Origin of the sequence: Cytobacillus sp. FSL R7-0696, from assembly GCF_038006865.1 — a bacterium.
Taxonomy (GTDB): Bacteria; Bacillota; Bacilli; order Bacillales; family Cytobacillaceae; genus Cytobacillus; species Cytobacillus kochii.
Map to the genome: position 1 here is coordinate 3284337 of NZ_JBBOWA010000001.1, position 230686 is coordinate 3515022.

Below are 230686 nucleotides of genomic sequence, written 5' to 3' on the forward strand. Positions count from 1 at the left end.
TCCTATCGAAAATCAGAAAATCATTTCATACATCGAACAAATGTCGATTTCTTTATACAATGGCCAAAGAATGGAGATTCCATTATTTATGGATGGCATAAGTGCATCGATTAGCGATGTGTTAGAAAAAGGACTTGTATTGACAGCTGATTATGGTTACACGGACGATGATTGGTTAATGCCGACGAGAAAAGATGGCAGCCTGAGGGGATACAGGAAACATCAGCTTATCCCCAATATCCTTACACACGCTGGTGAGATGGATATTACTCATGATGTGCACTGGGATTCGTGGATCCGTTTTGGTGAGAAGTATGGGTTGACTTTTATGCAGAAATGGCGGCAAGATGAGTTTTTAATTGCATCTGGTATTCTAGATGAATTATCCAATCATAGTGGCGATCTATTTTCAAATGAGGCTAAGAAAAATCGTGAGATTCGAACATTATTAATGGATAGTGGAATCAGCCAATCGTTTCAGCTTGTTCTTCAGATAAAGAACCTTTAAAAACACAATAAAAAGAGGATGACGTTGCATCCTCTTTTTATTGTGTTTGTTATGTGTGCTTTTAGTGTGACCCCATACCTGGTACCATCATAAAGACAGTCCAATATGTGAATCCGATAAAGGCAACAGTCAAGTATGCGCCAAAAATATAAATGTACATACGCTCTGTAAGCTTTAAGTAGCCTAGTAGCACAAAGAAACCAGTTTGGCCAAGGAATAGTAGTGCTGGTGTATACATATCACCTACATAAAACATAATTGCAAAAATAGCAGTCCAGAATCCCATCACTCTATACATGCGATCCATATGTATCCCTCCTTTAACACACACATATGTCCATTACTCAATAATTATAAGGTAATACTTGGTTAAAAGTAAACAGTATGTTTTTTATTTTGCGACAGCTTCATAAGAACATGAAATACACCCGTTTAACATATTACCCAATTCCCTTAATTCTATATCTAAAAAAACCGTCTCAAACATGCCTCGTAAAAATTCAAAGTGCATATGACATATTTCACCTTGATTTTTCTTTGCGGTTTCTTTAAAGGGACAATTAAACATTTCAAACATGATCTTTTTTCCATCAAAATTAAATTCTGGCTGAAGACCAGCCACTTCTGCTGCTTCAATGACGAGAGCTAATTTTCTTTCAAATGAGTCCTCTAATGTAACCATTTGCCTGTGTAATGCTGTCTCCATCAATTTCTCGCCATATTTTTTACCAGTTATATATAATGCTTTTTTTCCTTCTGGCCCAAGTGTAATCATTGTTTCGAGAAGAATATCTGATAACATTTGATAATTCCGATAAGGAAAATGTAGTCCAATCTCGCTATCAGTTAGGTGATAGCGCTTGCTCGGTCGGCCACCTTGACCGGTTTTTTCTATTTTAGCTTCAAGCATGTGGATTTCTGCGAGTTTTGATAAATGCAATCTAGCAACATTCGGGTGAATAGAAAACTCTTTAGCAATTTCTTTAACAGTGACAGGGAAATGTTTTTTAAGAACATACTGATAAATATAGTATCTCGTTGGATCGGATAATGTATTCGTAATTTTTAATGTTTCATTCATTATTCTCACCTCTCATATGGTTGTCATTATTCTTTTTTTCGTGATATGAATAGGATTTTAAAGAAGCGATTGCACTGTCAGTCATTTGTGGATGTTTTATATTTGTTAATACCATTATATAGTAAAGCGTGTTGAAAGAGGAGAGGGTAGAGGGAATCTCTTAAATGTTCAAAAAAAAGTTAAAGAAAAGGACTAAAATCATGCAGGAAACGATCTTTTTTTGGCGAATAATAAAATATCTTAAAAAAGGTGGTGACTAATTACTTGGTCTCAATGCAACGCATGGCTACCTTAATTTTAAGGGAAGCTGTGAAAACAGAAGTAACAGATATTCATTTTGTCCCCAGAAAGAATCACACAATCATTTATTTCCGCTATGGCAAGCGCCTTGTCCCTAAACATTACATCCCTCATTATGAATCTGACCGTTTAATTTCTCATTTCAAGTTTATTGCATCCATGGATATTGGTGAAAAACGAAAGCCACAAAATGGCGCCTATTCTACAGATATTGAAGGATATGAGATAGGCTTACGTTTCTCCACATTGCCCTCTCAATACAATGAAAGTCTTGTCATCCGTATCCTGCCACAATCGTCTCATATTTCTTCTCACAATGTTTCACTATTTCCAACGATGTCCCGAAAAATCCTTGCTATGCTTAAACATGCGCACGGGATGATCATACTAACTGGTCCGACCGGTAGTGGAAAAACCTCAACCTTATATAGTCTGCTAAATGACAATTCCAACCTATTCAATCGAAGTATTATCACTTTAGAAGATCCGATTGAGAAAAAGACTGACTCCTTACTGCAAGTCGAAGTAAATGAAAAGGCAGGCGTAACATATGCTACTGGTTTGAAAGCTATCCTTAGGCACGACCCGGACATAATTATGGTTGGGGAAATACGCGACGCCCAAACAGCTAAAATAGCTGTGAGAGCAGCATTAACTGGGCATTTAGTATTAACGACGATGCATACGAGAAATGCTGTTGGAGCCATACATCGTTTAGTGGAGTTTGGGGTAGCGTGGAAGCAAATAGAACAAACGTTAGTAGCCATAACAGCACAGAGGCTTGTAGAATTAACCTGCCCATTTTGTGAAGGAGAATGTACCGATTTCTGTTATAGCTGTGGAAGGTTAAAAAGAGCTGGTGTGTTTGAATTATTGAATGGAAGGGAATTGAATCAAGCTTTGAAAGCGGCGAAAAGTAGTCAGAATAATTACGAACCATATTTTTCGCTCAAGTCAGCTTTGAAAAAAGGGGTAGCCTTAGGGTATGTAAAAGAAAGTGAGTTTAATCGGTGGATTTTAGATGAAAAAAGTTAAATGGACATTAAAGGAGCAATGCGACTTCCTTAAGAAAGTAGGAGAATTATTATCCAGGGGTTATTCGCTCTCAGAAGCGATGGCGTCGGCGAGTTTGCAATTGACCTTAGAGAAAAAGCTCCAATTACAAGAGGTTATTTATCAGTTAAAAGAAGGTTTCCATCTGCACTCGGCCCTAGGATCAATGAACTTTAATTCACACCTAGTTGGTTATGTCTTTTTTGCTGAGCAACATGGGGGATTACAACAAGCTTTTATTGATGGCAGTGAAATGATGCAAAAGAGGGGAGAGGATATGCGAAAGTTAAAAAAGGCATTAATGTATCCATGTTTCTTATTCCTTATCACCATACTACTGTTTTTTCTCGTTGAAAAAATCATTCTTCCTCGATTTACCTCACTTTTTCAGTCGATGAATGTCAACGAAAATACCTTTATGGTACTCCTTCAATGGATTGGTTCTGTTGCTCCTCTATTTTTAATTGTAATGTTCATCCTGTTACTATTTAGTTCTTTGTATTACTACTTTATTTTTCGACGGTTATCAATGATCAGACAAGTATCTCTTGTTGTTCGCATACCGATTGTTGGCAAACTAGTCTCCCTTTTTTATACACATTACTTTGCTATCCAATTGCATTATTTACTTGCAGGTGGGATGTCTATCACAACTTCCTTGAACTTATTTGCTAAAGATGAAAAACAACCATTAATGAAGGAAGTTGGTCAATATTTGCGTCGTAAGCTAGAAAATGGTGAACAATTAGATGAATTGATTCAGGTTTTTCCCTTTTTAGAATTAGATTTAAGGACAGTTATTCGTCATGGGCAGCAAAATGGAAAGCTAGAAGAAGAACTACAATTCTTTAGCCGCTATTGTCTGCAGCTGTTAGAAGAAAAAATAGATCAATTAATGAAAGTAATACAACCCACTATTTATCTTATTGTTGGTTGTTTAATCATTTCATTGTATTTGGCAGTAATGTTACCAATGTTTCAACTAATGGAGGGCGTATGATGAAAAACATAAATAATGAAAAAGGGTTTACCATGATTGAAATGATGATTGTCTTGTTAGTCATATCTGTACTTTTAATTATTACAATTCCAAACATCACAAAAAACCAATCGGCAATAAACGAAAAAGGCTGTAGTGCTTATACAAAAATGGTTCAGAGTCAAGTCCAATCGTATGAATTAGCTAATAATAAGCTTCCTGAGTCATTGGATGTGCTTGTGACGGAGGAGTATTTAAATGAAGGTGAAACAACATGTCCGACCGGAGAAACACTTGTTTTAATAGATGGCATTGTGACGGCGGTGAGAGACGAATAAATTTACAGTCAGGGTTTACTTTGATTGAATCATTAATTGTTTGGTCTGTTTTTAGTGTTATTCTTTTTATTACTGCTATAAGCATGCAGCACCAATTTGAAGAGTATGATAATCAAGCTTTCTTTGCCAAACTTGAAGGTGACCTTCTATATGCTCAGCAGTATGCGATTGTAAATCAAACAACGGTTAGTGTTTATCTTTTACCTGATGAGCATGAATATATCTTTTCTAATGGTCGAAATATTTTCCTTCGTCAGAAATATAGTGAGGATTATTTCATTACTAGCGGTACAATGCCATTACATTTCAAATTTTTAAATACTGGGAAAATTAACCGTTTCGGTTACTTGCAAATCAAAAGCTCGCTTAAGCAGTACAAATTTGTTTTTCAAATAGGCAGAGGGAGATTTTATGTGGAAGCATACTAGTGGTTTTATGCTCATTGATTTACTCTTCACGTTATCGGCGATGCTTTTAATCGCCACTCTTTTTATTCCTGTCATGATTCGTCTCTATACGTACACACATATAGAAAATTTGAGATATGAAGCCACTCAAATTCTATATGAGGAAATGATGGACAATGATAGGGTGCTACCTAGGACGGTGAGAAAAGACGAAATATCATTTCACCTTTTTAACAGTGAGGATAATAATATTTGTATCTCTTATCTCTATCAACGAGAAGTGATGATCTGTGAAAAGTATTAAAAGAAACGGCTTTACGTTAATAGAAGCACTTATAACTTTAGCTTGCTTTTTAATCATTGTGAGCTTTATGCCACTTGTGTTTAAGGTTATTTCCGTTAACGAAAATATTGATGAAAGAAAGCAAAAGATTGAATGGCTCGTATTTATTCAGCAATTAAAAAAAGAAGTACGCGTTGCTGAGAAGATATCATTAGATAATCGAGGGGTGCTCATTTTATTAATAGACAATCAATCTATTAGCTATGAAAAATATGGTGATAAGTTAAGAAGGCGTGTGAATGGGGCAGGGCATGAAGTTGTGTTACAAAAGCTTCAATCCGTTCAATTTGAGGTGAAGGAAGATAACATGGTGCTTATTTATAAAAATATTTTCCAAAAAGAGTATCGGTCTTCTTTTTATCAAATGAAAATAAGGCGTACAAACGGTGACGAAGAAAATGAATGAAAAGGGACTCTTTTATCCTTTTGTATTAATCCTCATTGTTTTGCTTTCTTTTGTGATTACCATTCAAGCAAATTTTTTAATAAGAGAAAAAAGAATCTTGAAATTAAGTAGTATCCTTTTACAACAGGAGTACTATTTTAAACAATCTATTATTTATTTAGATGAACAATTTCATTTGAATGGTGAGCTACCAATAGAAGGGGAGTATTCATTCAATCATGGAACGGTTTATTATGATTTAGAAGATCAAGAAGGAAGCCTCATCAAAATCATTCTGGAAGTACAAATAAACGGTGTTGCGAACGTAGAAGCGATTGCGTATTATTCATTGATTGAAAGAGAAGTGGTCAAATGGATAGAAATCGAGAGAAAATAATAGGAATAAATGGTTTATGAATGGGAAAGACTAGTAGCTAAAAAAGCAGGGATGCCAGATGAATTCTAATGATTATGTCAAGTTTATTACTCAGACATTCGTTCAATATATGGAACAACCAAAGTCTGAGAGAAAGAAACAAAGAATAGAAAGAAAGCAAGAAAAAGCGCCTGTTTTATTTAGGTGGTTTGGAATTGTACCTTATCTTTTGTTTTACGGAATGAAAGGAACGAAAAAAAGAAATCATTAATCAAACGACAATCAACAAAAAATATGAACAAACCCCATTGTTGGGTTTGTTCATATTTTTTTAGTATCGATAAGAATATTGGTGCCACCGTTGTAAAAAGAAAAATGAGGAATACGCTAGCAGTATGGTTAAGCATAGGTACTTAAAAAATGTTCCCTTAAGCAATCTCATGAGTCGTCCACGTTAGTTAATGCTTAACTAATCGCTTCATCTGTTAAATAAAATAATCCACCATTAACAATAGAAATATGAACTTGGGGTTCATATTGCTCTTGTAATGCAGTCATTTCGTTTTCGAAGCTTTCTCCTTTTTCATCCGCATCTTCATAGAATCTTTCTAATAATTGCAGGTCCTTTTGCCATCTTAGTCGTGCTTCATCTGCCCATGTGTGATCTTCCTTTTCAATTTCCGACTGTAAAAAATTCGCCACACGCATCACACCACTTTGAGGCTTGATAAATGGTGACAATGTAAAGCTAAAGTCTGGTATTTTAGGAGTAAGTGATAAATGAAGGAGCTTATCATGGAATTGTTCAACCATCTGCCCGTTAATTAAGTGCAAGCCGATTGACTTGAACAAATCTTTTTTACGATCACATTGATAGGATATCCGTAGATTTAGCCCTAGCCAAGGACGTAAGGCAGTTTGCGTTCCTGGTGGGGCCTCGTAATTTTCATACAGACGGATATAACCAGCCAAGTTTTTCGTCGATTGAAAAATTTGATGCAAGCGAGGTGATCCAAAGTGAATAATCTCTCCCTTTATATCATCTGGTGCTAAGGACGGGTTGGTTATAAGTGTAAGTTCCATAGGGTTTGCAACACCGCCTGTTTTCTCTAAATAATGCCAATAAAAGGGACGGTTCATTAATTCCTTGTCTAATTCTACTGTCAACTGAATGACTAAATAGCCTGGTTTATTTTCAAGGATTTCACAATGATTGGCATGAAAGTATCTTAATAGAAAATGGTGGATTTCATGTTGCTGCATGTTGATTTTCCTCCTTTACGGACTCAGCAAATTCAATCATAGATGTTAAATTATCCATTTTTATGCGCATTTCTCCTTCTGAAGCCGATTGCCCGAAAATATCAATTAGGTGATCATTAATACTGCCAAATTGTAGTTTAGTTAAAATATCATCCAATTCGCCAATCACTTTTTCGAAGAGATGGATTTTTTCATACAATAGTTTGAGTACATGTTCTTCTACCGTATCTTTTGTGGCGAAGTTATAAATATGGACATCGTTTTTTTGTCCAAGACGGTGAATTCTACCTATACGTTGTTCAAGTCTCATCGGATTCCAAGGAAGATCGAAGTTAATGATATAACTACAGAATTGTAGGTTGATCCCCTCACCGCCTGCTTCTGTGGCAATTAACACCTGGGCATGGTTTTGGAATAACTCGCGCATCCAATCTTTCTTCCCACGTTTGAAACCACCGCGAAAAGGAACAGACGTAATGTTATGCTGTTTTAAAAACCATTGTAGAAATAGCTGTGTGGCACGATATTCTGTAAAAATAATGACTTTATCATTGATTTGTTGAATGATCTCTAATGCTTTTTGTGCTTTTGCATTTTGTTGGATATTTTCTACTAACCCAATTAACTCTTCCATTTTTTGCTGAAAGGCAACTGAGGGTTGTTCCTGTTTCTTTAACATATTTCTTAAAGTGTAAAATACCGCTTCGCGACTGCTACATGCTTCACGTTGTAAAGTCATAAGTGAAAATTGGCTATCAGTCATCCAATTACCTTCTCTGTGCATGGAAGAAATCGCATCATATAAGGCTCTTTCTTCTTTTGAGAAATGGATGGGAACGGTTTCGACATGTCTTTTTGTCCATTCAATACCCGTATCTTGTCTACGATTACGAATCATTACTTTATTGACTAGTTCCTTTAAACCTTCATCATCATCGAGAGAGCGTGCATTTTTTTTGTATTTTTCATAAAAAGATGTTTCTGTTCCTAAGTGACCTGGTTTTAACAAAGAAACAAGATTAAAGATCTCACTAATTCGATTTTGTATAGGTGTTGCTGTAAGGAGTAAGCAAAATTTCTTTTTTAAAGACTGTACAAATTCATAGTTTTTCGTTTTATTATTCTTTAATTTATGCGCTTCATCAATAATAATCAAATCATAGTTTTGTTCAAAGACTAAACTCCTATGTGGTTCTCTTTTTGCTGTGTCGATTGATGATACGACGACATCACATTGCTCCCACACATAGCTCTTTTTTTGAGCGACAGCTGGGATGAAGAACTTACTGTTTAATTCAATTGCCCACTGAGACACTAAGGAAGCGGGTACAAGGATGAGTGCTTTCTTTACAAGCCCTCTGATCATGTATTCTTTTAATATTAACCCTGCTTCTATCGTCTTCCCTAATCCGACTTCATCAGCTAGAATTGCTTTACCATTCATGTTTTCCACTACTTGTTCGGCAACCTCTAGTTGATGTGGTAGTGGGGTGAGGTTTGATAAATGTTTGTCTACTTGCAGTCCATCAAACGCAGGGATGACCGTTTGATTCTCAACCTCAATGGTAAGCTTGAATAAATCCCAGTTTCCCCATGGTCCATCATTATCAATACGATTTTGAAATTCATCTTGCCAAGTTGCATCAAAATTTATTTGTAAAGTCATTTGCTCTCTCCTTTTTATACGAACGTTATTTTAAATTTATACATATAATGTTCGTATTAAGCTTAAGTCTTGTTGAAAAAACATGAGATTTTTAAATAAAAATATTGCTCAAATAATGATAGGATGGTAGGATGTAAGTAGCTTTGAAAGTTGTGAATTTTCAACGCTAAATCTGCAAATACGTACAATACGTCTTTGTAAGCTTCGACTCTCTAAAGCAGTTAATTATAGTATGTGCAAAAATGGAAAAAATTATAAACGCGAATGATAGCAAGGGGAGAGACTGCAGTGCTGCAGCGCCGAAGGAGCAAACAATCATCGTATTGTGAATCTCTCAGGCAAAAGAACACTTGCTTGACGCAACTCTGGAGAGAGCTCAAGGTAATAAGCGAGCCACCAAAGGGGAAAGGCTGCAATATCGCCGTAAACTCTCAGGTGAAAGGACAGAGAATCTGCTCAAATGATCGGTTTTGAGGAGATTCTCTGTCCTTTTTTGTGTGCTTTAGAAAACTTAGCTTCTTTAATGGGTTAAAGTGGAAAGCGTTTAGCTTTCGTCGTAGCATTTGGCGAGAAGCCAAGTACTTCTATGGCTAGTATGCAAATATTCATCTTAGAAAAAAACAGAAATATAAAGGAGGATGAGTGAATGTCACAGTTGAAGAAAACACCACTACATGACATTTATCAAGAGTATGGTGGAAAAACGATTGATTTTGGTGGATGGGCTCTACCTGTTCAATTTTCTAGTATTAAAGAAGAACATGAAGCGGTACGTACAAAAGCGGGTCTGTTTGATGTATCCCATATGGGAGAAATTGAGGTTAAAGGTCAAGATAGTTTACGTTATCTTCAGAAAATGATGACAAATGACGTCGCGAAACTAAAAACGTTTGGCGCACAATATACAGCAATGTGTTATGAAAATGGTGGAACTGTGGATGATTTGCTTATTTATAAAATGACTGAAGGTGAATACCTTTTAGTCGTAAACGCAGCTAATATCGAAAAAGATTATCAATGGTTACAAAATCATTTAGAAGGAAAGGTTGAACTTAAAAACCTTTCAGAGGATATGTCACAATTGGCCTTGCAAGGTCCTATGGCTGAGGTTGTTTTACAGAAGATTACAGATGTTGATTTAAGTGAAATTGGATTTTTTAAATTTAACCAAACAGTAAATATAAATGGCAAAAATGCATTAGTATCGAGAACTGGCTATACCGGTGAAGATGGTTTTGAAATTTATTGTCAAAATGAGGATGCAGTCTTTTTATGGCAGTCGATTTTAGAAGCAGGAAAAGAAGATGGAGTTCTTCCTTGTGGTCTAGGTGCCCGAGATACCCTTCGCTTCGAAGCCAATTTAGCCTTATATGGTCAAGAGTTGTCTTCTGAAATTTCTCCGCTTGAAGCAGGTATTGGCTTTGCCGTAAAAGTGAACAAAGAAGAAGATTTTATTGGAAAAGCGGCATTAAAATCACAAAAAGAAAATGGGTTAAGTAGAAAAATTGTTGGGATTGAAATGATTGAACGTGGGATTCCTCGTCATGGTTATGCAGTTTATGCTGACGACCAACGGATTGGTGAAGTTACTACGGGTACACAATCTCCTACTTTAAAGAAAAATATCGGCTTAGCACTTCTGGACAGTCCATACACAGCGCTAGATTCTGAAGTGGAAGTTGAAATTCGTAATAAGCGTGTCCGTGCCAAAGTAATTGCCACACCGTTTTATAAAAAAGAGAAAAAGAACTAACTAATCAGGGGGAGAGAAGCGATGAAACACCGTTATTTACCGATGACTGATTCTGATCAAAAAGAAATGCTTGAAGCAATCGGAGTCAAAACAATTGATGATTTATTTAGTGATATTCCTGAAAGCGTTCGTTTTAAAAGGGAATATAATATTAAACCAGCTAAAACGGAATCTGCTTTAATGAAAGAATTGATGCTTCTATCACAAAAAAATGCAGATTTAAAAACAAATACTTCATTTTTAGGTGCAGGTGTTTACGATCACTATATGCCAGTTATTGTTGATCACGTGTTATCTCGTTCAGAGTTCTATACTGCTTATACACCCTACCAACCGGAAATTTCCCAAGGTGAGTTGCAAGCGATTTTTGAATTTCAGACAATGATATCTGAACTAACAGGAATGGATGTAGCAAACTCATCTATGTATGATGGTGGAACGGCACTTGCGGAAGCTGCTATGTTAGCAACTGGACATACGAAGCGTAAAAAAGTATTGATTTCAAGTACAGTACATCCTGAATCAAAAGCTGTAATTGAGACTTATGCAAAAGGCCAATACATCGATGTAGTTGAAATTCCACACAAAGATGGATTAACAGATATGAGCGCACTAAAAGAAATGATTGGTGATGACATTGCCGCAGTAGTCGTGCAATATCCTAACTTTTTTGGAAGAGTGGAGCCACTTGCAGAATTAGAAGAAATTATCCATGCTCATAAATCCTTATTTGTTGTATCAAGTAACCCACTATCCTTAGGAGCGTTAACACCTCCAGGAAAATTTGGTGCAGATATCGTTGCTGGCGATGCGCAAGTTTTTGGTATTCCAACAGCTTTTGGTGGTCCTCACTGTGGTTACTTTGCCGTGACAAAGAAACTCATGAGGAAAGTACCTGGACGTTTAGTGGGGCAAACGGTTGATGAGAACGGACAACGTGGATTCGTGCTCACACTTCAAGCAAGAGAGCAACATATTCGTAGGGATAAAGCTACATCTAACATATGTTCAAACCAAGCTTTAAATGCACTAGCCGCATCTGTTGCAATGACAGCCTTGGGTAGAAACGGTGTTAAACAAATGGCGATAGATAATATTCAAAAGGCGCATTATGCGAAAGAACAATTTAGAAGTGCAGGCTTTGAAATTACTTTTGATGGCGGTTCATTCAACGAGTTTATTATTAAGTGTAATCGTCCAGTTCGTGAGGTAAATCAAGCATTACTGAAAAAGAATATTATTGGTGGTTATGATTTAGGCAGAGATTATAGTGAATTAGCTCATCATATGCTTATTGCTGTAACAGAGCTAAGAACAAAAGACGAAATTGATACATTTGTGGCAGAAATGGGGGATTACCGTGCATAACGAAAACCAGGCGCTCATATTTGAGCTAAGTAAACCAGGGAGAATCGGCTATAGCCTTCCCGAGATGGATATTCCAGAAGTAGAATTATCTGATTTGCTCCCAGCTGAATATATCCGTCAAGAGGACGCGGATTTACCTGAAGTATCTGAACTTGATATTATGCGTCATTATACAGCTTTATCTAAGCGTAATCACGGAGTAGATTCTGGTTTTTACCCGCTTGGGTCTTGTACGATGAAATATAATCCTAAAGTAAATGAGAATGTAGCACGCTATAACGGCTTTGCTCATTTACACCCATTACAGGACGAAAGCTCTGTTCAAGGTGCAATGGAGTTGTTATATGATTTACAAGAGCATTTAATTGAGATCACAGGAATGGACGAAGTCACTCTACAACCGGCAGCAGGTGCCCATGGCGAATGGACTGGGTTGATGATGATTCGTGCCTATCATGAAGCAAATGGTGATTTTAACCGTACAAAAGTTATTGTTCCAGATTCAGCTCATGGTACAAACCCTGCCTCGGCAACTGTGGCGGGCTTCGAAACCTTAACAGTTAAGTCTAATGATCAAGGCTTAGTAGATTTAGAAGATTTGAGGAGAGTGGTAGGAGATGATACAGCTGCTCTTATGCTAACAAACCCTAATACGTTAGGCTTGTTTGAAGAAAATATTCTAGAAATGGCAGAAATAGTCCATGGAGCAGGCGGGAAACTGTATTATGATGGAGCCAACTTAAATGCCGTTTTATCTAAAGCAAGACCGGGAGATATGGGATTTGACGTTGTTCATTTAAATTTGCATAAAACATTTACTGGTCCCCATGGTGGAGGAGGACCTGGATCAGGTCCTGTTGGGGTAAAAGAAGACTTAATTCCTTATTTGCCTAAACCAATCTTAGTGAAAACAGAAGAAGGTTATACATTTAATTATGACCGTCCACAGTCAATTGGAAGAGTCAAGCCTTATTACGGTAACTTCGGTATCAATGTCCGTGCCTATACGTATATTCGTTCTATGGGTCCAGATGGTTTGAAAGCTGTTACTGAAAATGCAGTACTTAATGCCAATTATATGATGCGTAAGCTAGCACCAGCATTCGATTTACCATATGATAAACATTGTAAACATGAGTTTGTATTAAGTGGAAAACGCCAGAAAAAATTAGGTGTACGCACGCTTGATATCGCGAAGCGTTTGCTTGATTTCGGTTATCATCCACCGACTATTTACTTCCCGTTAAATGTTGAAGAGTGTATGATGATCGAACCAACAGAGACTGAATCTAAAGAAACACTCGACAGCTTTATTGATGCGATGCTTCAGATTGCCAAGGAAGCTGAGGAAAACCCTGAGGTCGTCCAAGAAGCGCCACACACGACAGTAATTGGCCGTTTAGACGAGACGCTAGCAGCAAGAAAGCCAGTATTACGTTATCAAAAGGACTAATATAAAACGCCCTCTTACAAATATGTACGAGGTCTAAATAAAACGTGAACAAATTCATTTATGTGTATTTGTTCGCGTTTTTTTTGCGAAAATCACCCCTAACAGGAGTTTATAATTGTAGATTAAGAACGGATCTTATTCTTCTAAATAAAAAAGATAAGTATATTGGGACTCTTTACGTATGATATAAATGGTCTAACGTGGTTAGTAATATGTAGTTTAGAGGGAATAGAGGCATCATGACGAATGAGAATAAACCACCCGTTTTAAGTCGGGTGGTGTGAGAGATTTATTTTTTAGATTTAATTTTTCCGCCCCATTTTTTGAAGCCGCCTTGTAAATGAGAAAGATTTTTGTATCCCTTCCGATACAATAGTTGAGCCGCTCTACCGCTTCTCATTCCGCTCTGGCAGTATAAATAAACAGGCTTATCTTGACGAAGTTCAACAAGTCTTGTTTTTAACTGAGATAAGGGAATATTTCTGGCACCTAAAATATGGCCACCTTCATATTCATTTGGTTCTCGGACATCAATCAATTGCGCTTTACGATATCCTTCTCTGAATTCTTGTTCTGATAATGTTTTTACAATTCTCTTTTGATACAACCTTGTGATTACTGTGTAAACAATAATAGCACCGATTATAATTAATAAAAAATATAGAGTAGACAATTAATATTTGCTCCTTTCAAACATTGCTTACGCCAAGATATATTATATAAGTTTTTCATAGGTTTAGTAAAGGACAAGAACGAGAAAATTGTAATGAAAACTTAATGAAGCCCGCTTTTTTTGCACATTTAGAAAGGTAAAAAATCTTTCCATTAAGCGCTCATCTTTTTAATGCTTCATCAGTTGTAAGGACAAATCATTTTTCTAGACTAGATGGAAAGAAGAATGTATGGCTTTTTTTTCTGGTCGAATTTTGATAGACTAAAATACGCTTAAACGTTTACTAAAAATAGATGTAAAAGAGGGTTATTATGGGGAAGGAAGTATGGCGATTTATCCATTCAGGTATGGGTTCTCCATCATTTAATATGGCTTTAGATGAAGCTTTATTAGATTGGAATAGCGAAGGGAAAATGCCACCAGTGATTCGTTTCTATGGTTGGAACCCAGCCACACTATCTATCGGGTATTTTCAAAAAGTTGATAAGGAAATTAAGCTTGAAGCTGTAAAGGAAAATGGATTAGGTTTTGTTCGTAGGCCTACAGGTGGACGTGGGGTTCTGCATGAACATGAGCTGACTTATAGTGTAATTGTTCCTGAAGAACATCCACAAATGCCGAAAACAGTTACTGAGGCTTATCGTGTGATTTCAGAAGGGGTATTACGAGGTTTTCAACAACTAGGCTTAGAAGCATACTTTGCTGTACCTCGTTCAAAGGAAGAAAAAGAAATGCTAAAGAATCCTCGTTCATCCGTTTGTTTTGATGCACCAAGCTGGTATGAATTAGTTGTAGAAGGTCGTAAAGTAGCAGGTAGCGCCCAAACACGGCAAAAAGGTGTGATTCTACAACATGGATCCATCTTACTTGATTTAGATGAGGATAAATTATTTAGTCTGTTTAAATATTCAAACGATCGCGTGAAAGAAAGAATGCAAAGAGCATTTAGTAGTAAAGCGGTAGCGATAAATGAACTGACGGATCGCACAATTACATATGAAGAAGCAGTAGTGGCTTTTAAAAAGGGGTTTGAAGAAGGACTTGACATCATTCTAGAACCTTACGAACTTAGTGCAGAAGAAATAACTTATGTTGAAAAGCTGGCAAAAGAAAGATATGAAAATGATGAATGGACATTTAAACGATAATAAATTTTTTTCGACTCGCTCTTTTATTTTTAAAAGAGTAGAGTCGAATTGTTTTGTCTACTAGATTTGCGAGAAACGATTTAAAGTGCAAGTCGTAAAATTGGTGAAAATCATTTATTTTATTAACTTAAATAAATAATTGCTCTTGTTTTCGAGTGTTTATCCTCTTTCTTGCATTTGACAAAATAAAAATAACACAATATATAGTGTTATATTTTATAAAGTAGGTACTATATATTGATTATCGAGGTTTATTTATGATAACGTAAGGGTATTCTCTAAAAACAATATAAAAGCATAAAACGATGTAAACATAAAGAGAAGTAAATTTTTAATGATTGAAGGAGTTGTCGTAATGTCTGTTGCTGTAGGACAAGAATTAAAGTTAAATGTTGAGAGGTTAAATGAGGACATCCGCTTATTTCCACAAGTGCATCCTATTACTCCAGAGATGAAATTAACCCATAAAGGTGTTTCCCGCCTAGTTATGCTTGATAGATATACATTTAAAGATACAGAAAAAGTAACGTTATCTGAAGGTGACTTTGTTGTTCTAACGATTAAGGAGGATCCGAAGTTTCCTGCGCGAGGTTTAGGGTACATTGTAGAGATTGATTGGGAAAATAAAAAAGCAGTTGTACAAGTTGAACAAGATTATCGCGGTGTACTCGATACACAAGAAGAGATAGAAACGGGAATCATTGTACGTTCTTTAGACGTTATAGAGAAGCCGTTAGAAGTGTTTTACGAGCAAATTGCTAAGCGCAATGCCACAGGATTAGCTTCGGTTGAGAAGACTGAAGAAAAACAGAATGAATGGTTTGAGAAGTTTTATCAGGAATTAGCTGATTTGAACTTTATTCCAGCTGGTCGTGTCTTGTATGGTGCCGGTGCTGATACTGAGGTTACATACTTTAATTGCTATGTAATGCCGTTTGTACAAGATTCTCGTGAAGGTATCTCAGAGCATCGTAAACAAGTCATGGAAATCATGTCTAGAGGTGGCGGTGTTGGAACGAATGGTTCGACATTAAGACCGCGTAATACACTAGCGAAAGGAGTGAATGGGAAATCTTCCGGTTCTGTTTCTTGGTTAGATGATATTGCGAAGTTAACACATCTCGTTGAACAAGGTGGTTCAAGAAGAGGTGCGCAGATGATAATGTTAGCGGATTAATTGATGCTGTAGTCCGCGTCATTCAAACCAATGAATGACTAGAAAATCGGGTGAATTGCGGGGATATCCTGTTAAAGGCAAAACTGCTACAACGTGACTGGCAACGGTGAGCGTGAACGCTATAAAAAATGTTTTGCATGGGACAATCCGCAGCCAAGCGCCACTGGGCATAGGTAGTGGTGAAGGTTCAACGACTAGAGAGTGAGCCCCAACAATAAACTCTCAAATAGCGCCCGGCCCCTATAAAGGGTGATGATATAGTCTAGTCCGACTGCTAAGAGCAGTGTAAATATCCTGAAAGGGACGGTAGTTAACGTGGCATCCTGATATTATTGAATTTATTATTTCTAAAATGCAAAATCCAAGAATTCTTCGTTTCTTACTTGAAAATACGGAAGATGAGACAATTAAACGTTACGCTAAGGAAAAACTAAAATTCACTCCATTTACAGAGCAAGAGATTGCCATGTATCAAGGAATAATTAATTATAAAACCATTCCAGGTTTAGGTGGATTTAATGAGAAAATCATTAAAGATGCAGAAGAAAAACTATTAATAGGTGGAACATATGCTGTTCATAATTCTGAATTCCTTACTGGGGCGAATATTTCAGTTTGTTTAACGAAGGAGTTTATGGAAGCAGTTGAAAATGATGGTGAATATGAACTTCGTTTCCCAGATGTAGAGAGTTACGATCGTGAGCAAATGGACAACTACAACAAGCAATGGCATGAAGTTGGCGATGTGCGTGAATGGGAAAAGTTAGGTCACGGTGTTCGTGTATATCGTAAAATTAAAGCAAAAGAGCTTTGGAACTTGATCAATATTTGCGCAACTTATTCAGCTGAACCAGGTATCTTCTTCATTGATAACGCCAATGATATGACCAATGCGAAAAGCTATGGCCAAAAGGTAGTAGCAACAAACCCTTGTGGCGAACAGCCATTAGCTCCTTATAGTGTTTGTAACCTAGCAGCAGTGAACTTAGCTGAAATGGCTAACAAGGAAAATAAAACAGTTGATTTCGCAAAGTTGGCAAGAACTGTTGAGATTGGCGTACGTATGCAAGATAATGTCATCGATGCTACACCTTATTTCCTTGAAGACAATAAAAAACAAGCTTTGGGTGAACGTCGAGTTGGCTTAGGTGTCATGGGTCTGCATGATTTATTAATTTATTGTGAAACAGAGTATGGCTCAGAAGAAGGTAATGTATTAATTGACCAAGTGTTTGAAACGATTGCAACAACGGCTTATCGTGCGTCAGTAGAAATCGCTAAAGAAAAAGGTAGCTTCCCATTCTTAAACGGAGAAACAACGGAGGAAACGAACCGCTTAAGAAAAGCCTTTATCGAAACAGGCTATATGGAAAAGATGCCGGCTGATATCAAACAGGCAATTCTAGAAACGGGGATTCGTAATTCTCATTTATTAACAGTTGCTCCTACAGGTTCAACAGGGACAATGGTTGGTGTTTCTACTGGATTAGAACCATATTTCTCATTCTCTTATTTTAGAAGTGGTCGACTTGGTAAATTCATTGAAGTAAAAGCAGACATTGTTCAAGAATATTTAGATCGTCACCCAGAGGCGGATCCTGAAAATTTACCAAACTGGTTTATTGCTGCAATGGATTTAGCTCCTGAAGCGCATGCTGACGTGCAATGTGTGATTCAACGTTGGATTGATAGTTCCATAAGTAAAACAGTAAATGCGCCTAAAGGTTATAGTGTAGAACAAGTGCAAAAGGTGTATGAGCGTTTATACAAAGGTGGAGCAAAAGGCGGCACTGTATACGTGGATGGCTCAAGAGACTCTCAAGTATTAACTTTAAAAGCTGAAGAAAATTCTTTTGAAGAAGAAGCCTTAGAGAAGAAATCATCCACTAAACAGCATGTTGTCCTTGTTGATACCATCAATGACTTACGTTCAACTGATGTCACTATTGGATCTGAAGTTGGTAATACTTGCCCTGTCTGCCGTCAAGGGAAAGTGGAAGAAATCGGTGGCTGTAATACATGCACCAATTGTAATGCACAATTAAAATGTGGATTATAAGTAGCAAGACTGAAAGGAAAGCGAGCCGAGCTCACTAAATAAAAATACAAGCATGAGCAAATTATCTAGCGAATTTGTTCATGCTTTTTTTCTGTCTGTATAATCAGGAGCGGTCGCTAGACGGTTCTAGTTGGAGTTCACGTACAATTGACATAAGATCGTTTGCTTGAACATATTTAGTTAAAAATGGAAAGATAGTCTATGGCAAAAGGGAGTGTGCGTATAACTTGGTCAAAGATAACGAAGCAAAAGAGAATGGCTCGGACATCAAAAGTGTAATCGCCATAGATAGCAGAACAAAAGAGTTTCATCGGCCTTCATGAATATAAAAATTCCTGCCTACGCTGATCATAAAACGTGGGATAAAAAAGAATGCCAGCACCACCAGAAATTCTAATCATCCACATGAAAACTCCCCTCAACACTTCTTCTTCCTAGGGACTTAACAATTAATTTCACTGTCATCTTCATTAGCTTCAACATATTGTCCTGAAAAGAGTAATCCGTTTAATAGGGGATTTACCGAGTTCTTTTATGAACAACTGTCAGTTTTTTGATTTTCGCAAAAATCGGACTATTGCCAAGCTCAAGTGATTACAAATGTATTATAATGCTTTTTCTTTTTGCAAAAGGGTGTATGCAAATTAGAATGGGGTGATTGTATACATGGAAATCGATGGTGTTTTTTCAGGAGGGGGCATTAAAGGGTTCGCTCTAATTGGTGCTCTTGCGGAAATTGAAAAACAAGGTTTCCAATTCAAACGTGTGGCTGGAACGAGTGCCGGGTCAATTATATCTGCATTAATTATCGCAGGCTATTCAAGTGATGAGATAGAAAGAATGATGGATGATTTGGATTTAAAAGTGTTTTTAGATAGTAGAAAATCACTTATTCCTATTGCTGTAGCAAAATGGATATTTTTATTTTGGAGTTTGGGATTATATAAGGGAAATGAATTAGAAAAGTGGATAGAAGCTCGATTAGCAGCAAGGGGGATTCGTACATTTGCAGACGTTCCCCCGCTTTCTCTACGCATTATTGCATCAGATTTAACGAATGGGAGATTACTCGTGCTTCCAGATGACTTACCGAAATACCAAATTGACCCGAATCGTTTTTCCGTAGCCAAGGCAGTGAGGATGAGTTGTAGTATGCCTTATTTTTTTGAACCTGTGAAAATCGGTGGTCGTGGAAAGCGTAATAATTTAATGGTGGACGGTGGTGTCTTAAGTAACTTCCCTATGTGGTTGTTTGATAAAGATAATGTAAAGAAAACGAGACCGGTTCTCGGGGTGAAATTGAGTATTAATAATAATGAACAACCACCAAGAAGAATCAAGAATGCAATTCAAATGTTTGAAGCATTATTTGAAACTATGAAGGATGCTCATGATTCCCGTTATATTTCGAGAAGTCATGAACAGAATGTTATTTTTGTTCCTACAGAAGGAGTATTAGCAACAGAGTTTGAGTTAACTGAAGAAGGGAAGAGAGATTTACTGAAACTAGGGAGGGAAAGAGCGAAGGAATTTCTTGCCACATGGACTTATTGAAAATAAGCCTAAAATGTCTCAAATAACGCAATCTGACATTAAAAAAATCGGAGCTCTTATAAAGAAGCCCGATTTTTCTTTTTGCCTTTTTTTCCTTCAATGACTGTTAGATGTACAGAGGTATTTCTTTTTGATTTTTTTATAGAAGTTAAAGTGACTGGCTTACTTCTTCGGTTTGAAGAAGTTTGATTCTCTTTATTTTTAAAACGTTTTTTTGACTTTTTAGCGGCTTGCGCAAATGCTTTTCGCTCACTCTTATTGGGACTTGATGACCCGCTAAGTTTCTGGACGACAAAATAGATGACGACCCCAACAAGCGCCATAATGGCTATACCTCGAAATAATCCGGCTGGGTCTTTAATTAATTGAGAACCAAGCCCAATCATTGCAAGTAAAATAAGTGCGCCAAAAATATATAAGGATTTCCGATTCTTCAAGAAAGCCACCTCCCTATGAGCATGATGAGCATATTTGTAAGCTTTTAAACTTCGAAAGAGCAAAAAACCAATTTATCGTACCCTTTTAAAGTTATCTTACCCAATATTTGAGATTTCAAGCAGTACTTATATAAGAAAAATATTATCTTAGACTATCTTGTACAATCAATAAGATTTTATATATAAATTTCTCTATTTTCACTGTGAAACCCTCTACAAATAGATAAAAAACAAGAAAAAAATACGGATTTTAACAATTTTATGAAAGATGCAATGGTTTCTACCTGCTTTGGACATAATAAGCACGGAGGTGAATCATATGAGTGATAAACATGAATTAGAACAAAACGAACGGGAACAACCATTATCAATGACATCTTTAACTTTTATCTCTGGATTTGTCGGAGGTGTTTTTTGGAGTACGATTGGTTACATCGCTTATGTCCTTAATTTAACAGAAGTAGGACCAAGAGTCATTTTAGAACCATGGACAATAGGTGATTGGAAGGATGGTTGGCTTGGAACAGTGATTTCGATTATTTTAATTGGAGCTGTTTCAGTTGTAGCCGCTTATATTTATTATTGGACAATGAGAAGGTTCAAGAAAATGTGGTTTGGTGCCCTTTATGGACTTGTTTTATTTGCCCTTGTTTTTTTTGTCCTAAATCCGATGTTTCCTAATATTGCCCCTGTAGGAGATTTGAAAATAAATACAATTATTACATCTGTTTGCTTATATTTATTGTATGGTGTATTTGTTGGTTATTCCATTTCATATGAAAATGAAGAACAACAAAAGATGAAAGAAGCACAAGAAACAGAAGAAGCTTAAATTGTTAGAAGATTGATTGCTTTTATTTGCTTTATTATAGTGAGTGTTCTCTATTTTGTGATAAAATAGCCATATTGAATATTTCAGTATTCGTAGGAGTGGCGCCATGAAAAAAATATTGCTCATCAATGGACCGAATTTGAATCTTCTAGGCCAACGTGAACCAGGGATATACGGTTCGGACACATTAGAGTCGCTTGAACATAATTTAAAACAAATAGCTGAACAAAGAAATGTTGCGCTTACTTGTGTGCAATCCAATCACGAAGGCGTAATCATTGATCAAATCCAACTGGCGAATAGGAAATATGAAGGTATTATATTTAATCCAGGAGCATTTACTCACTATAGTATTGCTATTCGTGATGCCATTGCAGCCATTGATGTCCCTGTTATTGAAGTACATATATCCAATGTGCATAAAAGAGAATCATTCAGACATCATTCCGTCATGGCAGCAGTAACACAGGGGCAAATTGTTGGTTTAGGAATGAAAGGCTATGAGCTTGCTTTATTTGCATTAACAGATGAATAAGAGGGAGAGTAGAAGTGATGACAAAGATAGATAAAATAAGAAATAGTTTTGATCAGGTAGGTATTGATGCTATTTTGATTACGAGTGCTTATAACAGACGGTATGTTTCTGATTTTACAGGGTCTGCTGGTGCTGTTTTAATTAGCCAAAACGATGCATTGTTCATTACTGATTTTCGTTATACTGAGCAAGCTAGCAAGCAATGTACTGGATATACGGTTGTGCAACATAAAGGAACCATACCTGAAGAAGTGGCAACAATCGTAAAGCAATTAGGTATTAAGAAATTAGGATTTGAAAAAGATTATGTTACATATGCTTCTTACCAAACTTTTAATGAAACAATTGATGCTGAATTAATTCCTGTATCAGGCGAAATTGAAAAGTTACGCTTGATAAAGGATGAATCAGAGATTAAGATATTAAAGGGAGCCGCGAAAATAGCGGATAGCGCTTTTTCTCATATTCTTAACTTTATTCAACCTGGTAAGACAGAAATAGAAGTCGCAAATGAATTAGAATTTTTTATGAGAAAAGAAGGAGCAACTTCATCTTCGTTTGATATGATTGTTGCTTCAGGTGTCCGTGGTGCATTACCTCATGGTGTAGCGAGTGAGAAAGTTATCGAAAAAGGCGAGCTTGTTACAATTGACTTTGGTGCATTATATAATGGATACGTTTCCGATATAACAAGAACCGTTGCTGTCGGTCAACCAAGTGATAAGATGAAAGAAGTATACGATATTGTTTTAGAAGCACAGTTACGTGGTATGAAAGGGATTAAAGCTGGAATTACTGGAAAGCAAGCTGACGCTTTAACGAGAGACTATATTTCAGAAAAAGGCTATGGTGAATATTTTGGTCATTCTACCGGTCACGGTATTGGCTTAGAAGTCCATGAAGGACCAGGGCTCTCTTTTAAATCTGACATCGTATTAGAACCAGGAATGGTTGTTACTTGTGAACCGGGTATATATTTACCAGGCATCGGTGGTGTTAGAATTGAAGATGATACGATTGTAACTAAAGAGGGTAATGAAAACCTTAATACATCAACAAAAGAATTAGTTATTCTTTAATGAGTGAATAGTAGGAGGAACTTTTTGCATGATTTCAGTAAATGATTTTAAAACAGGTTTAACCATTGAAGTAGATAATGGGATTTGGCGTGTAATAGATTTCCAACACGTGAAACCAGGTAAAGGTGCGGCGTTTGTTCGTTCAAAATTACGTAATCTACGTACAGGAGCTATTCAAGAAAAAACATTCCGTGCGGGTGAAAAAGTAGCTAAAGCACAAATTGATAATCGTAAAATGCAATATTTATATGCTAATGGTGATCAACACGTCTTTATGGATACAGAATCTTATGATCAAATTGAATTAAGTGCTTCAGCAATTGAATATGAATTGAAGTTCTTAAAAGAAAATATGGAAGTTTCCATTATTTTATATCAAAGTGAAACATTAGGTGTTGAATTGCCAAATACGGTAGTACTCGAAGTAACTGAAACAGAACCTGGCATCAAAGGTGATACGGCCTCTGGTGGTACAAAACCAGCCATTTTAGAAACAGGCTTAAGTGTGCAAGTACCATTCTTTGTGAACCAAGGTGATAAGCTTATTATTAACACAACAGATGCTTCTTACGTATCTCGTGCTTAATTTTTGAGTTTGATGACTTGTTATTTTCGTGATCTTATAGTAATATAATAATCAACTTGCTGCGTTGTTCGTTTGTATATGAAGTTTCAACCTTTACGTTAATTGAGGGAGCTTAAGATCATAATTGAAATAACATGCCTACATTGTTTAGGACGTTAGGAAGATTATTGCAAGCACCCACCTGGTGGAGCAGGTATGAAACTCCATATAAATCGGCGGCAACAGCGGCTACTTGATTTACTAATAAAGACATTTGAGATGATTCTCAGATGTCTTTTTTACGTTTCAACCTTAAAAATGACTTCCAAAGAGAGGCTAAAGTAAGGTCGAAGTTTACAATAAAAAGAAAATAACGAGTAAGTCTTATAAACCTAATTGGTTTACTGTATAAAAACGTGAGTAAAATTTTATTCAACCATCTTAAAGATAAAGGTGGGAATTCCCCACCTATACATTCCATCATTATTCCCATTGATAACCCAATAATTCCGCCATTTTTTTAGGGATATCTGTATTATCCAACATGCCATGAAAATGTTCTGCACCTGCACCGTAGGCAAATAACGGAACTGGATTGGCTGTATGGCCACCCGCACTACTTATGCCACGGATTTGGTGATGAACGATACCAGTATTATATCTTTCTGAGATAAAGCTACCGAGTTCCCATGCAGCTTTATTTCTTTTGTATACTTTCCCCCGAGCGTTCATTAATCTTGCATTGAGCTGTATGCCTTCTTCCTCAGTTAAAAAAATTCCAGTAAATTTAAATAAATTGTCTACTAATTGAGACGTAATGAATTTACCGTCCTCTCCCATTTTCGTTTGTGCAAGCACATATTCTGGTGAAGCTTGAATTTTTTTGATCATTTTTCGCTTTAGTGGTTCGGTCGCAGAAATACCCATTGTTTCATGATCAGCAACAACTACAATCAAAGTATCTGAACGGTTATGAGCCCATTCGACAGCCGTTTTCACAGCCTCATCAAATTCTACTGTTTCTCTCCAAACACTTGCTATATCTGCTGAATGGGCTGCGTGGTCAATCCTTGCGCCTTCCACCATTAAAAAGAAACCATTTGCATTATTAAGCTTTTGTAGTGCTGTTTTTGTCATTTCGCTTAAGCTGGGTTCTGTGCCATCTGTATATTTGCGGTCTATTTTAAATGACAGATGATACGGAGCAAAAAGGCCAAGCAGTTTATCCCCTGTCTGATTGCTTAATAAATCATGTCTATTTCTGACAATGGTATAACCTAACTTCTTTGCTTTTTCTAACAGGGCAGGACCATAAAAAACTTCTCCCCCACCTAACATGACATCAGGAGCGAGTGTGAGTTGTTGCTTCGCAATATCCGCCTGGTTTGCCCAACGATTAAGAACGCTTGCTGTGAAAGCGGCAGGTGTGGCATCCGTGATGGCATTGGTTGAGATGATACCAGTCTTTTTCTTTTGCTCTTTAAATAAATCGAGGATGCTTTTAACCTCCTTGCCATCTGGCGTGACTCCGATCATTTCATTATTGGTTTTGCTTCCTGTTGCGAGGGCAGTACCGGCAGCAGCAGAATCAGTTACGACTCGATTAGCCGAATAGGTTTGAACAAGGGCACTAAACGGGAGGGAAGTTAGAAACAATTGCCCCTCTTTGCCTCTTTCCAATTCCCGCGCTATCTCTAGTTGGCCCACCCCCATACCGTCTCCAATCATATAGATAATGTTTGTAGGCTTGTTTCCTTCTGCCGTAACAGACGTAGTATTTATTAGTAGGAATAAAGAAAAACATAGAATAGACAAGTACTTTAATTTCCTCACTCAATTCACATCCTCTTTAATAGATTGTCATGTGAATTATTGTCTCTCTTTTAATAATAATTATTTGCTATATGGTCATACGTTAGATTCATCTTGCATACATTGAGAGTAGAAAAGAGCAAGTCCTATGGAGACAAAGGAAAGGGAGGACTTTCGAGGTGGAAACAATTCTAGCATTTTTACCACGTTCAATCTCACAACAGTTACGGCAATTACCAACTCGTCAGTTAGCAGAAATAGAGGAAATAAGGATTAGGACTCATCGCCCGATTGAAGTTGTTACACATGGTAACTATGTTTTGTTACCTTATCAAGCAACGGAAGAGGATGCGATTCAGTTATTAGATAAGATGAGTCACTTCTCTATCTATACTTTGGAAGAAGAGTTACGTAGAGGTTATATCACGATAGAGGGCGGTCACCGTGTCGGACTAGCAGGTAAAGTTATTTTAGAAGGCGGACAAGTAAAAGTGATTAGAGATGTCGCTTCTTTTAACATTCGTATTGCCAAGGAAAAAATCGGGATTGCAGAAACTGTTGCTCACCATATTTATCAGAATGGTTGGATGCATACAGTTATTATCGGTCCTCCACAAACTGGAAAGACAACTTTGCTTAGAGATTTAGCGAGAATGGTCTCTAGTGAAAATAAATACACAACTGCTAAAAAAGTAGGCATCGTCGATGAAAGATCTGAAATAGCTGGAAGTATTCATGGTATACCACAAATGAGGTTTGGTCCGCGTGTTGATGTGTTAGATGCATGCCCAAAAGCTGAAGGTATGATGATGATGATTCGCTCGATGAGCCCAGATGTCCTTGTGGTCGATGAATTGGGTAGCAAAGCAGATGTAGAAGCCGTATTAGAAGCAGTTAATGCTGGTATAAAGTTAATTACTACTACCCACGGCTTCTCGTATGAAGATATAAAAAAACGTCCGTTAATGGCACCTTTACTTGAATTAGATATATTTGAACGTTTTGTTGAACTTAATAGGCGTGCAGGACCGGGGAATATACAAGCTGTCAAAGATGGTAATGGTATGCGGTTACATGGAAGGCAAGAGGTATTAGGACCATGATTAAAATAGTGGGAGCAATACTAATTATCGTGGCTACTACTCTCGTAGGATTTGAGATATCAAAACGATTAAGTGAAAGGCCGCGTCAACTAAGGCAGCTAAAGAGTGCCTTGCAATCATTGGAAGCGGAAATCATGTATGGCCACACTCCATTACATGAGGCATCACGACGGCTCGCTTCTCAGTTAAGTCACCCAGTTTCGTTATTCTTTGCTGATTTTGCTTCTCGGCTAACAGAAACTGAAACGACAGTGATGAGGGCTTGGGAGAATAGCTTGAATCACATTTGGAAGAAAACGGCTCTGAAAAACAGTGAATTTGAAATCATGAAACAATTCGGAGAGACATTAGGGCGACATGATCGCATCTCCCAACAAAAGCAAATTTTGCTGACATTAGCCCATCTTGAACGTGAAGAAGTAGATGCGCATGAGAAACAGGCAAAATACGAAAGAATGGCGAAAAGCCTCGGGTTTTTATCAGGACTTCTGCTAATTATTTTATTAATGTAGAGAAAATTTCTCATGTTTGAGTGTAGGAGGAGAAAATAATGGGATTAGATGTCGAGATTATTTTTAAAATTGCCGGTGTTGGGATAGTCGTCGCTTTTTTACACACGATTCTTGACCAAGTGGGAAAGAAAGAATATGCCCAATGGGTCACTTTGTTTGGATTTATCTATATTTTATTCCTGGTTGCATCAGTGGTAGATAACCTCTTTCAAAAAATCAAATCAGTATTCTTATTTCAATAAGAAGGGAGAGGTATGCCATTGATATTCTTAAAATAGTAGGAATTGCTTTAATAGCTACATTCTTGGCACTAATTATTAAAGAACAAAAACCTAACTTTGCTTTTCTTTTAGTTGTTTTTGTTGGTTGTACGATTTTTTTATATCTTGTCGATCAGATATATATGATTATTCATATGATAGAGCGCATTGCTGTTAATGCCAATATTAATATGGTGTATTTGGAGACCATACTGAAAATAGTGGGTATTGCCTATATTGCAGAATTTGCCTCGCAAATTACGAAAGATGCTGGTCAAGGTGCGATTGCAGCAAAGATTGAGATGGCAGGGAAGATTTTTATCTTAGCAATGGCTATCCCAATATTAACGGTTTTGATTGAAACAATTATTCAAATGATCCCAAGTTAATCAGTGTAAAGAGAAAATGAAGGAGCCACCCATGCGGTGTGAATAGAAAATGACAACATCATAAGAGAGTAGCACCTTCCCTATATAAAGAGGTGTAAAAGATGAAGCCCTATTTATTGAAAACATTGCTGTTTAGTATGTTGTTTATTTTCATGACAGGCCACATTGTACATGCCTCAGATGAAGATAAGCCAGATGAATACCAAACTGAAGAAGCTCAAGAAGTTTTTAATCCGGAAGATATTGTAGAGTCGCAAATAGATACACTCCATTTGGATGAATTAAAGGGATTCTGGGAAGATATCACCAATGAATATGGGGGTTTTTTACCGGAAAGCCAAAAGGGCAGCATATACGATTTTATAAAAGGTGAAAAAGAGTTTTCATTTGATCAATGGGCATTAGGCATACTTAAATTCGTTTTTCATGAATTTGTTGTAAATGGGAAACTTTTAGGAACCTTAATCTTACTAGCTGTATTTAGCATGTTTCTGCAATCATTGCAAAATGCTTTCGAATCCGGAACAGTAAGTAAAGTCGCTTATGCGATAGTTTTGATGGTATTGGTTATTTTAGCACTGAATAGCTTCCATATCGCGATGGAGTATGCAAGTGATACTGTCCATAAGATGACTTCATTCATTCTAGCGCTCATTCCTTTGCTGCTAGCATTAATTGCCTCGTCAGGTGGACTCATCTCAGCAGCCTTTTTTCATCCAGTTATTCTCTTTTTAATGAATACGAGTGGTGTGTTAATTCAATATGTTGTGTTTCCATTGCTTTTTTTATCCACGCTACTGCATATCGTCAGTACTTTGTCAGATCAATATAAGGTTACACAATTGGGTAATCTCTTGAGGAATTGGAGTGTGGGCTTACTCGGAATTTTCCTTACTGTGTTTTTGGCTGTGATATCAATCCAAGGAGTTTCGACAGCCATTACAGATGGTGTCACACTAAAAACAGCGAAGTATGTAACAAGTAACTTTATCCCTGTAATCGGCCGAATGTTCACAGACGCAACCGATACGGTAGTGACAGCATCTGTATTATTGAAAAACACTGTCGGAATTGCTGGAGTCGCCATTTTGATGATTATAGTAGCTTTTCCTGCAATCAAAATATTAATGATTGCGTTTATATATAAATTTGCAGCAGCTGTTCTTCAACCTTTAGGCGGAGGGCCGATTATTAAATGTTTAGATATTATCAGTAAAAGTGTCATGTACGTATTTGCAGCATTAGCCATTGTGTCTCTTATGTTTTTTCTTAGTATTACTGTCGTGATCGTAGCTGGAAATCTCACGATGATGGTGAGATAGGGAGGGTCGCTCATGGAATTTTTAAAAGAATGGATTACAACAATTATCATATTTATTTTACTAGCAACGGTTATTGATATGATTCTTCCAAGTTCAAAGCTACAGAAATACACAAAAATGGTTACGGGCTTATTATTAATAGCGATTATCTTAACTCCTATATTTAAATTTGTTTCTAGTGATTTTGAACAAACGATTATGTCGTTACCAACAATTGAGTCTACTTCTTCAAAAGAAGAAATAGAAAATTCAATAGAAATGCAAAAAAAAGAAATACAAGCCTCTTCTCGTGCATATGCTTTAGAAAACGTAGAAAAAGCCATGAAAGCATCGGCGAATGAGGAGTTGGTAGAAAAGTACGGTGTAGAAATTACAAAGATAGAAATGATTGAAGACGATAGGTCCGAGCTTGAGTTCCCTCAAAACCTTCAAAAGGTCTATGTGCAAGTACAACCAGTAGAAGGAGGGGAACAAGAAGCAGTTGAAGTTGTCCAAAATGTAGAAGTAGACACAGGAAAGCCGATTGAATCAGAAGCAACAACTACTGTCCCAGGTGATATTACTTCTCTTCTGTCTACTAATTGGGAAATCGATGAAAAAGTGATGGAAGTATTTTTAGAAGAAGGGGGGATGGCGAAAGACGATGGGTAAAAAAGGACCAATTACATTACTGAAAGAATGGTTATCAAAAGAAAAAGATGGAGAAAAAAAACCCGGTAAAGTGCAATACTTGATGATCGTTCTCTTATTTGGTGCCGCGATTATGCTAATTAGTAATATATTTTTTAATAATGACCAGTCTGATGAAGTCTCTGTCCTTAACTCCGAGAGTGAGCAAGCAGAAAAAGAGCAAGAAGTCTTTGGACAATCTAAACCACAATCAGCCAATTCAATTGCTGATTATGAAAAGGCATATGAAGCACAGATTAAAGAAGCGCTTGACACAATAGTTGGAGTGGATGATGTCTCTGTTGTCGTAAATGTGGATTCCACAGAGAAAAAAGTATTAGAAAAAAATACTACGAATCAAGGTCAAATTACAGATGAGACGGATAGGGAAGGTGGCAAAAGGGTGGTGGAAGATCAATCGAAAGAAGAACAGGTTGTCATCATCCGTGAAGGAGAGAAAGAAGTTCCAATTGTAATAGAAACAAAAAAGCCTGATATAAGAGGCGTTCTCATAGTAGCAAAGGGTGCTGATAATATCCAAGTGAAAACATGGATTGTGGAAGCTGTCTCACGTGTACTAGATGTACCTGCACATAAAGTTTCTGTTTTACCGAAGAAAAAATAATGTTTAAGGGGGATTTAATGATGTTATTAAAAAAGCAAACGGTATGGTTATTAACTATGTTGAGTTTAGTCGTTGTTCTGTCAATTTATTACTTAACTTCTCCAGATGGACAAATGAATCTTGCGGGAAATGACCAAGAAGAAAATGAAAATGCAGAAACCGGTGGTGCGGTAATTTCAGATGTAGCATCTGATGAAGAATTTGCCCAAGAGAGACTTGATCAAATGAACGAAAGAAGTATGGAAAAAGAAAGATTAACAGAAGTCGCAGCTTCGACAGAATTACCTGCAGAGGAAAGAAGTGAAGCGAAGGACCAACTTGATTCACTTAATGAGTTAGCTGCTAAGGAAGAAATGTTAGAGAACTTGATAAAATCAATGAACTACGAAGATGTTCTTGTGAAAGCTGATGGTGCCAATGTTAAAGTGGTTGTAAAGGCGGAAGAACAATCAAAAGCTGAAGCAAACAAGATTATTAGAGAAGTAATGAATGAGTTAGGCACACAAGCTTTGGTAGCAGTAGAATTTCAAGTAAGTAAGTAGTATGAAAGCTGAGCGATGAATACAATCGCTCAGTTTTTTGCATTTTTTTATAGGGGAATGATAAAATAATTATAATAGTTAGATAATAGTTTTTGATCAGTGCATAATTTTTGTACGTGTTTGACTGATGAATATTTTACATAGTTAAATAAACCGAACCTAGCAAGAATGAAGAACTTCAACTTTCACTCGTTCTCTTAATAAATCAGAAGGAGAGAAAGGGATATAATTGGTGTTTTAGAGGGATACTTATTATTTGGATAATATTTACTATTAAAGTTAGTGTTGAACTTTCATTAGGTCTTAGCGTATGATTATAGTAGCTAGTCATAATTATTTACATAACTAGTATTTCATCTATTAAAGTTGAAGCGTAAATGAAGAACAGGGGTGTAAGAATGCTAAAAGTCCAAGAAATTCGTGAATTGATTAAATTAGTTGATCAATCTAATATTGATGAATTTGTTTATGAACATGAAGGTACAAAAGTAGAAATGAAGAAAAATGTCACTGCTATTCAAACTGCAGCAGTACCAGTTGTTCAACCACAGGCACAGGCTGTAGTAGCGCCTCCTGAACAACCTCAGAAAACAGCAGCAGTTCAAACGGAAGTACAAAAAGTAGAACAAGTAAATGAAAAGAATGAAGATAAAGATACTTCAAATCTGCATCAAGTAGTTTCTCCTATGGTTGGAACTTTTTATGAGTCATCCTCACCAGATGCAGATGCATATGTAAAAGTTGGTTCTAAAATCACCAAAGATTCTATTCTGTGTATTGTTGAAGCAATGAAATTATTCAATGAAATCGAAGCAGAAGTAGATGGAGAAATTGTGGAGATTTTAGTTAAAGATGGTCAATTAGTTGAATACGGGCAACCATTATTTTTAGTGAAGCCTGAGTAAGGAGGGCTTTTGTCGATGATAAAAAAAGTATTAATCGCAAATAGAGGAGAAATCGCTGTACGTATTATTCGTGCATGTCGTGAAATGGGTATTGAAAGTGTAGCTGTCTATTCAGAAGGTGATAAAGAAGCTTTACATGTTCAACTTGCTGATGAAGCTTATTGTATTGGTCCAGTTTCTTCAAAGGATAGTTACTTAAATTTCACTAGTATCATTAGTGTGGCGAAGTTAACAGATTGCGATGCGATCCATCCAGGTTACGGTTTTCTAGCTGAGAACAGTGACTTTGCAGAATTATGTCGCGAGTGTCATATTACATTCATTGGGCCAACTCCAGAAGCGATTGCCAAGATGGGTACAAAAGATATTGCTCGTGAAACGATGAAGGAAGCAGGTGTACCAATCGTACCTGGTTCAAATGGAATTATTGAAGACATTAGTGAAGCGCTTGAATTGGTGCAAAAAATAGACTATCCTGTTATTATAAAGGCAACTGCTGGCGGTGGCGGTAAAGGAATTCGCGTCGCACGTAATGAAGAAGAGTTAACAAAAGGAATTAACATTACACAGCAGGAAGCATTAACTGCTTTTGGTAATGCAGGTGTATATATTGAAAAATACATTGAAGACTTTAGACATGTAGAAATTCAAGTACTAGCAGATACTTATGGAAATACGATTCACCTTGGAGAGAGAGATTGTTCCATTCAGAGAAGATTGCAAAAACTACTAGAAGAAACGCCTTCTCCAGCCCTAGACGGTGAAACACGTGAAGAAATGGGGAAAGCTGCAGTAAAAGCAGCAGAAGCTGTAAATTATACCGGTGCAGGTACAATCGAGTTTATTTATGATTATCATAACCGCAAGTTTTATTTCATGGAAATGAATACACGTATTCAAGTGGAACATCCAGTGACAGAAATGGTGACAGGCGTTGACTTGATTAAAGAGCAAATTAAAGTTGCTTCTGGTGAACGTTTAGGTATGACCCAACAGGATGTTACTTATAGTGGATGGGCGATGGAATGTCGAATTAATGCAGAGAACCCGGCGAAAAACTTTATGCCATCCGCAGGGAAAATTACGATGTACCTTCCACCAGGTGGTTTAGGTGTTCGTGTTGATTCTGCTGCATATCCTGGATATACGATTCCTCCGTATTATGATTCAATGATTGCAAAAGTGATTACTTATGGTGATACGAGGGAGGAAACAATTGCTAGAATGAAACGAGCACTAAGTGAATTTGTTATTGAAGGTGTTCATACTACAATCCCGTTCCACTTAAGACTTCTTGAGAATGAGAATTTTGTTGCAGGGGAGTTTAACACGAAATTCCTGGAATTGAATGACGTTATGAAATCTGAATAAGAATTGGAGGTTTCAAAATGAGCGATCAAAACATTCTAGAAATGAACCAAGAGGAAACAGGGTTAGGTAAGGTGGAAATTGCACCTGAAGTAATTGAAGTAATTGCAGGAATTGCGGCATCTGAAGTGGAAGGTGTTGCACAAATGCGCGGCAACTTCGCATCAGGTGTAGTTGAAAAATTAGGCAAGAAAAACCATGGAAAAGGTGTAAAAGTCGAATTAGCTGAAGATGGCATTAAAGTGGATGTCTACTGTTTAATGAAATTTGGCGTATCTATTCCAACTGTTGCACAAAGTATTCAAGATAATATTCGTCAAGCTCTATTAAATATGACAGCGCTTGAAACGAAAGAAATTAATATTCATGTAGTTGGTATTCTTTTTGAAAACCAAAAACAAGAAGATGAATACGAACAAGAAATATAAAAAGACAAAAAAAGCGGCTAGAGACATCGGTGTCTTTAGTCGTCTTTTTTTTGCATTGATATATCCGCTCCATGACTTAAAGGTTTGTTTCAACAAATTTTAGAGAAGTCTATTCATATCAATGGCTATGGCTGCATTATTTAAAGTTCATCAGACTGTAAGGAAAAATAGAGGAAAATTATTGACTACACTGTGCGAATCATAGTCAGTTATGCTATTATCTTCTTATGTGTTTTTTTATGTGTCGTTAAAGAAATCCACGAGGACATTTATATAATAGATTGAATGACAAAGGAGAAATAAGAATGAAAAGAAGAACAGCAAGAGAAAAAGCATTGCAAGCGCTATTTCAAATCGATTTAAGTGGAACGGAAATGAATGAGGCCATTCATCATGTGTTAGATGAACAGCCAGAGGATGCTTATTTAAACCATCTTGTCAGTGGTGTTCTTCATCATAAAGCCCAGATTGATGAGTTAATATCTAACAATCTGGAGAACTGGAAATTGGATCGTTTGGCAACCGTTGATCGCAATTTACTACGTCTTAGCACTTTTGAATTTGCTTTTAGCGAGGATGATATACCGGTTAATGTTGTTATTAATGAAGCCATTGAGATTGCAAAGATGTATGGAGACGACCAATCGCCAAAGTTTATAAATAGCGTATTATCAAAAATAAAAGATAATTATAGTGAGAATTAAGAGCATCTATTTTATGCGATTACATCATTTGAATCCCGCTGCTTAAACTTTCCTATTACAATTAATTCGTTGTAATAAAGAAGGAGATAAGAATGGAAGAAAAGAGATATTTAACAGTTTACGCATTAACAAAATATATAAAGCGGAAATTTGATAGAGATCCACATTTACAACAAGTAATGGTCAAAGGTGAAATCTCAAATTTCAAGCGCCATTCGAGTGGTCATATGTATTTTACATTAAAAGATGAGAAATCAAGAATTCTTGCAGTGATGTTTTCAAGATACAATCAAACGATGAAATTTGTCCCTGAGAATGGGATGAATGTTCTTATTACCGGTGATTTGTCCTTATATGAAGCAAGTGGACAATATCAAATATATGTGAAAGAAATGACCCCTGATGGTATTGGTGACCTTTATCTAGCCTATGAACAGTTAAAACAGAAACTCGAAAAGGAAGGGTTGTTTTCAGAGAAATATAAGCAACCGATTCCTAAGTATCCGAAAGCGATTGGGCTGATTACTTCACCAACTGGTGCAGCAATCAGAGATATAATTACAACATTGAAACGCCGATATCCTTCTGTTCCTATTTATATTTACCCAGCACTTGTACAAGGAAAAGGGGCCGCACCTTCCATCACTCAACAAATCAATCGAGCGAATGAAAGGAAAGAGGTTGATGTGTTAATTGTTGGTAGAGGTGGAGGTTCAATTGAAGAGTTATGGGCATTTAATGAAGAAGAAGTAATTAGAGGGATCTTTGCCTCATCTATCCCAATTATATCAGCGGTTGGTCACGAGACGGATTTTACGATTGCAGACTTTGTCGCAGACTTACGGGCACCAACCCCGACCGGTGCTGCTGAGCTTTCAGTGCCTCATATAGATGACCTAAGTGAACGCATCCATAACCAACAAGCACGGATGATCCGAGCAACGAGGGAGAGGTTAACAAGGCAGTTTGAACGTCTTCATAGAGTGGAGAAATCTTATGCTTTTCGTTACCCTCAAAAACTTTATGAGCAAAAATTAGAACAAGTTGATCGTACGAAAGAACAATTAATTAAAAGTACAATCCGCTTATTAAAATACAAGCAGGAACAAGTCGATCAGCAACGAAAACGCTTGCTAAGAACACCACCACACTCATTAGCCATAGAAAGCAGAAAACTATATATAGATATCAATAAACGGTTAAGACGTTCCATGAATGTTGTAAATGAACGAAAGCAAAGGGAATTCTCACATCTTATATCAAAATTAGAGACGTTAAGTCCGTTAAAGATTATGGACCGTGGATATAGTTTGCTGTATTCGGAAAAGGAAGAACTCATCAAATCTATTCACCAAGTTAAACAAAATGACGAAATAAAAGTAAAGGTAAAAGATGGTACGATATTAGCTGAAGTAAAGAATATAATCGATAATCGAGGTGAAAAGTAATGGCTAAAGAAAAAACACCTACTTTCGAAGAAGCAATGGAGCAACTTGAGCAAATCGTAGAAAAGTTAGAGGAAGGGGATGTCCCTCTAGAAGAGGCCATTTCCATTTATAAAAATGGGATGGAACTTTCCAAGCTTTGTCACGATAAACTAAAAAATGTAGAAGAACAATTAACAGAAATGATTACTGATGATGGAAAAAAACAGCCGTTTGTTATACATGAGGAGGAGTAGGGAGAATGGGTGAGTCACTACAAGCTTTTTCACAACATCATAAAACACTACTGGAAGAGAAAATGGCATCCTTTGTTGAGAGATTAGAATCTCCAGCTGTGCTAAAAGAAGCAATGCAATATTCTTTGTCGGCTGGAGGTAAACGCATCAGACCTTTATTGCTTTTCGCTACTTTAGCTGCTTATGGACAAGAAACAATTAAAGGACTTAACAGTGCATGCGCACTTGAAATGGTGCACACATACTCTCTTATTCACGATGACCTTCCTAGTATGGATGATGATGATTTAAGAAGAGGAAAGCCGACAAATCATAAAGTGTATGGGGAAGCCAATGCAATTTTAGCAGGGGACGCGCTTTTAACTTATAGCTTTCAATTAATTGCAGAAACGGATGAAGCATTTGCTTCTCCTGAAGCTAAATTAGATTTAATTAAGGAATTTGCTCAATCAGCAGGAGCAGAAGGTATGGTTGGTGGCCAAGTTGCTGATATGTTGGGCGAACAGAAAACACTTACGCTTCCTGAATTAGAATACATTCATGTACATAAAACAGGAAAGTTACTAAGTTTTGGTGTCATCGCTGGTGCCATTTTAGCTGGTGCCTCAGATAAGGAAAAACAGCTTTTACTTGAATTTTCCACACATTTAGGTTTAGCCTTTCAAATAAGAGATGACATTTTAGATTTAGAAGGTTCTGAGGAACTTATTGGTAAGCCGGTAGGTAGTGATGAAGTCAATGCGAAAAGTACTTATCCAAGCATCCTAACAATGAATGGTGCAAAAGCAGCACTTGATGAGCATACACAGCTAGCGAAAGAAAAATTAGCAAAAACAGGTTTGAATACTTATTACTTGGAAAAAATTACAGATATGCTAGCTGAAAGAAACCATTAAAAGGGATAACATTTGGCTTATTTTTATTTTTGCTGTAATCTAGTACTAATCATGAAAAGGAAATGAGAAGAAGTATACTAATTTATGAATAAGTAATGAAAGTGAGTGATCCGGCTTATGGATCTGTTATCAATTAAAGACCCAAGCTTTTTAAAGAAGCTCTCTAATGAGGAATTAGAGAATCTAGCCTCGGAAATTAGACAATTTTTGATTGAAAAATTGTCAGTTACTGGTGGTCATATTGGGCCTAATCTAGGTGTGGTTGAATTGACCATCGCTCTGCATAAAGCGTTTGATAGCCCAACAGATAAAATTTTATGGGATGTTGGGCATCAGTCATACGTTCATAAAATCCTTACTGGTAGAGCTAGCCAATTCGATACCTTAAGAAAGTATAAAGGATTATGCGGGTTTCCTAAATTGATCGAAAGTCCTCATGATGTATGGGAAACTGGCCATAGCTCCACCTCTTTATCAGGTGCTATGGGAATGGTCATTGCAAGAGATATTAAAAAAGAAAATAGCCATGTGATACCAGTAATAGGGGACGGTGCCTTGACTGGTGGAATGGCATTAGAAGCGCTTAACCATATTGGTCACGAGCAGAAAAACATGATTGTTGTTTTGAATGATAATGAAATGTCAATTGCTCCTAATGTTGGCGCCCTTCATAATGTTTTAGGTCGTCTTAGAACTGCGGGGAAATACCAATGGGCAAAAGATGAATTGGAAGCTTTTCTGAAAAAGATTCCAGCTGTCGGTGGTAAAATTGCTTCAACAGCTGAAAGGTTAAAAGATAGCTTAAAGTATTTACTTGTTTCAGGCGTGTTTTTTGAGGAACTCGGTTTTACTTATCTTGGACCAATTGATGGTCATAATTATGAAGAATTATTTGAGAACATTAATTATGCCAAGAAAACAGAAGGTCCTGTTCTCTTACATGTAATTACGAAAAAAGGCAAGGGCTATGAGCCTGCAGAACGTGATACTGTTGGTACTTGGCATGGAACAGGCCCTTATAAAACGGAAACAGGTGACTTCCTGAAGCCTGTGAATACTGCACCTGCATGGAGTAAGTTAGTTAGTGAAACAGTCAGAGAACTGGCAAGAGAAGATGAACGAATTGTTGCCATTACGCCTGCAATGCCTGTGGGATCTAAGTTAGAAGGTTTTGCAAGTGAATTTCCAGATCGCATGTTTGATGTAGGAATAGCGGAACAACATGCGGCTACAGTAGCGGCAGGTCTTGCTACACAAGGAATGAAGCCATTTTTAGCAATTTATTCGACATTTTTACAAAGAGCATATGATCAAATGGTCCACGATATTGCTAGGCAAAACCTAAATGTTTTTATTGGGATCGATCGTGCTGGTTTAGTAGGTGCTGATGGAGAAACACACCAAGGTGTTTTCGATATTGCCTTTTTAAGACATTTGCCAAATATGGTACTGATGATGCCGAAAGATGAGAATGAAGGTCGTCATATGACATATACCGCTATTCAATACAATGATGGTCCAATTGCAATGAGGTTTCCAAGAGGAAATGGACTTGGAGTTGAGATTGATGAAAAGATGACGGCACTTCCAATTGGTTCATGGGAAGTGTTAAAAGAAGGTAAAGACGCAGCTATTTTAACATTTGGAACAACCATTCCAATGGCTATGGAAGCGGCAGCTCTTCTTGAAACGAAAGGCTATTCAGTAAAAGTTGTTAATGCCCGCTTTATTAAACCATTAGATGAGACAATGTTACATGATATTTTAAGTATGAACATGCCTATTTTGACAGTTGAAGAAGCGGTCTTACAAGGTGGATTTGGTAGCGCCGTGTTAGAATTTGCTCATGATCATCATTACCATCATGCGAAAGTGGATAGACTTGGTATCCCAGATCATTTTATAGAACATGGTAGTGTGGACAAACTCTTAGAAGAGATTAATTTAACATCTGATGAAATTGTAAAGCGCATGAGTAGATTAGCTGAAAAAAAACAAAAGAGGGCATGAAGCGATAATGAGTAAAAAGGAACGAGTGGATGTTCTTCTTGTAGAACGAGGCTTGGCAGAAACAAGAGAGAAAGCAAAAAGAGCGGTAATGGCAGGCATCGTTTATAGTAATGAAATGAGGCTAGATAAACCTGGAGAAAAGGTAAAGAGTGATATTCCATTACAAATCAAAGGGAAAGCAATGCCTTACGTAAGTAGAGGTGGCTTAAAGCTCGAAAAAGCATTAGAGGTATTTGATTTAACCGTTGAAGATAAAATTCTATTAGATATTGGGGCATCAACAGGGGGCTTTACAGATTGTGCTTTGCAAAATGGGGCACAAATGTCTTATGCCCTAGATGTTGGATATAATCAGTTAGCCTGGAAGCTAAGACAGGATGAACGCGTGGTTGTAATGGAGCGCACTAATTTTCGCTATGTGACACCTGCTGATTTAGTCGGGCAAATGCCAAATTTAGCTTCCATTGATGTCTCATTTATATCTTTACAACTAATTCTTCCTGTTTTGCGAACATTACTCGTACCTGGTAGTGACGTGATCGCATTAATCAAGCCTCAATTTGAAGCAGGAAGAGAACAAGTTGGGAAGAAGGGAATTGTTCGTGATTCGTCCGTACATGAACAAGTAATCGACAAAATTCTAACCTTCGCTCAAACAGAAGGATATCACATTAAAGGCTTATCATATTCTCCGATTACAGGAGGAGATGGTAATATTGAATTCCTCGCTCATTTGCAGTGGCAACATGGCCCAGAGGAAGTGCATGCTACGAATGATTTTGATATCCAATCAGTAGTAAAAGAAGCCCACAAGCAATTAAAAGCAAAACTGAAAGAATAAACACAGACTAAAGTAAGCAGGCTAGGGGAGCATTTTCCAGCCTGTTCTTTTGTGTCAGGCATCATAACCGATATAAATGATATTTTGAAATTCTCTTAAGAAACAATCTTTTTTACCAAAAAAACACAAATTATGCAGAATAAATTGTACAATATAGAGAAAATCAGCTAACATATGAATTAAAAGATAATGAGAATCGTGTTGCTGGTTTCAAGCAACGCTTTGCATTCATAGAGGTGAAAAGAATGAATAAAGGACAACGACATATTAAGATTAGGGATTTAATTACGAACAATGATATTGAAACCCAAGATGAACTAGTAGAAGAGTTAAGAAATGCTGGGTTTAACGTGACACAAGCAACGGTTTCACGCGATATTAAAGAACTACATTTAGTGAAAGTTCCCCTTTTGGATGGAAGATATAAGTACAGTTTACCAGCTGATCAACGCTTTAACCCTTTACAAAAATTAAAGCGTAACTTAATGGATGCATTTGTTCGTCTAGATTCTGCCGGTCATTTACTTGTGATGAAAGTTTTGCCAGGGAATGCAATGGCGATTGGTGTATTGATGGATAACCTAGATTGGGATGAAATATTAGGAACAATTTGTGGCGACGATACTTGCTTAATTATCTGTCGAACACCTGAAGAAGCTGAAGTGATTTCCAAAAGATTTTTAGAAATGCTATAAGCTGGGGTGAAATGTCAGTGTTAAATGAAATATCAATTAGAAACTTTGCTATTATCGAATCAATCACAATTGCCTTTAATAAAGGGCTAACTGTGCTTTCAGGAGAAACAGGAGCAGGAAAATCAATTATTATTGACGCCGTTCACCTGCTCGTTGGTGGCAGGGGTTCTTCAGAGTATGTAAGACATGGTGAAGAGAAAGCCGAGATAGAAGGTTTATTCATATTAGATGATGAACAACATCCGTGTTACAAACGGGCGTTAGAATTTGGTATAGATATCGATGAAGGAATGTTGATTCTGCGACGAGATATATCTAAATCAGGTAAAAGTGTCTGTCGAATAAATGGAAAACTTGTAACCATTTCTATCCTTCGAGAAATTGGTAGTACGCTAATTGACATACATGGTCAACATGAACACCAAGAATTAATGAATGAAAGTTTGCATCTGCCTTTATTAGATCAATTTGGTGGTACCAAAATCGCTAAAAGTAGACAAGAATACGAAGAGGTCTATAGAGAATACGAGCAAACAATGAAAAGAATCAAGACATTAACAGAAAATGAACAGCAAATGGCTCATCGACTGGATCTTATTCAATTTCAATATGAAGAAATAACAAACGCCAATTTAAAATTGCTTGAAGATGATGCCCTCCTAGAAGAGCGAAACCGCTTACTTAATTTTGAGAAGATGTATGAAGGCGTAAAAATTAGCTATAATGCCTTGCAAGGAGAACAAAAAGGGCTTGATTGGATTAGTTTAGCTATGAATCACCTTCAACAATCGGCAGAAGTTGATGAAGAGTTAGTTGAGTTGCAAGAAGTAGTTGCCAACAGTTTTTATCAATTAGAGGACACGGTAGCTATTTTAAGGAGTAAATTAGATTTTATGGAATTTGATCCTGTTCGTTTGAATGAAATTGAAGAGCGATTAAATGAAATCAATATGCTCAAACGAAAATATGGACCATCAATAGAGGAAATATTAGAATATGTTGCAAAGATTGAGGAAGAAATTGAAACATTAACCAACAAAGAAACACATATCGAACACTTGCTCAAGCAGGCTAAAGAATTACAAGCTGATTTACTTGTCGAAGGACAGGAATTGAGTGAATTAAGAAGAAATGCTGCGGAACGATTAACAAAAATGATTCATCGTGAATTAAAAGCGCTTTATATGGAAAAGACTGTATTTGAGGTCCATTTTACTACGGATAAAGAAAGCTTTCATAAAAAAGGTATTGATACAGTCGAATTTTACTTATCCACTAACCCAGGAGAACCGTTAAAACCATTATCAAAAATTGCATCAGGTGGGGAACTATCCCGAATTATGCTTGCTTTAAAGAGTATCTTTTCTAAACATCAAGGGGTAACATCTATTATCTTTGATGAAGTTGATACAGGGGTAAGCGGAAGAGTCGCACAAGCTATTGCTGAAAAAATTCATCAAGTAGCGATTGATTCGCAAGTTCTTTGCATTTCCCACTTGCCACAAGTGGCTGCAATGGCAGATACGCATTTATTTATTTCTAAAACACTCAAAGCTGGCCGTACAAAAACAACGGTAAAGCCGTTGGATGACGAGGAAAAGATTAAAGAAATTGGTCGTATGATCTCTGGTGTGGAAATGACTGAACTGACAAGGGAGCATGCGAAGGAATTACTGAGCCTTGCCAAAAATGTAAAAATACCATGAAAAGCTATCCAATGGAGGGTAGCTTTTTTTATTAAGTTGCCAGTTATAATTGCTCTTGAAGCAGGCAAAATTATATATGTAGCCATGAAACAAGAAGCGAGGAGAGTGTTGAAATGACAAGAGATATATTGAGAAAAATAATTGGTGGAATTCTCCTTGTTTCAATCATATGTATAGGATTTTCTAAACCGTTTCAAGAGTATATTCACATTCCTATAAACCTTACCGTATTTGAGGGTGAACAAGTACGATATAATATGGCGGAAACTGTAAATGCAACAATACAAGCACCCGATGGACAATTGGCGGTTGTTCAGGATAAAGAAGTCATTACACTCTCTGCTAATGAACCAGGCAAGAACGAAATGTTTCTTGATTTGGCTGGTTTCCCGATAAAAAAAGTAGATGTGGAAGTTTTAAAGGACTTTAAAGTTATACCGGGTGGGCAATCAATAGGTGTAAAATTGAATACAGTTGGCGTATTGGTGGTCGGACATCACCAAATTAATACAATAAATGGAAAGATGTCACCGGGAGATTTAGCAGGTATTAAAATAGGTGATATTATTACAGAAATAAACGGAACAAAAATTGAAAAAATGTCTGATGTTGCTCCATTTGTACAAGCAGCAGGAGATAGTGGTAAACCCCTGAAAATATCAGTTACTCGTGATGAAGGAAAATTTGAGACAGAATTATTACCATTGAAAGATAAAAATGAACCAAACTTTAAGCTTGGATTATATATCCGTGATTCAGCGGCTGGAATAGGCACAATGACTTTTTATCATCCACAATCAAAAAAATATGGTGCTCTTGGTCATGTTATTTCTGATATGGATACAAAAAGGCCAATTGTCGTTGATGATGGTCAAATACTACGGTCTACTGTTACTTCCATTGAAAAAGGGAGTAATGGGAATCCAGGAGAAAAATTAGCACGCTTTAAAGATGAAAAAGAAGTTATAGGCAACATTGATCGAAATAGCCCATTTGGCATTTTTGGAAGGCTTAATCGTGGATTGGCTAACGGGCTAATGGATAAACCAATGCCAATTGCTCTTTCACATCAAGTAAAGGAAGGACCAGCAAAAATTCTAACAGTCGTTGAAAATGATAAAGTTCAACTGTTTGATATCGAAATTGTTAGTACGATCCCGCAAAAATTTCCTGCTACAAAAGGAATGGTCATCAAGGTCACTGACGATGAATTGCTTGAAAAAACTGGGGGCATTGTCCAGGGTATGAGTGGCAGCCCAATTATTCAAAAGGGCAAGGTTATAGGAGCGGTGACACATGTTTTTGTTAATGACCCGACGAGTGGTTATGGTGTGCATATTGAATGGATGTTAAATGAAGCGGGCATTAATATTTATGAAAATAATGAAGAGCGAGCATCTTAAACAAAAAAGCGGTTATGCCCGCTTTTTTGTTTGTTTAGATATATAGTCAGGTGTATGTTGAGTTGAAATCATTTAATTTAGATTCTATAAGAAAAAGCATGACAAACATAAATATGTTAAAATAAGCAAGAAACAAAGATTTTTCGACAATGAAGCAGAAAGACATCGATTATAGTCGAATAATAGAGGAAAACAAAGAAAACTTAAGATTTTATTAGTTTTTTAAAGAAAAATAAAATTTGGTAAAGGATTTTTATCCCCTTTGTCGAAATTGTCACTTAGCAAATAGAGACAAAAATATAGAAAATAGATTCAACTATGGGTTGAGGAGGAAAAAATTAGTGAAAAAAATCAAAGTGTGTGTAGTTGATGACAATCGAGAGCTAGTAGCTTTGCTTGAAGAGTATATTTCATCTCAAGAAGATATGGAAATAGTCGGAGTGGCGCATAATGGACAAGACTGTTTAAATATTCTTGATGAAATCGAAACAGATGTGCTTGTATTAGATATCATAATGCCGCATCTTGATGGACTGGCAGTTCTTGAAAAAATGAGAGAACTTAACTTGAAGACTCTTCCTAGCGTTATTATGTTAACTGCTTTTGGACAAGAAGACGTGACAAAGAAAGCTGTTGACCTTGGTGCATCTTATTTTATATTGAAACCTTTTGACATGGATAATTTGGCTAGTCATATCCGCCAAGTGAGCGGAAAATCAAGTCCGATGATTCGTAAATCACCTTCTACAACCAATTACCGTACACAAGCAGAGGCAAAACCCAAAAATCTTGATGCCAGTATTACAAGTATCATACATGAAATTGGTGTGCCTGCTCATATAAAGGGTTACTTATATTTAAGAGAGGCAATTTCAATGGTATATAATGATATTGAGTTACTTGGCTCGATTACAAAAGTTCTGTATCCTGACATTGCCAAGAAGTATAATACAACAGCTAGTAGGGTGGAAAGGGCAATTCGTCATGCAATTGAAGTGGCATGGAGCAGAGGGAATATTGACTCTATCTCTTCTTTATTTGGCTATACAGTCAGCATGACAAAGGCCAAACCAACAAACTCTGAGTTCATTGCCATGGTGGCCGATAAGTTAAGATTAGAGCATAAGGCTTCTTGAAAAAGCTAGGCGTGTGAACAGATCGTCCACACGAATAAACAAAAAAGCGTCAGCATTTTATTATGCTGACGCTTTTTATGATTCCTTCTTAAAACGGTCTTGCACTTTATTTCTTTTACGATCACGATGCAAAATAAATCCGGCGATAAAGCCAATTCCTAATATAACAAATAATAATCCACACACAAACTGCAAAGGTAAAGATGGGAAAGGGCTTTGTAAAATGCCAAATACCATATCCCTCATTAATTTAATTCCATATACCGCTAAAACACCGGGAAGTACAAGTATCATTAATGCTATTAGTCTAATCATATTTTTCCTTTCTTCCGCTGCTAAAATATTCAATAAACTCATTATATATGATAGGAAACGTTTATTAAAGGGAGATTTCATTGGTGGAACGTATGAGAAAAATATTAACACTAACAGTAGAAGATATTTGTCAACAAGGACAATTAAGGTTACATTATAAATGAAAGAAGTTGCATAGTAGATTTGAAAGAATATTCAGGGTAAGGTGAAAGTATGCAAAAAGTAATTATCATCGGGGCTGGTCAAGGTGGCTCCTCAATATATCGATTATTAAAAGAAACAGAAATGTTAAAAGTAACAGCGGTTGTTGATATTAATCGCGAAGCAAATGGACTCCAACTTGCGAGTGAAGATGGTGTACAAATTGGTTATGATTGGCGCCAATTTATTAAAGAACCTGTTGATATTATTATTGAAGTAACAGGAGACGAAGAAGTTAGTAAACAAATTAGATCTTCAATCAAAGAAGAGATCATTTTTATCCCTGGTAGTGTCGCTTATTTAATGGCCAAACTTTTGTATCAAAAGGAAGAGCTCATATCCGCACTTTCTAATCAAACATATAAATTCAACCTCATTTTTAATACGACCGATAACGGTATGATCGTCATTAATCCTGACGAGGAAATTATACTTTTTAATAAAAGCGCAGAAACGATGACAGGAATAGAAAAGAAACAGGCGATAGGTAAAAAAATCGGAGATGTAATTAGTGGAAGCCTACTGCCGAGAGTATTGCATTCAAGGAGAGTGGAAACAAACCAAGAGTTTGTTTTAGGTAGTGGGTTGAAAATTATTACTACGAGAATCCCTGTAATCGGTGATAACGGTCAATTAATCGGTGCGGTTTCTATTTTTAAAGACATTACGGAGTTAGTTGATTTAGCTGAAGAAATTACTGATTTGAAAAACTTAAAAACAATGCTTCAAGCTATTATACAATCAAGCGATGAAGCGATCTCTGTTGTAGATGAAGATGGGAAGGGATTAATTATTAACCCGGCCTATTCAAAAATCACTGGATTAGCAGAAGAGGAAGTCATTGGTAAACCGGCAACTGCTGATATCTCAGAAGGTGAAAGTGTTCATATGAAGGTGCTCAAAACACGTAGAGCCATAAGGGGTGTACCAATGCGTGTAGGTCCGAAGAGAAAAGAAGTTGTCGTCAATGTAGCGCCAGTAATTGTAGATGGCATTTTAAAAGGAAGCGTCGGGGTTTTGCATGACGTTTCAGATCTGCAAAGTATGAGTCGCGAATTAAACCGCGCGAGACAAATTATTCGAAATTTAGAAGCTAAGTATACTTTTGAGGATATTATTGGTCAATCTGATGAAATGGCCATTGCCATTGAGCAAGCTAAACTTGGAGCAAAAACGCCAGCAACCGTTCTATTGAGAGGTGAATCTGGCACAGGAAAAGAATTATTTGCACATGCCATTCATAATGCAAGTGACCGTAAATATAATAAATTTGTTCGTGTAAACTGTGCTGCCTTATCGGAATCATTACTAGAAAGTGAATTATTTGGTTATGAGGAGGGTGCTTTTTCTGGCGCGAAAAGAGGCGGAAAAAGGGGTTTATTTGAAGAAGCGGATAAAGGAAGTATCTTTTTGGATGAAATTGGCGAGTTAACTGCCAGCACACAGGCTAAACTATTAAGGGTGCTACAAGAAGGAGAGATTACCCGAGTAGGTGGTACAAAGCCTCTTCAGATTAACGTTCGAATTATTGCTGCAACGAATGTTAATCTGGAAAAAGCCATTGCGAACGGCGGATTTAGAGAGGATTTATACTACCGTTTGAATCGAATGCCAATTCATATTCCGTCCTTGAGAAAAAGAAAAGAAGATATTCCTTTATTAGTGGACCGCTTAATTGAAAAAATCAATATTGAATATGGCCGTAATGTAGAAGGTGTAACGGAAGAAGCGATGAAGGTTTTAATGGCATATGATTGGCCAGGTAATGTCCGTGAACTAGATAATATTATTGGAAGAGCGATTATATTTATGGGCTATCAAACACATATTGACAGTGAACATTTATCTACATTAGCGAATAGTGACAGTCCAGTTCTCGTAGATTCCGAAATGCATGCATCTATTCAACAAGGAGAGCCATTAGCAAAGCAACTGGAAGGTTTTGAAAAAGAAATTATTACGAAAGCAATGAAACAAGCTGAGGGTAATAAGACACAAGCTGCCAAACATTTAGGGTTGTCTGTAAGAAATTTATACTATAAATTGGAAAAATATCAGATTGAAAATAAAAGCATGCAATAATTTGCATAGTTTGCAATAAATTTCACAGTGGGTTTTTAGTAATAAAGCGTTTTCATCGCGTTTTAATTTTGGCACGGTAATTGCATAATAAAAAGATGAGTGCAGCAAAAAAACATTTTACTTGCACGCACTTTGAAGTAAAGGGGTTGAGACAGATGAAATTGGATTCGCTTATAGAGAAAGCAACCCAATATGAAGGCAATGTAGTTGCAGTTGCCGCAGCAGAAGACGAAGAAGTCTTAGAAGCTGTAGCTGGTGCACTAAAGAAAAACATGGCAAGCTTTCTGTTATTCGGTAACTCTGAAAAGATTACACAAATTCTGAATGCAAACCATGCAGATGTCGCTAGTAGCGACCACTTAACAATTATGCATGCTGAAACAGCTGCTTTGGCTGCTGAAATGGCGGTTAAATCTGTCAAAGAGAAAAAAGCAAGCGTACTTATGAAAGGAAATGTTCCTACAGCAGTTATTTTAAAAGCCGTACTTAACAAAGAATATGGCTTGAGAACTGGTAGCGTTCTTTCACATGTTGCTGTGTTTGAAGTTCCTAACTTTGACAAATTTACGATTGTCACTGATGCTGCGATGAACATTGCGCCTGATTTGAGTCAAAAAGCGCAAATAACAGCTAATGCAGTAGGTATTGCTAAGAGTATTGGGGTGGAAATGCCTAAAGTTGCACCAATTGCTGCGGTTGAGGTTGTAAACCCAAATATGCAAGCAACATTAGATGCAGCGGCATTAACGCAAATGAATCAACGTGGTCAAATTAAAGGCTGCATCGTTGATGGACCTTTAGCACTTGATAATGCAGTTTCTATTGAAGCTGCTGAGCATAAAGGCATTACAAGTGATGTTGCTGGACAAGCAGATATCTTACTTGTACCTACTATTGAAGTTGGAAATGCTTTATACAAATCATTGATCTACTTTGCTCAAGCAAAAGTTGGTGCAGTGATTGCAGGTGCAAAAGCACCAATCGTTTTAACTTCCAGAGCAGACTCAGCAGAGAGTAAGTTATATTCACTTGCTTTAGCTATTTGCTCTGCTAAATAATATATTTTCTTTTAAAAACAAGGAGGATTTACAACCATGGAAATTTTTAAATATCTAGAGAAATATGATTACGAACAAGTCGTTATTTGCCAAGATAAAGAATCAGGATTAAAAGCAATCATCGCTATTCATGATACAACTTTAGGACCTGCACTAGGCGGAACACGTATGTGGACTTATGAGTCAGAAGAAGCAGCGATTGAAGATGCTCTTCGTCTTGCAAAAGGTATGACTTATAAAAATGCTGCAGCTGGACTTAACCTTGGTGGCGGTAAAACAGTTATCATCGGTGATCCTAAGAAAGATAAAAATGAAGCATTATTCCGTGCTTTCGGACGTTATATTCAAGGTCTTAACGGACGTTATATCACTGCAGAGGATGTTGGTACAACTGTAGCTGATATGGACTTAATTCATGAAGAAACTGATTATGTAACTGGTATTTCTCCAGCATTTGGTTCTTCTGGTAACCCTTCTCCTGTAACTGCTTACGGTGTGTACGTAGGTATGAAAGCAGCAGCAAAAGCAGCATTCGGAACTGACTCTCTTGAAGGTAAAACAATTGCTGTTCAAGGTGTAGGTAATGTTGCATATCACTTATGTAAACACCTTCATGAAGAAGGAGCAAAATTAATCGTTACTGATATTAACAAAGAAGCTGTTCAACGTGCAGTTGATGATTTCGGTGCAGAAGCAGTAGGAATTAATGACATTTATGGTGTTGAATGTGATATCTATGCGCCATGTGCATTAGGGGCAACTGTAAATGATGATACAATTCCACAACTTAAAGCAAAAGTAATTGCAGGTTCTGCTAACAACCAATTAAAAGAAGAACGTCATGGTGATCAAATCCACGAAATGGGTATTGTATACGCTCCTGACTATGTAATCAATGCTGGTGGTGTTATTAACGTTGCTGACGAACTTTACGGTTACAATGCTGAACGTGCAATGAAAAAAGTTGAAGGTCTATACGATACAATTGACCGTATTATGCAAATTTCTAAAGAAGAAAATATCCCAACTTATAAAGCTGCTGACCGTATGGCAGAAGAAAGAATTGCGACAATGAAACAATCTCGCAGCACATTCCTTCAAAATGGTCATCACATCTTAAGTCGCCGTAAGTAATTATGGTTCATATTGAAGTGGCGAGCGCTTTAATAAGCGCTAGCTACTTCCTTATGTAATTTCAAAAATGGATAAATAATGGAGGGTCTGTTGTGCAAGATCAAATCAAGAGAATGCTCGTCATCAACCCAGGATCTACTTCAACGAAGATCGGTGTTTTCGATAATGATAGTTCTGTGTTTGAAAAAACATTAAGACATGATACAGACGAGATTAAAAAGTTTAAAACAATTTTCGATCAATATGAATTCCGTAAAAACGCTATTTTAGAAACTTTAGACGCTGAAGGAATTAACATTTCAAAACTAAGCGCAGTAGTCGGTCGCGGAGGACTTTTACGCCCAATTCCTGGTGGTACTTATGCGGTTAATAATGAAATGATTGAGGACTTAAAAGTTGGTTATGCTGGTCAGCACGCATCCAATTTAGGTGGGATTTTGGCTTACGAAATTGCTTCAGGTCTAAATATTCCTTCCTTTATTGTCGATCCGGTTGTCGTTGATGAATTAGCACCGATCGCCCGCGTTACTGGTTTCCCACAAATTGATAAAACAAGCATATTCCATGCATTAAATCAAAAGGCAGTAGCAAGAAGAGTATCAAAAAAATTAGGTAAGAAATACGAAGACTTAAACTTAATTGTTACGCATATGGGTGGCGGTGTTTCTGTTGGTGCTCATGAAAAAGGTCGTGTAATTGATGTGAATAATGCACTTCATGGAGAAGGACCATTCAGTCCTGAGCGTGCAGGAACGGTTCCAGCTGGCGATCTTATTGATATGTGCTTCTCTGGTGAATATTACCGTGAAGAAATCATGAGTATGTTAGTTGGTGAAGGCGGACTTGTTGGCTACCTTGGAACAAACGATGCTGTAAAAGTTGAAAAAATGATTGAAGCTGGCGATGAAAAAGCGAAGCTCGTTTATGATGCGATGGGTTACCAAATTGCAAAAGAAATTGGTACTGCAAGTGCGGTATTAAAAGGTAAAGTAGACGCGATCATTTTAACAGGTGGACTAGCTTATGGGAAAGCATTTGTAAATGATATTTCAAGCTATGTTAACTGGATTGCAGATGTCATCATTGAACCTGGTGAAGATGAACTTCAAGCGCTTGCAGAAGGTGCACTTCGTGTTCTTCGTGGCGAAGAAGAAGCTAAGAATTACACTATTGATGAATTAAATACAACAACAGTTAAGTAAGTAGTAATAGGAGGGTTTATTAATGGCACAAGAATATGATTTAGTCATTCTTGGCGGAGGTACTGGTGGTTATGTAGCTGCTATTCGTGCTTCTCAACTTGGTCTTAAAACAGCGTTAGTAGAAAAAGGAAATCTTGGCGGTACTTGCCTTCATAAAGGTTGTATCCCAAGTAAAGCATTACTAAGAAGTGCAGAAGTTTTTGCGACTGCTAAGAATAGTGATGAGTTCGGTATTTCTACTGGGGAAGTATCAGTAAACTTTGCAAAAGTGCAAGAGAGAAAAGGCAAAATTGTTGATCAATTGCATAAAGGCGTTCAACACCTTATGAAGCAAGGGAAAATTGATGTATACGACGGTTTCGGACGTATTTTAGGACCATCCATCTTCTCTCCAACAGCAGGAACAATTTCTGTTGAAATGAATAATGGTGATGAGAATGAAATGCTTGTACCTAAAAATGTTATTGTGGCAACAGGTTCTCGTCCAAGAACATTACCTGGTTTAGAAGTTGGCGGAAATGTAATGACTTCTGATGAAGCATTATCTATGGAAGAGATTCCTAAGTCAATTATTATCGTTGGTGGCGGTGTAATCGGTATCGAGTGGGCGTCTATGCTTGCTGATTTCGGTGCAGAAGTAACTGTACTAGAATTTGCTGACCGTATTATCCCTACTGAAGATAAAGATGTAAGTAAGGAAATGCAACGTCTACTGAAAAAACGTGGCGTTAATATCGTTACTAAAGCGAAAGTACTTCCTGAAACATTGAAACAAGATGGCGGTGTAACGGTTTCTGCTGAAGTAAAAGGCGAAACAAAAGAATTCACAGCTGAAAAGCTTCTCGTATCTGTAGGTCGTCAAGCAAATACTGAAGGTATTGGTCTTGAAAATACTGATATTCAAGTAGAAAAAGGAAGCATCGTTGTGAACGAACATTACCAAACAAAAGAGTCTCATATTTATGCAATTGGTGATGTAATTGGTGGACTTCAACTTGCACATGTTGCTTCACATGAAGGTATTCATGCAGTTGAACATATCGCAGACCAAAATCCAGAGCCAATGGATTATGATCTTATTTCTAAATGTATCTATTCTTCACCAGAAGCTGCAAGTGTAGGTATCACAGAAGATCAAGCGAAGGAACAAGGCTATAAAGTGAAAGTCGGTAAATTCATGTTCCGTGCGATTGGTAAAGCGCTTGTATTCGGTGAGTCTGACGGCTTTGTTAAAATTATTGCTGACGAAGAAACAAATGACATCTTAGGTGTACACATGATTGGACCACATGTGACAGATATGATTTCTGAAGCAGGTCTTGCAAAAGTATTAGATGCTACACCATGGGAAGTAGCACATACGATTCACCCTCACCCAACTTTATCTGAAGCAATTGGAGAAGCTGCATTAGCAGTAGACGGAAAAGCGATTCACGGATAAGCGTTAGGATTTATTAAAGTGGACTTCTAGGTTTTGTTGGAAATCTAGAAGCCTCACTTCATTAAGTGGAGAATATAAGAGCGTTCCACGTTCTTCTATATATATTTAGGAGGTTTTGAAATGGGTAAAACTAAAAATCGTCATAAAGCTTTAGGTTTAAGTGATGAGCAAGTATTAGAAATGTATGAAACCATGCTTCTAGCACGCCGTATTGACGAGCGTATGTGGCTTTTAAACCGTGCAGGTAAAATTCCTTTCGTTATTTCATGTCAAGGACAAGAGGCTGCGCAAGTAGGTGCATCTTTTGCATTAGACAGAGAGAAAGATTATGCCCTTCCGTATTATCGTGACATGGGTGTTGTTCTTGCATTCGGTATGACTGCGAAAGAATTAATGTTATCAGCATTCGCTAAAGCGGAAGATCCAAACTCAGGTGGCCGTCAAATGCCAGGTCACTTTGGGCAAAAGAAAAACCGTATCGTAACAGGTTCTTCTCCAGTTACAACACAAGTTCCTCACGCAGTAGGTATTGCACTTGCTGGGAAAATGGAAAATAAAGATCTTTGTACATTTGTTACATTCGGTGAAGGTTCTTCTAACCAAGGAGACTTCCACGAAGGAGCAAACTTTGCAGGTGTTCATAAATTACCAGTTATTTTCATGTGTGAAAATAATAAGTATGCGATCTCTGTACCAATTGAAAAACAATTGGCATGTGAGAAAGTATCAGATCGTGCAATCGGTTACGGTATGCCTGGTGTGACTGTAGATGGTAACGATCCATTAGCAGTGTACCAAGCAGTTAAAGAAGCAGCTGATCGTGGACGTAAAGGTGAAGGTCCTACATTAGTTGAAACAGTTTCTTATCGTTTAACTCCACACTCTTCTGATGATGATGATCGCAGCTACCGTGATCGTGAAGAAGTAGATGCAGCGAAAGAAAAAGATTCGATTATTACTTTTGCAGCCTACTTAAAAGAAAATGGTCTTTTCGATGATGAAAAAGAAAAAGAAATGAACGATCGCATTATGAAAATCGTGAATGAAGCAACTGATTATGCTGAAAATGCACCATATGCAGATGCAGAAGATGCATTGAAATATGTGTACGCAGAATAAGTAGGGGGGAATAACACATGGCAGTAATGTCTTATATTGACGCGATCACTTTAGCGATGCGCGAAGAAATGGAAAGAGACCCAAAAGTATTTGTACTAGGAGAAGACGTTGGTCGTAAAGGTGGAGTTTTCAGAGCGACAAACGGCTTATATGAAAAATTTGGTGAAGATCGTGTATTAGATACACCACTTGCAGAATCTGCTATTGCTGGTGTTGGTGTTGGTGCGGCAATGTACGGTATGCGTCCTATTGCAGAAATGCAATTTGCTGATTTCATCATGCCTGCTGTCAACCAAATTATTTCAGAAGCAGCAAAAGTTCGTTACCGTTCAAATAACGACTGGAGTGCTCCAATGGTTATTCGTGCACCATATGGTGGCGGTGTCCATGGTGCCCTTTATCACTCTCAATCAGTAGAAGCTGTATTTGCAAACCAACCAGGTTTAAAAATTGTTATGCCTTCTACACCATACGACGCAAAAGGACTTTTAAAAGCAGCGATTCGTGATGACGATCCTGTTATGTTCTTTGAGCATAAACGTGCTTACCGTCTAATTAAAGGTGAAGTACCTGAAGATGATTATGTACTTCCAATTGGTAAAGCTGACGTTAAACGTGAAGGTGAAGATATTACAATCATCACTTACGGATTATGCGTACACTTTGCTCTTCAAGCAGCAGAAAAACTAGCGAAAGATGGTATCTCTGCTCACATTTTAGACTTACGTACGGTTTATCCATTAGATAAAGAAGCGATTATCGAAGCAGCTTCTAAAACGGGTAAAGTCCTTCTTCTTACAGAAGATACAAAAGAAGGAAGCATTATGGGTGAAGTAGGATCGATTATTGCTGAGAACTGCCTATTTGACTTAGATGCACCAATTATGCGCCTTGCAGGTCCAGATGTACCAGCAATGCCATATGCACCAACAATGGAGAAATTCTTCATGGTTAACCCGGATAAAGTAGAAAAAGCAATGAGAGAATTAGCTGAATATTAATCAAAAGTGGCAATGAGAGCGGAAATCCGACTCTTTTTGCCACATTCCAAATAGATGTTGATAAGTAATAAGGAGGTCACTTTAATAATGGCTATCGAACAAGTAAAAATGCCTCAATTAGGTGAAAGTGTAACAGAAGGTACAATTAGTAAATGGTTAGTATCTGTTGGTGATAAAGTAAATAAGTACGATCCACTTGCAGAAGTAATGACTGATAAAGTAAATGCTGAGGTTCCTTCATCTTTTGATGGAGTAATTAAAGAGCTAATTGCCGAAGAAGACGGCACATACGAAGTAGGCGAAGTGATTTTAACAATTGAAACTGAAGGTGGCGGAAGCAGCGAGCCTCAAGCTTCTGAAGAAACTTCTGCACCAGCAAAAGAAGAAGCGCCAAAATCAGAAAGCAAATCAGTCGCTTCTACACCTGCAGCAGATGCACCTAAAGGTGGACGTTATTCTCCAGCCGTACTTAAGCTTTCTCAAGAGCATGGCATTGACCTTAGCCAAGTAGCTGGTACTGGTGCAGGCGGAAGAATCACACGTAAAGACTTAAACAAAATTATTGAGTCTGGTAATATTCCAACTGCTGATAATGCACCAAAAGCGGAAGCACCAGCAAAAGAAGAAGCACCTAAGCAAGAAGCACCAAAAGCGGCAGCTTCTAAACCAGCTAAAGCAGCAGGCACAAATGTACCAGTTGTACCAGGAGATGAAGAAATTCCTGTGACTGGTGTACGTAAAGCAATTGCAGCTAATATGCTTAAGAGCAAACATGAGGCTCCTCATGGTTGGACAATGATGGAAGTAGATGTAACAAATCTTGTTGAGTATCGTAACTCAATTAAAGGTGAGTTCAAGAAGAAAGAAGGCTTCAACCTTACATTCTTTGCTTTCTTCGTAAAAGCAGTTGCGCAAGCACTTAAAGAATATCCACAAATCAACTCTATGTGGGCTGGCGACAAAATTGTACGTAAAAAAGACATCAACTTGAATATTGCAGTAGCAACTCAAGACGCTCTTTATACACCAGTTATCAAAAATGCTGATGAAAAAACAATCAAAGGTATTGCGCGTGAAATCGGTGAGTTAGCTGGTAAAGTGCGTGCTGGTAAATTAACAGGTGCTGATATGTCTGGTGGTACATTTACTGTAAATAACACTGGTTCATTCGGTTCTGTTCAATCAATGGGCATCATCAACCACCCTCAAGCAGCGATTCTTCAAGTAGAATCTATTGTGAAGCGTCCAGTTGTTATGGACAACGGTATGATTGCTGTTCGTGACATGGTTAACCTTTGTATGTCACTTGACCACCGTGTACTAGACGGATTAGTATGTGGTCAATTCATGCAACGTGTAAGAGAAATTCTTGAAAATACTTCTAAAGAAAACACATCTGTATACTAAGATGTGATTGTAAAAAATGAGAGGCGAATGGCCTCTCATTTTTTTTTGAAAATAAATATCAAGTTTCAACAACCCACAATAAATCACCCCATAAATAATGTATATCTAGATGAATAAATTGATGGAATTCTACAAAAGATTGCAGCTTTTTCCTATCTATACTACAATAAAATTAAGATTTATTAGAATTTTATTAATGTTTTGATCGCTATGATGAGGGGAGGTCCTGTCTTTTTTAGACAGATATTTTATGAATTTAAATAAAATGAAAAATGAGACATTTGCAAAGCCGACTTTACGCGATTGGCAGGAGAAAGCAGAGGAATCATTAAAGGGTGGGTCCATCGATCGTTTATCAACAGTCACTTATGAAGGGGTTAAATTGAAACCGCTTTATTCACGAGAAGATTTACCTTCACCTATCCAAAATCCACTTCCAGGAAGTTCAGACTTTCGTCGAGGGTATACCTCTTCAGGATATCTTGAAGAACCATGGAACGTCTCGCAGCGGCTTTTTTCTACATCGGCAAAAGAAATGAAAAGACAATTATTAGAAGAATTAAATAAAGGACAATCAGCCATTTCATTTAACCCTGATCTTTACAAGCTTTCAGAAGTAGCAGAGATTGTTGAAGGCTTAGAAGAATATCCATTTTGTTTAATGACGGAAAATTCTTTACTCGATTTATACAAGACGATTGGTCAGCAAAATTCGAAAGGGTTTATTGGGAAAGATCCGTTAGCCAGTTTAATGAATAATAGTAAAGGTTACGATAATGATTGGTTGGAAGCAATTGTACATGCGAAAAATTCCTCACCTAAGCTAAAAACCATTTTAATTCATACGACCATATATCATGAACTAGGTGCAAATGCTATTCAAGAACTGGCCATTGCCATTGCTTCTGCTGTTTCTCATATTGAGCGCTTGCTCAGCGAAGACTTCTCTATAGAAGAAATAGTAGATAAGGTCGTGTTTCATTTTTCCATTGGCGCCCAATTTTTTACGGAAATCAGTAAATTAAGAGCGGCAAAAATCCTATGGTCTAAAGTTTTAGAAGCATACGGACTAAATGAGAAGCTAATGAACATGACCATTTCTGCTCAAACATCACCATTTACGAAAACATTGTACGACCCTTATGTCAATCTTTTACGGGCAGGGAATGAGGCCTTTGCAGCCATACTAGGTGGGATCAATTATTTACACGTCTCACCATTTGATGAACCTAGTGAAGCCTCCTCTTTTACTGCGAATCGAATTGCTCGAAATACCCAATTGATTTTAAGGGAAGAAGCGCATTTAAATAAAGTCGTTGATCCGGCAGGAGGCTCTTATTATATTGAAACAATGACGAATCAAATTGCTGAAAGAGCTTGGGATTTATTTTTAGCAATAGAAAATCAAGGCGGTATGGAAGGTGCCATCGAGACAGGTTGGATTCAAGAACAGATCACGCAAGTGCAAAAAAAGCGGCTAGCTGATATTTATACGCGAAAGCAAAGTATTGTTGGCACGAACAAATATGCGAATTTAGATGAATCACCGCTGCAGAATGCAGTGACGCTAGGCAACCGCTTATCCATTCCATATGAAAAGCTGCGCTATCAAGTAGAAATGATGAAGGCGAGTGGCGTTGATATTCAGGTGGGCTTATTATGTCTTGGAGATTTAAAAAAGCATAAGTCACGTATGGATTTTGTAAACGGCTTTTTAGCTCCAGGTGGTATTCGGTCTCATTTTATTCCAATTATGCATACAGAGAACCTAAAGGAACAAATAGAAAATAATCGTTTATCTCATTACGTGATTTGTGGTGCAAACGATCAATATGATGATGATCTTTTAACTGCTGTGAAGGTAATAATGACAGAGAAACAAAGAATATTTAAACTATATTTGGCCGGTCATCCTACAGTAGAGGAACAAAAATGTTGGAAAGAGGCGGGCATCACCGAGTTTCTCCATATGAAAAGTGATTGCTACCATATACTAAGCACCATTGTGGAAGATTGGGAGGGTGAAGTGAAATGACCAAACCTGATTTTACAAAAGTAAAATTATTTGATGAGGGTGTCAAAGCGCAACAACCTGATAAAATCCATCATGATTTGTTTGAAACAAATGAAAGTATAAATATTAAATCCGTTTATTCCCATAATGATCTAACGTCGATGGAACACCTCGATGATATGCCAGGAATCGCACCTTACACACGCGGTCCATATCCAACGATGTATGTTAATAGACCTTGGACAGTTAGGCAATATGCTGGGTTTTCAACAGCGGAAGAAAGTAATGCGTTCTATCGTCGTAATTTAGCGATGGGGCAAAAAGGACTTTCAGTCGCTTTCGATCTTGCCACACATCGTGGCTATGATTCCGATCATCCACGAGTGGTTGGCGATGTCGGAAAAGCAGGCGTAGCCATTGATAGTATTTTAGATATGAAAATCCTGTTTGATGGCATTCCTTTAGACCAAATGTCAGTCTCCATGACAATGAATGGAGCAGTTTTACCGATTATGGCGTTTTATATTGTCACGGCTGAAGAGCAGGGAGTGAGCCAGGAAAAGCTTGCGGGAACGATTCAAAACGATATTCTTAAAGAGTATATGGTGAGGAACACCTATATTTATCCACCTGAGATGTCAATGAAAATCATTGCAGACATATTTGAGTATACTTCACATTATATGCCTAAATTTAATAGTATCAGTATATCTGGTTATCATATGCAAGAAGCAGGTGCGCCTGCAGATATAGAATTAGCATACACGCTAGCAGATGGTCTTGAATATGTGCGTACAGGTATGAAAGCAGGGATTGATATCGATTCTTTTGCTCCTAGATTATCCTTTTTTTGGGCAATTGGGATGAACTATTTTATGGAAGTGGCAAAGATGAGAGCGGCTAGACTGATATGGGCAAAGATGATGAAAAACTTTGCACCTAAAAACCCGAAATCCATGGCGTTAAGAACACACTCGCAAACTTCCGGTTGGAGTTTAACAGAACAAGATCCATACAATAATGTGACAAGAACTTTGATAGAAGCGCATGCAGCAGCGATGGGACATACACAATCATTACACACAAATGCACTAGATGAAGCGATTGCCTTACCAACCGATTTCTCAGCAAGGATTGCGCGCAATACACAATTATTTTTACAAGAGGAAACAGGCATAACCAATGTTATCGATCCTTGGGGCGGTTCTTATTATGTAGAAAGTCTAACAAATGAGTTGGTAGAGAAAGCTTGGGCGCATATTGAGGAAATTGAAGAACTTGGCGGAATGGCTAAAGCGATTGAAACAGGATTACCAAAAATGAGGATTGAGGAGGCGGCTGCAAGAAGGCAGGCACAGATAGATTCGAATAAAGAAACAATCATTGGTGTGAATAAATACCGTCTTGAGCAGGAGGAGCCTCTAGATATTCTAAATATTGATAATACCGCAGTACGGTTAAAGCAAATAGAACGCTTAGAGCATTTAAGAGCGACAAGAGATGAAGATAAGGTGAAAGAAGCGCTTGCAGCTATTACGAGAGCAGCTGAGACAGGTGAAGGAAATCTTTTAGCTTTATCCGTTCAGGCTGCACGGGTGCGGGCATCTTTAGGAGAAATATCTGATAGTATTGAATTGGTCGCTAAACGACATAAAGCGATGATCCGTTCTATTAGTGGTGTATATAGCTCCCATTTTTCTAATGAAGAGGAAATAAATGAAGTAAAGGCAATGGCTGATGAATTTTTACAAAATGAGGGGAGAAGACCTCGTATTTTAATTGCTAAAATGGGACAGGATGGACATGATAGAGGAGCGAAAGTCATTTCTACAGCCTTTGCAGATTTGGGATTTGATGTGGATATTGGGCCACTATTTCAAACGCCAGAGGAAACAGCGATACAGGCAGTCGAAAATGATGTGCATGTGGTTGGGTTTAGTTCTCTTGCTGCTGGTCATAAAACATTGTTACCACAATTAGTGGCTGAGTTAAAAAAGCTAGGGCGTGAAGATATTTTAGTTGTAGTAGGTGGCGTAATTCCACCGCAAGATTATGAGTATTTGCTTGCTAATGGTGCATCTGCTATCTTTGGACCAGGAACCGTCATTCCAGTGGCTGCGCAAAAGGTAATAAGAGAGATTTATCATCGTCTAGGCTATGAGGAAGTGACGAATTAATATGGACACATATAAGAAGCGTGGAAGGCCGTCTAATGAAGGTTTTACAGATTCTGTTCAGGATGGTGACTTCTCATCCAGTTTTTCGTCTCTGACAAGAGGAAGTAACTTTAAAAAGAAAAAAGAAACCTCACTACCCATCGATGATCTGGAAAAAGGATTATTAGAAGGTAACCGAAGTGCACTTGCTCGTGCTATTACTTTAATAGAGAGTAATGCTGAGCATCATTTTCAAGGAGCTCAAGAGTTATTGCATAGAGTTTTACCACATGCGAATCAATCTATTCGTATTGGCATTACTGGGGTGCCTGGTGCAGGGAAAAGTACTTTTATAGAATCTTTTGGTTCGTTTTTATGTAATGAGTTAGGTGCAAAAGTAGCTGTTTTGGCTGTTGACCCTAGTTCAAAATTAAGTGGTGGTAGTATTCTTGGTGATAAAACGAGAATGGAGCAACTCGCCAGAAATCCTCTCGCATTTATACGACCATCACCAACATCAGGAAAACTAGGTGGTGTCCATCGCAAAACAAGAGAAACGATGATCTTATGTGAAGCGGCTGGTTTTGATGTCATCTTAGTTGAAACGGTCGGTGTTGGTCAAAGCGAAGTGATTGTACGTGATATGGTTGATTTCTTCATGCTCCTTGTTTTAACTGGAGCTGGTGACGAATTGCAAGGAATGAAAAAAGGAATTATGGAGTTAGCAGACACGATTATCGTTAATAAAGCAGATGGAGATAATAAACATGCAGCCCAAAAAACGAGAGCTGAATATGAAAAGATTCTTCATTTTCTTCAACCTGCAACGAAAGGATGGCCATCTAGGGCTTATGTTTGTTCTTCCCTTTATGAAGAAGGTATAAAAGAAGTGTGGGAAGTGATTCAACAATTTATTGCCAATACACAAACTTCTGGTGTCTTCGAGCAGAGAAGAAGAGAACAAGCGAAAGAATGGATTTATTCCATGATCACAGATCAACTTCATTATCGTTTTTTTGGTTCACCAGTCGTGAAAGAGATGTTGCCTAAAATTGAAAATGATGTGATTGCAGGTAACCGAACCGTAACATCGGTTGTCGAGGAACTTTTTAGGCAGTATACAAGAGAATAAAAAAAGCTGCCCCTTCACCGTGATAGGGGCAGTTCTAGTATATATAAGCCTGCTTTACTAGCAGGAACACCCAGGGGGAGGGTTATATATTGTATGTTACCCCAAAATTTTTCATTTAAAACTCAAAGATAAAAGTTTCTATACTGTAAAAAAACTCACGACCTTGGTATGATATAATTATACGTAAATGAATAAAACGTATAAGGACACTTTGATCCTAATTATTCTTTAGGGGGAATGAAATCATGAGTATGGATTTTAATTTGTTTATGAATGATGTTGTGCAACAAGCTCGTAAAGAAATCGTTCATGCAGGATATACAGAGTTAAGAACAGCAGACGATGTGAAAGAAGCATTAGATAAAAAAGGAACAACGCTCGTAATGGTTAACTCTGTTTGTGGGTGCGCAGGGGGAATTGCTCGTCCGGCTGCAGCACACTCTATTCATTATGATAAGCGCCCTGATCATTTAGTAACAGTATTTGCTGGTCAGGATAAAGAAGCAACTGCTGAAGCGCGTTCATATTTCACAGGTTTTCCACCATCTTCACCTTCCTTTGCTTTGTTAAAAGATGGAGAAATTATTACGATGGTTGAACGCCATGATATTGAGGGACACGATCCAATGGCAGTTGTTCAAAAGCTTCAAGCATCATTCGAAGAACATTGTGAAGAAGTATAATATCATTATTTTATCATGGAAAAGAATAGCCGTTCCGTACGGTTATTCTTTTTTTTGCATTTAACACTCCTACCATTTTTTACTAGAGAAATGAAAACTAGTAAAATTTTTCTTTTCATATACAATTCCTTCCTTTATACTAAAAATTAGTTAGAAAAATCAAAAAAATATAATTATGCAAATATATCATTGCATATTCATACATATGTGTTAAAATACATCTAGATGAATAAATATTAATTAATTAGAAACGAAATTTATTTTCATACTATATAATTTTTAGGAGGAAAGACCGTGAAGAAGCAATGGATACTTTTAAGTGTGTTATTGGTATTAATTGGAGGGTTTTTAGCTGCATGTGGATCAAGTGAAGAAGCTGGTGGCGATAGCGATAAAAAAACATTAGTAATGGGTACGTCAGCTGATTATCCACCATTTGAATATATCGATACAGCACAAGGAGAGGAAATTATTGGGATTGATGCTGATATCGCAAAAGCAGTGACTGAAAAGCTAGGATACAATTTAGAAATTAAAGATATGGATTTTGGTGGACTGATTCAAGCACTTAACTCCGAACAAGTTGATTTTGTTGCATCAGCCATGTCTGCAACGGATGAAAGAAAAGAGAATGTTGACTTTACTGAAATCTACTATACTTCTAAACATATGATTATCTCTAAAGAAGGTAGCGGGATTGAAACAGCTGAAGATTTAGAAGGGAAAACAGTTGGTGTACAATTAGGTTCTATTCAAGAGACAAAAGCAAATGATTTAGCTGAAGAGATAGATATGAAGGTTGAAAGCCGTAATCGTATTCCTGAGATCATTCAAGAGATTAAAGCAGGTCGCTTTGAAGCAGCCATTATTGAAGATACAGTTGCACAAGGGTTTCTTGAAAAAGAGAAAGATTTAGCTGGTGTAACGATTGAGGATGCTGACGGCGGCTATGCGATTGCTTTACCAAAAGGTAGTGAGCTAACAGAAGAATTTAATAAAGCCTTACAAGAAATGATTGATAACGGGGAAATCGAGGACATTATCACAAAGTGGTTCTCTGAACAATAAACCCAAATCAACGTTCAGAAGGGGAAAAACCTTCTGGACGTTTTTTCCCTTCAATGGGTGGATCAAATGAATTTCAAATATTAATTACTGAGAGGAATGGCACTATATGAATTTAGATTTTACCTCTGTCCTCCCTTCTCTACCTTTCATTTTACAAGGGCTCGGTGTCACACTACAGATTGTATGTTTAGCGGGTATTTTAGGGTTTTTATTAGGAATTATCCTTTCTTTATGTAAGATTAGTAAAATGAAGCTATTAAATTGGCTAGCAAATGCTTATACTTCCGTTTTTAGAGGTACGCCATTAATTCTACAATTGATGATTATTTATTTTGGCTCACCACAAGTACTAGGCTTTCAAATAGAGGGTGTAACAGCAGCCATTATCGGATTTGCATTGAACTCGGCCGCTTATATTTCTGAGATTATTCGTGCAGGCATACAAGCAATTGATAAAGGACAGCAAGAAGCAGCAATGGCTTTAGGCGTTCCGTATCGTCCGACAATGATAAATATTATTCTCCCACAAGCAATGAAGAACATTTTACCTGCGCTTATGAATGAATTCATTACATTAACGAAAGAATCTGCCCTTGTGACGACAATTGGGGTAATGGATGTGATGAGACGAGCGTATCAAGTAGGAGCGAATCAGTATCAATTTATGGAACCCCTCCTTCTTGCCGGAATCATTTACTATATCTTAGTAACGATACTCACATTCTTAGGCAAACTAGTTGAAGGGCGGTTGAGATCCAGTGATTAAAGTGGAAAAATTGCATAAATCCTTCGGGAAGAATGAAGTGCTAAAAGGTATTTCAACACAGATAAATAATGGTGAAGTCGTTGCTATCATTGGTCCATCTGGTTCAGGTAAATCCACTTTTTTGCGTTGTATTAATAAATTGGAAGAGCCAACAAACGGGAAGATATGGATTAAAGATGAGGATATTACCGATCGACAAACAGATATATTAAAAGTCCGACAAAATGTAGGGATGGTGTTTCAGCATTTCCATTTATTCCCTCATATGACTGTGTTGGAGAATTTAACTTATGCACCATTAAAGGTGAAAAAAATAACAAAATCAGAAGCGGAAAAGAACGCTATGAAATTACTAGAAAAAGTCGGATTAGCTGTAAAAGCGCAGGAGTATCCTAACAAATTATCAGGGGGGCAAAAGCAGCGGGTAGCAATTGCTCGCGCACTTGCGATGAACCCAGAAATTATGCTATTTGATGAACCAACCTCAGCACTAGATCCTGAAATGGTAAAAGAAGTGTTAGATGTAATGAAAACACTCGCACATTCAGGTATGACAATGGCTATTGTTACTCATGAAATGGGGTTTGCGCGTGAGGTGGCGGATCGCGTATTATTTCTAGATGGTGGCGTGTTAGTTGAAGATGCCCCGCCTAACGAATTCTTTTCCAATCCTAAGTCTTCGCGTGCGCAAGATTTCTTACAAAAAGTGTTATAAGCGAAAAAAACCCATCTAGGGCTGTTGAGAATGTCTAGTCTCAGCAGCCTATTTTATTTTCAACGTCAACTAGTTCTATGAAATTTAGTGCGGTGAATTTATGATCAATTAGTTATTTTTCAATAAAAGAACAACTAAGCAAAAGTGAAGTTGAACTATTGCACATATTCCCTGAAGAACATCTACTTTATCAGCTTGGTAAGACTTTTGGGTATCACTACAAGTGAGCTCTTCTTTTAAACTTGAACATTTGTTGATTAATATGTAAAAATCCATTTGTACTTTATAAGTGAATCATTGAAAAGTTTTAAGAGTGTTTGCTGGTGATAAAGTTTAAGGGTCGTTTTCCCATATTCACTTAACATAGAGCTTGATGTAATAATATTGTATTTAAAGTACAGACACCTAATCATTTTTGCTAAATATACTACAGTGTTATAAATAAAATATTAGGAGTAATGTCTATGTTTTATCATATAAAAGAATTACAATATCATGCAAAACCAGAAAGACCTGACCCAGTCTTCGCTCGACAACTGCAAGAAGTAATTGGAGGGCAGTTTGGAGAAATATCAGTTGCGCTACAATATCTCTTTCAAGGTTGGAACGTTAGAGGCAATGGGAAATATAAAGATTTATTAATGGATACTGGTGCTGAGGAGTTAGCACATATAGAGATGTTAGCAACAATGGTTGCTCGCTTATTAGATGGAGCACCAGTAGGAGACTTAGAAGCAGCTGCTAAAGATCCTATTATTGGGGCTATTCTAGGAGGAATGAATCCTCAGCATGCCATTGTCTCGGGATTAGGTGCAATGCCAGCTGATAGTAACGGAAAACGGTGGTCAGCAGATTATATTATTGCTAGCGGTAATTTACTTGCTGATTTTAGAGCTAATTTAAATGCAGAATCACAAGGAAGGTTACAAGTTGCACGTTTATATGCTGCGACAAATGATAAAGGTGTGAAAGATATGCTTTCTTGGCTTCTTGCTAGAGATACGATGCATCAAAATCAATGGATTGCTGCTATTAAAGAATTGGAAGAAAAAGAAAATGTCGTTGTACCAAGTACTTTTCCGAGAGAACTTGAAAAACAAGAAGTATCTTATACCTTATTTAATTTTTCAGAAGGGAATGAAAGTGCAGAAGGAAGATGGGCACATGGACCGAGTATGGATAAGCTGGGTACTTTTAACTATGTGGAAAACCCTGTCCCTTTTGCAAAAAAACCGAAATTAAAACCTGCACCAGATTATATATTTAATACTCCACCGTCAGTAATGAAGGGTAGAGATGATCAAATACCACCTAGTTTATATTAAACTTTTTGCGCGCCAAAGGTTTCCAGGAAAAGAAAGACGCCTTTAGGAAGAGATTGAAACAATAAATAACTCCTAAGGGAATAGAAAAGGGTCTTTATCTTCATATTTTTGGGAGGTAAAGACCTTTTCCCTTTTTATATCTTATTTTTTCATTATTAGAATGTGATTATTGTATAATAATAAGAAATATCATGTTAGCTAGTGTGATATTCTTTCGTATTGTGGTTGGTGTGTTATCATCAATTATTTTTGGGCTTTGGTTATAAGAGAAAGTATTGTTATCAGGGCAATAAAAAAACGAAAATTCACTAAAGTAGATAAACGAGAACGATACGTACTTGATGCTCTAGCATGATGAACATACGAGGAGTAATAAGATGAAATTTAGAATAGGCTATAGAACAGTGAAAACAGCAGTCGGAGCAACTCTTGCTATTATGATTGCGCAAATGCTTGGTTTGGAGAATTATGTCTCCGCCGGTATTTTAACAATTTTATGTGTGAAGGTGACAAAAAAAGATTCCTTACGTGCTTCATGGGATCGGATATTCGCGTGTTTCATTGCTATATTTGTTGCGTCTCTACTCTTTGAAATACTTGCCTATCATCCATTAGTTATTGGTATCGTCTTACTTGTGTTTATTCCATTAGCGGTAATGTTCAAAGCTAGCGATGGAATTGTTACAAGTTCCGTTATTATTCTACATATTTATTCAGCTGAACAAGTGACAGTGGGACTGATTTTAAATGAGGTAGGAATTATTATCATTGGGGTTGGCATTGCATTATTAGCCAATTTATACATGCCTAGCCTTGACGTGAAATTAAAGGAATATCAAGTAGAAATTGAACAAAATTTCAAACTGATTTTTGATGAGATTGTCATATATTTAAGAACAAATGAAAGTACTTGGGATGGTAAGGAAATCACGGAGACGTATCAATTAATTGAAGAAGCAAAAGCATTAGCATTCAGAGAAGTGGAAAATCATGTATTAAGGAACGAGAGTCTCTATTATAGTTATTTCAAAATGAGAGAGAAACAATTTGAAATCATTGAGCATGTTTTGCCAGTTGTGACGGCGATTGATGAAAATGTTGAGCAAGCAGAGATGATAGCTGATTTTATTGAGGATTTATCCGAACATATCCATCCAGGAAACACGGCCAGTCTCTTCATCGATAAGTTACAACAAATGCGGGCCCAATTTGCTGAAATGCCATTACCACAAACAAGAGAAGAATTTGAAGCACGCGCGGATTTACTTTATTTTATTAAAGAAATGGAAGAATATCTCTTTATCAAAAGTCAATTTGCGGGGTTAAAAGGAAGCAAGAGCTTGTATCAAAATACGGCCACTGGAGAACAATAAAGAGAAAAAAGGATGTGATTCTATTGCTAAATGTGATGAGTCATCTTTTTCTAGTGTTAATGATTTCTCCACTTTGGCCCATTGGCCCAAACCCGTTACCGGGAGATCCTTTCGTGATTGTAAATAAGCGCACAAATGAGCTAACTTTTATTGATAATAGGGAGGTTCAACAGGTTGTTCATGTGGCTACAGGAAAGACTGATAGCTTAACGCCAGAGGGGATGTTTACGATTATAGTAAAAGCGGAAAATCCTTATTATCGAAAAAAAGATATCCCAGGTGGAAAGAAAAATAACCCGTTAGGCACACGCTGGATAGGTTTTGATGCGAAAGAGACAGATGGAAGAATTTATGGCATTCATGGTACCAATGACCCGGAGACGATTGGTCACTATGTCTCTAATGGCTGTATTCGCCTGAAGAATGACCATGTTGAAGCTTTATTTGAGAGAATTCCTATTGGAACGAAAATATTAATTGTTTCAACTGATGAAACCACAGAACAATTAGCGAAAAAATATGGCGCATTATAAAAGGACGGCTCAACATTCGGAATTTCCGAGTGCTGAGCCGTCCTTTTTCTTGTTAAGCTTCAAGTAGTTTCATGCTTTTTAATTTTATATTAGAAGAACATCGTTAGACCCATTAGAAGTGTTGATGCAAGCATAACGAAAATCATCAAATAGACTATGATCTTCATTGTTTTTTTCGGCAATTTCTTTCACCCTCTCCTTGAGTGGTATTCCTCTTTATTTTACTAGGATTTTCTCATTTGAACAACATAGAGTTTTTTTCTTGTATATTCGACATATTCGTGGAAAATTATTATAATTATATATAGTTAGAAAATAATGATATTTTTAAATAGATAGAATAGGGGGGATTTCGTTGATCAAAAAAATTGATCATATTGGTATCGCTGTTCGATCATTAGCGCAATCATTACCTTTTTATACGGAAACATTGCAATTACCTTTGTTAGGAATTGAAGAAGTGAAGAGTGAAGGCATTAAAGTAGCCTTTATTCAAATTGGGGAGACGAAACTTGAGTTATTAGAGCCGCAAACAGATGAAAGCGCTGTAGCGAAGTTTATCGCTAAAAGGGGAGAAGGTCTTCATCATGTGGCATTGGGCGTCCATTCTATTCAAGAGAGAATCGAAGAAATGAAAACAAAAGGCATTCAAATGATTCAAGATCAGCCAAAATTGGGTGCAGGTGGAGCGAGTGTAGCCTTCATGCATCCTAAATCAACTGGCAGTGTTTTATATGAATTATGTGAAAAGAAGGGAATGACAAGCTAATGGCAGACATCTATGAAAAAATTAACGAACTTTATGATCGTAGAAGAGAAGTAGAGCTTGGTGGCGGAGACGAAAGAATTGAAAAACAGCATAAAAAAGGAAAACTAACAGCAAGAGAAAGAATTGCTTTATTAGTCGATGCTGGTACATTTGTGGAATTAAACCCGTTCATTGAACACCGTAGCAATGATTTTGGTTTAGATAAACAAAAAGGGCCTGGTGATGGGGTTATTACTGGTTATGGAAAAGTGAACGGGCGTCCGATCTTTCTTTTCTCACAGGACTTTACCGTTTTTGGTGGTGCACTAGGGGAAATGCATGCAAAAAAAATTGCGAATGTTATGGACTTAGCCGCAGAGAACGGAGCTCCGTTTATTGGCTTAAATGATTCCGGTGGTGCACGTATTCAAGAAGGTGTCGTTTCTTTAGATGGATACGGACAGATTTTTTATAGAAACTCAATTTATTCAGGTGTTATCCCGCAAATATCTGTTATTCTAGGTCCGTGTGCAGGTGGGGCTGTTTATTCGCCAGCTATTACCGACTTTGTTTTTATGGTCGAGAATACGAGCCAAATGTTCATTACAGGGCCAAAAGTGATTGAGACCGTTACTGGAGAAAAAATTACGGCAGAAGATTTAGGTGGAGCAAATGTACATAATACGATTAGTGGCAATGCCCACTTTAAAGGAAAGACAGAGGAAGAGGTTATTGCGCAAGTTCGGGATTTATTAAGTTATCTCCCGCAAAACAATGAAGAGCGCGCACCAAGAAAAGCAGATGAATCAACAGATGACTATCGACCAGATTTAACGGATATTATTCCATTTGATGCAATTAGACCTTATGATGTTCGCAAGGTAATTGACCAAGTGGTGGATGCTGATTCTTTCTTAGAGGTGCAACCTGATTTTGCCAAGAATATTGTTGTTGGCTTAGCGAGGATAAAGGGCGAATCAATTGGACTTGTTTGTAATCAACCTAAAGTGATGGCTGGCGGGTTAGATATTGATTCATCTGACAAAGCAGCTCGCTTTATTCGTTTCTGTGACTCATTCAATATCCCATTAGTGACTTTTGAGGACGTTACTGGGTTCTTTCCTGGGATTAAGCAAGAACATGGGGGAATTATTCGTCATGGCGCAAAAATTCTTTATGCCTATTCAGAAGCGACGGTACCTAAGTTAACCGTCATACTGCGAAAAGCATATGGAGGGGCTTATGTAGCGTTGAATAGTAAATCTATTGGGGCAGACTTGGTTTTTGCTTGGCCAAACGCTGAGGTGGCTGTCATGGGCCCTCAAGGGGCAGCTAATATTATTTTTGCTAAGGAGATTGCCACGAGTGAAAATCCTGAACAAACGAGAGCGCAAAAAATAGAAGAGTATCGTGAAAAATTTGCCAACCCATATGTCGCAGCCAGTCGTGGTATGGTAGATGATATCATTGATCCAAGAGAAACAAGAATAAAAATTATCCAGGCATTAGATATGTTAAAAAATAAAAAGGAAACACGCCCGTTTAAAAAGCACGGGAATATGCCTTTATAGAAAGATAGAAGTCAAATTTTCTATAAAACATTCTTTATTTGCTGATAAGTTTCGTTAGGAGTATACTAATTAGTGTTGAAGAGAACTGTTTAAAAGCATAATAAGGCTCGTGAAATTTGGAGGTTATTGACGGATGATTAATGAAGAAAGACTGTTAAATGAGTTTTTAGAACTTGTGCAAATTGATTCTGAAACAAAGGATGAAGCACAGATTGCAAAAGTATTGAAAAAGAAATTCCGTGACATTGGAGTAGAAGTATTTGAAGATGATACGACTGCAGTGACGGGGCATGGAGCGGGCAACTTAATTTGTACACTTCAAGGAAATAAAGAAGGCGTTGACCCTATTTATTTCACATCTCATATGGATACAGTTGTACCTGGTATCGGGGTCAAACCTTCAATTCAGGATGGTTATGTAGTAACAGATGGCACAACGATTTTAGGTGCTGATGATAAGACTGGGTTAGCGGTAATGCTTGAAATCGTCAAAGTACTTAAAGAGCAAAATATTGTTCACGGTACAATCCAATTTATTATTACTGTCGGTGAAGAATCTGGACTAGTTGGTGCAAAAGCATTAGACTCTTCTCTCATTCAAGCAAAATTCGGCTACGCTCTTGATAGCGATGGAAAAGTAGGTAATATTATTGTTGCTGCGCCGACACAAGCGAAAGTGAGAGCAACGATGATTGGCAAAACGGCACATGCTGGAGTAGCACCAGAAAAAGGTATTTCTGCAATCACGATGGCATCAAAAGCGATTTCTAGAATGCCTTTAGGTAGAATTGATGAAGAAACAACAGCCAATATCGGTCGCTTTGAAGGCGGAAAACAAACGAATATCGTATGTGATCATGTCGACGTTCTTGCGGAAGCACGCTCTCTCATTGCTGAAAAAATGGAAGCGCAAGTTGAGAAAATGAAAGCAGCATTTGAAAGTGCAGCAGAAGAAATGGGTGGCAGAGCAGAAGTTAATATTGAAGTGATGTACCCAGGATTCAAATTTGCAGACGGTGACCATGTTGTCGAAGTTGCCAAAAAGGCAGCGGAAAAAGTAGGGCGTAAACCGGAATTATTGCATAGCGGTGGTGGCAGTGATGCCAACATTATTGCTGGATTTGATATTCCTACAGTAAACTTGGCAGTTGGTTATGAAGAAATTCACACAACGAACGAAAGAATGTCAATCGAAGAGCTCAATAAGTTAGCTGAAATGGTAATAGCAATTATCGAGGAAGTAGCAGCTTAAATCCTCATGATAGAGCATAGCTACAGCTCAAGTAAGGCCAACCTTGAAAGCCGCAGAGCACACTTTTATTTGTGCTAGCGGCTTTCTTTTTTGTGGATGAAAAATTATTCTGAGAGGGGTTTTGGTGAACATCAATGAGAAGAAAAGTAGCAGAATGAGTTGGACGGATAACTTTCATACACAGCAAATCTTTGCTGATGATTAGAAAGCTATATGAGCAAATGGGGTGTGCTCGTTCAATTCAAAAAGAAGAAAGATTGGAGTAAATCATGTTAACTGGCAAAAGCCAAAGGATAAGTTAGAGGGATGCACGAGTCACGTTTTTGTACAAAAATCACTAGAAAATAGATGAAATTGCGGTTATTTATTCCCGTAGTACATATTTGTACTTTCTTAAATAACCCAAAATTGTACATCGTTAGAATTAACATGGACATAAATGAATATCCTCATAGAATTCAGTGAAAATGTTGGGAGGAGCCTGATAGAGTCCTATCAAAGATATAATTCTCCATTAGGAAAATAGTCCTTACTCTTCTCTCTTCTTTTTTACTTAATATATGATATATTTTTACTATGAACAAAAGAAGGAGTGAATCTTTTGGATAAATATATTGTGTTTCGATGTAGGCAGGAAGAGTATGCGATTACTATTGATCAGGTCATTGCTATAGAACGGGCAGAAGGTTTTACATCTGTCCCACAACTCCCGCATTATGTAAAAGGTATGATACGTTCTCGGGGCCACCTTGTCCCGGTTCTTGATATTGAAATGATATTTTATAATCGAGCGATTGAAGAAAGTAAAGATAGAAGAATCATCATCATTCAAGGAGAAGAATTTGAATACGGCTTACTTGTTGCGGAAACGAAGGAGATTATTGATATAGCGGAAGGTCTTATTGAAAAGCCAGGACTTCTTTTACATATTCGTCTAGACTACTTAAAAGGAATTGCTAATTTTAAAAATAGATTAATTTCTATCATTGACAGCCATCGCTTCGTGAGCTCATTGGATGGTAATGTTTCCATTGCAGAATATATAACAGAAGCTAAGGAAGCAGAGGCAGCTTTATAATCTATTTGCTATAATTGGAGGATACAAACCTAAAGGATGTGCTTTAAGTGAATTCAATGTATCCTAAAGCCGGCCGAGTGATTTTACATGTTGATATGAATAGTTTTTATGCATCTGTAGAAATGGCCTATGATCCGACATTAAAGGGGAAGCCTATTGCTATTGCTGGAAATCCTGAGGAGCGTAGAGGGATTATTGTTACTTGCAGCTATGAAGCAAGGAGATTTGGCGTAAAAACAACGATGCCATTGTGGGAAGCGAAAAGGTTATGTCCGCAGTTAATTATTTTACGCCCTAATTTTGAAAGGTATCGTGCAGCGTCAATTGGTATGTTTGAAGTGCTTAATCATTATTCAGATCTTGTAGAGCCTGTCTCTATTGATGAAGGATATATGGATATTACTGCTAGCGACCAGTTTGGCACCCCTATTGAAGTGGCTTCAATTATTCAGAACCGTATAAAAGAGCAGTTAGATTTACCTTGTAGTATTGGCATTGCACCAAATAAATTTTTAGCCAAAATGGCCTCTGATATGAAGAAGCCTCTTGGCATTACAATATTAAGAAAACGGGATGTTCCTAGTAAATTGTGGCCTCTTCCTGTAAAAGAAATGCATGGTGTTGGTCAGAAGACAAGTGAGAAGCTTGAAAGTATGCGTATTTATACGATTGGTGATTTAGCGAAGGCAGACACTGCCATGATAAAATCTACATTAGGCATAAATGGTGAGCGTTTAAAAGATAGAGCAAATGGCATAGATTCACGTCCGGTTGATCCAGAAGCTGCCGAGGAATTTAAAAGTATAGGTAACTCAACGACACTCCCGCGGGATATGAGTAAGCAGAAAGAACTTTTTGAAGTGTTGAATCACCTCGCTTTTAAAGTGTCTACGAGGCTAAAACGAAAAAAAGTCTATGCTACTGGTATAAGCGTGATGATCCGTTATAAAAACCGCCATACGATTACGAGAAGCAAAAAAATCGGTTTTGCTATTCAGTCAGTGGAAGAAATCTATAATCAGGCTCAGCCTCTCTTTATGAAACACTGGAGTGGTGATGCTGTGCGGTTGCTTGGCATAACTGGTACGGACCTTGTCGAAAAAGGACAAGCTGTGAAACAATTAGATTTATTTCACTATGAAGAAGACGCCAAAAAAGAGCCTCTTTACCAAACCATTGAAAGTTTGAGGAAAAAGTATGGCCCATCGATTGTTGATCATGCAGCGTCTCTTGAGGCTATACAAAAGAAAAAAGCCAACATCGGTACATCAACCAGCTTTAATAAAGATTTTTTACAGCGATTAAAAAAAGAGAAAGAATAAGCGAAAATATGTACACCACAAACGATCTTGTTGTGGTGTTTTTTAAATCTTAAAAGTTGAATCTAAAAACAAAAGCATAGCATAAGGTTTTTTTTCCCCTTACGCCATGCTTTATATTGTGCATACATATTAACGATAGTCGCCGCTTTCTACCGGCCACCAGTGGAAGCCGTCTTTTTCTAATAACTCATCAGCCGCTTTTGGACCCATTGTTCCAGCTTCGTAGTTTGGAAATTGCTCTGCTTGTTGGTTTTCCCAAATTTGTGAGATCTTATCGACGAAGCTCCAAGATAAAGCCACTTCATCCCAATGAGCAAAGTTTGTTGCGTCTCCGCGCATACAGTCATAAAGGAGTCGCTCATAAGCTTCAGGTGTGTTCATGTGATCGACACTATTGTTGGAGAAGTTGAGCTTTACTGGTGTGGCATTCATTGTGTCACCAGATTTTTGTGCGTTTAAGTAAAGACTAATTCCTTCATCTGGTTGGATATGAATGACGAGTAAATTAGGGTTTAACGTCTTTTCATGCTGATAGTATAAATTCATTGGAATATCCTTGAATTGAACGACTATTTTTGTTGATTTCGTTGCCATCTTTTTTCCTGTACGGATGTAAATAGGAACGCCGGCCCAACGGAAATTGTCAATTATCAGTTTTCCGGCAACGAAAGTCTCGGTATTGGAGTCAGCTTTGACCATCGGTTCTTGACGATAACCGTTAATTGGCTCATTATCTTTTTTGCTTGGTCCATATTGGCCACGAACAAAATTCTCCTTTACAGCCTCTCCTTCAAGTGATTTCAAAGCACGGAACACTTTTACTTTTTCAGAACGGATTTCCTCGTCTGTCAGTTTAATTGGTGGCTCCATTGCAAGTAAGGCAACCATTTGCAGCATATGGTTTTGCACCATATCCCTAAGAGCACCGCTATTCTCATAATATCTCCCACGTTCTTCGACACCTAATACTTCACTTGATGTCACTTGGATATTAGATATGTAGCGATTATTCCATAGTGGTTCAAATATGGCGTTGGCGAAGCGAATGACCTCTATATTTTGGACCATTTCTTTTCCTAAATAATGATCTATTCGATAAACTTCTTCCTCAGCAAACGCTTGACGAAGGCGATTGTTCAATTCTATTGCAGAAGGGAGATCATGACCAAATGGTTTTTCAATTACTAAACGTTTAAAACCGTCAACTTCTGTTAGCCCATCTGATTTTAAATGATCGGCAATTGTCCCAAAGAATTCTGGTGCCATCGCTAAATAGAAAATGCGATTACCTTCTAATTGATAATGTGTATCTAAGTCATTTGCTAGTGTTTTTAACGCTAAATAAGAACTAGAATCTGTGACATCATGGGAATGATAATAAAAGTGTGTGATAAACTCATTAAGGTCATCATGATGTCCTTCAGCTTCTTCAATAGATTGTCGCACACTTTCTTGAAAAGCACCGTTCGTTAGTTCTCGTCTAGCAACGCCAATAATACAATAGCGTTCAGATAGTTTTCCTCTTTTAAACAATCGGTAAAGTGATGGAAATAGTTTACGTTTCGCTAAGTCACCTGTTGCACCGAATATCATAATCAATGCAGTTGGATTTTCAGAATTATTCACAATGATATTCCTTTCTATGTAAAAAAGTTCTATTTTTTTAGGTTCATCTCAACGATGAAATATATACCCACTCAAGTATAAAATTTTATCGCTTAAAGTGAAAAACAGCAACCTTTTTTGAAAGGAAATAACTGTAGCGCTTTAGCTTTATCGTGTTTTTCTGTATGATGATAATAATGAATGAGGAGAAAGGAAGAAAAGGCAGTGAAAGTTTTTTTCTTAGGAACAGGTGCGGGTGTCCCTGCGAAAGCAAGGAATGTTACAAGTATCGCTTTAAAGCTTTTAGATGAAAGAAGAGCCATATGGTTGTTCGATTGTGGAGAAGCCACACAACATCAAATTTTACATACAACAATCAAGCCAAGAAGAATAGAGAAAGTTTTTATTACTCATCTTCATGGCGATCATATATATGGTTTGCCGGGATTTTTAGCTAGTCGTTCACATCAAGGCGGCAAAGAAAAGCTAACAGTATATGGTCCCAAGGGAATAAAAGAATATATCGAAGTGTCTCTTTCGGTTAGTCAAACTTACTTGCAATATCCTCTTGAGATTATTGAAATAGACGAGGGGGTCGTTTGTTATGATGATCAATTCATAGTGACAGCAAAGAAACTTGACCATGGTATACCATCTTTCGGTTATCGTGTTGTAGAGAAAGATTTGCCGGGAACTTTAATGGCTGATCAATTGATAGAAGATGGTGTAAGGCCAGGTCCTATTTTTAAAAGAATTAAAGAAGGTGAGACAATTACTCTTGAGGATGGTCGCATAATTAATCCTAAAGATTATGTTGGACCACCACAAATGGGGAGAATCGTGACTATTTTAGGTGACACGCGTTTTTGTTCGGCGGCAATTGAATTAGCACGCAATGCAAATTTACTCGTTCATGAGGCAACCTTTGCGAATGGCGAGGAACAGCTCGCGCATGATTATTACCATTCAACAATTGCCCAAGCAGCTGCTGTAGCCCAACAAGCGGGCGTAGAACAATTATGTCTCACACATATTAGTTCACGCTATGAACGTAGTGAGTGGTCACAGCTAGAAGAGCAGGCAAAGGTAGATTTCCCTGCAGCAATCCTTGCTGAAGATTTTAAAGAAATAGATATCCCTAGGAAATAATTGCGTAGTTTATCAGTTTAAACAAATGCGACAGTAGAACCAACTCAGGACATAGGGAGAAATGTCTGTTTCATTTTATCTTAAAAATTTAAAAAAACAGTTATTGACTTATAGATAGTAATCGTACTATAATCACATTTATACTTTTAAAATTATATTTTATAAAGCAATGAAGAGAAACTAGTAAACCTTATTTCCCTAGTAAAGAGAGTCAGCGGTTGGTGTGAGCTGAACTATAAATAAGATGAATTTCATTCTTGGAGCTTTTTCTTTGCTGTCATGTTTGGCCGAAGACAGTAAGGACGGTCATCAATACCGTTATGAATTCGAGTGGAAAGTCGCAAGCTTTCAAAAAGGGTGGTACCGCGTGAGTCACACGTCCCTTTATGAGCTTTGCGGCTTTTTTGTTTTATTTTTAATAAGGAATAGAGGATTTTTATAACAAAATTCACGTTGACAAATGTCCTAATTTCCAGGGGATGAAATAATGTGGAAGATATAGATAAAGGTTAAAAAAGGAGGAAAAAATTATGCAAAACGAACAATGGTCTTCTAAGCTTGGATTTATTCTTGCTTCTGCAGGTTCAGCAATTGGCTTAGGCGCGATATGGAAGCTACCCTATGTGACTGGGGAAAGTGGTGGTGGCGCTTTTATTTTATTATTCATTTTGTTCTCTTTATTTATTGGTTTTCCATTACTGCTGGCTGAGTTTGTTATCGGCCGTAGTACAGGAAAAGAAGCGATTTCTGCCTATAAAACGATCGCACCTAAAACAAAGTGGCATTGGGTTGGTTACTTAGGCGTATTTACTTCTTTCTTATTACTCTCTTTTTATAGTGTAATCGGTGGCTGGGTTATTCAATATTTATTTTATGGAGTAACAAGTGATAAAGGTGTAGGGATGTCGGGGTATGAGAGTCTGTTTAATGAAACTGTATCTAATCCGTATATTTCTTTAGGTGCACAGGCGTTATTCCTCATCATTACAATTTTCGTTGTTGCCAAGGGTGTACAGCAAGGGATTGAAAAGGTAAGTAAATTTATGATGCCAGCATTATTTATCTTGTTTATTATTATTATTATTCGTTCTGTTACATTAGAAGGCGCCTCAGAGGGAATAAAGTTTTTCTTGCAACCCAATTTCTCTTTATTAAACTCTGAAAGTTTATTATATGCCATGGGGCAATCATTCTTTTCTCTTAGTGTAGGGATTTCTGTAATGGTTACGTATAGTTCTTACTTATCAAAGAAAGAAAGTTTGTTACAACCGGCACTTTCTGTTGTCGCAATGAACTTATTCATTTCTATACTGGCTGGTTTGGCCATCTTTCCTGCCGTCTTTTCATTAGGGTTTGAGCCAACTGCTGGACCTGGGCTACTATTCATCGTCTTACCAGCTGTATTTGATCAAATTATTTTTGGAAAAGTTTTCTTGTTGTTATTCTTGGCTTTGTTCTTATTCGCGACACTGACTTCTGCCTTTTCAATGCTTGAAATCGCAGTAGCTTCCGTTACGAAAGGAGCGACAAAAAATAGGGGTAAAATCGCTTGGTTATTTGGTTTGGCGATATTCATCGTCGGAATTCCTTCTAATCTTTCTTATAGCTTACTATCTGACATAACTATTTTTGGTAAATCTATTTTTGATAGTGCTGATTTCTTAGTAAGTAATATTCTTTTACCTTTTGGTGCTTTGATGATTGCTCTGTTCGTATCTTATCGAATGAAAAAAGACTTATTAAAAAGCGAAATTGTCATGAACTCTACGGCGCTGACAGGGATATTTAATGTTTGGTTCTTTTTGATGAGATATATCGTACCAATCATTATTATAATTGTGTTCTTAGATTCTTCTGGTTTATTTGATCTATTCAAGTAACAGTTGAAAGACTGAGACAATATCAAGATGCTCCAGAGTAATAGAAATACGAGCAAATGGCGGTAATCCGGTTTGTTCGTATTTTTTTGTCCCAGTCTCTATCTATAATTAAGAAAGAATGCAAATAAAAAATGAATGTGCAGCAGTGTAATTCTTTTAATATCCATTCATTAGGTTAAACTTTCATGTTATTAGCAAAAATCTCACCAAGTTTTTTAGATTGTGCTGTCGCTGCTTTAATGCATTCTACAAATGCTTCTTGTACCGCATGTGCTTCGAGTACCTTTAATCCGGCCTCTGTTGTTCCTCCAGGGCTAGTGACCTCTTTTCGTAATTGGGCAGATTCTTTTGACGATTTCTCAAGCATTTCTGCAGCACCTATTAAGGTTTGGATAATAAACTTTTTTGCTACCTCTTTTTCGAGCCCTATTTCTACTGCACTTTTTTCCATCGCTTCAACTAGATAATATATATAGGCTGGACCACTTCCGGATAATCCTGTAACCGCATCTAAGTCTTCCTCTTTAACGATGGTCGTTAAACCAACTGTTTCAAACATCCCTTTAACCGTTTCTAATTGTAAATGGTTTACAATATGATTCATGGCTAATGCACTGGCAGATTTACCGATTGTTGCTGAAGTATTAGGCATGGCACGAACAATAGCTAGGTCTGTGTCTACCATTTCTTCAATAGAAGTAATGGGTACCCCTGCTAAGACGGAGACGATTAACATATCTTTACGTAAATAAGCTCGAATACTTTGAATCGCTTCTCCGACATCCTTTGGTTTCATAGCTAAGCAGACGATATTGACATGAGAGAGGATGTCTTTTATGTCATAAGATATGTTGACACCATAAGATTGTTGTAATTCATAGAGCTTTTCTTGATTGCATTTGTTCGTTACCCATACATTGTTTCCACTTACTAATTTTTGTGTAATGATGCCAGATATTAGAGCTTCAGCCATCGAACCTGCGCCAATAAATGCGATTTTCATTTTTTTTCCTCCTTGATAATGTTGATAAGGTTCGTACTTGCAAACTCCGTCAAGGTCAATAAAAAAAGCCCCTTCATCCTGTAAAGGACGAAAGGACGTGCTTCCGTGGTACCACCTTCATTTGTCATGTTCTTTGAGTTAGAACAGACAATCTCGACTCCGTTAACGCCGGCTACGGTTAGTTTTGCTAACACTCATAAGGTAGGTTCGATGGACTAGGGGACGGTGAAACCTTTCAGCCTAATTGAGCTTCACTCTCTTTTCGTCTTATGTTCATCTACTATTCTTATTCATCGCGTTAAATCATTAATTTATTGTGATTATGAGGGATAACAAGGGAAATTGTCAATAACATTTTTATTCGTTTTTAGAGATAATTTGTTAAAAGTTATGTGAAAATAATGACATTGTTGAGAAATAAAGCTAAGATTAAATATATATATGTTTAAAGATTAGATTGTTCTACACATATTTTATTTAAATATAATGATTGTTGGAGGGTATGAAAATGGCACAATGGATTAATGATATCGGTCGACTCGTGATTCCTACTCCTTTTCCTGTAGGTGATGTTAACCTTTATGTCATCAAAGGAGAGAAGCTAACCCTTATAGATGCTGGACCTAAAACAGAGGAAGCTTGGGAAGCGTTGCAGTCAGAACTAAATGAGTTAGGCTTAACACTGTCAGATATTGAGCAAGTGATTCTGACTCACCATCATCCAGATCACGTTGGTCTGCTGGATTATTTTCCGGCTGATATGCAAATTATTGGTCATCCTTTAAATGAGCGATGGCTCAATCGGACAGAGGCCTTCCTACAGCAAAATAATGATTTTTATCAGCATGTTCTCACTGAGTTTGGCTTGATTCAGTATTACGATAAAGTAATGACAAGACTACATAGTGAGCTTGCCTATTTCTGTGATCGCTCATTAGCACAAGAGATTTGTGAGGGAGACGAACCTCCAGGGTTAAAGGGATGGCGTGTTATCGAAACGCCGGGTCATGCACAAAGTCATATTGGTTTATTGCGAGAAAGTGATGGAATTTATATTGGTGGTGACCATCTGCTGGCTCATATTTCTCCGAATCCGTTAATGGAGCCACCTTTACCTGGGCAATCTGAGCGCCCTAAATCATTATTGCAATATAATGAATCCCTTGATAAATTAAGCCGTTATCCGCTTGCACTTGTATTGCCAGGTCATGGAGAAGTCTTCACAAATGTAAATGAAATCATACCTCAACGAAAAAAAGCACAGCATGAACGTGCGATGAAGGTCAAGAAATGGCTCATGGAAGAATCAATGACGGTCTTTGATATATGCAAACGCCTTTTTCCGAAAGCTTACAAAATGCAATTACCTCTTACGGTATCTGAAACAATCGGTCAGCTCGACTATTTGCTTGCGATGGGGGAAGTAAATGAGTATAAGAAGGACGGTGTGTCTTTCTATAGTAGCCAAATGAGGTGATAAAATGGGAAAAGATTTACATGGAAAGAACATTATTATTACAGGTGCATCAGGTGGGATAGGTGAAAAGATGGCAAGGCTTTGTGCGGAAAGAGGAGCCAATCTTGCTTTAGTGGCTAGAAGGACAGATAAATTAGCTGCAATGAAAGAAGAGCTTGAGCAACGCTATGCTATTGATATTTATACATTTTCTTTAGATGTCTCTAATATGGAAAAGGTAGAGGAAGTTTTCCCATTGATTCTCGAACGGTTTAAAGTAATCGATGTCCTTGTGAATAATGCGGGATACGGCATTTTCACTTATGCTCATGATGCAGATATGAAAGAAGTAAAAAGCATGTTCGATGTGAATGTACTGGGTTTAATTGCTTGCACACAGCAAGTATTGCCAAAAATGTTAGCGACCAAAAGCGGGCATATTATCAATATCGCTTCACAAGCTGGAAAAATTGCCACGCCGAAATCAAGTACCTATTCTGCAACCAAACATGCGGTATTAGGTTATTCTAATAGCCTACGGATGGAAGTTGCTTCTCAAGGTGTGTATATTACAACAGTGAATCCAGGCCCATTTGAGACGAATTTTTTTGATATTGCTGATAAAGAAGGCACATATGTGAAAAATGTTCAGCGATATATGTTAAAGCCGGAGTATGTTGCGCGAAAAGTTGTTGATGTGATGTTGACGCCAACAAGAGAGGTCAATCTCCCAAGGTGGATGAATTTAGGGAGTAAAGTATTTGCCATTGCTCCCAGATTATTTGAATGGGCTGGACGCGGTGTGTTTAATAAAAAATAATGTTTCAAGTTGAATGGTTTGCATCGGGCTGTTTTTATCTATATGGTGAAATCGTGAAGATATTTATAGAGAAAAGGTGATAAATATGAAAGCAAAATTTGAACCGTTATTTGAATCCTATACATTTCCTAACGGTGTGACAGTTAAAAATAGACTTGCACTCGCACCGATGACACATTATTCTTCTAATGATGATGGCTCTATTTCAGAAGAAGAATTAGTCTTTATTAAGGCCCGTGCAAAGGATTTAGGTACAGTTATTACTGCTTGTGCCAATGTAACACCAAATGGTAAAGCTTTTCCTGGTCAACCAGCTATTTACGATGACCAGTTTATTCCTGGTTTAAAAAAACTAGCTGAGACGGTTCAACAAGAAGGGGCAAAAGCGGTGATACAAATTCATCACGGCGGCATTTCATGTCCTTCTGAACTTGTTCCCGATGGTGATGTTGTATCTGCGTCAAATATCGATCGTGATAACCAAAAGGCTCGTGCCCTATCGACAGGGGAAATTGAAGAAATCATCGAAGCTTTTGGAGAAGCAACGAGAAGAGCAATTGAAGCAGGTTTTGATGGAGTAGAAATTCATGGTGCAAACGGGTATTTAGTACAGCAGTTTTATTCCCCTTATACGAATAACCGTACGGATGAATGGGGTGGATCTGTAGAAAATCGGATGAAGTTTCCATTGGCTGTTGCGGAAGCTTGCCAAAGAGCGATTGATAAGCATGCAAAGAGACCATTTATTTTCGGTTATCGCTTCTCACCTGAAGAGCCGTCGACACCTGGTTTAACAATGACTGAAACCTTTCAACTAGTGGATGCTTTATCAAATCTTCCATTCGATTATTTGCACATCTCTCTTATGCATGTACTATCTACTCCTCACCGCGGGGCGGATACAGAGCGCACAAGAATTGAGCTGGTGAATGAAGTAATTAACGGACGTGTTCCGTTAATGGCCGTTGGAAAAGTGAATTCACCTGATGACGCATTAGCTGTTAGAGAACGAAATATCCCGCTTATTGCTATAGGTAGAGAATTACTCATTTCACCAAGATGGGCTGCATATATTCAAGAAGATCGTCTTGAGAAAATAGAATATGCCCTGAATTTAAAAGAAAGAGATAAATATGACATTCCGAACGGATTATGGGAAGTGATCCTAGCTGCAGAAGGTTGGGTCCCATTTACTCGCTAGAAATCTTTAGAAAACATGAACATGAACAATTTGTTCATGTTTTTTTTTGTCTTATTTTGGTTACAAAAGCGGTTTGCTCATACATCAATAGTGAAACGGTCAAAGATAGCGGAAAAACAGTGATTTTTTTGACTATCCATTAAACATTCTCGTTAAATAACAGGCATGTCAAATAAAAGACGAAAAGCTGGGACTTTTTAGATTTAGGCAAAATATCATAATATGTCGAATATTTATACATAGGATAATGGAAGGAGCAGCCTTCTGCTGTACAAGAGTTTGTTTTTCCCCATAGGCCATCTCATCTAATGATAGAGCTATTCTTATTTAATCCCAGGTTTTGTCTAGACAGTCGAATATAAGAAATTCGTCGTAAAATTTCCATTGAAAGGGAACGTATATTCGGTTAATATTATGGGTATAAATAAACGGAACATAAGTTCTTATTTTATAGTGGGAAGAGGCAATCTAATGGTTGATTATAGTGTAATGCCAAAACAACAAATTTTATGTATAGATATGAAGAGCTTCTATGCCAGTTGTTCAGCTGTTATACGGGGATTAGATCCAATGGAATGCTATCTTGTAGTGGCGGGAAATCATGATCGTAAAGGCAGTGTCATTCTTGCTGCTTCACCGAGAATGAAGAAAGAATTTGGCATAAAAACAGGATCGAGGCTATTTGAAGTACCCAATGACCCCCGCATTATTATTGAAGAGCCAAAGATGGCTACGTATTTACGTGTCTCTATGGAAATTACACGTGTATTTCATCGCTATGTACCAAAAGAGGCTGTGCACACTTATAGTGTCGATGAAAGTTTTATTCGTATTGACGGAACAGAACATATATGGGGTGACGCCTATACGATTGCCCAAAAGATAAAAGATGATATCGAAAGGGAATTTCAACTACCTTCATCTGTTGGGATTGGTCCTAATATGTTAATGGCAAAGCTTTGTCTTGATTTAGAAGCAAAGAAGGCTGGTATTGCTGAGTGGACTTATGAACAAATAGAAGAAAAGCTTTGGCCGATTTCTCCATTAAGTCAAATGTGGGGTATAGGCAGTAGAATGGAGAAAAATTTGAACAGTATGGGCATTTTCACGGTTGGTCAGCTTGCCCATTTTAATCTAACTACACTAGAAAAAAAGTTTGGTATTATGGGCAATCAGCTTTATTATCACGCATGGGGAATAGATTTGTCAGAAATCGGTGCTCCGATTTTACAAGGTCAAATTAGCTTTGGGAAAAGTCAAATCTTGCTTCGAGATTATACTGATAAAGAAGAAATCAAGCATGTTGTTTTAGAAATGTGTGAGGAGGTTGCAAGAAGGGCGCGCACACATCGTAAGGCTGGAAGAACCGTTCATTTTGGGCTTGGATATAGCAAGGATGAGTTTGGTGGTGGATTTTATCGTTCTCGGACAATGGAGGAGCCGACAAATGTAACAATGACCATTTATCATGTTTGTTTAGCTTTATTAGATGAACATTATAACGGCAAAACGGTTCGGAAGATTACTATTTCTCTTGGACAAATAACCGATGATCACGAGTATCAGCTTAGTTTATTTGATCAAAACGGCTTTAACAAGCGCAAGCTCGGCTATACCGTCGATCGCATTCGTGCCCGCTTCGGATCTGCTTCCTTATTGCGAGCGGTTTCTTATACCGATGCAGGTACAGCGAGACATAGAGCAACACTTGTCGGTGGTCATAAAAAATAGTAAGGAGAAAGAAGGAATAAGTGATGCTTCGTGATCGTGGGAATAAGAAATGGGTTTCAATGATGCTACCGGAACATGTCAAGCTTTTAAGAGAGTATGATGAAAGTCACCATAAACAAACTAAACCTCAGTTAGATGAACAACAATATGAACAGTTCGATGAGGTGATTAGCGAGGCCATGGCGTTTCATACTTTGTTAACATTTACCTTGTTCCGTCGAGGAGAACAAGTGACTATTTCCGGTCGCATTCATTATGTAGATACATTCAAACAATCGCTTCGAGTCGTAAAGGAAGATGACCGTATTGATATCATTTTCCTACCAGAAATCATTCATATAGAAGAAAGTTAAGTTAACTATACCCCGTATCAATCGCCAACACTCTGATCGTCAAAATAAGTAAGAGCGATGTGTTTAAAAAAACGCACCGTAAATTGATGGAGATCAGTCGCAGCCTGAGAGAAATAACGTCCTTTATGCCAGGCGAGTCCAATATTACGTCGACAACGAGGAGCAGTGATTGGGATTTGCACTGTTTTCGGTAAATTCTCTTGTAATAATGATAACTGTGGTGTAAAAGAAATCCCTAAACCGAGCTCAATCAATCGTAAAATAGCTCCTGCTTCTTCAAGTTCAATCGGAGTATGGGGAGTGAAGCCTGCTTCAGAGCAAAACTGATCCGTTAAATCTCTAAAATCATAGCCCATCGGACGATTAATAAATACCTCGTTACATACATCATTTAAATGCACCGAAGATCGGTGGGCAAGGGGGTGATCAGGTGGGACAGATAAAAAGATTTCCTCATCAAGGAGGGTCATCCACTCAATTTCTGTCCCTTCGATAGGCCTCATAGAAATACAAAAATCAATATCTCCATCCTCTAATTGCTTTTTCATCGCTGCTGCTGTGCCAGTGTATTGTTTAATATGAACATTAGGATGCTCCTTCATGAATTCTCCAATAAAGAAGGGTAAGATATGTGGCAGGGCAATGGAAACCGAAGTGATACGGTGTTGTGTCGTTACCATTTCTTCTATTTCACGCTCGCCTTCCTCCAATTCAAAAAACACACGATTGATTCTATTTAAATAAGAGCGACCAAAATCATTTAAGCGAATGGTTCGTCCTTGACGATCGAAAAGAGATGCCCCCAAATCATGTTCAAGCCTTGCAATCATTTTACTCAATGCTGGTTGAGATACATGTAATTCATTCGCTGCTTTCGTGATGCTTTCTAAATGAGCTACTTTTTGAAAATAGCGTAACTGTAAAAGCTCCAAAACTATCCACCTCTTTCATAACTTCTAAGTTATAAATTATAGATAAAGATGTATTATACGTTATTAAAAGGCTATTTTACAATAGTAAACGTAGGACAAAGGAATAGGCAATCACTTATCCTAATTTAATTTACGTTCAAAGGGGAGACAGTTATGAGATTACAAAATAAAGTAGCTATTATTACAGGGGCAGCATCTGGTATGGGCAAGGCTGAAGCCCTTCGTTTTGCTAGTGAAGGGGCGAAAGTAATTGTTGCTGACTTAAATATGGAAGGTGCTGAAGCAGTAGTAGCAGAAATAAAGGAAAACAACGGGGAAGCTTTAGCGGTAAAAGTCAATGTAACAGAACAAGCTGATTTAGAAAATATGGTAAAAGCAGCTATGGATCACTATGGTCAGATTGATGTTGTCATCAATAATGCTGGAATTTTTGATAAATACACGAACAGTTTAGAAACAACAGAGCAACAATGGGATTTAATATTTGATATTAACGTGAAAGCCATTTATAAAATTACAAACCTTGTATTACCAAATATGATCAAGCGCGGTGAAGGAACAATCGTCAATATTGCTTCCATTGCAGGTCTTGTTGCACAAATGGGTGGAGCCGCTTACACGGCATCCAAACATGCGGTAGTTGGTTATACGAAGCATATTGCTGCGGTCTATGGTTCTAAAGGTATCAAAATGAATGCGATTGCACCAGGAACAATCCGTACGCCATTAACAGCAGATATGTTAAAAACACGTCCAACCAATAAAATACCGTTAGACCGTTTTGGCAATGACTATGAAGTGGCTGATCTAGCCGTATTTTTAGCATCAGATGAATCGAAATTTATGAACGGTGCAGTCGTACCGATTGATGGCGGCTACACAATCGTATAATTACTTTTTTGAAGATAGTCATTAAGCAGTAAAGGCTTAATGGCTATCTTTCTTTAAAGGTAAAAGTGAAGCGATTGTTCGAAAAAGGGGGATAAACATGTCAACATCAAAGAAAGTACCAAATCGCTGGTTTATTTTCACTAGTGCCTGGATCATTATTTTTCTCGTCGCCTCTATTGCGATTTTTAGTGTTTTTTCGGAACCGATGACAAAATTACATGGATGGTCAAGTGCGGACTATAACTTAGCTTACTCATTGTACACTTTAATTTTTGCTATTGTTGCCATATTTGCCGGCATGATTACTGACCGCTATGGAGTCAAGTGGCTAATGTATATTGGTGGATTACTCTTTGGGTTAGGTTGGTTTTTAACCGCTTCAGTGACAACCATTCCTATGCTTTATGTAACCTTCAGCCTAATCGCTGGTAGTGGAGCGGGGATGATGTATAATTCGGCCTTAGTCACAGCTATGCGTTGGTTCCCTGATAAGGGTGGAAAAATTTCAGGGTTATTATTATCAAGTGCAGCAATTGGTCCATTTATATTGTCTCCGATTGCGGCGATGATCATTGAACGTTTCGGGGTGCTAGTATCATTCCGTATACTGGGGATCGTCTTTTTTATCGGTGTTTGGGCTGTGGGTTGGTTAATGTACACTGCACCAGCTAACTTTCGTCCCAAAGGCTGGAAATTACCATCGGAACAAAAACAAAGTCAAAAGAAAAAGGCGGCAATCATCAATCTAAATTGGAAGCAAATGCTTGCTACTCCGCTGTTTTATCTATTATTTTTAACTTTAGTGGCAGCGAGTACGGCAGGAACAATGATGGTATCTTCTGCTTCTGTAATCGCTCAAGACCAAGTTGGGTTAACAGCGACAGTTGGTGCAGTCATTGTCAGTATTAGCACATTATCGAACTTTGTTGGACGTTTAGCGTTTGGGGTTATTTATGATAAATTCGGTTCCTATATCGCTCTATTAATTAATTTAGTTATGACGATTGCTGCATTATTACTATTAACAATGGCGACATCACTTGTGTACTTCACCATTTGTATTGTTATCCTCGGTTTTGCTTTTGGTGGTTTACTTGTAGTGTTTCCGCCTTTAACTAGTCAGTCATTTGGTCCAAAGAATTTCGGTATGAACTATGCCATCGTTTTCCTTGGCTATTCTGGGGGCGCTTTTGTAGGTCCACGTATCGCTTCCTACTTTAAGGAAACGACAGGAAGCTTTACGACTGCTTATATCGCAGCAGCAATCTTAACAGCTATCGGTATTGGGCTTGTAGGTTTAGTGTTATTTTTAAATAAAAAGAAAGAAAAGAAACAGCAAGCAATCATTGCGTAAGCATAAGTGTTCCCCACCTGAGCCTTTTAAGAAAAGAAGTTCAGGTGGTTTTTTATTTTTTTTAAAACCATTGACAATTTATCTACTTAGTCATATTATGTAGTAGTACTTAGTTTTACTATATAGTTAGTGTCGTTTATGTTAAAAAACAAGTTGTTTATGCATACTACTTAGTATTACTATTTAGCAAAGAATGAAAGAGGGGTTTAGCGAGTGAAAGGGTTAACAGAATTATTGAAAGGTGTGTTAGAAGGGATTGTGCTTCAGAAAATAGGGCAGGGGGAGACCTATGGCTATGAAATCACACAGTATTTACAAAGCATAGGCTTTGAAGATATTGCAGAAGGAACTGTGTACACTGTGTTGCTTAGACTTGAAAAGAAAGAGCTGTTACATGTTGAAAAAAGAAAATCGGAGCTTGGTCCACCAAGGAAGTTTTATACGTTAAATGATTCTGGGAAGTATGAGCTCGATAAGTTTTGGGAGAAATGGTTTTTTCTCTCTAGAAAATTAAATGAAATAAAGGAGAATGATAGTAAATGAAAAATCTATTTGAAAAATTAATTGGTAGTAAAAAGCGATATAACGATTATAAAGCTGAAAAAGAGCAGTTGCCACAAAGTTACAAGGAAGCCCTTCATGCTTTAGAACAGTATATGTGGAATTTCGCCAAAGGAGAAAATTTTATGGAAGTGTTAGAAAATATGCTTCAATTATTTAAAGAAAGTTCAATTGAACAACTACCATTACAGGATATTATGGGTAATGACCCTGTTGAATTTGCAAATGCCATTATGGCGCAATACCCAGAGGAACTTTGGTTTATTAAAAGCCAAGAAAAACTCCGATTGGAAATAGAAAGATTAAATAAATAATATAACCAATTAGATAAATGGCAGTGGGATAGGTTGTCAAATGGTATCTAATGGACTGAAGCTGTTATTCAAACATTTTAGTTGTTATAATCATGGTTAACATAGAAAGAAAGGGCGGTAAAGTTGAAGATAACAATTACACCAAGAGCCATAATAAAAATAACAGAAAAATTAAAAAATAAAGAGGGTTATTTAAAATTAAAATATGATACTGAAGGGTGTGGCTGTGTTGTAAGCGGTGTAACGGCTTTGTGGCTTGTAAAAGAACTAGAGCCAGATGACAGCGAAGTCCAAACAGATTTTATGTCTATTTATATCGAGCCTTCTAAGGAAGTCTTTTTATCAGAAGAGGTAACGATTGATTATAGTGAACAGGCGAGATGCTTTCAATTAAAAAATAATTATGAATACTTGAATCCACGTATGGCTTTCATGGATTATACGAAATGAGAAAGAGAAGAAACAGAAATCTTCTCTTTTTTTTGTTGACTAATTTAATAAACATATTTAAAATTTGTTTATATAAGGAGGGTAATATGGACTTTCAATCATTAACTTTCACTGAACTAAAGCAAGGATATCAATATCGATCACAAGAGGCTGTTTACGTATGTAATTATTGCCAACAGACTTTTGAAACAGGGCGGGTTTATCAATTTGCCGAAGAAATGTTTTTAGGAAAACAAGCAGTAGAGTGGCATATATCCGAAGAGCACGGAGGGAATTTTCTGCAGCTACTTTCAGACGAAAGTAAATATAATACGCTTACAGATAAACAAAAACAGTTGTTAAGCGCCTTTCAATCGGGTAAAAAAGATGCCCAAATTGCAGAAGAGATGAATGTATCTCACTCAACGATTCGCCATCAAAAGTTTTCATTTCGTGAAAAGGCAAAGCAAGCAAAGCTATATTTAGCCATATATGAAAATGCATTTCTAGGTCATATTCAGGAAGAAATCATCCCTATTCATAACGGTGCGACGATGGTGGATGAGCGCTACTTTATGACAATAGAAGAACGAGAGCAAATCATAAAGGAAAATTTCGAGAGCCTCCATCCGCTCAAGTTAAAACGATTACCGAAAAAAGAGAAAAAGAAAATCGCGATTTTAAGTCGCATCATCAAGGAATTTGTTACTGGGCGCACATACGGAGAAGATGAAATGAAAGAAATACTAGTAGGCATATACGATGATTATGTCACTATAAGAAGGTATTTAATCGATTATGGATATATGAACAGGACGCCAGATGGCAAAGCCTATTGGGTAAATGATTAAGGAGGAATACTATTGAAACCCGATCGTAAGAAAGAATTAAAACAACAGTATAAAGAGATGAAAACCTATTATGGTGTGATTAGAATAAAAAACGAAAGTAATGGAAAAAAATTCATTGATGCTGTACCAAATGTGAAAAATCGTTGGCTTACTTCTAAAATGACCTTAAATGATGGTCGTCATATGAACAAAGAATTACAAGAAGATTGGCATAAATACGGTGAAGATGTGTTTAGTTATGAAGTACTCTGGCAGAAGGATAAAAGTGAAATCAACGATATGAAGTTCGAACTGCAAAAAAAGAGAAAAGAATGGATTCTTAAAGAAGAGGCTTATGATGACAAAGGCTATCACCATAAACCCGAGGAATAATAGGTTAGGAAAAGTTATGCTAAGCAAATTTGATTTTCTATGCCTTGGTGAGGGCATCTATAAAGAGCTGTGTGCGTTAAAAAGAGAAATGAGCATCAAGTAAACAAAAGCTTCAGTCTAGTCAATCATAGAGGGTGGGAATTTGGTTGAAAATCAGCTTATAGTAGGCTATCGCTCAAATTTATGGGCAGGTGAATCTTCCACTTGAAAGGGGATTCCATTATCTGTAAAGAAAGAGTCGATGGCTGCTTCATAGGCTTCTTTATTTTCATTGTATGATTGAGCATGTGCACCATATTTAGCAATGAATAGTTTTTTTGGTCCATTTTTTTGTTCATAAAGCATTTCCGTCATAACAGGTGGGATAAATGTATCATCTTTACTATGGATAAAAAGAACAGGCTTGCTAATATAAGATACGACAGCGAGTGGTGACACGTCATGGATGGAATATTTGTCACGCAATCTAAGAAAAACGTTACTTATTGGCAAGATTACTTTAGGTGGTAATTTAAAGGTCGTACGCAAATGATGAGTAAGTTGACCAGATAAATCAGAAAAAGGGCAATCAGCAATATAAAAATCAGCATCATCAGCAAGGCTCCCAGCGTATAAGAGCATTGTCGCTGCCCCCATTGATTCACCATGAATACCTAAGAGTACATCAGGACCTTTCTGTCTTTTGAGCCAATCTACCACAGCTTTAAGATCATATTTCTCATAATAGCCATAGCTCGTTGTCTTCCCGCCAGATTCACCATGTCTTCGGTGATCATAAATAACAACATTGAAACCGCGAGATAAAAACAAGTTCATATATTTTATAGAGTTCGTTTTATTCTCTGTCACCCCATGAGAAATGATGACGTATCTATTACTAGGATAAGGTGCAGCAACGACAACTTTAAGAGAGTATCCTAGAGGAGAATGGATAAAATGTTCTTCCTTTTCTAATTGATCATAGGCTGTGACATTTAATCTGCCAGCGATGCTTTCTCTTTCAACGATAACCGCGTTATCTTTTTTACGAATATACATTAATTTATTTGTGAAGTAGGTGCCAATAGAGAGAATAACAGTTAGCAGTAATAAACTATAGCGCAGGATTCTTTTCATTTTTTCCCTCCATGGTGTTTTCCTTTATTTTACCATTTGGACAAAAGAAATATCCATCTTAAAACACCGGTTCGTGTCATAAGATGGACAGATTGTTTAAGCATTTAGTTGAAAATAACTACTTTCAATTGACCTTGTCATATGTGGCTTTACGAGATGAATGGCTTCAACTAGCTTTTGCAAGTCTATATTGGTTGAGATACCCATTCTCTCTAACATATATACCACATCTTCCGTAGCAGCGTTCCCAGCTGCACCTGGAGCGAAAGGACAGCCGCCAAGTCCACCAGCAGAAGTATCAAAACGGTCGACACCAGCTTGAAGAGCAGCGAGGATGTTAGGAAGAGCTAATTTTCGTGTATCATGAAAATGAGCGGTAATGAGTGTTTCAGGAAAAGCATCTTTTAACTTTTTAAATACATCAAATGATTCATGCGGAGCTGCCATTCCGATGGTATCAGCAACACTTAACTCATCTGCTCCTGCATTGACAAAAGCCTGGCATAATTTTAATGTATCATTTACATCTACTTTTCCTTCGTACGGACAATAAAAAGCTGTGGAAATACAAGCACGTACAAAATATCCATTTCCTTTTAATTCTTTGATTATTGGCACAATTTCAGTGACACTTTCTTCGGTTGTTTTATTAATATTCTTTTTGTTGAACGTTTGACTAACACCAACAAAAGTAGCAACGGCTTGGCAATCAGTAGCATAAACACGATCAATCCCTTTTCGGTTGGGAGCAAGTACCATATCTCGCGTATGTGATGTAAGGGTATCAGCTACAATTTCAGCTGCATCACTCATTTGCGGTACCCATTTTGGCGAAACAAATGAGGTAAGTTCCATTTCTTTTACACCAGCACTTTTTAATTTTTGAATAAATTGTTTTTTGATATCTGTTGGAACGAAGTTTTTTTCATTCTGTAGTCCATCTCTTGGGCCCACTTCAATAATCGTCACTTCTTTCGGCAGTGTAAACATTATATTCCTCCTATTATAGAAAGCGTTTACTTTATTGTAGTGGTTTAATATTCAGAAATGCAAGAATTAAGTAAAGTATGGCATAATAGAGAGGTAGATTCATAACAAGGTAACCATGGAGGGGAAAAACAGTATGGAACGAGCAGAAGTCGTTATTGTAAGCGCTACAAGAACAGCGTTAGGAACATTTAATGGGAGTTTAAAAGGGGTATCCGCGATAGATTTAGGAGCAGTAGTTATTAAGGAAGCATTAAAGAAAGCAGGGGTAGAAGCATCAGCAGTTGACGAAATTATTATGGGGAATGTGTTGCAAGCAGGATTAGGTCAAAACCCAGCAAGACAAGCGGCTATAAAAGCAGGTGTACCTGAAAGTGTTTCTTCAATGACTATTAATAAAGTGTGTGGCTCGGGCTTGAAAGCCGTTCATTTAGCAACGCAAGCAATTGTCGCTGGAGATGCAGACATTATTGTCGCTGGTGGCATGGAAAATATGAGCCAAGCACCTTATATTCTAAAAGGTGCACGTGATGGGTTTAAAATGGGTAATACTACTTTATATGACTCCCTTATTGATGATGGGCTAACATGTGCATTTAATCAGTATCATATGGGTGTAACTGCTGAAAACTTATGTGATAAATATGAGATTTCTAGAGCGGAACAAGATCAATTTGCGGCTGAGAGCCAAGAGAAAGCGACGCAAGCAATCGAATCTGGTCGCTTTAAAGATGAAATCGTTCCGGTAGAGATTCCGCAGCGAAAAGGAGAGCCAATCATTTTTGATCAAGATGAACATCCGAAAGCAGGTACAACGGCAGAAAAATTAGGTAAACTACGCCCAGCATTTAGAAAAGAAGGAAGTGTGACAGCAGGCAATGCATCCGGTATCAATGATGGTGCAGCAGCAGTGGTAGTAATGAGTAAACAAAAAGCGGAAGAGTTAGGAATTAAGCCACTTGTTACAATTAAAGGGAATGGGAATGCTGGTGTTGACCCAAGTATTATGGGAATTGGTCCAGTAGAAGCGGTGAAGAAAGCATTAACGAAAGCAAATACTACATTGGAAGAATTAGAGTTAATTGAAGCAAATGAAGCATTTGCGGCGCAGTCCTTAGCGGTTGATCGTGAATTGAACTTTAAGAAAGACATCTTAAATGTAAACGGTGGCGCAATTGCCCTAGGGCATCCAATTGGTGCAAGTGGCGCACGAATTTTAGTTACTCTCATCCATGAAATGCAAAAACGCCAAGCGAAGAAAGGGTTAGCAACATTGTGTATTGGTGGCGGACAAGGTGTGGCAACTGTAATAGAGCTTGCAGAATAATTTATGGTGAGAGGGTTCTATGCTATAATAACCATACATTCTATTTAAAAGAATGAGGGGGTAGGACACCAGTCATGAAGCAGAGAAAACAGCGAGCACAATCAAAGAAAATAAGTGAGGATAACCCGCTTACTTTAGGAGATATGTTAAATCCTAAGCTTGTCAAAGGATTACAAGTGAAGAAAAATGAGCTAAAAAAAGCGGAAGAAATAAAGTTTGAGGAAGAATCACGTAGAAAAGCAGAAGAGCGTAAATTACGTGAGAAAAATAAAAGCTTTGAAGAGCTTTTAGGCGAAAGTAACTTAAATTGGAAAGAATTTAAATAATAGATTACAAGAAAAGATGACGTATCCAAAGGTACGTCATCTTTTTTTGATTGGTGTTAACGATGTGCCTCGTACTTATTCATTTTAGCTAATTGATCCATGAAGGTTAATTCTGACTTAGATAATGGCTCTGCACGAACGGCGGCAACATTTTCTTTAACCTGCTCCATAGAAGAGGCACCGGCAATAATAGAAGTAACCCCTTTATGTGCCAAGTTATATTGTATAGCCGCTTCTTGTAGATGGCGTGTTTCAGTAAACTTTGCTTTAAGCTCAGTCAGAAGAGCGCGCAATTCAGTTTCACTATAATCTAAATATCCTTGTTCCGATAGTTTATCAATCCAGTTTTCACTTAATAAACCTTTAGCGAGTGGACCTCTCGTAACGACACTAATGTTATTTTTAGCTAAAAGTGGTAAAACTTCTTCCTCTGGACGACGATCAAGTAAACTATATTGCATCATTACTGAATCAATAGAGGCATGCTTAACATATTCGCGAATCACATTAGGACGAATGGAGGAGATACCATATGCCTTAATAAAACCTTCTTGTTTAAGCTCTTCAAACGCGTCAATTGTTTCTAGTATATTATCTTCTAGCGTCCCGCCATGCAATTGATATAAGTCAATATATTCTACACTTAATCGTTTCAAGCTTTGTTTTACGGCTTCTTTTATATAAGCTTTTGACGGATCCCAGCGCCAGCCTTCTTTTCCTTCGGTCCACCGATTACCTACTTTTGTGGCAATAACAACATCCTCTCGTACGCGTTTTAACGCTTCTCCAACTAGCTGTTCATTCAAACCAAAGTCGTATAAGTCGGCTGTATCAAAATAATTAATGCCTTCTTCTAGTGCTGTTTCAATAATCGCTTGTGCCTTTCGTTTATCTGTTCCAAGTGACATACAACCAAGACCAAGTGGAGTAACCATTAATGGTGATTTACCTAACTGTACTTTTTTCATTGTGAACCTCCGCTCTTCTCTGAGTATTTTTTATCTATTTTACCGATACTGAGAGAGGTTAAACAAATCTTTTGATTCATTGCATGGAGAATTTATAAGTGACGTTTGCTATTTTTGGGCTCCTTGTAATAATCATCATTTGTTGTTTCATCTACCCATTCTCTTACATAAGTAAATGACTGCTGATAAACCTTTAGTTTTTCTTTAATTTCCCATGCCTTACCAACAAAGGTAACACCATTTTCATGTACGTATATTTTCATCAAGAGCTCTCCTAAACATAAGTATGTTAAAATGTATGAGCAGAATAATCGGATAGAACAGGAGTGACGAGAGAAAATGAGTCGCCTAGAAGAAAAAACGTTAAAAACGGAAAAAATCTTTGACGGTAGGATTATTCGACTCCAAGTAGAAGAAGTTGAACTACCGAACGGACAATTGTCGAAAAGAGAAGTAGTCAAGCACCCAGGTGCAGTGGCAATATTAGCACTAACGGATGAAGGAAAAATGGTTATGGTTGAACAATACCGTAAAGCACTTGAGAAGACGATAATTGAAATACCAGCAGGTAAATTAGAAGGAAACGAAGATCCCCTACAATGTGCAAAAAGAGAATTAGAAGAAGAAACAGGGTATGGGTGTGATGAAATAGAGTGGCTTATTTCTTTTTATACCTCTCCTGGTTTTGCTGATGAAATTGTTCATTTGTATATAGCAAAAGGTTTACATGTGATAGAAAATTCGGCCACTCTTGATGAAGATGAATTTGTTAATCTGAAAGAAGTCACTGTTCAAGAAGCTGTCCAATTAATAGGAGAGCAAAAAATCTATGATGCGAAAACCGCTTATGCAGTTCAATATATGCAACTAAAAGAAGCGTTGCAGCAAAAATGAAATCTTATTATGCAGATTTGCATATTCATATTGGGAGAACCGCTACTGGAAAGCCGGTTAAAATCACAGGTTCAAAAAACTTGACTTTTACAAACATTATTCATCATGCAAAAAATCAAAAAGGGTTAGACATCATTGGGATCATCGATTGCCATTCTCCAGAAGTGATAACTGAAATAGAGGCTTTACTTCAGGAGGGTGAGTTACAAGAGCATGAGGATGGCGGATTATTATTTGATGATATGATGATTATTCTTGGTTCAGAGCTCGAGATTTATGATCAATATTGCCATGGGCCCATCCATGTTCTGTCTTTTTTTCCGACACTTAGCCACATGAAGGATTTTTCAAACTGGTTGTCATTTCTAATGAAGAATATTCAACTGAGTTCACAGCGTGTTTATATAGAAGGGCGTGTGCTTCAACAAAAGGTAAAGGAATTAGAAGGTTTGTTTATTCCAGCCCATGTGTTTACACCTTTTAAAAGCTTATATGGAAAAGGGGTAAAGCATTCACTCGCGGAAGTATTTGACCCTCATTCGATTGATGCAATTGAATTAGGGTTAAGCGCAAATACAGAAATGGCAGACGTGATAGCGGAGTTACATGATTATCCATATATAACAAATTCTGATGCGCATTCATTAGCGAAAATTGCAAGAGAATACCAAAGAATCTCCCTCCAAGAATTAAGTTTTAAGGAGTTAACTATGGCACTGCAACAAACGGATGGAAGAGCAGTTGAAGCAAATTATGGATTAGATCCGCTTCTTGGTAAATATCATGAGACGGTCTGTGTTAAATGTGGTGAGGCCCAACCACAAGGGACAGTAAAATGCAGTAACTGTTCTAGTAAGAAAATCATTAAAGGGGTAAAAAATCGTATTCAAGAGTTAGCAAATGTCACTCCAATGGCTCAAGGGAGGAAACGCCCACCATATATTCATCAAATCCCTTTAGAGTTTATTCCCGGAATCGGGGTAAAGACATTAGAAAAGCTACTTCTTCATTATGGCACAGAAATGGCCATCATCCATGATGTTCCTCTTGCTTCATTGCAACAAGTCATACCTGAACAAGCAGCGCTTCTGATTGAGCAGGCGAGATCAGGGAGCTTACAATTTGACGTAGGTGGCGGAGGAAGATATGGTAGAATACGCATTGATTAAATACTAGACTTGACAGACTACCCATGTCGGGGATAAGATACAGTGGTATAAATAATTGAATGCCAAAACCGGTACGGATTTGTGGACTTTTTAAGAGTAGACACTCTTTTTTCGCCACACATTGATGCAAGCAGCATTGATGTGTGGCTTTTTGTATTTAAAAAAAATGCTCTTATCTTTACTAAAACGATATTTGTTAACCGGTAGATTGAGGAGGAAATACGGATGAAACAATCAATGTATCCTTTAGCAGTCCTTATCGGAGGTGCTTGCTTTGGTGTATTATCAACCTTTGTCAAGCTTGCCTACGGTGAGGGATTCGAACTTGCTGAAGTTTCTGGAAGTCAATTTTTAGCTGGGACGTTACTGATTTGGCTTATATTCTTGTTTACAAAAAAACAGAAGATAAGCTTCAAGCGTTTTAGCTTTCTCGTATTATGTGGTGTGCCAACTGGTTTAACGGGAATTTTTTATTATCAATCCTTACAGTCTTTAAATGCGTCGTTAGCCATCATTTTCTTATTTCAGTTTGTTTGGATTGGTACGGCTATCGAGTTTATTATTGATAGAAAAAAGCCAGGAATGAAAAAATTACGTGCGATTTTGCTATTACTTATTGGCTCTTTCTTGGCAACAGGTATTTTGTCACAAGGATTTAATGACTTTTCTCTAGTTGGTGCAGGATGGGGGATGCTTGCGGCATTATCTTTCTCCATCTTCGCCTATATTAGTAGCACGGTCGGGAAAGAAGTACCGCCGATCCAAAGAAGCGCTGTCTTTGCCATTGGTGGATTACTTATTACTTTTGTCATCTTCCCGCCAGTTTTCTTAGCTGATGCTGCAACTGTAACGGCACTTTTGCCGTACGGATTGTTTCTAGGTCTTTTTGGTGTCACTTTACCACCGTTGTTATTTGCGATCGGAATGCCTCATGTGGGTGCTGGGTTAGGTACGATATTGACATCGTCAGAATTACCAGTTGCTTTACTAATGTCTGTACTGGTTTTACAGGAAGAACTTGTCCCGCTTCAGTGGTTAGGGGTTTGTATTATCATTTTAGGGATTATTTATGGTAACGTGGCTCATAAAACAAAAAAGGACCACGAACTCATTCAGTCGTCAAAGGCGAGTTAATGAATCGGGGATATGTTTATTTTTTCTTGAGATGGTGGGGGCTTTGTCTAAGATCTTGACAAGGCCCTCACCTTTTTGTATGAGGATATCAATTAGTCATCAACTTTTACTTTTGCATACACACATGTACTTCTTAGGGATATGTTATCGGTTGCTAAGCTATCGTTACGCAATATGCCCTCTAATGGGAAACCGAGACGTTCCGCTATTCGCCGACTATCTATATTTTTTTCATCACAGCGGATTTCAACTCTATTCGCTTTGAAATGCTCAAAACAGAAAGCTGTCAAAGCTTCTGCAGCTTCTGTTATATAGCCATTCTTAATTTGGCGGCTATCACACCAATAACCAACTTCAAATTTTTTAATATCCCAATTGATCCGGTGAAGGCCGATTGAGCCAACAAAAAGATGATTCTCCTTCAGATAGATATGTAGACGGAAATCGCTTCGGTTAATAAATTCGGCAAAAGATGCGCGTATTCCAGCTTCTACTTCTTCAACAGTCTCTTCTTTTACAGCAAAAGGCAGCCACTTTTTTAGAGAATCTCGCGACACTGCAATGGCTTCATGCACTATCTTGCCGTCACCAGGCAAACATGGTCTAAAATACAAACGTTCTGTTTCTATTTTCTCTGGAAAATCTACTAAGATGGGATTCATTCTTTATTCTCCTTTTTAATTTAATAGCGCCTATCGCCGGTCTATCAAACCCTTTTACATCAAGTAAATATAACTTTCTTAAAGTGTAAATAAATAACATCTTATTTACAACAACAATTTTAATAGATTAGTTATATTATTTCGTATCTTTCTGTCATGATCTCAGCAAGTCTAGCATACATTCTAGTAAGTGAAATCATTTTCAGGAGGAAGAGCAATGATAAAAAAAATGTACCAGAACGTCGTAGTAAATCATTTCCGTGAGCATTCCTCAATCTACTTGTTTGTTATTATATTGTTTTTGATGGGTGTCATATTTGGAGCGGTGGTCGTAAACAGTTTAAGTTTGACGCAAAAGGAGGATTTATTTCAATACTTGACTCAGTTTTTTGGTCATGTTTCAAATGAAGAAATGGCGACACCGGCTAATATATTTGAACAAAGCTTACTTCATAATGGAAAATATATAGGCGTGATATGGCTATTGGGGATATCTATTATTGGATTACCGCTTATTTTAGTTTTATTATTTGTGAAAGGGATGGTCGTTGGCTTTACTGTCGGTTTTTTAGTAAGTCAATTAAAGTGGCATGGGTTTTTACTATCTTTTGTGTCCATTTTGCCACAAAATATGATTATCATTCCAATTTTTATTATTACATCTACTTTTGCAATTTCATTTTCAATGAAGATGATTCGTCGGCTGTTTATGAAGAAAGTAAATAATCCATTTATGCCGTTGCTAGGTAAATACTTAATTTCTTTCCTTATTGCCATTATTATATTAGCTGGTGCATCAGCTATTGAGGCCTATATTTCACCGGTGCTAATGAAGTCAGTCATTGACTCAGTCCTCTAAACTCATCGATTGCTTATATAAGGTTTGAATGCTATAATTCTTTTATCATATGAGTTTAGTAATAATGACTACTTGGATAAATGATCAGGTACAGAGCCTACGTTAGGTTCTGTACTTTTATGTTGTTTTAGGTATTATAACAATTCTAATATAAGAGTTATTATAAAGGTCTCTTTATAATGATTTTAGTTTGATTCTATACATCTATCTGTTATAATGAGAATGTTAGTGGTGAGGGAGGGACTTTCGGTATGGAAAGCAGAATTGACAGAATCAAAAAACAGTTGCATTCATCCAGTTATAAACTAACACCACAACGTGAAGCCACGGTTCGCGTTTTGTTAGAACATGAAGAGGACCATTTGAGTGCGGAAGATGTATACCTCCTTGTTAAAGAAAAGTCGCCAGAAATCGGTTTAGCAACTGTTTATCGAACACTTGAATTACTAACTGAATTAAAAATTGTTGATAAAATTAATTTTGGTGATGGCGTTTCCCGATATGACTTACGTCAAGAAGGTGCTGTTCACTTCCATCATCATCTTGTATGCATAGAATGCGGTGCAGTAGATGAAATTCAAGAAGATCTACTAGAAGATGTGGAAGAAGTTGTTGAGAAGCGTTGGCATTTCAAAATAAAAGACCATCGTCTTACTTTTCATGGCATCTGCTATCGATGTCAAGATAAAAAAAATGATGAAGAGCCAGAAGCATAAGGCACAACCCTTTTCTAATTTCATTGGAAAGGGTTTTCTTATTTTTCTCTAACTCGTGTCTCAAGCTGCGAACGAAAATAGGGTTTTTGTTCGGTAAAAGCTCACAGAACTTAAATGATTCCTCATTGGAAACAGGTATAAATCTTGTCCAAAATGGCATACCCTCTAATAAGACGTTTTATTTGGGGGAGAAATGATGAGTGCATGGATTAAATTAGTCTATCAAACCATTAAGGTTTTTGTTCTTTTTACAGGAAGCACAATTCTTTTTTATTATGGAATTATGTGGTTAAATGAAGAGTATCAGGATTATCATCGTTATGATGAACCGAGTGGGGCAGCAGTGAAGGTAGCAGCAAGTGCGAATGCAACGGACTCTTCTTGGTTGGATCGGTTGATTCTGTTTTATTTAAATGGGGAGTAATGATTTTATGAATGATCATCTGCAGGATTTTATCCACTATTTAATGATTGAAAAAGGGCTAGCCAGAAATACGATAATGTCATATGAAAGAGACTTAAGAAGTTATATATTGTTTATTGAGCAGAAGATGATGAAGCAATCGATGAATGAGATTGAACGTGTTCATATTGTTCAGTTTCTAGCTCAGCTTAAGGATGATGGCAAGTCTGCTAAAACAATTGCAAGGCATATAGCGTCTATTCGTTCCTTTCACCAATTTGCACTTCGTGAAAAAATAGCAGATCACGATCCTTCTATTCATATTGAGACACCGCAAGCTGAAAAATCTTTGCCAAAGGTTTTAAATATGAAGGAAGTTGAGAGATTGCTAGACCTCCCGAACAATGGCAGCCGCTTTTATTTAAGGGACAAAGCTATGCTAGAAGTACTCTATGCAACAGGAATCCGCGTCAGTGAATTAATCCATTTAACAATAAATGATGTTCATCTAACGATGGGTTTTTTAAGATGCATTGGTAAAGGAAATAAGGAAAGAATCATTCCATTAGGAAAAACAGCACAAGCAGCTGTTCAAGATTATTTAGATAAGGGTAGACAACAGTTGTTATCACCAAAACACCCGACAGAATACTTATTTTTAAATCATCATGGGAAAGGGTTATCACGGCAAGGATTTTGGAAAAACCTAAAAAAAACAGCACAAGCAGCTGGTATTCAAAAAGAGTTAACGCCTCATACTTTAAGGCATTCATTTGCCACCCATTTACTTGAAAATGGAGCAGATTTAAGAGCTGTACAAGAAATGCTTGGCCATGCAGATATTTCTACGACACAAATATATACACATGTGTCAAAAACGAGATTAAAAGATGTATATAAACAATTCCATCCGAGAGCTTAACAGGAAATATGTAGGAAAACAGTGAAAAGTGATATACAAGACTGTTTTTCTTTTTTTATTTTCAGTACAATATAGATGTCAGACTTCTGACGAAAGAGATCTTTCTTAAAGGTGAAGTATATTAAAGTCTTTCATGACATTCCTCTTTGTTAGGTTCTAGACGTTTTACACTATCCTTCGCTGTTGATGAAAGCCTTTTTGGGGTATGATAAGTAGGGATTTCTGTAGTAAAGAAATAGTTAGAAAGGAGTGTTAATTGTGAACACATTTACATATAAACGTATTTTTCTTATTGTAATGGACTCTGTTGGAATAGGAGAAGCACCTGATGCGAAAAATTTCGGTGATGAAGATGCTCATACGTTAGGCCATATTGCCGAGAAGATGGGCGGTTTGCATATGCCTCATATGGAACGTCTCGGATTAAGTAATATCAATGAAATAAAAGGGATAGCCAAAGTCGCACAACCTGAGGCTTTTTATACAAAGCTTCAAGAAGCTTCTGTTGGGAAAGATACAATGACAGGACATTGGGAAATAATGGGCCTTCATATTCAAAAACCCTTTCAAGTATTTCCTAATGGATTTCCAGAGGAGTTAATTCAAGAATTAGAAGAAAAGACAGGTCGAAAAGTGATTGGTAATAAACCTGCGAGTGGCACAGTGATTTTAGACGAATTAGGGGAAGAGCATATGGAGACAGGCTCTCTTATTGTTTATACATCGGCTGATTCGGTGCTCCAAATCGCCGCCCATGAGGAAATCATACCAATTGAAGAACAGTATCGTATTTGTGAAATAGCTAGAGAATTGACTTTAAATGAAAAATACATGGTAGGTAGAGTCATTGCTAGACCATTTGTTGGTAAAGCTGGGGCGTTTACAAGAACAGCGAATAGACATGATTATGCATTAAAGCCATTTGGCAGAACAGTAATGAATGAGTTAAAAGATGCCAATCTAGATGTCATTGCCATCGGAAAAATTAATGATATATATGATGGAGAAGGCGTAACAGAAGCAATTAGAACCACTTCAAATATGGATGGCATGGACAAGATGGTAGCTATAGCAAAAAAAGACTTTACAGGCATTAGTTTCTTGAATTTAGTAGACTTCGATGCCCTTTATGGACATAGAAGAGATCCACTAGGGTACGGTCAAGCATTAGAAGAATACGATGCTCGTTTACCTGAACTTTTCGAGCAGTTAAATGAAAATGATCTTCTGATTATTACAGCGGATCATGGTAATGACCCAATCCATCATGGTACAGATCATACGAGAGAATATGTGCCATTACTTGTTTATTCTAAGCGCTTATCTCATGGAGAAGAACTGCCTCAAGGCAAGACATTTGCTAACATTGGCGCGACTATTGCAGAGAATTTCCAAGTAAATAAGCCATTGATTGGAGAGAGCTTTCTTAAAAATGTCAAGGGAGTAGGAAAATAATGACTAGTTTACATGAGGTAAAAGCAGCGCAAGAATTAATTCAATCTAGAATAGATCAAACACCAACAGTAGGACTTATATTAGGTTCTGGACTTGGGGTACTTGCTGAAGAGATAACAAATGCGATAAAAATACCGTATAGAGATATACCGGGTTTCCCGCAATCAACAGTAGCTGGTCATGCAGGTCAACTCGTTATTGGTCGATTAAACGGTGTAGCGGTTGTTGCTATGCAAGGAAGATTTCATTATTACGAAGGCTATACTATGCAGCAAGTTACGTTTCCAGTCCGTGTAATGAAGGAGTTGGGAGTACAGAAATTAATCGTAACCAATGCTGCTGGAGGCGTTAATGAAACTTTCTCACCAGGTGATTTAATGATCATCACAGACCATATTAACAATATGGGGGTAAACCCACTTATAGGTCCTAATGATGACCATTTTGGTGTGCGTTTTCAAGATTTGTCATCAGCGTATAATAAAGAAATGATACAAGTCGCAAAAGAGGTCGCAGAACAACAACAATTAGACATACAAACTGGTGTATACGTAGCTAATACAGGGCCAGTTTATGAAACACCTGCAGAAGTAAAAATGCTTAGAATTTGCGGTGGAGATGCAGTTGGTATGTCAACTGTTCCCGAAGTTATTGTTGCGAATCATGCTGGTATGAATGTACTTGGAATCTCTTGTATTTCTAATATGGCTGCAGGTATATTAGACCAACCATTAAATCATGAAGAAGTAATAGAAACAACGGAGAAAGTAAAACAACAATTTTTAAGCTTTGTCAAAGGAATCGCGACAAAAATTTAAATTTAGTGGGGGAACGATACGATGAGAATGGTGGACATCATTGAGAAAAAAAGGGATGGTCATTGCTTAACGACAGCGGAAATTAACTATTTTATTCAAGGCTATACAAATGAAACAATTCCTGATTATCAAGCAAGTGCACTTGCTATGGCGATTTATTTTCAAGGAATGGATGAAAGAGAAACAGCTGATTTAACAACGGCAATAGTTAAATCAGGCGATGAAATCAATCTTTCAAACATTGATGGAATCAAAGTCGATAAGCATTCTACTGGGGGTGTAGGAGATACTACTACGCTTGTATTAGGGCCGCTAGTAGCTGCTGTAGGTGTGCCGGTTGCAAAGATGAGCGGAAGAGGTCTGGGCCATACAGGTGGAACCATTGATAAATTAGAGGCTATAGATGGATTTCATGTGGAGATTGATAATGACGAATTTATGAATTTAGTCAATCGTAATAAACTAGCAGTCATAGGTCAAAGTGGAAACTTGACACCAGCTGATAAGAAGCTCTATGCGTTAAGAGATGTGACTGCTTCTGTTAATAGCATCCCTTTAATTGCATCAAGTATCATGAGTAAAAAAATTGCTGCGGGTGCAGATGCAATTGTTTTGGACGTGAAAACGGGTTCAGGTGCATTTATGAAAACGATTGAAGAAGCAATTGCTTTAGCAAAAACAATGGTGAAAATCGGGAATCATGTTGGTAGACAGACAATGGCTGTCATCTCAGATATGAGCCAGCCCCTTGGCCTTGCAATCGGTAATGCTTTAGAAGTAGAAGAAGCGATTAATACTTTAAAAGGAGAAGGCCCGGAAGATTTGACTGATTTATGTTTAACTCTTGGAAGTCAAATGGTCGTTTTAGCGAAAAAGGCCGATTCGTTAGAAAGTGCGCGCACGCTATTACAAGAAGCAATCAGTAGCGGTAAAGCGTTAGAGACTTTTAAAACATTTATCCAATCTCAAGGAGGAGATGTTGCAGTCGTTGATGACCCATCTCTACTTCCACAGGCAAAATATCAAATAAAGGTAGAAGCTGCACAGAGTGGATATATTTCTGAAATTGCTGCAGAAAAACTTGGTACTGCGGCAATGATGCTTGGTGCGGGTAGAGCAACAAAAGATTCTATTATAGATCTCGCAGCAGGCCTCCTTCTTCATAAAAAAGTTGGCGATTCTGTCCAAAAAGGGGAAGCGTTGCTAACGATTCATAGCAATATGGAAGATGTTGAAGAAGTGAAAGATATCCTTATTAATCATATTAAAATAGTGTCAGAAGAAGTAACAGCACCAACATTGATACATCAAGTCATCACTGAATAAAAATACTAGAAAAAGCTTAAAGGAAATAAAACCTTTAAGCTTTTTTATTACAATTTAACTGAAAGATGCTCATTCTTAGAATATTTCCTTCGAATCATGCCCACATCAAAGTATACAAGGTCTCATTCCATCCCTCTTACCTTCCGAACTTTTTTCATAGTAAAACACGGAATTTTTCATTTATAAAATGTAGTTTATGGTATTTTCATTGGTATAAATTATCAACAAATGGTAATCATGGAAACTATAAAGAATGGAGGGTTTGTGCGATGAAGCGAATAGTAAGTGTATTTTTTATATGTATTCTCATGGTTTCTACCATAGCACCACAAGTATTTGCACGTGAAAGCGAAAAAATGACTGAAGAAGAAGTTGTGAAAAATGTAAAGTCAGCTATTTTAATTGAACGAGATACAGGCAAAGTGCTGTATGAAAAAAATAGTGATGTTCAATTACCACCTGCAAGTATGACGAAAATTATGACGATGCTTTTAATTATGGAAGCAATCGATGAAGGCAAACTTAAATGGGATGAAAAGATTAAGACAAGTGAATATGCTGCTTCAATGGGTGGTTCACAAATTTTTCTTGAGCCTGGAGAAGAAATGACAACAAAAGAAATGTTACAAGGGATTGCAATCGGTTCTGGAAATGACGCTTCTGTTGCTGTAGCAGAACGATTAGCCGGTACGGTAGATGACTTTGTCAAAATGATGAATGCAAAAGCAAAAGAGCTAGGTTTAAAGGACACTGTATTCAAAAATCCTACAGGCCTCCCGGTAACGGATCATTTTAGTACGGCTCATGATATGGCGATGATGGCAAAGGAATTACTGAAGTATGAAGATATTACTAACTTTACCGGTACTTACGAGGCTTATTTGCGTGAAAACACCGATAAAAAGTTCTGGTTAGTAAATACGAATAAATTAGTGCGTTTTTATCCGGGTGTAGATGGTCTTAAGACTGGATTTACTCAAGAAGCAAAGTATTGTTTAACAGCGACAGCTGAGAAAAATGGCATGCGTGTCATTGCGGTTGTTTTTGGTGCACCTAGCTCAAAAGAGAGAAATGCAGAAGTGACGAAAATGCTAGACTATGCTTTTAATAAATATGAAACACATGCCATGTATAAAAGGAATCAAGCGGTGGCAAAAGTGAAAGTATCAAAAGGTGAAAAGAAACAAGTAGAAGCATTAACAAGCGAACCCATTTCAATATTAGCTAAAAAAGGTGAAGATATTAAAAACGTGAAACAAACGGTTGTACTCGATGAGAATATGAAGGCTCCTGTTAAAAAAGGTGATGAAGTCGGCAAGATTATTTTTGAAAAAGACGGAAAAACAATGGTTAAAAGTCCTTTAGTCGCAAGTCAAGATAGTAAAAAAGCCAACATTTGGACATTATTTAAGCGTTCAATGGGAATGTTTACGAAAGTATCAGAGTAATATGTCGAATCGAGTGATGACAAGTCCTGTTTTAGCGAATAAACACTAGTTTTGTCTTCATGAAGGAAAAACAGTTCATAGTATAGAATTGGACTCACTAAAGGCAGGTTGATATTCTATATGTGTCAATCCTGTCTAATCCATAGAGACAACTGATTACAAAGGAGGCTATGGTTAGTGAGTCTAGCAATTAATTTAGAAATAAAAAACAACGTATTATGTATTCGTTTAAGCGGGGAGCTTGATCATCACTCTGCGGATGAATTAAGAGCAAAAGCAACAAAAACGATTGAGGAACACGATATCCACCATATTATTCTTAATCTGGAACAATTAACATTCATGGATAGTTCTGGACTTGGAGTAATTCTTGGCAGATATAAACAAGTGAAACAAAAAAATGGCGAAATGGTTGTATGTGCAATTTCTCCATCTGTAAAAAGACTTTTTGATATGTCTGGTTTATTTAAAATTATTCGCTTAGAACCTACTGAAGCGTTTGCCCTGCAACGATTGGGGGTGGCGTAAGTGAAAAATGTTATGCAAATGCAGTTTACTGCTCTCAGTCAAAATGAATCATTTGCTCGCGTAACAGTGGCAGCTTTTATTGCTCAGCTTGATCCAACAATGGATGAATTGACAGAAATTAAAACCGTTGTCTCAGAAGCTGTAACGAACGCTATTATTCACGGCTATGATATGAGCCCAGATGGCATTGTACACATTTCAGTAACCATTGAAGAAGGAATAGTCGAACTGTCCATTAAAGATGAGGGTCTCGGTATTATGGATATAGAAGAGGCAAGACAGCCTCTTTATACAACAAAGCCAGAGCTAGAGAGATCAGGCATGGGCTTTACGATTATGGAAAATTTTATGGACGAAATTAGTATTGTATCACACCCAGGTGAAGGCACAGAGGTCCGTTTAAAGAAGCATTTATCAAATAGTAAAATGCTATGTAATTAAGGAGTCTTGCTATGGATGTGGAGGTTAAAACAGGAAAGACGCAATATTTAAAAGATCATGAAGTTAAAGAGCTCATTGGTAAAAGTCAAAATGGTGATCAAGCGTCTAGAGATTTGATTGTCCAAAAGAATATGCGCTTAGTATGGTCAGTTGTCCAGCGCTTCCTCAATCGAGGATACGAACCAGATGACTTATTTCAAATTGGCTGTATTGGATTGTTGAAATCGGTTGATAAATTCGATTTGAGTTATGATGTGAAATTTTCTACTTACGCTGTTCCTATGATTATTGGTGAGATCCAACGTTTTATAAGAGACGATGGAACAGTTAAAGTCAGTCGTTCACTTAAAGAACTCGGAAATAAAATTCGGAAAGCAAAAGATGAGTTATCGAAATCATTAGGTAGGGTGCCAACCGTATCAGAGATTTCTGAATTCCTTGATATCCCAACAGAGGATATTATCATGGCCCAAGATGCTAGTCGACTTCCCTCGTCAATTCATGAAACCGTGTATGAAAATGATGGTGACCCTATTACTTTGCTTGACCAAATAGATGATGGGGATGAGGGGAGATGGTTCGATAAAATCGCGTTAAAAGAAGCGATAAATGAATTAGATGAAAGAGAGAGACTGATTGTTTATTTGCGCTATTATAAAGACCAAACACAATCAGAAGTAGCAGTCAGGCTTGGTATATCACAAGTACAAGTCTCGAGGCTTGAGAAGAAAATATTGAAGCAAATGAAAGAGCATATGGACTTATAGTCTATATGCTCTTTCATTTGCTTCTTTTAAGTGAAGAGAGTCGAGGTTTATAAATTTACTAATAACAAGCAAGCAATATCAGTGTGAGGAAATTATTGGATTTCATGAAGTGAAATACCTTTACTCATACTATATGCAAGGAAATCTTTGTGTGGGAAGTGAAAGGATGGAACGTATCGTTTATTTACGCTTGCGACATCGATTGCAGGTTAAACCGCACGAAACTATCGTTTTATCGGATGTTGCGCAATTGATTGCAGATGACGAAGTTTACGATAAATTAGCTAATCTCTTGTTATACCGTGTGTCTAAGGAAGATAAAAATATTATCATTATTGATGTTATGCAGGTAATTAAGCATATTACAAAATGTTTTCCGAGTTTGGAAATCCAAACGGTTGGACCGACACAGATTATTGTTGAAGTTGCCGTGAAAAGAAGAAAAGTCTCACTTCCATTGTTTATGCTAATATGGTTTTTATTATTTTTTGGTGCCGCTCTCACCATCATGAATTTTCATGAAGACGTTAGTATGCAAGAAGTTCAACTAAAGATTTATACATTGATTACAGGTGAAGTCGATAGTCGGCCATTGATTTTTCAAATCCCATACTCAATAGGATTAGGCTTAGGAATGATTCTCTTCTTCAATCATGTATTTAAAAAGCGTTTAAATGAAGAACCTAGTCCTTTAGAGGTAGAGATGTTTAATTATCAAATGGATTTGGATAATTATGTTGCCCTACATGAAAACAAAGAGAGTATGAAGAATATTGATGAGCGGTAAAATTATCTTTGCCATCTTTATAGGCTTAGCGAGTGGTATAGCTGTAGGTGGTGGAGTAGTTGCTTTCTTATCTGTCTTAGGAATTATTCCACGACTTACACAACTAACAAAAACAATGAAGATGATTCATGCTTATGAATGGGCAGCGGTGTGCGGGGTGATCGCTGGGGCTGTAGCTTCCATGTGGGAGCCAGTACTACAAGCACCGCCCTTTATACTTATTCCGATTGGTCTATTATGTGGAATCTTTGTAGGAATGCTTGCAGCTGCACTCACGGAAGTTCTAAATGTCTTCCCTATATTGGCTAAACGCATTGGTGTAGAAGGAAAAATTGTCTATTTGTTAATGGCTTTTGTTTTTGGGAAAATTATCGGATCTTTATTTCAATGGATATATTATGTCAATCTGTAGGTTTGCTCACTTAGAAAGGGAAATGGCGATGAAAGAACGGAGAAAAGTCATATTGATTACAGATGGAGATGAGTTTGCAAAACGAACGATTGAGCTCATTGCTCATGATATAGGTGGTAGTTGTATTTCTGCTTCTCAAGGAAATCCAACGAAACTGTCTGGTGAAGAAATGGTGCAATTAATTAAAAAAGCACAATCAGATCCTGTTTATATCATGTTTGATGATAGTGGTTATATCGGAGAAGGTCCAGGAGAGAAAGCGATGACTTTCGTTGCCAAGCATCCTGATATTGAAGTCATTGGTGCAATAGCTGTAGCATCAAGGACTCACCACGAGGAATGGACAAAGGTAGATGTAAGTATTGATCGCTTTGGTGAATTGACAGAATATGGTGTTGATAAATCTGGCATAGCAGATATGGATGAAGGAAGAATAGTAGGAGATACCGTTTATTGTCTTGAGATGTTAAATATCCCTTTTATCGTCGGTATTGGTGATATTGGTAAAATGGCAAGAATTGATTCAATTGAAGCCGGTTCACCCATTACGAAACAAGCTGTTGAACTTATATTGGAAAGGAGCGGTATGTTATGAGCGAAAAAGAAAAAATAAGAAAGAGACCATTGCCGACATCCGTCAAAGAAGTTGAAGCGTACATGCAGGACCATGTAGGTCTTGGAACAAGCTTTGACCTTGGAGTGAGAAAGCTTAAAGTATTAAAAAAGGATGTTCATTTATACTTTATTAATGGTTTAACAGAGACACAATTTATCATTGAAATTGTTGAAGAGCTTGTAGGGATTAATGATAAAGAAAAATTATCGACCCATCTCTTTGATATTGTAGAGAACCGTATCGTTCATCAAGCAGTTGATCGTATTAAGACAATCGATGAGCTCGTTGACCAAGTATTATCAGGGCTTATTGTTATCGTGATGGAAGGCGAAGGTACTGCTTTAGTAATAGACGTAAGAAGTTATCCAGGTCGAACACCACAAGAGCCTGATACGGAGAAGGTAATTAGAGGTTCTCGTGATGGTTACGTAGAAAACATAATTGTCAATACCGCCCTAACAAGAAGAAGAATTCGTGATGAACGATTAAGGTTTGAAATGCTCCATGTTGGTGTAAGGTCAAAAACTGATATTTCCTTAGGCTATATTGAAGGGTTAGCTGATCCCAACCTAGTAGAAGTGTTACGTAAAGAACTTAATGAAATCGATATCGATGGGCTACCCATGGCTGATAAAACGGTAGAAGAATTCATCCTTCATCAAAGTTATAATCCATTTCCACTTGTTCGGTACACTGAAAGAGCGGATGTTGCGGCCACTCATTTGATGGAAGGTCATATCGTGGTTTTTGTGGATACATCGCCTAGTGTGATTATCGCCCCAACGACTTTATTTCATCATTTGCAACATGTAGAGGAATATAGACAAGCCCCGGCTGTCGGTACTTTTGTTAGATTTATGAGGTTTATCGGACTTGCTGCTTCTTTATTTTTCCTACCATTGTGGTTTTTATTTGTCTTAGAACCGTCTTTGCTTCCGGATGCTATTGATTATATCGGTCCAAATGAACAGACAAATATCCCTGTTCTTATTCAATTATTATTAGCGGATTTAGGAATAGAGTTTTTAAGATTAGCTGCTATCCATACACCGACCCCATTATCAACAGCAATGGGACTAATAGCCGCAATACTTATAGGGGAAATTGCGATCACTGTTGGGTTGTTTGTACCTGAAGTTATTCTCTATGTTTCTGTTGCGGCAATTGGGACTTTTGCCACCCCGAGCTATGAATTAAGTGTGGCAAATAAACTTATTCGTATGCTCTTGTTAATATTAGTTGCAATTTTTCATACACCAGGTTTAGTTGTTGGAATTACGCTATTTATTCTTTTCCTTGTGTCCATGCGTTCGTTTAGAACACCATATTTATGGCCATTCATTCCATTTTGCCCTGGCGCTATCGTTCATATTATTTTTAGAAGAGCCGTACCAGGGTCAAAAATTCGACCAAGTATTACCCATTCTCGCAATCGTTTTAAGCAGCCACCAAAATAATTGGGTAAATGGCGATTGCAGGCATATGGGAATTATGGTAAAGTATGTTCAACTGAATAAAGGGTTAAAGGATAACAGAATAGACAGTTTCTTAAGGATTCTGTCTATTTCTTCATTTTAGTCCGATAAAAATAAGCATCAATTCTTTGATTAGAGAAGTAATGGACGAAAGAGGGGAAAGCATGTTTTTTCACGGTACATCAAAGGTAAATGACAAAGGACACTTAGAAATTGGCGGTGTTGATACAGTAAAATTAGCTAGTAAATATGGCACACCTGTTTATATTTATGATGTAGAGTTAATAAGAAGAAGAGCACGTGGATTTAAGAAAATGTTTGAGGAAAATAATATGAAGGCACAAGTAGCCTATGCAAGTAAGGCTTTCTCTTCTGTAGCGATGATTCAGTTAGTGGAAGAAGAAGGATTGTCTTTAGATGTTGTTTCTGGAGGAGAACTATACACTGCCATTAGAGCGGATTTTCCAGTTGAACGTATTCATTTTCATGGGAATAATAAAAGCCGTGAAGAATTAGAAATGGCGCTTTCCTATAATATTGGTTGTATCGTCATAGATAATTTCCATGAAATGAACTTATTAGAAGAAGTAGCTTTATCAATGAATAAGCGCGTCGATGTGTTACTACGGATTACTCCAGGAATAGAAGCACATACACATGATTATATTTTAACTGGGCAAGAAGATTCTAAATTTGGTTTCGATTTACAAAATGGACAGGCAGAGGAAGCATTAAAAATCGCCCTTAATTCCCAACACATCCATTTACTTGGCTTCCATTGTCATATTGGTTCACAAATCTTTGAACCAACTGGTTTTATCCTTGCCACACAAAAAATCTTTGCCAAATTGAAAACTTGGAGCCAAGAATATGATTATGAATCTGAAGTTCTTAATTTAGGTGGAGGATTTGGGATTAGATATACAGAGGAAGATGAACCACTCGCCCCAGAAACGTATGTAGAGGAAATTATCAAGGAAGTTAAAAAACAAACAAGCCATCACGGGATGACTTTACCTGAAATATGGATTGAACCTGGAAGATCACTTGTTGGTGATGCTGGTACAACCATCTACCAAATTGGTTCATCAAAAGATGTTCCGACTGTAAGAAAATATTTGGCTATTGATGGAGGAATGAGTGATAATATCCGTCCGGCTCTTTACCAGGCACAATATGAAGCTGTTCTTGCTAATCGTGTACTAGATGAAATAGAGGAAAAAGTCTCTATCGCAGGTAAATGTTGTGAATCCGGAGATATGCTTATTTGGGATTTGCCACTTCCGAAGGCTGGAAACAACGATTTGTTAGCTGTTTTTTGTACAGGTGCATATGGTTATTCAATGGCAAATAATTATAATCGTATCCCTCGTCCACCTGTTGTGTTTGTGGAAGATGGAGAAGATCGATTGGTCATTAAAAGAGAATCTTTTGAAGATATGGCACGTCTAGATTTACCTTTAAAAAACAAGGTTAATCAGTAATTAACATGAACCAAGAAATTTAGGTGGGTTTCTAGAATCTTCATAAGGGACTCACCTATTATTCTCCTTATTTGGCTAACTCCTTCTTTTAACATATTGGAATGTAGAAACCTTTCATGTACAATGAAGGTGAATGTATATCAAAAGGGGAGCTACTGAAGAAAGTATGGATAAAAAAAGTAATATTATGTTATTTGTCTTTATTTTAGGTATAGCTTTTATATGGGGGCTTATTTATTGGTTATTTATTGCCCCGCAATCATAACTAGTTCCATTTCAATCCATAGATACATATGATAAAATAGTTTAAGTTAGTTGTGAAATGGAAATAATAGCAAATAAACGGTTTTACTAATAATGAGGGGTTATCATGTTAATACGCTATAAAAAGTCTTTTGAAAAGATTGCTATGGGACTTTTATCTTTTATGCCAAAAGAAAAAGTATTAAAGCAGTTGTTACAGACGATTAAAGAGTATGAAAGTGAAGAAAATCTGCAATTGTTTTTGTGGAAAGAAGACGAAGATATTATTGGGCTAGTTGGTGTATGCTTATCTGATCATCATATTGAAGTTCGTCATATATCAGTCAACCCTTCTCATCGTCAGCAAGGAGTCGGTAAGTCGATGATAAAAGCATTAAATGACACTTATCCACATAAAGAACTAACAGCGGACAATGTAACAGAAGCCTTTTTACAGAAATGTGAAGAGATAAATAAAGGCAGCGAATAATTTTCGCTGCCTTTTAGCGCTGTCTTTGGAGGGCTTTCTCTCTCTCTGCGATGACATTTGATCGATCTCTTTTCATATGTCGATGTACAATTTCTGCGTTTTCAAGATTGCTTTTCTGTCCCCATCTGAATCCCTTAGAATCACATGTCTTTTTGACTTCATCTAATAAGGAAATATCGTTTATAGGGAAGTAATAGCTTTTATAAGGAAGGGCCTTATCAATTTCTTTTTGTATTTTGTGTATATCATTTAACAATTGTTGATGGTCAATACCAAGTTGTTTGACTTCATTTGGATATGACGAAAGAATCAATGCTGCTTTTTGCAATGTTTTTTTAGCACCATGAAAATTCCCTCTACGATGATGATAATTAGATACGGCTACTTGAATCAAGCCAACCCAGAGGGATTGCTTGTTTCGATTGTCTACTTCTTTCCAATACTCCTCTAAAATTTCGTGGCATTCAAAATAATCACGATCTCCGTGATAATGAGCTAAATAGTCAATAAAAGCTTGGGGATGCAAAGTTACACTCCTCCTCTCAAACATACAGTCGATTAATTTCATGGTATCATATAATAATGTTGGAAAAAAGAAATGCCTGGCAAATTACAATGCCAGGCAATGTCTATTTACATTAAAATAACCAAGAAGCGCCTACGATAATAAGTAGGATGAATAGAACAACGATTAAAGCAAAGCCTGCACCGAAACCGCCACCATAGCACTCTTCTTCTCTATGATGATTGTCACCACAATTTTCTCTGGACATATTTATACCTCCAATAGTACCTAATTGTCATTACCTTCTCATTGTATGTGCGTAGTTTGTCTCATGTTTGGGCTTAGGATAAAATAAAAAGTAAGTTTCTAAAAGTTGATAAAAGAGTCCGTTGTGGAAGAAAAGAATTATGTTGGATTCGCTACGTTGAATCATCTATACTGTATAGAGTAAAGAAATAATTTTATAGAAATTTTGGTGGAACATATGGAGCATTATAATGTGAAGATTAACGCCTTCGAAGGGCCGCTCGATTTATTACTGCATTTAATTAATCGGCTCGAGATTGATATATATGATATTCCAGTAGCAGAAATTACTGAACAGTATTTAATCTATATACATACCATGCAAGAATTAGAGCTGGATGTAGCAAGTGAGTATTTGGTTATGGCTGCCACGTTACTCGCTATTAAGAGTCAAATGCTACTCCCAAAGCATGAAGAAGATAACTATGACGAAGATATTGATATGGAAATGGAAGAAGATCCACGAGATGAACTCGTTGAAAGATTAATAGAGTATCGCCGTTTTAAAGAAGCAGCCGAGGACTTAAAAGAACTTGAACAAGAAAGAAGCTTATTATACACAAAAGCACCGAGTGACCTTTCTGACATGGCAAAAGAAGTGAAAATGGAACAGACCCATGTCGACGTATCGCTTTACGATATGTTAGGTGCGCTGCAAAAGTTATTAAGAAGAAAAAAATGGAAAGAACCGCTTGCAACGAAAGTAGCTAGGCAGGAAATTCCGATTGAAAAAAGAATAGACGAAGTTATACGTACACTTAGGAAAAGTAATGGCCGTAAAAACTTTAATGATTTATTTACTGCACATTCTAGAGAAGAAGTTGTTGTAACCTTTCTAGCTGTTCTAGAGTTAATGAAAAGACAGGCTGTGCTCGTTACGCAAGATAATAACTTTGCAGAATTGTATGTAGAAGTAGCGGAGGGAAAGTAAGTGAGTAAGAAAGAAAATTGGAAAGCCATTTTAGAAGGGCTTTTATTTGCAGCAGGAGATGAAGGACTTAATTTGAAATCGATCGCTTCGGTATTTGAAGTGAGTGATCAAGAGGCAAGTGAAAGAATGAATCAATTAATGACTGAGTTAGCAAATAACCAAGGACGGGGATTACAAATCATTGAAATTGGTGGGTCGTATCAATTAACAACTAAAAAGGAATTAGCTGACTATTTAAAGAAACTAGTGGAAGCTCCTTCTTCCCATTCTTTATCGCAAGCTTCTTTAGAGACATTAGCGATTATTGCTTACAAGCAGCCCATTACAAGAATTGAAATCGAGGAAATTCGTGGAGTGAAGACAGAAAGACCATTACAAACACTTGTGGCAAAAGCATTAATCAAAGAAGTAGGAAGAGCTGAAGGTAATGGTCGTGCATACTTGTATGGCACGACAAAGGGTTTCTTAGATACATTTGGATTAAAAAGTTTAAAAGAGTTGCCAAAGCTACCTGATCAAGGAGACGAAGAGTTTGAGCAAACAGAAGCAGATTTGTTCTTTGATACATTAAATAATGTATAAGTGGAATAATTCTGAACAATCAACAGCTCATTTATGTTAATATAAAAACATTAAGGGTGATTTACTTGTTTAGCATAATTAAACATCAAAGGCATATATACATAATGTCAGATGGTACAAACGAAAATGAATCCCTTAATAACAATTATGTCATCAGCAAACTTCATTATTATCAATCACGAAGCTTATCAAAAAGTAGATTGAATCTGAAGGAGGGTTCTGATTGTTCATTCTGCAATTGAAAGGATGGTCGCTTGAAAAAACTCTTCCTAATTCCTTCGAAGATTTTTTTAATAAAAGTGAAGTCATTTATGAGGAAGATGGAGAGGAAAGAAAATTCACATTAACTTATTTGCAGTACTTTGAAGAAAAGCTTGATCAATTGACATCATTTGAACAGTCAGTAAGTGATAGAACTTTTAAGGATATTGCAGCGCTAGCTTCTCTTCTCAATCATCCGGAATTGAAGCTGAGAAAACGGTTATTTATAAGTGATGAGACCGCTTTTATACGCTTATTTGAGGGATTTGATTTTAAGCAAATATCTAACATAATAGAAACAATGATGCAGAATAAATGAAGAGCTGATATAAACAAATTGGCTGAAGAACAAAATGGATAAAAGAGTAGCTAAATACACGGGAGGAAAATGATGGGAAATTCTATAGTTGAATCACAAATGGAAGATGTGCAACAATTCCTTAGTAATACGGTAAGCACTTTTGAGAACTTCTTAAATGAAACAACCTTGTCGGTACTTAAAGAGGAAGGACAGGGTGATGAGCGATATTATAAAAGCATTTTATCCAATTTGAGAAAGCTTCTAGTGTTTTGCGAGGAAGGTCATGAAGCATGTCGCATCATACTCATGAGTGATCAATTTCAGCGGGGAGCAGCTGAGCAAACATTGTATAAACTTTACCATCATTGTATTGAAGAGTTTTTTTCACCTAAAAATGATGCGTGGTATGAGAATAGTCGTTCAGCGTATACAGGAAAGAATTCAATTCGTTTTCATCACGAAGTACCCGTTCGCCTTGAGAACTTATTTAGAGGATTAGAAAGCGATTTCCAAAAGATAAGAGAAGAACTAGAATACTACGAAACAGATTATCGTACCAAAATGATGCAATCAAAATAAATATTGAAATACTTTAGAATGAGCTAAGGCACGGACAAATTTGTTCGTGCTTTTTTGTGCCTATAGCGTTCAAATGATAAGCATCAGTAGAATGGCAAAAAACGATATTATTTATCATTACTATACATATGATGTAATGAAGAGGAGGGATGTAGCTTGAATCATCGCATGAATGAATACTTAAAGAATGTGTTTCAATGGAATGAAGATATGAGGGCTTTTTTAGAGAGTGAAAATATTGAAGAGAGCAATGAGCTATGGGATAAACTTGATCATATGACAGCCATTATGGAGACAATTGATCATAATATGGGAGACAAGGAAATAGAAGAAATTCACGAAAAAGTAGAAGAACTTCACGGTGAGATGGAACAGTATTTCAATCACCGATTATCTCTTGGACAAATTTATGTCAATGAAGTAAGTGTTCAAGCAGGAAAGCATGAACTTCCACCTTTACCTTATGGATATAATGCATTAGAGCCGTATATCTCAGAAGAAATCATGAGATTACATCATGATAAGCATCATAAAAGTTATGTGGATGGACTGAATAAAGCAGAAAAAGAATTAGAAAAGGCGAGGAATTCGGGCGATTTCTCTCTAGTTAAACATTGGTCAAGGGAATTGGCTTTTAATGGATCAGGACATTATTTGCATACGATATTTTGGGGAAATATGAGTCCGCAAGGTGGTGGAGAACCTACGGGGGAATTGAAAAAAGAAATAGTCAAATACTTTGGTAGCTTTGAAGCTTTTAAAAAACATTTTACAGAAGCGGCAAAGCAAGTAGAAGGTTCAGGTTGGGCCATTCTTGTTTGGTCTCCGAGAGCTAGACATTTAGAAGTTTTACAATCTGAAAAACATCAAAACTTAACACAATGGGACACGATTCCGTTACTAGTGTTAGATGTTTGGGAGCATGCCTATTATTTACAATATAAAAATGACAAAGGTGCTTATATTGATAATTGGTGGAATATTGTAAACTGGGACAATGTTTCAAGAAGATTTCAAAAAGCACATGAAATGAAATGGCAACCTTATTAAGAAAGTAGCACAAGAAAACAGGCAGTTGCTTATGTTTTTACACCCCGCAAGAGTATTGAGCTCTCAACTCTTGCGGAACCTCAATCATAGTCAGTCAACAAAGTCCAAGTGATCCAACAGTTTACAATACCCGTATCCTTACCCCAATTTGAATGGATAGTTCAACTCCTTTTGATGAACGGTTGATAAAATACAGACTACTAATTTATGAACCGATCGCCATGAATCTGTCATAACAGAACTTGTCCTGCATAGAATTGTACAAACCATAAAATGAGACGGGGTTTGTGCGATGAAGAAATGGAAAAACCTAATCACTATTCTCATAATGTCCACCTTATTGCTTAGTTTAAGTCCACAACTAGTAGAGGCGAAACCCTCTGTTAGTGCTAGAAATGCAGTATTAATCGAACAGGAATCAGGTAGAATCATTTATGATAAGGCAGCCAATGATAAAAATCGGATAGCTAGTATAACAAAAATTATGACAGCAGTATTGGCGATTGAATCAAATAAGCTAGACGAAAAAGTAAAAGTAACTGATACGATTTTAAAAGTAGAAGGCTCATCCATTTACTTAAAACCGGGGGAAGAAATCAAACTAGAAGATTTAGTTTATGGCTTAATGCTTCGCTCGGGTAATGATGCGGCAGTTGCGATTGCAGAGTATGTAGGTGGAAGCTTAGATGGCTTTGTGTATTTAATGAATCAGAAGGCTGAAGAAATAGGCATGACAAATACGCATTTTGAAAATCCACATGGGCTGGATGATCATGAAAATCACTATTCAACTGCCTATGATATGGCGTTGCTTACTCGCTATGCAATGAAAAATGAGACGTATCAAAAAATAGCAGGGACAAAATCGTATCGATCTGAAAACAGAGATTATAGCTGGAATAATAAAAATCGTTTATTAACCCAGCTTTATAAATATACAACTGGTGGAAAGACTGGTTATACAAAAAGAGCAAAAAGGACTTTAGTAACAACAGCGACAAAAAACAATCTTGATCTAATTGCTGTTACGTTAAATGGACCGGATGATTGGAATGATCATATTGCCATGTATGAGGGAGCATTTGATCAATATGAACAAGTTGAAGTATTGAGCGAAGGGAGAATTAAGGGAGTAGAATATGCTTTCTACAAAGATAAAGTATCACTACACTCTTCCTTTTCGTACCCGGTAACTGAAAAAGAGAAAGAATCTTTTCGGATTAAATATAATTTTATTGAACCGAAAGAGAGTTGGAGAAAAGGTGAAAAATCACCTGAAATAGTAGGAAAAGCAGTTGTTTACTTAAATGATGAAGCAATTAAAACTTTGCCTATTCACTATAATCAGGATGGAGTAAAAGAAGAAAAAGGAAGATTTTTTGATTACTTTAAACATCTGTTTATAAGGATATTAGGAGTACAACAACATGATTAATGTAATATGGGCAGGATTAGCGATCATTGGTATCGTTTTTGCCATGATTAATGGAACGATAAGTGATGTAAATGAAGCGATATTTAAAGGGGCAAAAGAAGCAGTCACATTATGTATTGGTTTAATCAGCATATTAGTCTTTTGGCTAGGAATGATGAAAATAGCCGAACATGCAGGTTTGTTAGACAAGCTGGCTAAACTATTTAAACCATTCATATCAAGACTTTTTCCGGATGTACCGAAAGATCATCCGGCAATGGGCTATATATTATCGAATATGATGGCCAATTTGTTCGGCTTAGGGAATGCTGCTACCCCTCTAGGGATTAAAGCAATGGAACAATTAAAAGCATTAAATGGTGAAAGTACAGAAGCAAGTCGTTCTATGATCACATTTCTTGCCATAAATACATCTAGTATTACATTAATTCCAACAACAATTATCGCCATCCGTATGAATTACGGGTCAGCTAGTCCAACTGACATCGTTGGTCCTACCCTTATAGCGACAATTTGTTCGACCATTTCCGCTATTTTGATTGATAGATACTTTTATTACAGGAGATCACGAAAAGGATGAGATAGATGGAAATAGTATCTTTAATTTCTCTTTGGTTTATTCCCGTACTTATAGGTTTTATATTGGTCTACGCGACGTTTAAAAAAGTACCGACTTATGAGAGTTTTGTAGAAGGTGGGAAAGATGGGATTAAAATTGCTATCTCAATCATTCCTTTTTTAGTAGGTATGATGGTAGCTATTGCAATCTTTCGAGCATCAGGTGCATTAGAATACTTCCTTGATTTCATCAGGCCATTATTTGTGGCTATCGGTATTCCAGCAGATGTTGTTCCGCTCGCTATTATTCGTCCAATATCAGGTAATGCAGCCTTAGGAATGACGACTGATTTAATAGCTGAACACGGACCAGATTCATTAATTGGAAGAATGGCATCTGTCATTCAAGGGAGTACAGATACAACCTTTTATGTATTGACTGTTTATTTTGGCGCAGTCGGTATTAAGAAGATGGGTGATGCGTTGAAAGTAGGTCTATTAGCAGACTTAGCAGGTTTTATCGCTGCCATCCTTATTGTATTACTTGTCTTTTCATAATGTAGTCTTTTATTTATAAATGAGGAAGCTGAACAAATGAGGATCATTTGTTCAGCTTTTTTTTGTGCATTGTGATAACAGCTTACTACAACGCTTCTTTTATGTTAGAATTGCCTACTAACTGTTCAAATTCAAAAAGAAGGGAATAACTATTGTATACTTAGTTTAAAAATGTACAATTTGGTTAAAAAATGCGCTCTTTGAAAAAACTTGAACTTATGGCATAATTCATATGGACAGTAATAGAGATTTTGAGGTGACTGATAATGGAAAGATTACAGAAAGTCATAGCCCATGCAGGGGTTGCATCTAGGAGAAAAGCGGAGCAACTAATTGTAGATGGCCGTGTAAAGGTTAATGGTAAGATTGTAAAAGAATTAGGGGTGAAAGTGACACCTTCTGATAAAGTCGAAGTCGATGGTATCCCGGTTGAGGGTGAAGAGCCGGTTTATTTTCTTCTATATAAGCCAAGAGGTGTATTATCAAGTGTTGCGGATGACAAAGGTAGAAAAGTGGTAACCGATTACTTTGAACATGTGAAACAAAGAATTTATCCAGTGGGTCGATTAGATTATGATACATCAGGATTATTATTATTGACGAATGATGGTGAATTCGCGAACTTGCTTATGCATCCAAGAAATGAAATTGAAAAAGTATATGTAGCGAAAGTAAAGGGCATTCCTTCTAAAGAAAGTTTAAATCATTTACAAAGAGGTGTCCGCTTGGAAGATGGAAAAACGGCTCCTGCACGAGTAAAAGTGCTTAGTAGTGATAAACAAAAACAAACAGCGATTATCGAATTAACGATTCACGAAGGCAGAAACCGTCAAGTGAGAAGAATGTTTGAGGCTGTAGGTCATCAAGTGCAAAAGCTCAAACGAGAAAGATATGGATTCCTTCAATTGAACGGGCTGTCAGCAGGTGACGCAAGAGAACTTACAGCACATGAAGTAAAGCAATTTAGGGCATTAGCTAAAAAGAGTACAGGTAAATAAATGAAAAAGTCATAGAGTTGTCACATTTCCTTCACACCGTTTACAAGGACTGTTTTCATACTAGTGATATAATAAATACCAAATTGTTAAAATAATGCTAAAAATTTGTGTCTTAACTTTGGGAGGAATTTTTTATGAAAAAACGACGGCTCGTTATGAGGACAGCGATATTAGTGATTCTATTTGCAGCCGTTGCTTACACGCTATATGCAAACTTTAATAAGGATAATGTGCATAAAGTACAAATAGGTAAAGAAGCTCCTGATTTTGTATTAGTCGATATGGATGGAAAAGAACATCAATTATCTGACTATAAAGGCCAAGGCGTTTTTTTGAACTTTTGGGGTACTTGGTGTAAGCCTTGCGAAAAAGAAATGCCATTTATCAACAATCAATATGAGCAATTTAAAGATCAAGGGGTTCAAACAATCGCAGTAAACATAAGTGAATCGAATCTAGCAGTGAACAAGTTTATTGAAAGACATGGCATGAATTTTCCAGTAGTCATTGATAAAAATGAAGATGTAAAGGCAGCATATGGCATCGGTCCATTGCCTGCGACTTTTCTCATTAATCCTGAAGGTGAAGTAGTGAAATATCATACGGGGACTTTGACCGAACCAATGGTAAAAGATTTTATGACGCAAATCAAACCGTAATTATTGGGGAGTTTTTATGATGAAACAAGTAAAGTGTGAATGTGGCCATGTAAATCCTCATGGTACAGTCCTATGTGAATCATGCGGTCGTGTGTTAGTAGAAGAAGAGAAAAGTAAAAAGCTCGTTGATATGCGTTATGAAGGCAGTGCGAGAAGGTCACAAACGTATAACAAAACAATCATCGATAAAATATGGAACTTCTTTTCTTCTGTTAAAGTAGGGGTAACTTTAATCATTATTACATTAGCCGCTTCAGCAATTGGTACCATTTTCCCACAAGAAATGTATATACCGCCTACAGAAAATGCATCCGTTTATTATGAGGATCAATATGGGTTTGCTGGGGAAGTGTATTATACGTTAGGGTTTCACAACCTGTATAGCTCATGGTGGTATTTATTACTCATTGCTTCAATTGGCGTATCTCTGGTTATATGTAGTCTTGACCGTGTCGTACCTCTATATCGTGCCTTGAAAAAACAAAGAGTCGATCGGCATGAAGGGTTTTTAAAACGACAAAGATTATATAGAGCCACAACCTTGGCTTCTATTGAAGAGGATTCATTTGAGAAAATCAAGGTGAAATTAAAGGAAAAACGCTACAACATAAGAGAAGAGAATGGGAGTATACTTGCTGAGAAAAACCGATTTTCAAGATGGGGCCCTTATATAAACCATATTGGGTTAATCATTTTTTTAATTGGAGGCATGTTGCGTTTTGTGCCTGGGATGTATGTTGACGAATTGCTATGGATCCGTGAAGGTGAAACAGTCGTTATCCCAGAAACAAAAGGCGAGTATTATCTGGAAAATCACGAATTTATTCTAGAAACTTATGAAAAAGAAAAAGAAAATGAAGCGTTTACAACAGCGATAGAAAACAATGGTACAGTCGCGAAGAACTTTCAAACAAATGTGAGCCTTTACAAAGAATCTGGAGAAACAATTGCAGGACAAGACCCAGAACTAGAAAAGGTAGAAGATTACGAATTAAGGGTAAATGAACCTTTAAAGTTTGAACAGTTTGCTCTCTATCAACAAAGCTATAAATTAGGTGAGATAAGCGAAATGTCGTTTGCTTTAACGAATAAAGAAACAAATGAAGAATTTGGTCAAATGACGATTGATTTACATAACCCACAAGATGAATATACATTTGAAAATGGATACAGTGTTGAGCTAATGAGCTATTTCCCTGATTTTGAATTTGATGAAAATTCAGAGCCAGTCACGAAATCACGCGTGCCGAACAACCCAGCGTTTATCTTTAAAATGTTCTCACCTGAACATCCTGATGGAGAAGTTAGCTTCGTTGCTATTCAACAAACGATTGAACCATATGGTGATAATGACTTAAAGATGGCCTTTAAAGGAGTAGACACGCAAAATGTTAGTGCTTTGACCGTAAGAAAAGACTTAACACTCCCTATTCTAGCTATAGGTGGTCTCATCTTCATGATTGGTGTTGTGCAAGGTGCATACTGGAACCATCGCAGAATATGGATTAGAAGGTTAGGAGATCAAGTTTTAGTTGCGGGTCATACAAATAAAAACTGGCACGGACTTAAGCGAGAGATCACCCATGTATTTGATGGTAGTGGTATTCAAGAACCGATTGACCAATCAGATGAAACAACAAATAAGAAGGGTAAGGAGGAGTAATAATGGTTGCATTAAGTGGAAATTTATTATTTATCGCCTTTTTGCTCTATTTAGTAGGCACAGCTTTTTTTGCCGGTTCGATTAAGGACAAGAAAGCAAGAGAAAAAGATCATGGACCAAATAAGTGGGCAAAAATAGGTGTTACGATAGCAATTGCCGGATTTATATGTCAAGTAGGTTATTTTATTACAAGATGGGTAGCAGCTGGACATGCACCAGTAAGTAATTTATTTGAGTTTACAACATTCTTTGGCATGTGTTTAGTTGGGGCGTTTATTGTCATTTATTTTGTTTATAAGCTTCCTGCCCTTGGGTTATTTACATTACCAGTGGCACTTCTCCTTATTGGGTATGCTGCCATGTTCCCAAGAGACATAACACCATTGGTCCCTTCTCTTCAAAGTAATTGGCTTCATATCCATGTAACAACAGCAGCGTTAGGACAAGCGATTTTAGCGATTAGCTTTGTTGCTGGCTTAATCTATTTAATCAAAGCAGTGGATCATACGAAAAAAACAAAAGAGGCAATCTGGTTAGAAGTTGTTCTCTTTGGGGTTGTTTGTACACTTGGCTTCATTATCATTTCTTCCGTATTTGGGGCAACAGGCTACAAGTCAGAGTTTCATTGGATTGATAATAATAATGTAGAAGAAACGTTAGAATATCACTTACCTGCTCTCGTTGGGCCTCATGAAGGTGAACATTTAACGCCGGATAAATTTAGCCCATTGGTGGAGACTCCTGGTATCATTAATGCCAAAAAGTTAAATACTGTTTTATGGTCATTGTTTACAGGAGCAATTATCTATTTGCTATTTAGGTTATTTGTTAGAAAACGAATGACACTAGCGTTGCAACCACTAACGAAGAGAGTAAATTTAGATTTAGTCGATGAAGTAGGTTACCGGTCTGTCCTAATTGGTTTTCCGGTGTTTACATTAGGAGCGTTAATTTTTGCCATGATATGGGCACAGATCGCTTGGTCGCGATTTTGGGGCTGGGACCCTAAAGAAGTGTGGGCATTAATTACTTGGTTATTCTATGCAGCATACCTCCACCTCAGATTATCCAAAGGTTGGCATGGTAAAAAATCTGCTTGGCTCGGTGTAATTGGGTTTATTATTATCATGTTTAACTTAATTGTTGTCAACTTAGTTATTGCCGGGTTGCATTCCTATGCAGGATCGTGAAAATTTTGCTAAAATAGAATTGAGCATTAAGGTAGTGCTAGATTTTATGCCTTCACTTCACATGTAGTGGAGTGAAGGCTTTTTTCTATGAAAATAATCTTCATTCTAAAGGAGTGCTATAAATGGATAATGAAGTAAAAGTTTTAGTTGTTGATGATGAAGAGAGAATTCGCCGATTATTAAAAATGTATTTAGAGAGAGAAGACTATGTTATTGAAGAAGCAGAAGATGGTGACGAGGCACTAGATAAAGCCCTAACAAATGAATATGATGTCATTCTTTTAGATCTAATGATGCCAAGTAAAGATGGGATAGAAGTTTGTAAAGAAATAAGAGAAAAGAAAACAACACCAATCATTATGCTTACGGCAAAAGGAGAGGAAGTAAACCGCGTTCAAGGATTTGAAGTAGGTACAGATGATTATATCGTCAAGCCTTTTAGTCCTAGAGAAGTAGTTTTAAGAGTGAAGGCATTACTAAGAAGGTCATCTAAATCTTCTTATGTCCCACCAGAAACGACTGCTAAAGATATCATTGTCTTTCCTTATTTAACAATAGACAATGATGCCCACCGTGTATTAGCGGATGGTAAAGAAGTAAGCTTGACTCCTAAAGAATATGAGTTGCTTTACTTTTTGGCTAAAGCACCAGATAAAGTATTTGATCGTGAACAGTTATTAAAAGAAGTATGGCATTATGAATTCTTTGGTGACTTGCGTACAGTAGACACACATGTAAAAAGGTTGCGAGAAAAATTAAACAAAGTATCCGAGCAAGCTGCTAGAATGATTGTTACTGTTTGGGGAGTGGGTTATAAGTTTGAGGTTGTAAATGAATGAGGTTATGGCATAGTGTTGTAGGGAAACTATGGGCAACTTTTCTTATACTGGTCTCCTTTGTCTTATTTATTTTAACGGTTATGTTGCTGCAATTCTTTGAGAATTATCATATTGATCAAACAGAAAAGGGATTGAAGGCAACTGCCAATAAAATAGCATTGATCTTGGAAAAACATGATCGTGAAATAGGACTGGAAATTGCTTGGGAATTAGTAGATGAAGTGACAAAAGTAATTATTATTGCTGATGATCAAGTGTACTATTCTCCCAATGAAAATCAAACATTTGAGTTGCCACTATCCTATTTACATGGTGATCCAGATTTAAAAGCTGTTTTTACAAAAAATGAATCAGTTACTAAGGTTTCTTCTTATTTAACGGATGGTGGAGAAGGAAATATAGATAATCCTGATATACTGATTAGTGGGGTCCCACTTCCGCCATCAAATGAAAATGATGGTGCAGTATTTATATATCAATCTTTGGAGGTTATGCAAGAAACAACAGAGTCAACGACTAAGTTTACTTTATTAGCCGCTGGGGTAGCGATTATTTTAACAACTATTTTTGCCTTCTTCTTGTCAACGAGGATTACTGCACCACTTAGGAAAATGAAAGAAGCCGTCACAGCAGCATCACGAGGGAATTTTGATACAAAAGTACCTTATCTTTCTAAAGATGAAATAGGTGATCTAGCGATTACCTTTAATCGGATGGGCCGGCAGTTGAAATATAATATTGATGCTTTAAGTCAAGAGAAAGAACAATTATCTAGTATTTTAAGCAGTATGGCAGATGGTGTATTCACCTTTAGTAAAGATGGTGAAATTGTGATAACAAATCCACCAGCGGATCGTTTTCTGCGTCATTGGTCCTATGAACGTGAAGATGGTCTCGTTGATAGTGTACCTGCTTATGTAATGGAATTGTTCCAAACAGCTGTAAATACAGAAAGTGAGAGTATAGGTGAAGTAAATATTCAAGGGCGAACTTGGGTAATGGTTATTAGCCCTTTATATAATGAAACCTTTATTCGGGGTGCAGTTGCAGTTATCCGTGATATGACAGAGGAACGGCAACTTGATAAATTACGCAAAGATTTTATCGCCAACGTTTCTCATGAATTACGGACACCAATTGCTTTAATGCAAGGATATAGTGAAGCAATTGTCGATGACATCGCTGGTACTGAGGATGAAAAGAAAGAAATGGCTAAGGTTATTTATGATGAATCGTTAAGAATGAGTAGACTTGTGAATGAACTACTAGATATCGCAAGAATGGAAGCTGGGCATATTCAGCTTATTCGTGAAGCTGTAGAAGTAAAATCATTTATTCTAAAAGTCACCAGAAAGTTTCAAAGACTGGCGGCTGAAAAGAAAATTATATTGGCTGAGTCATTGGAAGATAAAGGGGTTTGGGCAAGCTTTGATCCTGATCGTATGGAGCAAGTGTTGACCAATCTGATAGATAATGCTATTAGACATACTCCAGAAAGTGGACAAGTCACTGTCGTTCAGCGTAGTAACGAAAAAGGACTAATGATAGAGGTTGTTGACTCTGGATCTGGAATCCCAGAAGAAGATTTACCATTTGTATTTGAAAGGTTTTATAAAGCAGATAAAGCAAGAACAAGAGGAAGATCTGGAACAGGACTTGGCCTCGCAATCGCCAAAAATATTGTCGATACCCATAAGGGGCAAATCACTGTTCAGAGTAAAATTGGACATGGTACGACATTTTCCATCTTTCTTCCGAAAAGTCATGAATGATCAGCGCTGTTCTTGACGAATTCTCTTGATTCATAAGGAACATTCCAATCATAAAAAGAAAAAAAGTAACTGCAATTCAAAAAAACCGGACATGAAACTCCTAAATGAGAGTGCGTGTTCGGTTTTTTGTTTTCCTTTATACGTATGATGTCAATACCACATGGGGTTAACAAAAAGCCATCGTTTGAATCCTTTCTCTAACAAGGATAAAAGAGCTAGATATGTGATGATTCAGAAAATAGATTGTATATGGCAAACCATTCATGTCAGAAAACAGCTTGATTCTAAAAGGCAAACAGAAGCGAAATAAGCAAGAAGAGATTTCCTCAAGAAACCCTTCCATTTTAATTTCATTAATACTATAGTTAGAGTGTAACTTTTTTAATTCTAATAACGACTATTATTTATGAACGGGGAGGGGAAGTTATTGGACTCCGTTTTCGATGAATTATATACAAAATACCATCAGGATGTATTTCAATTCTTATTTTATATGGTGAGAGATCGAGAGCTGGCAGAAGATCTTATGCAAGAAGTATATATAAGAGTTTTGAAGTCATATGATAAATTCGAAGGCAAGAGTAGTGAAAAAACATGGTTATTCTCAATTGCAAGGAATGTGGCCATTGATTCATTTAGAAAACAAAAAGGCTGGAAACAAAAAATAATTGAAAAATTTGATTGGTCAAAGCAACAGATTAAAGATGAGCACCCTATGCCAGAGGAAGTAGTTATGCAGAGTCAGGAAATCCAAATGATTTATCGGTGCATGGAAAAGTGTTCAGTAGACCAGCGAACGGTTATTATAATGAGATATATTCAAGAATTATCCATTGCTGAGACGGCAGCAACTCTAGGCTGGACGGAAAGTAAAGTGAAAACTACGCAACACAGAGCATTAAAGGCTCTGAAGAAAAACATGTCTGACATGTGGGAAAAGGAGGGGTTAAATAGTGAAAAAACAAGATTGGAAAGATGATCACATCGAAGAACTATTGAAACAACTTCCTAAAATCACCAACCACATAAGTAAGCAAGATATGTATCAACAAATGATGATATATAAAGAGCAGAAGAAAAGAAAAAGGTGGTTAACCCCATCTGTAGCCTCTGCAGTTGCTGTTTTACTGTTATGTATTCTCGTTCCGACCATGATTAATTTTCAAGATTCAGCCGGAAGTAATATAGATGATAGCGAGCAAGAGAATCAATTGGCATCGAATGCGACTCAACAAAAGGAAGAAAACGATGAGATAACAAATGATGAGAGTAATCATACGCAAGGAAATACAGAAGATATAGTAAAGGATGAAGAGGTAGATCCGCAAGAAGATATAGATCAGACGGGGGATATTTATGCTCAAAATGACCAGTCAGAAGATACCACTGCCAATGATAATAATGAGCAACCAGTGACACAGCAAATTGAACCAACTGCAGTCTATGCGGAAGATATTAAAGATCAAGAGGAAGTTTTAACATATTCTATACCGGATCATAATGTTCAAAATTTTATTCCGATTAGTGTGATGGTAAATAAAGAAGCAGATCTTTCTAAAATGGAATTATTCATAAATCATATGTCAGATTTAAAAGAAGCTGAATGGGGGTTAGGGGAGCTAAACCCATTTAATGCGGACTTTCATTATGATACATCAAATCAAGTGCTAGCAGTAGATTTTCCTGCTGCAACAAATATTTCATCAAGCAGTCAATCAGAAGCTATTAAAGAAATATTAACGGATATGATGGCTGATTTTAATATAGAGAAAATCGATTTATTAACAGATGGTGAACAAGGGGTAGAGATGGGAAATGAAGGCTTTACAGAAAAAATAGATCAAGTTGATACGTCTAATAAATCTGCTTACTATTTTTACTATCCTAACGAAGAATGGACAACGCCTTTCCTTGTTCCGTTTAGAGAAAAAATAAACTCGGTGACAGATGCTTTTGCAGCAATGAAAAAAGGGATTGAAACTTATAACCTGAAAGCTTCTATACCTAATGACATAGACTTTGAAACGGAAGTCGTTTCCGATGAACAATTATTAATTACTTTTGAAGATGATGCCGATATAAAGAATGATGAGGAAACTTTATATACGATTGAAGCGATTCTATTAACGGCCAAGGAATTTGAATATAATGAGGTTAAGTTGGAAAATACCGAAATTGATCAAATTGGTCGATTTGATTTAGAAAAAGAAATTCAAGTGCCAGTAGCACCTAATAAAAGGGATTTACCATAAGAAAGAATCAAGAGTTGGTAATTATGACTGTAAAAGTCTAATATTACCAACTTTTTGCGCTTTTGACAAAGGTAATATTGAAAAAAGTAAAATACTCATAACTATAATTTAAAAATAAGGTGCCATTAAAAAAAGAAAAATTAATTTTTATATACATATTTTTTAAAAACTCGTACATAGTAATGGATGTGTTTTTTGGCAGGATTTGTCGTAATCATAGAAGTAATTAATTTGTCTATATAATAGAACGCATTAGGAGGCAAAGTTTTGAAGTATAAAGTAGGCCGTTTGTTCATGTTCGGAAGTATATGTTTTCTTTTTTTTATATTCAGTAGTGAAAAAAATGCTTTAGCAGACTCTTGGCCAGAAAAAACAAAAAATTGGGTATGGCCAGTAGAAGGGGTCATCACAGATACATATGGAACTAGAGGAGGACATCATAAAGGGATTGATATTGCTGCTGAGATAGGTACACCTGTTCACTCAGTGGATAGTGGAGTAGTTACAAGATCATATTACTCTGATACCTATGGTAATGTTGTGTTTATACAGCATAATAACGATACAGAAACCATTTATGCTCATTTGAAAAAGCGTTTAGTATTGGAAGGTGAAGTGATTTCAGCAGGCGATACAATAGGAGAAATGGGCAATACCGGTGATTCCTCAGGTGTACATTTGCATTTTGAAGTTCACGCAAACGAGTGGACCTTTTCTAAGGAGAATGCGCTTGATCCTTTTTTAGTATTTAATCACGATGAGGATACGATGCTTGTTTCAGGAAAAATGAACGGACCTCATATGGATACGTATGAAGTGAAAACAGGAGATACATTATGGTCGATTAGTGAAAGGTATAATGTGACGGTAGCAGAATTGGTAAATAAGAATGGATTGCGGACAGAAAACATATATCCTAATCAAATATTACAGGTTCCCTAAATGGAAAGGAATACATACAAAGCACGTACATTTAATATGAAAATAAATAAAAGGTTGTATTTTTTTTAAAATCGTATCTATTTTTCGATCAAAATAGTTTGACGCCATTTAAGTATTGATTATTCTAAAAAAATAGTTAAATCTCATTGTCCATGCCTCTTTTAAGGCGTATAATTGTTACATACAATTGAGGAGGCAGGCAAAATGTTAACGGATTATCATAATCATTTAGAGAACGGTACACTTACATTAGACTATTTAGAACAATTTACAAACGAGGCTAATAATAAAAATATTGGTTCATTTGGTATTTCTGAACATGCTTATCACTTTTACCAAACAGCAGATATTCTGCAAAATAAATGGGTGAATGAAAGACGATATTATGATATGAAGAATTATGTTTCATTATTTCACCAAGCATGGAATAAAGAAATAGATGTAAAGATGTCCATTGAAATGGATTATACACCTGGAAAGCATAAGGAAATGGAAAAATTCATTCAATCATATGATTTTGATTATGTGATTGGCTCTGTCCATTGGGTAGGTGACTTTGGCATAGATTTAGCTGAATACAAAAACGAATGGGAACGACGCGATCTTTATGATGTATATCGTAAATATTATGATCAGATAGTTACTTTGGCTCAATCTAATCTATTTGATATTGTCGGCCATATTGACTTAGTGAAGATTTTTAAGTATGTTCCACAAGATGAAGAGTTTCTATTAGAACAATACGAAAGAGCAACTGATGCTTTAGCACAATCAAAAACATGCGTGGAAATTAGTAGTGCAGGTTTAAGAAAACCTGTGGGTGAGCTTTATCCAGATCCAAGATTATTACGAAAATGTTTTGAGAAGAATATACCAATCGTTTTATCATCTGATGCTCATTTTCCCGAGCATGTTGGTGCAGACTTTGATCAATCGCTTGCATTAGCAAAGGAAATTGGATATTCATCCATCATGACTTTTTCAAAAGGTGAACGTAAAGAATATCCTTTAGGCTAGGAATAATGATGACTAGTGTTCAATTTAAAAAGTCATTCATAAAATGAACAGGTTCTAATTGGAAACTGTTTGTGTTGTGAATGACTTTTACTTTTATCCAAAATATAAAAAAGAGTGGTCGACTGAGGGCCACTCTCTACAAAAAAGAATTATAAAATAATAGGATTAATAGAAACAATCTCATCTAAGTTGTTCAATAAGGAAAGCTCTTTGTCACTTAGTGGTTTGTCAAAAGCTAGAACCATAATCGCTTCTCCACCTGCTTGTTTACGCCCTACTTGCATTGTGGCAATATTAATATGGTGATCGCCGAGGACTTGACCTACGTGGCCAATAACACCAGGTCTGTCCATATGTTGAATATAAAGAAGGTTACCCTCTGGTAAGAAGTCAATATTAAACCCGTTTAAATAGACAATTCTTGGCCCATAATGATCAATAAAGGTTCCTCTAACTGTAAATGCATTTTCTTCTCCTTTTGCTGTGACCGAAATGCAGTTGTCATAGCCAAATGCATCGGTGGAAATCTTTTCTCCAACAGTGATACCACGCTCTTTTGCAGTGAGTAATGCATTAACCTCATTCACGTTAACGTCAATTCTACCTTTGAAGAAACCGGACAGCATTGCTTTTGTTAAGTATGCAGTTTCTAAATCTGTCACTGAACCAGAGTAAGTAATAGAGAGTTCATGTACCCCTTCTTTAACACATTGAGTTAAAATATTTCCGATTTGTTTAGAGATTTGGTAAAAAGGTTGTATTTTTTCATAAATGTCTTTGGAGATAGCTGGTAAGTTAATTGAATTAGATACTGGATTTCCTTCAAAGTAAGTCCGAACTTCTTTGGCGACTTGTGTTGCTACATTTAATTGTGCTTCTTTTGTTGACGCACCTAAATGTGGAGTTACAATGACATTATCATATTTTAAAAGTGGGTGTTCACCAGGTGGTTCAGTTTCGAATACGTCTAATGCAACTCCTCCGACATGTCCATTAGCCACATATTTAGCTAAATCTTGCTCATCAATGATACCACCACGGGCGCAGTTGAGTAAGCGAACGCCTTTTTTTGTTTTTTTCAATGACTCTTCATTGATAATCCCTCTTGTTTCGGGTGTAAGTGGAGTATGAACCGTAATAATATCAGATCTTTGCAGTATTTCATCTAATGAACTAGATTCTACACCGAGTTTTGCTGCACGTTCTTTGGTTAAAAAGGGATCGAATACTAACACACTCATGCCAAATACTTTTGCTCGCTTGGCGATTTCACTCCCGATTCTTCCCATACCAACAATACCAAGACTTTTACCGAATAGTTCAGTACCTACATACTGATTTCTTTTCCATTCCAAATTCTTAACTGAGCTATATGCTTGAGGAATATTTCTCATAAGGGAGGCCATCATAGCAAAAGTATGCTCTGCCGTAGAAATTGTGTTTCCGTCTGGTGCATTTATAACGATAATGCCTCTTTTAGTTGCTGCTGGAACATCAATATTATCGACACCCACACCTGCTCTTGCAATAATTTTTAACTTTGGCATCTCCGCCATTAATTCATCCGTTACTTTCGTGGCACTTCGTACTAACAAAGCCTCAATAGTTGATAAATCAACCTCGGGATCGTCGGTTTTCTTTTGAATAATTTCAGCATTTGTGTCGTTAAGTAAAGGGTATAAGCCTTCTTCACTAATGGCATCAGCCACTAATATTTGATACATGTATGAACCCTCCTAAGTTGGTTACTTAATTATCTGATTATTTTACAAGACGAATATTATTCTGTCAATTGGATTTATTGTTTGTGTTTAAAATGGAAACGCTTTAATGTAGTAAAATAAAACGATCTTCGTGCAAAGAAAATTTTATCTCCTGAAGACAAATGTGCATAATGAAAGGAATGTTTTTAATTCGAGATATTTACTATTTTAGGCTTCACAAATGAATTATTTTTCAGTATAATGAAGTTGTCAAATAAATATGGTCTATCTTCGGGGCAGGGTGAAATTCCCGACCGGCGGTGATAAGTATTTATACTTTAAGCCCGCGAGCCTAAAAGTGGAGTGCAATTAGCACGAAGCGTTTGTATTGGGCAGGATTTGGTGAGAATCCAAAGCCGACAGTAAAGTCTGGATGGGAGAAGATGGAGGTTCTGCTAACGTTCAAAGTATACACTACAAGAACGTTTATTAAGAATGTCTTTGTTCAATTCTCCCTCAAGTTTACTTGAGGGTTTTGTTATGCAAAGACGCTTATTTGCTGAACCTTTCTTCTATAGGAGAGATAGCCTAAAAGGAGAGAGGAAAATTGAAGAAGTTAAATGTCAAAGCTTTTGTTGCAATCGGTATGTTGAGTAGTATCGCGTATATTCTTATGTTGTTAAACTTTCCATTACCACCGTTTCCGAACTTTTTGATGATTGACTTTAGTGATATTCCTGCTTTAGTGGCTGCGTTAATATTTGGTCCGATTGCGGGAATACTGGTCGAATTGTTTAAAAATGTGTTGGATTATTTTATGACGGGAAGTGCTACTGGCGTACCTGTTGGTCATATTGCTAACTTTGTAGCAGGTTTATTATTTATTTTGCCAACCTATTATGTTTATACAAAGATGAAATCCAAAAAAGGTATGACAATAGGATTAATCGTTGGCACAAGTGTAATGGCTGTATCCATGAGTTTGCTTAATTATTTCGTCTTTTTACCTGCCTATACAATGTTTTTAAATATGCCCGCTATGTCAGGACCAGAAATGCGTTCAACTGCAGTCATGTTTATTCTACCTTTTAACTTTATTAAAGGAATTTTAATGGCATCGGTATTTATGCTTGTGTTTGCTAAGATGAGTAATTGGATTAATAAACAAAGATCACTAAATACGATTGCTTAATTTATAAAGGAGGCATCTAACTTTGAAAAGTTAGATGCCTTTTAATATTAATTTTATGCCGCTTAAGTAGAATTGTCACTTTTATCCAACATTTTTCATCATTCGTAAAAGCACCAATGAACTCATTTGCATTCTTCGATAACTACTATTTAAGTTCCAACTGGATAATTGATTGGGAAACGACCTTTATTCGAATGAGTATACGAGTATGTGATTCCTGTAGCTCATAGAAAAAACGAGTAAATCCCTAAATTAGGATTTACTCGTTTTCTCTTTTACCATTAGATTTCTTTTTGTTCTATTCGTATTTTAACGGATCACCATCAAAGGCATCGTCTGCGACTTTTATTGAGTCAGTTGGACAGCCTTCAAATGCATCCATCATATCTTCTATAAGAACATCAGGAATTTCAACAATTCCTTCATTATCATCTAGTGTTACAAATGCGATGCCCTCATCATCGTAATCATAAATGTCTGGAGCTGCCGCACCACATGCGCCACAAGCAATACATGTTTCTTTGTCAACAATTGTATACTTCGCCATGGAATAACCTCCTATTTAAAATCTTTTTCATGTTAAAGCACGAAAATATCTGCCGAAACACTTACCACATGTTCTATTGTAAATCTGTCTTGTAAACATTTCAATAAAAATCTACCATCTAGAATAGTCTATGGTGGGACTTTTCATCTGGTTCATGATGAAAAATTGACTGATATTATCACGTATATAACGGTTTCATGATACAATAAAATTCAACAAAAAAAATTAAAATAATGTCGAAAAAGTCTGCAAATTCACCACGGAAATGCTATTCTAAAAACTAATTAGTCAATGAATAAAGGGGAGAGAAATGTGAGCGTTATTCAGAAATTGGTCTTATTTTGTCTAAAATCAATTGAGAATCAGAGAACTGCTTATGCCATTTTACATTTGCTTAATGGCAAAAAGTCTTCTCAAACAATACAAGATGCTCATTTATTTCACTTGAAGCGATACTTTCATGTGTTACCCCATTTGGCAAGAGAGGAATTTAATCAAATATTAGATGATCTTTTAGAGGAGAATTATGTCACTTGTCTTGGTGAGGGGTCTTATCGAATGACGGAAAAAGGGGATATGTATCTCCAAGAGTATGATGAACCAATCATACCTAGATATCTCAATGGCTGGTCATATAACCGGATGGACAAACTTTTTTGGGAGCGCCTTTCTCTTATGGTTCAAGTAATTTCTAACCTAGTCGCATATAACGGGAGGTATCTCCCTATTCAAAATAATAAACCTCATCTTGATTGGTTAAAAAACTTTATTCAAAGGAATAGAATCAATCGTCATGAGTTGGCAACACAACTGTTTAAGGAGTTACAACATATTTTAACGAATAAAAAAATTGACCCCCTTATTCTCATTCTAAGGTTAACAGGAAGTAATCGAATTGGCTTAACACAACAGCAGGCAGCCGAACAGTTGCAAATGTCAGTGTTAACCTATCAGTTACACTTTATAAATGTGATTCACATGATATTAACTGAAGTAAAAGAAAATAACACCTCTTATCCTTTACTCGAGCAAATATTAGAGACAGAAGAGAAAAATGAGTGGTTACAGCTAACACAATCAACAAGAAAAACAGCTATCTATTTAAATCAAGGATACGATATTGAGGATATTATTAAAATAAGAAAATTAAAACAAGGAACAATTGAAGATCATATTGTGGAATTGGCCATTGTTGATTCGTCATTTAATATAGATATATATGTTCCACCAGAAGTACAAAGAAACATTATAAAAACTTCAACGAACGGAATAAAGCAGTTAAAATATATCCGTCAATTAGTTCCCGAAGCAAGCTATTTTCAGATACGGCTTGTACTAGCTAAACAAAAAAGTGCGGTGATCGTATAATGAAACAATTACTGAGAGAAAAATTTGGTTATACGTCTTTTAGAGATGGACAAGAAGAAACAATAAAAGCGGTAGTGGCCGGTAAGCATACGTTAGCCATGCTCCCTACTGGTTCTGGGAAGTCTTTATGTTATCAACTTCCAACATTTATGCTCCCAGGCACAACTTTAATTATTTCTCCACTTCTTTCCTTAATGCAGGATCAGGTAGACCAATTACTATTGATTGGGGAAAAACGAGCAATCGCATTTAATTCTTTTTTAAATTATCAAAAAAAAATGTATGCACTTAAAAACTTGCACCAGTATAAGTTTATTTTTACTTCACCTGAAATGCTGCAATCAAAATTGTTCATGGAGAAATTAAGTGAGCTTAATATTACATTACTTGTTGTCGATGAAGCGCATTGTATTTCTCAATGGGGACATGATTTCCGACCGGACTATTTAGCTATTGGCTCTGTAATGAAAGAGTTAGGGCATCCGCCTATATTGGCGTTAACGGCTACGGCAACTGATAAGGTGAAACAGGATATTAAAAAATCTTTAAACATGCAAAACAGTATGGATATTCTATATTCAGTTGACCGACCAAATATCTCATTACATGTTGAGAAAGTAGAAAGTTATCAAGAGAAAATAGATGTGTTAATTAAGAAGATAAGAGCCTTACACGGTCCAGGTATTATTTATTTTTCTAGTAAAAAAACGGCAGAAGTTTGCGCACAATCATTAAAAGAGAATGGCATAAAAAGAGTGAGCATCTATCATGGCGGATTGAATCATGAAGAAAGAATACTTATTCAGCAACAATACATTCATAACCAACTCGATGTGATATGTGCAACAAGTGCATTTGGCATGGGGATTAATAAAGAAAATATCCGTTATGTTATTCATTTTCATATGCCTATGAATATGGAATCTTATTTACAGGAAATTGGTAGAGCTGGGAGAGATGGCAAACCTAGTCTTGCTTTACTGTTATATGCACCTTTTGATGAACAGCTGCCGATGCAGTTGGTAGAATCAGAACTAATTAATGATAGTCAAATGGAAAATTTAAAACGTTTTTTTTTAACAGATTCCCTAAGGTGGTGGGAGTTAGAAAAATACGAAGAGGATATTACAGTAATTGCCAACCTTAGCGAAACATCTATGCGAATATTAAAGGATTTTCATCGTCATGCTATCCTTGATTATAAGGAGGCGACCTCCTTAGATGAACTAAAGGTGATTATGAACAAACAATTCCAGCTTAAATTAGAAGCCATTCAGACTGTTTATCAATATATTCATAGTTCCACATGTAGACGAGAAAAAATCTTACACTATTTTGGTGAACTGCCGACAATAAATATAGGAGACTGCTGCGATCAGTGTAATGGTAGCAACTACCCTGATCTGCAAACTGAAGAGCTGGAGATAATACCCTTATATGAAAATTGGGAAGAGATTTTAAAAGACATTTTATTGAGTGAGACATCCAAAAATGAAGAGTAAATATGAAGAAACCATTCGTTTGTTATCTGATAAAGAATTAAGATTTCATTTATATTTAACACAATTGTTATTACTTTTCATTGCATTGGTTATTGGCCTATTTCTCTTTCATTCATGGGATTCTTTTTTTGCGCTATTCCAATGGGACGGACCATCTATTGCGATTGGTATAATATCAGGATTAGTCATTGTCATGCTTGATATAATAGGGATGCGTGTCCTACCTCCCTCCTATTATAATGATGGTGGGGTAAATATAAGGATATTTAGCTCACTATCACCGGCCCATATCGTAGTAATTACGTTAATTATTGCCTTTAGTGAGGAAGTGTTATTTAGAGGTGTGCTGCAAACTCATTTTGGGTTGATAGTGACTAGTTTAATCTTTGCTCTTGTCCATTATCGTTATTTATTTCAATGGTTTTTATTTATAAATGTCGTTTTATTAAGTTTCTTCATTGGTTGGATATATGAATTAACAGGTAATTTGTTAGCGACAATTATTATGCATTTTATTATTGATTGTTTATTGGGGTTATATATATATAAAAGTCAAAGAGCAGGAAGGGAAGATAGATGAATAGAGAGGCATCATATCGGGAGAAGGCAAAGAGAGATCGCCAAAGATTACAAAAAGTAAATGTAAGTGAAGAGTTGGCAATGGCGGAAATCAGCAGTACAAAAGAAAAACAAACATTGGATAAAAAGTTGGACTACCCACTCATTCGTTTACTTGCAGCATTTTTTATTATGGTACCAATAGTGGCTTTGTCTGTTTATTATCTTGTTCCTATGCTAGCTGATCAGTCTTCAACATCAGCAGAAAAAGAAGATTTTGAAACGGTTGGTATATCAAATAACAGTAATAATGGGTCATCACAAAATGTTGCAGCTGCCCCTGATGATAAGGAAGAAGAGAAGGAAGAACAAGAAAAGGAAAAAGCAGCTGAAGAGGCAAAATTAAAAGAACAAGAAGAAGCTGAACGAAAAAAACAAGAGGAAGAAGAGAAGAAAGCAAAAGAAGAAGCAGCCAAAAAAGAAAAGGAAGAGGCTGAAAAGAAAGCACGGGAAGAAGCTGCACAAAAAGAGAAGGAATTAGCAGAACAAAAGGCGAAAGAAGAGGAAGCAAAAAAACAAGCAACAAAAGTTGTTCAGCATACGGTTCAATCACAAGAAACAATGTATAGAATTGCTATGAATTATTATAAGTCACCCGATGGGATTGCTAAAATTAAGGCTGCTAATAATTTGCCATCTGAGGAAATTTACGTTGGCCAAGTATTAAGGATTCCCCTCGACTAGTCATGAATCTACTCCTCCAATCATATAATGTGGGCAAGCATAGCTATGATTGGGGGGAGTTTATGGAAACAGCAATTAATCAACTAGATGAAAGAACAGACCAAGCAACGAGACAAATGCTTCAAAAAGTAGTTGAAAGAAAAGCGAAATATGATCATTTGAAAGAGTGGCATTTGGTTATTATGTGGCTAGTTGTATTTCTATCATTTGCTTATGTTATTTTTGTGTATTATCAATTTTATTTACCTTATTCCTATTCATTTGCTTCTGTTTTTTCTGTTTATATTAATCATCCATTCAATTTATACAGTATGGTAACGTTAATTGGCTTTTATGGATATATGGTTCTGTTACAACAGAAGCGTGATAAAGCGGAAAAAGAATATCATGCACTTAGATGCGAGATTATCGATAAGAGTAAGGACTTGTGGAAAAAAGAGGATGAGTGGAAAAACAGACATCATGTCTTTAATATGATGAAGAAAAATTATGATATTAATCTGTTTCATGAGAACAAATAATCAGAGTTCAAAGCCATAGGGAATAAAGACATTTAAGTCTATTTCATACGAATGAAGAGAATGAGGAACTGCTCCTAAAACCAACCCCAGTTTGTGACTGTATGACATGAATCATGTGAAAATCTAAGAACTTCTTACAGAACACAAACGGTGATTCAAGGCATCAGTGACAATCGGGCAAGTTCACATGAAATATAAGAGTTGTAGAAACAAAATAAATGATATTTAGGTTGTTCGCTTATAGAGCATCCTTTTTTTATTGACTAACTTAAATTTTAGTACATATAGATGAGGTGGAGTCATGTATATTATTTTAGCAGGTGCATTACTGTTTATTATCGTTGGTGTCGTCGTTTATATGTATAAGGAAGCACATAAAGATACAATTGAAGTGAGAAAGGTTGCAATACAAGGGGTACCAGATAGTCTTGCAGGGTTGAACATTTTTTTCATTTCTGATATCCATCGTAGAGAGCTATCAGGAAAGTTGATTCAAGCTGTTAAAGATAGAAAGGTGGATATCGTATGTATTGGCGGAGATTTAACAGAAAAGGGAGTACCTTTGGCAAGGACGAAACGGAATATAGAAAACCTTGTTTCTATTGCTCCGACTTATTTTGTATGGGGGAATAATGATTATGAAGTGGATTTTCATGAGTTAGATGCATTGCTATTAGATCTCGGAGTGAAAATTCTTGATAATTCAGCAGTCAGTTTTGAAGGCTCAGATGGTAAACGTATCGTGTTGCTTGGAACAGATGATTTTAGTAGGGAAAGAGACCAGATTGATCTTGCAATTGAGGATGCTGGGAATGGCTGTCGTATTCTCATGAGCCATGATCCTGGTATTGTTGACTATTTATTACCAGAATATCAAATCTCGTTTATGATGTCAGGACATACCCATGGTGGGCAAATCCGTATCTTAAACTGGGGACCTTATGAAAAAGGTGGGATGAAACATAAGAACGGTATACCTTATTTTGTAAGTAATGGTTATGGGACAACAGCCTTGCCTTTAAGGCTAGGCGCACCTGCACAAACACATATCCTTTCTTTATATCCAAGTTTAGAAGGAAATGTTAAGGACGACTCACCAACTAAAGTATATACCATACACTAATCACAAGAGTCGGTTCTGGGCAGGGGGCAGGAGAAATGCAATTGGAGCGTTTGAATGATAATAAAATTAAAATTTTGCTTACTTTAGATGATTTGTTTGAGAGAGGCTTGTCAAAGGAAGATATTTGGAAGGACTCTTTAAAATGGCATCAGCTTTTTCAAGATATGCTTGAGGAAGCAAGTGAAGAATTTGACCTTGATATATATGGCACAATCAGTATCGAGATTTTTTCAATGCAAATACAAGGAATGGTTATGATTGTAACGATACAAGAAGAAGTAGAAGAAGAATGGCTTAAGGATGGAATCATTGATTTTCAAGTAGATGTAGACAAACAAGACTATATTTTATATGAATTTGATGATTTTGAGAATATTATTTCATTAAGTCACCGGAAAATATGGAAAGAAGAAGTGGTAAATTCTTTATATGTGTATAACGGACTTTATTATGTATTGATTGAATGCAATAGAAAACAAACGGAAGAAAAACTGATTTCAATTTTAGCTGAATATGGTACCGTTTCTTTTGTGAGTTTATATATTATTAAAGAATACGGAAAAGAATTAATTAGGGACCATGCATTAGAAAAAATCGAACATTATTTTAAATAATGATATTACATTCAAGCAAATAGGATTTAAGTGATCCTATTTGTTTGAATATTCAGGTGCCTTGATGTTTATCGTATTAGTTCTTTGGGAATAGGATGTAATATGGAGCCTATCGCTGAAATGAATTCAACCTAACTCGATAAATACACATGTGTATTTTATGAATGAAATCAGCTATTAAAGGCAAAATAAAATAGATGTAAATATTTTAGAAAATAAGGAAAATACGCAATATTATAGCTTTGGTAGCGTTTACATAAAAATAAGAAAAAATTGCTTTTTCTCCTTGCATAAATAGAGTAAAGGTGTATACTATGTCTTGAAAGCGGACAACTAAAGAATGTGAATTTTTCTAGGAGGTTTCAAATAGTGGCCGATAAAGGTACTGATCATACGAATCAAGAAGATAAAATGGATGTTTTGAAGTCAACTCAAATCGTAATCCACAAAGCGTTGGAGAAACTTGGATATCCAGAAGAGGTTTTTGAACTGTTGAAAGAGCCAATGCGTTTATTAACAGTGAAAATTCCTGTTAGGATGGATGATGGGACGGTGAAAATTTTTACTGGTTACCGTGCTCAGCATAATGATTCAGTCGGTCCTACAAAAGGGGGAATTCGTTTTCACCCTAATGTAACAGAAAAAGAAGTGAAGGCACTATCTATATGGATGAGCTTAAAATGCGGTATAGTCGATCTACCATATGGCGGAGGTAAAGGCGGTATTGTTTGTGATCCAAGGGATATGTCTTTCCGTGAGCTTGAGAGATTAAGTAGAGGGTATGTTAGAGCGATTAGCCAAATTGTTGGTCCTACAAAAGATATTCCAGCTCCAGATGTATTTACAAATTCACAAATTATGGCCTGGATGATGGATGAATATAGTAGAATGGATGAATTTAATTCCCCAGGATTTATTACTGGTAAACCACTTGTACTTGGTGGTTCTCATGGTAGGGAATCAGCAACAGCTAAAGGGGTAACGATCTGTATTCATGAAGCAGTCAAGAAAAAGGGTATTAATTTAAAAGGTGCTCGCGTGGTTGTACAAGGTTTTGGTAATGCAGGTAGCTTCTTAGCGAAGTTTATGCATGATGAAGGCGCAAAAGTCGTGGGTATTTCTGATGCATACGGTGCGCTTCATGACCCTAATGGTTTAGATATTGATTATTTACTTGATCGCCGTGATAGTTTTGGAACTGTAACAAAGTTATTTAATGAGACGATTTCAAATAAAGAGCTACTCGAGCTCGATTGTGACGTATTGGTTCCTGCAGCAATTGAAAATCAAATTACTGAGGAAAACGCACATAATATTAAAGCAAGTATAGTAGTAGAGGCAGCGAATGGCCCAACAACATTAGAAGCGACGCAAATATTAACAGAAAGAGATATTCTTCTTGTGCCTGATGTGCTTGCATCATCCGGTGGTGTAACAGTTTCTTATTTTGAATGGGTACAAAATAACCAAGGCTACTACTGGTCTGAAGAAGAAGTAGAAGAAAAATTAGAAAAAATTCTAGTGAAATCATTCAATAATATTTATGAAACCGCTCAAACACGTAGAGTAGATATGCGCTTAGCTGCGTATATGGTTGGTGTACGTAAAATGGCTGAAGCATCAAGATTTAGAGGTTGGATTTAATTTTCACAATTTCTTACATTTGAAAGAAGGTAAAAAATCTCCTATTATATACATTAGGAGATTTTTTTCAATTCTACATATATAAAATATCATACGGGTCAGTCCAAGAGGTGAATCATCATGAATAAAAAAGATGCGATTGTGGTTGGTGGTGGACCATGTGGATTAGCCGCAGCCATTTGTTTAAAAGAGTTAGGGAAAGATGTTTTAGTCATTGAGAAGGGCAACATTGTTAATGCCATTTATCGTTACCCGACTCATCAAACTTTCTTTAGTTCCAGTCAAAAATTAGAAATTGGTAATATACCGTTTGTAACGGTTGAACATAAACCCAATAGAAATCAAGCACTTACCTATTATAGAGAAGTGGTCAAACGAAAAGCAATCAATGTCAATGCATATGAAAAGGTTGAAAGCATCACAAAGAAAAAAGATAATGATTTCTCTGTGCAAACGGACAAAGCGGAGTACCAATCATCTTATGTTATTGTTGCAACTGGGTATTATGATCAACCAAACTATATGGGGATCCCTGGTGAAGATTTAGATAAAGTCTTTCATTACTTTAAAGAAGCCCATCCGTTTTTTAATAAAGATGTTGTTGTTATTGGTGGGAAAAACTCCAGTGTTGATGCGGCCATTGAATTAGAAAAGGCTGGGGCAAATGTGACGGTTCTCTATCGGGGCGAGGAATATTCAAAAAGCGTTAAGCCGTGGATTTTACCGCAGTTTGATTCACTTGTTCGTCATGAGAATATTCAAATGGAATTTAATGCAAATGTTCAGGAAATAAGAAAAACTTCTGTTGTCTATGAGAAAGAGGGGCAAATCAAGGAAATCGCGAATGATTTTGTCTTTGCCATGACTGGTTATCATCCAGATCATCCATTTTTGCAATCAATAGGCATTAAAAAAGACGAAAAAACTGGAAAACCTGAGCATCATCCTGAAACAATGGAGACCAATGTAGAAGGTATATATATTGCTGGCGTGATTGCAGCGGGTAATAATGCCAATGAAATATTTATCGAGAATGGTAGGCATCATGGAGAAATCATTGCCAACGCGATAAAAGAGAAAGAACAATAAACAAACAAATTCAGACGAGAATATGAGCTTAAGTAAACCCGAACTTTATGCAAAACACTTTTCAATGGTGCTTTGCTTTGTTCGGGTTTTCAAATGATATGGCATCACTTGTCAATACCATTAGCCTTTTGTAAAGGCTGATTTCTCCATATGTTGAAATTTTGACGCTTACTATCATTAAGATCTTCACAACTGCCAAAGGAGTTAGCAATCAACTCAGTACACTTTCCATCTAATAGATGCAATAAAGAAATTCAGTAAATCATACTTTTATAGTTGAAACATTTCTTCAAGTTTTTCCAAAGGCATCCTACTTTCCAAAGCGATTAATAGTTTAATACGAGCTTTTTGCCCATTTAATCCATTAGAAAAAATGAGGCCAAGCTCTTTTAATTCTTTGCCCCCTCCAGGATAACCATAAACATCTTGGGCAATGCCATTAAAGCATCTTGATACGATAATAATAGGAATCTTTCTAGCAAGTAAATCTTTTATACCAGGAAGCATGGCTGGAGGAAGGTTTCCTTGCCCAAGCGCTTCAATCACCAATCCATCGCATGTAGTTTGTGCAATGGCTCCTAATAGGGTAGAGTCCATGCCGGCATGAGCTTTAATGAGCATCACTTGTTTATCAGCTTGTTCGATTTCGAAATGTGCATGTTGAACAGGGAGGTGATGAAAAAGTACACCCCTTTTTGTGACTATACCTATGGGTCCATATTGAGGACTTTGAAAGGTCGAGACGTTGCTAGTATGTGTCTTTGTCACATTTTCAGCTGTGTGAATCTCATCATTCAGCACTACTAAAACGCCTTTTCCATCCGCTTCATCACAAATGGCTACACGAATAGAAGAAATCAGATTATATAATCCATCTGAGCCAATTTCATTACTAGAGCGCATAGCCCCAGTCACAACAATCGGCAAAGAACCCTTTACTGTTAAGTCAAGAAAATAAGCGGTTTCTTCCAATGTATCAGTACCATGTGTAATGACAACACCAGATACCTTATCCTTGTAAGAATGAATTAAGTTTCGTAATATAAGCATTTCTTTTTGCGTAATATGGGGAGAGGGTAATTGAAATGGTTCTTCGACGATCAAGTGCGCAAGCTCATTTAACTCTTTTGTTTGTCTTGTTAATGGGTTTTCTTCATTTGTTAATACTGCACCTGTTTCAACATCCTCACTCATAGAAATGGTCCCACCTGTATGAATTAGGAGTATTTTCTTTTTATCCAACTTGGTACCTCCAATTAATATGTAATTATTTTGGTAAATTTATTTTCAATCTTACCTATACATGATACGATTAAAGAAAAGCTTTGAAAAGAGGAACAGCCCATGCTGGGATTAATATCTGCTGCCATTGCTCCTGGCTTGGCATTATTAAGTTACTTTTATTTAAAAGATCAATATGAGACTGAGCCCTTTTCGATGGTTTTTAGAACCTTTTTATTTGGGGCACTTCTTGTGTTTCCCATAATGTTTATCCAATATGTATTTGAAGTAGAACAAGTGTTTACTTCTCATTTTGTTTCTGCTTTTCTTTCTTCTAGTATGCTTGAGGAATTTTTTAAGTGGTTTATCCTACTTATTATTATTTACCCCCATGTGCACTTTGATGAACCGTATGACGGCATTGTCTATGGCGCAGCAGTATCACTTGGGTTTGCAACATTGGAGAATATCTTTTATTTATTGACACTTGGTATAGAGCATGCGCTAGGTCGTGCGTTATTCCCGGTTTCTAGTCATGCTCTTTTTGGTGTAATTATGGGCTATTATTTAGGAAAAGGAAAGTTTTCGAAAAAATCTAGAGGGAAATGGCTATGCCTATCTCTAGCAACTCCTTTTCTTTTGCATGGAACATATGATTATATTTTATTAACATTAGAAAATTGGTTGCTGTTTATTGTTCCATTTATGATCTTTCTTTGGTGGATGGGGCTAAAAAAAGCCAAACAAGCGAGAATACTAAGTGCTAAATATAATCAATCATTAGAAGATACAAGAACAAATTATGGTTAACATAGGTTAAAAAGAGGCTATGAGTAATGAGTTTCAGATAAAGTAAGAAGGTGGATTTGAGTACACTCAAATCCGCCTTCTTTTCTTTTTGTCAAATCACCAAACTCCCTACGGCTGACGGATACCTTCTAAAGAAAAATAAGTAATCAGAACATTTAACATAGAAGTTGAATTTTATAAAAATCGTTAAATCTCAAGCGTACTAGCCTCTATTTGATGACCACCCTGTAAATGCTATATTTATCCAAATGATTTTCTCATTGAATTTGTATAAAAAGCCAATTGGAACAAAAAATAGATGTATTGTTAGCTTCCTCGCTGATTAGTAAACGTGAAAAAAGATGAGATCGAGGATTAACTGTTACAGCCATCATTTTTTGCCTGCAAAACGCCATATTAGCTTACCTGATTGTTTAACAGATGAAAAGATGTATTTTTGGAGGTTAGTACGATGAAACAACTATTGATGTTTACTAAAGTGATGCTAATACTACTGCTTATAGCGACGACTATTCCAATGGCTGAATTGGATAAGTCGGCAAATGCTTTTTCGAATCAAGTGATTAGACAAGGAGCGATAGGCGATGATGTCATTGAGCTACAAGCAAGATTGCAATATTTAGGATTCTATAATGGTAAAATCGATGGGGTCTTCGGATGGGGCACCTATTGGGCATTACGTAATTTCCAATATGAATTTGGCTTGGATATAGATGGGCTTGCTGGTTCTGGTACGAAGGAAAAGTTGGTGAGTGCGTCAAATTATGATAAGCAATATGTGAAGAATCAAATTAATCAAGGGAATTCATTTACACATTATGGCGGCACGGATTTAAGTCAACAAGCACCTGCTAATAATAGTGGATCAAATCAAAATGATGGTAATGCATCAAGTGGTAATTCCGGTGGTACAACTTCAGCAAATGTTCCTAGTGGATTCTCGGAAAACGACATACAAATGATGGCAAATGCGGTATACGGTGAGGCGCGTGGCGAACCTTATATAGGGCAGGTAGCGGTAGCGGCAGTAATATTGAACAGAGTAGAAAGTGCGTCTTTTCCAGATACGGTTTATGGTGTAATCTTTGAACCAAGAGCATTTACGGCGGTTGCAGATGGGCAAATTTGGCTAACACCTAATGAAACAGCGAGGGAAGCAGTGATAGATGCTATTAATGGCTGGGATCCGAGTGGAGATGCCCTTTATTACTTTAATCCAGATACTGCAACAAGTCCATGGATTTGGACAAGGCCACAAATTAAAAAAATTGGACAACATATTTTCTGTAAATAAGGAGTGAAGTCACGTGTTAAAAGGAATACTCATAACTGTTCTTTCAGTTGGTGTTATCGGAACTGCTGTCTGGGGTTATCAAGAACATCGTGAGAAAAATGCGATATTAATTAACGCAGAAAACAATTATCAACGTGCATTTCATGAACTCACTTATGAAATCGATGTATTACATGATAAAATCGGATCTACATTGGCAATGAATTCTAGAAGTTCACTGTCTCCTGCGCTTGCGGATGTTTGGAGAATTACCTCTCAAGCACATTCAGATGTAGGTCAACTACCACTATCCCTTTTACCATTTAATAAGACGGAAGAATTTTTAGCACAAATTGGTGAGTTTAGTTATAAGGCAGCGATTAGAGACTTGGATAAAGACCCATTGACTGATGAAGAATATCAGTCTTTACAAGGATTATATAAGCAGGCAGCAGATATTCAATCAGAATTACGGAATGTGCAGCATATGGTCGTCAAAAATGACTTACGTTGGATGGATGTAGAAACAGCGCTTGCTACAAATAATGAAGCAGCAGATAATACAATTATAGACGGCTTTCAAACCGTCGAAAAAACAGTTGAGGGATACGATGAAACGGATTTAGGTCCCGCATTTGTAAATATGCAAAAGAAAGATGAGAACTATCAATACTTAGAAGGAAAAGAAATATCTAAAAAAGAAGCTGTATCAGAAGCGAAGAAATATGCGCAATCCCCTGATGATGTTAAAGCAACCGTGGCAGAAAATGGCGAAGGATCGGATTATGGATTTTTTAGTGTATCACTAAGGTCTCCTAAAGAAAGTATAGAAACCAATTTAGATATTACTAAAAAGGGCGGTTATCCTATTTGGCTTATCACGGCAAGAGATGTAAAACAACAAAAAATTAGTCTGGAAGATGCTCATCAATCAGCAGTGAAATTTTTAAGGGATAATGAATTTGAAGATCTTGATCTATTTGAAAGTGTGCAATATGATCAAATGGGCGTGTTTACATTTGTGTCTAAACAGGACGATGTAAGAATTTACCCAGATTCAATTAAGATGAAAGTAGCATTAGATAATGGGCAAATTTTAGGATTTTCAGCAGAGGATTATTTGAAATCCCATCATAAGCGAGATATTCCTCAAGCTGTGTTAGCAAAAGAGGAAGCAAGAGAAAAAATCAATAGTCAGCTTAAAATTATGGATGACCGTTTAGCGATTATATTGAATGATAGTAATGAAGAAGTACTTTGTTATGAATTTACTGGGACATTAGGTGAAGACACGTATCGCATCTATATTAATAGTGAAAATGGAAGAGAAGAAAAAGTAGAAAAATTGCAAAATGCAGAACCGATTTATGAAGATGTGGTATAAGGCAAATAAGGACCCGAAAAGGGTTCTTTTTGTTTTTTTATGGAAATCATTGGCTAAATAAAGACATGAAGATGAAATATAAACGTAGAAAAAAATTAGGACTAAATAGAGTAATGCGATTATACCATGATGTTAATAAATCTCATCTCATTCAAATAAAAATATAGTTCTTTTGTAACAGTTAAGTGATAAAATAAGGAAAAGTAGAAAAGATTAGGAGGGAATACATTGTCACCAGGTGATCAATTGTATATAGAACATTATCTATCAAGTGAGGGCAAGTACATATCTAGAATTGCTGAAATTAAAGAGGATATAATACATATTCATTATCCCGTTTGTTTACAAACGAATCGGAAAATGTACTTAGTAGATGGAAGAAGAATTAAGTGTGTTGCTTACAATGCAAATGGGAAAATGTTTTTCTTCTCTGGAAGAGTGGTCGGTCGAATGATGCAGTCAACACCATTATTGAAAATTGCTTATGCAAAAGAATTTACTCATGAGAAGGAACAAATGAGGGAGTATGTTAGAGTTGATTTCAATGAATCTGTTGAAATTCAACCCGTAGGTGAAGGGATGTCTCACTCTATTATAGGGATAAGTAGAAATATAAGTGCAGGGGGAATAGCTGTAGTTGTTAATCATTTCACCTATTTGTATAAACCATCGCCCTATTTATTGCGTTTTACACTTGTGATAGAAGGTAAAAAGCGTTCCTTTGTTTTAGCGTCAGAATATGTAAGGAAAGAGGCATTAGCAGATGGGCGTCTCGTTATATCATTTAGATTTCCACAAATAAATGCAGAAGATAGACAAGCAATGATGAGGTTTTGCTTCGAACAACAGTTACTTCATATGAAGAAAAGTAAACAATCTTAAGCAGAACAGCATAAAATCTCTTTTGTGTCTCCATAATGATTAATGGGGGTGGAAGGGTGAAAGTATTCGAACGTACACTCATACTATTAATCATTTTTCATCTTGGGTTGTTACTATTATTTCAAACCGTTTTTCATTATTTACATCTATTTCCGGATTTTAATGAAGTGACAAGATATGAAGGAGTGAATCATCATTTAGATTATAATGATGAGGAAGTATTTTACTTAAATAGGCCTTAACTTGATTTTATGATGAAAGTCAGGCCAACAGAAACAATAGCTTTACAGACCTTTTGGATTGTTCTTCCTGAGAACATCCTTTTTTAGTGTTTCTCTTATTTTTTTAAAACGACCATATTATTTTAATTAATAAAAAGACTCCTTATTAGAAGAGGGGATTATTAATGACACATAATCATTACAACTAATTAAGTGAATTTATGATAGAATATAAAACGTAAAGAATATATTTGTATAGGTATTTCAGGAGGGTTTATGAATAAAATATCAATTGCCATAGATGGACCTGCAGCAGCGGGGAAAAGTACAGTTGCTAAAATCATAGCTGAGAAGCTTCATTATATTTATATAGATACAGGGGCGATGTATCGCGCGTTAACATTTAAAGCGTTGCAGTCAGAAATAGATATAAATGATGAAGAATCATTAATTCATTTGTTAAAAGAGACAGACATTGTCTTAAATCCTGGAGAATCTGGCCAACGTATTCTTTTAGATGGGTTAGATGTTTCTACGGAAATTAGAACAGCTGAAGTAACTAATTCAGTCTCTACGGTTTCTAAACATAAGCAGGTAAGAGAAGAAATGGTTGCCCGTCAACAACGCTTCGGTCAAGAAGGTGGTGTAGTGATGGATGGCCGTGATATTGGTACACATGTTTTACCTGATGCAGAAGTAAAAGTGTTTCTTTTAGCATCAGTGGATGAACGAGCAGCTCGACGCCACGCTGAAAACTTAGAAAAGGGTTTTCCTTCAGATTTAGCTCTTCTAAAAGAGGAAATTGCTAATAGAGATAAGTTAGATTCGGAAAGGGAAGTTGCACCACTCAAAAAAGCTGAGGATGCAGTGGAATTGGATACAACATCACTAAGCATTCACGAAGTTGTTGATAGAATTATGAAGTTGGTTGAGGAAAGGATTCAATAATATGAGTGTATATACATTTGCACGCTCTTTAGTATACGGCTTATTAAAGCCCGTTTATCGCATGGATGTGAAAGGTAGGGAGAATGTCCCAGCAGAAGGTGGCGTCCTTTTATGTTGCAATCATATTGATAACCTAGATCCGCCAATTGTAGGGATTACAGCGCCACGAGACATTCACTTTATGGCAAAAGAAGAGTTGTTTAACGTGCCAGTTTTAGGGAAGTTATTACCACATCTGAATGCTTTTTCTGTAAAAAGAGGAATGAGTGATCGTGAAGCGTTGAGAAAAGGGTTAAAGGTTCTTAAAGAAGGGCATGTTTTAGGTTTATTTCCAGAAGGGACGAGGAGTAAAACGGGAGAAGTTGGTAAAGGTCTTGCTGGTGCAGGGTTCTTTGCTCTTCGTTCTGCTGCTGCTGTCGTACCTTGTGCCATCATTGGCCCGTATAAACCTTTTAAGAAATTAAAAGTTGTCTACGGAAAGCCTATCCCAATGGATGAAATCCGGGCAAACAAAGTCAACGCAGAAGAAACAACGGATATCATTATGAATGAAATTAAAAAATTAATCGAACAGAATCGCTAAACCTTCTTACTTGACAAAAGGTGCTATTTGTAAGAAGTTTATAAAAAGGCATTTTATATTTCAGGATCAAAGTGGTTTTACAACTCTAGTTTATTTAGTGCAATTTACACTTTGTAAGATTGCATTTTATAAGTGGAAAATGAAATTAGCCATTGGATTAAGGAGGAATACATATGTCAGAAGAAATGAATGAAATTGAAGTAGCAAATTTTGAAGTTGGCGATAAAGTAAATGGTAAAGTGACAAAAGTAGAAGAGAAGCAAGTGATTGTCGATATCGAAAATAGCAAATTAGATGGTATTATTCCAATTAGTGAACTATCAAGTCTTCATGTAGAAACAGCTAGCGATGCTGTTGCAGAAGGTGATGAACTACAATTAGAAGTGTTAAAAGTAGAAGAAGAAGCGCTCGTACTATCTAAGCGCAAAGTAGATGCTGAAAAGTCTTGGGAACAGCTAGAACAAAAATTTAATGACGGTGAAGTTTTTGATGCTGAAATCAAAGATGTTGTTAAAGGTGGATTAGTCGTAGACCTTGGAGTTCGCGGATTTGTACCAGCTTCTTTAGTTGAAGCACATTTTGTTGAAGATTTCTCAGATTATAAAGGTCAAACATTAGCTTTTAAAATTGTTGAGTTAGATAAAGATAAAAATCGTTTAATTCTTTCTCATCGTGTAGTTGTTGAAGAGGAACAAGGAAAGCAAAAGAAAGAATTACTTGGTTCGCTTGAAGCTGGAAGCGTGATTGATGGAACTGTACAACGTATTACAGATTTCGGTGCTTTTGTTGATATCGGTGGTGTTGATGGTTTAGTCCATATTTCACAACTTTCTTATGAGCATGTTGCTAAGCCTTCGGATGTTGTTACAGAAGGTCAATCTGTCAAAGTAAAAGTACTAAGTGTAGATAAGGATAATGAACGAATTTCACTATCTATTAAAGATACTTTGCCTGGTCCATGGGATGGTATTGCTGAAAAAGCCCCTAAAGGTAGTGTGTTAGAAGGCACAGTGAAAAGACTTGTATCTTATGGTGCTTTTGTAGAAGTATTCCCTGGAGTGGAAGGGCTTGTTCATATTTCTCAAATCGCACATAAACATATTGCCACACCACATGAAGTATTAAAAGAAGGTCAAGCAGTGCAAGTGAAAGTCCTTGATGTGAATGAGAACGATGAAAGACTTTCTCTAAGCATTAAAGATCTTGTTGAAAAAGAAGAAGAACCAACTGATTATGAACTGCCTGAAGAGTCTAAAGGGTTCCAATTAGGTGAAATGATTGGTGAACAGTTAAAGAAATTAAATAAATAATGGTGGTAGTATAGTGACGAGAGCAAAGAGAAAATGGGATCATATTCAATATGCGCTAACAACTGGTCAAACGAATAACGCTGGATTTGATTGTGTTTCTTTTGTACATCAAAGCTTACCTAACACATCTCTCTCAAAGATTCATTTGGGAACGAAAATAGGCGAACTACAACTCAGTTCGCCTATTTTTATCAATGCAATGACCGGTGGCGGTGGTGCAAAGACACTTGAAATTAATCGCCTGCTCGCGCGGGTGGCTAAAGAGACAGGGGTAGGGATGGCAGTAGGCTCGCAGATGGCAGCAATAAAAAATTCAGAAGAACGCTTTTCGTATGAAATTGTAAGGAAAGAAAATCCATATGGACTAATATTTGCCAATTTGGGTAGCGAAGCCACGGTAAATCAAGCCAAAGATGCTGTAGAGATGATACAAGCAGATGCATTACAAATTCATGTAAATGTCGTCCAAGAGCTAACGATGCCAGAGGGAGATCGTGATTTTTCGCATGCCCTCATGCGTATCGAGAAGATTGTAAATCACTTAGATGTACCAATTATCGTTAAAGAAGTAGGATTCGGTATGAGTCGTGAAGCAGTAGAAAAGCTAAAAGGTGTTGGCGTTAATATTGTGGATGTTGGTGGTTATGGTGGCACTAATTTCTCTAAAATTGAAAACGAACGAAGAGAGAGGGTACTGTCGTTCTTTGATGGATGGGGGATTCCGACTGCTACTTCCATTGTTGAAGCACAATCACATAGTGATATAACGATACTTGCATCTGGTGGAATTCAGACGAGTATGGATATTGCAAAAGCTATTGCGCTTGGTGCTAACGGTGTAGGTATGGCAGGGTATTTCTTGAAGATCTTAGTGGATTCTGGTTATGAAGCAGTAGTAAAAGAAGTGACTTCCCTTCATGAAGAATTAAAAATAATTATGACAGCTATAGGTGCAAGCAATCTTAACGAATTACAACTTGCCCCCCTTATTTTTAAGGGAGAAGTGCTTGAGTGGTTGCAACAGCGACAAATGGATACACATACATACAGTACAAGAATGATTCATTCAAAATAATGTTTAAAAAAAGAGGCTACTTACAAAAGTAGTCTCTTTTTTTACGTTAAAAGTCTATTGATTTTTAAACTTTATCATTAATCAAATCATAAAAAAGAAGAGCGCGACTTTGTTGACTGAATACAAAACAAAAGTCGCGCTAATACGCGAAAAGGACAAAAATACTTAAAGTAAAACAGTTAAATAAAGCGTAATCGCGTTACTAAGAGGTTTACACAATTCTTTTAAGTTATTCATTATTATTTAATTTGCGTGCATTTTCTGGACTTTGCATTGATGTTGCCCCGTCGTATTGAATACTTTGGTCACGATCTGATTCTACTCTCTTACTGCTTTTTAGTTTTTTTTCCTGACGATCTTTTCCCATATCTACACCTCCTAATTATTAAGATAAGAAATCAGACATTTTTTATTCAAATAGATTAAACTACATATTTTCTACCCATAATGGGGATAGTAGGAGGTGTATTTATTTGGAAGGTCTTTTCTTTTATTGGATTGCTTGGTCGCTTTGGATTATTGTCACATTTTTCGTAAGTAAGGCAAATACATACCGTTATTTAGCGTCATTCGCACTATTATTGCTTATTATCATTACGCCTTATCATTTTTCAATTGGAACGACAGCAATTGGTGTGAGTTTCTTTCTTCTCTACATTGCCGCTAGTTTTCTCTTTGTAAAATCGCAATGTGGTCATCCTCTCTATTTGGTTACATGTATGCTCATTGTCTCATTTGCTTACTGTGCTTTTCTCTGCTTTGAGATGTTTGATCCAATTTGGGTTGTTTTTAACCGTGACTGGATGTTAGCCGGTATGTTAGCGTGTTTAGTCATACTTCTTCATAAGCAAGCGTTAAGCCGTATTTGTATATTAATATTTGCTGCATTAAACGGGGAGGTAATATTTGCCCTTATTATTCAAAAGTATGGCTTTCCTTTCCAAATTGGATCTTTTGGCTTTCTTGATGTCCTAAGTATGGCATTTGTAGTTGTTTCTGGATGGAATATGATTGAATATTTGGCTGCTTACCTAGAAAGAAACTTAAACCCATTAGTAAAGGAGAAGCAAAATTATCATGAATGAATATATCTATCCAGTTGTTTTAGGTGTAATTGTTGGCACATTAACAAGGATTTATATGTTAAGAACAGATTATCGACAGTACCCAACCTATCTACATGGGAAGATTATTCATATTGCTTTAGGTTTTATCGCTGCTGGATTAGGCAGTGTTGCCATCCCGTCAATCATGGAGGAGGATTTTACTGCAATTACCTTCTTAACCGTTGCTGCTTCACAGTTCCGTGAGGTTAGAAATATGGAAAGAAATACGTTAACTGAGTTAGATAGTTATGAAATGGTTCCCCGAGGTAGGACTTATATAGAAGGAATTGCTATTGCCTTTGAAAGCAGGAATTATTTAGTCATGTTTACATCTCTTATTACTACATTATTTTACCTCTTATTTAATCTTTGGGTAGCAATTATCGCTGCTGCTATTGCCGTCGTGTTATCAAAAGTAATGATGAGTGGTGGTAAGTTATCAGATATCGTGGAAATCAAATATGTAAAGCCGCATTTCGACGGAGCCGGATTATATGTTGATAACATTTATATTATGAACATTGGACTTCCGGAAAGACAAGAAGAAATTTTAAAGTATGGGATGGGTTTTATTCTGGTTCCGAAAAATTTTAATGTAAATACGACCATTGCAAATTTAGGGCAAAGACAAGCGATATTACATGATGTTTCAACGGCTCTAGGGGTCGTTACGGATTCCGGTGCCCCAGCACTTGTGCCATTAGCTAAACGGGATTTAGATGATGGGCGGGTAGGGGTATTCATTCTTCCTCAAGAAAGAACAGTTGAAAAAGCAATTAAAGTAATTGGTGGTGTACCAACTCTGGAAAATGCAATAAAAATGCCAAAAGAAATGCATGTACCGAAATAAAGGGAGGGACAAATGATGGAAATCAATAAATTTGTACTTGCAGTTATTACTACAAACCCAAAGAAAGTCCCTAGTGGTGCAGCCGTGTTTCATTGTGAGGATAAAAGAGAAATGGAAGTGATTGCTACAAATTTAGAAGCTATTTTAGACGGAATCGCTCATATGCTGACTGAAGAAATGTACGTGATTGTCCGCCATTAAATAATGAATATGCAGCTTCTCCTTGTAAGGAAGGTGGCTGTTTGGTAATATATTATAGTTGAACCCTTCATTAGTTGAAGGGTTTCTTTTAAATCAAATTTGCTTACATTAAATTAATATAAGCAAGTATTTTAATGAAATTGAGGGGTGATGTTCGTGACAAAACCAGTACTGGCAATTGTCGGACGTCCAAACGTAGGAAAATCTACTATTTTTAACAGAATTGTTGGTGAACGAATTTCAATCGTTGAAGATATTCCTGGCGTTACAAGAGATCGCATTTATAGTTCTGCAGAATGGTTAACTCATGACTTTAATATTATTGATACAGGTGGCATAGATATTGGGGACGAGCCCTTTTTAGAACAAATTCGTCAACAAGCTGAAATCGCTATCGACGAGGCTGATGTGATCGTTTTCTTAGTAAACGGTCGTGAAGGTGTGACATCTGCGGATGAAGAAGTAGCGAAAATTTTGTATAAAGCAAAAAAGCCTGTTGTTCTTGGAGTCAATAAAATTGATAATCCAGAAATGAGACAAATGATTTATGACTTTTATTCCCTAGGCTTTGGTGAACCGTTTCCAATCTCAGGATCACATGGTTTAGGTTTGGGTGATTTATTAGATGAGGCAGCTAAGAGCTTCCCTAATCATGAAGAAAATCAATACGATGATGATGTCATAAAGTTCTCGCTTATAGGCCGTCCAAATGTAGGGAAATCATCTTTAGTAAATGCTATTCTAGGAGAAGATCGCGTCATTGTTTCTAATGTAGCAGGAACGACAAGAGATGCGATTGACTCACAGCTTAAGTATAATGGTGATGAGTATGTCATTATAGATACAGCGGGTATGCGGAAAAAAGGTAAAGTGTACGAAACGACTGAGAAATATAGTGTGTTACGTGCTTTAAGAGCCATAGAACGTTCTGACGTTGTTCTCATTGTACTAGATGGAGAAGAAGGTATCATTGAACAAGATAAGCGAATTGCAGGCTATGCACATGAAGCTGGTAGGGCTGTCATCATTGTTGTGAATAAATGGGATGCTGTTGAAAAAGATGAGAAAACAATGAAGAAGTTCGAACAAAATATTAGGGATCATTTCCAATTCCTTGATTACGCACCGATTGTTTTTCTATCAGCATTGACAAAGAAAAGAATTCATACATTGATTCCAATGGTGAACATTGCTAGTGAAAATCATATGATGCGCGTGGAAACAAATGTTTTAAATGATGTTATAATGGATGCAGTGGCAATGAACCCAACACCAACAGATAAGGGAAGAAGACTGCGAATATATTATGCTACCCAAGTAGCAATCAAACCGCCGACCTTCGTCGTATTTGTTAATGATCCTGAGCTTCTACACTTCTCTTATGAAAGATTTCTTGAAAACAGAATTAGAGATGCTTTTGGATTTGAAGGGACGCCAATTAAAATTATTGCAAGAGAGCGAAAATAAACTATTCACTATTAGCATAGTAAAAGCGGACAGCTGTACGATTTGATGTCTCATCATTTCATAATAGCTGTCCCTTACATAATGATGTTTCTAGCTTTATGGGACCAGCGGCTCTTTAGTATATGCCAATTAATAAAGGTAAAAAAACGACTATTCTTCCGCTGTACTAACGTTTTTCTCAGATTGGCGGTTCCTTTCCTTCTTTTAAATAGGCGAAATGAATTGAAATGAGGTGAATGCAAGATGAGTCAAAAAGAAAAAATAGCTGTTATTGGTGCCGGAAGTTGGGGTACAGCCCTTGCGATGGTGCTGGCAGATAATGACCATGAAGTGCGTTTATGGGGTCACAAGGAAAAACAAATCAAAGAAATTAATGAAAACCATACAAACGAGGCATATTTACCTGCGATTTCTTTACCAAAAAATATCGTAGGTTATACAAAGCTTGATCAAGTATTAGAAGGTATCGAAACAATCATTTTAGCTGTACCTACGAAAGCAATTAGAGAAGTTTTACAGAGCATAGCTGAAGTGAGAAAAGAACCACTGACCATCGTACATGTGAGTAAAGGGATTGAACCAGATACTTCAAAAAGAATTTCCGAAATGATTGAAGAAGTGACACCTAAAGCCCTTTTAAAAGATGTGGTTGTTCTATCAGGGCCTAGTCATGCAGAAGAAGTGAGTTTGCGTCACCCGACAACTGTAGCTGTCTCCTCTAAAAATATGAAGGCAGCTGAAAAAGTCCAAGATTTATTTATTAACCAAAACTTTAGAGTATACACTAATCCGGATATTGTTGGCGTTGAAATTGGTGGCGCATTAAAAAACATTATTGCATTAGCAGCCGGCATTTCAGATGGACTTGGTTATGGAGATAATGCTAAAGCAGCGCTAGTAACTAGAGGATTAGCAGAAATCACCAGACTAGGTGTAAAAATGGGCGCAAGTCCGCTAACTTTCTCAGGTCTAGCTGGCATAGGTGATTTAATTGTGACTTGTACAAGTACTCATTCGAGAAACTGGCGTGCAGGGAATCTTCTAGGCAAAGGCAAAAACTTAGATGAAGTATTAGAAAATATGGGTATGGTTGTTGAAGGTGTTCGAACAACAAGGGCAGCCTATCAATTAGCAGAGAAATACGATGTGCAAATGCCCATAACTTCTGTTCTATATGACATTTTATTTAATGATATCGATGCTAAAGATGGAGTTGACCGTCTAATGGCGCGTACAAAAACAAATGAAATGGAAGATATTGCGGATATTTTTATGGCGCAAAATCAAGATTAACTAATAATTTGGTGCTGTTTATAAAAATATAGGCATATGAGGAGACGGGCGGCTTATCCTTTGCATACAATGCCTTTGAAGCAAACTGGTAAAATGAACAGGGTGAATAGGGTATTTTAGTCATTTGCCGAGGATAAGGGAGCCCCTTCTTATTCCTCGGTTATTTTTTATACTTTGACTTGCTATGTTACCATTCATATAAATGGAGAATAAGAAGTCAAAGAGGGGATTCCTACAATGGATATTGAGAATGTTCAATTAGTCAAATAATTGCTTGCCTTTTACTGCAATACATAAAATTATCTGATAATGCTGTCAAAGCGAACGAACTGTATGGTATAATACAATTCGGAAAAAGGAGTGAATGAGATGTCACCTGGTTTAATGAAAATGTGGATTGCCCTTGCTTCAATGGGCTTTATGTTTATTGCTATTTTACTTATTTATTTAAGTCGGTTTAAGTTGAAAAATGGGGTATTGAAAGGGGTAACTGCTCTATTTGCCTATAGTTTTATGGTAGTAAGTGGTCTCATTATTTTTCTAGTCGTATTTAGCGGTCCCGTTTCAGAATAGAACATCGCAAGGGGTTTTCCCTGAAAATACATAATTAAAGGTTGATGTATATGAAAAAAAAGAGCTATTTAACTAGCTTATTTATACTCATAACCCTTCTTTTATCTGGATGTATGTATCCAGAAGAAGAAAGAGCAAAGAATCAAATTCCTTACGAGGATGAAATTAATCGCGTACAAACAGCCATCAAGCAATATCAAGATGAGACAGGTGGTCTATTACCTATAAAAACGACCGAAGAAGATACACCGCTTTTTCAAAAATATCCAATTGATTTTAAGAAACTTGTACCAAAGTATATGGCTGAGTATCCTAGCAATGCATTTGAATCCGGAGGCGTTTTTCAATATGTACTGATTGATGTTGAAGATGATCCGAAAGTGAAATTGTCTGATTTACGTATTGCTGATGAAATCAGAGATATTACTCTTCGAATTCGCATGGAAGGATATCCACCATATAAGGATAATATCGGTGAAAATGTATACTCATTAGATTTCTCTAAAATCGGTTATAATGAAGAACCGAAAGCTGTTAGTCCGTTTAGTGGTAACGAACTATCGTATGTGGTGACAAGCGACGGAGAAGTATTCGTTGATTATCGTACCGACTTAATGCAATTAATGGAGGCTGGGGATCTTAAAGCTGAAAACAGTGATATTCGCTTCCATTTAGTTGAAGATTCACCCTTTGTACCATCTTATTCATTACCGTATACAATAGATGAAAAAAAGAATGAACCAATATTTTTAGTGAATTAGTCATAACCCTCTCTCTACAAAATATATTGTAGAGGGAGGGTTTTTTTCTCTTTTAATACAATAATGAAAAGCAACAATTGATTGCATAAAGAAAAAGTGAGAAAGGGGATTTTTTTAAAAAGTTGGCATATTCATATCGGACAACATCATAGATATATAGTGTACAAATATAAATTATTGGATAATATTATCCCACTAACTCATGATTCAGGAGGGGATCACTTGGAAAAGGTAGATATTTTTAAAGATATTGCCGAACGAACAGGCGGTGATATCTATTTTGGAGTAGTAGGTGCAGTCCGTACTGGAAAATCGACATTTATTAAGAAATTCATGGAGCTAGCAGTCCTCCCAAATATGGACAATGAGGCTGATCGAGCACGTACCCAGGATGAGCTCCCTCAAAGTGCAGCAGGAAAAACAATTATGACTACAGAACCAAAGTTTGTGCCGAATCAAGCTGCTAATGTCCATGTAGATGAAGGCTTGGAGGTAAATATCCGTCTTGTTGATTGTGTTGGATATACAGTCCCAGGAGCAAAAGGATATGAGGATGAAAATGGTCCAAGAATGATCAATACTCCTTGGTATGAGGAGCCGATTCCATTTCACGAAGCTGCTGAAATCGGTACAAGAAAAGTCATTCAAGAACACTCTACAATTGGTGTCGTCATTACGACAGATGGTACAATTGGAGAAATTCCTCGCGCAAACTACATCGAGGCTGAAGAAAGAGTAATTGAAGAGCTGAAAGAAGTAGGAAAACCATTTATTATGGTCATCAATAGTGTGCAACCACACCATCCGGCAACGGAGGATCTTCGTTTGAAGCTATCAGAGAAATATGATATCCCTGTACTTGCTATGAGTGTAGAAGGAATGAGGGAATCTGATGTATATAGCGTGATGCGAGAAGCGTTGTACGAATTCCCTGTTTTAGAAGTAAATGTAAACTTGCCAAGTTGGGTAATGGTCCTCCACGAAGATCATTGGTTACGTGAGAGTTATCAAGAAGCCGTAAAAGAGACTGTCAAAGATATTAAGAGGTTACGAGATGTTGATCGTGTTGTACATCAGTTTAGTGATTTCGAATTTATTGATCGTGCAGGCTTAGCCGGTATAGAAATGGGTCAAGGGATCGCTGAAATTGATTTATATGCGCCTGATGATTTATATGATGAAGTATTAAAAGAAATTGTCGGTGTTGAAATACGTGGCAAAGATCATCTTCTTGAACTGATGCAAGAATTTGCCCATGCAAAATCAGAATATGATCAAATCTCAGATGCGCTTAGAATGGTGAAACAGACAGGATATGGCATCGCAGCTCCATCACTGTCTGATATGAGTTTAGATGAGCCTGAAATAACAAGGCATGGTTCAAGGTTTGGGGTTCGTTTGAAAGCTGTTGCACCGTCTATTCATATGATCAAAGTTGATGTCGAATCTGAATTTTCTCCGATTATCGGAACAGAGAAACAAAGTGAAGAATTAGTTCGTTACTTAATGCAAGACTTTGAAGATGATCCCCTTTCAATTTGGAATTCAGATATCTTTGGTCGATCGCTTAGTTCGATTGTTAGAGAAGGAATCCAAGCGAAGCTATCATTGATGCCTGAGAATGCTAGATATAAACTCAAAGAGACTTTAGAAAGAATTATAAACGAAGGCTCTGGGGGACTCATTGCCATTATTTTGTAGAAATAAAAGGCGACTTTCATTCTATCCGGATGAAAAGTTGTCTTTTTTTATGGTAAAAAAAGTATGAACGGATGAGTGGTTAAATAGAGTATTATCTAAAACGAAAGAAGCGTGGAATTTCGGTAGAAGCTTTACTTGAATTCCCTTCTAAAAAGACCATTCAAACTTTCGTCTACATAGAAACGAATAAAAATACAGTATGGTTACTTTGAATTGTTCTTTATAAAGAATTGTATTATTAAAATGAAAGAGCTTACATTTTTTATCTCTACAAATTTGTCAAGCTTTAAGCCTAGATTGACGGGTTTTCTCTCCCCTTATTACAAATTTGTTTCAAATAAGAAAAGATTGCCATCAAATCATGAAATATCCTTGATATGCTCAATTGATTATGATAATCTTTTAAGCAGAATTAACGTTGTAACGGTAAGAACCCTTATGAAATAAGGCTTTTTGCATCAAAAAAGTTGAAATTCTTCTTTTTTTGAGATATGATAAGTTTCTGCTTCAACAAAAATGCGTTACAACGTATAGAATTCAGTAATTTTGTTTACAAATGAATGTAAGGAATCTTTATTTTACTGGGTTTACGATATTTTTTTGGGAGGAGGTGAAAGTAATGAACAAAACTGAACTAATTAATGCAGTTGCAGAAGCTAGCGAGCTTTCTAAGAAAGATGCTACTAAAGCAGTTGATGCTGTTTTCGATACAGTGCTTGATGCACTTAAAAATGGTGATAAAGTACAACTAATTGGTTTTGGTAACTTTGAAGTTCGTGAACGTGCAGCACGTAAAGGCCGCAACCCACAAACTGGCGAAGAAATCGAAATCGCTGCAAGCAAAGTTCCTGCTTTCAAACCAGGAAAAGCGCTTAAAGATGCAGTAAAGTAATTAATTACATAATTAATTGCTTAAGGAAAAACCGCGAATTTTTTTCGCGGTTTTTCTTATAAATTTACGATTAATTTCAAACATTGCCTAGTCCTATACAACAGTAGTGCAATCCACAAAGGTAAAGGGGCTAAAGTCTACGGATTCTTTTACTCTTCGTTAAATGATTAAGAAGACCCCAATAACTGACTTACAATTAAAATGAATGATTCACGTTCTTCATTCTCTTTACAAAATCAATGCACATTCCACCATTTCAAGTGAATGACCATTTTATGAATGAGTTATAAAAAACTATGTTTTTTGCTACTATTTGTACTTAACATATAGATTTCTTTTCAAAACCATCATAGGAGTTTGACGGTACTTGTGTTCATTTATATAATAGTATCCTAAAAGGAAGAAAGTTTATCCTTTATTTTTTCTATAACTTTTTGTCTGTTAGGAAATAATTATGCTAGCATGTAAGATAATAGTTTATAGTTCCGTAATAGGAGGTAGCTGAATGTCAGAAGTAAATCGCGCTCAAATTGAAGAAGCTGTAAAGCTTATATTAGACGCTATTGGAGAAGACCCGAACCGAGAGGGGTTATTAGATACACCAAAAAGAGTAGCAAAAATGTATGAAGAGGTGTTTTCGGGCATACACCAGGACCCTGAAGAATATTTTGAAACCGTTTTTGGTGAAGACCATGAAGAACTTGTCCTTGTAAAAGATATTCCATTCTTTTCAATGTGTGAACATCATCTTGTCCCTTTCTTTGGGAAGGCGCATGTTGCTTATATTCCTAGAAATGGTAAGGTGACGGGATTAAGCAAGTTAGCAAGGGCTGTAGAAACTGTTGCAAGAAGACCACAACTTCAAGAGCGCATTACAGCTACAGTAGCAGATGCAATATTACATAAATTAGATCCTCATGGTGTGATGGTAGTCGTAGAGGCAGAACATATGTGTATGACGATGCGTGGTGTGAAAAAACCTGGTAGTAAAACAGTCACCTCTGCGGTTAGAGGTGTTTTTGCGGAAGATGGAAATACAAGAGCAGAAGTGTTGTCATTTATAAAAGGGTAATAGGATAGAGGTGACTCAAATGGAGAGAACAAATCCTGGCAATGAATATGTCGTCATTAAAGCAAAAGAAGATGGCGTAAATGTGATTGGTTTAACAAGAGGCTCGGACACGAGGTTTCATCATTCGGAGAAATTAGATGAGGGAGAAGTCATGATTGCTCAATTTACGGAGCATACTTCTGCTATTAAAATACGAGGGCATGCGTCCATCGTAACAGCATATGGAGAAGTAGAAAGTGAAAAGAAAGCTTAAAGGTATGATCGATTGATATGAATTTATATGCCTTTCCTTTATATTCCCCTAACAAGTCACTTTGTTTTATGATATAATTGTCACTGGCTTATCATTGAAGTCAAGCGCTCTACCATTCAAGTTAAATAAGCTTTAAAAAGGAATGGAAGCAATGATTTTATAAAAGTGAGAGGCTTTTTTTATGTCTAAGGGAGAACAATTAAGTCACTTTTTGGGCAATGTAAAAGGGAAGTGCTACTATAAATAATCTTTAGTAAATGATTGGTTCATATGTCGATCATAAGGATTGCCCGTATCGGGGGAATATATAATGAATGCAAACAAGAACGCCAAACTACAAGATATGAATACACGATTAATGAACTTAAAGGAAGTTCTTCAGAAAAAAACGCGTCAACCTTATATGTCAAAGATCATTCAACAACCATATATTGACGAAGACAAGCTTCTTTTAATCATGTTTATTGTCGATAACCTGCAAATACCGAAATCCAAAGCAGATAAATATATCATAACGACCATGCTTGTGCAAATCGCCCTTGATACACACGAAAGCGTTCAAAATGAACCTCTGCCATTAGAGCGTCTAAAGGGAAGGCAGCTCACCATTTTAGCAGGAACTTATTATAGTGGATTATACTACCAAATTTTAGCTGAAATAGATGATATTTTTATGATACGAACTTTAGCTGAAGGTATTATGGAAGTAAATGAACATAAAGTTTCTGTTTATAGCCATGCCAGAGTTACTGTAGAATCGTTAATGGAGTCTTTAAAAAAGACGGAGTCCTCTTTATTTGATCGTATTACTCACTTTTACAATAGAGATGAGCTTGGTGAATTAGCAGCAAATCTTGTTTTTATTAATAGAGTGTTACTCGAGAAAAAACAATTTTTAGCTGGTAAACCGTCCATTTTATTTGACGCTTTATCTAAATTATTTGAGACTGAGCAAAGTGTACCATTTACTTTGCATAACAATAAACAAAGTCTTATTCATATTTGTGATAAATACGTCTCCTTATCCTTTAAAGAAATTGAGCAATCCATTGATAAATGCGAACATACAGAGCTATTTAGAGAAAAACTAAAATGGATGAAAAGCCAGCAACAAGAAGCTGTTCAGTCATTTGTAGAGGAAGGTTAAATACATGGTACAATCGAAAGAAGAACGTGTGCATAAAGTATTTGAAAAAATATATGGTAATTACGATAAGATGAATTCAGTCATTAGTTTTCAACAGCACCTGCGCTGGCGGAAAGATACGATGAAACGAATGGATGTAAAGCCTGGGGCAAAAGCGCTTGATATTTGTTGTGGAACGGGCGATTGGACGATAGCATTATCAGAAGCTGTAGGTGAAAAAGGGGAAGTCATTGGTTTAGATTTTAGCAAAAATATGCTTAAGATTGGTGAAGAGAAGGTGAGCAATCACCCAATCAAGAACATAGAATTAGTCCATGGAAACGCGATGGAATTACCATACCCTGATAATAGCTTTGACTATGTAACAATTGGATTCGGCTTACGGAATGTTCCTGATTATATGCAAGTCTTAAAGGAAATGTATCGTGTAGTGAAGCCTGGTGGTATAGCTGTTTGCTTAGAAACTTCTCAACCGACAATGATTGGCTTTAAACAAGGCTACCGTTTTTATTTCCGTTTTATTATGCCAACATTTGGTAAAATCTTTGCAAAAAGCTATGAGGAATATTCATGGTTACAAGAGTCTGCTAAAGATTTTCCTGGTATAAAAGAATTAGCGGGAATGTTTAAAAAAGCAGGTTTTCGTGATGTTGAGTATAAGCCATATACTGGTGGCGTTGCGGCGGTCCATATTGGACATAAATAATAATTTGTTCTGAAATGTAATTCATCATTGACAAGTATGAATGTGCATGAAGGATTTAAAGCTGGGTGAGTATCGATATGAAATTAAAGATGATCTATTCTTTTTTGAATGCTGACATCAATATTATTGAAAAAGAATTAGAGGACACTATACAGGCTGAATCGCCTTTGCTTCATGAGGCATCCCTTTCATTATTACAGGCTGGTGGAAAAAGATTACGACCCGTATTTGTTTTACTTGGTGGTAAATTTGGCAACTATGATATTAATAACATAAAAAATGTAGCAGTTTCATTAGAACTCATCCATATGGCGTCACTTGTTCATGATGATGTAATTGATGATGCAGATTTGCGTCGCGGACAGCCGACAATTAAATCTAGGTGGGATAACCGGATTGCTATGTATACCGGTGATTATATTTTTGCGAGAGCCCTTGATGTTCTCTCTAACATTAATAAACCGATTGCGCACCAAATTTTAGCTCACACGCTTGTGGAATTATGTTTAGGTGAAATTGAACAGATTGAGGATAAATTTCAATTTAATCAAAATTTGCGAAAGTACTTACGTCGAATTAGAAGAAAAACCGCTATACTCATTGCAGCGAGCTGTCAATTAGGAGCAATCGCAGCTGATGTAGAGGATGAGTTACATAAAAAGTTATATTATATAGGTTATTATATTGGAATGAGTTATCAAATTATTGATGATGTGCTTGATTTTGTAGGGACAGAAAAAGAGCTAGGGAAACCTGCTGGTGGTGATTTGAAGCAAGGGAATATTACTTTACCTGTGTTACTTGCTATGGAAACACCTGCCATTAAAGACGATTTAGTAAAAATAACTGACCATTCAACAGAAGCAGAAATTGAGCGAGCATTAGAATTGATAAAAAATTCCGATGCGATTGATCGTAGCTTAACATTAAGTGAATTATACCTTGAAAAAGCGCTAAATTTAATTGCTGAGCTTCCACAAAACCGCGCAAAAAATTTACTGCGAGATATTGCGAAAACAATTGGTAAAAGAAAGTTTTAACCGAAACGGTCATTTTATCAATTGGAAGTTGCTAAATTGTCAAAACAATGATAATATTTTTGATGGATTATGGATGATAAATAATACATAGAGCAAGAGGAGTGTTTGAAAATGGAACAAACTTTTTTAATGGTTAAACCAGATGGTGTACAACGTAATTTAATTGGAGAAATCGTTTCTCGTTTTGAAAAGAAAGGCTTCCAACTAAAAGGCGCTAAGTTAATGAGTATTCCTACTGAGCTTGCAGAAGAGCATTATGGGGAGCATAAAGAGCGTCCTTTCTTTGGTGAATTAGTAGACTTTATTACTTCTGGACCCGTTTTTGCAATGGTTTGGGAAGGTGAAAATGTGATTGCCACAGCTCGTCAAATGATGGGTGCAACTAACCCTAAAGATTCTGTACCAGGTTCTATCCGTGGTGATTTCGCAGTAACTGTTGGTAAGAATGTTATTCATGGTTCAGACTCAAAAGAAAGTGCAGAACGTGAAATCGGTCTGTTCTTTAAAGAAGAGCAAATTGTCGAATACAAAAAGTTAATCAACGATTGGTCTAACTAATCTATTCACTCTAAAAACGTCTGGCAATTGCCAGGCGTTTTTTTGCTTAAATAATGGCTCTATTAATTTTTGTGTTTATATACAGTTGAGGAGAAGGGATTACCGCGTCCATCTGGAGTGAAAAAGAGAAAGATAGCTGAGCAAAAGGGATTAGTGTGTCCACATTTAAGAATAACTTCACCAAAAGGGATAAACGCATCCATCAAGAGTAAAAAAGAAAAAATTTGGCTGTGCAAAGTCGTTTAAGGACAATTCATTAAGCTACTCTATCAAGAGTAGAGTGAAAACGATAAACTCTCCCCTGAATTTTTGTACTTTTTATAAAGCAAATCGAATTATTTACGGCAATTCAAAAAAATTTCAACATTATTTGCACTTTTGTTTTATACTAGATAGAAAATGTAGCTTTATAAGGGAGGTGTACACCTCATGTACGAACATGAATATGAGCAATTTATTGAAAAGGTTAACCAATATACGGGCATTGATTTGGCTCAATATAAAGAAACACAAATGAAAAGGCGACTTCAAGCTTTCTATGATAAAAAGGGGTATACATCTTTTAACCAGTTATATCTTGCGATGGTTAAAGACAAAAAGCTGTTGGCTGAGTTTTTAGATCGTATGACGATTAATGTCTCTGAGTTTTACCGAAATCGAAAGAGGTGGGAAGTGTTAGAAAAAGAAATACTACCTCTATTGTTACAGAAGAAAGAGCCATTGAAGTTATGGAGTGCTGCCTGTTCAACAGGAGAGGAGCCATACACACTAGCGATGATCTTATCTAAGTATTTACCTCTTTCAAAAATCCGAATTTTTGCCACTGATATTGATGAATCTGCACTACTGAGAGCAAAAACAGGCATTTACCATGAACGATCTCTTCAGGAGATACCTGATGAAATGAAAAAGAAGTATTTTTTTCAAGAAGGAAAACAATATATTCTATCAGATGAGATTAAACAAACAGTAGTCTTCCAAAAGCAAAATTTACTTGCCGATTCTTTTTTAAAGGACTATGACTTAATTATTTGTCGAAATGTCCTTATTTATTTTACCGAAGAAGCAAAAGCAATGATTTATAGCAAATTTAGTAAAGCACTTAAAAATGGTGGTTACTTATTTGTTGGAAGTACGGAACAAATATTTAATCCCTCTCTATATGACTTGAAAAATCAGCAATCTTTCTTTTATAAAAAGACAAGCGGACTGCCGTTAATAAAATAAATAGGCTTTTCAACCTAACTAGTTACATATTTTTTATAGAAATAAAAGATTATTTTTAAATTTATACTATGTTTATAGATGTTCATATGTTATATTGATACATAATCCTTTAAAGCGTTGAAGGGGGAAAGAGTAATGAGATATTTAACTTCTGGGGAATCACATGGACCCCAATTAACAACAATTATTGAAGGCTTGCCTGCAGGGTTGCCATTACTAGAAACAGATATTAATGAGTCACTTGCAAGAAGGCAAAAAGGATATGGTCGTGGCCGTAGGATGCAAATTGAAAAAGATACTGTCCAGATTACATCCGGCGTTAGACATGGATATACATTAGGATCACCGGTTGGACTTGTCGTTGAGAACGATGATTGGAAGCATTGGACTAAGATTATGGGGCAAGCACCAATCGAACCGGAGGAATTAGAAGAAGTAAAAAGAAAAATAACAAGACCGAGACCAGGTCATGCGGATTTAAATGGTGCTGTAAAATACGGTCATAGAGATATGAGAAATGTATTAGAACGTTCATCAGCTCGAGAAACAACAGTAAGAGTAGCAGCGGGTGCAGTAGCGAAAAAGTTATTATCATCTTTAGGCATTGAAGTTGTGGGTCATGTTGTGGAGATCGGTGGAATCGTCTCAAATGTGAAAAGTTATTCTTCAATGGAAGAATTAAAAACAATAACTGAAGAGTCTCCAGTTCGTTGTTTAGACAGTGTAGCAGCAGAAGAGATGATGGCAGCGATTGACAATGCCAAGAAGAATGGTGATTCTATTGGTGGTGTCGTTGAAGTAGTTGTAGAAGGTATGCCTTCGGGAGTTGGTAGTTATGTTCATTATGATCGTAAACTAGATGCAAAACTTGCTTATGCGATGTTGAGTATAAACGCCTTTAAAGGTGTTGAATTTGGTATTGGCTTTGAAGCCGCTAAAAAGCCAGGTAGTCAAGTACATGATGAGATTGCTTGGAGTGAGGAGAAAGGTTATTATCGTAAAACCAATAATCTTGGTGGTTTTGAAGGAGGCATGACAACTGGTATGCCGATTGTTGTTAAAGGTGTAATGAAACCTATACCAACACTATATAAACCATTAGAAAGTGTAGATATTGATACGAAAGAACCTTTTAATGCTAGTATTGAACGTTCAGATAGTTGTGCAGTACCAGCGGCGGCAGTAGTGGCAGAGCATGTAATTGCTTGGGAGTTAGCAAGCGCGATTGTTGAACAATTCTATGCAGATCGCTTTGAGACGTTAAAGGATATAATTGCCGATCAAAAACGGTATGCAAAGGAGTTTTAAAGATGGTGCAGCTGCAAATTTCAACTCAACATCACTCTTATCCAGTCGTTATTGGTAGCGGCGCTATTCATGGTGTACAAGCATTCATTCAAGAAAATATGAAGGAAGTCACCAATATTGGCATCATTATTGATGAAAAGGTAGCGGATATTTATTGGAACGACTTAAAGGCAGCTTTTAATGAGCTGCCCTTCTCCGTTTACATTGCACCTAGCGGAGAAAATGCAAAGACTTTTGATGTCTATTATGACATTACCGGCTTTTTGCTTGAGAAAAAGCTCGATAGAAAATCGCTTATTATTGCTATAGGTGGAGGGGCAATTGGTGACTTGGCAGGGTTTGTTGCTTCTACGTTTATGAGAGGTATCCCTTTTATACAGATCCCAACAACCATTCTTGCCCACGATAGTGCAGTAGGTGGTAAAGTAGCCATCAATCATCCTTTAGGAAAGAATATGATTGGTGCTTTTCATCAGCCGGAAGCAGTTTTTTATGATTTAGAATTTTTGCAATCACTATCTTTGCAGGAAAAACGCTCAGGGTTCGCTGAAGTAATTAAGCATGGACTCATTCATGATGAAGTGTTTTATGCACAGATGCGTAGTGAACTCCATACGCTAGAAGAACTTTCTCCTACGTTACTTTCATCCTTTTTAACAAGAGGCATAGAAATAAAAGGAGAATTTGTCGCAGCGGATGAAAAAGAAAAAGGTGTGCGAGCATATTTAAACTTTGGTCATACATTAGGTCATGCGATTGAGGCAGAAATGGGCTACGGCGGTTGGACGCATGGTGAATCGGTCGCAGTTGGAATGATTTTTGCTCTTAAATTAAGTCAGAAAAAATTAAATCTTTCATTTAATGTAGAAGATTTCACACAATGGTTACAGATTTTAGGATATACAACCACGATTCCTGTTCATATAAGTCATGAAAATCTATTAAAAAGAATGAAACAAGATAAAAAGAGTGTTGCAGGCCAAGTAAAGTTTGTGTTGTTAACCAGAATCGGGAAACCAGTTTTAGAGGATATTTCCGATGAAATCATACTAGAAGAATTGGCAAGCTTTCATAAGGGGGGATAAAGGTGATACGTGGGGTGAGAGGTGCGGTTACTGTTGAAAAGAATGAAGAAAAAGAAATAGTGGCAGCTACCGAGCAGTTGCTACGAGAAATGATTAAGGAGAATCATATAGATGCACATTCTGTCGTAAGTGTATTTATTTCTGTAACAGATGACATCACAGAAGCCTTTCCAGCAAAGGCGCTCCGGGCAATTGAGGGATGGACATATGTGCCCGTTATGTGTATGAGAGAAATTCCTGTTCCAAAAGGTTTAACAAAATGTATTCGGGTAATGATGCATGTGAACACGGAGATTGCTCAAGAAAAAATTTCTCATATTTATTTAGGAAATGCAGTATCATTACGACCGGATTTACAACAAGAATTAAATAGATAAAGAAGAGGAGTATGAGGAAAATGAAGTGGAAGCAGCAAATATTAAATTTGACCCCTTACCAACCTGGAAAATCTATAGATGAAGTAAAAAAACAATATGGACTAAGTGAAATAACAAAACTTGCTTCTAATGAAAATCCCTTCGGTTGTTCACCAAAAGCGTCAGAGGCAATTCAGCAACCTTCTGCATTTTTTGCTTTATATCCGGACGGATATGCTGCAAATTTGCGTGAAGCCCTAGCTAGTCATCTTGGTGTGAGTCAGGATCAATTAATCTTTGGAAATGGCTCGGATGAGACAATTATGATGCTTTCTCGTGCATTATTAAGTCCTGAAACAAATACTGTTATGGCTACACCAACCTTTCCTCAATATAAACATAATGCAATCATTGAAGGAGCGGAGGTACGTGAGGTACCGCTAAAAGAAGGGCAGCATGATCTAGAGAATATGTTAGCGCAAATTGATGAGCAAACAGCAATCGTTTGGGTTTGTAGTCCGAACAACCCAACTGGCACCTATATTCCCAACGATGAACTAGTGTCGTTTATTAGTAAAGTTCCTGAAGATGTATTAGTTGTACTAGATGAAGCGTATTGTGAATATACGACAGCAGAAGATTACCATGATTCCATTAAAATTGTTGAGGCTTTTCCACATGTCATCGCTCTTCGTACTTTCTCTAAGATTTATGGACTTGCTAGCCTACGTATTGGTTACGGGATTGCTCAAGCACCACTCATTCGCGCGTTAGAGCCAGTCAGGGAACCATTCAATGCCAACCGCTTCGGTCAAGAAGTAGCTATACAGGCGTTATCTGACGATGTGTTCATTGAAAAATGTAGACAAGAGAATCGTAGTGGATTAGCGCAATTTTATCAATTTTGTGAGGAAAACGGATTAGATTACTATCCATCCCAAGGAAATTTTATTTTAATTGACTTTGCTGTGGAGGGAAATCGCGTCTTTCAATCACTATTAGAAAAGGGCTATATTGTTAGATCGGGTCAAGCATTAGGTTTTCCTACAGCTGTTCGGGTAACAGTTGGATCGAAGGAACAAAATGATGGTGTTATACAAGCGATGTCTCAATTTCTATCAGAAATCAAGACAGTATCTTAATTAGGAATTTTTTATTTCAGAGGCGAAAATCGTCTCTGAAATTGTTTTACATGAAAAAGTATTTGTAGGGTAGTGGTATTTTTCTATTTAGCAATTTAACCTCATACCTTCGTCAATCAATGAGTTTTCTAACAAGAGGTGTGTTAAAACATGAATGGACAAGTATTTGTTATTGGTCTAGGATTAATCGGTGGTTCTATTGCACTTTCAATTAAGCATACTCATCTTGAAGCCAAATGTAGCGGTTATGATGTAAATAAAGAACAGTTAAAACTCGGTAAGATGTTGGGTGTAATTGATGAGTCAGTTTCAACTATTCGTGAAGGTGCTGAGAAGGCTGACCTGATTATTATTGCTACACCAGTAAATGAGACAAAAAGAATAGTAGAAGAGCTCGCATACATGGATCTTAAAAGAGATGTAATTATAACAGATGCGGGAAGTACGAAGAAAGAAATTATATCATCTGCCAATGATTTAAAACAAAAAGGTTTTACATTCATTGGTGGTCATCCGATGGCCGGTTCACATAAGAGTGGTGTATCTGCAGCCAGACGACTTTTATTTGAGAATGCCTTCTATCTTTTAACACCTGAACCGCATATTACGGAAGAGAAAATCGATCGTTTAAAAGAGTGGCTGACTAGTACAAAGGCAAAGTTTATTACAGTGACACCACATGAGCACGATTACTTAACAGGTGTGATTAGTCATTTTCCGCATATTATTGCTGCTTCTCTCGTTCGTCGAGCCGAAGAGAGTAGTCAAACACAAAAGCTGATTCCCCGCCTTGCTGCAGGTGGATTTAGGGATATTACAAGAATTGCTTCTAGTAGCCCAGCGATGTGGCGTGATATTCTCTTGCAAAATAATGAGGTGTTGTTAGATTTATTAGAAGACTGGAAGAAAGAAATGAACTATGTCTATGAAATGCTTACTACTGCGGATAATGAAGAGATCTTTCAATATTTCCAATCTGCCAAAACCTTTCGTGATGAAATGCCACAAAAACAAAAAGGAGCCATTCCGGCCTTTTATGACCTATTTGTCGATGTCCCTGATTATCCAGGTGTCATTTCGGAAATTACTGGATATTTAGCAAAGGAAGAGATTAGTATCACAAATATTAGTATTAGAGAAACGAGAGAAGAAATAACTGGCGTGCTTGTGATTAGCTTTCAAACAGAAGAGGATCGTGATCGTGCGATAGATTGCATAAATAGACAAACATCTTTTGAACATACAATTGGCATGTAACAATGTTAAAAAAAGGGTGATTAAGTGTGAGCGTAAAGAATTTGAATTTTACACATAATGGATTATCTGGTGAGATTCATATCCCTGGTGATAAATCGATTTCTCATCGGTCGATTATGTTCGGTTCAATTGCAAAAGGGAAAACAGTCGTTAAGAATTTTTTAGCTGGTGAAGATTGCCTTAGTACAATTGCTTGTTTTAGAAAACTTGGTGTTAAAATAGAGCATGAAAATCAAACAGTTATTATTCATGGTGAAGGTATGGACGCCCTAAAAGAACCAGAAGAAGTACTTGATGTCGGTAATTCAGGAACAACCATTCGTCTCATTATGGGTATCCTTTCTGGGCGCCCTTTTCATAGTGTTTTAATCGGTGATTCGTCAATTGGTAAACGTCCTATGACAAGAGTGGTTGGACCCTTAAAGGAAATGGGTGCTAAAATAGAGGGACGTCAATCAGGTGAGTTCACTCCCTTATCTGTTACAGGTGGTGAGCTTGAATCAATCACCTACACTTTACCAGTAGCCAGTGCTCAAGTGAAATCTGCCATCATACTTGCTGGATTACAAGCAAAAGGGACAACAAAAATTATTGAACCTGAAAAAACGAGAGATCATACAGAAAGAATGATCCATGCCTTCAGTGGAAAAGTGTCAAATGATAATGGAATGATTTCAGTTGAAGGTGGTCAATCATTTAAAGCAACGAATCTTATCGTACCAGGAGATATTTCCTCAGCTGCCTTTTTCCTAGCAGCAGGAGCTATCGTACCTAATAGTAAAATCGTCCTCAAAAATGTGGGTTTAAATCCAACAAGAACAGGTATCATTGATGTACTAAAAGAAATGGGTGCAAAAATGACGATTGAGCCTTATGAGAGTAACGGTCACGAGGAGCCTGCAGGTGATATTTTTATTGAAACATCTGAACTTAAAGGTGTCACAATTGATGGAGAAATGATTCCGAGATTAATTGATGAAATACCAATTATTGCCCTACTTTCGACACAAGCTACCGGGAAAACGATTATTAAAGATGCGCAAGAATTAAAAGTAAAAGAAACGAATCGTATTGATACAGTTGTGAATGAGTTGAAAAAACTAGGTGCAAATATTGAAGCAACTGATGATGGGATGATTATTGAAGGTCAAACTTCTCTATCGGGAGGAACTGTCGAGAGCTGTGGTGATCATCGTATTGGTATGATGCTGTCCATTGCTTCATTAATTTCAGACGGGGATATAGAACTCCATCAGCCAGATGCTATCGCTGTTTCTTATCCAAGCTTCTTTGATCATATTGATCATTTATTAGTAAAGTAAATATAAATCATATCTATTCGCTTGTGGTACATGCCAATGATGACATACGGTATGCACCACAAGTTTTTCTTTTTGTGAGCGAAATGTAAAAACTAATAATATATTCTTGTTTTCATCATAGCTTGTCTAAAAAGATGAGATAAGGATGATGATAAATGGTATATATGATTGAGAACGTTTATCGACAGAATAAAAGCAAGGGCGCCTATGTTCCTACCTCTTACGTTATCGATAATGAGAAAATCCTTTCCGTTAGAGAAGCACCCTTTAGGCAATATACGTATATGAAAATAGACGGAGATCCGTACGTGATTTCTCCTCCCCTCGTTAAGTATGTTGAGACAATACCTGACGATATGCCTAACTTCTTTCTTTCTGAGCTGATTTTAAAGGGATGTTTAGTGTTCATGACGAAAGTGGAAATAAGCTATAAACATCAATTAAAGTCAGCTATCCAACTGTTGGATGATAAGCTGAAAATTTCTCCAATTGATTATTTGTTAGGGGTGCAATTGCCATTGGCTTCACTGCAGCCAGACATGATAAGATTATTAAGAAAAGAAAAAATTCCTGCTGTTTTTGTGGAAATAACGGGAATCAATGATTTAGACGATATGCCATGGGGATGGGTGAAAGAAGCGTTCTTTCCTTACTTTAGTAACTTAATCCCTATTTTTAAGCATGTTGATAATGAAAAAGATTACCGTTTACTGCAACAAAAGTGGGTGTATTATATGAAAAAGCATCGCCTGCCATATGTGGCTCATCCATTGAAAAATGGTGAATTAATCAATGAGCAAACGCAAGCAACAATCGGTATATACCCTTTTAAAACACAATTACAACCTGGATTAGAAGCGAATTATAATTTTTACAAACGAGGCAGGGAAATCACAAATATTGAAGAATTAGATGTATATCATTATCATAGAGAGAGGCTGGTCATCTCATGTTTACGTGGGAGAGTCTTACGGGCAGGTGATTGGCATCATCCGCTTGAAGGATTTGGTAAGAGAGTCATGATTAAGACACCATCATACTACCAGCTATCATAATTGTATTGAAAGGATATAGATATGGATAAAGTAAAAAAGATTATAGCCTTGTTAGAAAATGGGTTACATGATGAGGCATTAGAAAAATATAAAGAAATACTTTCTCATGGTACACATGAAGAAAGGTTTGTTTTAGCGGAAGAACTGATGCAATATGGGTTTCTAAAAGAGGCACACCAACTAATAGAGAGGCTGTTAGATGCCTACCCTGAGGAAGGCGAACTGCTTGTAATGAAAGCAGAAATCTTCATTGATCTAGGAAATGAAGAAGAAGCAGTGCTCGTATTAGAGCAAGTAAATCAACAAGATGCTAGTTATCCACAAGCCTTATTATTGTTGGCAGACTTATATCAGATGGAAGGGTTATATGAGGTAAGTGAAAGAAAGTTATTAGATGCGAAAGCGATACTTCCCGAGGAGCCAATTATCGATTTTGCCTTAGGTGAGTTGAGTGCAGAACAAGGAAAATTTTTAGAAGCAGTTAAATTATATGAAAAAGTACTGACAAAAAAGGAGCTTATTGGCGGTGTAAACGTTAACCAAAGAATGGCTGAAAGTTTAAGTGCAGGGGGTGCTTTTGAAGAAGCATTGCCTTATTATGAAAAAGCGCTTGAAGAAAAGTTGGAAATACATACGCTATTTAGCTATGCATTCACAGCTTTACAAGCTGGTTATAATCAAGTAGCCATTGAGAAATTTAATGAGCTCAAAGAAATAGATCCAGAATTTCACTCGCTGTATCTACATCTCGCAAAGGCATATGAACGTGAAGAACAAGTTCAAGAAGCTTTAGCAACAGTAAAACTGGGAATTAAACAAGATGAATATAATAAAGAACTTTATTTTTATGGTGGTAAGCTAGCCTTGAAAATTCCAGATGAACAACTAGCAGTTGACCTCCTAAGAGAAGCGTTAGCGATTGATCCAGAATATATTGATGCTGCTATTGTGATTAATAAAGTTTTTATGAATAACGAGCGTTTCAATGATGTAATTGAAATTGCAGAATTAATGCAAAGCGCAGAAGTGATTGATCCACAACTATTATGGGATGCAGCAAAAAGTTATCAAGAAATAGAAGAATATTCACAGGCATTAAACAAATACAATGAAGCATATACTTATTTTAAACAGCAGCCGGATTTCTTGGCAGACTATGGATATTTTCTAATTGAAGAAGGAAAACGAAAGGAGGCTGCCGAACTTTTTAGTAAGCTTACTCGTTTGGAACCTCACAACGAAGAATATCAGGATATCCTGCAGCGGCTTTCAGATGAGTCGTAGAGGTTTGCATCATCAGAAAGTCTACCTGAAGCTTAAGTGAAAAAAAATTAAAGCTGCAGCAGAGGAGGGAATCAAAATGACGGCCCCTGTATCTGTCAATGAAAAGAAAGACTTTATTCGTTGGTTTCTTAATCATTATCAGTTAAAAAGAAGAGAGTGTGTCTGGATTCTTAACTACTTAATGAGTCATGATCAATTAATGGAGAAGGTTCATTTTGTGGAACAGGCTCAGTATTGTCCGAGAGGATTAATTATGTCTACACATTGTGTCGATGAAGCGCCTTTTCGTTTTTACAAAGAGAATGTAATGACAACTGACGCAGAAAAGTCATTTCATGATATCCGCTTAAATAGAGAAGAAGATATATTTATTCAGTTGAACTTCCATGCTGCCAATAAAGCTCATCAATATGCAGCGGTGTTAGAAGAAAATCCTTTTATGCCAAAGACATTAAGAATAAGTGAAAAAGACCGTATGATAGCTGAAAGATTCTTAACAGAGAGCTTAGCGCGTTTTCAAAAGGAAAAATTACTCAAAGAAATTGATGAGGCATTAGATAAACAAGATAAAGAAAGATTTATTCTATTAACAACGAAATTGAATAAACTTCAAACATAGGTTTTTATTTATAGAAAAGTACAGACAAAAAAGATATGCTTCCTATTTTTTTAAGGGAGTCATATCTTTTTTTTGATTTCATTATATGTTGAGACGGAAGAGGATGAAATGAAAACAGGGGGCATATGATTCTTGTGAAAGCGAATAGGGAAGTCCCAATATAGCACACCAAGCTTTTAGAGTTTAATTCTACCACATTAAGAGTTTTAAAGTTTTAATTAAAATAATGGGCGTGACGAACCTTAGGAATATTAATAATACCTATACCATCTTCGTCTAAGTATAAAAAATATATTTAATGAATTCTGAAATGTTCAAAAAATAGACACTGTTGCCTTTTGATAGAAGGTCATTTCCGTGGTATGATAAATAAGGAATATTAAGGCGTAATTGGAGTGATTAGGATGAAGTGGCATACACAGGATATACAATTATTTTTGAAAGAAAGAGATTATATTGATACAGTCATACTTCCTCTTTATCCGGTATCTTTTGCAGATGATATCCAGCAAACAGTGGCAATGACCGAATTTATTAACCTCTTATCTGGGCAACTTGAAAAGCAATTTAAAGGCAGAATTCTTATGTTACCCGGAATGAGCTATCTAAAGACCATTTCTGAGGAAAAACGGCTTGCAGATTTAATAGAATGGGAAAAAGAATTAATTTCTCAAGATTTTAAACATATTTTTTACATAACTTCTGATAGTGATTGGAAAACTGTAGAAGAACAGTTAGATGGAGGGTTAATTTGGATGCCTTCAATTCCGCTAGATAACATGGATGATCAGTACAAGCTTTCAATTTTAGAAGATCAGGTAAAACAATTACTGAATGTATTTGTGAAGAAATGGCAGAATAATGATTGAAGAGTCACATAAATCTCATAGTTGTGATGATTCAGTGAAGGATTATATTGACCTTCCATAAAGATTGATATATCATTGGTATGTCCTAGTTTTATATTGTGTTGAACTTTGTCCGTTGGACTTAACTTCATAATAGAGGGGGGAAAAGTATGAGCAAAAATCGTGTGACAAGACGTCAATTCCTTAATTACACACTCACAGGTGTAGGCGGGTTCATGGCAGCAGGAATGTTGTTACCTATGGTGCGGTTTGCAGTAGATCCGGTCCTACAAAAGAAAGGTGAAAGCGATTTTATTGCAACAAATCAGAAGGTTGCTGACCTAACAACAGAGCCTACTAGGGTTGACTATTCGTTTGAACAACAAGATGGCTGGTATTCTTCGGAAGAAACTGGAACTGCATGGGTTTACAAAGATGAGAATGATAAAGTTGTCGCATTATCACCTGTATGTAAACATTTAGGTTGTACAGTTAACTGGAATGGAGATAAGGCAAATGAAAATCATTTCTATTGTCCTTGTCACGGAGGTCTTTATACAAAAGATGGTACAAATGTTCCAGGTACACCACCAATTGCAGCACTTGATGTTTTTCCAACAAAAGAAGTAGATGGGTTCTTACACTTAGGTAAGGCAGAACCGCGATAAGGAGGCGTAATCATTGTTCAATAAAATTTATGATTGGGTTGATGAACGTTTGGATATTACGCCAATTTGGCGAGATATTGCTGACCATGAAGTACCTGAGCATGTAAACCCAGCGCATCACTTTTCGGCGTTTGTTTACTGCTTCGGAGGTCTAACGTTCTTTGTAACTGTCATTCAAATCTTGTCTGGAATGTTCTTAACGATGTACTATGTTCCAGATATCAAAAATGCTTGGGAGTCTGTGTATTATTTACAAAACCATGTAGCATTCGGACAAATTGTTCGTGGCATGCATCACTGGGGAGCTAGCTTAGTTATTGTTATGATGTTTTTACATACTTTACGCGTATTCTTCCAAGGTGCTTACAAAAAACCACGTGAATTAAACTGGCTCGTTGGAGTAGGAATATTCTTTGTAATGTTAGCACTTGGATTAACAGGCTATCTATTACCATGGGATATGAAAGCTTTATTTGCAACAAAAGTTACCATTCAAATTGTCGAATCAACTCCATTTATTGGTGAAATGTTAAAAACACTTATTGCTGGGGACGCATCTATTGTCGGAGCTCAAACGATAACACGATTCTTCGCCATTCACGTTTTCTTCCTACCAGCAGTATTATTTGGCTTAATGGCTGCTCACTTTATTATGATTCGTAAACAAGGTATTTCTGGTCCATTGTAAAATGAAATCTTCTATTAAAAGGAGGGGAATTATTACATGCATCGCGGAAAAGGAATGAAATTCGTAGGTGATTCCCGTATATCTGCTGAACGTAAGACTTTCATTCCGAAAGATTATTCGGAATATCCAGGCAAAACAGAAGCTTTCTGGCCAAACTTCTTACTGAAAGAATGGATGGTAGGAGCCGTTTTCCTAGTAGGTTTCTTATGTTTAACAATTGCGCACGAACCACCGCTTGAAAAAATCGCGGATCCGAGTGATACAGCTTATATTCCGCTACCAGACTGGTATTTCTTATTCTTATATCAATTGCTAAAATACACATATGCATCAGGACCATATAATGTTATTGGTGCATTTATTATTCCAGGATTAGTATTTGGTGCACTTGCATTGGCGCCATTTATCGATCGCGGTCCTGAACGTAGACCATCAAAACGTCCTTTTGCCACAGGTTTTATGTTACTTGCATTGGCGGGGGTTACCTTCCTAACATGGGAATCAGTTGCTCACCATGACTGGGAGGCTGCAGCAGAACAAGGAAAAATCGTCGCAGATGCTGAAGTCGATACCGAGGCAGAGGGGTATAAGCTCATGGAAGCGAATACTTGTTTAACTTGCCACGGTAATGAATTGCAAGGTGGTGCAGGTGCACCTGCTTTAATCGATGTTGAATTATCACCTGAAGAGATTAAAGATGTGATTCAAAACGGCCGTGGAGCTATGCCAGCAGGTATATTCACAGGTAGTGATGAAGAACTTGATAAAGTGGTCGAATTTATCGACAGTATAGAATCTGAATAAAGTGAAAAAGAAGCTGACCAGCAGTTGTCAGCTTCTTTTCGTATCGTACATAAAAAGTAGTAAGTGAGGTAGTCTATGAAACAAATATATACGATATTGGGTAATCGAAGCTTTTTAATTCTTCTCTTAATCATCAATATTGCCGGGACTGTATATGGTTACGATTGGTATATGTGGCAATTAGTTGATACACCAGCAATATTCCTTCCATTTGTTCCTGATAGTCCAACTGCTAGTTTGTTTTTCGTTATTGTTCTTATTGCTTTTTTATTAGGTAGAAATTGGCCTATTTTTGAAGCACTCGCAATTGTTACACTTGTGAAATACGGTATCTGGGCAGTTGTGATGAATTTACTTGTGTTCCAAGTGACAGGTGAAGTGGAGATAACGGCACTCATGCTTATTGTTTCCCATGGTGCTATGGCTGTACAAGGTGTGCTCTATGCCCCTTTTTATCGCATAAAAGCTTGGCATCTTATAATTGCTGCTATTTGGACTTTGCATAATGATGTGATTGACTACGTTTTCTTTATGTTACCGAGATATTCTGTACTTAATGAATATATTCCGCAAATCGGTTATTTTACTTTCTGGCTTAGCCTATTTTCTTTAGGTCTGACCTATCTATTATGTATTCGAAAAGGGCGATATCAGCTGAAAATGCCCTCCATTCATCAATAACCTTTTATCAATAGGTTATGTTAAAAATTAATGTTGATATTTATAGAAAACAAAGGAACTTCCAAGTAATGGAAGTTCTATTGCTTAATGTTTGCTTTTTCTATTATCCCAACCGTTAATTAAACACTTGTTACCTTGTTAATTCTAAAAAAAATTCATAACGAAAGGGTATATGTATAGTAAAGTGAGAATAAAAAAAGCATTCAAGCCTATTACGGATATTAAAAACACCCAAACTTTTTTTATCCTTAACTGTACATAAGCAGATACCAACACAAGAAACATAAAAATACCAATCAATGAACCCCAACCCCAATTATAAATTGCGGCTCGGTCTGGGTCTGGTGCAGCAATGCTAAACATTGGACCTATACCAATAAGAGCTACGAATATGAATATTAATACGTGTACCAAATATACTGCTGACCTAAACAATGAAACCACCTACTCTCTCCAGTCTCAATTATTAGTAAAAACAATCCTTTCTCCTTAATTGGCCGTTTGCCGAATGAAAATAATTTCTATATCGTGAATTACTTAACTTTAATGTACATTGTTTTGATACTGTATGCTTTCTAAGACTTGAAACCAAGTGAGATAATTTTCTAAATATTTGGTTGCCACACCGTTAAAACGTTGTATCAACCTTTTAGCATTTCTTGATAATTGTTTACGTTCTGAATGTGATAAAGACCTTTTGTGCGTACTTTTCCATCTGATTTGAATTGATATATTTCCATTCCCTTTTCATTCGCGTAAACTTTAAAAGCTCTCCAGGCATCAGTACATCATACATTACCTTTTGAAAGCTTATGCCCAATTGCTTTATCTAAATTCCCTTTGGTTATTCTACCCATACCCAATGTACGTAAAATTGCTAATTTATCACGATCTGTTGCGACTAGAACACATACTTGTTCTTTGCTTATGCCACGTTTCTTTGCAGCACCACCACGCTTACGAGGCTGTCTTCCTTTTATCTCCTTAGATGATGCACTAAGTTTTTCAATTAGGTATTCTCTTAATCGGTGTTTCTCAGCTGGATTTAGTTTATGAATTGCTTTTAAAATATCAGTTACCTTCACATTCATCACAAACTTCGCTATTCATAGCTTATTCATAGCCTGTTTGTTCGATTATAACGAATATCAACAACAAAGATTAACATAGCCTATCAATAGAAAAAATAAAGTTAGAACTTCCAATAGAAGTCTTCTGGTTTTATTTCCTCATTGTTGCCAATATTGCTTCTAGTGTTTCGTAGATAAATCTATTGATTAATGGTCTAACCTTGTCCACATCGTCATACAATGCTATTAGCAATCCGATAAGGAGGACAGGTACGTATGAAATGGAGAGTTGTGGCTATTATTTTAGTTATTGCACTCATTTTCCCTTACATGATAGTAGCAGAGACAGAAAATGACGATGGCATGATGAATCAATTGGATCTATTATCAGATGAAGTTCTACACTTGGTTAAAGCGCAAAAATATGAAGAGGCTAGTAGAATGTTGAATTATTTCACAGACCAATTTGTATTGGCTACAAGCACATCAACTGCGATGACGAGGGAAAGTTTGAGAACTGTCACATCTGTTCACCAAGAAGTAGTTGAAGAAATAAAGAAAGAACAAAGCTCGTATGAGTCGAAAGTACAAAAAGCAACCAAACTTCGGATATTAATGGACGCCCTATCTCCTGCAAAAGAACCGATGTGGCATGAAATGAAAGGACCGATGTTAAGTACACTTGGGGAAGTAAGGGAGTCAATAGAAGCGGGTGATAGCGAGAGCTTTCATACACAGTACAATACCTTTCTCTCTCTTTATGATACAATTTACCCTTCATTAAAATTAGAAGTAGAGCCAGCAACTATTCAACAATTGCATACACGCATTCAATATATTGATCAATATCGTCGAGATGTAATGGTGAAAGAAGAAGGTAAAAGGGAACTAGAATTATTGAATAGTGAGCTAGAAGATATTTTCGATACAATTACGGATGATGAAGCTGATCCATCACTTTGGTGGGTAATTATTTCAACTGGAAGTATTATTATATTAACGCTTTCGTATGTCGGTTTTAAAAAATATAAGGGCGGAAAGAAAAAAGAAAAAAATCCAGAGAGCTAAGGCTAAACGCTTGAATTGTCTTATAAGAAAAAGGTAAAATGAAATCAAAGCATAAACATGATAAGCTTTTCCTTTAGGTAAATTAAAGAAGGAAAAGGTAATGGGAGAATGAGATGGCAGGAAAAATGGACTTTCATCTTGAGGCATCTAGAGACGAAGCTACCCATTTTTTTTTGAATTGTTTGTAAGCAAGAATGTACCAATTATCAAGTTTTTTTTAGAAACAAGCATCCATGTAAAGTCGTGTTTTCACTATTTACAAAGCCATTCTGTCATACTGAGTGACTAACTAAAAGCTTTTAGCTTAGTATGTGAATATTTCTTCCAGTGTTTGTCTACATGATGCAGATGTAGATGAGAAGCTTATACTTTATTAGGAGGTTCACCTATGTCGTTTTTGATTTACTTTATCATTATTATGATTGTCCCGATTGCTATTCAAATGTACTTGAAGAAGACGTATAAGAAACATTTACAAATATCTACTTCTTCAAATATGACTGGAGCAGAAGCGGCTAGAAAAGTTTTAGATGAAAATGGGCTTTATAATGTCTCTATCGAACCAGTAAAGGGGCAACTTTCAGACCATTATGATCCTAGGGATAAGACCGTGAGATTATCTGAGGATAATTATTATGGATCTTCCATTGCTTCCGTATCAGTGGCGACACACGAAGTGGGTCATGCCATTCAAGATGCTGAAGACTATGCTTTCTTACGCTTTAGACATGCGCTTGTTCCAGTTGCAAACATTGGCTCTAACTTATCCTTCTTTTTCATCTTAGGAGGATTGTTGTTTCAATTTACTGGTATGATGTTACTTGGTATCATTTTCTTTGCTGCAGCGGTATTATTCCAGGTAATTACATTACCGGTTGAGTTTAACGCCTCATCTAGAGCACTCAATGTTATGGTAAGCTCGGGTGTGATTAGAAATGATGAAGAGTCTGGCGCTAAAAAGGTATTAAATGCAGCAGCTCTAACTTATGTAGCGGCAACAGTTATCGCTGTTATGGAATTACTGCGTTTTGTTCTTGCTTTTATTGGCATGAACAATGATGATTAATATATTTTAAATGTAAAAGCAACTGCTCACTTGAGGTAGTTGCTTTTTGTTAGTTTTTAGTAATCTCAGCGTTCTAAAGGTTTTTTGTTTTCATCCAATGTGAATCCTTCTCCTAAGACATCGTGCACTTGTGATACGGTGACAAATGCATTAGGATCAACTGAATGGATAAGGTTCTTCAATTTAGTTAGTTCATTTCTAGCTACTACGCAATATAATACTTCACGATCCAGCTTAGTAAAAGACCCTCGACCTTTTAAAACTGTGACTCCTCTCTCCATTTCATAGAGAATTTTCGCTGATATCTCTTCATTTTTCTCAGAGATAATCATTGCACCTCTTGCAGAATAAGCTCCTTCTTGGATAAAGTCAATCACTTTCGCGCCAACAAAAACGGCAACTAGAGTATACATTGCCTCATAATATTTGAGATAAAAAATCAGTGATAATGCAATCACACAAAAGTCAAACACAAACATCGTTTTACCCATGGAAGTACCGGTATACTTATTAACAAGTCGTGCAATAATATCAACGCCACCCGTAGTTCCACCATACCTGAAAATTATACCGAGACCAACACCGATAAAAACACCTGCGAACAGTGCAGCTAAAGTAAGATCATTCTTTAATGGCATATGTATTTGATATCTTTGGAATATTTCAAGGAAAAGAGAAACGCCTAGCGTACCAATAATCGTATAGATAAATGCTTTTTTACCTAGTAGTTTCCATCCTATAAAAAATAAAGGAATATTTAATATCAAATTCGTATAAGATGGATTCCAATCAAATAGGAAATACAATAAGAGCGTGATACCTGTAAAGCCACCTTCTGCTAAGTTGTTTTGCATATTAAAGTGAACAATACCGAAAGAGAATATACTAGCGCCAAACAGAATAAGGATAATATTCTTAATTTTCAATCCAAACATTCACAGTGCCCTCCGAAATGATGAAATATATTACTTGCCATCTCATTATATAGATTCAATAGAGGATAAGCAATCACACTTGATAGGGGAGCAAGGCAGCACATTCTCTCATACATAGACTATTTTTATGGGACAGAAATAAAGAATTAAACGATAGGAATTGTAAAAATGGCTATGTTTAGCTAACATGGAGAGTGTGAATAAAATGATTTGAAAAGGTATGTATATGAGGTGAGAAGCAATGAGTAAGTCGATGGAAGAATTACAGAGGGAAGTAGATACCTATATTGGGCAATTTAAAGAGGGGTATTTTAGTCCACTTGCTATGGTGGCAAGATTGACAGAGGAATTAGGGGAGCTGGCAAGAGAAGTCAATCATACATATGGTGAAAAACCAAAAAAGAGTACAGAAAAAGAAAAGGCAATAGAAGAAGAAATGGGAGACATGCTTTTTGTTTTAATTTGTCTTGCTAATTCTCTAAATATAGATTTAGCAAAAGCGCATGACCAAGTAATGCACAAGTTTCAAACGCGCGATAAAGATAGATGGACACGTATTGAAGAAGGGGGAAAAAATAATGAACACAATTAAAATCGTGATTGCAGGTCCAAGAGGTAGAATGGGAAGTGAGGCAGTTAAGTTAGTTCAGAACAAAGATAATTATGAATTAGTAGCAGTTGTAGATCATAAAAATGATGGTGGCATTTTAAGTGATTTTAAAGGTTTTGAGGGAATCGATGTTCCTGTTTATTCTGATATAGAAAAATGTTTTAAAAATGAAGCGTGTGATGTTCTTATTGATTTAACCACGCCTGAAGTTGGTATGGATCATACGAAAACAGCGCTTACTTATGGAGTGAGACCAGTTGTTGGTACAACTGGATTTACCAAAGAGAACTTACAAGAACTAGAGGATTTATGTCATGATACCAGTTTAGGTGCGATTATTGCGCCAAACTTTGCTGTTGGTGCTGTGCTTATGATGAAGTTTTCTCAAATGGCAGCTAAGTACTTTAATGATGTAGAGATTATTGAAATGCATCATGATCAAAAATTAGATGCGCCATCTGGCACTGCTGTTAAAACAGCTGAGATGATTCGTGATGTAAGAGAGAGTAAGCAACAAGGACATCCTAATGAAAAGGAAACGCTAGCTGGAGCTCGTGGGGCTGATTTTGATGGAATGCATATTCACTCCGTTAGACTTCCTGGCTTAATTGCACATCAACAAGTAATGTTTGGTTCTAGTGGACAAACACTGCAAATTCGCCATGATTCATACAATCGCGAATCATTCATGAGTGGTGTAGCATTAGCTGTCAATACTGTAGTTAAAATTGATACGTTAGTTTACGGATTAGAAAATATTATGGAGTAAGTATGGAGGCGGTGCCGATGAACATTGCATTAATTGCTCATGACAAAAAGAAGAATGATATTGTGAATTTTTCTAAAGCGTATCAAGTTATTCTTTCACAGCACCAATTATTTGCAACTGGTACGACGGGTTTAAGGTTACAGCAGGAAGCTAATCTAACTGTGCATCGTTTTCAATCTGGACCACTGGGTGGGGATCAGCAAATTGGAAGTATGATTGCGCAAAATAAAATGGATCTCGTCTTGTTTTTTAGAGACCCGCTCACCGCACAACCACATGAACCAGATATTACGGCGTTAATCCGATTATGTGATGTTTACGCTGTACCCTTAGCGACAAATATGGGCACAGCGGAAGTCCTAATAAAAGGACTTGAACGAGGAGATTTTTCCTGGAGAGAAATTATAAAAGAGAGTGAATAGAAATGAACGAAATAAAGCTTGATATCCTTGCTTTCGGAGCGCATGCCGATGATGTAGAAATCGGCATGTCAGGAACAATAGCGAAGTATGTGGAAAAAGGTTATAAAGTAGGGATTTGCGATTTAACAGAAGCCGAGTTGTCTTCTAACGGTAATCCTACTCTGAGGAAAACAGAAGCAATTGCAGCAGGGCGAATATTAAATGTGTCTGTAAGAGAAGGACTTCATTTAGGTGATAGACAGTTATTTTTAACAAGTGAGCGTATCAAACAGGTAGTAGAAATGATTAGGAAGTATCAGCCGACAATTGTCTTTGCACCATATGAAATAGATAGGCACCCAGATCATGCGAATGCAACGAAAATTGTCGAGGAAGCAGTCTTTTCTGCAGGTATTCGTAAATATCAAACGAATGAGTATCAAACGGATCATAAAGTGAAAAGCTTTTACTATTATATGATTAATGGATTTCACCAACCTGATTTTATGATAGATATTACATCAACAATAGACAAAAAGATCGACAGTTTAAACGCTTACCAAAGTCAATTCACGAAAACGGAGGGAGCTGTCGATACTCCGTTAACAAATGGCTATGTGGAAATGGTTGAAGCTAGAGAACGCCTATTTGGACAGCAAGTTGGTGTTAAATATGCAGAAGGTTTTATGGTGAAAAAACCTTTGATGATCGAAAACGATTTATTTGGAGTGTAAGAATGAATAGAAAACTTAAAATAGGGATTACTTGCTATCCGACTGTTGGTGGATCAGGGGTAATTGCCACAGAACTCGGAAAAATGCTGGCAGAAAGAGGACATGAAATACACTTTATTTCTTCAAGCATTCCTTTTCGTTTAAATAAGATATATCATAATATTTTTTACCATCAAGTAGAGGTTAATCAATACTCCGTTTTTCAATATGCGCCTTATGACATCGCGTTAGCAAGCAAGATGGCAGAAGTCATTAAAAGAGAAAATCTTGACTTACTTCATGTACATTATGCGGTGCCACATGCGATCTGTGCCATATTAGGGAAGCAAATGAGCGGGCGTGATGTTAAAATCGTTACAACTTTGCATGGAACAGATATTACGGTTCTTGGTTATGACTCATCATTAACTGATGCAATAAAGTTTGGAATTGAACAATCGGATCGTGTTACTGCTGTTTCCAATGCATTAATTGCACAAACTTACGACTTAATCAATCCACAGAAAAAAATTGTTCCCGTATACAATTTTATTGATGAGCGTGAATATGTAAAAAAAGATGTAGATTACTTGAAAGAAGAATTTCAAATAGCTGAAGACGAGAAGGTTATTATTCATGTGTCTAACTTTCGTGGTGTAAAAAGGGTAGATGATGTCGTGCGTTCGTTTGCTAAAATTGCCGAACATATAAAAGCTAAGCTCCTACTTGTAGGTGATGGTCCACAGATGAGTGATATTTCAAAATTAGTAGACCAATTATCCTTAAAACACCAAGTCATTTTTCTTGGCAAACAAGACAACTTAGCGGAACTTTATTCCATTAGTGACTTGATGCTTTTATTGTCCGAAAAGGAAAGCTTTGGTTTAGTCGCACTTGAGGCAATGGCATGCAATGTACCGTGTATAGGGACAAATGTTGGAGGGATTCCGGAAGTTATCCAAGATGGTGTAAATGGCTATATTTGTGAACTGGGTGATATAGAAAGTATTGCAGCAGTCGCATTAGATATTTTACAAGATGAAAAATTACATACAAAATTATCATTACAAGCAAAAGAATCTGTACTGACAAGTTTCCATGCCGATAAAATTGTTTCACAATACGAGCAGCTTTATTTTGATCTATTAAGTGAGGCGAAATGATGAAACCAATTTTTCAAAGAGCTATTCCGATTATTGAAAAGCTTGAGGAAGCAGGTTATGAAGCTTATTTTGTCGGTGGTGCAGTGAGGGATCTTCTAATAGGTCGTGAAATAGCAGATGTAGATATCGCTACATCTGCTACACCGATTGAAATGAAAGCGATTTTTTCTAAAACGGTTGATGTAGGTATTGAGCATGGTACCATACTTATTCTCCTAAAAGGTGAAGCATATGAAGTAACAACATATAGGGCAGAGTCAACGTATAGTGACTTTAGAAGACCAGATGAAGTCCGTTTTATCCGTCATTTAAAGGAAGATTTACAGAGAAGAGACTTTACTATGAATAGCATTGCTATGGATAAAAATGGTGAATTAATTGACCCCTTCGCTGGAAGGGAATCAATTCAAAATAGAGAAATAAAGACCGTTGGTTCAAGTGAAGAACGCTTTAATGAGGATGCCTTAAGAATGATGCGAGCGCTTCGCTTTAAAAGTCAATTAGGTTTCCTGCTCGAAGAAGGAACATATGATGCATTAAAAAAGAAAGCCCATCTACTGCAACATGTGGCAGTTGAAAGGAAGCTTGTTGAATTTAATAAATTATTACACGGAGACTATCGAGTAGATGCCTTGACGCTTCTGCAAGACTCAAACTTGCATCACTATTTACCAATGCTTTCGCAAAAGGAGAAGGGACTTGATCAGCTCGTCACTTATCCTCTTCAATCATTATCCTTGCTTGAAATATGGGTTCTGCTCTTAAAGGTTTTTCAATTAAATGAGCATGAAGCAAAGTTAGGATTAAAAGAATGGAAGATGTCAAGTAAAGACATGAAAGAAATACTCAATCTATATCAGTGGTTCCAAAAAAGACTTTCAACACCCTTTCAAGCTACTACAATTTACCACAGTGGTTTATCAGTAGCAGTGAGTGCTGAAAAACTTCATCAAGTATACAATCATGAAAGAGTAGAATATCCTGATCATTTAGTTGAAATGTATAGCAAATTGTCGATTACTTCAAGAAAACAATTAGCAGTCAATGGCAATGATATTATCACTTGGAGTCAACAATCAGCTGGCCCTTGGCTAAAGGAATTATTAGCAAAAGTTGAGGAAGCAATTATACTTGGAGAATTACAAAATAATAAAGAAGATATCAGGGAGTGGCTGTTTCAATGGAATCAGAAATAAGGAAGAAGTTATTAAATGCCTTCACGACTAACCAAGATGATTATTTGTCCGGGCAAGCTATTGCAGATTTACTCGGTTGTTCACGCACAGCAGTGTGGAAGCATATAGAGAATCTTCGGAAAGAAGGGTTTGAATTTGAAGCGGTGAGAAGAAAAGGATATCGCATCATTGCTACACCCAAAAAAGTGATTGCTGATGAAATACGTTATGGTTTGAAAACAAATATACTTGGTAGTCATATCCATTATGAGGAATCAGTGGACTCCACACAAAAAGTAGCCCATCAATTAGCAACAGATGGTGCTTGTGAAGGTACGATTGTAGTAGCAGAAGAGCAAATAAGCGGTAGAGGGAGAATGGACCGAAAATGGATATCCCCTAAATATACGGGTGTTTGGATGAGCGTCATTCTTAGGCCACAGCTTACCCCTCATCGTGCACCCCAATTAACACTTATTGCGGCTGTTGCAGTTGTTCAGGCAATCGAGGAAGTGACCGGTTTAACAGCTGAAATTAAATGGCCTAATGATGTGTTGATTAATGGTAAAAAAGTAACAGGGATATTAACAGAGATGCAAGCAGATGCAGATCGAATCGTTTCTATAATTATGGGAATTGGTATTAATGTGAATCAGAAATTAGAAGACTACCCCGAGGAGATTCAACCTATCGCCACCTCCCTTGCAATTGAAAAGAAAGAAGAAATCTCGCGCGCACAGATTATTCAAACACTTTTATTCAACCTCGAAAAACTTTATCAACTTTATTTACAGAATGGTTTTCAACCGATAAGAATTTTATGGGAAAGTTATGCCATTAGTATAGGAAAAAATATAAAAGCGCGTACACTATCTGGTACCATAGCGGGTAAAGCGATAGGAATTACAGATGAAGGCATATTGCTTTTAGAAGATGAGGCTGGTGTGCGACATCAAATTTATTCTGCAGATATTGATTTAGAATAATAGATATTTTTTATAGAAAGTTAACACAATTATTGATATACTTTGTGTGGGCAGTATCGGTAAGAACTGCACCTGTTTGACCATCATTTATACGCGAAATCTGCCTAGATCCATTTAGGACCAGGACAGAGGGATGAGTTTAATAATGAGAACATACACTATCCTTCTGCACTTTTTTTGTAGAAGGTTATTTTTATGTCTTTCTCATTATCAGTAGATCATCACCTCTTCCTATTAAAAAAGGAGGAAGTAGGATGAAACAAACGACTGATTTTTTGAAAATGAAAAGTAAAGGTGAGAAAATAGCCATGCTCACGGCATACGATTTTCCACAGGCTAAATTATCAGAGCAAGCTAATGTCGATATGATTCTTGTCGGCGACTCACTAGGAATGGTTGTATTAGGTTATGATTCAACGATTCCGGTCACAATGAATGATATGATTCACCACGCTAAAGCTGTGAAGCGTGGGGCAAAAGACACTTTTATCGTGGTAGATATGCCGTTTATGAGCTACCATATTTCCATGGAAGATGCGCTCATAAATGCGAGAACCCTGATTCAAGAAACTGGTGCTCATGCAGTTAAGGTTGAGGGTGGAGATGAAGTAATAGATAAAATTGCTGCAATGACAAATGCAGGTATACCAGTTGTCGCACATTTAGGTTTAACACCACAATCAGTTGGTGTGTTAGGTGGTTATAAAGTACAGGGTAAAGATGCAAAAGCAGCCCAAAAACTAATCAATGATGCAAGAAAATGTGAACAGGCGGGGGCTTTTGCTCTTGTTCTTGAATGTGTGCCGCAACAGCTATCTAAAGAAGTATCATTAATCTTAAATATCCCGACAATTGGGATTGGTGCGGGTGTGCATACAGATGGCCAAGTACTTGTGTACCACGACATTCTCACATATGGCGTGGAGCGGGTACCAAAGTTTGTTAAGCGCTATTTAAATAGTGGAGAAATGATGGAAGAAGCCATTTCTGCGTATGTAAAAGAGGTTAAGAGTGGACAATTTCCAGAGGATAGCCATTCTTTTAATATGAAAGAAGAAGAACTTTTAAGTCTCTACGGAGGAAAGAAATGAAAAAAGTGACAAGCATCAAAGAAATGCAGAAAATCATCAAAGACTTCCAAAGAGAAGGGAAATCAATTGGGCTTATCCCGACTATGGGTTATTTGCATGAAGGCCACTTAACACTAGCTAAAAAAGCACGTTTACAGAATGATATAGTCGTCATGAGTGTTTTTGTAAATCCGCTACAGTTCGGAGAAAATGAAGATTTGGCCACTTATCCGAGGAATTTAGACAGAGATATGCAATTAGCAGCAGAAGTGAAGGTAGATTACCTGTTTCATCCAACAGCAGAAGAAATGTATCCGCAGAAGCAAGCGATAACAATGCATGTTGAAGAAAGAACAGAAAGACTTTGTGGTGCTTCTAGACCTGGACATTTTGACGGTGTTGTCGTGGTTGTTTCTAAATTATTTAATATTATTCAGCCGGAAAGAGCTTACTTCGGTAAAAAAGACGCACAACAACTTGCAGTAATAGATTTGCTTGTAAAAAATTTAAATTTTCCGATTGAACTCATTGCGGTGGATACGGTGAGAGAAAGTGATGGCTTGGCAAAGAGCTCAAGAAATGTATTTTTAACAGAAATAGAACGCAAAGAGGCGGCTGTGCTTTTTGAGAGTTTACAGGCAGCGGAAGCAATCATCACAGAAGGAGAAAGAAATACAGCTCGTATAATTGAAGTGATGAAAACAATGCTCCATGAGAAGACAAGTGGTGAAGTCGATTATATTGAAATTCTTTCTTATCCAGAATTACAACCAAGCAATGAAGTTAACGGTGTAATCATTATTGCGTTGGCCGTGAAATTTTCCAATGCCCGCTTAATCGATAATATCATCATCACAGCATGAGGTCATAGAGGAGGGTTTAATATGTACAGAACAATGATGAATGGCAAAATTCATAGAGCAACAGTAACAGAAGCGAACCTAAACTACGTCGGCAGTATTACGATTGATAGTGATATTTTAGATGCTGTTGATATGTTACCAAATGAGAAGGTACAAATCGTTAATAATAATAATGGAGCAAGATTCGAAACGTATATTATCCCTGGTGAAAGAGGGAGTGGTGTTATTTGTGTTAACGGCGCTGCCGCACGTCTCGTGCAACAAGGGGATATTGTGATTATCATTTCATATGCTCAAGTAGCGGAGGAAAAACTCAAAGGTCATCAACCAAAAGTAGCGATTATGGGAGCAGATAATCAAATAATTGATATGCTTCACCAGGAACCAGCTAGTACGATTTTGTGAAAATGCCTGAACTGTTTGAGAAAAATGCTTGATTGAATAAGCACGAACAAATTCTGTTTTAAAAAGGATTTGTTTGTGCTTTTTATTTTATTGTGTTTATCGACACAAATGGTTACTAATTTATTATTAGCCGAAAGGGGTCATTGCAGACTTGTTATTTTCATAGTTTCTTTTTGTACAAAATGACAACAGTTTTAGTTAATAATGGTAAAATAATTCGTATGAGTATGAAGGGATAAAGAGAAATAAACCATTGAAGGAGACGATCAAGGTGAAAAAAACCGCGTTTTTATTTGCATTAGCAGTGTTGTCGATATTTATCATTGTTGCATGTAGTAACGAAGAGACAAAAAAAGAAGAAGTTATAGATGAGGATAAATCAATTGAGGCTGTAGCAGATAAAGCAAATGATATAAAAGATGAAGAAAATCCAGTTTCTCAAACTTTGTTACCTATTCCCCAATCGTTTAAGGAATCAGTTGACTATGGTTACACAGGGGAATGGGCGATGAAGGAATTTTCCAATGAAGTAAAGTCGGCACTTGATCAGCTACCCTCTATTACGATGGAGGCTACAGAAGAAGAGATTGATGCCTATGAACGTGAAATCTTTTCCCTATTTAAAGAGAATTTAAGTATGCCAAATGTACCGATTGATCAATGGCAAGCAATGAAATTTGCAGATCCAACCGTTACTGAAGAGGAAAGCCAATTAAAGAAAAATTATAATGTAGCTATATTACTTGATGCTAGTGGTAGTATGGGTGCTCTAGAAAATGGAAAAACAAGAATGGAACTTGCAAAAGAAGCGATTAATCAATTTGTTGATAGTTTGCCAGAAAAAGCGAAAGTTTCATTAACTGTATATGGACATAAAGGAACAGGAGATGAAGCAGATAAAGAGGTTTCATGCAGTACCGTAGAACAAGTGTATTCTCTTTCAGCCTATGATAGTAAAGAGTTTACAAATGCCCTAGGTAAATTTAATCCAGCTGGATGGACACCAATGACAAAAGCAGTTGAACAAGCAATGGTTAATTTAGAATCACATGATGGTTCAGAGAATACGAATATTATTTATCTTGTGAGTGATGGAATCGAAACTTGTGGAGGAAATCCTGTACAGGCAATGGAAAAACTGAGTGATTCTAACTTAAGTCCAGTCGTTCAAATCATTGGCTATCAAGTTAATAACGATGGTTTAACGCAATTGAAAGAAATGGCAAGGGCTGCAAATGGACAGTTTATTAATGTCCAAAATCAAGAGGATCTAAAGGCAGAATTTAAACGAACCACGGAAATGGCTGAAGTATGGTCAGAATGGCATAGAAATAGCAATGATGCCATTAATAATCTTAATAAAACGGTGCAAAAACAATTAAATGACTGGCATCAAAAAGAGCAGGAAAAGATGAATAGAGAGCGTAAAAATCTACAATTGGCTATCAATTATTTAAATGAGGAAAACAAGATAGATACCGATGTTTTCTTACGCTTAGATGAAAACTATCGGGCATACTATTTACAAGTCGATAAAGAAGCACGTAATCTTTATCTTGAACTGGATCAACTGAACAGGGAATCATTTCTTGATAACTGGGAAGAGATTAGTGAGATATTCTTAAAAAATGTGAGTGAATAAGAAGATAAAATGTACAATTTGCAAAAGTATTCAGAAGAGGAGTAAATGCTCATTTGGTAGGGTGTAAATTGATAAGGTTATGCAAATTTATTATATTTATTTAAATAAACAAAGGTATTTTTTTGATGATTAAAACCCTCATTTGCGAAATAAAGAAAGATAACTTTCTCTTTTATCCTTTTTATGATAACGTTTTGTGTGACAGAATGTTCGAGGTGTAACCATGAGTAATAAATATGTTGTCGTAGATTTAGAAACAACAGGAAATTCACCTAAAAAGGGTGATCAAATTATACAATTAGCAGCAGTAGTGATTGAAAATGGACAGATAACTGAACAGTACGCTTCACTTGTACAACCAAGTCACAGTATCCCTCCATTTATAGAAGAACTAACCGGACTAACAGACGAAATGGTGGCCTCTGCACCTAAATTTTCAGAGATTGCCAAGAAAGTGGAGCAAATGCTTGAAGGTGCCTACTTCGTTGCACATAATGTCCTTTTTGATTTATCGTTTTTACAGGAAGAGTTTAAAATGGCTGGTTTAGCAGGTTTTTATGGCCCAATTATAGATACAGTTGAACTGGCAAGGATTTTTTTACCAAGTGAGGATAGCTATAAGCTATCTGATTTATCGCTAAACTTAGGGCTCTCTCATGAGAGACCACATCAAGCGGATAGCGATGCTTATGTAACAGCAGAATTACTTTTAATATTAGAACAGAAAATGAAAAGCTTACCATTGCTTACTTTGAAACAATTAAAAGATATTTCCTTTGGCTTAAAAAGTGACTTAGATTTATATTTAGATGATTGGATTCAATGGAAAGAGGAGAGCCATCAATCCCTTCCTAGCAATTTAGAAATTAATCATGGGATCGCTCTTCGTAAAAGTCAAAACAAGCAAGTAGGGAAATTAAACAAATCTGGTATCTTGTATCCTTATACAAAAGAAGAAAAAGAAGCTTATTTGCAAAAAGTGTTCAAACCTTTTGAATCACGAGAGGGACAATATCAGATGATGGATGCCGTTTATAAGGCATTTATTTCCGAACAACATTCACTTATTGAAGCAGGAACTGGTGTAGGTAAATCATTGGCTTATTTACTTCCTTCGATTATTTTTTCTTTGCAGGAAAACGAAAGAATCGTGATTAGTACCTTCACAACTCAACTTCAAGATCAATTGCTTCAGAAGGACTTACCCTTACTAACGCAAATGATACCAATGCCCATCAAGGCAAGTATTCTAAAGGGAAGAAATCATTATATTAGTTTAGCAAAGTTTATTCATACACTTAGAAGTCATGATGATAACTATGATACATGCTTAACGAAGATGCAAATTTTAGTATGGTTAACAGAAACAACAACAGGCGATGTCGACGAACTTAATTTATCTAGTGGCGGTCAATTGTATTGGAATCAAATTAAAAATAACCGCATGTTATTTATTAACGACAAGGACTTTAGAGAAAAAGACTTTTATAATCGTGCAAAGAAGCAAGCTGAGTCAGCACAATTGATTATTACGAATCACAGTATGTTACTTTCTGATACAATCAGTGATTATGATATATTGCCATCATATCAATATGCAATTATTGATGAGGCTCATCATTTTGTAAAAGCTGCATCTCCTTATTTTGGACGCATGCTAGATTTTATGACTGTTCGGCTCACAATTAATAAATTAGGATTATTCGAACAAAAAGAGTGGATCTTTCAGCTTGAGCAATTGCTAGAAGAAGTCGGTGTTTCAAATGAGGTTATTCATTCATTTGAGGTCAATGAAATGATGGAGAGCTTACATAGAGAAATGGATGAGTTCTTTTACTTAATTTCGAAGCTTGTGCAAAAATCTAGTCCTAAGAAGAGTAAATTAGTGCGAGTGAAAATGAATGTCCAAAATCTAATCGCTAAATATGGGCGTCAAATTGACATCCAAGTGGAGAGGTTTTCTTCTATTCTAAAAGAGGTTATACAAATGTTGACAGCAAGGTTACATGCTATTCAGAATGGACCATCTCCTATTGCGGAGAAGTCGCAGCCTTTATTAGAGGATGTCTCATCAGCTGTAAGGGAATTAGAAGGTTATGTCAATTCGTTGCACTTCTTTTTTAAAAACAGCCAAAATTTCCCCTTAGCATCTTGGGTAGAAGTTGATTTACGTGCAATTCAGAATGTCACTTCTATTTATGCGGAACCATTAGATGTCTCTGAACGACTAAGTCAGTCCTTTTTTACCAAGAAAAAAAGCGTTGTTTTAGCCTCTGCTACAATGACCGTAAATCAGTCGTTTCAATATATGGAGAAAGAATTGGGCCTAGAAGGTTTACCTTGTACTAGTCAGCAAATCCCTTCACCATTTCAATATGAAAGACAAGTGAAAATGATTATACCGAAAGACTTACCAGATATAAAAACGGTGAAAATGGAAGAGTATATTGCCAGTATCGCAGAGCAAATTATTTCCATTGCCGAAGTAACCAAGGGACGTATGCTCATTTTATTCACTTCATTTGAAATGCTTAAAGAAACATATCAACTCATAAAGGAATCGGACTTTCTTAGTGATTATGCGATCTTTGCTCAAGGAATCTCAGGGGGTAGTCGTTCGCGATTGACAAGAAATTTCCAAAAGTTTGATAAAGCAATATTATTAGGCGCAAGTAGTTTTTGGGAAGGAGTAGATATTCCTGGAGAAGACTTATCGTGCTTGATTATCGTTCGCCTACCATTTGCACCGCCAGATGACCCTGTAGCTAGTGCGAAAGCTGCAAAGATGAAAAGAGATGGGGGAAATCCTTTTAAAGAGCTCGCCATACCGGAAGCTGTGATTCGTTTTAAACAAGGGTTCGGCCGCTTAATTCGTTCGAATACTGACAGGGGTGTTGTGATTGTATTTGATAGAAGAATTAAAACCGCAAGTTATGGAAAAGCTTTTCTACAATCGATACCGTCTGTAGAAGCAAAAGAGTGTGATTTGAATGAAACGATTCATATCATTGAACAATGGTTATAATTTTTAAAAACTAATCGTCTAATATTTATGCAAACCACTTTTACTGGTATACTATTAGACGTAACAAAGAAAATGGGCCTTACTTGTCAAGGAGGAAATACAGATGGAAAGCAAGATTGAGATCTTATCAACAGTAACGATTCAAAATAGTCCAGATTTATACAAAATTGTTGATAGTTTAAACAGAACACTAAAAGAAAAAGATTTAATGTTCGGCTTAGCATTGGATAAGGATGATGATAGCAAAGCTGTTTTTACAATATATCGTACATAGGTAGTGAAAAGAATGAAAAAAATACTAATCATCGTACTAGCCATTATGGTTGTCATTATCGGTTTTTCGGCAAATGTTTATATAAAAGCGATGGAGCCGATAAATCAAGCGGAAAAAGTGGCAAAAGAAAAAGCGGAAAATGAGGCGAATCTACAGACCGTAAAAAGAGTAACTCTATATAATGGTAATGAAACGTATTACATTATTGATGGAATTACAAAAGAAGATGAAGAGGTGTATGTATGGGTTTCAGCCGATTCTAAGGATGAAGTAATCATAAAAAATAAAAAAGATGGGATTTCGAAAGAAGAAGCAATCGAAAAGGTAATGAATAAAAAAAATCCCACTGATATTATTTCTGTCAACCTTGGAATGGAAAAATCTATCCCTCTGTGGGAGATTTCCTATAAAACTGGCGAAGGTCTTCTTAATTATTATGTAATAGATTATGAGACAGGTAACGAAGAATTAAAAATATTAGAAAATCTTTAAATAAGTGGTTCGGCTGACTATTCTATGGTCAGTTCATATATAAAATGATAGATTACACATTCTGGAGGATTAGGATAATGAACTTTGAACTAGCACAAAGAGTGCAATCACTGACACCATCTACAACTTTAGCAATTACAGCTAAGGCAAAAGAAATGAAGGCACAAGGAATTGATGTTATTGGTTTAGGTGCGGGTGAACCAGACTTTAATACACCCCAGCATATTATTGATGAAGCTGTTCAATCAATGAATGAAGGATATACGAAGTATACTGCAGCTGCAGGACTACCAAAACTCAAAGAAGCTATTTCTAACAAGTTTAAACAAGATCAAGGGATTGATATTCCAGCGTCAGATATTATTGTTACAAGTGGTGCTAAGCATGCGTTATACACTTTATTCCAAGTCATCTTAAATAAAGGTGATGAGGTCATTATTCCAACTCCGTATTGGGTAAGTTATCCAGAGCAAGTTAAACTAGCAGGCGGAAAGCCAGTATTTATTGATGGTCTTGAAGAAAATGAATATAAGGTCACGCCTCAGCAGTTAGAGAGCGTTATAACAGATCGCACAAAAGCTGTGATCATTAATTCACCTAGTAACCCTACAGGCATGCTCTATAGCAAGCCGGAACTAGAAGCGATTGGTGAGTTTTGTTTGAAACATAATATCTTAATTATTTCTGATGAAATCTATGAAAAGTTGACTTATGATGGACATCAGCATATTTCGATCGCACAAATCAGTCCAGAATTGAAAGAGCAGACGATTATCATTAATGGCGTTTCAAAGTCTCATTCAATGACAGGTTGGAGAATTGGTTATGCTGCCGGAAATACAGCCATTATAAAAGCAATGACAAACCTAGCAAGTCATAGTACGTCTAATCCAACTACTCCTTCTCAATACGGCGCGATTGCAGCGTATAATGGTTCACAGCAACCTGTAGAAGAAATGAAAAATGCGTTTGAAGAACGTTTAAATATTATCTATCAACAATTAGTAGCTATTCCAGGTTTCACATGTATTAAACCACAAGGTGCTTTTTATCTCTTCCCTAACGTAGAAGAAGCAGCAAAGCTTACAGGTTATGAAGATGTTGATGCGTTTGTAAAAGGTTTATTAGAAGAAGCGAAGGTAGCTGTTATTCCTGGTTCTGGTTTTGGATCTCCGAAAAATATTCGTTTATCCTATGCAACATCACTTGACCTATTAGAAGCCGCTGTTCGTCGAATGCATGAATTTGTGAATCATAAACTGCAGTAATCGTTAAAGGAAGTGGAGCCCTTCACTTCCTTTTTTCATGCAAGAGTTATGTATGATGAAAAGTTGCCTCGAGAATCAGAGAAGGGTATAATAAAGGCGACTTGAATCTAATTGGTAAATGTTTTTGGAAGGGGTATTAAATTGATTAAAACGACAATTGCTGAAACGTATAAATATGTTGATCAAGAAGTGAAAATTGGTGCATGGATTGCTAATAAACGCTCCAGTGGGAAAATTGCCTTTCTACAGCTACGTGATGGGTCTGGCTTTATCCAAGGTGTGGTCGTAAAAGCAGATGTATCTGAAGAAGTATTTAAAGCAGCAAAATCGGTTACACAAGAATCTAGTGTGTACGTAATAGGGAAAGTACAAAAAGAAGATCGTTCACCTTTGGGATATGAATTACTCGTTACAGGTGTAGAAGTGATTCATGAATCTACTGATTATCCAATTACACCGAAAAATCATGGAACAGAGTTTTTGATGGATCACCGCCACCTATGGTTACGCTCACGAAAACAACATGCTGTCATGAAAATTCGAAATGAAATCATTCGTGCTACATATGAATTCTTTAATGAAAATGGTTTCTCAAAGGTTGATCCACCAATTCTAACAGGTAGTGCACCTGAAGGGACATCTGAGTTATTTGCTACTAAGTACTTCGATGAAGATGCATACTTATCTCAGAGCGGTCAATTATATATGGAAGCTGCGGCGATGGCTTTAGGGAAAGTTTTCTCGTTTGGGCCAACATTCCGAGCTGAGAAGTCAAAAACGAGACGCCATCTAATCGAATTTTGGATGATTGAACCGGAAATGGCTTTTTATGAGTTTGAAGACAATTTGAAAGTGCAAGAAGAATATGTCTCCTATATTGTCCAAGCTGTTGTGAAAAACTGCCAAGTTGAATTGAAGACATTAGACAGAGATGTGTCTAAATTGGAGAAAATTCAAGCACCATTCCCAAGAATTTCATATGATGAAGCCATTACATTTTTACAAGAAAAAGGGTTTGATGATATCACATGGGGAGAAGACTTTGGCGCGCCACACGAAACAGCGATTGCCGAGAGCTATGATAAACCCGTTTTTATTACACATTACCCAACAAAAATCAAGCCTTTCTACATGCAGCCAGATGCTGAAAGAGAAGATGTTGTCCTTTGTGCGGATTTAATAGCGCCAGAAGGATATGGTGAAATTATTGGCGGATCAGAGCGTATCCACGATTACGAGCTATTGAAACAAAGATTAGCAGAACATGAATTAGATATGGATGCATACAAATGGTATTTAGAATTAAGACAATACGGTTCAGTTCCTCATTCTGGTTTTGGATTAGGTCTAGAGCGAACAGTTGCTTGGATTAGTGGCGTGGAGCATGTGAGAGAGTCGATTCCATTCCCAAGACTTTTAAACCGCTTATATCCGTAAGCTTTTCACAATAACACACGAAAAAGAGTCATTTTGTGGCTCTTTTTCACTTTTTTACACCTTTTATTTGAATACATTTCTATACTTTTCTTAAAAGGGTTCATGATATACTTGTATGGAGGTGTGTATGATGCCAAAGAAGATATTATTAAAATGGTTACAGGAAAAAGACATTACAATTCCTGGAGCTTTATTAACGCAGTACAAAGCAATGAACCTAAAAGAAGAAGAAGTAGTCCTTATCCTCCATTTGATTTCAATTAGTGACAAGGGAAATGACTTCCCAACACCTTTTGAACTTGCAGAAGTAATGACTTATTCAGCAGAGGACTGTGCGGGGATGCTTCGCCGTTTAATACAAAAAGGGTTAATCACTATAAATGAGGGTTATAGTGAAGAAGGTATTCGCTTTGAAAAATACTGTTTAGATAGTTTTTGGGAAAAATTAGCAGATGCTTTTTTAATTGCAGATAAAAGAAAAGAAGCAAAAGAAAATCAGCAAGACGAAATTGATTTGTATTCAGTGTTTGAAAGTGAATTTGGCAGGCCACTTTCTCCTTTTGAATGTGAAACTCTAGCCCTTTGGTTAGATGATGACCATCATGAGGTGAAAATCATTAAGGCGGCCTTAAAAGAAGCGGTGATATCTGGTAAATTGAATTTCCGCTATATTGATCGCATCTTGTTTGAGTGGAAAAAGAATGGTATAAAAACAGTAGAACAAGCAACAAATCAAGGGAAGAAATTTAGACAAAACCAAGTGAAGAGAATGAAAAGTGTAGAGAATAGTGATAAGAGAAATGAGTCGCTACCTTTTTATAATTGGTTAGAACAATAGTTTGAATGGTGATGATATATGTTAAATAAGAAAGACATTAGATATTGTTTAGATAAAATGGGAGAAATGTTTCCCGATGCTCACTGCGAGCTCGTTCATAAGAATCCTTTTGAACTTGTTATTGCGGTGGCATTATCAGCGCAGTGTACCGATGTATTAGTGAATAAAGTGACGAGCAAGCTTTTTTTAAAGTACAAAACACCAGAGGATTATTTAAATGTATCCATTGAAGAATTACAACAGGATATCCGCTCGATTGGTTTATATAGAAATAAGGCAAAAAACATTCAAAAACTATGTCGCATGTTAATAGATGACTATGATGGTGTGGTTCCTGCTGATCGCGATGAATTAACAAAGTTACCAGGAGTCGGAAGGAAGACAGCGAATGTGGTTGTATCAGTGGCCTATAATGTCCCTGCAATAGCTGTTGATACACATGTGGAGAGGGTAAGTAAACGTCTTGGCTTTTGTAGATGGAAGGATTCAGTTCTAGAGGTCGAAAAAGCACTTATGAAGAAAATACCAGAAGAAGAGTGGTCTGTGACCCACCATCGCTTAATTTTCTTTGGGCGTTATCATTGCAAAGCACAAAATCCAAAGTGCCAAGAATGTCCAGTTCTTGATATTTGTAGAGAAGGTAAAAAGAGAATGAAAAGTTTAGGTGCGTAAAATAATATGAATGAGCGGTTAAAAAGGTTACAGCATCCTTTTTTTAATAATATACAGGATCAAGTAGGGGAGTTTGTCCCATTTTATTACGAAAGACAGTTGTATCAAGGAATAGCTTCTGAAAAACCCTGGGAAGAGTCAGAGCGATTCATCGCAATGATTCTTAAAGAATGGGATCAATTAAAGATCAGGCTAAAATCAGCCCATCAACAAAGAGATAAGCAGGAAGCAGAGCAACTCATGGTTTTGGGAGTTGCCCTTTTAGTTCAATATGTGTATTGGTTAAATGAAAAACCAGTATCACTGGATGAACAACAAATAGGTGATGGTTTGGTACATCTCCCATTCAACTTTGCCGATCGATTACAATTTATTATGGGGCAACCTGCACTTCATTTAGCTTTTATTCAATTAATAGAACTCATGAATGAAGTAATTAAATTAGATGCTAAGAATAGGGTAAGAAAAAAACACTCGAAGCACTAAAAATGCGAAGAGTGTTTTTTATTATGCAGAAGCTTTAGCAAATGCCTTCTTGAATATTTTGAAACAATCACACAGGTAAGATAAAGGCAGAGAAGATAGCTTCTCTGCCTTTAACATAACGATTATTCCTCAGGGTTTTCATCTGGTGGTGATGGTGGTTGTTCTTCTTCAGGTGATTGATTTTCTTCTTCACTATTATCTTCATTACCATTCTCATTCTCATTACCATTACCATTGTTGTTATCGTTGCCCTCACCATTGTTATTTCCATTTCCATCGCCATTTTCGCTGTTATTTCCGTCACCATTGCCATTCTCGTTCTCATTGCCACCTTCTTCGTCTCCAGGTGGTTGTTGTCCATCACCTGGTGTTTCTTCGTCAGGTGGTTCGACTTCTTCTGGCTCTTCTTCAGTGGCCGGTATGTCAACAGATGTTTGGGCAGCATCACTTTCCTTATCATCTTGAACTGCTTTGACGGTGAATGTATATGTGCTATCAGGTTCAGGATTTTCAATTGTAAGTGATGTTTCAGATGTTGTCGTGAGCTCTTGGGCACCGCCATCATTAATAGCGCCGGTCACTACAAACTGAGTATTATCTTTGTCTTTATGTTTCCATACGAGTTCAATCGTATTGGCTTCTTTATTATATTTGGCATTGAAACCATTCGGTGCTTCAAGTTTATCGAACTTTTCAGAGACTGTTTTTGGTGCATTTCCTTTGACAGCGTACTCTGTAATAATTTGATCACTTGGTGTATATTCGCTTGCTAGTTTTGCAGGGTTGCTACCTTTTTCAATCGCCACTTTTTCAACAGAGTTAGGCATTTTGAAATCAGCTGTTTCTTTCCCTTCTGAAGCATATTGCATAATGTTTTTAAAGAGCATTTGGGCAATCTTCTGATCGTAACCGTTTGATGGTAGGTAAGTCTTCCTACTTTCATATCCGGTCCAAATTGCTGCCGTATAATTCGTTGTATAACCAGCAAACCAGGCATCTGGTGTTGCACCGTTAGGGATATCATACTTTTGTTTTTCTTCTGCTGTATAATTTGTTGTCCCTGTTTTTCCAGCTACAGGTAATCCCGGGATATTTGCTGTTGTACCGGTACCGCTTGAGATAGCTGTCTTCAGCATATCTGTAATCATAAAGGCAGTGTAATCATTCATCACCGCTTCACTTTCAGGTGTGGTGTCAATTTTCGTACCATCACGCATTTCAATGGCTTTGACAGTATGAGGATCTGTATAGAAACCTTCATTGGCGAATGCGCTATAAGCACCTGCCATTTCCATTGGAGAAACGGCCTTTGTACCAAGTACAGATGACTCATAATATTCATCTTTAAAGTTAAAGCCTAGTCGATTAGCAAATTCCATTGATTGCTCAGTGCCCACTTCTTGAATAGCTTTAACAGCAGGTATATTCCGTGACTCTGCCAATGCTTGGCGCATCGTCATCGTCCCTTTAAACGAGTTATCCCAGTTATTTACTTCGGTTCCTTCACTGTATTTATATGGCTCATCAACAAGTGTATGATAAGTGCCCCATTGATTAAATTCAATGGCAGGTGCATATCCGGCGATCGGTTTAAATGTTGAACCTGCTTGACGTTTTTGGTCTGTGGCAAAGTTGAAGCCACGTTTTACTTCTTGATTCCGTCCGCCACCAATCGCCCGAACTTCACCAGTACTTGAATCTAATAAAGTAATCCCTGCTTGGAATTCTTCATCAGGATATTGTATGACATCTTCGCTATTTAAGATATTTGAAACATATTTTTGGATATCTTTGTCTGCTGTTGTATGAATTGTTAAACCATCGGAAAAGATATCGAGGTCAGGATATTTTTCAGTTACTTCATCAATGACAACATCGACAAATGAATCATAAGGTGTATCATCTTCTATTTCTCTTTCACCTTCAGCAACTAACCCTTCAGTGACAGGAATGGATTGTGCTTCAGTCTTTTGCTCTTCGGAAATGAATCCATGTTGGTTCATTAAAGATAAAACAATGTTACGTCGTTTTTCGGCATTTTCTGGATGAGTAAACGGGTTATAGTTGTTTGGACTTTGCGGCATCCCTGCAAGTAATGCGGCTTCATGTAACTCCAGTTCATCCAAATCTTTACCAAAATATAAACGTGATGCTGTTAACACACCGTGACTATTTTCTGACATGTAAATTTTATTCACATACATTTCAAAGATTTCTTGCTTCGTATATTTTCGTTCCAATTGGAATGAAAGCCAAGCCTCTTGTGCTTTACGGCTAATTGTTTTTTCATTATTTAAGAATGAGTTCTTTACGACCTGTTGAGTAATCGTACTAGCGCCCTCAGAACCAAAACCTTTTGTTACGTTGGCGATAACTGCTCCACCTAATCGAATTAAATCCATGCCATTATGTTCATAAAAGCGAACATCTTCTGTTGCCAGAAAAGCATTTTCAACAAGGTCAGGTATATCTTCATATTCAACATAATCTAAATTCCCAGCACCGACTTCCGTAATTTTTTCACCATTTATATCGAGAAGTACCGACGGAATAGGGTCCTTTAATAGTGCTGGATCTAGCTCGGGAGCATCCTTAACCATAAAGGCAAATGTAGCTGCGCCTGCAATCATCCCAACAATACCGAGTGCAATTAATGTGAGAAAAATCTTCTTGAATAACGTTTTTCCTGATTTTTTCTTCTTCGGTTTAGGTGATTGCTGTTGTTGTTTTCGGCGCTCCTCCCTAGATTTATACTGTTCTGACATATAAGTCCTTCCTTTCTATCTCAAACCTTATGTTGAGCTATCAAGCTGATAAATGTTATCTAATATCTTAATATAATCAATTCTCGGTTGAAAGCCAAGTATTATGCGATGCCCTTTTTCTATCACTTCATCCTTTGTCATCGATTTCCTTCCGCCATTTTCCATGCGTTCCCAAAAAACAAGTAATTCCTTAGCTTCTAGTAAAAATAACTCGTCAGTTGTCGAAAAGCGTAAAATGACAAAGCAAATGCCCCTTTGTTTAATGATGTTCCTCATATGTTCAATTTGATGCAAATGGAAGTTATTAAAAGGAAATGAAGTGGTGTTTTTAGTTTCCTTTGCTTCGAAATCAATATACTTACCCTTGTAAATGCCGTTATAGTCAGTTGTCGATGCCTGTTTAAAGTATGCTTCTTTAATGACGGCAGCACTTCTTGCAGGATAATCCACTTGAACAATCTGTACTGGTGTTGGTTTCTTGTGTATGACCGCGATCCCTCTATCTAAGTAATATTGGTTGCTGTCGTTTATATCGTCCTCCAATGTCATACCTCTTTTACCATATGACGGATTCTTGCGTTTTCTTTTTTCTAATGTGCTTTTTTCTGCAGGTACGTATTTCCTCCCGTTCGGGTAATGAAATGCCATAGACTTCACCTCACAAACTATACCTTATCATACCAGAAGCAAGATGTAATCGGGTGGTCAAAAAGCACTAATCCAACAAGGTGTACTTGTTTTGTAATATTTGACGTAATAGAAGGCAAAAATGTTTCATTTTCTTTTCAGTGTTGCCGTTTAGTCATATTTTCAAACGTTTATTCATATGCTGTCGAAAGAAGGTCATTATATAAAAAATCCTTCTTTCTTTGCCGAATCAGTTCTAGTTTTGTCAATCGCAAAGGAGAAAAAAATAGGAAAGCGAATGTACATTATATCAAAGACGCGACCTTAAAGGAGGCATGACTTGTCAATGAAACCCAATATGACAGAAAAACAAGAATTATTACTCATGCTAGAGGATATCTATAATCAATTGGAGGCTTTAGAGACAGCTGTGCAAAAGAATCTACAACAATTAAAGTTCAATCAACAAGAAGAACAAATAGAAAAAGTAGAAGCGTGTCATAAAAAGTTAGAGGAATTAGAAAGATTTCCGATGGACGAGCTTCATCAACAAGATACGACGGATTCACATTTTGTGAAATACAAACTTGGTTATCGCTAATCATTTACGAGTAGTATAGTCGTAAGCTACAATAAGGTTAGCTCATCTATGATTTTACAGAATGACTGGAGATGAACATGATGAACAAGCTAGCCAAACACTCAAAAGAGATGTTAATGCATTTGGAATGGATAGAGAAGCGCTATATAGATGGTAGAAAAGAAAATAAGAAAGCGGATTTTTTCGGCGAAGTTAAGCCTTATGCAGACAAGGTGAAACAAGAGTTGGATGTATGGCAGGAAGAAGCACTTCATTTTTTACAGTCCAAAGCAACGAAGAAGCTGTGGCCGATGCAAATTAATTCCGCCTATGACCAAATTGAAACATGCTCCATTCAAGCCTTTTATCCTGAAACAAGTAAATCGAGATTTACAAATCAATTGCAGTCTGCAAAATATGTTGTTGAGACGTTGTTAAGAATTGTAGAAGAAAGTGAAGTGTGAACAAGACTAAGACTGAGGATTTAAAGGTCCTAACTTTGGGCGAATGAAATAATCGAGCGACTTTTTCTTACAAAGAATGAGAGGAAAAGGGAGAGCAGGCTTCAGTATAAATAATAGAAGGAAAAAGGAGTCACTAAAAAGTGACTCCTTTTTCCTTCTGAGTTATGAATGTTTTTTCCTATTTCATAGTAATTAGGGATCCGTCTTTAAAAAAACTTTCAGGAATGACAGCACCTAATGATTCTAATTCACGAACAAGATTTCGATAATCCAAAATGGAAATTTCATTGTGGATATAAGCTCGTTTAGAGAAATCTAGTAGTTGGTTCGCGTGATCTGGCTTAACTTCCTTCACTTGTTGAAACTTCTGCTTTAGCTCGTGAATATTCATTTGAATCTTCCTCCCCCAAATAATGAAATAATCTTAAAAGGATACTCATCCAATCATGCGATGAAATATGAAGTTTTAAAGAAATGTAGGAAAAAACAAATCTTTAAATTTATAGTAACACGAAATAAATAGATTGTTTATTTTTCAAAAATTTAAACTTCCGACAAAGTTCAACAATTAATGACAGAATGAAAAGTAAGGATATCTTGTTTAAAATGCAAATATTATTGAGGATAATCACCTAATGCGCCTATTCATCATACAGTATAATGATGATGAATAAGGAGGATGTTTGCCCATGTTTGGCCGTAAAAGAACTGAGAAAAGTAAACGAAATATGCCTGTTGCATGGAGCTTTAATCCATATTATGCACCTTACCAATCTAATATGTCCTACCCTACTGAAATAAGACAACTGCCGGTAATGCAGTCCGTTCCACACCCAATAATGAATGGACAACAACAGCCATTATGGAATCAATCTCAAATAAATTATGCTTACACGAATAACTATCCCTATCAGACAATTCCATATGGGAATATGTATCCACCTCAACATGATGTAAATAATCACCAACCAAACTACCCTTTACAGGATAGTCCGAATTATTTTCACAATCCACTCGAGCCCAATGAACAGCCGGTAAATAAATCTTATAATATGCAAAGCCAATATAACACCATGAACCCGTATCCTAAACAATCTTTTGTTGCGAAACAACCTAATAATGTTCAATCGATTATGAATAGCTTTAAGTCACAAGATGGTTCACTTGATTTTAATAAGATGATGGATACAGCGGGACAAATGATGAATGCTGTAAACCAAGTGTCGTCAATGGTAAAAGGGGTCGGTGGTTTCTTTAAGGTGTAGGGTTTAAGCGCTCCTCAATACTTAGTTGCTCACAATTTGACCACTTTTCATAGCTTTCGAGAATTGGTCTATTAGATTTTGTTGCATTTCTGGTAGAACATGAGAATAAGTATCTAGTGTAATCTTAACGCTAGAATGTCCTAACCTATCGGCCACTAGTTTTGGGTTTACGCCCATTTGTAGTAAAATAGTGGCATGGGTATGTCTAAGGTCGTGAAACCTAATCTGAGGGAGCTTGGACTGTCTAATGAACCGAGAAAATAATTGGTTTACTGCAGTAGGGTTTATGAACTCGCCCGTTTCTTGTGCAAAAACCATATTATGTTCTTTGTAGACAGTCCCAAACTTCATCTTTTCAATGTTTTGTTTTACTTTTTGCTTTTTTAAAACTCTTATAAGATCGTCATCCATATATATTGTTCTAACAGATGAAGGTGATTTGGGAGATTGAAAGAGAAATTCTCCTGTTTTTTTATATAGTTCTATTGACTTTTAATTTTCTAGATTCAAAATCAACATCTTCCCAAGTTAACCCGAGAATTTCTCCCTTTCTCATGCCGGTATGTGCTGGAAGCCATAGAAGAATATGAAAAGGGAGTTGTTGCATTGAACACCGTTAAACCTATACGTGATTTACAGAAAGTTGCTGCAATGAAAGAAGTCTTGATGAACCAGCATGAAAGGAATTACTTCTTATTCGTATTAGGAATTAATACCGGTCTTAGAATAAGTGATTTGCTTAAGTTGAAGGTAGGTGATGTGAGAAACAAAAACCATATCGTTATAACTGAGCAAAAGACTGGTAAATTGAAGCGGTTTAAGATTAACAACGGTCTAAAGCGCCATATTACGGATTTTACCGTTAAGAAAGAGGAAGCAGAGTATTTGTTTAAGTCCAGAAGAGGAAACGCCCGTATACACCGAGTGCAAGCTTGGAAGATATTAAATACTGCTGCCAAAGAGGTGGGCTTAGATGAAATCGGCAGGCACACCCTTAGAAAGACATTCGGATATCATTTTTATCAAAAGTATAAGGATGTTGCAGTTCTTCAACAGATATTTAATCATTCATCCCCATCTGTCACTATGAGGTACATCGGGATTAATCAGGACATTATAGATGAAGCTGTGGATGATTTAGTTTATAAAATTGTCCAGTTTCTAATTCAGGCGCGTTATATGTAATGTAAGTTATTTAAGAAATAGACTTTGTATTATGTTTCGTTAAGTAGTTGGAATAAGTTTTCACGATTTTATCAATCCTTATCAAGATCATTCTTAAAAAAGGAATTAGAACTTATGTTATCTTCTTTAATTCCTAGTTTATCCTTTATCGTTGTTAGATCTCATAGGATTTTATGAGTATTAATTAATGCAGTAATAGAGGCAAAAAAAGTTAATGCTAAGAAAATAATTAATATTATGTTGATCAAGTTATCGCACCTCAAAGTTTTTAACTATATATTACCATATTTTGGTCTTACACCTTCTGAATTAGGTGAACGGATGAATGAAATTGCTAAACAAGGATATTAAAGAGTGTTTCAAAGTAGTATTGAATGGTATCAAGGAAAAGGAGAATGGGTAGTCATTACATTTGAATTAAACGAGGACTAATAAACACGATAAGCAAGGAAGTGAACAAATGTCATATCTTTCGCAAATAGAATGGTTTTTTGACCAATTACAATCTTTAAGTGCTGAAACATAAATTAATTGATGAACTAGAACTAGATATACCCAACAATACGTATAAAGAAATAACAACAGATGTTTAAAATAAAGCAAAATCAGGGTCACCCATAACTCATAAGCAGAAAAGAGTTTTAGTGAATCTTATTGGGCAACCAAGATTTTATAACCAATACTAAATATAACTCATTTAATGTGCTATATGTAATTATGATTCTTATTTAGGCCATGCTAGATAAACAGCAAAAAGTATGAGAATAATTCCTAGCACTAAAAAAACTTGTATAAAAAATGCCGTTTGTGAAGAATATGCCAAGGATAAATGACATGATCATTGCAATGAAACCCATTTTATTCATTCCTTTCGAGAGTAATTATACGTTCATGCCGATTGGCTACATCTAAATCATGAGTCACTGTAATAACAGTAGTATTAAATTCTTTATTCATATCAAATAGTAGATTGATAATTTTCTCTTTATTTTCCGAGTCTAAAGACGCAGTTGGTTCATCTGATAAAATTATTTGGGGATTCATAATTACGGCCCTAGCAAAAACGGCCCTAGATCGTTGGCCCCCAGAACAATCAAGTGGTTTTTTTTTCAAAATGGGCTCAATCCCAATTTTATTAGTAATCCGTTTAAAGCGCTCTTGTACAGTTAGATTTTTTTCAACGTTACCATACATAAGCGGCAATTTAATATTATCCTCTATGGTCAAAGAATTAATAAGCGAGGACTCCTGGAGAACAAAACCAATTTTTTGATTACGCCACTCAGCTAGTTTATTTCGTGATAAATCCTTAACAGGTGAATCAAAAAGCCTATAATTCCCTTGATATTTTGTATCAAGTAGGCCAAGGATATTAAGTAAAGAAGTTTTTCCAACTCCAGACTCTCCTACAATAGAAAGTCTTTCCCCAGGTTTCACTTCCAAATCAAAGTCATTTAGAATAGAAAAACCTTTCTTCTTAAATGTTTTTTTCTGGATTTCTAGCTTAATTATACTATTCATTGTAACACCCCTACGGATATCGGAATACTTTTAATTTTTTTCATCGTAAGTTCAACAATCACAAATGCAATAATAACATCTATAAAAAGAACAATAAGTAAAGCCATCCAATCCATGCTTATTAAGCCAAATATTCCGTAAGTAGCAAAAGTTGAATCGTTTCTTAACCAAGAGCCGTATCTATTATAAGCGGTTATCATAGATAATATGACTAGAATAATAGAGAACAATATTCCAAAATAGCTATAGAAAATTGCTCTTAGTTTTGAATAACTTAATCCAACTAATAAATTGATTGTAAAATCTCTTATCATTAATCGAACACTCACCAAATTATTCCATATAGCTAGACCTACAATGATTATAGTTAAAATAAGGGTGATAGTACAGATGATTATAAATGAATTTAAATAATAATCTTCAAAGAAATCAAAGTTTTCTTGTTGATTAAAAAAGTTAAACTCTAAACCTACATTTTCCTTGATATTTTCTCTTAAATTCATTGCTTCTTCTTTTGTCGAATCAAGAAGCACAAGGTCCATTAAACCATTAACGTGGAGGTCAAGACCCGCATTTTGAATAAATTCTTCATTAATAGGTAGAAAAATCGAAAAGTTATGATAATTCTTTGAGTTGGGAGCATAAAAATTAGAACTTTGAGTATTCTTCTTCAAGACTCCTTGAACTTTTAAATTAACTAGTTGTTGGGTCACAGGATCTGTAATCTCAATATTTGACCCTACAGGATATGTTGTGGCCAAACCTGCACCTACTAAAATAGGTATATCATCTTTATTAAATTTATAATTGAAGTTTAAGTGGTCTCCTTGAGATAATTTCAATTGATTTATCTTATAAGCCTCTTCATCGATATAATTGAAAGGAACTTCCATCTTATGTTCATTAGGTAATGAAGTAACAAAACCATCGACTCGCAGAGCATAAGTGTAATTGTTGTTTAAGTATTCATATACTTTTTGTGTATCTTCTATATTAATTTTATTGAAATCAGCTTCACTATCTGGGTCTAGATTAGCAATAATAGTCCCTTCTTGATTTAGATTTTCCATTTCTCCATAGCCTTGAAAAGTTGATATAACTGAACGAACAGTTGTAAAAGAAAGATAATTGGCTAAAAAAAGTAATGTTATCATACCCAAAACAAGTATCGGTCTTTTTAAAAATATTCTAAGTATAAAAAAACGTAAAATTCTCATTCTTTTTCCACCTTAGCTGCACTAATTAATATATATATAATAAAAATAAAAACTAAGTAGAGATTACTGGTTACATTCAACTCTAAATAGAAGTTTAATAAGAGTGACAGTAAAAAACTAAACACTAATATAGTTAGACTATTCAAGATATATCGAATTACAACATTTACCATTGTATCTCCTACGAGTATTCGGCAGGATATTTCTGTTTTCTTACGATTTAAAAATTGATAGTGAAATACTATCATAATAAATGTAAGAAAAATATTTATTACAAGTTGATACTCTATAATACTTTCTAAAAAAGACTCTAAAATAAAAGAATCTCCTAAATCCAAAGTTTGTACATAAATAAATATTAAATTTGTAGAAAAACACATTAGATAGATAGCAAACGCCTGAATAACGTCGATAAATCTAAATAAAGAATATTTCAATAGTATCACCTTTTAGTTGACATTAACTACTTAGTTATTATTCATAATTAAAGTAATGCGGTATTTTATAAGATTTAAAAGTCGAATCGGGCCCTGTAGAAAAGTACCTATCAGGCCCGAACGATTTCCTATATTATATTGGATTTTTTCAAAAAAATTATGAATATTAAAATTATAGAAAATTATTTTTTTGCTCCACGACTCCAAGAAAATTTCGTAGTATACTTGTCTCCCCATCTTAAATCGTCCCAAATAGAACCTGTCACTTTGCTAGAATAGGCGGTTTTGTTTAGCAAAGTTTTACCATTTCGTGAGTATTTAAACGAAGTAGACTTATAAAACGAACTAGAGTAATTCCAGGCAGCCCCATTATACCTAATTTCAAGAACTTCTTTAGTAGAGGCCCCACTAGAAGAATTTCCGAAAGAGGCACCAAACGCTGTATTTGCACCTAGTCCAATTGAACCAACTGCCAATACCGAGCAAATAAGTTTTGTCATTTTCTTTTTCGTATTTCATCCATACTTTCCATTATTTGTTTATTACGAGTATAAAAATAGCATAATTTTCTTTAAACCACAATATTTGGTATGTAAAAAATATAATTTTTTACAAATAATATAATGATTAACAGATATCTTATTAATATGATAGAACTACAATCCACCAATCTTTGTAATTAATTATATATGATTCTGAGTATGAAAATGAAAGATTTACCAATAAAAATTTAGCTAAAAAAAAGGTAGGAGGAGTAACGAGATTCGGGAAAACCGTATTTATTAAACAAACATTTTATACATTGCTGATGAATCAATCTGATAATATAGAGTTATTTATCCTCGACTTAAAAGGTGGAATGGAGTTTGGTATGTACGAGGATATACCGCAAGTAAAAAAAGTCGCGAGTGATCTAGTTGAATCAGCAGAGACTTTACTCGGGATACTTGAACGATTAAAGCTTAAACAGAAGCATATGCGTTCTAAGCGTTATACAAACATTGTAGATACTTCAATTAAACAACGGACATTTATAATTGTCGATGAAGGTGCCGAATTATCTCCCGATATTGTAGGTAGTAATACAGAAGCTAAACAATATGCGAAATTTTGTCAGGGTGCGTTAAGTGAGATTGCGCGTATTGGTGGTGCGTTAGGTTATAGATTAATATTTTGCACACAATACACCACTGCACAAGCGGTCCCCATGCAAGTAAAGATGAATATTGTTGCGCGATTATCATTTGTTGCTGCTGCCCAAATAAGTAGTCGTGTAATTTTAGATGATGTTGGGGCAGAGGAATTGCCAAGTATACCGGGCAGAGCTATTTATAAAGTTGAAAAAAACAGGATTGTTCAGGTTCCATATATTAATGACAGTTTTATGTTCAAACATTTGGAGGGGTTACAACATGTTATCATCAACACAAAGTAGGATTGAAAGTTTGTTAACAACAATTGATTACTTGGGCATAGTAAAAATAAAACATTTGCAAGTCATTCATGACTTAAAATCATATAGAAATGCTTGCAGAGTAGTTAAACAACTATCGCCATACATTAATGAGTCTTTTCATAATAAAGAAAAGATTATCCACCTTAATAAAGCTGGAAGAGAATTAATTGGTTCTATAAATGAAGAAAATAAAAGAAGTCTACTTGACCACACATTTCTACGAAATGAAGTATATATCTACTTTAAATGCCCACATGATTGGAAAAACGAATATTCCATTGAATTTGAAGAAAAGACAATTAATTCTTTTGGTATATCATTTGGAAATATGCCAGTAGTGTCTAAGCGTAAAATTATTGCTGACGCTGTATTTAATAGAAATGGGTATATGCATCTAATTGAAGTAGATAACCAGTGAAAAATGATCGATAACAAAAAGAAGATTCAACAATATAAGAAGTTATTACCCAGCATAAAAGAAAGTGTGCCTAAGTTATTGTTTTTTACCACCACCGAGGATAGAAAGAAAAAACTAAGTGTGATGTTATCTGGAATAAGGAGTGAAGTTTATACGTTTCGCTTTTCTTCCTTAAAATAAAAGAATGTGGTCAAGTCTCAAAATAATAAGCTTGACCACACAAATATCACGCACTCTAAACATTCACGAGAAAACAAACGAGTTTAATGCTTTTGTAGGTGATTAAATACAACGTAAGGAAACTAAAAGATATAAATTAATCAAATGTCGTCAATGGTAAAAGGGGTCGTGGTTTCTTTAAGGTGTAGGGTTTAAATGCTAATAAGATGATCATAAGGTTCTTTGATGGATAAGTAAAAGGCAATGTTCTTTAAGGTGGCAATTATTAATGGGATTAATGCAGACATATACTTACTTTGGCCATGTGACCGCAAAAAATCACATGGCTTTTTATGATGACTCGTATCAGACATGACATCATAAAAAAGAGGTAATGCACAGTAATATTTGGCCGCCCTTTTTCTTCCATTTGAAAAGCTATTTAATAAATATAAATTTGAATGAAAAGTCCTTTATTCGGAAATAGGGGAATTGTCAAAAAAATATTGACAATAATGTAGGAAAGATGAAAAATAGTTAGCATGACGAAAGAAGCAGAAGGGGGAAAGAAATGGTTCGTTATATCCAGCAAATGATTATCGTCATCTTTCTTATATTATTTCTAGCAACTTTACCATCAATCGTTTTAGTTGACCCTGCAAATGGTACGGTTAGTTTGAATTTTGCCCAATTTCCATCAATGGTAGGAAATTTTATTAAAGAGTTGAGCACAGGCAGCTTAGGTACATTTTATGTAGGGATGGAGCAAAGGTCGATTGCTTCAGAGATTGGAGATAATTTTTTCACTTCCTTTTATATTGTTTTTGTGGGTGTATTACTTTCAATTCTATTAAGTTTATTATTCGGTATTTTCTTAAGTCGATTCTACTTAACAAAAATTTTCCGTGTCATGATGAATATCATCTCAACTATCCCGGATTTTATTTTTATTATTTTTGCTCTACTCTTCGCGGTGAATATTTATAAATGGACGGGCTTTAGGGTCGTCTCCTTTTTACCGAATGGGGGTGCATTGAATATTTGGTTCCCGATGGTTCTTGTTGCGATTGCCCCTTCTATTTATCTATTTAAATTGATTTCTGAGAGGTACTTCTTAATAGCTGGAGAAGATTATATTCGTACAGCTGTAGCAAAAGGCTTGAAAGTTGATCGTATTAATTTTCAGCATGTGTATAAAAATATTGAGCCGTTTCTCACTGCTGACTTAGTGAAAGTATTATCCCTTGCCATCGGTAATTTATTTATTGTGGAATATTTGCTCAACGTCTCAGGTCTAACCAAGTTTGTTTTTCAAAGTTTTGGTGATCCTCAGCCTATTGCCATCGGGCTTTTTTGTATGCTAATTATTTCTCTACTTGTCTTTTTAGCTATTAGACTTTTACTTTATTTATTTAAACGAGGGTTTATTTATGAATAAGGTATATAATCGAAATTACGCATTGTATTTAGGGATAGTTAGTGTAACGATTGTCTTATTTTTTACGGTATTTGGTCCGAAAATAGCCCCACACTCCATCTTCATGGCTTTAGAGGTGAAGTATATTGATGGCGATGTCATTTCACCCCCATTAAAACCATTTGAATCAATGGCTTACCCTTTAGGGACTGATCGGTGGGGGTACGATTTATTGTCAATGATACTTTATGGTTTGCGATATACGGTGTGGATTGCCATTGCGGTTGCTACTATAAAAATGATAATCGGTACAGTACTAGGGATGTTTATTGGTACATGGAAAAAAACACCGTCTTTCATTATCGCTTTTGAAGGAGCTTGGAGTTATGTACCTGCATTTTTAATTTTATATTTCTGCTTGTTGCCTATTAATTTTGGTTCTATATTGGAAACACCTATTCTTATAGCGTATTTCATCGTTATTGCCTCACTTGTTGGTACTCCTAGTATCGTATCTTCTGTTAGGCAAAAAACAGCTGAAATTTATAAAAGAGATTTTGTTTTGGCATCAATTACTCTTGGTGCAAAGAGGTGGAGGCTGTTATGGCGTAACGTGTTTCCCCAATTAAAAGAATCATTACTTGTGATGTTCACAATGGAAATTGTTTATGTGATTACAATCATGGGACAGTTAGCTTTATTAAATATTTTTATCGGCGGAACGATTGTTAGAAATGATCCTGTTATCTATTTATCGGTTACAAAAGAATTATCAGGTCTTGTTGGGCAAGCGAGAGAGAATTTGATGGGCAATCAATATATTTTAATGGTGCCACTTATCATTTTGTTAATAACCACGATATCTTTTAGCTTATTAACCGTGGGGTTAAAAAATAAATTCCAAGCAGATTATGCTAGAATGCCTTGGATCAAAACTGGAATTAAACCAAAAGGGAGACCCACACGAAAAAGATTAGGAGAAAAGCGATTACTAAACTTTAGTTTACATAAAGTAGGTTTTGCTATCCTTTTTTTATTATTTGTTTTAGGGGGTCTATTTGTTAATCAATATAGTGATTCGAAAATTGGTGTAACAAATGAAAATAAAGGAGACTATTCTTTAGAGCTTTCCATGGTAAGTGAAAATGAGTTTACAGTGAAAGAAGAAGTGTCAGTTAAGAACGAATCAGAAGATAAATGGAAAGAGCTCATTTTTTTTGCACCGAGAAATTTAGCTCAATTAGAACTGAATGAAATCATTGTAAACCAGGAAAATCTACCATATGAAATAAAGGATGGCGTTTATTACATTACGTTACCTAAAAAATGGCAAGGCGAGAGTCGATTTGATGTGCAATTTAACTATAGCATGACAGGAATAGAGGATGCTGATATTTTCCAAGACTGGTATTTTGCATTAGCACCATATAAAAACGGAAGATGGGCAGAAGCGACAAAAGATAATCCATATATTCATCATCATCATGCATTATTGTCTTCATTTAAAGTGAGTTATGACCTTCAAACAGGATATACATTTATATCTTCTGCTATTGAGAATGACAAGGAAGAGGTTGCCATTGATGATGTGAAGAATTTCTCCTTTTCTATTGTGTCTGATAATTGGGAGAAAAATGAAAGGATTACACAGAAGGATACGCAGGTTAGCTTTTTGCAACAATCTCCATCACGGAAGGAATTAGCTGAAGAAGAGATTATAGCAGTTTTTGATTATTTTGAAGAGGCGATAGCACCTCTACCATTTAAGCAAGTAGATATTTTTATAAGCGATTCCTTGGAAACTGAGAGTGTGCCTGGGATGGTCATGCTGAATGCAGAAGGTGCTCAGAATCCATATATATTAGCTAAAGAGGTGGCTGCTCTCTATTTTGCATCGGCTATCAGTCAGGACCCTCAAAAGGATAGCTGGATTGGATCTGGTCTATCGTATTTAGCTGCTTATCAATACAGCGTTAATCAAGGTGAGGAAAGTAAGCAACAGGCTTTGGCTTACCTACAAGAAGAATTAGGGGCATTAGAAGAGCATGTGAATGGAAGCCAAGTATCCAATACCAATATCAATGAGGCTGAACATGAAGCCATATTAAATGCACAACCTGCTTGGAAAATAATCGAATTAATCGAAGAACATTACGCTTATAGAGGGATTAGTCCCGAAGAAGTAGGTGAGAAATATTTATCTTCCTTTTACGAACAGTTTGCCGGAAGAGAAGTAGATACTGAAATTTTCCTTCAGTTTACACGAGACTACTTCAGTGTACCTTCAGGAGCTTTTAATCAGTGGTTAAATACAGAAGCAAGTAGAAAATAGATTTACTACTTGCTCTACAGTCATTATATTATTGTAAGTTGATCCTTTTACCTTTTGGTTTAGGCACTTTTACAATGAGTAAGCCATTAGTGTGAGAAGCTTGAATGGTGCTTTCATCGATAATAAAAGGTAAAGGGATCGTCCTAGTTGATTGTTGGAATGCCTGTTTTTTTTGATATATTTGCTGTAAGTCATCTTCACGCGTCTCAATATCGAGTCGGTGAATCGTAATTTTAATATAATTATTAATGGCATTCAATTCAATTTGTTCACGGTTTATGCCTGGCAGTTCCGCTTTTATAATATAATCTTCGGCGTTTTCATTTACTTCTACATGAAAAGAAGTAGCGAAAGGAAACGGATTTTTAAAAAAGTCGTCCATTGTCTGCATGAAGTTTTTTACAGGTTTATCATGAAAAAACTGATTCATGGATTTCATTAAATCTCCGAACGGCTCCTTTCTTTTTTCACTCATGTAACTCCCTCCCAAATCAATCAAACATTTCCTTTTATTCTATGCACTCGATAAAGTTTGGGTGATTTTAAAACTCAAATAGGCTAGATGGAATAATATTCTAATAAATAAATCGTAAAAAAACCTTTTTCTGCGAACGTTTATTCGCTAGAATAAAGTGATGAGGTGAAGAACGTGAAGGTGAAAAAGAATTTACAAGAACTGATTAAAGAGCTCAAGCAATCCGATAAATTTGGAGAACAAATAACGTATTGGCATACTTTGGAAGAGAAGGAAGCGCAAGTAGCGGATATGCCGATTGGACTAGATTCTCATTTAATGAGCGCCTTAGAAAAAAGAGGAATATCCCGTCTGTATACCCATCAGCGCTCAAGTTACGATGCCGTTATGGCTCATCAGTCCATTGTTGCTGTTACACCAACAGCGTCGGGAAAGACCTTATGTTACAATTTGCCGGTATTGCAGACTATCATTAATAATCCACAAGCAAGGGCCCTATATTTATTTCCTACAAAAGCACTTGCTCAGGATCAGAAAATGGAAATCAATGAATTGATTGAAGAGTCATCTCTTTCCGTTAATAGCTATACATATGATGGTGACACGCCTTCAAATATAAGACAAAAAGTGAGAAGAGCTGGCCATATTGTTATGACTAATCCGGACATGCTTCATTCAGCAATTCTTCCACATCATACGAAATGGGTATCATTATTTGAAAATCTTCGTTTTATTATTATTGATGAATTACATATTTATCGCGGTGTATTCGGTTCTCATGTAGCCAATGTTCTACGGAGATTATTAAGAATCTGTGAGTTTTATGGAAGTAAACCCGTTTTTATATGCACTTCTGCGACTATTGCCAATCCCCTTGAACTTGCAGAGGAGTTAACAGAAACAAATATGAAATTAATTGACAATAATGGTGCGCCGAGCGGCCGTAAACATTTTGTGTTTTATAATCCACCGCTTGTCAATCAGCCATTAAATATAAGGAGAAGTGCGACACTCGAGGTAAGAAGGCTAGCAAGTGAAATGCTAATGAACAAAGTGCAAACGATTATTTTTGCCAAAAGCCGTGTGAGAGTGGAAGTATTACTCAAGTATTTACAAGAGCTAGTCAAGCATAAGATTGGACCGAAAGCAATCAGAGGTTATCGTGGCGGTTACCTTCCATCTGAGAGAAGATCGATTGAAAAGGGTTTGCGTCATGGAGAGATTTATGGAGTTGTTAGTACAAACGCACTCGAACTTGGCGTCGATATTGGTCAGCTGCAAGTTTGTATTATGACTGGTTACCCAGGGACAATTTCTAGTTCTTGGCAGCAAGCTGGTAGAGCTGGGCGTAGACATAGTGAATCACTCGTCATTATGGTTGCTAGCTCAAACCCATTAGATCAATATATCATTGATCATCCTGATTATTTCTTTAAACGAAATCCAGAAACAGCAAGAATCAATCCGGATAACTTAATTATTCTCATCGATCATATTAAATGTGCTGCCTATGAATTGCCTTTTAAGAAAGGAGAGTCATTTGGTCGCTTTGAAACAGAAGAAGTATTAGAATATTTATCTGAAGAACAGGTACTGCACGAAAATCAAGAGAAGTATTATTGGATGAATGATTCTTTTCCAGCTCATAATGTCAGTTTACGGTCTGCATCGCAAGAGAATGTTGTCATAATCGATCAATCAGATGTGGCGAATGTGAAGGTGATTGGTGAGATGGACCGTTTTTCGGCGATGACATTGTTACATGATGAAGCCATCTACCTCCACCAAGGTACTCAATTTCAAGTTGAGTATTTAGATTGGGAAGAGAAAAAAGCTTTTGTACGAGAAGTGGCAGTTGATTATTATACAGACGCCAATTTAGCCGTCGAATTAAAAGTGTTAGAGGAAGATAAAACAAAGCGAATTGGAAACGAACAGATTGGCTATGGTGATGTGAGTGTAACGGCCATGGCAACGATATTTAAAAAAATTAAATTTGATACGCATGATAACATCGGCTCTGGACCCATTTCTTTACCAGAAGAAGAATTGCACACAAGTGCTACGTGGGTGACCTTTTTTGCAGAAGGATTGATGTTCGGAAAAGAACGACTGGAGCAAGGTTTAATTGGAGCCGCTCATGCCCTTAAAGCAATCGTGCCATTATTCGTTATGTGTGATCAGACGGACGTTCATGTCGTTCCGCAAGTAAAAGCTATTCATAATGAAAAACCAACCTTATTTTTCTACGATAAATACCCTGGCGGTGTAGGATTAAGTGAGAAAGTCTACGATGAAATTGATCAACTAATAAGAGAAGCCATCTCAATGATTGAGAGATGTCCTTGTGAAACGGGTTGTCCTTCTTGTGTTGGAACAGATCTTTCTTCTGAGACAGCTAAAGGTGATGTGTTAAAGTTATTTCAAACATGGCTATAAGGAGTAGGTGAGAAGTGTGTCATTAAAAAATAAATTGAATCGTTTACAATCACATATGTCTCATGCTACCGAGAAAAAAGTAGAAGTAGAGCAGAAGTCCCCATCCGTTTTCCCTTTCCAAGACGTATGGCAACAACACCATGTTTCTCCTTATCATGATATAGAAGGTAGTACTTGTCTCATTAGAGAAATTCATTATCCCCTAGATTATTTACATGGAAATTACCGCTTTCAAGAATTATACAAGGTCATTGAAAAATGGAACGAAACTACCGAGTGTCACCCGTTAACAGCGAGAGGCCATCAAGCAGAGGATTTGTTCTTTTTTGATACTGAAACAACAGGGCTTGGAGGTGGAGTAGGCAATACGATTTTCTTATTAGGGTATGCGAGCGTGAGTCGAAAAGGCGTCACATTAAAGCAACATATATTACCTGACCCTGGAGGAGAAATCGCTCTATATAAAAGCTTCTTAGAATCGATTGATTATACAACCATGGTGACCTATAACGGTAAAGCGTTTGATTGGCCCCAGTTACAAACACGGCATACATTAATTCGAGAACATTTACCCAAACTACCGCCTTTTGGTCATTTTGATTTATATCATGCTTCAAGAAGGTTATGGAAACATAAACTCGAGCGGACGAAGTTATCTATTGTTGAAAGAGAAGTATTAGGAGTAAAAAGAGAGGATGATATCCCAGGTTATCTTGCGCCGATGATTTACTTTGATTATTTAGATACTAAAAACCCTGAAGGCATGCTAGGTATAATGAAACATAATGAAATCGACATCCTCTCACTGATCACATTATATATCCACTTGTCTAACCAATTACTAGGGTTAGATAAAGAGCAAACCACAAGAGAAGCCTATGAGACAGCGAGGTGGTTTAGCTCTATTGGTGAAATCAAGAAAGCGCAAGTGGGGTATGAAGAATTAGCACAAATGAATGATGAAGCTGGTATAAAAGCGAAACATCAGCTAGCTTGGCAGTTGAAAAAGAAAAAGCAATGGGCTAAAGCAGCAGAGTTATGGCTGATGGTTTCCTCTGATGGCGATGACCAAGAAAAATTTAGCGCATGTGTTGAGTTGGCAAAAATATATGAACACAGGCTGCCTGATCTCATGAGAGCGATACAATTTACAGATAAGGCGTTTAAGCAAATAGAAACGAAAGAGAAATATAAAAAGCAAAAAGAGGGTCTGTATAAACGGCGTGAAAGACTCATAAGGAAATTACAGAAAAGGATCCACCAGGATGAATAATTGTCCCGGTGGATCTTTTTTTGTTTATATACCTGAAGTATTCATTAGAATGACTCCCCAGCCATCAGGGTCTGCAAATATGAAACCCTTCTCCTCCCAGTACGGGTTCTCTGGTAAAACAGAGTGGTATCCCAAGCCATGCAACCTATTTTTTATTTCTAGGATTTCTGATAATTGAGGAATATAAAAAACTAATAGGTCTTCTTTTGTAGGCGAAGGAACAGGCTGTCCAGATTCGTGTTGGATTATCTCTAAGTGATAACTAGCATTTGGTATACCAATCATTATACCTTGATATCCACTATGACCTTGGAAAGACCCTATCTTTTGTAACCCTAAACCGCTGCAATAAAACCGTTCTATTTCTGTTAGTTGATTTGTCGGACGTGCGACTCTTACTTGAGCAACAGCTGCGCCATTTGACCATATCTTTGTCATTGGAAAACCTCCATTTCTTTCTTCAATCCTATTATAGAAAGAGGCGAGGTTTTTTGTCGTCTGATTGTTGTCTGAAATTTTATAAGACTTTAGACTTACTTCGTTTGTGTCATTCGTATTTATATTTGTAAAAAAACACCACTAAAAAGGACAACTTTCTTAGTTGTTTTATAAGATATTTCCTTGTACAATATTCCGTGTATGAAATGAATGCTAATTGCGAGGATGATATTTAAATGTATAGAGCTATTTTATATATTTTCTTTTTTGTCGTTATTATTACAGCCGTGTTTATGACCACGATGAAGGATAGTTTTTATAGTTTACTATTTATATAATGAAATAATTTGGGTGCGATTATAGGTGAATTTCTCAGGGCAGATTTCCTAACTTCTCATAGAATGAAAAAAAGGTTTTTTTATCGATTGAGAGGAGAGATTTTTATGCACCAATTTCCACCTAAACCAAATGAGTTGCAACCGATTGTTCATCCAACTAATCATCATGTTAACCATGTTTATGAGACCATCATTATTCCACATTTTCATCCCAGTCATACGACAACAGTGAAACATATTAATTATCAGCATGTACATTTCAATCATCCTTCTTCAGAAGTACCGGCTTTACATGGGCAAGTATCGTATCGCCCTTTGCCAGTTCATCCTTTCAACAGAAGGTTTAGGAGATATTGAACATGAATCATTAAAGGGCTCATCATATTGTATGGGTCCTTTTTACTATTCGTTAATCCAATTGAAATAAGCGCGTGAAAAGAATATACAATATGTATTTGAAGGACATATCATGATTTGGATTTCGGTTAGTTATCCAAACTTTCGAACAATGAGCAAAATAAGGAAAGAAAGCTGAGAAACTTCCTCGTAAATAGACGATTAATCAAAGAATAAAGATAAAGCTGGTTTTACAAAGTTCACTTATTAGAAAAGATTGGTTCGAAATGTAAGCAAGAGAAGCTCTATCATTTCTAGGCATCATCAGCTTAAAATGAAAGATATCTTGTCTTCCCTTTATAATCTTTCGATTTAAATAAGGGAATATGTTAAAATTAGGCTAATATGAATTTGAAATAGACGCAAGGAGAAGTTAAAATTGGTAAAAGTAACCACTGTTTCAGGTTATAAGCCTTTCGAATTAGGAATTTTTAAAAAAGATGAACAAGCAGTGACGTATATCAAAAGAGCAATAAAAAAACAATTGCTTTCATTACTTGATGAAGGATTAGAGTGGGTGCTCATTAGTGGACAGCTTGGAACGGAGCTATGGGCTGCAGAGGTCGTGTACGAGTTGCAGGAGGAAGGATTTGAACACTTACAGTTAGGTGTGATTACGCCTTTTTTAAATGTAGAGGGGAATTGGAAAGAAGATAATAAGGAATGGTATGAATCAATTGTAGCAAGTGCTGATTATGTTGATGCAGTTTCGCGTAAGCCTTATGAAAATCCTAATCAATTTAAAATGAAGAACATTTTTCATCTATCGAAGAGTGATTGTCTTATCCTTTTTTATGATACGGAAAAAGAAGGGTCTCCCAAATATTTATTTGAAGAGGCACTTAATTATCAAAATAAAGAAAATTACTCCATACATCAAATCTCGTTTTATGATATACAATTAATAGTAGAAGAAGATCAAATGACCCAAGATGGATTTTAACGCGTGAAACCGATAAATTAAATTGACAAAAGTGTTGTTATTTGAAAAAATAAAGAATACTATTGGCGATACTAGAGGTGAGTATAATGCTATCTGATAAAGTAAAATTAACGAGTAAGGATATATTAGAAAAAGAATTTAAAACCGCCATGAGAGGCTACAAACCTGAAGATGTAGATAAGTTTTTAGATTTAATTATTAAAGATTATGAAACCTTCCATGCTGAAATTGAAGAATTACAACATGAAAACTTGAAATTAAGAAAAGAACTTGAGGAGTCTAATAATAAAAGACCTCAAGCAGCTTCTCAACCAGCTGGTACAACAAATTTTGATATCCTTAAAAGGTTATCAAATTTAGAGAAGCATGTATTTGGGAGTAAATTGTACGATTAATTAAACATTAGTGACTTTCAAAAAAGCCCTTGCTATTCATAAGAATATTACATATAATATTCGTTGTATCATTAATAACGTTCGGGTAATCGCTGCAATTTATTAAATTGTAGAGGAAAGTCCATGCTCACACAGGCTGAGATGCCAGTAGTGTTCGTGCCTGGCGAAGACATAAGCTAGGGCAACTTTAACAGTTGACGGCAGGGAAAATACCTAAGTCTTTTTAAAGATAGGGTATGAATACCTATAAAAGTGCCACAGTGACGAAGTCTTTTCAGAAATGAGAAGAGTGGAACGAGGTAAACCCCGCGAGTGAGAAACCCAAATTATGGTAGGGGCACTTTCCTAAAGGAAATGAACTGATAGGAAGGACAGGCGTATTCGTCTGTAGATAGATGATTACCACTATGTACGAGGCAATACATTGCCGTTTGTAGTACGTAGAACAAAACATGGCTTACAGAACGGAATTAATGTAAAAAAAAAGAAATTATAGGCTCTCCTATTATAAGGAGAGCTTTTCTTTCAATTAAAGAATAGAAATCAGTTAATTAGGTGTACTTTAATAAACGAAATTATACGCTTAGACTTAATAAACTTGCTGTTAAGCGAGACCGAATAAGAGATAAAAGGATGAACGTTGTGTCTAAATTTCAATTGATTGCCACCTCTGCAATGGGGCTAGAGGCACTTGTAGCCAAGGAAGTTCGTGCGCTTGGCTATGAATGTCAAGTTGATAATGGAAAAATCACTTTTGAAGGTGATGCGCATGCGATTGCACGAAGCAATATGTGGTTAAGAACTGCTGATCGGATCAAAATCAAAGTGGGAGAATTTAAAGCAAAAACTTTTGATGAATTATTTGAGAAAACAAAGGCTTTACCATGGGAAGCATTTCTTCCGGAAAATGCAGAGTTTCCTGTTTCGGGTAAATCCGTTAAGTCCAAACTATTCAGTGTTCCTGATTGTCAAGGGATTGTAAAAAAAGCGATTGTCGAACGATTGAGGCATCATTATAAAACAAATGGTTGGTTAGATGAGAATGGCCCATTGTACAAGATTGAAGTGGCTCTTCTTAAGGATGTAGCAACAATAACAATCGATACGAGTGGAAGTGGATTGCATAAAAGAGGTTATCGAACTGGACAAGGTGAAGCGCCAATTAAGGAAACTTTAGCAGCTTCACTGATCATGCTTACTAATTGGCATCCAGACAAACCATTTGTCGATCCTTTTTGCGGGTCAGGAACGATACCTATTGAAGCTGCTTTAATAGGTCAGAATATCGCTCCTGGTTTTAACAGAGAATTTGTTTCAGAAGGTTGGGGCATTATCCCTACTAAAGTTTGGGATGAGGTAAGAATGGAAGCCGAAGATCTTGCTAATTATGATCAACCACTAGACATTACTGGAACGGATATCGATCATCGAATGGTGAAAATTGCTGAAGAGAATGCTTTTGAAGCGGGACTTGGCGATCTTGTGCAATTTAAACAGATGCAAGTACGTGATTTTACAACGACAAAGGACTACGGTGTCATTGTAGGAAATCCGCCATATGGTGAGCGGTTAGGTGATAAACCAGCAGTCCAAAGAATGTATAAAGAAATGGGTGAAGCTTTGTCTTTACTTGATACATGGTCTATTTATATCCTTACTTCTGATGAAGAATTTGAACAAGTGTTTGGAAAACCTGCAACAAAGAAAAGAAAACTTTTTAATGGGTTTATTAAAACAGACTACTATCAATATTGGGGCAAGCGACCTCCACGCAATAATTAATGGACTCTCCATGAGATTTATGATTGTATTTCTCTTTTTAAAGCAGGTATATGATGCCATAAAAGTGAATAGAATACATATATCGAATGGTTCATGGAGGTCATGATAATGAAAGATACGCAAATTGATTTTCACAAAATAATGCAAGCAATTGATGGATCTATACAAGCGATATCAACAGATCAAATGAAAGATAGTGATGCACTAAAAAAATTGCAATCCGCCCAACAAGAAATTAGGCATGCATTATCGTATTCATTATCAAAAATAAATTAAAGAGATAGTAATCGCTTATCGAAACCTTGTATGATTGAGGGGTTTCGACTTTTTTTTGCTACAATAGGGATCATAAAAGAAGAAAACGGGGGAACGTCATGCAACAGAGTCAGATGCCGTTTACGGTTGAAAAAACAGAATCATTCTACGAGAAACTAGGGGATTGGATTGGTGATGTATTCTATGATCTACTTCCAGAGAGTGGATTTGATATACGCGATGAACAAATTTATATGGCCTTCCAATTAGAAAATGCGATGAAAGATCGAAAAGTCGTATTTGCTGAAGCAGGAGTGGGAACAGGAAAAACCATAGTCTATTTATTATATGCCCTTTGTTACGCGCGGTACCGCCACCAGCCTGCGATTATTGCTTGTGCTGATGAAACGTTAATTGAACAGTTAGTAAAGCCAGAAGGAGATATTGCCAAGTTAGAGAAAGCTTTAAATTTAAATATCGATGTTCGTTTAGCTAAATCAAGAGAGCAATATTTATGTTTGAATAAGCTGGATAAACAGCTAGCATCGATTGATAGTGATGATATCTTTATGGATGTACACGAAAGCCTCCCATCCTTTGTTGAGGAAAATGTCTCCATGAAAAAGTTTACACCTTATGGTGATCGCAAAAGCTATCCGGAGCTGACTGATGAACAATGGGAGCAGATTGGTTGGGACTCTTTGCAAGATTGTTTCACTTGTGAAAAACGTCACCGTTGTGGGCAAACATTGCATCGAGACCATTATCGCCAATCAACAGACATCATTATTTGCTCTCATGATTTTTATATGGAACATATTTGGACAAAGGAATCAAGAAAGCGAGAAGGACAGCTACCACTATTGCCAGAAGCTTCAAGTGTTGTCTTTGATGAAGGACATTTGTTAGAATATGCTGCTCAAAAAGCTTTAACTTATCGACTAACTGAACAAATTTTAGAGTCTTTGTTAACGAGATTAATGGCAAACGATGTACGTGAAAAAACATTGCATACAATTGAAGATACAATTTACCAAAGTGAAATGTTCTTTCGCATACTATCACAAACGACTGAGAAAATTGCAGGCTCTGAAAAACAAATGATTAAACGAGAGAAAGCTTTAATAGACGAGGCGAAAAAACTATTTGCCCATATTAGTCAACTAGAAGAAGAACTCGTGTTTGAGAGTGAAATGTATGTCATTAATGAATACGAACTAAAGGTTGTGGAAGAGTATCTTGAGCAGATTTCCTATTCTTTATCACTATTTATTAAAGACCAAAGTGGTATCGCCTG

At 36.6% G+C, this 230686-nt stretch carries 237 protein-coding genes, 2 other RNA genes, 3 pseudogenes, 2 riboswitches and 1 other annotated feature (2 of these 245 only partly in view); of the genes and pseudogenes, 207 read left to right on the top strand and 35 right to left on the bottom strand.

Annotation, left to right across the window (positions count from 1 at the left end):
- A protein-coding gene (locus MKX29_RS16990; RefSeq protein ID WP_224935985.1) for an SAM-dependent methyltransferase crosses the window boundary here: on the top strand, positions 1-508 show its final stretch. The gene continues 554 nt to the left of window position 1, outside the view; the window shows 508 of its 1062 coding nt (coding positions 555-1062); its start codon lies beyond the left edge, outside the window; it ends in the stop codon at positions 506-508.
- 61 nt (positions 509-569) lie between these two features.
- Here MKX29_RS16990 and MKX29_RS16995 read toward each other — a convergent pair whose 3' ends face one another.
- Together MKX29_RS16995 and MKX29_RS17000 are read right to left on the bottom strand one after the other, a co-directional pair.
- Positions 570-815, bottom strand: a complete 246-nt coding sequence (locus tag MKX29_RS16995) for a DUF2626 domain-containing protein (RefSeq protein ID WP_095372581.1) — start codon at positions 813-815, stop codon at positions 570-572.
- 84 nt (positions 816-899) lie between these two features.
- Positions 900-1589: a helix-turn-helix transcriptional regulator gene (locus MKX29_RS17000; protein WP_095372582.1), complete on the bottom strand. Its 690-nt coding sequence runs from the start codon at positions 1587-1589 to the stop codon at positions 900-902.
- A gap of 264 nt (positions 1590-1853) precedes the next feature.
- Here MKX29_RS17000 and comGA point away from each other — a divergent pair, with 264 nt between their 5' ends.
- From comGA to MKX29_RS17040, 8 genes are read left to right on the top strand one after another with little or no spacing between them, the layout of a single operon-like run.
- Positions 1854-2924 carry a competence type IV pilus ATPase ComGA gene (gene comGA / locus MKX29_RS17005; RefSeq protein WP_341106707.1) on the top strand — a complete coding sequence of 357 codons (1071 nt, stop codon included), beginning with the start codon at positions 1854-1856 and terminating at the stop codon, positions 2922-2924.
- Complete coding sequence (gene comGB / locus MKX29_RS17010; protein WP_341106709.1) at positions 2911-3942, top strand: competence type IV pilus assembly protein ComGB; 1032 nt, start codon at positions 2911-2913, stop codon at positions 3940-3942. Before comGA ends, comGB begins: the two co-directional genes overlap by 14 nt.
- Positions 3942-4259, top strand: a complete 318-nt coding sequence (gene comGC, locus MKX29_RS17015; protein ID WP_224935988.1) for a competence type IV pilus major pilin ComGC — start codon at positions 3942-3944, stop codon at positions 4257-4259. The genes comGB and comGC overlap by 1 nt, the downstream gene beginning before the upstream one ends.
- Entirely contained in the window at positions 4196-4687 is a 492-nt protein-coding gene (gene comGD / locus MKX29_RS17020; RefSeq protein WP_341106712.1) for a competence type IV pilus minor pilin ComGD, read from the top strand. Before comGC ends, comGD begins: the two co-directional genes overlap by 64 nt.
- Positions 4671-4970 carry a hypothetical protein gene (locus tag MKX29_RS17025; RefSeq protein ID WP_224935990.1) on the top strand — a complete coding sequence of 100 codons (300 nt, stop codon included), beginning with the start codon at positions 4671-4673 and terminating at the stop codon, positions 4968-4970. Before comGD ends, MKX29_RS17025 begins: the two co-directional genes overlap by 17 nt.
- Positions 4957-5415 (top strand): competence type IV pilus minor pilin ComGF, encoded by a 459-nt coding sequence (comGF, locus tag MKX29_RS17030; protein ID WP_251161975.1) that lies wholly within the window; start codon positions 4957-4959, stop codon positions 5413-5415. The genes MKX29_RS17025 and comGF overlap by 14 nt, the downstream gene beginning before the upstream one ends.
- Positions 5396-5791: a competence type IV pilus minor pilin ComGG gene (gene comGG / locus MKX29_RS17035; RefSeq protein ID WP_341106717.1), complete on the top strand. Its 396-nt coding sequence runs from the start codon at positions 5396-5398 to the stop codon at positions 5789-5791. Before comGF ends, comGG begins: the two co-directional genes overlap by 20 nt.
- A gap of 58 nt (positions 5792-5849) precedes the next feature.
- A complete protein-coding gene (locus tag MKX29_RS17040) occupies positions 5850-6041 on the top strand; it encodes a YqzE family protein (protein WP_095372590.1) in 192 nt (63 codons plus the stop codon).
- Between the two features lie 194 nt (positions 6042-6235).
- On the opposite strand, the gene MKX29_RS17045 is transcribed toward MKX29_RS17040, so the two are convergent.
- Together MKX29_RS17045 and MKX29_RS17050 are read right to left on the bottom strand one after the other, a co-directional pair.
- Positions 6236-7033: a YqhG family protein gene (locus MKX29_RS17045; protein WP_224935993.1), complete on the bottom strand. Its 798-nt coding sequence runs from the start codon at positions 7031-7033 to the stop codon at positions 6236-6238.
- Complete coding sequence (locus MKX29_RS17050) at positions 7020-8699, bottom strand: DEAD/DEAH box helicase (RefSeq protein ID WP_281202271.1); 1680 nt, start codon at positions 8697-8699, stop codon at positions 7020-7022. The genes MKX29_RS17045 and MKX29_RS17050 overlap by 14 nt, the downstream gene beginning before the upstream one ends.
- A 264-nt stretch (positions 8700-8963) precedes the next feature.
- Positions 8964-9059: riboswitch (glycine riboswitch) on the top strand.
- Between the two features lie 286 nt (positions 9060-9345).
- Here MKX29_RS17050 and gcvT point away from each other — a divergent pair.
- The 3 genes from gcvT to gcvPB are packed head-to-tail and all read left to right on the top strand — an operon-like array spanning position 9346 to position 13273.
- Positions 9346-10452: a glycine cleavage system aminomethyltransferase GcvT gene (gene gcvT / locus MKX29_RS17055; RefSeq protein WP_341106720.1), complete on the top strand. Its 1107-nt coding sequence runs from the start codon at positions 9346-9348 to the stop codon at positions 10450-10452.
- Positions 10453-10473: 21 nt separating this feature from the next.
- Positions 10474-11820 (top strand): aminomethyl-transferring glycine dehydrogenase subunit GcvPA, encoded by a 1347-nt coding sequence (gene gcvPA, locus MKX29_RS17060; RefSeq protein ID WP_341106723.1) that lies wholly within the window; start codon positions 10474-10476, stop codon positions 11818-11820.
- On the top strand, positions 11813-13273 hold the full coding sequence (gcvPB, locus tag MKX29_RS17065) for an aminomethyl-transferring glycine dehydrogenase subunit GcvPB (protein WP_095372595.1): 1461 nt from the start codon (positions 11813-11815) through the stop codon (positions 13271-13273). The genes gcvPA and gcvPB overlap by 8 nt, the downstream gene beginning before the upstream one ends.
- A gap of 289 nt (positions 13274-13562) precedes the next feature.
- Here gcvPB and MKX29_RS17070 read toward each other — a convergent pair whose 3' ends face one another.
- Positions 13563-13946 (bottom strand): rhodanese-like domain-containing protein, encoded by a 384-nt coding sequence (locus tag MKX29_RS17070; protein WP_095372596.1) that lies wholly within the window; start codon positions 13944-13946, stop codon positions 13563-13565.
- A 311-nt stretch (positions 13947-14257) separates the two neighbouring features.
- On the opposite strand from MKX29_RS17070, the gene MKX29_RS17075 reads away from it, so the two are divergent.
- From MKX29_RS17075 to MKX29_RS17090, 4 genes and pseudogenes are all read left to right on the top strand, one after another.
- On the top strand, positions 14258-15094 hold the full coding sequence (locus tag MKX29_RS17075; protein ID WP_224935998.1) for a lipoate--protein ligase family protein: 837 nt from the start codon (positions 14258-14260) through the stop codon (positions 15092-15094).
- Positions 15095-15449: 355 nt separating this feature from the next.
- Positions 15450-16268 (top strand): annotated as a pseudogene (locus MKX29_RS17080) (ribonucleotide reductase N-terminal alpha domain-containing protein); the annotation flags it as partial.
- Positions 16269-16587: 319 nt separating this feature from the next.
- Positions 16588-18330 (top strand): annotated as a pseudogene (locus tag MKX29_RS17085) (vitamin B12-dependent ribonucleotide reductase); the annotation flags it as partial.
- Between the two features lie 666 nt (positions 18331-18996).
- Positions 18997-19884, top strand: a complete 888-nt coding sequence (locus MKX29_RS17090; RefSeq protein ID WP_224935999.1) for a patatin-like phospholipase family protein — start codon at positions 18997-18999, stop codon at positions 19882-19884.
- A 56-nt stretch (positions 19885-19940) separates the two neighbouring features.
- On the opposite strand, the gene MKX29_RS17095 is transcribed toward MKX29_RS17090, so the two are convergent.
- Positions 19941-20330 carry an SA1362 family protein gene (locus MKX29_RS17095; RefSeq protein WP_224936000.1) on the bottom strand — a complete coding sequence of 130 codons (390 nt, stop codon included), beginning with the start codon at positions 20328-20330 and terminating at the stop codon, positions 19941-19943.
- A gap of 310 nt (positions 20331-20640) precedes the next feature.
- Here MKX29_RS17095 and MKX29_RS17100 point away from each other — a divergent pair, with 310 nt between their 5' ends.
- The 5 genes from MKX29_RS17100 (at position 20641) to ssrS (ending at position 23588) form a co-directional block, all read left to right on the top strand.
- Positions 20641-21153, top strand: coding sequence for a YqhR family membrane protein (locus tag MKX29_RS17100; protein WP_341106725.1), 513 nt, complete (start codon positions 20641-20643; stop codon positions 21151-21153).
- 106 nt (positions 21154-21259) lie between these two features.
- Complete coding sequence (gene aroQ / locus MKX29_RS17105; protein ID WP_251161969.1) at positions 21260-21688, top strand: type II 3-dehydroquinate dehydratase; 429 nt, start codon at positions 21260-21262, stop codon at positions 21686-21688.
- 17 nt (positions 21689-21705) lie between these two features.
- Positions 21706-22767 carry a M24 family metallopeptidase gene (locus MKX29_RS17110; RefSeq protein ID WP_224936003.1) on the top strand — a complete coding sequence of 354 codons (1062 nt, stop codon included), beginning with the start codon at positions 21706-21708 and terminating at the stop codon, positions 22765-22767.
- A gap of 28 nt (positions 22768-22795) precedes the next feature.
- Entirely contained in the window at positions 22796-23353 is a 558-nt protein-coding gene (efp, locus tag MKX29_RS17115; RefSeq protein ID WP_224936004.1) for an elongation factor P, read from the top strand.
- A gap of 53 nt (positions 23354-23406) precedes the next feature.
- A non-coding RNA gene (ssrS, locus tag MKX29_RS17120) (6S RNA) lies at positions 23407-23588 on the top strand.
- 227 nt (positions 23589-23815) lie between these two features.
- Here ssrS and MKX29_RS17125 read toward each other — a convergent pair.
- Positions 23816-25165, bottom strand: a complete 1350-nt coding sequence (locus MKX29_RS17125) for an alkaline phosphatase (RefSeq protein ID WP_341106729.1) — start codon at positions 25163-25165, stop codon at positions 23816-23818.
- Between the two features lie 158 nt (positions 25166-25323).
- On the opposite strand from MKX29_RS17125, the gene spoIIIAA reads away from it, so the two are divergent.
- From spoIIIAA to spo0A, 21 genes are all read left to right on the top strand, one after another.
- The gene (spoIIIAA, locus tag MKX29_RS17130; RefSeq protein ID WP_224936006.1) at positions 25324-26247 is read left to right on the top strand and encodes a stage III sporulation protein AA; all 924 of its coding nucleotides are present in this window, start codon (positions 25324-25326) and stop codon (positions 26245-26247) included.
- Positions 26244-26759, top strand: a complete 516-nt coding sequence (gene spoIIIAB / locus MKX29_RS17135; protein ID WP_224936007.1) for a stage III sporulation protein SpoIIIAB — start codon at positions 26244-26246, stop codon at positions 26757-26759. The genes spoIIIAA and spoIIIAB overlap by 4 nt, the downstream gene beginning before the upstream one ends.
- A 38-nt stretch (positions 26760-26797) precedes the next feature.
- Positions 26798-27001: a stage III sporulation protein AC gene (gene spoIIIAC, locus MKX29_RS17140; protein WP_095372604.1), complete on the top strand. Its 204-nt coding sequence runs from the start codon at positions 26798-26800 to the stop codon at positions 26999-27001.
- A gap of 17 nt (positions 27002-27018) precedes the next feature.
- Positions 27019-27408 (top strand): stage III sporulation protein AD, encoded by a 390-nt coding sequence (gene spoIIIAD, locus MKX29_RS17145; protein ID WP_095372605.1) that lies wholly within the window; start codon positions 27019-27021, stop codon positions 27406-27408.
- A gap of 101 nt (positions 27409-27509) precedes the next feature.
- Positions 27510-28730: a stage III sporulation protein AE gene (spoIIIAE, locus tag MKX29_RS17150; RefSeq protein ID WP_341106732.1), complete on the top strand. Its 1221-nt coding sequence runs from the start codon at positions 27510-27512 to the stop codon at positions 28728-28730.
- A gap of 12 nt (positions 28731-28742) precedes the next feature.
- A complete protein-coding gene (gene spoIIIAF / locus MKX29_RS17155) occupies positions 28743-29381 on the top strand; it encodes a stage III sporulation protein AF (RefSeq protein ID WP_224936009.1) in 639 nt (212 codons plus the stop codon).
- Positions 29374-30024 carry a stage III sporulation protein AG gene (spoIIIAG, locus tag MKX29_RS17160; RefSeq protein ID WP_224936010.1) on the top strand — a complete coding sequence of 217 codons (651 nt, stop codon included), beginning with the start codon at positions 29374-29376 and terminating at the stop codon, positions 30022-30024. Before spoIIIAF ends, spoIIIAG begins: the two co-directional genes overlap by 8 nt.
- 20 nt (positions 30025-30044) lie before the next feature.
- On the top strand, positions 30045-30566 hold the full coding sequence (locus MKX29_RS17165; RefSeq protein WP_095372609.1) for a SpoIIIAH-like family protein: 522 nt from the start codon (positions 30045-30047) through the stop codon (positions 30564-30566).
- A gap of 398 nt (positions 30567-30964) precedes the next feature.
- On the top strand, positions 30965-31471 hold the full coding sequence (gene accB, locus MKX29_RS17170) for an acetyl-CoA carboxylase biotin carboxyl carrier protein (RefSeq protein WP_224936011.1): 507 nt from the start codon (positions 30965-30967) through the stop codon (positions 31469-31471).
- A gap of 15 nt (positions 31472-31486) precedes the next feature.
- Positions 31487-32842, top strand: a complete 1356-nt coding sequence (gene accC, locus MKX29_RS17175) for an acetyl-CoA carboxylase biotin carboxylase subunit (protein ID WP_224936012.1) — start codon at positions 31487-31489, stop codon at positions 32840-32842.
- Between the two features lie 17 nt (positions 32843-32859).
- Entirely contained in the window at positions 32860-33267 is a 408-nt protein-coding gene (locus MKX29_RS17180; protein WP_224936013.1) for an Asp23/Gls24 family envelope stress response protein, read from the top strand.
- Positions 33268-33572: 305 nt separating this feature from the next.
- Entirely contained in the window at positions 33573-33971 is a 399-nt protein-coding gene (gene nusB / locus MKX29_RS17185) for a transcription antitermination factor NusB (protein WP_224936014.1), read from the top strand.
- A 92-nt stretch (positions 33972-34063) separates the two neighbouring features.
- A complete protein-coding gene (xseA, locus tag MKX29_RS17190) occupies positions 34064-35419 on the top strand; it encodes an exodeoxyribonuclease VII large subunit (protein ID WP_224936015.1) in 1356 nt (451 codons plus the stop codon).
- Positions 35419-35652 (top strand): exodeoxyribonuclease VII small subunit, encoded by a 234-nt coding sequence (locus tag MKX29_RS17195; protein WP_095372615.1) that lies wholly within the window; start codon positions 35419-35421, stop codon positions 35650-35652. The genes xseA and MKX29_RS17195 overlap by 1 nt, the downstream gene beginning before the upstream one ends.
- Positions 35653-35657: 5 nt before the next feature.
- Positions 35658-36548, top strand: a complete 891-nt coding sequence (locus MKX29_RS17200) for a polyprenyl synthetase family protein (protein WP_224936016.1) — start codon at positions 35658-35660, stop codon at positions 36546-36548.
- Between the two features lie 117 nt (positions 36549-36665).
- Positions 36666-38558: a 1-deoxy-D-xylulose-5-phosphate synthase gene (gene dxs, locus MKX29_RS17205; RefSeq protein WP_224936017.1), complete on the top strand. Its 1893-nt coding sequence runs from the start codon at positions 36666-36668 to the stop codon at positions 38556-38558.
- Between the two features lie 4 nt (positions 38559-38562).
- Entirely contained in the window at positions 38563-39399 is an 837-nt protein-coding gene (locus tag MKX29_RS17210) for a TlyA family RNA methyltransferase (RefSeq protein WP_224936205.1), read from the top strand.
- 245 nt (positions 39400-39644) lie between these two features.
- Entirely contained in the window at positions 39645-40094 is a 450-nt protein-coding gene (ahrC, locus tag MKX29_RS17215) for a transcriptional regulator AhrC/ArgR (protein WP_095372619.1), read from the top strand.
- Positions 40095-40111: 17 nt separating this feature from the next.
- Complete coding sequence (recN, locus tag MKX29_RS17220; protein ID WP_251162028.1) at positions 40112-41800, top strand: DNA repair protein RecN; 1689 nt, start codon at positions 40112-40114, stop codon at positions 41798-41800.
- A 113-nt stretch (positions 41801-41913) separates the two neighbouring features.
- The gene (gene spoIVB, locus MKX29_RS17225) at positions 41914-43203 is read left to right on the top strand and encodes a SpoIVB peptidase (protein WP_224936019.1); all 1290 of its coding nucleotides are present in this window, start codon (positions 41914-41916) and stop codon (positions 43201-43203) included.
- Between the two features lie 341 nt (positions 43204-43544).
- Positions 43545-44339, top strand: coding sequence for a sporulation transcription factor Spo0A (gene spo0A, locus MKX29_RS17230; RefSeq protein ID WP_224936020.1), 795 nt, complete (start codon positions 43545-43547; stop codon positions 44337-44339).
- A 75-nt stretch (positions 44340-44414) separates the two neighbouring features.
- Here the strand turns inward: spo0A and MKX29_RS17235 are convergent, their stop codons facing one another.
- Positions 44415-44654 carry a DUF2627 domain-containing protein gene (locus MKX29_RS17235; RefSeq protein WP_095373649.1) on the bottom strand — a complete coding sequence of 80 codons (240 nt, stop codon included), beginning with the start codon at positions 44652-44654 and terminating at the stop codon, positions 44415-44417.
- A 213-nt stretch (positions 44655-44867) separates the two neighbouring features.
- Here MKX29_RS17235 and MKX29_RS17240 point away from each other — a divergent pair, with 213 nt between their 5' ends.
- From MKX29_RS17240 to MKX29_RS17325, 18 genes are all read left to right on the top strand, one after another.
- On the top strand, positions 44868-46937 hold the full coding sequence (locus tag MKX29_RS17240) for a sigma-54 interaction domain-containing protein (protein ID WP_224936021.1): 2070 nt from the start codon (positions 44868-44870) through the stop codon (positions 46935-46937).
- Between the two features lie 155 nt (positions 46938-47092).
- Complete coding sequence (gene yqiS, locus MKX29_RS17245) at positions 47093-47995, top strand: phosphate butyryltransferase (protein ID WP_233435223.1); 903 nt, start codon at positions 47093-47095, stop codon at positions 47993-47995.
- A gap of 36 nt (positions 47996-48031) precedes the next feature.
- Positions 48032-49129, top strand: coding sequence for a branched-chain amino acid dehydrogenase (gene bcd / locus MKX29_RS17250; protein ID WP_095372644.1), 1098 nt, complete (start codon positions 48032-48034; stop codon positions 49127-49129).
- A 113-nt stretch (positions 49130-49242) separates the two neighbouring features.
- Positions 49243-50331, top strand: a complete 1089-nt coding sequence (gene buk / locus MKX29_RS17255) for a butyrate kinase (RefSeq protein ID WP_285840858.1) — start codon at positions 49243-49245, stop codon at positions 50329-50331.
- Between the two features lie 22 nt (positions 50332-50353).
- Entirely contained in the window at positions 50354-51772 is a 1419-nt protein-coding gene (lpdA, locus tag MKX29_RS17260; RefSeq protein ID WP_095372646.1) for a dihydrolipoyl dehydrogenase, read from the top strand.
- Between the two features lie 120 nt (positions 51773-51892).
- Complete coding sequence (locus MKX29_RS17265) at positions 51893-52891, top strand: thiamine pyrophosphate-dependent dehydrogenase E1 component subunit alpha (protein WP_341106743.1); 999 nt, start codon at positions 51893-51895, stop codon at positions 52889-52891.
- Positions 52892-52908: 17 nt separating this feature from the next.
- Positions 52909-53892 (top strand): alpha-ketoacid dehydrogenase subunit beta, encoded by a 984-nt coding sequence (locus tag MKX29_RS17270; protein WP_095372648.1) that lies wholly within the window; start codon positions 52909-52911, stop codon positions 53890-53892.
- Between the two features lie 87 nt (positions 53893-53979).
- Positions 53980-55299, top strand: a complete 1320-nt coding sequence (locus tag MKX29_RS17275) for a dihydrolipoamide acetyltransferase family protein (RefSeq protein ID WP_341106744.1) — start codon at positions 53980-53982, stop codon at positions 55297-55299.
- A gap of 250 nt (positions 55300-55549) precedes the next feature.
- Positions 55550-57334: a methylmalonyl-CoA mutase subunit beta gene (locus MKX29_RS17280; protein ID WP_341106746.1), complete on the top strand. Its 1785-nt coding sequence runs from the start codon at positions 55550-55552 to the stop codon at positions 57332-57334.
- The gene (gene scpA, locus MKX29_RS17285; RefSeq protein WP_224936027.1) at positions 57331-59490 is read left to right on the top strand and encodes a methylmalonyl-CoA mutase; all 2160 of its coding nucleotides are present in this window, start codon (positions 57331-57333) and stop codon (positions 59488-59490) included. Before MKX29_RS17280 ends, scpA begins: the two co-directional genes overlap by 4 nt.
- 1 nt (position 59491) lies before the next feature.
- Complete coding sequence (gene meaB / locus MKX29_RS17290; protein WP_224936028.1) at positions 59492-60601, top strand: methylmalonyl Co-A mutase-associated GTPase MeaB; 1110 nt, start codon at positions 59492-59494, stop codon at positions 60599-60601.
- 245 nt (positions 60602-60846) lie between these two features.
- Positions 60847-61284: a BrxA/BrxB family bacilliredoxin gene (locus MKX29_RS17295; RefSeq protein WP_224936029.1), complete on the top strand. Its 438-nt coding sequence runs from the start codon at positions 60847-60849 to the stop codon at positions 61282-61284.
- A gap of 294 nt (positions 61285-61578) precedes the next feature.
- On the top strand, positions 61579-62352 hold the full coding sequence (locus tag MKX29_RS17300; protein ID WP_224936030.1) for a transporter substrate-binding domain-containing protein: 774 nt from the start codon (positions 61579-61581) through the stop codon (positions 62350-62352).
- A gap of 106 nt (positions 62353-62458) precedes the next feature.
- Positions 62459-63118 carry an amino acid ABC transporter permease gene (locus MKX29_RS17305; RefSeq protein ID WP_224936031.1) on the top strand — a complete coding sequence of 220 codons (660 nt, stop codon included), beginning with the start codon at positions 62459-62461 and terminating at the stop codon, positions 63116-63118.
- Positions 63111-63833, top strand: coding sequence for an amino acid ABC transporter ATP-binding protein (locus MKX29_RS17310; RefSeq protein WP_224936032.1), 723 nt, complete (start codon positions 63111-63113; stop codon positions 63831-63833). The genes MKX29_RS17305 and MKX29_RS17310 overlap by 8 nt, the downstream gene beginning before the upstream one ends.
- A gap of 464 nt (positions 63834-64297) precedes the next feature.
- Positions 64298-65158, top strand: a complete 861-nt coding sequence (locus tag MKX29_RS17315; protein WP_224936033.1) for a manganese catalase family protein — start codon at positions 64298-64300, stop codon at positions 65156-65158.
- A 377-nt stretch (positions 65159-65535) separates the two neighbouring features.
- Positions 65536-66531 carry an aromatic acid exporter family protein gene (locus MKX29_RS17320; protein WP_224936034.1) on the top strand — a complete coding sequence of 332 codons (996 nt, stop codon included), beginning with the start codon at positions 65536-65538 and terminating at the stop codon, positions 66529-66531.
- Between the two features lie 35 nt (positions 66532-66566).
- The gene (locus MKX29_RS17325; RefSeq protein ID WP_224936207.1) at positions 66567-67064 is read left to right on the top strand and encodes a L,D-transpeptidase; all 498 of its coding nucleotides are present in this window, start codon (positions 66567-66569) and stop codon (positions 67062-67064) included.
- An 89-nt stretch (positions 67065-67153) separates the two neighbouring features.
- Here the strand turns inward: MKX29_RS17325 and prli42 are convergent, their stop codons facing one another.
- On the bottom strand, positions 67154-67231 hold the full coding sequence (gene prli42, locus MKX29_RS17330) for a stressosome-associated protein Prli42 (RefSeq protein ID WP_218971988.1): 78 nt from the start codon (positions 67229-67231) through the stop codon (positions 67154-67156).
- A 188-nt stretch (positions 67232-67419) separates the two neighbouring features.
- On the opposite strand from prli42, the gene mce reads away from it, so the two are divergent.
- The 5 genes from mce (at position 67420) to MKX29_RS17355 (ending at position 73035) form a co-directional block, all read left to right on the top strand.
- Positions 67420-67833 carry a methylmalonyl-CoA epimerase gene (gene mce, locus MKX29_RS17335; RefSeq protein WP_307312959.1) on the top strand — a complete coding sequence of 138 codons (414 nt, stop codon included), beginning with the start codon at positions 67420-67422 and terminating at the stop codon, positions 67831-67833.
- Positions 67833-69383, top strand: a complete 1551-nt coding sequence (locus MKX29_RS17340) for an acyl-CoA carboxylase subunit beta (protein ID WP_341106758.1) — start codon at positions 67833-67835, stop codon at positions 69381-69383. The genes mce and MKX29_RS17340 overlap by 1 nt, the downstream gene beginning before the upstream one ends.
- A gap of 133 nt (positions 69384-69516) precedes the next feature.
- Positions 69517-70635: a M20/M25/M40 family metallo-hydrolase gene (locus tag MKX29_RS17345; RefSeq protein WP_224936037.1), complete on the top strand. Its 1119-nt coding sequence runs from the start codon at positions 69517-69519 to the stop codon at positions 70633-70635.
- A gap of 601 nt (positions 70636-71236) precedes the next feature.
- Entirely contained in the window at positions 71237-71713 is a 477-nt protein-coding gene (locus MKX29_RS17350; RefSeq protein ID WP_224936038.1) for a chemotaxis protein CheW, read from the top strand.
- Positions 71714-71760: 47 nt separating this feature from the next.
- Entirely contained in the window at positions 71761-73035 is a 1275-nt protein-coding gene (locus MKX29_RS17355; RefSeq protein WP_341106762.1) for a DNA polymerase IV, read from the top strand.
- 129 nt (positions 73036-73164) lie between these two features.
- Here MKX29_RS17355 and zwf read toward each other — a convergent pair whose 3' ends face one another.
- Positions 73165-74661 (bottom strand): glucose-6-phosphate dehydrogenase, encoded by a 1497-nt coding sequence (zwf, locus tag MKX29_RS17360; protein WP_224936040.1) that lies wholly within the window; start codon positions 74659-74661, stop codon positions 73165-73167.
- A gap of 204 nt (positions 74662-74865) precedes the next feature.
- On the opposite strand from zwf, the gene rnz reads away from it, so the two are divergent.
- Together rnz and MKX29_RS17370 are read left to right on the top strand one after the other, a co-directional pair.
- Positions 74866-75789, top strand: a complete 924-nt coding sequence (gene rnz / locus MKX29_RS17365) for a ribonuclease Z (protein WP_224936041.1) — start codon at positions 74866-74868, stop codon at positions 75787-75789.
- Between the two features lie 160 nt (positions 75790-75949).
- Positions 75950-76176 (top strand) — a binding site (T-box leader).
- Between the two features lie 140 nt (positions 76177-76316).
- Positions 76317-77669, top strand: a complete 1353-nt coding sequence (locus MKX29_RS17370; protein WP_224936208.1) for a sodium-dependent transporter — start codon at positions 76317-76319, stop codon at positions 77667-77669.
- A 175-nt stretch (positions 77670-77844) separates the two neighbouring features.
- Here the strand turns inward: MKX29_RS17370 and proC are convergent, their stop codons facing one another.
- The gene (gene proC / locus MKX29_RS17375) at positions 77845-78672 is read right to left on the bottom strand and encodes a pyrroline-5-carboxylate reductase (protein WP_341106768.1); all 828 of its coding nucleotides are present in this window, start codon (positions 78670-78672) and stop codon (positions 77845-77847) included.
- A gap of 508 nt (positions 78673-79180) precedes the next feature.
- Here proC and MKX29_RS17380 point away from each other — a divergent pair.
- From MKX29_RS17380 to MKX29_RS17400, 5 genes are all read left to right on the top strand, one after another.
- A complete protein-coding gene (locus MKX29_RS17380; protein WP_341106770.1) occupies positions 79181-80149 on the top strand; it encodes an MBL fold metallo-hydrolase in 969 nt (322 codons plus the stop codon).
- Between the two features lie 4 nt (positions 80150-80153).
- Positions 80154-80948, top strand: coding sequence for an SDR family NAD(P)-dependent oxidoreductase (locus MKX29_RS17385; RefSeq protein ID WP_341106773.1), 795 nt, complete (start codon positions 80154-80156; stop codon positions 80946-80948).
- 85 nt (positions 80949-81033) lie between these two features.
- Positions 81034-82149, top strand: coding sequence for an NADH-dependent flavin oxidoreductase (locus tag MKX29_RS17390; protein WP_341106775.1), 1116 nt, complete (start codon positions 81034-81036; stop codon positions 82147-82149).
- 471 nt (positions 82150-82620) lie between these two features.
- Positions 82621-83880, top strand: a complete 1260-nt coding sequence (locus MKX29_RS17395) for a Y-family DNA polymerase (RefSeq protein ID WP_095372669.1) — start codon at positions 82621-82623, stop codon at positions 83878-83880.
- Between the two features lie 23 nt (positions 83881-83903).
- On the top strand, positions 83904-84233 hold the full coding sequence (locus MKX29_RS17400) for a YolD-like family protein (protein ID WP_224936046.1): 330 nt from the start codon (positions 83904-83906) through the stop codon (positions 84231-84233).
- A gap of 17 nt (positions 84234-84250) precedes the next feature.
- On the opposite strand, the gene MKX29_RS17405 is transcribed toward MKX29_RS17400, so the two are convergent.
- Positions 84251-85165 (bottom strand): LysR family transcriptional regulator, encoded by a 915-nt coding sequence (locus MKX29_RS17405; RefSeq protein ID WP_341106777.1) that lies wholly within the window; start codon positions 85163-85165, stop codon positions 84251-84253.
- Between the two features lie 153 nt (positions 85166-85318).
- Here MKX29_RS17405 and MKX29_RS17410 point away from each other — a divergent pair, with 153 nt between their 5' ends.
- The 7 genes from MKX29_RS17410 to MKX29_RS17440 all read left to right on the top strand — a co-directional run bounded on the left by MKX29_RS17410 (position 85319) and on the right by MKX29_RS17440 (position 89937).
- Complete coding sequence (locus MKX29_RS17410) at positions 85319-86056, top strand: SDR family NAD(P)-dependent oxidoreductase (protein ID WP_224936048.1); 738 nt, start codon at positions 85319-85321, stop codon at positions 86054-86056.
- A 97-nt stretch (positions 86057-86153) separates the two neighbouring features.
- Positions 86154-87410: an L-lactate MFS transporter gene (locus tag MKX29_RS17415; protein ID WP_341106780.1), complete on the top strand. Its 1257-nt coding sequence runs from the start codon at positions 86154-86156 to the stop codon at positions 87408-87410.
- A 213-nt stretch (positions 87411-87623) separates the two neighbouring features.
- Positions 87624-87953 (top strand): PadR family transcriptional regulator, encoded by a 330-nt coding sequence (locus MKX29_RS17420; RefSeq protein ID WP_224936050.1) that lies wholly within the window; start codon positions 87624-87626, stop codon positions 87951-87953.
- A complete protein-coding gene (locus MKX29_RS17425; RefSeq protein ID WP_289434078.1) occupies positions 87950-88285 on the top strand; it encodes a DUF1048 domain-containing protein in 336 nt (111 codons plus the stop codon). The genes MKX29_RS17420 and MKX29_RS17425 overlap by 4 nt, the downstream gene beginning before the upstream one ends.
- Positions 88286-88408: 123 nt before the next feature.
- Positions 88409-88735, top strand: a complete 327-nt coding sequence (locus MKX29_RS17430; protein WP_224936052.1) for an iron-sulfur cluster biosynthesis family protein — start codon at positions 88409-88411, stop codon at positions 88733-88735.
- 86 nt (positions 88736-88821) lie between these two features.
- Positions 88822-89565 carry a DUF2087 domain-containing protein gene (locus tag MKX29_RS17435; protein WP_224936053.1) on the top strand — a complete coding sequence of 248 codons (744 nt, stop codon included), beginning with the start codon at positions 88822-88824 and terminating at the stop codon, positions 89563-89565.
- 12 nt (positions 89566-89577) lie between these two features.
- Entirely contained in the window at positions 89578-89937 is a 360-nt protein-coding gene (locus MKX29_RS17440; RefSeq protein WP_251161953.1) for a GIY-YIG nuclease family protein, read from the top strand.
- Positions 89938-90105: 168 nt separating this feature from the next.
- Here MKX29_RS17440 and MKX29_RS17445 read toward each other — a convergent pair whose 3' ends face one another.
- A complete protein-coding gene (locus MKX29_RS17445; RefSeq protein WP_251161952.1) occupies positions 90106-91053 on the bottom strand; it encodes an alpha/beta hydrolase in 948 nt (315 codons plus the stop codon).
- 96 nt (positions 91054-91149) lie between these two features.
- Positions 91150-92043 carry a hydroxymethylglutaryl-CoA lyase gene (locus tag MKX29_RS17450; RefSeq protein WP_263624138.1) on the bottom strand — a complete coding sequence of 298 codons (894 nt, stop codon included), beginning with the start codon at positions 92041-92043 and terminating at the stop codon, positions 91150-91152.
- Positions 92044-92176: 133 nt separating this feature from the next.
- Here MKX29_RS17450 and MKX29_RS17455 point away from each other — a divergent pair, with 133 nt between their 5' ends.
- Entirely contained in the window at positions 92177-93367 is a 1191-nt protein-coding gene (locus tag MKX29_RS17455; protein WP_095372680.1) for an acetyl-CoA C-acetyltransferase, read from the top strand.
- A gap of 74 nt (positions 93368-93441) precedes the next feature.
- Positions 93442-93693 carry a YqkE family protein gene (locus MKX29_RS17460; RefSeq protein WP_341106787.1) on the top strand — a complete coding sequence of 84 codons (252 nt, stop codon included), beginning with the start codon at positions 93442-93444 and terminating at the stop codon, positions 93691-93693.
- Positions 93694-93749: 56 nt separating this feature from the next.
- On the opposite strand, the gene MKX29_RS17465 is transcribed toward MKX29_RS17460, so the two are convergent.
- Together MKX29_RS17465 and mciZ are read right to left on the bottom strand one after the other, a co-directional pair.
- On the bottom strand, positions 93750-94661 hold the full coding sequence (locus tag MKX29_RS17465) for an aldo/keto reductase (RefSeq protein WP_341106789.1): 912 nt from the start codon (positions 94659-94661) through the stop codon (positions 93750-93752).
- A gap of 92 nt (positions 94662-94753) precedes the next feature.
- Positions 94754-94924 (bottom strand): Z-ring formation inhibitor MciZ, encoded by a 171-nt coding sequence (gene mciZ, locus MKX29_RS17470; RefSeq protein ID WP_289434077.1) that lies wholly within the window; start codon positions 94922-94924, stop codon positions 94754-94756.
- 76 nt (positions 94925-95000) lie between these two features.
- On the opposite strand from mciZ, the gene MKX29_RS17475 reads away from it, so the two are divergent.
- From MKX29_RS17475 to MKX29_RS17485, 3 genes are all read left to right on the top strand, one after another.
- A complete protein-coding gene (locus tag MKX29_RS17475; protein WP_289434076.1) occupies positions 95001-95555 on the top strand; it encodes an NUDIX hydrolase in 555 nt (184 codons plus the stop codon).
- A complete protein-coding gene (locus tag MKX29_RS17480) occupies positions 95552-96724 on the top strand; it encodes an endonuclease Q family protein (protein ID WP_289434075.1) in 1173 nt (390 codons plus the stop codon). The genes MKX29_RS17475 and MKX29_RS17480 overlap by 4 nt, the downstream gene beginning before the upstream one ends.
- A gap of 225 nt (positions 96725-96949) precedes the next feature.
- Positions 96950-97858, top strand: a complete 909-nt coding sequence (locus tag MKX29_RS17485) for an EamA family transporter (RefSeq protein ID WP_341106793.1) — start codon at positions 96950-96952, stop codon at positions 97856-97858.
- A 92-nt stretch (positions 97859-97950) separates the two neighbouring features.
- Here the strand turns inward: MKX29_RS17485 and MKX29_RS17490 are convergent, their stop codons facing one another.
- Entirely contained in the window at positions 97951-98520 is a 570-nt protein-coding gene (locus tag MKX29_RS17490) for a GNAT family N-acetyltransferase (RefSeq protein ID WP_341106795.1), read from the bottom strand.
- A gap of 217 nt (positions 98521-98737) precedes the next feature.
- Between MKX29_RS17490 and spoIIM the strand changes: the two genes are divergently transcribed.
- The 17 genes from spoIIM (at position 98738) to MKX29_RS17575 (ending at position 113710) form a co-directional block, all read left to right on the top strand.
- Positions 98738-99379, top strand: a complete 642-nt coding sequence (gene spoIIM, locus MKX29_RS17495) for a stage II sporulation protein M (protein ID WP_224936063.1) — start codon at positions 98738-98740, stop codon at positions 99377-99379.
- Positions 99380-99630: 251 nt separating this feature from the next.
- A complete protein-coding gene (fur, locus tag MKX29_RS17500; protein WP_341106799.1) occupies positions 99631-100095 on the top strand; it encodes a ferric iron uptake transcriptional regulator in 465 nt (154 codons plus the stop codon).
- A 196-nt stretch (positions 100096-100291) separates the two neighbouring features.
- Positions 100292-100519: a YqzK family protein gene (locus MKX29_RS17505; protein ID WP_095372690.1), complete on the top strand. Its 228-nt coding sequence runs from the start codon at positions 100292-100294 to the stop codon at positions 100517-100519.
- A gap of 7 nt (positions 100520-100526) precedes the next feature.
- Complete coding sequence (gene xerD / locus MKX29_RS17510) at positions 100527-101420, top strand: site-specific tyrosine recombinase XerD (protein WP_224936065.1); 894 nt, start codon at positions 100527-100529, stop codon at positions 101418-101420.
- 258 nt (positions 101421-101678) lie between these two features.
- A complete protein-coding gene (gene deoB, locus MKX29_RS17515) occupies positions 101679-102875 on the top strand; it encodes a phosphopentomutase (protein ID WP_224936066.1) in 1197 nt (398 codons plus the stop codon).
- The gene (locus MKX29_RS17520) at positions 102875-103693 is read left to right on the top strand and encodes a purine-nucleoside phosphorylase (RefSeq protein ID WP_341106803.1); all 819 of its coding nucleotides are present in this window, start codon (positions 102875-102877) and stop codon (positions 103691-103693) included. The genes deoB and MKX29_RS17520 overlap by 1 nt, the downstream gene beginning before the upstream one ends.
- A 21-nt stretch (positions 103694-103714) precedes the next feature.
- Positions 103715-105019, top strand: a complete 1305-nt coding sequence (locus MKX29_RS17525; RefSeq protein ID WP_341106805.1) for a pyrimidine-nucleoside phosphorylase — start codon at positions 103715-103717, stop codon at positions 105017-105019.
- Positions 105020-105288: 269 nt separating this feature from the next.
- Entirely contained in the window at positions 105289-106467 is a 1179-nt protein-coding gene (locus MKX29_RS17530; protein ID WP_341106808.1) for a D-alanyl-D-alanine carboxypeptidase family protein, read from the top strand.
- Between the two features lie 177 nt (positions 106468-106644).
- Positions 106645-106995 (top strand): anti-sigma F factor antagonist, encoded by a 351-nt coding sequence (gene spoIIAA, locus MKX29_RS17535; RefSeq protein WP_095372696.1) that lies wholly within the window; start codon positions 106645-106647, stop codon positions 106993-106995.
- Positions 106996-107436, top strand: a complete 441-nt coding sequence (gene spoIIAB / locus MKX29_RS17540; protein WP_095372697.1) for an anti-sigma F factor — start codon at positions 106996-106998, stop codon at positions 107434-107436.
- An 11-nt stretch (positions 107437-107447) separates the two neighbouring features.
- Positions 107448-108203: an RNA polymerase sporulation sigma factor SigF gene (sigF, locus tag MKX29_RS17545; protein WP_095372698.1), complete on the top strand. Its 756-nt coding sequence runs from the start codon at positions 107448-107450 to the stop codon at positions 108201-108203.
- Between the two features lie 166 nt (positions 108204-108369).
- Positions 108370-108990 carry a stage V sporulation protein AA gene (locus MKX29_RS17550; protein WP_224936210.1) on the top strand — a complete coding sequence of 207 codons (621 nt, stop codon included), beginning with the start codon at positions 108370-108372 and terminating at the stop codon, positions 108988-108990.
- Positions 108980-109402, top strand: coding sequence for a stage V sporulation protein AB (locus MKX29_RS17555; protein ID WP_095372700.1), 423 nt, complete (start codon positions 108980-108982; stop codon positions 109400-109402). Before MKX29_RS17550 ends, MKX29_RS17555 begins: the two co-directional genes overlap by 11 nt.
- A 28-nt stretch (positions 109403-109430) precedes the next feature.
- Complete coding sequence (locus MKX29_RS17560; protein ID WP_341106810.1) at positions 109431-109997, top strand: stage V sporulation protein AE; 567 nt, start codon at positions 109431-109433, stop codon at positions 109995-109997.
- Positions 109994-111475 carry a spore germination protein gene (locus MKX29_RS17565; RefSeq protein ID WP_341106812.1) on the top strand — a complete coding sequence of 494 codons (1482 nt, stop codon included), beginning with the start codon at positions 109994-109996 and terminating at the stop codon, positions 111473-111475. Before MKX29_RS17560 ends, MKX29_RS17565 begins: the two co-directional genes overlap by 4 nt.
- A gap of 182 nt (positions 111476-111657) precedes the next feature.
- Positions 111658-112977 carry a diaminopimelate decarboxylase gene (gene lysA, locus MKX29_RS17570; protein ID WP_224936072.1) on the top strand — a complete coding sequence of 440 codons (1320 nt, stop codon included), beginning with the start codon at positions 111658-111660 and terminating at the stop codon, positions 112975-112977.
- A 370-nt stretch (positions 112978-113347) separates the two neighbouring features.
- Complete coding sequence (locus tag MKX29_RS17575) at positions 113348-113710, top strand: GNAT family N-acetyltransferase (RefSeq protein WP_095372704.1); 363 nt, start codon at positions 113348-113350, stop codon at positions 113708-113710.
- A gap of 13 nt (positions 113711-113723) precedes the next feature.
- Here MKX29_RS17575 and MKX29_RS17580 read toward each other — a convergent pair whose 3' ends face one another.
- Positions 113724-114236 carry a DUF309 domain-containing protein gene (locus MKX29_RS17580; RefSeq protein WP_341106814.1) on the bottom strand — a complete coding sequence of 171 codons (513 nt, stop codon included), beginning with the start codon at positions 114234-114236 and terminating at the stop codon, positions 113724-113726.
- 112 nt (positions 114237-114348) lie between these two features.
- Positions 114349-114483, bottom strand: coding sequence for a YjcZ family sporulation protein (locus MKX29_RS17585; protein ID WP_224936075.1), 135 nt, complete (start codon positions 114481-114483; stop codon positions 114349-114351).
- Between the two features lie 216 nt (positions 114484-114699).
- Between MKX29_RS17585 and MKX29_RS17590 the strand changes: the two genes are divergently transcribed.
- From MKX29_RS17590 to MKX29_RS17680, 19 genes are all read left to right on the top strand, one after another.
- Positions 114700-115452, top strand: coding sequence for a segregation/condensation protein A (locus MKX29_RS17590; protein ID WP_224936076.1), 753 nt, complete (start codon positions 114700-114702; stop codon positions 115450-115452).
- A complete protein-coding gene (scpB, locus tag MKX29_RS17595; RefSeq protein WP_095372708.1) occupies positions 115453-116034 on the top strand; it encodes an SMC-Scp complex subunit ScpB in 582 nt (193 codons plus the stop codon).
- Positions 116035-116257: 223 nt separating this feature from the next.
- On the top strand, positions 116258-116614 hold the full coding sequence (locus tag MKX29_RS17600) for a hypothetical protein (RefSeq protein ID WP_224936078.1): 357 nt from the start codon (positions 116258-116260) through the stop codon (positions 116612-116614).
- 72 nt (positions 116615-116686) lie between these two features.
- Positions 116687-117175 carry a YpuI family protein gene (locus MKX29_RS17605; RefSeq protein WP_095372710.1) on the top strand — a complete coding sequence of 163 codons (489 nt, stop codon included), beginning with the start codon at positions 116687-116689 and terminating at the stop codon, positions 117173-117175.
- A gap of 168 nt (positions 117176-117343) precedes the next feature.
- Entirely contained in the window at positions 117344-118225 is an 882-nt protein-coding gene (locus MKX29_RS17610; RefSeq protein ID WP_341108299.1) for a superoxide dismutase, read from the top strand.
- Positions 118226-118517: 292 nt separating this feature from the next.
- Positions 118518-119660 carry a D-alanyl-D-alanine carboxypeptidase family protein gene (locus tag MKX29_RS17615; protein WP_341106818.1) on the top strand — a complete coding sequence of 381 codons (1143 nt, stop codon included), beginning with the start codon at positions 118518-118520 and terminating at the stop codon, positions 119658-119660.
- A complete protein-coding gene (locus MKX29_RS17620; protein WP_095372712.1) occupies positions 119653-120240 on the top strand; it encodes a nucleoside recognition domain-containing protein in 588 nt (195 codons plus the stop codon). The genes MKX29_RS17615 and MKX29_RS17620 overlap by 8 nt, the downstream gene beginning before the upstream one ends.
- Positions 120241-120245: 5 nt before the next feature.
- Positions 120246-120776, top strand: coding sequence for a spore maturation protein (locus MKX29_RS17625; protein WP_095372713.1), 531 nt, complete (start codon positions 120246-120248; stop codon positions 120774-120776).
- Positions 120777-121042: 266 nt separating this feature from the next.
- Complete coding sequence (gene rluB, locus MKX29_RS17630) at positions 121043-121774, top strand: 23S rRNA pseudouridine(2605) synthase RluB (RefSeq protein ID WP_224936080.1); 732 nt, start codon at positions 121043-121045, stop codon at positions 121772-121774.
- A 134-nt stretch (positions 121775-121908) separates the two neighbouring features.
- The gene (gene resA, locus MKX29_RS17635; RefSeq protein WP_224936081.1) at positions 121909-122433 is read left to right on the top strand and encodes a thiol-disulfide oxidoreductase ResA; all 525 of its coding nucleotides are present in this window, start codon (positions 121909-121911) and stop codon (positions 122431-122433) included.
- Between the two features lie 19 nt (positions 122434-122452).
- Positions 122453-124096 carry a cytochrome c biogenesis protein ResB gene (gene resB, locus MKX29_RS17640; protein ID WP_281202307.1) on the top strand — a complete coding sequence of 548 codons (1644 nt, stop codon included), beginning with the start codon at positions 122453-122455 and terminating at the stop codon, positions 124094-124096.
- A 2-nt stretch (positions 124097-124098) separates the two neighbouring features.
- Positions 124099-125286 carry a c-type cytochrome biogenesis protein CcsB gene (gene ccsB, locus MKX29_RS17645; RefSeq protein WP_224936083.1) on the top strand — a complete coding sequence of 396 codons (1188 nt, stop codon included), beginning with the start codon at positions 124099-124101 and terminating at the stop codon, positions 125284-125286.
- A 122-nt stretch (positions 125287-125408) separates the two neighbouring features.
- Entirely contained in the window at positions 125409-126125 is a 717-nt protein-coding gene (locus tag MKX29_RS17650) for a response regulator transcription factor (protein WP_341106822.1), read from the top strand.
- Complete coding sequence (locus tag MKX29_RS17655; protein ID WP_224936084.1) at positions 126122-127897, top strand: ATP-binding protein; 1776 nt, start codon at positions 126122-126124, stop codon at positions 127895-127897. The genes MKX29_RS17650 and MKX29_RS17655 overlap by 4 nt, the downstream gene beginning before the upstream one ends.
- Before the next feature lie 160 nt (positions 127898-128057).
- Positions 128058-128207 carry a hypothetical protein gene (locus tag MKX29_RS17660; protein ID WP_341106824.1) on the top strand — a complete coding sequence of 50 codons (150 nt, stop codon included), beginning with the start codon at positions 128058-128060 and terminating at the stop codon, positions 128205-128207.
- 117 nt (positions 128208-128324) lie between these two features.
- Complete coding sequence (sigX, locus tag MKX29_RS17665; protein WP_095372719.1) at positions 128325-128876, top strand: RNA polymerase sigma factor SigX; 552 nt, start codon at positions 128325-128327, stop codon at positions 128874-128876.
- A complete protein-coding gene (locus tag MKX29_RS17670; protein ID WP_251161937.1) occupies positions 128851-130149 on the top strand; it encodes a hypothetical protein in 1299 nt (432 codons plus the stop codon). Before sigX ends, MKX29_RS17670 begins: the two co-directional genes overlap by 26 nt.
- A 294-nt stretch (positions 130150-130443) precedes the next feature.
- The gene (locus MKX29_RS17675; RefSeq protein WP_445662709.1) at positions 130444-131091 is read left to right on the top strand and encodes a peptidoglycan DD-metalloendopeptidase family protein; all 648 of its coding nucleotides are present in this window, start codon (positions 130444-130446) and stop codon (positions 131089-131091) included.
- 204 nt (positions 131092-131295) lie between these two features.
- Positions 131296-132108 (top strand): histidinol-phosphatase, encoded by an 813-nt coding sequence (locus MKX29_RS17680; RefSeq protein WP_341106829.1) that lies wholly within the window; start codon positions 131296-131298, stop codon positions 132106-132108.
- Positions 132109-132257: 149 nt separating this feature from the next.
- Here MKX29_RS17680 and serA read toward each other — a convergent pair whose 3' ends face one another.
- Complete coding sequence (gene serA, locus MKX29_RS17685) at positions 132258-133832, bottom strand: phosphoglycerate dehydrogenase (RefSeq protein ID WP_224936088.1); 1575 nt, start codon at positions 133830-133832, stop codon at positions 132258-132260.
- A 262-nt stretch (positions 133833-134094) separates the two neighbouring features.
- Positions 134095-134260: riboswitch (FMN riboswitch) on the top strand.
- 158 nt (positions 134261-134418) lie between these two features.
- Between serA and MKX29_RS17690 the strand changes: the two genes are divergently transcribed.
- The gene (locus MKX29_RS17690) at positions 134419-135003 is read left to right on the top strand and encodes an ECF transporter S component (RefSeq protein ID WP_224936089.1); all 585 of its coding nucleotides are present in this window, start codon (positions 134419-134421) and stop codon (positions 135001-135003) included.
- A 298-nt stretch (positions 135004-135301) separates the two neighbouring features.
- On the opposite strand, the gene MKX29_RS17695 is transcribed toward MKX29_RS17690, so the two are convergent.
- Positions 135302-135550, bottom strand: a complete 249-nt coding sequence (locus tag MKX29_RS17695; protein ID WP_095372725.1) for a ferredoxin — start codon at positions 135548-135550, stop codon at positions 135302-135304.
- 312 nt (positions 135551-135862) lie between these two features.
- Here MKX29_RS17695 and MKX29_RS17700 point away from each other — a divergent pair, with 312 nt between their 5' ends.
- From MKX29_RS17700 to MKX29_RS17740, 9 genes are all read left to right on the top strand, one after another.
- Entirely contained in the window at positions 135863-136918 is a 1056-nt protein-coding gene (locus MKX29_RS17700; RefSeq protein ID WP_341106832.1) for a helix-turn-helix domain-containing protein, read from the top strand.
- Complete coding sequence (locus MKX29_RS17705) at positions 136918-138420, top strand: RecQ family ATP-dependent DNA helicase (protein WP_341106834.1); 1503 nt, start codon at positions 136918-136920, stop codon at positions 138418-138420. The genes MKX29_RS17700 and MKX29_RS17705 overlap by 1 nt, the downstream gene beginning before the upstream one ends.
- Positions 138410-139000 (top strand): CPBP family intramembrane glutamic endopeptidase, encoded by a 591-nt coding sequence (locus MKX29_RS17710; RefSeq protein ID WP_281202313.1) that lies wholly within the window; start codon positions 138410-138412, stop codon positions 138998-139000. Before MKX29_RS17705 ends, MKX29_RS17710 begins: the two co-directional genes overlap by 11 nt.
- Positions 138997-139722, top strand: coding sequence for a LysM peptidoglycan-binding domain-containing protein (locus MKX29_RS17715; RefSeq protein WP_289434070.1), 726 nt, complete (start codon positions 138997-138999; stop codon positions 139720-139722). The genes MKX29_RS17710 and MKX29_RS17715 overlap by 4 nt, the downstream gene beginning before the upstream one ends.
- A 62-nt stretch (positions 139723-139784) precedes the next feature.
- Positions 139785-140243, top strand: coding sequence for a YpbF family protein (locus tag MKX29_RS17720; RefSeq protein ID WP_095372729.1), 459 nt, complete (start codon positions 139785-139787; stop codon positions 140241-140243).
- Between the two features lie 301 nt (positions 140244-140544).
- Complete coding sequence (locus MKX29_RS17725) at positions 140545-141366, top strand: metallophosphoesterase (RefSeq protein ID WP_251161935.1); 822 nt, start codon at positions 140545-140547, stop codon at positions 141364-141366.
- A gap of 35 nt (positions 141367-141401) precedes the next feature.
- Positions 141402-141980 carry an adaptor protein MecA gene (locus tag MKX29_RS17730; RefSeq protein ID WP_251161934.1) on the top strand — a complete coding sequence of 193 codons (579 nt, stop codon included), beginning with the start codon at positions 141402-141404 and terminating at the stop codon, positions 141978-141980.
- A 366-nt stretch (positions 141981-142346) separates the two neighbouring features.
- Positions 142347-143624 (top strand): Glu/Leu/Phe/Val family dehydrogenase, encoded by a 1278-nt coding sequence (locus MKX29_RS17735; RefSeq protein WP_224936212.1) that lies wholly within the window; start codon positions 142347-142349, stop codon positions 143622-143624.
- 120 nt (positions 143625-143744) lie between these two features.
- Positions 143745-144713: a YpdA family putative bacillithiol disulfide reductase gene (locus MKX29_RS17740; protein ID WP_341106843.1), complete on the top strand. Its 969-nt coding sequence runs from the start codon at positions 143745-143747 to the stop codon at positions 144711-144713.
- A 270-nt stretch (positions 144714-144983) separates the two neighbouring features.
- On the opposite strand, the gene MKX29_RS17745 is transcribed toward MKX29_RS17740, so the two are convergent.
- Entirely contained in the window at positions 144984-145955 is a 972-nt protein-coding gene (locus MKX29_RS17745; RefSeq protein WP_281202316.1) for an asparaginase, read from the bottom strand.
- A 102-nt stretch (positions 145956-146057) separates the two neighbouring features.
- Here MKX29_RS17745 and prsW point away from each other — a divergent pair, with 102 nt between their 5' ends.
- From prsW to fni, 9 genes are all read left to right on the top strand, one after another.
- On the top strand, positions 146058-146744 hold the full coding sequence (gene prsW, locus MKX29_RS17750) for a glutamic-type intramembrane protease PrsW (RefSeq protein ID WP_095372734.1): 687 nt from the start codon (positions 146058-146060) through the stop codon (positions 146742-146744).
- 517 nt (positions 146745-147261) lie between these two features.
- Positions 147262-148038: a spore cortex-lytic enzyme gene (sleB, locus tag MKX29_RS17755; protein WP_373370920.1), complete on the top strand. Its 777-nt coding sequence runs from the start codon at positions 147262-147264 to the stop codon at positions 148036-148038.
- A gap of 13 nt (positions 148039-148051) precedes the next feature.
- A complete protein-coding gene (gene ypeB / locus MKX29_RS17760; protein WP_341106847.1) occupies positions 148052-149401 on the top strand; it encodes a germination protein YpeB in 1350 nt (449 codons plus the stop codon).
- A gap of 228 nt (positions 149402-149629) precedes the next feature.
- Positions 149630-150283: a flagellar brake protein gene (locus MKX29_RS17765; protein ID WP_251161931.1), complete on the top strand. Its 654-nt coding sequence runs from the start codon at positions 149630-149632 to the stop codon at positions 150281-150283.
- A gap of 56 nt (positions 150284-150339) precedes the next feature.
- Positions 150340-150525, top strand: coding sequence for a DUF5359 family protein (locus tag MKX29_RS17770; RefSeq protein ID WP_341106850.1), 186 nt, complete (start codon positions 150340-150342; stop codon positions 150523-150525).
- A gap of 255 nt (positions 150526-150780) precedes the next feature.
- Complete coding sequence (cmk, locus tag MKX29_RS17775) at positions 150781-151452, top strand: (d)CMP kinase (protein ID WP_224937417.1); 672 nt, start codon at positions 150781-150783, stop codon at positions 151450-151452.
- 1 nt (position 151453) lies between these two features.
- Positions 151454-152035, top strand: a complete 582-nt coding sequence (locus MKX29_RS17780) for a lysophospholipid acyltransferase family protein (protein ID WP_289434068.1) — start codon at positions 151454-151456, stop codon at positions 152033-152035.
- Between the two features lie 173 nt (positions 152036-152208).
- The gene (rpsA, locus tag MKX29_RS17785) at positions 152209-153345 is read left to right on the top strand and encodes a 30S ribosomal protein S1 (protein ID WP_224937419.1); all 1137 of its coding nucleotides are present in this window, start codon (positions 152209-152211) and stop codon (positions 153343-153345) included.
- A gap of 13 nt (positions 153346-153358) precedes the next feature.
- On the top strand, positions 153359-154420 hold the full coding sequence (gene fni / locus MKX29_RS17790) for a type 2 isopentenyl-diphosphate Delta-isomerase (protein WP_341106854.1): 1062 nt from the start codon (positions 153359-153361) through the stop codon (positions 154418-154420).
- 229 nt (positions 154421-154649) lie between these two features.
- On the opposite strand, the gene MKX29_RS17795 is transcribed toward fni, so the two are convergent.
- On the bottom strand, positions 154650-154787 hold the full coding sequence (locus tag MKX29_RS17795) for a YpzI family protein (protein ID WP_224937421.1): 138 nt from the start codon (positions 154785-154787) through the stop codon (positions 154650-154652).
- A 106-nt stretch (positions 154788-154893) separates the two neighbouring features.
- On the opposite strand from MKX29_RS17795, the gene MKX29_RS17800 reads away from it, so the two are divergent.
- From MKX29_RS17800 to MKX29_RS17945, 30 genes are all read left to right on the top strand, one after another.
- Positions 154894-155505, top strand: coding sequence for a YphA family membrane protein (locus MKX29_RS17800; RefSeq protein WP_341106857.1), 612 nt, complete (start codon positions 154894-154896; stop codon positions 155503-155505).
- Positions 155498-156376, top strand: a complete 879-nt coding sequence (locus MKX29_RS17805) for a YIEGIA family protein (protein ID WP_095372745.1) — start codon at positions 155498-155500, stop codon at positions 156374-156376. The genes MKX29_RS17800 and MKX29_RS17805 overlap by 8 nt, the downstream gene beginning before the upstream one ends.
- 15 nt (positions 156377-156391) lie before the next feature.
- Positions 156392-156577 (top strand): capping complex subunit for YIEGIA, encoded by a 186-nt coding sequence (locus MKX29_RS17810; protein ID WP_224937423.1) that lies wholly within the window; start codon positions 156392-156394, stop codon positions 156575-156577.
- 156 nt (positions 156578-156733) lie between these two features.
- Positions 156734-158044, top strand: coding sequence for a ribosome biogenesis GTPase Der (der, locus tag MKX29_RS17815; protein ID WP_095372747.1), 1311 nt, complete (start codon positions 156734-156736; stop codon positions 158042-158044).
- Positions 158045-158287: 243 nt separating this feature from the next.
- Positions 158288-159337, top strand: coding sequence for an NAD(P)H-dependent glycerol-3-phosphate dehydrogenase (locus tag MKX29_RS17820; RefSeq protein ID WP_251161927.1), 1050 nt, complete (start codon positions 158288-158290; stop codon positions 159335-159337).
- A 369-nt stretch (positions 159338-159706) separates the two neighbouring features.
- Positions 159707-159910, top strand: coding sequence for a DUF2768 domain-containing protein (locus tag MKX29_RS17825; protein ID WP_095372749.1), 204 nt, complete (start codon positions 159707-159709; stop codon positions 159908-159910).
- A 50-nt stretch (positions 159911-159960) separates the two neighbouring features.
- Positions 159961-160671: a hypothetical protein gene (locus MKX29_RS17830; RefSeq protein ID WP_341106859.1), complete on the top strand. Its 711-nt coding sequence runs from the start codon at positions 159961-159963 to the stop codon at positions 160669-160671.
- Positions 160672-160893: 222 nt separating this feature from the next.
- Positions 160894-162372: a stage IV sporulation protein A gene (spoIVA, locus tag MKX29_RS17835; protein ID WP_095372751.1), complete on the top strand. Its 1479-nt coding sequence runs from the start codon at positions 160894-160896 to the stop codon at positions 162370-162372.
- 619 nt (positions 162373-162991) lie between these two features.
- The gene (gene hbs / locus MKX29_RS17840; RefSeq protein WP_066200607.1) at positions 162992-163264 is read left to right on the top strand and encodes a non-specific DNA-binding protein Hbs; all 273 of its coding nucleotides are present in this window, start codon (positions 162992-162994) and stop codon (positions 163262-163264) included.
- Positions 163265-163769: 505 nt separating this feature from the next.
- Positions 163770-164336 carry a GTP cyclohydrolase I FolE gene (gene folE, locus MKX29_RS17845; protein WP_224937426.1) on the top strand — a complete coding sequence of 189 codons (567 nt, stop codon included), beginning with the start codon at positions 163770-163772 and terminating at the stop codon, positions 164334-164336.
- 19 nt (positions 164337-164355) lie between these two features.
- Entirely contained in the window at positions 164356-164589 is a 234-nt protein-coding gene (gene mtrB / locus MKX29_RS17850) for a trp RNA-binding attenuation protein MtrB (protein WP_095372754.1), read from the top strand.
- 310 nt (positions 164590-164899) lie between these two features.
- The gene (locus MKX29_RS17855) at positions 164900-165736 is read left to right on the top strand and encodes a heptaprenyl diphosphate synthase component 1 (RefSeq protein ID WP_341106862.1); all 837 of its coding nucleotides are present in this window, start codon (positions 164900-164902) and stop codon (positions 165734-165736) included.
- A 4-nt stretch (positions 165737-165740) separates the two neighbouring features.
- Positions 165741-166442 carry a demethylmenaquinone methyltransferase gene (locus tag MKX29_RS17860; protein ID WP_341106865.1) on the top strand — a complete coding sequence of 234 codons (702 nt, stop codon included), beginning with the start codon at positions 165741-165743 and terminating at the stop codon, positions 166440-166442.
- Positions 166443-166519: 77 nt separating this feature from the next.
- Positions 166520-167482, top strand: coding sequence for a heptaprenyl diphosphate synthase component II (gene hepT, locus MKX29_RS17865; protein ID WP_224937429.1), 963 nt, complete (start codon positions 166520-166522; stop codon positions 167480-167482).
- Positions 167483-167593: 111 nt separating this feature from the next.
- Positions 167594-168040, top strand: coding sequence for a nucleoside-diphosphate kinase (gene ndk / locus MKX29_RS17870; RefSeq protein WP_341106868.1), 447 nt, complete (start codon positions 167594-167596; stop codon positions 168038-168040).
- 429 nt (positions 168041-168469) lie between these two features.
- Positions 168470-169267, top strand: a complete 798-nt coding sequence (locus MKX29_RS17875; RefSeq protein ID WP_224937430.1) for a CheR family methyltransferase — start codon at positions 168470-168472, stop codon at positions 169265-169267.
- A 135-nt stretch (positions 169268-169402) separates the two neighbouring features.
- Complete coding sequence (gene aroC, locus MKX29_RS17880; protein ID WP_224937431.1) at positions 169403-170575, top strand: chorismate synthase; 1173 nt, start codon at positions 169403-169405, stop codon at positions 170573-170575.
- Between the two features lie 2 nt (positions 170576-170577).
- On the top strand, positions 170578-171660 hold the full coding sequence (gene aroB / locus MKX29_RS17885; protein WP_224937432.1) for a 3-dehydroquinate synthase: 1083 nt from the start codon (positions 170578-170580) through the stop codon (positions 171658-171660).
- A 2-nt stretch (positions 171661-171662) separates the two neighbouring features.
- Positions 171663-172037: a chorismate mutase gene (aroH, locus tag MKX29_RS17890; RefSeq protein ID WP_095372762.1), complete on the top strand. Its 375-nt coding sequence runs from the start codon at positions 171663-171665 to the stop codon at positions 172035-172037.
- A 20-nt stretch (positions 172038-172057) separates the two neighbouring features.
- A complete protein-coding gene (hisC, locus tag MKX29_RS17895) occupies positions 172058-173158 on the top strand; it encodes a histidinol-phosphate transaminase (protein WP_224937433.1) in 1101 nt (366 codons plus the stop codon).
- A gap of 150 nt (positions 173159-173308) precedes the next feature.
- Entirely contained in the window at positions 173309-174415 is a 1107-nt protein-coding gene (locus tag MKX29_RS17900; RefSeq protein ID WP_224937434.1) for a prephenate dehydrogenase, read from the top strand.
- Positions 174416-174441: 26 nt separating this feature from the next.
- Positions 174442-175737 (top strand): 3-phosphoshikimate 1-carboxyvinyltransferase, encoded by a 1296-nt coding sequence (aroA, locus tag MKX29_RS17905; protein ID WP_341106872.1) that lies wholly within the window; start codon positions 174442-174444, stop codon positions 175735-175737.
- 155 nt (positions 175738-175892) lie between these two features.
- Positions 175893-176792: a hypothetical protein gene (locus tag MKX29_RS17910; RefSeq protein WP_289434062.1), complete on the top strand. Its 900-nt coding sequence runs from the start codon at positions 175893-175895 to the stop codon at positions 176790-176792.
- Positions 176793-176813: 21 nt separating this feature from the next.
- Entirely contained in the window at positions 176814-178076 is a 1263-nt protein-coding gene (locus MKX29_RS17915; protein ID WP_224937437.1) for a tetratricopeptide repeat protein, read from the top strand.
- Positions 178077-178152: 76 nt separating this feature from the next.
- On the top strand, positions 178153-178695 hold the full coding sequence (locus MKX29_RS17920; RefSeq protein WP_224937438.1) for a ReoY family proteolytic degradation factor: 543 nt from the start codon (positions 178153-178155) through the stop codon (positions 178693-178695).
- 404 nt (positions 178696-179099) lie between these two features.
- Positions 179100-179564: a YpiF family protein gene (locus tag MKX29_RS17925; RefSeq protein ID WP_224937439.1), complete on the top strand. Its 465-nt coding sequence runs from the start codon at positions 179100-179102 to the stop codon at positions 179562-179564.
- A gap of 149 nt (positions 179565-179713) precedes the next feature.
- Positions 179714-180211 carry a ubiquinol-cytochrome c reductase iron-sulfur subunit gene (locus MKX29_RS17930; RefSeq protein WP_095372769.1) on the top strand — a complete coding sequence of 166 codons (498 nt, stop codon included), beginning with the start codon at positions 179714-179716 and terminating at the stop codon, positions 180209-180211.
- 13 nt (positions 180212-180224) lie between these two features.
- Positions 180225-180899: a menaquinol-cytochrome c reductase cytochrome b subunit gene (gene qcrB / locus MKX29_RS17935; protein ID WP_191810886.1), complete on the top strand. Its 675-nt coding sequence runs from the start codon at positions 180225-180227 to the stop codon at positions 180897-180899.
- A 36-nt stretch (positions 180900-180935) separates the two neighbouring features.
- Positions 180936-181703 (top strand): menaquinol-cytochrome c reductase cytochrome b/c subunit, encoded by a 768-nt coding sequence (locus MKX29_RS17940; RefSeq protein ID WP_095372771.1) that lies wholly within the window; start codon positions 180936-180938, stop codon positions 181701-181703.
- Between the two features lie 75 nt (positions 181704-181778).
- On the top strand, positions 181779-182384 hold the full coding sequence (locus tag MKX29_RS17945; protein ID WP_224937440.1) for a DUF1405 domain-containing protein: 606 nt from the start codon (positions 181779-181781) through the stop codon (positions 182382-182384).
- A 552-nt stretch (positions 182385-182936) separates the two neighbouring features.
- Here the strand turns inward: MKX29_RS17945 and MKX29_RS17950 are convergent.
- Positions 182937-183370 (bottom strand): annotated as a pseudogene (locus tag MKX29_RS17950) (IS1595 family transposase); the annotation flags it as partial.
- Between the two features lie 360 nt (positions 183371-183730).
- Between MKX29_RS17950 and ypjB the strand changes: the two are divergent.
- Positions 183731-184522: a sporulation protein YpjB gene (gene ypjB, locus MKX29_RS17955; protein WP_224937441.1), complete on the top strand. Its 792-nt coding sequence runs from the start codon at positions 183731-183733 to the stop codon at positions 184520-184522.
- A gap of 388 nt (positions 184523-184910) precedes the next feature.
- Positions 184911-185588 (top strand): zinc metallopeptidase, encoded by a 678-nt coding sequence (locus MKX29_RS17960; RefSeq protein ID WP_095372775.1) that lies wholly within the window; start codon positions 184911-184913, stop codon positions 185586-185588.
- A gap of 65 nt (positions 185589-185653) precedes the next feature.
- On the opposite strand, the gene MKX29_RS17965 is transcribed toward MKX29_RS17960, so the two are convergent.
- Positions 185654-186523 carry a YitT family protein gene (locus MKX29_RS17965; protein ID WP_095372776.1) on the bottom strand — a complete coding sequence of 290 codons (870 nt, stop codon included), beginning with the start codon at positions 186521-186523 and terminating at the stop codon, positions 185654-185656.
- 241 nt (positions 186524-186764) lie between these two features.
- On the opposite strand from MKX29_RS17965, the gene MKX29_RS17970 reads away from it, so the two are divergent.
- The 19 genes from MKX29_RS17970 to MKX29_RS18060 all read left to right on the top strand — a co-directional run bounded on the left by MKX29_RS17970 (position 186765) and on the right by MKX29_RS18060 (position 204812).
- On the top strand, positions 186765-187115 hold the full coding sequence (locus MKX29_RS17970) for a nucleotide pyrophosphohydrolase (RefSeq protein ID WP_224937442.1): 351 nt from the start codon (positions 186765-186767) through the stop codon (positions 187113-187115).
- Positions 187102-187902, top strand: a complete 801-nt coding sequence (gene dapB / locus MKX29_RS17975) for a 4-hydroxy-tetrahydrodipicolinate reductase (protein WP_341106878.1) — start codon at positions 187102-187104, stop codon at positions 187900-187902. The genes MKX29_RS17970 and dapB overlap by 14 nt, the downstream gene beginning before the upstream one ends.
- 17 nt (positions 187903-187919) lie before the next feature.
- Positions 187920-188324, top strand: a complete 405-nt coding sequence (mgsA, locus tag MKX29_RS17980; RefSeq protein ID WP_224937444.1) for a methylglyoxal synthase — start codon at positions 187920-187922, stop codon at positions 188322-188324.
- 2 nt (positions 188325-188326) lie between these two features.
- Entirely contained in the window at positions 188327-189037 is a 711-nt protein-coding gene (gene bshB1, locus MKX29_RS17985; protein WP_251161920.1) for a bacillithiol biosynthesis deacetylase BshB1, read from the top strand.
- 2 nt (positions 189038-189039) lie between these two features.
- Positions 189040-190179, top strand: a complete 1140-nt coding sequence (bshA, locus tag MKX29_RS17990; RefSeq protein WP_224937446.1) for an N-acetyl-alpha-D-glucosaminyl L-malate synthase BshA — start codon at positions 189040-189042, stop codon at positions 190177-190179.
- A complete protein-coding gene (locus MKX29_RS17995) occupies positions 190179-191375 on the top strand; it encodes a CCA tRNA nucleotidyltransferase (RefSeq protein ID WP_251161919.1) in 1197 nt (398 codons plus the stop codon). Before bshA ends, MKX29_RS17995 begins: the two co-directional genes overlap by 1 nt.
- On the top strand, positions 191360-192340 hold the full coding sequence (locus MKX29_RS18000; protein WP_251161918.1) for a biotin--[acetyl-CoA-carboxylase] ligase: 981 nt from the start codon (positions 191360-191362) through the stop codon (positions 192338-192340). Before MKX29_RS17995 ends, MKX29_RS18000 begins: the two co-directional genes overlap by 16 nt.
- A 254-nt stretch (positions 192341-192594) precedes the next feature.
- The gene (gene panB, locus MKX29_RS18005) at positions 192595-193431 is read left to right on the top strand and encodes a 3-methyl-2-oxobutanoate hydroxymethyltransferase (RefSeq protein ID WP_289434058.1); all 837 of its coding nucleotides are present in this window, start codon (positions 192595-192597) and stop codon (positions 193429-193431) included.
- Complete coding sequence (gene panC / locus MKX29_RS18010; protein ID WP_289434057.1) at positions 193428-194273, top strand: pantoate--beta-alanine ligase; 846 nt, start codon at positions 193428-193430, stop codon at positions 194271-194273. The genes panB and panC overlap by 4 nt, the downstream gene beginning before the upstream one ends.
- Positions 194274-194294: 21 nt before the next feature.
- Positions 194295-194678, top strand: coding sequence for an aspartate 1-decarboxylase (gene panD, locus MKX29_RS18015; protein WP_095372786.1), 384 nt, complete (start codon positions 194295-194297; stop codon positions 194676-194678).
- A gap of 271 nt (positions 194679-194949) precedes the next feature.
- Positions 194950-196320: a vWA domain-containing protein gene (locus MKX29_RS18020; RefSeq protein WP_341106882.1), complete on the top strand. Its 1371-nt coding sequence runs from the start codon at positions 194950-194952 to the stop codon at positions 196318-196320.
- A 223-nt stretch (positions 196321-196543) separates the two neighbouring features.
- Positions 196544-199345, top strand: coding sequence for an ATP-dependent DNA helicase DinG (gene dinG / locus MKX29_RS18025; protein ID WP_224937452.1), 2802 nt, complete (start codon positions 196544-196546; stop codon positions 199343-199345).
- Positions 199346-199448: 103 nt separating this feature from the next.
- Complete coding sequence (locus tag MKX29_RS18030; protein ID WP_191810924.1) at positions 199449-199619, top strand: YpmA family protein; 171 nt, start codon at positions 199449-199451, stop codon at positions 199617-199619.
- Positions 199620-199631: 12 nt separating this feature from the next.
- Positions 199632-200111: a cell wall elongation regulator TseB-like domain-containing protein gene (locus MKX29_RS18035; RefSeq protein ID WP_341106884.1), complete on the top strand. Its 480-nt coding sequence runs from the start codon at positions 199632-199634 to the stop codon at positions 200109-200111.
- A 77-nt stretch (positions 200112-200188) separates the two neighbouring features.
- The gene (locus MKX29_RS18040) at positions 200189-201379 is read left to right on the top strand and encodes a pyridoxal phosphate-dependent aminotransferase (protein WP_341106885.1); all 1191 of its coding nucleotides are present in this window, start codon (positions 200189-200191) and stop codon (positions 201377-201379) included.
- Positions 201380-201523: 144 nt separating this feature from the next.
- Positions 201524-202816: an asparagine--tRNA ligase gene (gene asnS / locus MKX29_RS18045; protein WP_224937644.1), complete on the top strand. Its 1293-nt coding sequence runs from the start codon at positions 201524-201526 to the stop codon at positions 202814-202816.
- A gap of 130 nt (positions 202817-202946) precedes the next feature.
- Positions 202947-203654 (top strand): DnaD domain-containing protein, encoded by a 708-nt coding sequence (locus MKX29_RS18050; RefSeq protein ID WP_224937455.1) that lies wholly within the window; start codon positions 202947-202949, stop codon positions 203652-203654.
- A gap of 18 nt (positions 203655-203672) precedes the next feature.
- Positions 203673-204326 carry an endonuclease III gene (nth, locus tag MKX29_RS18055; RefSeq protein ID WP_224937456.1) on the top strand — a complete coding sequence of 218 codons (654 nt, stop codon included), beginning with the start codon at positions 203673-203675 and terminating at the stop codon, positions 204324-204326.
- A gap of 6 nt (positions 204327-204332) precedes the next feature.
- Positions 204333-204812, top strand: coding sequence for a YpoC family protein (locus tag MKX29_RS18060; RefSeq protein ID WP_224937457.1), 480 nt, complete (start codon positions 204333-204335; stop codon positions 204810-204812).
- Positions 204813-204934: 122 nt separating this feature from the next.
- Here MKX29_RS18060 and MKX29_RS18065 read toward each other — a convergent pair whose 3' ends face one another.
- Positions 204935-207577, bottom strand: coding sequence for a transglycosylase domain-containing protein (locus tag MKX29_RS18065; protein ID WP_224937458.1), 2643 nt, complete (start codon positions 207575-207577; stop codon positions 204935-204937).
- A gap of 27 nt (positions 207578-207604) precedes the next feature.
- Positions 207605-208225 (bottom strand): Holliday junction resolvase RecU, encoded by a 621-nt coding sequence (gene recU, locus MKX29_RS18070; protein WP_340975381.1) that lies wholly within the window; start codon positions 208223-208225, stop codon positions 207605-207607.
- 319 nt (positions 208226-208544) lie between these two features.
- Here recU and MKX29_RS18075 point away from each other — a divergent pair, with 319 nt between their 5' ends.
- Both MKX29_RS18075 and MKX29_RS18080 read left to right on the top strand, forming a co-directional pair.
- The gene (locus tag MKX29_RS18075) at positions 208545-208805 is read left to right on the top strand and encodes a hypothetical protein (protein ID WP_224937460.1); all 261 of its coding nucleotides are present in this window, start codon (positions 208545-208547) and stop codon (positions 208803-208805) included.
- An 80-nt stretch (positions 208806-208885) separates the two neighbouring features.
- Entirely contained in the window at positions 208886-209248 is a 363-nt protein-coding gene (locus MKX29_RS18080; RefSeq protein ID WP_224937461.1) for a DUF1798 family protein, read from the top strand.
- A 178-nt stretch (positions 209249-209426) separates the two neighbouring features.
- Here the strand turns inward: MKX29_RS18080 and MKX29_RS18085 are convergent, their stop codons facing one another.
- Positions 209427-209639: a YppF family protein gene (locus MKX29_RS18085; RefSeq protein ID WP_095372800.1), complete on the bottom strand. Its 213-nt coding sequence runs from the start codon at positions 209637-209639 to the stop codon at positions 209427-209429.
- 298 nt (positions 209640-209937) lie between these two features.
- On the opposite strand from MKX29_RS18085, the gene MKX29_RS18090 reads away from it, so the two are divergent.
- Entirely contained in the window at positions 209938-210513 is a 576-nt protein-coding gene (locus MKX29_RS18090) for a YppG family protein (protein ID WP_341106890.1), read from the top strand.
- A 21-nt stretch (positions 210514-210534) separates the two neighbouring features.
- On the opposite strand, the gene MKX29_RS24515 is transcribed toward MKX29_RS18090, so the two are convergent.
- Both MKX29_RS24515 and MKX29_RS24520 read right to left on the bottom strand, forming a co-directional pair.
- Positions 210535-210924: a tyrosine-type recombinase/integrase gene (locus MKX29_RS24515; protein WP_251161906.1), complete on the bottom strand. Its 390-nt coding sequence runs from the start codon at positions 210922-210924 to the stop codon at positions 210535-210537.
- Between the two features lie 61 nt (positions 210925-210985).
- Positions 210986-211120, bottom strand: a complete 135-nt coding sequence (locus MKX29_RS24520) for a tyrosine-type recombinase/integrase (protein WP_373370908.1) — start codon at positions 211118-211120, stop codon at positions 210986-210988.
- Here MKX29_RS24520 and MKX29_RS18095 point away from each other — a divergent pair.
- Positions 211120-211698: a site-specific integrase gene (locus tag MKX29_RS18095; RefSeq protein ID WP_251161905.1), complete on the top strand. Its 579-nt coding sequence runs from the start codon at positions 211120-211122 to the stop codon at positions 211696-211698. The genes MKX29_RS24520 and MKX29_RS18095 overlap by 1 nt on opposite strands.
- Before the next feature lie 858 nt (positions 211699-212556).
- On the opposite strand, the gene MKX29_RS18100 is transcribed toward MKX29_RS18095, so the two are convergent.
- From MKX29_RS18100 to MKX29_RS18110, 3 genes are all read right to left on the bottom strand, one after another.
- On the bottom strand, positions 212557-213219 hold the full coding sequence (locus tag MKX29_RS18100) for an ABC transporter ATP-binding protein (RefSeq protein WP_251161904.1): 663 nt from the start codon (positions 213217-213219) through the stop codon (positions 212557-212559).
- Positions 213216-214436 carry a peptide ABC transporter permease gene (locus MKX29_RS18105; RefSeq protein ID WP_251161903.1) on the bottom strand — a complete coding sequence of 407 codons (1221 nt, stop codon included), beginning with the start codon at positions 214434-214436 and terminating at the stop codon, positions 213216-213218. Before MKX29_RS18105 ends, MKX29_RS18100 begins: the two co-directional genes overlap by 4 nt.
- Before the next feature lie 619 nt (positions 214437-215055).
- Positions 215056-215373, bottom strand: coding sequence for a hypothetical protein (locus MKX29_RS18110; RefSeq protein ID WP_251161902.1), 318 nt, complete (start codon positions 215371-215373; stop codon positions 215056-215058).
- 185 nt (positions 215374-215558) lie between these two features.
- On the opposite strand from MKX29_RS18110, the gene MKX29_RS18115 reads away from it, so the two are divergent.
- The 4 genes from MKX29_RS18115 (at position 215559) to MKX29_RS18130 (ending at position 220655) form a co-directional block, all read left to right on the top strand.
- Complete coding sequence (locus MKX29_RS18115) at positions 215559-216308, top strand: FtsK/SpoIIIE domain-containing protein (protein WP_281202398.1); 750 nt, start codon at positions 215559-215561, stop codon at positions 216306-216308.
- Positions 216286-216747, top strand: a complete 462-nt coding sequence (locus MKX29_RS18120) for a hypothetical protein (RefSeq protein ID WP_251161900.1) — start codon at positions 216286-216288, stop codon at positions 216745-216747. The genes MKX29_RS18115 and MKX29_RS18120 overlap by 23 nt, the downstream gene beginning before the upstream one ends.
- Positions 216748-217477: 730 nt before the next feature.
- Positions 217478-218344: an ABC transporter permease subunit gene (locus MKX29_RS18125; RefSeq protein ID WP_341106895.1), complete on the top strand. Its 867-nt coding sequence runs from the start codon at positions 217478-217480 to the stop codon at positions 218342-218344.
- Positions 218337-220655, top strand: a complete 2319-nt coding sequence (locus tag MKX29_RS18130) for an ABC transporter permease (protein ID WP_341106897.1) — start codon at positions 218337-218339, stop codon at positions 220653-220655. The genes MKX29_RS18125 and MKX29_RS18130 overlap by 8 nt, the downstream gene beginning before the upstream one ends.
- A gap of 28 nt (positions 220656-220683) precedes the next feature.
- Here MKX29_RS18130 and MKX29_RS18135 read toward each other — a convergent pair whose 3' ends face one another.
- Entirely contained in the window at positions 220684-221130 is a 447-nt protein-coding gene (locus tag MKX29_RS18135; RefSeq protein WP_224937472.1) for an Hsp20/alpha crystallin family protein, read from the bottom strand.
- Between the two features lie 174 nt (positions 221131-221304).
- Between MKX29_RS18135 and MKX29_RS18140 the strand changes: the two genes are divergently transcribed.
- Positions 221305-223569 carry a DEAD/DEAH box helicase gene (locus MKX29_RS18140; RefSeq protein WP_224937473.1) on the top strand — a complete coding sequence of 755 codons (2265 nt, stop codon included), beginning with the start codon at positions 221305-221307 and terminating at the stop codon, positions 223567-223569.
- 16 nt (positions 223570-223585) lie between these two features.
- Positions 223586-224842, top strand: coding sequence for a ribonuclease H-like domain-containing protein (locus tag MKX29_RS18145; RefSeq protein ID WP_224937474.1), 1257 nt, complete (start codon positions 223586-223588; stop codon positions 224840-224842).
- A 24-nt stretch (positions 224843-224866) separates the two neighbouring features.
- Here MKX29_RS18145 and MKX29_RS18150 read toward each other — a convergent pair whose 3' ends face one another.
- Entirely contained in the window at positions 224867-225280 is a 414-nt protein-coding gene (locus tag MKX29_RS18150) for a VOC family protein (protein WP_341106900.1), read from the bottom strand.
- 443 nt (positions 225281-225723) lie between these two features.
- Between MKX29_RS18150 and MKX29_RS18155 the strand changes: the two genes are divergently transcribed.
- The 7 genes from MKX29_RS18155 to MKX29_RS18185 form a co-directional block, all read left to right on the top strand.
- Positions 225724-225975, top strand: a complete 252-nt coding sequence (locus MKX29_RS18155; protein ID WP_224937476.1) for a CotD family spore coat protein — start codon at positions 225724-225726, stop codon at positions 225973-225975.
- A 418-nt stretch (positions 225976-226393) separates the two neighbouring features.
- Positions 226394-226957, top strand: coding sequence for a DUF1273 domain-containing protein (locus tag MKX29_RS18160; RefSeq protein WP_224937477.1), 564 nt, complete (start codon positions 226394-226396; stop codon positions 226955-226957).
- An 86-nt stretch (positions 226958-227043) separates the two neighbouring features.
- On the top strand, positions 227044-227352 hold the full coding sequence (gene gpsB, locus MKX29_RS18165; RefSeq protein WP_224937478.1) for a cell division regulator GpsB: 309 nt from the start codon (positions 227044-227046) through the stop codon (positions 227350-227352).
- 77 nt (positions 227353-227429) lie between these two features.
- Positions 227430-227817: RNase P RNA component class B (gene rnpB / locus MKX29_RS18170), an RNA gene on the top strand.
- A gap of 168 nt (positions 227818-227985) precedes the next feature.
- A complete protein-coding gene (locus MKX29_RS18175) occupies positions 227986-229134 on the top strand; it encodes a THUMP domain-containing class I SAM-dependent RNA methyltransferase (protein WP_285840841.1) in 1149 nt (382 codons plus the stop codon).
- A 108-nt stretch (positions 229135-229242) separates the two neighbouring features.
- Complete coding sequence (locus MKX29_RS18180) at positions 229243-229410, top strand: hypothetical protein (protein WP_157733946.1); 168 nt, start codon at positions 229243-229245, stop codon at positions 229408-229410.
- A gap of 98 nt (positions 229411-229508) precedes the next feature.
- Positions 229509-230686 carry the 5' portion of an ATP-dependent DNA helicase gene (locus MKX29_RS18185; protein WP_341106905.1) on the top strand. It continues 754 nt past the right edge of the window, so only the first 1178 of its 1932 coding nucleotides appear in the window; the start codon lies at positions 229509-229511; the stop codon falls past the right edge of the window.

What these genes read in the sequence shown, in the direction of transcription:
- MKX29_RS16995 (WP_095372581.1), bottom strand. Translation starts at nt 815, where the DNA reads ATGGATCGCATGTATAGAGTGATGGGATTCTGGACTGCTATTTTTGCA.
- MKX29_RS17000 (WP_095372582.1), bottom strand. Translation starts at nt 1,589, where the DNA reads ATGAATGAAACATTAAAAATTACGAATACATTATCCGATCCAACGAGA.
- comGB (WP_341106709.1), top strand. Translation starts at nt 2,911, where the DNA reads ATGAAAAAAGTTAAATGGACATTAAAGGAGCAATGCGACTTCCTTAAG.
- comGC (WP_224935988.1), top strand. Translation starts at nt 3,942, where the DNA reads ATGAAAAACATAAATAATGAAAAAGGGTTTACCATGATTGAAATGATG.
- comGD (WP_341106712.1), top strand. Translation starts at nt 4,196, where the DNA reads ATGTCCGACCGGAGAAACACTTGTTTTAATAGATGGCATTGTGACGGC.
- MKX29_RS17025 (WP_224935990.1), top strand. Translation starts at nt 4,671, where the DNA reads ATGTGGAAGCATACTAGTGGTTTTATGCTCATTGATTTACTCTTCACG.
- MKX29_RS17040 (WP_095372590.1), top strand. Translation starts at nt 5,850, where the DNA reads ATGAATTCTAATGATTATGTCAAGTTTATTACTCAGACATTCGTTCAA.
- MKX29_RS17045 (WP_224935993.1), bottom strand. Translation starts at nt 7,033, where the DNA reads ATGCAGCAACATGAAATCCACCATTTTCTATTAAGATACTTTCATGCC.
- MKX29_RS17050 (WP_281202271.1), bottom strand. Translation starts at nt 8,699, where the DNA reads ATGACTTTACAAATAAATTTTGATGCAACTTGGCAAGATGAATTTCAA.
- gcvT (WP_341106720.1), top strand. Translation starts at nt 9,346, where the DNA reads ATGTCACAGTTGAAGAAAACACCACTACATGACATTTATCAAGAGTAT.
- gcvPA (WP_341106723.1), top strand. Translation starts at nt 10,474, where the DNA reads ATGAAACACCGTTATTTACCGATGACTGATTCTGATCAAAAAGAAATG.
- MKX29_RS17075 (WP_224935998.1), top strand. Translation starts at nt 14,258, where the DNA reads ATGGGGAAGGAAGTATGGCGATTTATCCATTCAGGTATGGGTTCTCCA.
- MKX29_RS17090 (WP_224935999.1), top strand. Translation starts at nt 18,997, where the DNA reads ATGGAAATCGATGGTGTTTTTTCAGGAGGGGGCATTAAAGGGTTCGCT.
- MKX29_RS17100 (WP_341106725.1), top strand. Translation starts at nt 20,641, where the DNA reads ATGAGTGATAAACATGAATTAGAACAAAACGAACGGGAACAACCATTA.
- aroQ (WP_251161969.1), top strand. Translation starts at nt 21,260, where the DNA reads ATGAAAAAAATATTGCTCATCAATGGACCGAATTTGAATCTTCTAGGC.
- MKX29_RS17110 (WP_224936003.1), top strand. Translation starts at nt 21,706, where the DNA reads ATGACAAAGATAGATAAAATAAGAAATAGTTTTGATCAGGTAGGTATT.
- efp (WP_224936004.1), top strand. Translation starts at nt 22,796, where the DNA reads ATGATTTCAGTAAATGATTTTAAAACAGGTTTAACCATTGAAGTAGAT.
- spoIIIAB (WP_224936007.1), top strand. Translation starts at nt 26,244, where the DNA reads ATGATTAAAATAGTGGGAGCAATACTAATTATCGTGGCTACTACTCTC.
- spoIIIAC (WP_095372604.1), top strand. Translation starts at nt 26,798, where the DNA reads ATGGGATTAGATGTCGAGATTATTTTTAAAATTGCCGGTGTTGGGATA.
- spoIIIAE (WP_341106732.1), top strand. Translation starts at nt 27,510, where the DNA reads ATGAAGCCCTATTTATTGAAAACATTGCTGTTTAGTATGTTGTTTATT.
- spoIIIAF (WP_224936009.1), top strand. Translation starts at nt 28,743, where the DNA reads ATGGAATTTTTAAAAGAATGGATTACAACAATTATCATATTTATTTTA.
- spoIIIAG (WP_224936010.1), top strand. Translation starts at nt 29,374, where the DNA reads ATGGGTAAAAAAGGACCAATTACATTACTGAAAGAATGGTTATCAAAA.
- MKX29_RS17165 (WP_095372609.1), top strand. Translation starts at nt 30,045, where the DNA reads ATGTTATTAAAAAAGCAAACGGTATGGTTATTAACTATGTTGAGTTTA.
- accB (WP_224936011.1), top strand. Translation starts at nt 30,965, where the DNA reads ATGCTAAAAGTCCAAGAAATTCGTGAATTGATTAAATTAGTTGATCAA.
- accC (WP_224936012.1), top strand. Translation starts at nt 31,487, where the DNA reads ATGATAAAAAAAGTATTAATCGCAAATAGAGGAGAAATCGCTGTACGT.
- MKX29_RS17180 (WP_224936013.1), top strand. Translation starts at nt 32,860, where the DNA reads ATGAGCGATCAAAACATTCTAGAAATGAACCAAGAGGAAACAGGGTTA.
- nusB (WP_224936014.1), top strand. Translation starts at nt 33,573, where the DNA reads ATGAAAAGAAGAACAGCAAGAGAAAAAGCATTGCAAGCGCTATTTCAA.
- xseA (WP_224936015.1), top strand. Translation starts at nt 34,064, where the DNA reads ATGGAAGAAAAGAGATATTTAACAGTTTACGCATTAACAAAATATATA.
- MKX29_RS17195 (WP_095372615.1), top strand. Translation starts at nt 35,419, where the DNA reads ATGGCTAAAGAAAAAACACCTACTTTCGAAGAAGCAATGGAGCAACTT.
- MKX29_RS17200 (WP_224936016.1), top strand. Translation starts at nt 35,658, where the DNA reads ATGGGTGAGTCACTACAAGCTTTTTCACAACATCATAAAACACTACTG.
- dxs (WP_224936017.1), top strand. Translation starts at nt 36,666, where the DNA reads ATGGATCTGTTATCAATTAAAGACCCAAGCTTTTTAAAGAAGCTCTCT.
- ahrC (WP_095372619.1), top strand. Translation starts at nt 39,645, where the DNA reads ATGAATAAAGGACAACGACATATTAAGATTAGGGATTTAATTACGAAC.
- spoIVB (WP_224936019.1), top strand. Translation starts at nt 41,914, where the DNA reads ATGACAAGAGATATATTGAGAAAAATAATTGGTGGAATTCTCCTTGTT.
- MKX29_RS17235 (WP_095373649.1), bottom strand. Translation starts at nt 44,654, where the DNA reads ATGATTAGACTAATAGCATTAATGATACTTGTACTTCCCGGTGTTTTA.
- MKX29_RS17240 (WP_224936021.1), top strand. Translation starts at nt 44,868, where the DNA reads ATGCAAAAAGTAATTATCATCGGGGCTGGTCAAGGTGGCTCCTCAATA.
- yqiS (WP_233435223.1), top strand. Translation starts at nt 47,093, where the DNA reads ATGAAATTGGATTCGCTTATAGAGAAAGCAACCCAATATGAAGGCAAT.
- bcd (WP_095372644.1), top strand. Translation starts at nt 48,032, where the DNA reads ATGGAAATTTTTAAATATCTAGAGAAATATGATTACGAACAAGTCGTT.
- buk (WP_285840858.1), top strand. Translation starts at nt 49,243, where the DNA reads ATGCTCGTCATCAACCCAGGATCTACTTCAACGAAGATCGGTGTTTTC.
- lpdA (WP_095372646.1), top strand. Translation starts at nt 50,354, where the DNA reads ATGGCACAAGAATATGATTTAGTCATTCTTGGCGGAGGTACTGGTGGT.
- MKX29_RS17265 (WP_341106743.1), top strand. Translation starts at nt 51,893, where the DNA reads ATGGGTAAAACTAAAAATCGTCATAAAGCTTTAGGTTTAAGTGATGAG.
- MKX29_RS17270 (WP_095372648.1), top strand. Translation starts at nt 52,909, where the DNA reads ATGGCAGTAATGTCTTATATTGACGCGATCACTTTAGCGATGCGCGAA.
- MKX29_RS17275 (WP_341106744.1), top strand. Translation starts at nt 53,980, where the DNA reads ATGGCTATCGAACAAGTAAAAATGCCTCAATTAGGTGAAAGTGTAACA.
- MKX29_RS17280 (WP_341106746.1), top strand. Translation starts at nt 55,550, where the DNA reads ATGAATTTAAATAAAATGAAAAATGAGACATTTGCAAAGCCGACTTTA.
- scpA (WP_224936027.1), top strand. Translation starts at nt 57,331, where the DNA reads ATGACCAAACCTGATTTTACAAAAGTAAAATTATTTGATGAGGGTGTC.
- meaB (WP_224936028.1), top strand. Translation starts at nt 59,492, where the DNA reads ATGGACACATATAAGAAGCGTGGAAGGCCGTCTAATGAAGGTTTTACA.
- MKX29_RS17295 (WP_224936029.1), top strand. Translation starts at nt 60,847, where the DNA reads ATGAGTATGGATTTTAATTTGTTTATGAATGATGTTGTGCAACAAGCT.
- MKX29_RS17305 (WP_224936031.1), top strand. Translation starts at nt 62,459, where the DNA reads ATGAATTTAGATTTTACCTCTGTCCTCCCTTCTCTACCTTTCATTTTA.
- MKX29_RS17315 (WP_224936033.1), top strand. Translation starts at nt 64,298, where the DNA reads ATGTTTTATCATATAAAAGAATTACAATATCATGCAAAACCAGAAAGA.
- MKX29_RS17320 (WP_224936034.1), top strand. Translation starts at nt 65,536, where the DNA reads ATGAAATTTAGAATAGGCTATAGAACAGTGAAAACAGCAGTCGGAGCA.
- MKX29_RS17325 (WP_224936207.1), top strand. Translation starts at nt 66,567, where the DNA reads ATGAGTCATCTTTTTCTAGTGTTAATGATTTCTCCACTTTGGCCCATT.
- prli42 (WP_218971988.1), bottom strand. Translation starts at nt 67,231, where the DNA reads ATGAAGATCATAGTCTATTTGATGATTTTCGTTATGCTTGCATCAACA.
- MKX29_RS17340 (WP_341106758.1), top strand. Translation starts at nt 67,833, where the DNA reads ATGGCAGACATCTATGAAAAAATTAACGAACTTTATGATCGTAGAAGA.
- MKX29_RS17345 (WP_224936037.1), top strand. Translation starts at nt 69,517, where the DNA reads ATGATTAATGAAGAAAGACTGTTAAATGAGTTTTTAGAACTTGTGCAA.
- proC (WP_341106768.1), bottom strand. Translation starts at nt 78,672, where the DNA reads ATGAAAATCGCATTTATTGGCGCAGGTTCGATGGCTGAAGCTCTAATA.
- MKX29_RS17380 (WP_341106770.1), top strand. Translation starts at nt 79,181, where the DNA reads ATGGCACAATGGATTAATGATATCGGTCGACTCGTGATTCCTACTCCT.
- MKX29_RS17385 (WP_341106773.1), top strand. Translation starts at nt 80,154, where the DNA reads ATGGGAAAAGATTTACATGGAAAGAACATTATTATTACAGGTGCATCA.
- MKX29_RS17390 (WP_341106775.1), top strand. Translation starts at nt 81,034, where the DNA reads ATGAAAGCAAAATTTGAACCGTTATTTGAATCCTATACATTTCCTAAC.
- MKX29_RS17395 (WP_095372669.1), top strand. Translation starts at nt 82,621, where the DNA reads ATGGTTGATTATAGTGTAATGCCAAAACAACAAATTTTATGTATAGAT.
- MKX29_RS17400 (WP_224936046.1), top strand. Translation starts at nt 83,904, where the DNA reads ATGCTTCGTGATCGTGGGAATAAGAAATGGGTTTCAATGATGCTACCG.
- MKX29_RS17410 (WP_224936048.1), top strand. Translation starts at nt 85,319, where the DNA reads ATGAGATTACAAAATAAAGTAGCTATTATTACAGGGGCAGCATCTGGT.
- MKX29_RS17415 (WP_341106780.1), top strand. Translation starts at nt 86,154, where the DNA reads ATGTCAACATCAAAGAAAGTACCAAATCGCTGGTTTATTTTCACTAGT.
- MKX29_RS17425 (WP_289434078.1), top strand. Translation starts at nt 87,950, where the DNA reads ATGAAAAATCTATTTGAAAAATTAATTGGTAGTAAAAAGCGATATAAC.
- MKX29_RS17435 (WP_224936053.1), top strand. Translation starts at nt 88,822, where the DNA reads ATGGACTTTCAATCATTAACTTTCACTGAACTAAAGCAAGGATATCAA.
- MKX29_RS17445 (WP_251161952.1), bottom strand. Translation starts at nt 91,053, where the DNA reads ATGAAAAGAATCCTGCGCTATAGTTTATTACTGCTAACTGTTATTCTC.
- MKX29_RS17450 (WP_263624138.1), bottom strand. Translation starts at nt 92,043, where the DNA reads ATGTTTACACTGCCGAAAGAAGTGACGATTATTGAAGTGGGCCCAAGA.
- MKX29_RS17455 (WP_095372680.1), top strand. Translation starts at nt 92,177, where the DNA reads ATGGAACGAGCAGAAGTCGTTATTGTAAGCGCTACAAGAACAGCGTTA.
- MKX29_RS17460 (WP_341106787.1), top strand. Translation starts at nt 93,442, where the DNA reads ATGAAGCAGAGAAAACAGCGAGCACAATCAAAGAAAATAAGTGAGGAT.
- MKX29_RS17465 (WP_341106789.1), bottom strand. Translation starts at nt 94,661, where the DNA reads ATGAAAAAAGTACAGTTAGGTAAATCACCATTAATGGTTACTCCACTT.
- mciZ (WP_289434077.1), bottom strand. Translation starts at nt 94,924, where the DNA reads ATGAAAATATACGTACATGAAAATGGTGTTACCTTTGTTGGTAAGGCA.
- MKX29_RS17475 (WP_289434076.1), top strand. Translation starts at nt 95,001, where the DNA reads ATGAGTCGCCTAGAAGAAAAAACGTTAAAAACGGAAAAAATCTTTGAC.
- MKX29_RS17480 (WP_289434075.1), top strand. Translation starts at nt 95,552, where the DNA reads ATGAAATCTTATTATGCAGATTTGCATATTCATATTGGGAGAACCGCT.
- MKX29_RS17485 (WP_341106793.1), top strand. Translation starts at nt 96,950, where the DNA reads ATGAAACAATCAATGTATCCTTTAGCAGTCCTTATCGGAGGTGCTTGC.
- MKX29_RS17490 (WP_341106795.1), bottom strand. Translation starts at nt 98,520, where the DNA reads ATGAATCCCATCTTAGTAGATTTTCCAGAGAAAATAGAAACAGAACGT.
- spoIIM (WP_224936063.1), top strand. Translation starts at nt 98,738, where the DNA reads ATGATAAAAAAAATGTACCAGAACGTCGTAGTAAATCATTTCCGTGAG.
- fur (WP_341106799.1), top strand. Translation starts at nt 99,631, where the DNA reads ATGGAAAGCAGAATTGACAGAATCAAAAAACAGTTGCATTCATCCAGT.
- MKX29_RS17505 (WP_095372690.1), top strand. Translation starts at nt 100,292, where the DNA reads ATGAGTGCATGGATTAAATTAGTCTATCAAACCATTAAGGTTTTTGTT.
- xerD (WP_224936065.1), top strand. Translation starts at nt 100,527, where the DNA reads ATGAATGATCATCTGCAGGATTTTATCCACTATTTAATGATTGAAAAA.
- MKX29_RS17520 (WP_341106803.1), top strand. Translation starts at nt 102,875, where the DNA reads ATGACTAGTTTACATGAGGTAAAAGCAGCGCAAGAATTAATTCAATCT.
- MKX29_RS17525 (WP_341106805.1), top strand. Translation starts at nt 103,715, where the DNA reads ATGAGAATGGTGGACATCATTGAGAAAAAAAGGGATGGTCATTGCTTA.
- MKX29_RS17530 (WP_341106808.1), top strand. Translation starts at nt 105,289, where the DNA reads ATGAAGCGAATAGTAAGTGTATTTTTTATATGTATTCTCATGGTTTCT.
- sigF (WP_095372698.1), top strand. Translation starts at nt 107,448, where the DNA reads ATGGATGTGGAGGTTAAAACAGGAAAGACGCAATATTTAAAAGATCAT.
- MKX29_RS17550 (WP_224936210.1), top strand. Translation starts at nt 108,370, where the DNA reads ATGGAACGTATCGTTTATTTACGCTTGCGACATCGATTGCAGGTTAAA.
- MKX29_RS17555 (WP_095372700.1), top strand. Translation starts at nt 108,980, where the DNA reads ATGAGCGGTAAAATTATCTTTGCCATCTTTATAGGCTTAGCGAGTGGT.
- MKX29_RS17560 (WP_341106810.1), top strand. Translation starts at nt 109,431, where the DNA reads ATGAAAGAACGGAGAAAAGTCATATTGATTACAGATGGAGATGAGTTT.
- MKX29_RS17565 (WP_341106812.1), top strand. Translation starts at nt 109,994, where the DNA reads ATGAGCGAAAAAGAAAAAATAAGAAAGAGACCATTGCCGACATCCGTC.
- lysA (WP_224936072.1), top strand. Translation starts at nt 111,658, where the DNA reads ATGTTTTTTCACGGTACATCAAAGGTAAATGACAAAGGACACTTAGAA.
- MKX29_RS17575 (WP_095372704.1), top strand. Translation starts at nt 113,348, where the DNA reads ATGTTAATACGCTATAAAAAGTCTTTTGAAAAGATTGCTATGGGACTT.
- MKX29_RS17585 (WP_224936075.1), bottom strand. Translation starts at nt 114,483, where the DNA reads ATGTCCAGAGAAAATTGTGGTGACAATCATCATAGAGAAGAAGAGTGC.
- MKX29_RS17590 (WP_224936076.1), top strand. Translation starts at nt 114,700, where the DNA reads ATGGAGCATTATAATGTGAAGATTAACGCCTTCGAAGGGCCGCTCGAT.
- MKX29_RS17605 (WP_095372710.1), top strand. Translation starts at nt 116,687, where the DNA reads ATGGGAAATTCTATAGTTGAATCACAAATGGAAGATGTGCAACAATTC.
- MKX29_RS17610 (WP_341108299.1), top strand. Translation starts at nt 117,344, where the DNA reads ATGAATGAATACTTAAAGAATGTGTTTCAATGGAATGAAGATATGAGG.
- MKX29_RS17615 (WP_341106818.1), top strand. Translation starts at nt 118,518, where the DNA reads ATGAAGAAATGGAAAAACCTAATCACTATTCTCATAATGTCCACCTTA.
- MKX29_RS17620 (WP_095372712.1), top strand. Translation starts at nt 119,653, where the DNA reads ATGATTAATGTAATATGGGCAGGATTAGCGATCATTGGTATCGTTTTT.
- MKX29_RS17625 (WP_095372713.1), top strand. Translation starts at nt 120,246, where the DNA reads ATGGAAATAGTATCTTTAATTTCTCTTTGGTTTATTCCCGTACTTATA.
- rluB (WP_224936080.1), top strand. Translation starts at nt 121,043, where the DNA reads ATGGAAAGATTACAGAAAGTCATAGCCCATGCAGGGGTTGCATCTAGG.
- resA (WP_224936081.1), top strand. Translation starts at nt 121,909, where the DNA reads ATGAAAAAACGACGGCTCGTTATGAGGACAGCGATATTAGTGATTCTA.
- resB (WP_281202307.1), top strand. Translation starts at nt 122,453, where the DNA reads ATGAAACAAGTAAAGTGTGAATGTGGCCATGTAAATCCTCATGGTACA.
- ccsB (WP_224936083.1), top strand. Translation starts at nt 124,099, where the DNA reads ATGGTTGCATTAAGTGGAAATTTATTATTTATCGCCTTTTTGCTCTAT.
- MKX29_RS17650 (WP_341106822.1), top strand. Translation starts at nt 125,409, where the DNA reads ATGGATAATGAAGTAAAAGTTTTAGTTGTTGATGATGAAGAGAGAATT.
- MKX29_RS17655 (WP_224936084.1), top strand. Translation starts at nt 126,122, where the DNA reads ATGAGGTTATGGCATAGTGTTGTAGGGAAACTATGGGCAACTTTTCTT.
- MKX29_RS17660 (WP_341106824.1), top strand. Translation starts at nt 128,058, where the DNA reads ATGGGGTTAACAAAAAGCCATCGTTTGAATCCTTTCTCTAACAAGGAT.
- MKX29_RS17675 (WP_445662709.1), top strand. Translation starts at nt 130,444, where the DNA reads ATGTTCGGAAGTATATGTTTTCTTTTTTTTATATTCAGTAGTGAAAAA.
- MKX29_RS17680 (WP_341106829.1), top strand. Translation starts at nt 131,296, where the DNA reads ATGTTAACGGATTATCATAATCATTTAGAGAACGGTACACTTACATTA.
- serA (WP_224936088.1), bottom strand. Translation starts at nt 133,832, where the DNA reads ATGTATCAAATATTAGTGGCTGATGCCATTAGTGAAGAAGGCTTATAC.
- MKX29_RS17695 (WP_095372725.1), bottom strand. Translation starts at nt 135,550, where the DNA reads ATGGCGAAGTATACAATTGTTGACAAAGAAACATGTATTGCTTGTGGC.
- MKX29_RS17705 (WP_341106834.1), top strand. Translation starts at nt 136,918, where the DNA reads ATGAAACAATTACTGAGAGAAAAATTTGGTTATACGTCTTTTAGAGAT.
- MKX29_RS17710 (WP_281202313.1), top strand. Translation starts at nt 138,410, where the DNA reads ATGAAGAGTAAATATGAAGAAACCATTCGTTTGTTATCTGATAAAGAA.
- MKX29_RS17715 (WP_289434070.1), top strand. Translation starts at nt 138,997, where the DNA reads ATGAATAGAGAGGCATCATATCGGGAGAAGGCAAAGAGAGATCGCCAA.
- MKX29_RS17720 (WP_095372729.1), top strand. Translation starts at nt 139,785, where the DNA reads ATGGAAACAGCAATTAATCAACTAGATGAAAGAACAGACCAAGCAACG.
- MKX29_RS17725 (WP_251161935.1), top strand. Translation starts at nt 140,545, where the DNA reads ATGTATATTATTTTAGCAGGTGCATTACTGTTTATTATCGTTGGTGTC.
- MKX29_RS17730 (WP_251161934.1), top strand. Translation starts at nt 141,402, where the DNA reads ATGCAATTGGAGCGTTTGAATGATAATAAAATTAAAATTTTGCTTACT.
- MKX29_RS17740 (WP_341106843.1), top strand. Translation starts at nt 143,745, where the DNA reads ATGAATAAAAAAGATGCGATTGTGGTTGGTGGTGGACCATGTGGATTA.
- prsW (WP_095372734.1), top strand. Translation starts at nt 146,058, where the DNA reads ATGCTGGGATTAATATCTGCTGCCATTGCTCCTGGCTTGGCATTATTA.
- sleB (WP_373370920.1), top strand. Translation starts at nt 147,262, where the DNA reads ATGGCTGAATTGGATAAGTCGGCAAATGCTTTTTCGAATCAAGTGATT.
- cmk (WP_224937417.1), top strand. Translation starts at nt 150,781, where the DNA reads ATGAATAAAATATCAATTGCCATAGATGGACCTGCAGCAGCGGGGAAA.
- MKX29_RS17780 (WP_289434068.1), top strand. Translation starts at nt 151,454, where the DNA reads ATGAGTGTATATACATTTGCACGCTCTTTAGTATACGGCTTATTAAAG.
- rpsA (WP_224937419.1), top strand. Translation starts at nt 152,209, where the DNA reads ATGTCAGAAGAAATGAATGAAATTGAAGTAGCAAATTTTGAAGTTGGC.
- MKX29_RS17795 (WP_224937421.1), bottom strand. Translation starts at nt 154,787, where the DNA reads ATGGGAAAAGATCGTCAGGAAAAAAAACTAAAAAGCAGTAAGAGAGTA.
- MKX29_RS17805 (WP_095372745.1), top strand. Translation starts at nt 155,498, where the DNA reads ATGAATGAATATATCTATCCAGTTGTTTTAGGTGTAATTGTTGGCACA.
- MKX29_RS17810 (WP_224937423.1), top strand. Translation starts at nt 156,392, where the DNA reads ATGGAAATCAATAAATTTGTACTTGCAGTTATTACTACAAACCCAAAG.
- MKX29_RS17820 (WP_251161927.1), top strand. Translation starts at nt 158,288, where the DNA reads ATGAGTCAAAAAGAAAAAATAGCTGTTATTGGTGCCGGAAGTTGGGGT.
- MKX29_RS17825 (WP_095372749.1), top strand. Translation starts at nt 159,707, where the DNA reads ATGTCACCTGGTTTAATGAAAATGTGGATTGCCCTTGCTTCAATGGGC.
- MKX29_RS17830 (WP_341106859.1), top strand. Translation starts at nt 159,961, where the DNA reads ATGAAAAAAAAGAGCTATTTAACTAGCTTATTTATACTCATAACCCTT.
- hbs (WP_066200607.1), top strand. Translation starts at nt 162,992, where the DNA reads ATGAACAAAACTGAACTAATTAATGCAGTTGCAGAAGCTAGCGAGCTT.
- folE (WP_224937426.1), top strand. Translation starts at nt 163,770, where the DNA reads ATGTCAGAAGTAAATCGCGCTCAAATTGAAGAAGCTGTAAAGCTTATA.
- mtrB (WP_095372754.1), top strand. Translation starts at nt 164,356, where the DNA reads ATGGAGAGAACAAATCCTGGCAATGAATATGTCGTCATTAAAGCAAAA.
- MKX29_RS17855 (WP_341106862.1), top strand. Translation starts at nt 164,900, where the DNA reads ATGAATGCAAACAAGAACGCCAAACTACAAGATATGAATACACGATTA.
- MKX29_RS17860 (WP_341106865.1), top strand. Translation starts at nt 165,741, where the DNA reads ATGGTACAATCGAAAGAAGAACGTGTGCATAAAGTATTTGAAAAAATA.
- hepT (WP_224937429.1), top strand. Translation starts at nt 166,520, where the DNA reads ATGAAATTAAAGATGATCTATTCTTTTTTGAATGCTGACATCAATATT.
- ndk (WP_341106868.1), top strand. Translation starts at nt 167,594, where the DNA reads ATGGAACAAACTTTTTTAATGGTTAAACCAGATGGTGTACAACGTAAT.
- MKX29_RS17875 (WP_224937430.1), top strand. Translation starts at nt 168,470, where the DNA reads ATGTACGAACATGAATATGAGCAATTTATTGAAAAGGTTAACCAATAT.
- aroC (WP_224937431.1), top strand. Translation starts at nt 169,403, where the DNA reads ATGAGATATTTAACTTCTGGGGAATCACATGGACCCCAATTAACAACA.
- aroB (WP_224937432.1), top strand. Translation starts at nt 170,578, where the DNA reads ATGGTGCAGCTGCAAATTTCAACTCAACATCACTCTTATCCAGTCGTT.
- hisC (WP_224937433.1), top strand. Translation starts at nt 172,058, where the DNA reads ATGAAGTGGAAGCAGCAAATATTAAATTTGACCCCTTACCAACCTGGA.
- MKX29_RS17900 (WP_224937434.1), top strand. Translation starts at nt 173,309, where the DNA reads ATGAATGGACAAGTATTTGTTATTGGTCTAGGATTAATCGGTGGTTCT.
- MKX29_RS17910 (WP_289434062.1), top strand. Translation starts at nt 175,893, where the DNA reads ATGGTATATATGATTGAGAACGTTTATCGACAGAATAAAAGCAAGGGC.
- MKX29_RS17915 (WP_224937437.1), top strand. Translation starts at nt 176,814, where the DNA reads ATGGATAAAGTAAAAAAGATTATAGCCTTGTTAGAAAATGGGTTACAT.
- MKX29_RS17920 (WP_224937438.1), top strand. Translation starts at nt 178,153, where the DNA reads ATGACGGCCCCTGTATCTGTCAATGAAAAGAAAGACTTTATTCGTTGG.
- MKX29_RS17925 (WP_224937439.1), top strand. Translation starts at nt 179,100, where the DNA reads ATGAAGTGGCATACACAGGATATACAATTATTTTTGAAAGAAAGAGAT.
- MKX29_RS17930 (WP_095372769.1), top strand. Translation starts at nt 179,714, where the DNA reads ATGAGCAAAAATCGTGTGACAAGACGTCAATTCCTTAATTACACACTC.
- MKX29_RS17940 (WP_095372771.1), top strand. Translation starts at nt 180,936, where the DNA reads ATGCATCGCGGAAAAGGAATGAAATTCGTAGGTGATTCCCGTATATCT.
- MKX29_RS17945 (WP_224937440.1), top strand. Translation starts at nt 181,779, where the DNA reads ATGAAACAAATATATACGATATTGGGTAATCGAAGCTTTTTAATTCTT.
- ypjB (WP_224937441.1), top strand. Translation starts at nt 183,731, where the DNA reads ATGAAATGGAGAGTTGTGGCTATTATTTTAGTTATTGCACTCATTTTC.
- MKX29_RS17960 (WP_095372775.1), top strand. Translation starts at nt 184,911, where the DNA reads ATGTCGTTTTTGATTTACTTTATCATTATTATGATTGTCCCGATTGCT.
- MKX29_RS17965 (WP_095372776.1), bottom strand. Translation starts at nt 186,523, where the DNA reads ATGTTTGGATTGAAAATTAAGAATATTATCCTTATTCTGTTTGGCGCT.
- MKX29_RS17970 (WP_224937442.1), top strand. Translation starts at nt 186,765, where the DNA reads ATGAGTAAGTCGATGGAAGAATTACAGAGGGAAGTAGATACCTATATT.
- dapB (WP_341106878.1), top strand. Translation starts at nt 187,102, where the DNA reads ATGAACACAATTAAAATCGTGATTGCAGGTCCAAGAGGTAGAATGGGA.
- mgsA (WP_224937444.1), top strand. Translation starts at nt 187,920, where the DNA reads ATGAACATTGCATTAATTGCTCATGACAAAAAGAAGAATGATATTGTG.
- bshB1 (WP_251161920.1), top strand. Translation starts at nt 188,327, where the DNA reads ATGAACGAAATAAAGCTTGATATCCTTGCTTTCGGAGCGCATGCCGAT.
- bshA (WP_224937446.1), top strand. Translation starts at nt 189,040, where the DNA reads ATGAATAGAAAACTTAAAATAGGGATTACTTGCTATCCGACTGTTGGT.
- MKX29_RS17995 (WP_251161919.1), top strand. Translation starts at nt 190,179, where the DNA reads ATGAAACCAATTTTTCAAAGAGCTATTCCGATTATTGAAAAGCTTGAG.
- MKX29_RS18000 (WP_251161918.1), top strand. Translation starts at nt 191,360, where the DNA reads ATGGAATCAGAAATAAGGAAGAAGTTATTAAATGCCTTCACGACTAAC.
- panB (WP_289434058.1), top strand. Translation starts at nt 192,595, where the DNA reads ATGAAACAAACGACTGATTTTTTGAAAATGAAAAGTAAAGGTGAGAAA.
- panC (WP_289434057.1), top strand. Translation starts at nt 193,428, where the DNA reads ATGAAAAAAGTGACAAGCATCAAAGAAATGCAGAAAATCATCAAAGAC.
- panD (WP_095372786.1), top strand. Translation starts at nt 194,295, where the DNA reads ATGTACAGAACAATGATGAATGGCAAAATTCATAGAGCAACAGTAACA.
- dinG (WP_224937452.1), top strand. Translation starts at nt 196,544, where the DNA reads ATGAGTAATAAATATGTTGTCGTAGATTTAGAAACAACAGGAAATTCA.
- MKX29_RS18030 (WP_191810924.1), top strand. Translation starts at nt 199,449, where the DNA reads ATGGAAAGCAAGATTGAGATCTTATCAACAGTAACGATTCAAAATAGT.
- MKX29_RS18035 (WP_341106884.1), top strand. Translation starts at nt 199,632, where the DNA reads ATGAAAAAAATACTAATCATCGTACTAGCCATTATGGTTGTCATTATC.
- MKX29_RS18040 (WP_341106885.1), top strand. Translation starts at nt 200,189, where the DNA reads ATGAACTTTGAACTAGCACAAAGAGTGCAATCACTGACACCATCTACA.
- MKX29_RS18050 (WP_224937455.1), top strand. Translation starts at nt 202,947, where the DNA reads ATGCCAAAGAAGATATTATTAAAATGGTTACAGGAAAAAGACATTACA.
- nth (WP_224937456.1), top strand. Translation starts at nt 203,673, where the DNA reads ATGTTAAATAAGAAAGACATTAGATATTGTTTAGATAAAATGGGAGAA.
- MKX29_RS18060 (WP_224937457.1), top strand. Translation starts at nt 204,333, where the DNA reads ATGAATGAGCGGTTAAAAAGGTTACAGCATCCTTTTTTTAATAATATA.
- MKX29_RS18065 (WP_224937458.1), bottom strand. Translation starts at nt 207,577, where the DNA reads ATGTCAGAACAGTATAAATCTAGGGAGGAGCGCCGAAAACAACAACAG.
- recU (WP_340975381.1), bottom strand. Translation starts at nt 208,225, where the DNA reads ATGGCATTTCATTACCCGAACGGGAGGAAATACGTACCTGCAGAAAAA.
- MKX29_RS18080 (WP_224937461.1), top strand. Translation starts at nt 208,886, where the DNA reads ATGAACAAGCTAGCCAAACACTCAAAAGAGATGTTAATGCATTTGGAA.
- MKX29_RS18085 (WP_095372800.1), bottom strand. Translation starts at nt 209,639, where the DNA reads ATGAATATTCACGAGCTAAAGCAGAAGTTTCAACAAGTGAAGGAAGTT.
- MKX29_RS18090 (WP_341106890.1), top strand. Translation starts at nt 209,938, where the DNA reads ATGTTTGGCCGTAAAAGAACTGAGAAAAGTAAACGAAATATGCCTGTT.
- MKX29_RS24515 (WP_251161906.1), bottom strand. Translation starts at nt 210,924, where the DNA reads ATGGATGACGATCTTATAAGAGTTTTAAAAAAGCAAAAAGTAAAACAA.
- MKX29_RS24520 (WP_373370908.1), bottom strand. Translation starts at nt 211,120, where the DNA reads ATGCAACAACTCCCTTTTCATATTCTTCTATGGCTTCCAGCACATACC.
- MKX29_RS18100 (WP_251161904.1), bottom strand. Translation starts at nt 213,219, where the DNA reads ATGAATAGTATAATTAAGCTAGAAATCCAGAAAAAAACATTTAAGAAG.
- MKX29_RS18105 (WP_251161903.1), bottom strand. Translation starts at nt 214,436, where the DNA reads ATGAGAATTTTACGTTTTTTTATACTTAGAATATTTTTAAAAAGACCG.
- MKX29_RS18110 (WP_251161902.1), bottom strand. Translation starts at nt 215,373, where the DNA reads ATGACAAAACTTATTTGCTCGGTATTGGCAGTTGGTTCAATTGGACTA.
- MKX29_RS18120 (WP_251161900.1), top strand. Translation starts at nt 216,286, where the DNA reads ATGTTATCATCAACACAAAGTAGGATTGAAAGTTTGTTAACAACAATT.
- MKX29_RS18125 (WP_341106895.1), top strand. Translation starts at nt 217,478, where the DNA reads ATGGTTCGTTATATCCAGCAAATGATTATCGTCATCTTTCTTATATTA.
- MKX29_RS18130 (WP_341106897.1), top strand. Translation starts at nt 218,337, where the DNA reads ATGAATAAGGTATATAATCGAAATTACGCATTGTATTTAGGGATAGTT.
- MKX29_RS18135 (WP_224937472.1), bottom strand. Translation starts at nt 221,130, where the DNA reads ATGAGTGAAAAAAGAAAGGAGCCGTTCGGAGATTTAATGAAATCCATG.
- MKX29_RS18150 (WP_341106900.1), bottom strand. Translation starts at nt 225,280, where the DNA reads ATGACAAAGATATGGTCAAATGGCGCAGCTGTTGCTCAAGTAAGAGTC.
- MKX29_RS18155 (WP_224937476.1), top strand. Translation starts at nt 225,724, where the DNA reads ATGCACCAATTTCCACCTAAACCAAATGAGTTGCAACCGATTGTTCAT.
- gpsB (WP_224937478.1), top strand. Translation starts at nt 227,044, where the DNA reads ATGCTATCTGATAAAGTAAAATTAACGAGTAAGGATATATTAGAAAAA.
- MKX29_RS18175 (WP_285840841.1), top strand. Translation starts at nt 227,986, where the DNA reads ATGAACGTTGTGTCTAAATTTCAATTGATTGCCACCTCTGCAATGGGG.
- MKX29_RS18180 (WP_157733946.1), top strand. Translation starts at nt 229,243, where the DNA reads ATGAAAGATACGCAAATTGATTTTCACAAAATAATGCAAGCAATTGAT.